The sequence below is a fragment of the Flagellimonas flava genome (genome assembly GCF_900129665.1).
GTDB lineage: Bacteria > Bacteroidota > Bacteroidia > Flavobacteriales > Flavobacteriaceae > Flagellimonas > Flagellimonas flava.
This window is the reverse complement of sequence record NZ_FQWL01000004.1, coordinates 1-230,686: the sequence shown is the minus strand read 5'-3', so window position 1 is coordinate 230,686 and position 230,686 is coordinate 1. Positions and strand designations below refer to the sequence as shown.

General features: G+C 41.8%; 212 protein-coding genes, 3 tRNA genes and 2 riboswitches (1 of these 217 cut by a window edge). Of the genes, 89 read left to right on the top strand and 126 right to left on the bottom strand.

Going from position 1 to position 230,686, the window contains the following annotated elements; translation table 11 throughout:
• Both fbaA and accD read left to right on the top strand, forming a co-directional pair.
• Positions 1 to 873, top strand: the 3' portion of a protein-coding gene (gene fbaA, locus BUC10_RS13555; protein WP_073180574.1) for a class II fructose-bisphosphate aldolase. Its footprint begins 195 nt before the window's first position; the window shows 873 of its 1,068 coding nt (coding positions 196-1,068); its start codon lies off the left edge, out of view; the stop codon is at positions 871 to 873.
• A gap of 37 nt (positions 874 to 910) precedes the next feature.
• Positions 911 to 1,771: an acetyl-CoA carboxylase, carboxyltransferase subunit beta gene (gene accD, locus BUC10_RS13550; protein ID WP_073180572.1), complete on the top strand. Its 861-nt coding sequence runs from the start codon at positions 911 to 913 to the stop codon at positions 1,769 to 1,771.
• Positions 1,772 to 1,820: 49 nt separating this feature from the next.
• Here the strand turns inward: accD and BUC10_RS13545 are convergent, their stop codons facing one another.
• Positions 1,821 to 2,708, bottom strand: a complete 888-nt coding sequence (locus tag BUC10_RS13545; protein ID WP_073180570.1) for a hypothetical protein — start codon at positions 2,706 to 2,708, stop codon at positions 1,821 to 1,823.
• Positions 2,709 to 2,861: 153 nt separating this feature from the next.
• Between BUC10_RS13545 and rpsO the strand changes: the two genes are divergently transcribed.
• The 14 genes from rpsO to BUC10_RS13475 all read left to right on the top strand — a co-directional run bounded on the left by rpsO (position 2,862) and on the right by BUC10_RS13475 (position 18,723).
• Positions 2,862 to 3,131 (top strand): 30S ribosomal protein S15, encoded by a 270-nt coding sequence (rpsO, locus tag BUC10_RS13540; RefSeq protein WP_073180567.1) that lies wholly within the window; start codon positions 2,862 to 2,864, stop codon positions 3,129 to 3,131.
• 226 nt (positions 3,132 to 3,357) lie between these two features.
• Positions 3,358 to 5,583: a polyribonucleotide nucleotidyltransferase gene (locus BUC10_RS13535; RefSeq protein ID WP_073180674.1), complete on the top strand. Its 2,226-nt coding sequence runs from the start codon at positions 3,358 to 3,360 to the stop codon at positions 5,581 to 5,583.
• 165 nt (positions 5,584 to 5,748) lie between these two features.
• A complete protein-coding gene (locus BUC10_RS13530) occupies positions 5,749 to 6,612 on the top strand; it encodes a sigma-70 family RNA polymerase sigma factor (RefSeq protein WP_073180565.1) in 864 nt (287 codons plus the stop codon).
• A gap of 294 nt (positions 6,613 to 6,906) precedes the next feature.
• Entirely contained in the window at positions 6,907 to 7,971 is a 1,065-nt protein-coding gene (locus BUC10_RS13525; protein WP_073180672.1) for a sensor histidine kinase, read from the top strand.
• A 9-nt stretch (positions 7,972 to 7,980) separates the two neighbouring features.
• Positions 7,981 to 8,724, top strand: a complete 744-nt coding sequence (locus BUC10_RS13520) for a LytR/AlgR family response regulator transcription factor (RefSeq protein ID WP_073180563.1) — start codon at positions 7,981 to 7,983, stop codon at positions 8,722 to 8,724.
• A gap of 198 nt (positions 8,725 to 8,922) precedes the next feature.
• Positions 8,923 to 11,136 carry a DUF5916 domain-containing protein gene (locus BUC10_RS13515; RefSeq protein ID WP_073180561.1) on the top strand — a complete coding sequence of 738 codons (2,214 nt, stop codon included), beginning with the start codon at positions 8,923 to 8,925 and terminating at the stop codon, positions 11,134 to 11,136.
• Between the two features lie 127 nt (positions 11,137 to 11,263).
• Positions 11,264 to 12,043, top strand: coding sequence for a leishmanolysin-related zinc metalloendopeptidase (locus BUC10_RS13510; RefSeq protein ID WP_073180559.1), 780 nt, complete (start codon positions 11,264 to 11,266; stop codon positions 12,041 to 12,043).
• Positions 12,044 to 12,123: 80 nt separating this feature from the next.
• On the top strand, positions 12,124 to 13,164 hold the full coding sequence (locus BUC10_RS13505; protein WP_073180557.1) for an AraC family transcriptional regulator: 1,041 nt from the start codon (positions 12,124 to 12,126) through the stop codon (positions 13,162 to 13,164).
• A gap of 86 nt (positions 13,165 to 13,250) precedes the next feature.
• The gene (locus BUC10_RS13500; RefSeq protein ID WP_073180555.1) at positions 13,251 to 14,057 is read left to right on the top strand and encodes a type 1 glutamine amidotransferase domain-containing protein; all 807 of its coding nucleotides are present in this window, start codon (positions 13,251 to 13,253) and stop codon (positions 14,055 to 14,057) included.
• Positions 14,058 to 14,060: 3 nt separating this feature from the next.
• Positions 14,061 to 15,761, top strand: a complete 1,701-nt coding sequence (locus BUC10_RS13495; protein ID WP_073180553.1) for a serine hydrolase domain-containing protein — start codon at positions 14,061 to 14,063, stop codon at positions 15,759 to 15,761.
• Positions 15,762 to 15,865: 104 nt separating this feature from the next.
• Positions 15,866 to 16,525 carry a ribulose-phosphate 3-epimerase gene (rpe, locus tag BUC10_RS13490; protein ID WP_073180551.1) on the top strand — a complete coding sequence of 220 codons (660 nt, stop codon included), beginning with the start codon at positions 15,866 to 15,868 and terminating at the stop codon, positions 16,523 to 16,525.
• Complete coding sequence (locus BUC10_RS13485) at positions 16,525 to 17,508, top strand: YpdA family putative bacillithiol disulfide reductase (RefSeq protein ID WP_073180548.1); 984 nt, start codon at positions 16,525 to 16,527, stop codon at positions 17,506 to 17,508. Before rpe ends, BUC10_RS13485 begins: the two co-directional genes overlap by 1 nt.
• An 87-nt stretch (positions 17,509 to 17,595) precedes the next feature.
• Positions 17,596 to 18,339, top strand: coding sequence for a hypothetical protein (locus BUC10_RS13480; RefSeq protein ID WP_131819082.1), 744 nt, complete (start codon positions 17,596 to 17,598; stop codon positions 18,337 to 18,339).
• 3 nt (positions 18,340 to 18,342) lie between these two features.
• Positions 18,343 to 18,723 (top strand): DUF2721 domain-containing protein, encoded by a 381-nt coding sequence (locus BUC10_RS13475; protein ID WP_073180544.1) that lies wholly within the window; start codon positions 18,343 to 18,345, stop codon positions 18,721 to 18,723.
• 3 nt (positions 18,724 to 18,726) lie between these two features.
• Here BUC10_RS13475 and BUC10_RS13470 read toward each other — a convergent pair whose 3' ends face one another.
• From BUC10_RS13470 to BUC10_RS13395, 15 genes are all read right to left on the bottom strand, one after another.
• Positions 18,727 to 19,302: a hypothetical protein gene (locus tag BUC10_RS13470; RefSeq protein ID WP_073180541.1), complete on the bottom strand. Its 576-nt coding sequence runs from the start codon at positions 19,300 to 19,302 to the stop codon at positions 18,727 to 18,729.
• A gap of 1 nt (position 19,303) precedes the next feature.
• A complete protein-coding gene (locus BUC10_RS13465) occupies positions 19,304 to 20,347 on the bottom strand; it encodes an ATP-grasp domain-containing protein (protein ID WP_073180539.1) in 1,044 nt (347 codons plus the stop codon).
• The gene (locus BUC10_RS13460) at positions 20,344 to 21,069 is read right to left on the bottom strand and encodes an NRDE family protein (RefSeq protein ID WP_073180537.1); all 726 of its coding nucleotides are present in this window, start codon (positions 21,067 to 21,069) and stop codon (positions 20,344 to 20,346) included. The genes BUC10_RS13465 and BUC10_RS13460 overlap by 4 nt, the downstream gene beginning before the upstream one ends.
• Positions 21,057 to 21,542, bottom strand: a complete 486-nt coding sequence (locus BUC10_RS13455) for a hypothetical protein (protein ID WP_073180535.1) — start codon at positions 21,540 to 21,542, stop codon at positions 21,057 to 21,059. Before BUC10_RS13455 ends, BUC10_RS13460 begins: the two co-directional genes overlap by 13 nt.
• A 6-nt stretch (positions 21,543 to 21,548) precedes the next feature.
• Positions 21,549 to 22,217 carry a LysE family transporter gene (locus BUC10_RS13450; protein WP_073180533.1) on the bottom strand — a complete coding sequence of 223 codons (669 nt, stop codon included), beginning with the start codon at positions 22,215 to 22,217 and terminating at the stop codon, positions 21,549 to 21,551.
• A gap of 99 nt (positions 22,218 to 22,316) precedes the next feature.
• The gene (locus BUC10_RS13445; protein WP_073180531.1) at positions 22,317 to 22,763 is read right to left on the bottom strand and encodes a YHS domain-containing (seleno)protein; all 447 of its coding nucleotides are present in this window, start codon (positions 22,761 to 22,763) and stop codon (positions 22,317 to 22,319) included.
• A 1-nt stretch (position 22,764) separates the two neighbouring features.
• Entirely contained in the window at positions 22,765 to 23,553 is a 789-nt protein-coding gene (locus BUC10_RS13440) for a hypothetical protein (protein ID WP_073180529.1), read from the bottom strand.
• A 2-nt stretch (positions 23,554 to 23,555) separates the two neighbouring features.
• The gene (locus BUC10_RS13435; protein ID WP_073180527.1) at positions 23,556 to 24,587 is read right to left on the bottom strand and encodes a Rieske 2Fe-2S domain-containing protein; all 1,032 of its coding nucleotides are present in this window, start codon (positions 24,585 to 24,587) and stop codon (positions 23,556 to 23,558) included.
• Positions 24,587 to 24,988, bottom strand: coding sequence for a hypothetical protein (locus tag BUC10_RS13430; protein WP_131819081.1), 402 nt, complete (start codon positions 24,986 to 24,988; stop codon positions 24,587 to 24,589). Before BUC10_RS13430 ends, BUC10_RS13435 begins: the two co-directional genes overlap by 1 nt.
• Before the next feature lie 169 nt (positions 24,989 to 25,157).
• A complete protein-coding gene (locus BUC10_RS13420; RefSeq protein WP_073180521.1) occupies positions 25,158 to 27,110 on the bottom strand; it encodes a thiamine pyrophosphate-dependent enzyme in 1,953 nt (650 codons plus the stop codon).
• A 15-nt stretch (positions 27,111 to 27,125) separates the two neighbouring features.
• Positions 27,126 to 28,379: a cation:proton antiporter gene (locus tag BUC10_RS13415; RefSeq protein ID WP_073180519.1), complete on the bottom strand. Its 1,254-nt coding sequence runs from the start codon at positions 28,377 to 28,379 to the stop codon at positions 27,126 to 27,128.
• 6 nt (positions 28,380 to 28,385) lie between these two features.
• Complete coding sequence (locus BUC10_RS13410; RefSeq protein WP_073180517.1) at positions 28,386 to 29,999, bottom strand: glutamate synthase-related protein; 1,614 nt, start codon at positions 29,997 to 29,999, stop codon at positions 28,386 to 28,388.
• Positions 30,000 to 30,322: 323 nt separating this feature from the next.
• The gene (locus BUC10_RS13405; RefSeq protein ID WP_073180515.1) at positions 30,323 to 30,781 is read right to left on the bottom strand and encodes a hypothetical protein; all 459 of its coding nucleotides are present in this window, start codon (positions 30,779 to 30,781) and stop codon (positions 30,323 to 30,325) included.
• Between the two features lie 5 nt (positions 30,782 to 30,786).
• On the bottom strand, positions 30,787 to 31,104 hold the full coding sequence (locus BUC10_RS13400; protein WP_073180512.1) for a hypothetical protein: 318 nt from the start codon (positions 31,102 to 31,104) through the stop codon (positions 30,787 to 30,789).
• A 50-nt stretch (positions 31,105 to 31,154) separates the two neighbouring features.
• The gene (locus BUC10_RS13395) at positions 31,155 to 31,733 is read right to left on the bottom strand and encodes an RNA polymerase sigma factor (protein WP_073180510.1); all 579 of its coding nucleotides are present in this window, start codon (positions 31,731 to 31,733) and stop codon (positions 31,155 to 31,157) included.
• 127 nt (positions 31,734 to 31,860) lie between these two features.
• On the opposite strand from BUC10_RS13395, the gene BUC10_RS13390 reads away from it, so the two are divergent.
• From BUC10_RS13390 to BUC10_RS13340, 10 genes are all read left to right on the top strand, one after another.
• A complete protein-coding gene (locus BUC10_RS13390; protein WP_084732652.1) occupies positions 31,861 to 32,148 on the top strand; it encodes an EF-hand domain-containing protein in 288 nt (95 codons plus the stop codon).
• 17 nt (positions 32,149 to 32,165) lie between these two features.
• A complete protein-coding gene (locus tag BUC10_RS13385; protein ID WP_084732651.1) occupies positions 32,166 to 32,945 on the top strand; it encodes a YHYH protein in 780 nt (259 codons plus the stop codon).
• A 3-nt stretch (positions 32,946 to 32,948) separates the two neighbouring features.
• A complete protein-coding gene (locus tag BUC10_RS13380) occupies positions 32,949 to 33,569 on the top strand; it encodes a toxin-antitoxin system YwqK family antitoxin (protein ID WP_073180506.1) in 621 nt (206 codons plus the stop codon).
• Complete coding sequence (locus BUC10_RS13375) at positions 33,541 to 34,230, top strand: SCO family protein (RefSeq protein ID WP_073180504.1); 690 nt, start codon at positions 33,541 to 33,543, stop codon at positions 34,228 to 34,230. The genes BUC10_RS13380 and BUC10_RS13375 overlap by 29 nt, the downstream gene beginning before the upstream one ends.
• 308 nt (positions 34,231 to 34,538) lie before the next feature.
• Complete coding sequence (locus tag BUC10_RS13370; RefSeq protein ID WP_073180502.1) at positions 34,539 to 35,810, top strand: tyrosine-type recombinase/integrase; 1,272 nt, start codon at positions 34,539 to 34,541, stop codon at positions 35,808 to 35,810.
• A 3-nt stretch (positions 35,811 to 35,813) separates the two neighbouring features.
• A complete protein-coding gene (locus BUC10_RS13365) occupies positions 35,814 to 36,368 on the top strand; it encodes a hypothetical protein (RefSeq protein WP_073180500.1) in 555 nt (184 codons plus the stop codon).
• Positions 36,369 to 36,659: 291 nt separating this feature from the next.
• On the top strand, positions 36,660 to 39,731 hold the full coding sequence (locus BUC10_RS13360) for a LysM peptidoglycan-binding domain-containing M23 family metallopeptidase (protein WP_073180498.1): 3,072 nt from the start codon (positions 36,660 to 36,662) through the stop codon (positions 39,729 to 39,731).
• The gene (locus BUC10_RS13355) at positions 39,731 to 39,928 is read left to right on the top strand and encodes a hypothetical protein (RefSeq protein WP_073180496.1); all 198 of its coding nucleotides are present in this window, start codon (positions 39,731 to 39,733) and stop codon (positions 39,926 to 39,928) included. Before BUC10_RS13360 ends, BUC10_RS13355 begins: the two co-directional genes overlap by 1 nt.
• Positions 39,929 to 40,163: 235 nt before the next feature.
• Positions 40,164 to 40,367, top strand: a complete 204-nt coding sequence (locus BUC10_RS13350; protein WP_073180494.1) for a helix-turn-helix domain-containing protein — start codon at positions 40,164 to 40,166, stop codon at positions 40,365 to 40,367.
• 949 nt (positions 40,368 to 41,316) lie between these two features.
• Entirely contained in the window at positions 41,317 to 42,192 is an 876-nt protein-coding gene (locus tag BUC10_RS13340) for a hypothetical protein (RefSeq protein ID WP_073180490.1), read from the top strand.
• 12 nt (positions 42,193 to 42,204) lie between these two features.
• On the opposite strand, the gene BUC10_RS13335 is transcribed toward BUC10_RS13340, so the two are convergent.
• The 17 genes from BUC10_RS13335 to mraZ all read right to left on the bottom strand — a co-directional run bounded on the left by BUC10_RS13335 (position 42,205) and on the right by mraZ (position 60,012).
• Positions 42,205 to 42,987, bottom strand: a complete 783-nt coding sequence (locus BUC10_RS13335; protein WP_073180488.1) for a DUF5677 domain-containing protein — start codon at positions 42,985 to 42,987, stop codon at positions 42,205 to 42,207.
• Positions 42,984 to 43,712, bottom strand: coding sequence for a hypothetical protein (locus tag BUC10_RS13330; RefSeq protein ID WP_131819080.1), 729 nt, complete (start codon positions 43,710 to 43,712; stop codon positions 42,984 to 42,986). The genes BUC10_RS13335 and BUC10_RS13330 overlap by 4 nt, the downstream gene beginning before the upstream one ends.
• Before the next feature lie 192 nt (positions 43,713 to 43,904).
• Positions 43,905 to 43,978: transfer RNA gene (locus BUC10_RS13325), tRNA-Arg, on the bottom strand.
• A gap of 8 nt (positions 43,979 to 43,986) precedes the next feature.
• Entirely contained in the window at positions 43,987 to 44,439 is a 453-nt protein-coding gene (locus BUC10_RS13320; RefSeq protein ID WP_073180483.1) for a GatB/YqeY domain-containing protein, read from the bottom strand.
• Between the two features lie 100 nt (positions 44,440 to 44,539).
• Positions 44,540 to 46,492, bottom strand: coding sequence for a cell division protein FtsZ (ftsZ, locus tag BUC10_RS13315; protein WP_073180481.1), 1,953 nt, complete (start codon positions 46,490 to 46,492; stop codon positions 44,540 to 44,542).
• A 28-nt stretch (positions 46,493 to 46,520) separates the two neighbouring features.
• Entirely contained in the window at positions 46,521 to 47,834 is a 1,314-nt protein-coding gene (gene ftsA / locus BUC10_RS13310; RefSeq protein WP_073180479.1) for a cell division protein FtsA, read from the bottom strand.
• Positions 47,835 to 47,837: 3 nt separating this feature from the next.
• Entirely contained in the window at positions 47,838 to 48,557 is a 720-nt protein-coding gene (locus tag BUC10_RS13305) for a cell division protein FtsQ/DivIB (protein ID WP_073180477.1), read from the bottom strand.
• Positions 48,547 to 49,899, bottom strand: a complete 1,353-nt coding sequence (gene murC, locus BUC10_RS13300) for a UDP-N-acetylmuramate--L-alanine ligase (protein ID WP_073180475.1) — start codon at positions 49,897 to 49,899, stop codon at positions 48,547 to 48,549. The genes BUC10_RS13305 and murC overlap by 11 nt, the downstream gene beginning before the upstream one ends.
• Positions 49,896 to 50,984, bottom strand: a complete 1,089-nt coding sequence (gene murG, locus BUC10_RS13295) for an undecaprenyldiphospho-muramoylpentapeptide beta-N-acetylglucosaminyltransferase (protein ID WP_073180473.1) — start codon at positions 50,982 to 50,984, stop codon at positions 49,896 to 49,898. Before murG ends, murC begins: the two co-directional genes overlap by 4 nt.
• A complete protein-coding gene (locus BUC10_RS13290) occupies positions 50,971 to 52,179 on the bottom strand; it encodes an FtsW/RodA/SpoVE family cell cycle protein (RefSeq protein ID WP_073180471.1) in 1,209 nt (402 codons plus the stop codon). Before BUC10_RS13290 ends, murG begins: the two co-directional genes overlap by 14 nt.
• Position 52,180: 1 nt before the next feature.
• Positions 52,181 to 53,515, bottom strand: coding sequence for a UDP-N-acetylmuramoyl-L-alanine--D-glutamate ligase (gene murD, locus BUC10_RS13285; protein WP_073180469.1), 1,335 nt, complete (start codon positions 53,513 to 53,515; stop codon positions 52,181 to 52,183).
• The gene (mraY, locus tag BUC10_RS13280; RefSeq protein ID WP_073180467.1) at positions 53,516 to 54,736 is read right to left on the bottom strand and encodes a phospho-N-acetylmuramoyl-pentapeptide-transferase; all 1,221 of its coding nucleotides are present in this window, start codon (positions 54,734 to 54,736) and stop codon (positions 53,516 to 53,518) included.
• A 102-nt stretch (positions 54,737 to 54,838) separates the two neighbouring features.
• Positions 54,839 to 56,302: a UDP-N-acetylmuramoyl-L-alanyl-D-glutamate--2,6-diaminopimelate ligase gene (locus BUC10_RS13275; RefSeq protein ID WP_073180465.1), complete on the bottom strand. Its 1,464-nt coding sequence runs from the start codon at positions 56,300 to 56,302 to the stop codon at positions 54,839 to 54,841.
• The gene (locus BUC10_RS13270; protein WP_073180463.1) at positions 56,299 to 58,308 is read right to left on the bottom strand and encodes a penicillin-binding protein; all 2,010 of its coding nucleotides are present in this window, start codon (positions 58,306 to 58,308) and stop codon (positions 56,299 to 56,301) included. Before BUC10_RS13270 ends, BUC10_RS13275 begins: the two co-directional genes overlap by 4 nt.
• Positions 58,308 to 58,625, bottom strand: a complete 318-nt coding sequence (locus BUC10_RS13265; protein ID WP_073180460.1) for an FtsL-like putative cell division protein — start codon at positions 58,623 to 58,625, stop codon at positions 58,308 to 58,310. The genes BUC10_RS13270 and BUC10_RS13265 overlap by 1 nt, the downstream gene beginning before the upstream one ends.
• A 36-nt stretch (positions 58,626 to 58,661) precedes the next feature.
• Positions 58,662 to 59,564 carry a 16S rRNA (cytosine(1402)-N(4))-methyltransferase RsmH gene (gene rsmH / locus BUC10_RS13260; protein ID WP_073180458.1) on the bottom strand — a complete coding sequence of 301 codons (903 nt, stop codon included), beginning with the start codon at positions 59,562 to 59,564 and terminating at the stop codon, positions 58,662 to 58,664.
• The gene (mraZ, locus tag BUC10_RS13255) at positions 59,557 to 60,012 is read right to left on the bottom strand and encodes a division/cell wall cluster transcriptional repressor MraZ (RefSeq protein ID WP_073180456.1); all 456 of its coding nucleotides are present in this window, start codon (positions 60,010 to 60,012) and stop codon (positions 59,557 to 59,559) included. Before mraZ ends, rsmH begins: the two co-directional genes overlap by 8 nt.
• A gap of 265 nt (positions 60,013 to 60,277) precedes the next feature.
• Here mraZ and BUC10_RS13250 point away from each other — a divergent pair, with 265 nt between their 5' ends.
• Entirely contained in the window at positions 60,278 to 61,042 is a 765-nt protein-coding gene (locus BUC10_RS13250) for an alpha/beta fold hydrolase (protein ID WP_073180454.1), read from the top strand.
• A gap of 40 nt (positions 61,043 to 61,082) precedes the next feature.
• Entirely contained in the window at positions 61,083 to 61,691 is a 609-nt protein-coding gene (gene yihA / locus BUC10_RS13245) for a ribosome biogenesis GTP-binding protein YihA/YsxC (RefSeq protein WP_073180452.1), read from the top strand.
• A 13-nt stretch (positions 61,692 to 61,704) separates the two neighbouring features.
• Here the strand turns inward: yihA and BUC10_RS13240 are convergent, their stop codons facing one another.
• Positions 61,705 to 62,073: a GTPase gene (locus BUC10_RS13240; protein ID WP_073180450.1), complete on the bottom strand. Its 369-nt coding sequence runs from the start codon at positions 62,071 to 62,073 to the stop codon at positions 61,705 to 61,707.
• A 131-nt stretch (positions 62,074 to 62,204) separates the two neighbouring features.
• Between BUC10_RS13240 and BUC10_RS13235 the strand changes: the two genes are divergently transcribed.
• Entirely contained in the window at positions 62,205 to 62,552 is a 348-nt protein-coding gene (locus tag BUC10_RS13235; protein WP_073180448.1) for a DUF3307 domain-containing protein, read from the top strand.
• Positions 62,553 to 62,554: 2 nt separating this feature from the next.
• Entirely contained in the window at positions 62,555 to 63,043 is a 489-nt protein-coding gene (locus BUC10_RS13230) for a hypothetical protein (RefSeq protein WP_073180446.1), read from the top strand.
• Between the two features lie 4 nt (positions 63,044 to 63,047).
• Here the strand turns inward: BUC10_RS13230 and gldC are convergent, their stop codons facing one another.
• Both gldC and gldB read right to left on the bottom strand, forming a co-directional pair.
• Positions 63,048 to 63,383, bottom strand: a complete 336-nt coding sequence (gene gldC, locus BUC10_RS13225) for a gliding motility protein GldC (RefSeq protein ID WP_073180444.1) — start codon at positions 63,381 to 63,383, stop codon at positions 63,048 to 63,050.
• The gene (gene gldB, locus BUC10_RS13220; RefSeq protein ID WP_073180668.1) at positions 63,384 to 64,346 is read right to left on the bottom strand and encodes a gliding motility lipoprotein GldB; all 963 of its coding nucleotides are present in this window, start codon (positions 64,344 to 64,346) and stop codon (positions 63,384 to 63,386) included. It lies immediately after the preceding gene.
• 93 nt (positions 64,347 to 64,439) lie between these two features.
• On the opposite strand from gldB, the gene nadE reads away from it, so the two are divergent.
• Both nadE and BUC10_RS13210 read left to right on the top strand, forming a co-directional pair.
• A complete protein-coding gene (nadE, locus tag BUC10_RS13215; protein WP_073180442.1) occupies positions 64,440 to 65,228 on the top strand; it encodes an NAD(+) synthase in 789 nt (262 codons plus the stop codon).
• A 154-nt stretch (positions 65,229 to 65,382) separates the two neighbouring features.
• Positions 65,383 to 66,012, top strand: a complete 630-nt coding sequence (locus tag BUC10_RS13210; protein WP_073180440.1) for a response regulator — start codon at positions 65,383 to 65,385, stop codon at positions 66,010 to 66,012.
• A gap of 55 nt (positions 66,013 to 66,067) precedes the next feature.
• On the opposite strand, the gene dnaG is transcribed toward BUC10_RS13210, so the two are convergent.
• Complete coding sequence (gene dnaG / locus BUC10_RS13205; protein ID WP_073180437.1) at positions 66,068 to 68,041, bottom strand: DNA primase; 1,974 nt, start codon at positions 68,039 to 68,041, stop codon at positions 66,068 to 66,070.
• 215 nt (positions 68,042 to 68,256) lie between these two features.
• Here dnaG and BUC10_RS13200 point away from each other — a divergent pair, with 215 nt between their 5' ends.
• Together BUC10_RS13200 and BUC10_RS13195 are read left to right on the top strand one after the other, a co-directional pair.
• The gene (locus BUC10_RS13200; protein ID WP_073180435.1) at positions 68,257 to 68,625 is read left to right on the top strand and encodes a DUF805 domain-containing protein; all 369 of its coding nucleotides are present in this window, start codon (positions 68,257 to 68,259) and stop codon (positions 68,623 to 68,625) included.
• Positions 68,626 to 68,705: 80 nt separating this feature from the next.
• Complete coding sequence (locus BUC10_RS13195; protein WP_073180433.1) at positions 68,706 to 68,948, top strand: zinc-ribbon domain-containing protein; 243 nt, start codon at positions 68,706 to 68,708, stop codon at positions 68,946 to 68,948.
• Positions 68,949 to 69,003: 55 nt separating this feature from the next.
• Here BUC10_RS13195 and BUC10_RS13190 read toward each other — a convergent pair whose 3' ends face one another.
• The 10 genes from BUC10_RS13190 to rsgA form a co-directional block, all read right to left on the bottom strand.
• Positions 69,004 to 70,074, bottom strand: a complete 1,071-nt coding sequence (locus BUC10_RS13190; protein WP_073180431.1) for a hypothetical protein — start codon at positions 70,072 to 70,074, stop codon at positions 69,004 to 69,006.
• 89 nt (positions 70,075 to 70,163) lie between these two features.
• Positions 70,164 to 70,889 (bottom strand): hypothetical protein, encoded by a 726-nt coding sequence (locus BUC10_RS13185; RefSeq protein ID WP_073180429.1) that lies wholly within the window; start codon positions 70,887 to 70,889, stop codon positions 70,164 to 70,166.
• 8 nt (positions 70,890 to 70,897) lie between these two features.
• Positions 70,898 to 71,470 carry an RNA polymerase sigma factor gene (locus BUC10_RS13180; protein ID WP_073180427.1) on the bottom strand — a complete coding sequence of 191 codons (573 nt, stop codon included), beginning with the start codon at positions 71,468 to 71,470 and terminating at the stop codon, positions 70,898 to 70,900.
• A gap of 138 nt (positions 71,471 to 71,608) precedes the next feature.
• Complete coding sequence (locus BUC10_RS13175) at positions 71,609 to 72,586, bottom strand: polyprenyl synthetase family protein (RefSeq protein ID WP_073180425.1); 978 nt, start codon at positions 72,584 to 72,586, stop codon at positions 71,609 to 71,611.
• Positions 72,587 to 72,769: 183 nt separating this feature from the next.
• Positions 72,770 to 73,810, bottom strand: a complete 1,041-nt coding sequence (rlmN, locus tag BUC10_RS13170) for a dual-specificity RNA methyltransferase RlmN (protein WP_073180423.1) — start codon at positions 73,808 to 73,810, stop codon at positions 72,770 to 72,772.
• Positions 73,811 to 73,896: 86 nt separating this feature from the next.
• Positions 73,897 to 74,946: a tRNA preQ1(34) S-adenosylmethionine ribosyltransferase-isomerase QueA gene (queA, locus tag BUC10_RS13165; RefSeq protein WP_073180420.1), complete on the bottom strand. Its 1,050-nt coding sequence runs from the start codon at positions 74,944 to 74,946 to the stop codon at positions 73,897 to 73,899.
• A gap of 87 nt (positions 74,947 to 75,033) precedes the next feature.
• Positions 75,034 to 76,263 carry a 3-phosphoshikimate 1-carboxyvinyltransferase gene (aroA, locus tag BUC10_RS13160; RefSeq protein WP_073180666.1) on the bottom strand — a complete coding sequence of 410 codons (1,230 nt, stop codon included), beginning with the start codon at positions 76,261 to 76,263 and terminating at the stop codon, positions 75,034 to 75,036.
• A gap of 69 nt (positions 76,264 to 76,332) precedes the next feature.
• Positions 76,333 to 76,659, bottom strand: coding sequence for a nucleotide pyrophosphohydrolase (locus BUC10_RS13155; protein WP_073180418.1), 327 nt, complete (start codon positions 76,657 to 76,659; stop codon positions 76,333 to 76,335).
• Positions 76,659 to 77,111, bottom strand: coding sequence for a D-aminoacyl-tRNA deacylase (gene dtd / locus BUC10_RS13150; protein WP_073180416.1), 453 nt, complete (start codon positions 77,109 to 77,111; stop codon positions 76,659 to 76,661). The genes BUC10_RS13155 and dtd overlap by 1 nt, the downstream gene beginning before the upstream one ends.
• Positions 77,112 to 78,062, bottom strand: coding sequence for a ribosome small subunit-dependent GTPase A (gene rsgA / locus BUC10_RS13145; protein ID WP_073180414.1), 951 nt, complete (start codon positions 78,060 to 78,062; stop codon positions 77,112 to 77,114).
• A gap of 98 nt (positions 78,063 to 78,160) precedes the next feature.
• On the opposite strand from rsgA, the gene BUC10_RS13140 reads away from it, so the two are divergent.
• Positions 78,161 to 78,601: a hypothetical protein gene (locus BUC10_RS13140; RefSeq protein ID WP_073180412.1), complete on the top strand. Its 441-nt coding sequence runs from the start codon at positions 78,161 to 78,163 to the stop codon at positions 78,599 to 78,601.
• Positions 78,602 to 78,714: 113 nt separating this feature from the next.
• The gene (locus BUC10_RS13135) at positions 78,715 to 79,155 is read left to right on the top strand and encodes a hypothetical protein (protein ID WP_073180410.1); all 441 of its coding nucleotides are present in this window, start codon (positions 78,715 to 78,717) and stop codon (positions 79,153 to 79,155) included.
• A 62-nt stretch (positions 79,156 to 79,217) separates the two neighbouring features.
• On the opposite strand, the gene BUC10_RS13130 is transcribed toward BUC10_RS13135, so the two are convergent.
• The 5 genes from BUC10_RS13130 to BUC10_RS13110 all read right to left on the bottom strand — a co-directional run bounded on the left by BUC10_RS13130 (position 79,218) and on the right by BUC10_RS13110 (position 83,939).
• Entirely contained in the window at positions 79,218 to 79,895 is a 678-nt protein-coding gene (locus BUC10_RS13130; protein WP_073180408.1) for a head GIN domain-containing protein, read from the bottom strand.
• Between the two features lie 121 nt (positions 79,896 to 80,016).
• The gene (locus BUC10_RS13125) at positions 80,017 to 81,099 is read right to left on the bottom strand and encodes a bifunctional 3-deoxy-7-phosphoheptulonate synthase/chorismate mutase type II (RefSeq protein WP_073180406.1); all 1,083 of its coding nucleotides are present in this window, start codon (positions 81,097 to 81,099) and stop codon (positions 80,017 to 80,019) included.
• A gap of 8 nt (positions 81,100 to 81,107) precedes the next feature.
• Entirely contained in the window at positions 81,108 to 81,968 is an 861-nt protein-coding gene (locus BUC10_RS13120; RefSeq protein ID WP_073180404.1) for a prephenate dehydrogenase, read from the bottom strand.
• A gap of 1 nt (position 81,969) precedes the next feature.
• Positions 81,970 to 83,112 carry a pyridoxal phosphate-dependent aminotransferase gene (locus BUC10_RS13115; RefSeq protein ID WP_073180401.1) on the bottom strand — a complete coding sequence of 381 codons (1,143 nt, stop codon included), beginning with the start codon at positions 83,110 to 83,112 and terminating at the stop codon, positions 81,970 to 81,972.
• A complete protein-coding gene (locus tag BUC10_RS13110; RefSeq protein WP_073180399.1) occupies positions 83,109 to 83,939 on the bottom strand; it encodes a prephenate dehydratase in 831 nt (276 codons plus the stop codon). Before BUC10_RS13110 ends, BUC10_RS13115 begins: the two co-directional genes overlap by 4 nt.
• A gap of 391 nt (positions 83,940 to 84,330) precedes the next feature.
• Between BUC10_RS13110 and gldA the strand changes: the two genes are divergently transcribed.
• On the top strand, positions 84,331 to 85,227 hold the full coding sequence (gene gldA, locus BUC10_RS13105) for a gliding motility-associated ABC transporter ATP-binding subunit GldA (protein WP_073180397.1): 897 nt from the start codon (positions 84,331 to 84,333) through the stop codon (positions 85,225 to 85,227).
• Between the two features lie 3 nt (positions 85,228 to 85,230).
• Here gldA and BUC10_RS13100 read toward each other — a convergent pair whose 3' ends face one another.
• Together BUC10_RS13100 and BUC10_RS13095 are read right to left on the bottom strand one after the other, a co-directional pair.
• Entirely contained in the window at positions 85,231 to 88,485 is a 3,255-nt protein-coding gene (locus BUC10_RS13100; RefSeq protein WP_313785906.1) for a glycosyltransferase family 117 protein, read from the bottom strand.
• Between the two features lie 64 nt (positions 88,486 to 88,549).
• The gene (locus BUC10_RS13095) at positions 88,550 to 89,533 is read right to left on the bottom strand and encodes a response regulator transcription factor (RefSeq protein WP_131819079.1); all 984 of its coding nucleotides are present in this window, start codon (positions 89,531 to 89,533) and stop codon (positions 88,550 to 88,552) included.
• Between the two features lie 154 nt (positions 89,534 to 89,687).
• Here BUC10_RS13095 and BUC10_RS13090 point away from each other — a divergent pair, with 154 nt between their 5' ends.
• The gene (locus BUC10_RS13090) at positions 89,688 to 91,127 is read left to right on the top strand and encodes a pyridoxal phosphate-dependent decarboxylase family protein (protein WP_073180391.1); all 1,440 of its coding nucleotides are present in this window, start codon (positions 89,688 to 89,690) and stop codon (positions 91,125 to 91,127) included.
• Here the strand turns inward: BUC10_RS13090 and BUC10_RS13085 are convergent.
• The 8 genes from BUC10_RS13085 to BUC10_RS13050 form a co-directional block, all read right to left on the bottom strand.
• Positions 91,124 to 91,534 carry a group III truncated hemoglobin gene (locus tag BUC10_RS13085; protein WP_073180389.1) on the bottom strand — a complete coding sequence of 137 codons (411 nt, stop codon included), beginning with the start codon at positions 91,532 to 91,534 and terminating at the stop codon, positions 91,124 to 91,126. The two genes, BUC10_RS13090 and BUC10_RS13085, sit on opposite strands and share 4 nt — an antisense overlap.
• A 1-nt stretch (position 91,535) precedes the next feature.
• Positions 91,536 to 91,889 carry a hypothetical protein gene (locus BUC10_RS13080; RefSeq protein WP_084732649.1) on the bottom strand — a complete coding sequence of 118 codons (354 nt, stop codon included), beginning with the start codon at positions 91,887 to 91,889 and terminating at the stop codon, positions 91,536 to 91,538.
• A 21-nt stretch (positions 91,890 to 91,910) separates the two neighbouring features.
• Positions 91,911 to 92,507 carry a Crp/Fnr family transcriptional regulator gene (locus BUC10_RS13075; RefSeq protein ID WP_073180387.1) on the bottom strand — a complete coding sequence of 199 codons (597 nt, stop codon included), beginning with the start codon at positions 92,505 to 92,507 and terminating at the stop codon, positions 91,911 to 91,913.
• On the bottom strand, positions 92,504 to 93,112 hold the full coding sequence (locus BUC10_RS13070; RefSeq protein ID WP_073180385.1) for a MarR family winged helix-turn-helix transcriptional regulator: 609 nt from the start codon (positions 93,110 to 93,112) through the stop codon (positions 92,504 to 92,506). Before BUC10_RS13070 ends, BUC10_RS13075 begins: the two co-directional genes overlap by 4 nt.
• A gap of 54 nt (positions 93,113 to 93,166) precedes the next feature.
• Positions 93,167 to 93,430 (bottom strand): DUF2024 family protein, encoded by a 264-nt coding sequence (locus BUC10_RS13065; protein WP_073180383.1) that lies wholly within the window; start codon positions 93,428 to 93,430, stop codon positions 93,167 to 93,169.
• Positions 93,431 to 93,434: 4 nt separating this feature from the next.
• A complete protein-coding gene (locus tag BUC10_RS13060; protein WP_073180381.1) occupies positions 93,435 to 94,157 on the bottom strand; it encodes a hypothetical protein in 723 nt (240 codons plus the stop codon).
• A 38-nt stretch (positions 94,158 to 94,195) separates the two neighbouring features.
• Complete coding sequence (locus BUC10_RS13055) at positions 94,196 to 94,429, bottom strand: thioredoxin domain-containing protein (RefSeq protein ID WP_073180379.1); 234 nt, start codon at positions 94,427 to 94,429, stop codon at positions 94,196 to 94,198.
• Positions 94,430 to 94,506: 77 nt separating this feature from the next.
• On the bottom strand, positions 94,507 to 95,508 hold the full coding sequence (locus BUC10_RS13050; protein ID WP_245812833.1) for a serine hydrolase domain-containing protein: 1,002 nt from the start codon (positions 95,506 to 95,508) through the stop codon (positions 94,507 to 94,509).
• A 204-nt stretch (positions 95,509 to 95,712) separates the two neighbouring features.
• Between BUC10_RS13050 and BUC10_RS13045 the strand changes: the two genes are divergently transcribed.
• Complete coding sequence (locus tag BUC10_RS13045; RefSeq protein WP_073180375.1) at positions 95,713 to 96,576, top strand: AraC family transcriptional regulator; 864 nt, start codon at positions 95,713 to 95,715, stop codon at positions 96,574 to 96,576.
• Position 96,577: 1 nt separating this feature from the next.
• On the opposite strand, the gene BUC10_RS13040 is transcribed toward BUC10_RS13045, so the two are convergent.
• From BUC10_RS13040 to BUC10_RS12955, 18 genes are all read right to left on the bottom strand, one after another.
• Positions 96,578 to 97,345, bottom strand: a complete 768-nt coding sequence (locus BUC10_RS13040; RefSeq protein WP_073180662.1) for a head GIN domain-containing protein — start codon at positions 97,343 to 97,345, stop codon at positions 96,578 to 96,580.
• Positions 97,346 to 97,388: 43 nt separating this feature from the next.
• Positions 97,389 to 98,495, bottom strand: a complete 1,107-nt coding sequence (locus BUC10_RS13035) for an acyloxyacyl hydrolase (RefSeq protein ID WP_073180372.1) — start codon at positions 98,493 to 98,495, stop codon at positions 97,389 to 97,391.
• Positions 98,496 to 98,567: 72 nt separating this feature from the next.
• On the bottom strand, positions 98,568 to 99,521 hold the full coding sequence (metF, locus tag BUC10_RS13030; protein WP_073180370.1) for a methylenetetrahydrofolate reductase [NAD(P)H]: 954 nt from the start codon (positions 99,519 to 99,521) through the stop codon (positions 98,568 to 98,570).
• A 6-nt stretch (positions 99,522 to 99,527) separates the two neighbouring features.
• Complete coding sequence (gene metH / locus BUC10_RS13025; RefSeq protein ID WP_417935129.1) at positions 99,528 to 102,200, bottom strand: methionine synthase; 2,673 nt, start codon at positions 102,198 to 102,200, stop codon at positions 99,528 to 99,530.
• Positions 102,197 to 102,667, bottom strand: a complete 471-nt coding sequence (locus BUC10_RS13020; RefSeq protein ID WP_073180366.1) for a hypothetical protein — start codon at positions 102,665 to 102,667, stop codon at positions 102,197 to 102,199. Before BUC10_RS13020 ends, metH begins: the two co-directional genes overlap by 4 nt.
• Positions 102,668 to 102,677: 10 nt before the next feature.
• The gene (locus BUC10_RS13015; RefSeq protein WP_073180364.1) at positions 102,678 to 103,691 is read right to left on the bottom strand and encodes a homocysteine S-methyltransferase family protein; all 1,014 of its coding nucleotides are present in this window, start codon (positions 103,689 to 103,691) and stop codon (positions 102,678 to 102,680) included.
• Between the two features lie 78 nt (positions 103,692 to 103,769).
• Positions 103,770 to 103,902, bottom strand: a riboswitch (SAM riboswitch).
• A gap of 139 nt (positions 103,903 to 104,041) precedes the next feature.
• Entirely contained in the window at positions 104,042 to 105,103 is a 1,062-nt protein-coding gene (locus BUC10_RS13010) for an NAD(P)/FAD-dependent oxidoreductase (protein WP_073180362.1), read from the bottom strand.
• 52 nt (positions 105,104 to 105,155) lie between these two features.
• Positions 105,156 to 105,932 (bottom strand): uroporphyrinogen-III C-methyltransferase, encoded by a 777-nt coding sequence (gene cobA, locus BUC10_RS13005; protein WP_073180360.1) that lies wholly within the window; start codon positions 105,930 to 105,932, stop codon positions 105,156 to 105,158.
• The gene (locus BUC10_RS13000; RefSeq protein ID WP_073180359.1) at positions 105,925 to 108,015 is read right to left on the bottom strand and encodes a HEPN domain-containing protein; all 2,091 of its coding nucleotides are present in this window, start codon (positions 108,013 to 108,015) and stop codon (positions 105,925 to 105,927) included. The genes cobA and BUC10_RS13000 overlap by 8 nt, the downstream gene beginning before the upstream one ends.
• Before the next feature lie 88 nt (positions 108,016 to 108,103).
• Positions 108,104 to 109,351, bottom strand: a complete 1,248-nt coding sequence (locus tag BUC10_RS12995) for a sulfate adenylyltransferase subunit 1 (protein WP_073180357.1) — start codon at positions 109,349 to 109,351, stop codon at positions 108,104 to 108,106.
• Between the two features lie 4 nt (positions 109,352 to 109,355).
• Entirely contained in the window at positions 109,356 to 110,243 is an 888-nt protein-coding gene (gene cysD / locus BUC10_RS12990) for a sulfate adenylyltransferase subunit CysD (protein ID WP_073180355.1), read from the bottom strand.
• A 111-nt stretch (positions 110,244 to 110,354) separates the two neighbouring features.
• Entirely contained in the window at positions 110,355 to 110,978 is a 624-nt protein-coding gene (locus tag BUC10_RS12985) for a phosphoadenosine phosphosulfate reductase domain-containing protein (RefSeq protein ID WP_073180353.1), read from the bottom strand.
• 11 nt (positions 110,979 to 110,989) lie between these two features.
• Entirely contained in the window at positions 110,990 to 111,253 is a 264-nt protein-coding gene (locus BUC10_RS12980; protein WP_073180351.1) for a DUF2061 domain-containing protein, read from the bottom strand.
• Positions 111,254 to 111,434: 181 nt separating this feature from the next.
• Positions 111,435 to 111,845: an RrF2 family transcriptional regulator gene (locus BUC10_RS12975; RefSeq protein ID WP_073180349.1), complete on the bottom strand. Its 411-nt coding sequence runs from the start codon at positions 111,843 to 111,845 to the stop codon at positions 111,435 to 111,437.
• A gap of 59 nt (positions 111,846 to 111,904) precedes the next feature.
• Entirely contained in the window at positions 111,905 to 113,074 is a 1,170-nt protein-coding gene (locus BUC10_RS12970; RefSeq protein ID WP_073180347.1) for a trans-sulfuration enzyme family protein, read from the bottom strand.
• Entirely contained in the window at positions 113,074 to 116,460 is a 3,387-nt protein-coding gene (thrA, locus tag BUC10_RS12965; protein ID WP_073180345.1) for a bifunctional aspartate kinase/homoserine dehydrogenase I, read from the bottom strand. The genes BUC10_RS12970 and thrA overlap by 1 nt, the downstream gene beginning before the upstream one ends.
• A 47-nt stretch (positions 116,461 to 116,507) precedes the next feature.
• Positions 116,508 to 117,782 carry an O-acetylhomoserine aminocarboxypropyltransferase/cysteine synthase family protein gene (locus tag BUC10_RS12960; RefSeq protein WP_073180343.1) on the bottom strand — a complete coding sequence of 425 codons (1,275 nt, stop codon included), beginning with the start codon at positions 117,780 to 117,782 and terminating at the stop codon, positions 116,508 to 116,510.
• 121 nt (positions 117,783 to 117,903) lie between these two features.
• Positions 117,904 to 118,009, bottom strand: a riboswitch (SAM riboswitch).
• Positions 118,010 to 118,110: 101 nt separating this feature from the next.
• Positions 118,111 to 120,039 (bottom strand): CocE/NonD family hydrolase, encoded by a 1,929-nt coding sequence (locus BUC10_RS12955; RefSeq protein WP_073180341.1) that lies wholly within the window; start codon positions 120,037 to 120,039, stop codon positions 118,111 to 118,113.
• Positions 120,040 to 120,158: 119 nt separating this feature from the next.
• Between BUC10_RS12955 and BUC10_RS12950 the strand changes: the two genes are divergently transcribed.
• Positions 120,159 to 121,091 carry an ion channel gene (locus tag BUC10_RS12950; protein WP_073180339.1) on the top strand — a complete coding sequence of 311 codons (933 nt, stop codon included), beginning with the start codon at positions 120,159 to 120,161 and terminating at the stop codon, positions 121,089 to 121,091.
• A 1-nt stretch (position 121,092) separates the two neighbouring features.
• Here the strand turns inward: BUC10_RS12950 and metK are convergent, their stop codons facing one another.
• A complete protein-coding gene (gene metK / locus BUC10_RS12945; protein ID WP_073180337.1) occupies positions 121,093 to 122,346 on the bottom strand; it encodes a methionine adenosyltransferase in 1,254 nt (417 codons plus the stop codon).
• Between the two features lie 323 nt (positions 122,347 to 122,669).
• Here metK and BUC10_RS12940 point away from each other — a divergent pair, with 323 nt between their 5' ends.
• The 4 genes from BUC10_RS12940 to BUC10_RS12925 all read left to right on the top strand — a co-directional run bounded on the left by BUC10_RS12940 (position 122,670) and on the right by BUC10_RS12925 (position 125,128).
• On the top strand, positions 122,670 to 123,284 hold the full coding sequence (locus BUC10_RS12940) for a deoxynucleoside kinase (RefSeq protein ID WP_073180660.1): 615 nt from the start codon (positions 122,670 to 122,672) through the stop codon (positions 123,282 to 123,284).
• A 9-nt stretch (positions 123,285 to 123,293) separates the two neighbouring features.
• On the top strand, positions 123,294 to 124,151 hold the full coding sequence (locus tag BUC10_RS12935) for a helix-turn-helix transcriptional regulator (RefSeq protein WP_073180335.1): 858 nt from the start codon (positions 123,294 to 123,296) through the stop codon (positions 124,149 to 124,151).
• A gap of 70 nt (positions 124,152 to 124,221) precedes the next feature.
• Positions 124,222 to 124,653 carry a hypothetical protein gene (locus BUC10_RS12930; RefSeq protein WP_073180333.1) on the top strand — a complete coding sequence of 144 codons (432 nt, stop codon included), beginning with the start codon at positions 124,222 to 124,224 and terminating at the stop codon, positions 124,651 to 124,653.
• 10 nt (positions 124,654 to 124,663) lie between these two features.
• Positions 124,664 to 125,128 (top strand): nuclear transport factor 2 family protein, encoded by a 465-nt coding sequence (locus BUC10_RS12925; RefSeq protein ID WP_073180331.1) that lies wholly within the window; start codon positions 124,664 to 124,666, stop codon positions 125,126 to 125,128.
• Between the two features lie 31 nt (positions 125,129 to 125,159).
• Here the strand turns inward: BUC10_RS12925 and BUC10_RS12920 are convergent, their stop codons facing one another.
• Entirely contained in the window at positions 125,160 to 126,119 is a 960-nt protein-coding gene (locus BUC10_RS12920) for an alpha/beta hydrolase (RefSeq protein ID WP_073180329.1), read from the bottom strand.
• Between the two features lie 286 nt (positions 126,120 to 126,405).
• On the opposite strand from BUC10_RS12920, the gene BUC10_RS12915 reads away from it, so the two are divergent.
• Positions 126,406 to 127,113 (top strand): energy transducer TonB, encoded by a 708-nt coding sequence (locus BUC10_RS12915; protein WP_073180327.1) that lies wholly within the window; start codon positions 126,406 to 126,408, stop codon positions 127,111 to 127,113.
• Positions 127,114 to 127,186: 73 nt separating this feature from the next.
• Here the strand turns inward: BUC10_RS12915 and BUC10_RS12910 are convergent, their stop codons facing one another.
• From BUC10_RS12910 to BUC10_RS12895, 4 genes are all read right to left on the bottom strand, one after another.
• Positions 127,187 to 129,583 (bottom strand): sodium-translocating pyrophosphatase, encoded by a 2,397-nt coding sequence (locus tag BUC10_RS12910; protein WP_073180325.1) that lies wholly within the window; start codon positions 129,581 to 129,583, stop codon positions 127,187 to 127,189.
• A gap of 114 nt (positions 129,584 to 129,697) precedes the next feature.
• Positions 129,698 to 130,225 (bottom strand): inorganic diphosphatase, encoded by a 528-nt coding sequence (locus BUC10_RS12905; RefSeq protein WP_073180323.1) that lies wholly within the window; start codon positions 130,223 to 130,225, stop codon positions 129,698 to 129,700.
• 77 nt (positions 130,226 to 130,302) lie between these two features.
• Positions 130,303 to 132,798, bottom strand: a complete 2,496-nt coding sequence (locus tag BUC10_RS12900; protein WP_073180321.1) for a DUF5686 family protein — start codon at positions 132,796 to 132,798, stop codon at positions 130,303 to 130,305.
• Positions 132,799 to 132,957: 159 nt separating this feature from the next.
• Positions 132,958 to 133,935, bottom strand: coding sequence for a pyruvate dehydrogenase complex E1 component subunit beta (locus BUC10_RS12895; RefSeq protein WP_073180319.1), 978 nt, complete (start codon positions 133,933 to 133,935; stop codon positions 132,958 to 132,960).
• A gap of 175 nt (positions 133,936 to 134,110) precedes the next feature.
• Here BUC10_RS12895 and BUC10_RS12890 point away from each other — a divergent pair, with 175 nt between their 5' ends.
• From BUC10_RS12890 to BUC10_RS12835, 12 genes are all read left to right on the top strand, one after another.
• Complete coding sequence (locus BUC10_RS12890; RefSeq protein WP_073180317.1) at positions 134,111 to 134,857, top strand: electron transfer flavoprotein subunit beta/FixA family protein; 747 nt, start codon at positions 134,111 to 134,113, stop codon at positions 134,855 to 134,857.
• A gap of 19 nt (positions 134,858 to 134,876) precedes the next feature.
• Positions 134,877 to 135,845, top strand: a complete 969-nt coding sequence (locus tag BUC10_RS12885) for an electron transfer flavoprotein subunit alpha/FixB family protein (RefSeq protein WP_073180315.1) — start codon at positions 134,877 to 134,879, stop codon at positions 135,843 to 135,845.
• A gap of 88 nt (positions 135,846 to 135,933) precedes the next feature.
• The gene (locus tag BUC10_RS12880) at positions 135,934 to 136,566 is read left to right on the top strand and encodes a bifunctional nuclease family protein (protein WP_073180312.1); all 633 of its coding nucleotides are present in this window, start codon (positions 135,934 to 135,936) and stop codon (positions 136,564 to 136,566) included.
• A gap of 9 nt (positions 136,567 to 136,575) precedes the next feature.
• A complete protein-coding gene (locus BUC10_RS12875) occupies positions 136,576 to 138,039 on the top strand; it encodes a NupC/NupG family nucleoside CNT transporter (protein WP_073180310.1) in 1,464 nt (487 codons plus the stop codon).
• A gap of 435 nt (positions 138,040 to 138,474) precedes the next feature.
• A complete protein-coding gene (locus BUC10_RS12870; protein WP_073180308.1) occupies positions 138,475 to 139,299 on the top strand; it encodes a thymidylate synthase in 825 nt (274 codons plus the stop codon).
• A 24-nt stretch (positions 139,300 to 139,323) separates the two neighbouring features.
• On the top strand, positions 139,324 to 141,090 hold the full coding sequence (locus BUC10_RS12865; RefSeq protein WP_073180306.1) for an arylsulfatase: 1,767 nt from the start codon (positions 139,324 to 139,326) through the stop codon (positions 141,088 to 141,090).
• 30 nt (positions 141,091 to 141,120) lie between these two features.
• Positions 141,121 to 141,555, top strand: coding sequence for a hypothetical protein (locus tag BUC10_RS12860; protein ID WP_084732647.1), 435 nt, complete (start codon positions 141,121 to 141,123; stop codon positions 141,553 to 141,555).
• Positions 141,552 to 142,121 carry a cysteine hydrolase family protein gene (locus BUC10_RS12855; RefSeq protein WP_073180304.1) on the top strand — a complete coding sequence of 190 codons (570 nt, stop codon included), beginning with the start codon at positions 141,552 to 141,554 and terminating at the stop codon, positions 142,119 to 142,121. Before BUC10_RS12860 ends, BUC10_RS12855 begins: the two co-directional genes overlap by 4 nt.
• Before the next feature lie 18 nt (positions 142,122 to 142,139).
• Complete coding sequence (locus BUC10_RS12850) at positions 142,140 to 142,538, top strand: hypothetical protein (RefSeq protein ID WP_073180302.1); 399 nt, start codon at positions 142,140 to 142,142, stop codon at positions 142,536 to 142,538.
• A gap of 42 nt (positions 142,539 to 142,580) precedes the next feature.
• On the top strand, positions 142,581 to 143,000 hold the full coding sequence (locus tag BUC10_RS17705; protein ID WP_084732646.1) for a hypothetical protein: 420 nt from the start codon (positions 142,581 to 142,583) through the stop codon (positions 142,998 to 143,000).
• A 106-nt stretch (positions 143,001 to 143,106) separates the two neighbouring features.
• The gene (locus BUC10_RS12840) at positions 143,107 to 143,475 is read left to right on the top strand and encodes a hypothetical protein (RefSeq protein WP_073180299.1); all 369 of its coding nucleotides are present in this window, start codon (positions 143,107 to 143,109) and stop codon (positions 143,473 to 143,475) included.
• Positions 143,476 to 143,601: 126 nt separating this feature from the next.
• Positions 143,602 to 144,003, top strand: coding sequence for a hypothetical protein (locus tag BUC10_RS12835; RefSeq protein ID WP_073180297.1), 402 nt, complete (start codon positions 143,602 to 143,604; stop codon positions 144,001 to 144,003).
• A 10-nt stretch (positions 144,004 to 144,013) separates the two neighbouring features.
• Here the strand turns inward: BUC10_RS12835 and BUC10_RS12830 are convergent, their stop codons facing one another.
• On the bottom strand, positions 144,014 to 144,211 hold the full coding sequence (locus BUC10_RS12830) for a hypothetical protein (RefSeq protein ID WP_073180295.1): 198 nt from the start codon (positions 144,209 to 144,211) through the stop codon (positions 144,014 to 144,016).
• A 202-nt stretch (positions 144,212 to 144,413) separates the two neighbouring features.
• Here BUC10_RS12830 and BUC10_RS12825 point away from each other — a divergent pair, with 202 nt between their 5' ends.
• The 8 genes from BUC10_RS12825 to BUC10_RS12790 all read left to right on the top strand — a co-directional run bounded on the left by BUC10_RS12825 (position 144,414) and on the right by BUC10_RS12790 (position 150,672).
• Entirely contained in the window at positions 144,414 to 144,977 is a 564-nt protein-coding gene (locus BUC10_RS12825) for a Crp/Fnr family transcriptional regulator (protein ID WP_073180293.1), read from the top strand.
• Positions 144,978 to 145,042: 65 nt separating this feature from the next.
• Complete coding sequence (locus BUC10_RS12820; RefSeq protein ID WP_073180291.1) at positions 145,043 to 145,576, top strand: hypothetical protein; 534 nt, start codon at positions 145,043 to 145,045, stop codon at positions 145,574 to 145,576.
• A gap of 2 nt (positions 145,577 to 145,578) precedes the next feature.
• Positions 145,579 to 146,460: a sterol desaturase family protein gene (locus tag BUC10_RS12815; protein ID WP_084732645.1), complete on the top strand. Its 882-nt coding sequence runs from the start codon at positions 145,579 to 145,581 to the stop codon at positions 146,458 to 146,460.
• 14 nt (positions 146,461 to 146,474) lie between these two features.
• A complete protein-coding gene (locus tag BUC10_RS12810) occupies positions 146,475 to 147,191 on the top strand; it encodes a VOC family protein (RefSeq protein ID WP_073180289.1) in 717 nt (238 codons plus the stop codon).
• 69 nt (positions 147,192 to 147,260) lie between these two features.
• Positions 147,261 to 147,737, top strand: coding sequence for a DinB family protein (locus BUC10_RS12805; RefSeq protein ID WP_073180287.1), 477 nt, complete (start codon positions 147,261 to 147,263; stop codon positions 147,735 to 147,737).
• Between the two features lie 77 nt (positions 147,738 to 147,814).
• Positions 147,815 to 148,885: a hypothetical protein gene (locus BUC10_RS12800; protein WP_073180285.1), complete on the top strand. Its 1,071-nt coding sequence runs from the start codon at positions 147,815 to 147,817 to the stop codon at positions 148,883 to 148,885.
• 80 nt (positions 148,886 to 148,965) lie between these two features.
• Positions 148,966 to 149,778: a phytanoyl-CoA dioxygenase family protein gene (locus BUC10_RS12795; protein ID WP_073180283.1), complete on the top strand. Its 813-nt coding sequence runs from the start codon at positions 148,966 to 148,968 to the stop codon at positions 149,776 to 149,778.
• A 51-nt stretch (positions 149,779 to 149,829) separates the two neighbouring features.
• Positions 149,830 to 150,672 carry a methyltransferase family protein gene (locus BUC10_RS12790; RefSeq protein WP_084732644.1) on the top strand — a complete coding sequence of 281 codons (843 nt, stop codon included), beginning with the start codon at positions 149,830 to 149,832 and terminating at the stop codon, positions 150,670 to 150,672.
• Positions 150,673 to 150,748: 76 nt separating this feature from the next.
• Here BUC10_RS12790 and BUC10_RS12785 read toward each other — a convergent pair whose 3' ends face one another.
• On the bottom strand, positions 150,749 to 152,827 hold the full coding sequence (locus BUC10_RS12785) for a hypothetical protein (protein ID WP_245812832.1): 2,079 nt from the start codon (positions 152,825 to 152,827) through the stop codon (positions 150,749 to 150,751).
• A 226-nt stretch (positions 152,828 to 153,053) separates the two neighbouring features.
• Here BUC10_RS12785 and BUC10_RS12780 point away from each other — a divergent pair, with 226 nt between their 5' ends.
• From BUC10_RS12780 to BUC10_RS12760, 5 genes are read left to right on the top strand one after another with little or no spacing between them, the layout of a single operon-like run.
• Positions 153,054 to 153,779, top strand: coding sequence for a response regulator transcription factor (locus BUC10_RS12780; RefSeq protein ID WP_073180279.1), 726 nt, complete (start codon positions 153,054 to 153,056; stop codon positions 153,777 to 153,779).
• A gap of 2 nt (positions 153,780 to 153,781) precedes the next feature.
• Entirely contained in the window at positions 153,782 to 155,275 is a 1,494-nt protein-coding gene (locus BUC10_RS12775) for a sensor histidine kinase (protein ID WP_073180277.1), read from the top strand.
• Positions 155,276 to 155,312: 37 nt separating this feature from the next.
• The gene (gene egtB / locus BUC10_RS12770; protein ID WP_073180275.1) at positions 155,313 to 156,473 is read left to right on the top strand and encodes an ergothioneine biosynthesis protein EgtB; all 1,161 of its coding nucleotides are present in this window, start codon (positions 155,313 to 155,315) and stop codon (positions 156,471 to 156,473) included.
• 16 nt (positions 156,474 to 156,489) lie between these two features.
• Complete coding sequence (egtD, locus tag BUC10_RS12765) at positions 156,490 to 157,458, top strand: L-histidine N(alpha)-methyltransferase (protein ID WP_073180273.1); 969 nt, start codon at positions 156,490 to 156,492, stop codon at positions 157,456 to 157,458.
• A gap of 3 nt (positions 157,459 to 157,461) precedes the next feature.
• Entirely contained in the window at positions 157,462 to 157,743 is a 282-nt protein-coding gene (locus BUC10_RS12760; protein WP_222843728.1) for a DUF427 domain-containing protein, read from the top strand.
• A gap of 73 nt (positions 157,744 to 157,816) precedes the next feature.
• On the opposite strand, the gene BUC10_RS12755 is transcribed toward BUC10_RS12760, so the two are convergent.
• Complete coding sequence (locus BUC10_RS12755; protein ID WP_073180269.1) at positions 157,817 to 158,113, bottom strand: isoamylase early set domain-containing protein; 297 nt, start codon at positions 158,111 to 158,113, stop codon at positions 157,817 to 157,819.
• 163 nt (positions 158,114 to 158,276) lie between these two features.
• Complete coding sequence (locus BUC10_RS12750) at positions 158,277 to 159,356, bottom strand: aminotransferase class V-fold PLP-dependent enzyme (RefSeq protein WP_073180650.1); 1,080 nt, start codon at positions 159,354 to 159,356, stop codon at positions 158,277 to 158,279.
• Positions 159,357 to 159,410: 54 nt separating this feature from the next.
• On the opposite strand from BUC10_RS12750, the gene BUC10_RS12745 reads away from it, so the two are divergent.
• Positions 159,411 to 159,800 carry a 2TM domain-containing protein gene (locus tag BUC10_RS12745; RefSeq protein ID WP_073180267.1) on the top strand — a complete coding sequence of 130 codons (390 nt, stop codon included), beginning with the start codon at positions 159,411 to 159,413 and terminating at the stop codon, positions 159,798 to 159,800.
• On the top strand, positions 159,797 to 160,288 hold the full coding sequence (locus BUC10_RS12740; protein ID WP_073180265.1) for a dihydrofolate reductase: 492 nt from the start codon (positions 159,797 to 159,799) through the stop codon (positions 160,286 to 160,288). Before BUC10_RS12745 ends, BUC10_RS12740 begins: the two co-directional genes overlap by 4 nt.
• 3 nt (positions 160,289 to 160,291) lie before the next feature.
• Here the strand turns inward: BUC10_RS12740 and murI are convergent, their stop codons facing one another.
• The 8 genes from murI to BUC10_RS12700 form a co-directional block, all read right to left on the bottom strand.
• On the bottom strand, positions 160,292 to 161,071 hold the full coding sequence (murI, locus tag BUC10_RS12735; RefSeq protein WP_073180263.1) for a glutamate racemase: 780 nt from the start codon (positions 161,069 to 161,071) through the stop codon (positions 160,292 to 160,294).
• A 94-nt stretch (positions 161,072 to 161,165) separates the two neighbouring features.
• Complete coding sequence (locus BUC10_RS12730) at positions 161,166 to 161,675, bottom strand: OmpH/Skp family outer membrane protein (protein ID WP_073180260.1); 510 nt, start codon at positions 161,673 to 161,675, stop codon at positions 161,166 to 161,168.
• 46 nt (positions 161,676 to 161,721) lie between these two features.
• On the bottom strand, positions 161,722 to 162,558 hold the full coding sequence (locus BUC10_RS12725) for an OmpH/Skp family outer membrane protein (RefSeq protein ID WP_073180258.1): 837 nt from the start codon (positions 162,556 to 162,558) through the stop codon (positions 161,722 to 161,724).
• A gap of 97 nt (positions 162,559 to 162,655) precedes the next feature.
• Positions 162,656 to 165,325: a BamA/OMP85 family outer membrane protein gene (locus tag BUC10_RS12720; RefSeq protein ID WP_073180256.1), complete on the bottom strand. Its 2,670-nt coding sequence runs from the start codon at positions 165,323 to 165,325 to the stop codon at positions 162,656 to 162,658.
• Entirely contained in the window at positions 165,297 to 166,037 is a 741-nt protein-coding gene (locus BUC10_RS12715; protein WP_073180254.1) for an isoprenyl transferase, read from the bottom strand. The genes BUC10_RS12720 and BUC10_RS12715 overlap by 29 nt, the downstream gene beginning before the upstream one ends.
• 2 nt (positions 166,038 to 166,039) lie before the next feature.
• Positions 166,040 to 166,723 carry a type IX secretion system protein PorG gene (gene porG, locus BUC10_RS12710; RefSeq protein WP_073180252.1) on the bottom strand — a complete coding sequence of 228 codons (684 nt, stop codon included), beginning with the start codon at positions 166,721 to 166,723 and terminating at the stop codon, positions 166,040 to 166,042.
• Positions 166,724 to 166,835: 112 nt separating this feature from the next.
• Positions 166,836 to 167,717, bottom strand: coding sequence for an NAD kinase (locus BUC10_RS12705; RefSeq protein ID WP_073180250.1), 882 nt, complete (start codon positions 167,715 to 167,717; stop codon positions 166,836 to 166,838).
• Between the two features lies 1 nt (position 167,718).
• On the bottom strand, positions 167,719 to 168,375 hold the full coding sequence (locus tag BUC10_RS12700; RefSeq protein WP_073180248.1) for a CBS domain-containing protein: 657 nt from the start codon (positions 168,373 to 168,375) through the stop codon (positions 167,719 to 167,721).
• A gap of 87 nt (positions 168,376 to 168,462) precedes the next feature.
• Here BUC10_RS12700 and BUC10_RS12695 point away from each other — a divergent pair, with 87 nt between their 5' ends.
• From BUC10_RS12695 to clpX, 7 genes are all read left to right on the top strand, one after another.
• Positions 168,463 to 169,179, top strand: coding sequence for a pyridoxine 5'-phosphate synthase (locus BUC10_RS12695; RefSeq protein WP_073180245.1), 717 nt, complete (start codon positions 168,463 to 168,465; stop codon positions 169,177 to 169,179).
• Positions 169,179 to 169,949 carry an alpha/beta fold hydrolase gene (locus BUC10_RS12690; protein WP_073180243.1) on the top strand — a complete coding sequence of 257 codons (771 nt, stop codon included), beginning with the start codon at positions 169,179 to 169,181 and terminating at the stop codon, positions 169,947 to 169,949. Before BUC10_RS12695 ends, BUC10_RS12690 begins: the two co-directional genes overlap by 1 nt.
• A gap of 132 nt (positions 169,950 to 170,081) precedes the next feature.
• Positions 170,082 to 171,695, top strand: a complete 1,614-nt coding sequence (locus BUC10_RS12685; RefSeq protein ID WP_073180241.1) for an SGNH/GDSL hydrolase family protein — start codon at positions 170,082 to 170,084, stop codon at positions 171,693 to 171,695.
• Positions 171,696 to 171,766: 71 nt separating this feature from the next.
• The gene (locus BUC10_RS12680) at positions 171,767 to 172,117 is read left to right on the top strand and encodes a phage holin family protein (RefSeq protein ID WP_073180239.1); all 351 of its coding nucleotides are present in this window, start codon (positions 171,767 to 171,769) and stop codon (positions 172,115 to 172,117) included.
• A gap of 94 nt (positions 172,118 to 172,211) precedes the next feature.
• Entirely contained in the window at positions 172,212 to 173,534 is a 1,323-nt protein-coding gene (gene tig / locus BUC10_RS12675) for a trigger factor (protein ID WP_073180236.1), read from the top strand.
• Between the two features lie 89 nt (positions 173,535 to 173,623).
• Complete coding sequence (clpP, locus tag BUC10_RS12670; protein WP_073180234.1) at positions 173,624 to 174,304, top strand: ATP-dependent Clp endopeptidase proteolytic subunit ClpP; 681 nt, start codon at positions 173,624 to 173,626, stop codon at positions 174,302 to 174,304.
• Between the two features lie 94 nt (positions 174,305 to 174,398).
• Positions 174,399 to 175,634, top strand: coding sequence for an ATP-dependent Clp protease ATP-binding subunit ClpX (gene clpX, locus BUC10_RS12665; RefSeq protein ID WP_073180232.1), 1,236 nt, complete (start codon positions 174,399 to 174,401; stop codon positions 175,632 to 175,634).
• Here the strand turns inward: clpX and BUC10_RS12660 are convergent.
• Positions 175,631 to 176,170 (bottom strand): dienelactone hydrolase family protein, encoded by a 540-nt coding sequence (locus BUC10_RS12660; protein ID WP_073180230.1) that lies wholly within the window; start codon positions 176,168 to 176,170, stop codon positions 175,631 to 175,633. The two genes, clpX and BUC10_RS12660, sit on opposite strands and share 4 nt — an antisense overlap.
• A 165-nt stretch (positions 176,171 to 176,335) precedes the next feature.
• On the bottom strand, positions 176,336 to 177,856 hold the full coding sequence (locus BUC10_RS12655; RefSeq protein WP_073180228.1) for a GH3 auxin-responsive promoter family protein: 1,521 nt from the start codon (positions 177,854 to 177,856) through the stop codon (positions 176,336 to 176,338).
• A gap of 97 nt (positions 177,857 to 177,953) precedes the next feature.
• Here BUC10_RS12655 and BUC10_RS12650 point away from each other — a divergent pair, with 97 nt between their 5' ends.
• Entirely contained in the window at positions 177,954 to 178,748 is a 795-nt protein-coding gene (locus tag BUC10_RS12650; protein ID WP_073180226.1) for a DUF2797 domain-containing protein, read from the top strand.
• Positions 178,749 to 178,767: 19 nt separating this feature from the next.
• Positions 178,768 to 179,673 carry a TolB family protein gene (locus BUC10_RS12645; protein ID WP_073180224.1) on the top strand — a complete coding sequence of 302 codons (906 nt, stop codon included), beginning with the start codon at positions 178,768 to 178,770 and terminating at the stop codon, positions 179,671 to 179,673.
• A gap of 15 nt (positions 179,674 to 179,688) precedes the next feature.
• Here BUC10_RS12645 and BUC10_RS12640 read toward each other — a convergent pair whose 3' ends face one another.
• From BUC10_RS12640 to sppA, 3 genes are read right to left on the bottom strand one after another with little or no spacing between them, the layout of a single operon-like run.
• Complete coding sequence (locus tag BUC10_RS12640) at positions 179,689 to 182,367, bottom strand: AsmA-like C-terminal region-containing protein (RefSeq protein ID WP_073180222.1); 2,679 nt, start codon at positions 182,365 to 182,367, stop codon at positions 179,689 to 179,691.
• Positions 182,368 to 182,405: 38 nt separating this feature from the next.
• Positions 182,406 to 183,113: a queuosine precursor transporter gene (locus BUC10_RS12635; protein ID WP_073180220.1), complete on the bottom strand. Its 708-nt coding sequence runs from the start codon at positions 183,111 to 183,113 to the stop codon at positions 182,406 to 182,408.
• Positions 183,114 to 183,117: 4 nt separating this feature from the next.
• Positions 183,118 to 184,878 carry a signal peptide peptidase SppA gene (gene sppA, locus BUC10_RS12630; RefSeq protein ID WP_073180218.1) on the bottom strand — a complete coding sequence of 587 codons (1,761 nt, stop codon included), beginning with the start codon at positions 184,876 to 184,878 and terminating at the stop codon, positions 183,118 to 183,120.
• A 68-nt stretch (positions 184,879 to 184,946) separates the two neighbouring features.
• On the opposite strand from sppA, the gene folK reads away from it, so the two are divergent.
• Entirely contained in the window at positions 184,947 to 186,092 is a 1,146-nt protein-coding gene (folK, locus tag BUC10_RS12625) for a 2-amino-4-hydroxy-6-hydroxymethyldihydropteridine diphosphokinase (RefSeq protein WP_073180216.1), read from the top strand.
• 122 nt (positions 186,093 to 186,214) lie between these two features.
• Here folK and BUC10_RS12620 read toward each other — a convergent pair whose 3' ends face one another.
• Positions 186,215 to 186,748: an RNA methyltransferase gene (locus tag BUC10_RS12620; RefSeq protein ID WP_073180214.1), complete on the bottom strand. Its 534-nt coding sequence runs from the start codon at positions 186,746 to 186,748 to the stop codon at positions 186,215 to 186,217.
• Between the two features lie 137 nt (positions 186,749 to 186,885).
• On the opposite strand from BUC10_RS12620, the gene mutS reads away from it, so the two are divergent.
• The 6 genes from mutS to BUC10_RS12585 all read left to right on the top strand — a co-directional run bounded on the left by mutS (position 186,886) and on the right by BUC10_RS12585 (position 191,500).
• A complete protein-coding gene (mutS, locus tag BUC10_RS12610) occupies positions 186,886 to 189,468 on the top strand; it encodes a DNA mismatch repair protein MutS (protein WP_073180210.1) in 2,583 nt (860 codons plus the stop codon).
• A 74-nt stretch (positions 189,469 to 189,542) separates the two neighbouring features.
• Positions 189,543 to 189,618, top strand: a tRNA-Gly gene (locus BUC10_RS12605).
• A 37-nt stretch (positions 189,619 to 189,655) separates the two neighbouring features.
• Positions 189,656 to 189,740: transfer RNA gene (locus BUC10_RS12600), tRNA-Leu, on the top strand.
• Positions 189,741 to 189,891: 151 nt separating this feature from the next.
• Positions 189,892 to 190,302 carry an EthD family reductase gene (locus BUC10_RS12595; protein WP_073180208.1) on the top strand — a complete coding sequence of 137 codons (411 nt, stop codon included), beginning with the start codon at positions 189,892 to 189,894 and terminating at the stop codon, positions 190,300 to 190,302.
• A gap of 142 nt (positions 190,303 to 190,444) precedes the next feature.
• Positions 190,445 to 190,996: a Crp/Fnr family transcriptional regulator gene (locus BUC10_RS12590; RefSeq protein ID WP_073180206.1), complete on the top strand. Its 552-nt coding sequence runs from the start codon at positions 190,445 to 190,447 to the stop codon at positions 190,994 to 190,996.
• Between the two features lie 66 nt (positions 190,997 to 191,062).
• The gene (locus tag BUC10_RS12585; RefSeq protein WP_073180204.1) at positions 191,063 to 191,500 is read left to right on the top strand and encodes a DoxX family membrane protein; all 438 of its coding nucleotides are present in this window, start codon (positions 191,063 to 191,065) and stop codon (positions 191,498 to 191,500) included.
• Positions 191,501 to 191,585: 85 nt separating this feature from the next.
• Here BUC10_RS12585 and BUC10_RS12580 read toward each other — a convergent pair whose 3' ends face one another.
• The 19 genes from BUC10_RS12580 to BUC10_RS12490 form a co-directional block, all read right to left on the bottom strand.
• A complete protein-coding gene (locus tag BUC10_RS12580; RefSeq protein WP_245812831.1) occupies positions 191,586 to 192,836 on the bottom strand; it encodes a M14 family metallopeptidase in 1,251 nt (416 codons plus the stop codon).
• A gap of 22 nt (positions 192,837 to 192,858) precedes the next feature.
• The gene (locus BUC10_RS12575; protein ID WP_073180202.1) at positions 192,859 to 194,166 is read right to left on the bottom strand and encodes a dicarboxylate/amino acid:cation symporter; all 1,308 of its coding nucleotides are present in this window, start codon (positions 194,164 to 194,166) and stop codon (positions 192,859 to 192,861) included.
• 20 nt (positions 194,167 to 194,186) lie between these two features.
• Positions 194,187 to 195,728 carry a glutamate racemase gene (locus BUC10_RS12570; RefSeq protein ID WP_073180200.1) on the bottom strand — a complete coding sequence of 514 codons (1,542 nt, stop codon included), beginning with the start codon at positions 195,726 to 195,728 and terminating at the stop codon, positions 194,187 to 194,189.
• Between the two features lie 18 nt (positions 195,729 to 195,746).
• Positions 195,747 to 197,315 carry an N-acyl-D-amino-acid deacylase family protein gene (locus BUC10_RS12565; protein ID WP_073180198.1) on the bottom strand — a complete coding sequence of 523 codons (1,569 nt, stop codon included), beginning with the start codon at positions 197,313 to 197,315 and terminating at the stop codon, positions 195,747 to 195,749.
• Positions 197,308 to 198,471 carry a M14 family metallopeptidase gene (locus tag BUC10_RS12560; protein ID WP_084732643.1) on the bottom strand — a complete coding sequence of 388 codons (1,164 nt, stop codon included), beginning with the start codon at positions 198,469 to 198,471 and terminating at the stop codon, positions 197,308 to 197,310. Before BUC10_RS12560 ends, BUC10_RS12565 begins: the two co-directional genes overlap by 8 nt.
• 182 nt (positions 198,472 to 198,653) lie before the next feature.
• Positions 198,654 to 200,045 carry a SusD/RagB family nutrient-binding outer membrane lipoprotein gene (locus BUC10_RS12555; protein ID WP_073180194.1) on the bottom strand — a complete coding sequence of 464 codons (1,392 nt, stop codon included), beginning with the start codon at positions 200,043 to 200,045 and terminating at the stop codon, positions 198,654 to 198,656.
• A 14-nt stretch (positions 200,046 to 200,059) separates the two neighbouring features.
• A complete protein-coding gene (locus BUC10_RS12550; RefSeq protein ID WP_165614901.1) occupies positions 200,060 to 203,599 on the bottom strand; it encodes a SusC/RagA family TonB-linked outer membrane protein in 3,540 nt (1,179 codons plus the stop codon).
• A gap of 146 nt (positions 203,600 to 203,745) precedes the next feature.
• Complete coding sequence (locus tag BUC10_RS12545) at positions 203,746 to 204,960, bottom strand: FecR family protein (RefSeq protein ID WP_073180192.1); 1,215 nt, start codon at positions 204,958 to 204,960, stop codon at positions 203,746 to 203,748.
• Positions 204,961 to 205,086: 126 nt separating this feature from the next.
• Positions 205,087 to 205,677, bottom strand: a complete 591-nt coding sequence (locus BUC10_RS12540) for an RNA polymerase sigma factor (protein ID WP_165614900.1) — start codon at positions 205,675 to 205,677, stop codon at positions 205,087 to 205,089.
• Between the two features lie 175 nt (positions 205,678 to 205,852).
• On the bottom strand, positions 205,853 to 207,073 hold the full coding sequence (locus tag BUC10_RS12535) for a hypothetical protein (protein ID WP_073180188.1): 1,221 nt from the start codon (positions 207,071 to 207,073) through the stop codon (positions 205,853 to 205,855).
• Positions 207,074 to 207,204: 131 nt separating this feature from the next.
• Complete coding sequence (locus BUC10_RS12530) at positions 207,205 to 207,987, bottom strand: outer membrane lipoprotein-sorting protein (protein ID WP_073180186.1); 783 nt, start codon at positions 207,985 to 207,987, stop codon at positions 207,205 to 207,207.
• 29 nt (positions 207,988 to 208,016) lie between these two features.
• Positions 208,017 to 210,395 (bottom strand): efflux RND transporter permease subunit, encoded by a 2,379-nt coding sequence (locus BUC10_RS12525; RefSeq protein ID WP_073180184.1) that lies wholly within the window; start codon positions 210,393 to 210,395, stop codon positions 208,017 to 208,019.
• 187 nt (positions 210,396 to 210,582) lie between these two features.
• Positions 210,583 to 211,176, bottom strand: coding sequence for a TetR/AcrR family transcriptional regulator (locus BUC10_RS18025; protein ID WP_262493201.1), 594 nt, complete (start codon positions 211,174 to 211,176; stop codon positions 210,583 to 210,585).
• A gap of 69 nt (positions 211,177 to 211,245) precedes the next feature.
• Positions 211,246 to 212,295 (bottom strand): alpha/beta hydrolase, encoded by a 1,050-nt coding sequence (locus BUC10_RS12515; protein WP_073180180.1) that lies wholly within the window; start codon positions 212,293 to 212,295, stop codon positions 211,246 to 211,248.
• Between the two features lie 50 nt (positions 212,296 to 212,345).
• Positions 212,346 to 215,663 (bottom strand): CRTAC1 family protein, encoded by a 3,318-nt coding sequence (locus BUC10_RS12510; RefSeq protein WP_084732641.1) that lies wholly within the window; start codon positions 215,661 to 215,663, stop codon positions 212,346 to 212,348.
• 115 nt (positions 215,664 to 215,778) lie between these two features.
• Positions 215,779 to 217,476: a RagB/SusD family nutrient uptake outer membrane protein gene (locus BUC10_RS12505; RefSeq protein WP_073180177.1), complete on the bottom strand. Its 1,698-nt coding sequence runs from the start codon at positions 217,474 to 217,476 to the stop codon at positions 215,779 to 215,781.
• Between the two features lie 4 nt (positions 217,477 to 217,480).
• Positions 217,481 to 220,879, bottom strand: a complete 3,399-nt coding sequence (locus BUC10_RS12500) for a TonB-dependent receptor (protein WP_073180175.1) — start codon at positions 220,877 to 220,879, stop codon at positions 217,481 to 217,483.
• A gap of 197 nt (positions 220,880 to 221,076) precedes the next feature.
• Positions 221,077 to 222,135 (bottom strand): FecR family protein, encoded by a 1,059-nt coding sequence (locus BUC10_RS12495; protein WP_073180173.1) that lies wholly within the window; start codon positions 222,133 to 222,135, stop codon positions 221,077 to 221,079.
• Between the two features lie 190 nt (positions 222,136 to 222,325).
• Positions 222,326 to 222,925: an RNA polymerase sigma factor gene (locus BUC10_RS12490; RefSeq protein WP_073180171.1), complete on the bottom strand. Its 600-nt coding sequence runs from the start codon at positions 222,923 to 222,925 to the stop codon at positions 222,326 to 222,328.
• Positions 222,926 to 223,599: 674 nt separating this feature from the next.
• Between BUC10_RS12490 and BUC10_RS12485 the strand changes: the two genes are divergently transcribed.
• Positions 223,600 to 224,853 carry an NRAMP family divalent metal transporter gene (locus BUC10_RS12485; RefSeq protein WP_073180169.1) on the top strand — a complete coding sequence of 418 codons (1,254 nt, stop codon included), beginning with the start codon at positions 223,600 to 223,602 and terminating at the stop codon, positions 224,851 to 224,853.
• 8 nt (positions 224,854 to 224,861) lie between these two features.
• Here the strand turns inward: BUC10_RS12485 and BUC10_RS12480 are convergent, their stop codons facing one another.
• The 3 genes from BUC10_RS12480 to BUC10_RS12470 all read right to left on the bottom strand — a co-directional run.
• Positions 224,862 to 226,805 carry an OmpA family protein gene (locus BUC10_RS12480; protein ID WP_073180167.1) on the bottom strand — a complete coding sequence of 648 codons (1,944 nt, stop codon included), beginning with the start codon at positions 226,803 to 226,805 and terminating at the stop codon, positions 224,862 to 224,864.
• Positions 226,806 to 226,807: 2 nt separating this feature from the next.
• On the bottom strand, positions 226,808 to 227,785 hold the full coding sequence (locus tag BUC10_RS12475; RefSeq protein WP_245812830.1) for a PorP/SprF family type IX secretion system membrane protein: 978 nt from the start codon (positions 227,783 to 227,785) through the stop codon (positions 226,808 to 226,810).
• 17 nt (positions 227,786 to 227,802) lie between these two features.
• On the bottom strand, positions 227,803 to 230,686 hold a 2,884-nt coding region (locus BUC10_RS12470; RefSeq protein ID WP_116465774.1), incomplete at its 5' end, for a T9SS type B sorting domain-containing protein.

The window sequence follows — 230,686 nt, the reverse complement described above, 5'->3', positions numbered from 1 at the left end:
AACGCCGGTAAAGGACTATCAAATGAAAACCAAAGAGCAGCAGTACTAGGTGCTGTTGCAGGAGCAAAACATGTGCACCAATTGGCTGAGGCCTATGGGGCAACAGTTATATTGCATACAGACCATTGCGCCAAAAAGTTGTTGCCATGGATCGATGGGATGCTGGAAGCTAGTGAAGAACATTATGCAGCTACGGGAAAGTCCCTTTTTAGTTCGCACATGATCGATCTATCCGAAGAACCCATTGAGGAAAACATTGAAATCTGCAAAAGCTATTTGGAACGCATGAGCAAGATGGACATGACCTTGGAAATTGAACTAGGGGTTACCGGGGGAGAAGAAGACGGTGTGGACAATACCGATGTGGACAGTTCTAAATTGTATACCCAACCGGAAGAAGTGGCTTATGCTTATGAGGAACTTTCCAAAGTAAGTCCAAAATTTACCATAGCTGCAGCTTTTGGCAACGTACATGGAGTCTACAAACCTGGAAACGTTACTTTAACACCTAAAATTCTTAAAAATTCCCAAGAATTCGTATCCGAAAAATACGGTGTGGAGCATAATCATATTGATTTTGTTTTTCACGGAGGTTCTGGTTCATCTGTTGAGGAGATAAGGGAATCCATTGGTTACGGGGTAATCAAAATGAACATCGATACCGACCTGCAATACGCTTTCCTATCCGGAGTGCGTGATTACGTTCAGGATAAATCCGGTTACCTTCAATCCCAAATAGGGAATCCAGATGGGGCTGACCAACCCAACAAGAAATTTTACGATCCCCGAGTTTGGCTTCGTGAAGGAGAAAAAGCTTTTGTTGAAAGATTGAAGAAAGCTTTTGAGGACTTGAATAACATCAATACCTTATAGTAGTAGCTTTAATAGCCGTTTAACTTAATTTTATTGTATGTCGTCTTGGTTTAAGAGAAAGGAAAAGGGAATACAAACAGCTACGGAGGAGAAAAAAGACACCCCTAGGGGCCTATGGTATAAGTCGCCCACAGGTAAAATTGTGGAATCCGAAGATTTGGCCAAAAACTTTTACGTTAGCCCCGAGGATGATTACCATGTCCGTATTGGAAGCAAGGAATATTTTGAGATCTTATTTGACGATAACAAGTTCAAGGAATTGGATGAGAAGTTATCCGCCAAGGATCCACTAAAATTTGTGGACACTAAAAAATACTCCGAAAGGCTGAAAGCAGCGCAACAAAAAACAGGATTGAAAGATGCCGTTCGTACCGCTGTGGGAAAATCCATGGGCAAGGAATTGGTCATTGCCTGTATGGACTTTAGCTTTATTGGTGGATCAATGGGAAGTGTTGTGGGTGAAAAGATTTCCCGGGCCATTGATGTGGCCAAAAAGAAGAAAATTCCCTTCTTGATGATTTCAAAGTCCGGGGGAGCTCGAATGATGGAAGCCGCACTATCCTTAATGCAGCTTGCCAAAACATCAGCGAAGCTGGCTCAATTGGCAGAAGCCAAAGTGCCCTATATTTCCCTATGTACTGATCCAACCACAGGAGGTACAACAGCTTCCTACGCAATGCTAGGTGACATTAATATTGCGGAACCAGGAGCATTAATTGGTTTTGCCGGCCCACGGGTAGTCAAGGATACCGTGGGGAAGGATTTACCCGAAGGGTTTCAAACTTCAGAATTCGTTAAGGAACATGGGTTTTTGGATTTTATTGCCCATCGAAAGGAACTGAAGAAGAAAATTAATTTGTACATCGACCTGATTACCAATCAGCCGGTACGAGAATAAAAAAAGCCCCGAAATACGGGGCTTTTCTTTTTTTTAACTGAATCCATTCCTATTGTTTCCAAAATCTTCTTAGGAAAATTTCCACCTCAGTGCCATCAGGCTGGGTTAAAATACCTTTTGCATCACAACTACCATCTCCAAAGTCCAAACTAGCTGTATTATCATTTCTGGAGATTTCTAGAACACCGCTCACAATAAATCTGCAGGACATTTCCCTTCGCAAAGGCGTGATCACCTCTTTTACAAATACATTGCCTTCCCTACCCACGTAAGTACGCTTGCCGGTAATTAAAAAGACATTGTCTCCCCAAAATCCAGAACCATATCCTTCTATCCATTCCCGGGTCCGGGTGCCTTCAAAGGAAGCGGTGTCCCCTTCTGGCCACGTGGCATTGAACGATGCATTAGCGGTTCCCTGCGGATTCCCATTTTCATTGGAACGCACACGTAAAATATCAGCCGATCCCTCTACAGCAACGCCATTGAAGGTAAAGTTCTTCAAGGTAAGCGCTATGGATTTGGAGGCCGCTGTCATGTCTTTCGCATAGCTTAACTGGATTGTTCCAGACAGCACATTACCATTGGGCAATTCGCATCCTTCACCAAAATCAATGGTCTTTTCCCTTGTAGTATCGGTAACAACGGTGGTAATGGTAACGCAATCGGGCAAATGGTCCGACTCATAATCAGCTTTAGCGGTCAAGGAAATTTCATCCGTGGCATAAATATCCTCGGCAATAGTAGTGACCTCTTCGGAAATCATTTCGGCTTCGTCACTATACTGCAGCTCTGTAGCCGTGATAACCTCTTCATTGGAGGTTGCAAGTTCCCCATCAACATTCTCTTCCTTGGAACAAGAAGTCACCAGCACTGTCATGGCAACAAGAAATAGTGGGGCAATTCTTGAACAGTTCATTTGTTTGAGATTCTTTTTCATAATGATTGTATTAAATGGTTTGCTCCTATGACCAATGGAAAAACAAAAGGTTTAATTTGACCGTAAAATTTTACGTTCCCAAAAAAGGGCTTATCTTTGCACGCTGATTGAGAGACGATCAGGTACATAAAAATCATTTAAATAAATATTGGAATGTATTTAACTAAAGAAGCAAAAGCCGAGATTTTCAAAAAACACGGCGGAGCAGAAAACAACACAGGTTCTACGGAAGGGCAAATCGCATTGTTCACACACCGTATCAACCACTTAACACAACACCTAAAAAAGAACCATAAAGATTATAACACTGAGCGTTCTTTGGTGAAAATGGTAGGTAAAAGACGTAGTCTTTTGGATTACCTAAAGAAAAAAGATATTGTAAAATACCGTGAGCTGATTAAAGAGCTCGGTATTAGAAAATAAAAATGATTGGGAGTCCTTTGGGCTCCCATTGTTTTTACCCTGGGCTAGACTTGGGGTTATATAAAGTCCCGACTTACAGGAAGGGCAACACAAAAAGCTACCTATAGTTTTTCATTGGTCAGTGCCCCAGGCACACACAACAACAACACAACCCGACCGTCCGGATGGCGGTAGACCAAATGTTTAACGACCCGCATTTCCAAAAATGCAGGGTAAGACAAATTTTATGATTCCAAAAACTTTTAAAGAGGTCATAGACCTCGGTGACGGTAGGGAAATTTCTATCGAAACTGGAAAATTGGCCAAACAGGCCCATGGTTCTGTTGTGGTACAATCCGGCAAGTGTATGCTATTGTGTACAGTTGTCTCCAACTACAAACAGAGCGATGTAGACTTTTTACCACTTACTGTGGACTACCGCGAAAAATTTGCTGCAGCAGGGCGTTATCCCGGTGGCTTTTTCAAACGTGAGGCAAGACCTAGCGATGGTGAGGTATTGACCATGCGTTTGGTGGACCGTGTGCTACGTCCTTTGTTCCCAAAAGATTATCATGCCGAAACACAGGTTATGATTCAATTGATGTCTCACGATGAAGATGTAATGCCTGATGCCATGGCTGGGCTTGCCGCTTCCGCTGCAATTCAACTTTCGGATTTTCCATTTGAATGCGCCATTTCGGAAGTCCGAGTGGGAAGAATCAATGGCGAATTGATCATTAATCCAACAAGAGCACAGCTCAAAGATTCTGACATTGATATGGTCATTGGAGCTTCTGCCGATTCCGTAATGATGGTGGAAGGGGAAATGGATGAGATTTCCGAAGAGGAAATGGTAGAGGCCATTAAGTTTGCACACGAAGCTATTAAAGTTCAATGTGCTGCTCAAATAAAACTAGCCGAAGCTTTCGGAAAGAAAGAAGTGCGGGAGTACGAGCCGGAGCAAGAAGATGAGGATTTAGCCAAAAAGGTGTACGACCTTACCTATGATAAGGTATATGCAATTGCCCAGGCAGGTTCTGCAAAGCATGAGCGAAGTGCTGCTTTTGACGCCATCAAAGAAGAGGTAAAAGCCACTTTTTCAGAAGAAGAATTGGAAGAAATCGGGGGCATGGTCTCCAAATACTTCTACAAGGCAGAGAAAGAAGCCGTGCGTAATCTTACTTTAGAAGAAGGTTTGCGTTTGGATGGACGTAAAACGGATGAGATCAGACCAATCTGGTGTGAAATCGATTATTTGCCATCTGTTCATGGTTCTTCCATCTTTACCAGAGGGGAAACGCAGGCCTTGGCCACTGTAACCCTAGGGACATCTAGAGAAGCCAATCAGATAGATATGCCATCTTATGAGGGTGAAGAAACTTTCTATTTGCATTATAACTTTCCTCCTTTCTCTACCGGAGAAGCTAGACCAATTCGCGGTACTTCCCGTAGAGAAGTAGGTCACGGGAACTTGGCCCAACGTGCGTTAAAAGGGATGATTCCTGAAGATTGTCCATATACGGTAAGAGTTGTTTCCGAAGTATTGGAGTCAAACGGTTCCTCTTCCATGGCTACGGTTTGTTCCGGTACAATGGCCTTGATGGATGCAGGGGTACAATTAAAAAAGCCCGTTTCAGGTATTGCAATGGGATTGATTTCCGATGCAGAAACAGGAAAGTATGCTGTTCTTTCCGATATTTTAGGTGATGAAGATCACTTGGGGGATATGGACTTCAAGGTGACAGGTACTGCCGACGGTATTACCGCGTGCCAGATGGATATTAAAGTTAAGGGATTATCCTATGAAATTTTGGTAAAGGCATTGATGCAGGCCAAAGATGGAAGACTTCATATCCTTGAAAAACTGACAGATACCATCGCGGCTCCAAATGCAGATGTGAAGTCGTACGCTCCAAAAATTGTAACCAAAATTATTCCTGGTGAATATATCGGTGCAGTTATTGGTTCTGGTGGAAAAGTGATTCAAGAATTACAAAAAGAGACCAATACCACTATTGTAATCAACGAGGATCCTGATACAGAAGAAGGTATTGTTGAAATTTTGGGTACTGGCCAAGGTGGTATTGATGCCGTAATCGCCAAAATTGATGCCCTAATGTTTAAGCCAGAAGTTGGTAGCGTTTACGAAGTAAAAGTTATCAAAATGCTGGATTTCGGTGCTGTAGTGGAATACATGGAGGCTCCAGGCAATGAAGTATTGCTTCATGTATCTGAATTGGCATGGGAACGAACTGAAAAGGTTTCCGATGTGGTTAATATGGGCGACGTTTTCGATGTAAAGTACTTCGGGCTTGACCCAAGAACCCGCAAAGAAAAGGTTTCTAGAAAGGCATTATTGCCAAAACCTGAAGGTTATGTGGAAAGACCACCAAGAAATGATAGAGGTGACCGAAGAGGCGGTGATCGAAGAGGTGGAAATCGCGACAGAGACAGAAAGCCAAGAAGGGACTAAATTAAAGGACCTTTTAGATTGACATAAGCCCTGTGGAATATCCACGGGGCTTTCTATTTAAGAAAAAAAATCCAAATAAATTTTACCAAATTGTAACTTTTTGCATTTTCCTACGTATAACTTAATGAGCTTCGGTTCTAAAATTAAAAAAGAAGGGAAAATTAGATGAGACAGTTAAAGATCACAAAACAGGTTACCAACAGGGAAACCGCATCGTTAGACAAGTATTTACAGGAAATTGGTAAGGTAGACCTGATTACCGCCGATGAAGAAGTAGAATTGGCACAACGAATTAAGGCGGGAGACCAGATAGCCTTGGAAAAACTGACTAAAGCCAACCTAAGGTTCGTGGTTTCCGTAGCAAAACAGTACCAAAACCAAGGATTAACCCTTCCTGATTTGATCAATGAAGGAAACTTGGGGCTTATTAAAGCTGCACAGCGTTTTGATGAAACCCGTGGATTTAAATTTATCTCCTATGCGGTTTGGTGGATTCGTCAGTCCATTTTACAAGCTTTGGCAGAACAATCGCGAATTGTACGTTTGCCATTGAACAAAATTGGTTCCATTAACAAGATAAACAAGACTTTTGCCTTCTTGGAGCAGGCACATGAACGTGTCCCTTCCGCTGAAGAAATTGCCAAAGAATTGGACATGACCGTGGAAGATGTGAAGCAATCGCTTAAAAATTCCGGTCGGCACGTATCCATGGATGCTCCATTAATTGATGGCGAGGATTCTAACCTATACGATGTACTGCGAAGTGGAGAGTCTCCAAATCCGGATAAGGAATTGTTGCATGAGTCTTTGCGTACTGAGATAGAACGTGCCCTTGAAACCTTAACTCCTCGAGAGGCTGATGTTATAAGGCTTTACTTCGGTTTAGCTGGCCAGCATTCCATGACCTTGGAGGAAATTGGAGAGACCTTTGATTTGACCCGTGAGCGTGTAAGACAAATCAAAGAAAAGGCCATTAGAAGGTTGAAACACACCTCCAGAAGTAAAATTTTAAAGACTTATTTGGGATAAATTATCAGATTATCCTCACAAATTACAGTTAAACAAACCTTAAATTTGTTTTTTGGCAAGAAAGTTGTAATTTGTAATCCTACAACAGTTTATCATGACTGTTCGTTTTTTGATTGATGAATAAACTCCGGCTGATTACCGGAGTTTTTTCATTTATGGTCATTGCATTTCTGTCCGAACCATACATTTAACACCCAAAACCGGTTGTCTGCGGTTCTTTTAAGCCAAACCTCCACCTATTTTGTACTTTCATAGGCAGTTTGCTATCCAAAATCCGGGATAAAGATAATGGCCATGATTGAAAAGATACTGAGCTCAAAAAACAGGATTTATTATCATCTCCTCTTTTGGTTCGTATATATTCTTTTTTACACTGTTTTTTGGGGCAGTTATAAAGGAAATTACGCCGAGGAATTCCTTCAATTGCTATTTCTATTGCCATGGAAGCTGATACCCACCTACATCACCCTCTACTATTTGATGCCCAAATTTTTATATCCCAAAAAAATGGTCACTTACGTGGTATTGTCCCTTTTGTTGGCCATCAGTATGGCGTTGATTGACCGCTATATGAGCTGGCGGTTTCTATACCGTTGGTTTTCGTTTGAAGAAGGGTACTGGAAAGACCCAGTTTGGTACTTTCCAAAAGTCCTCAATTCATTACTTCGTATATATACTCCCGTTTTTGTGGCCATGGCCATCAAATTACAACGGTTTTACTACCAGAAAGAGCAGATTAACAAGGCTTTGGAAAAAGAAAAGGTAGAAACCGAGTTAAAATTCTTAAAGGCACAAATACACCCCCATTTCCTCTTTAACACGCTAAATAGTATTTATGCCCTGTCTTTGACAAAATCCGCACAAACCCCAGATGCCGTTTTAGGGCTGTCCAAATTCCTGGACTACATGCTCTACGAATGCAATGATCGCCTAATAACCGTGGAGAAGGAGTGGGAACAATTGATGAATCTTGTGGAACTGGAACGACTTCGATATGGGGAACAGCTGACCATATCAACTGCACTGAAAGACGACAACAAGGAGAGTCTAATACCTCCCCTATTGCTTTTACCATTCGTAGAAAATGCCTTTAAACATGGTGCAGACAACCTTATTTCTGATTCGTGGATCAAAATAGACCTAAAATTGGAGAACCAACAGCTTCAGTTTATGGTGGAGAACAGCAAGGCCACAAATGAAACGGGTGAAAATTTGGATAGTGATAAAAATATCGGCCTGAAAAATGTAAAACGCCGATTGGTGCTGTTTTTCCCCAACAAACATGAACTGAAGATTTTGGAGGAACCCGACAGTTTTTTAATCAAATTGGAAATTGACTTGAGTCATTTAAGCTCCTAATTTTGCGCTATGTTCCAAAAAATTAAATGCCTTATTGTTGACGATGAACCTTTAGCAAGGGATGTGCTTCAGGGATACGCGGATCAAATTGAACAGTTGGAGGTTTTAGCCGTGTGCGCTAACGCCGTGGAAGCCTTTAGCCACATGCAAAAGACGGATGTTGATTTGGTTTTTTTGGACATTAAAATGCCTAAAATCAACGGCCTGGAATTATTAGAATCACTAAACCCAAAACCGTTGGTCGTGTTCACCACTGCCTATAGGGAATTTGCCATTAAGGCCTTTGAACTTGATGCTATTGACTACCTCCTAAAACCCATCTCCCTCGGGCGATTCATGAAAACAGTCGCCAAGGCCAACAAATATCTTTCCGGCGGAAGCGGTTCAGGTGAGATGATACAGGAAGTAAATCCAACAGGTTTACCAAGCGAGGAACCCGAGTTATTATACATCAAAACCCAAAGAAAAATTGTAAAACTCGACCTATCCGAGATCAGCTATTTGGAGAGTCTCAACGACAAGGTCATCATCCATACCAAAGAACAGGAAATTTCCACAACACAGCGGATCGGTTATTTGGCCGAAAAACTACCGAGCAAACATTTTATCCGTATTCATAGGTCCTTTATTGTTTCTTTGGAAAAGGTGACGGCCTTCAATAGTATTATGGTCGAAATAAAGGGCAAAGAACTTCCCATAGGGCGAAATTATCGTTCCAAGGCCCTTGATTCCCTACGCAGGTTTCCCAAATAATTCAAAAGAACAGTTAAGCATTCCTTAAAAGCGGTGCGAGCATTATAAAAACATCGCTTTTCAACATAATTAAAGACAGTTTCGGCATCAAACTGAACATAAACGTCATTTACCCCTATTGCCTTGACATTCCCATAAGAGACTTGATATTGGACATGGCATGAAGGTTCTTTGGGTATCATCAAAAACGAACCGTTCATGAAACTGCCTTTCACTCTTTCCCTTATCGTGGTATCTTTTGTAGGATTAGGTCAAAATGGAGGTGGCGATACCCGGGCCCTGTTCAAATATCAAATTAAGAAGGCGACTCAACCTATAGTTTTGGATGGGGCAATAGGGATTGAGGAATGGGGACAACATCTTCCCATTACAAATTTCTTTAACCATTGGCCAAGTGATGTGGGGCAGGCCCAAAATCAAACCGAGGTAAAGCTCACTTACGATGATCAAAACCTTTACCTCTTGGCCAAGTGCTATGATAAGGAAAGTAGGATCATTCAATCCTTGGTCCGTGATAGTGATGATGACTATTGGGGCAGTGATAATTTTTCATTCGTTCTAGACCCTGTAAACACCAAGCAAAGCGGCTTCTTTTTTGGGGTGACCGCCGGAGGAGCGGAAACGGAAGGAAATCTTACTATTGAAGGTTCCCAAACTTGGCTTTCGGAAAACTGGGATAACAAATGGGCCTCAAAAACCGCTCAATATGAAGAATACTGGTTGGTGGAAATGGCCATTCCCTTTAAAACACTACGATATAATGCCAACCAGACCACCTGGGGCATCAATTTTATCAGGGGCGATAAACAAAATAATGAGTATACCACCTGGACCCAATTCCCCGTCAATTTTAACGGTGTGAGTTTAAACTATATGGGATCTATGGAATGGGATAAAAGTCCAGAAAAAGCCAAAGGCGCCTTTATTCTAAATCCTTATGTCACCTCCTCTTCCGTAAGGGATTTTGAAGACGAAAACCAATCTGAAGCTGAATTGAACAGCGACTTGGGCGGAGAAGTTAAAATAGCACTGACCAGCAGTCTTAATTTGGACCTAACCCTGTTTCCAGACTTCTCCAATGCCGATGTGGACCAGCAGGTGACCAATATCACCCGTTTCAATATTTTTCTCCCGGAACAACGTAATTTTTTTCTAGAAAACAACGATATATTTTCCAGCTTTGGAACCTATGATATCAAACCCTTCTTTTCAAGGCGTATTGGTATCAATGATGGTGACGCGGTACCTATTGATTTTGGAGGTAGGCTGACTGGTAACATCTCCCCTACCCTGCGTGTTGGGGTGATGAACGTGCAAACACGCCAAACCGATGAATTTGCCGCTCAAAACTATAGTGTTGGAGCTTTCCAACAAAGAGTGTTGAAACGATCTGTCGTCAAAGGGCTTTTTATCAATCGGCAAGCCACAAGCAACACAGAGGAGCTGGAGTATTCAAGGAATGCAGGTCTGGAGTTCAGTTATATATCAGATAGCGGTAGGCTCAATACCACTTTTATGTATCATACCTCATTGACCCCAGAAAACTATAAGGATACCCATTTCTATGGACTCGAAGGTTCCTATACTTCCAAAAGAATAAGAACCGGCTGGACTTTCAACGTAGTGGGTGATAACTATATCACGGAATTGGGAATAAATCCGCGTTTGGAAAACACCAATGCCGAAACCGAGGAAACGGTTCGACTGGGATATACCTATATCAATCAGTGGTTCCGATATATCACCTTTGTTGAAGATGAAAACAAGAAGTTAAATTCACATGGTCTTCGTACTTGGTACAATTTGTATTTAAACCCTGATGGCACTTTAAATGAGACCCAAAACAATCTGGGTTACGATTTTCAATTTAGAAATACCGCGCGAATGATTTGGTTGACGCGCTATCGTAAGGTAAACTTGTTGTTTCCCACCTCCTTGATAGGTGATGATTTTACCCCCATTCCAATTGCCGATTACTCATTTTTATGGTCCGAGCTCTACTATGATTCCGACGAGCGTAAAACCTTTGTATGGAACACAAGCTTGGCTTATGGCCAATTCTTTAATGGTACACGTTTGGGAGCAATGGTTCAGGGCTCTTTCCGTTTAAGACCTTGGGGAAGTTTTGGTCTCACCTATGATTTTAACGATATCCAACTGGCAGAAGGTTTTGGAAAAGATAAAATCCATTTGGTCCGCTTCAATGGGGACATCAGTTTTTCCAATAAACTTTTTATGCGAAACGTATTGCAATACAATACCCAAGGCGATAATTTTAGTGCTTTTTCGCGCCTGCAATGGCGTTACAGTCCAATGTCCGACATTTTCTTGATTTTCAATGAAAACCATGATACTCAAGGCCTGGGCATAAAAAACAGGTCCCTTGTTTTGAAGGTAACGTATTGGTTATAGCCTAGCCAGTTAGAATTTTCCCTTCCTTTAACATCGCATTTTCTCATTTTACACGTAACTATTCTATACGATTCTAATCAGCACGCATTGAACATTTTAATCAATTGAGGTATAAAACTTGAAAATTATGGGATTTGCTATAGAAGTTAGATTTTTGGGTGGGTTGACACCCTCCCAACAAATTGTTTTTGATGAGGCGGCCAGCAGATGGGCAGAACTAATTACTGGAGATTTACCTAGAGTGCAACTTGCCAATGGCGAGGTAGTGGACAATGTGCGCATTGATGCACAAGGCACAAGCATTGACGGCGCTTCAGGAATTCTAGGCCAGGCCGGACCAACCCAGTTGCGTCCGGGAAGCTTTCTTCCTGCTACCGGAATTATGCGCTTTGACAGCGCAGATTTAGCACGCCTTGAGGCAGAAAATGGACTAAAAGATGTTATTATCCACGAAATGGGACATGTTCTGGGTTTCGGCACACTTTGGTCAACTGATTTTCTTGGATTGATTCAAGGTGAGGGCACCGACAATCCCGTATTCACAGGAAAAAATGCCATTATGGAATATCAAACGCTAAGTGGAGAAGAAGAAAAAATCTCTGTTCCAGTCGCAAATACCGGTGGAAGCGGTACCAGGGATGGGCATTGGAGAGAACAAGTTTTTGATAACGAACTGATGACGGGCTTTATCGATTCAGGGGGTAACCCTATCAGTAGAATGTCCGTTGCTGCGTTTGAAGACATGGGTTACGAGGTAAATTATGAGGCTGCCGATGCCTATGCTCTGCCTGACCCCACCTTGGTATCCCTAAAACAACTGAACGAAAACAATCAATGTAAGATGTGCAACAGGCAAATCCTTCGATGCAATCCTATAGTTCTGCCCCCAACTGCATTTGTGGACTAATCATAATTGGTGAACTTTAAAAGAATTCTTGGCAAAATGGAAATTTTCATAATTTAGGCATAGACCATCTATCATCAAAAATGGAATTCAACCAGAACCTCCTCTTTTTCTTTAGCGCTTTGGGTGCATTCAATGGAGTATGTTTGGGACTTTATTTTTTGTTTTTGGCAAAACCTAGACATGTCTCCAATCGGTTTTTAGGGGTTATGTTACTTATGATGAGTTTCAGGATAGGCAAATCCGTAATTTTTTATTTCAATCCGGATTTGGCCTTTATTTATCTACAATTAGGACTTACAGCATGTTTTTTCGTAGGCCCCTTTCTTTTCTTCTATGTGTCGTCAATAGTAATTCCAAAAAGTAAGATTACAACTCGTTGGATATATCACATACTGCTGTTGGCTCCCGTGATAGTCATTTTCGGCATTCTTTACCCATTTGAAAAATTCGTCCATCTCTGGAGGCACTATGTCATATATGGAATCTATTTGCAATGGTTTTTTTACATTCTCGCCTCTGGTTGGGTCTTAAGGTCCAAGTTTTCCAAGCTTTTCAGAACCAATCACAAAATGAATGCCCAAGAAATTTGGCTCATAAGTGTTTTTGTTGGGAACCTTGTAATTTGGGCAGCCTATTACTTCACCAATATCACTTACTATTTGGTAGGTGCATTGACATTCTCCTTTTTGTTTTACCTGTTGGCCCTTTTGGTATTTTTCAATCGAAAGAAGAACGGTTCCATTTTTGTTCCCGAACAACGCTATGCGGACAAACGAATTTCTGATGAGGAGGCTAATTCCATGATCAGAAAATTAAATGGTCTAATGCAAAATGAAGAACCTCATGTGAATGCAAATCTTAAATCCTCGGATATTGCCAAGAAAATGAATGTATCTGTTCATCAGCTCTCACAACTGCTTAACGATAATCTTGGAAAAAGCTTTCCGATTTACGTGAACGAATTCCGGATTTCGAAGGCCAAAGAACTGCTAACCTCACAAACCCACCTAACTTTGGAAGCAATTGGCTATGAATCTGGTTTTAATTCAAAATCTACATTCTTTAGCACCTTTAAAAAGCTAACAGGGATGACGCCCTCCCAGTTTAGGTCGGAAAAGTAGGGTTCATTTTTATAAATCCGAACTCCTAGTTTATAAGTTCTCATCGTGCTGACCATGGAAATCTGAAAATTGCCAAAAATAAGGCAATGAGACAGCTTGTATCCATAGTTTTAGTTCTTTTCACATGTTCTTGTCATCAAAAACAAACCTACAACCAAAAGGAGGGGAACGTAACGCAAACTACCATCGCGTCCAACCATATTGGCAAAATTCTATTTATAACCTCTAACCAGCATACCTATGGCGATACAGATATTAATGCCGCCAATCATTTTGCTGAATTGGTATTGGCCTATGACGAATTTGAAAGAGCTGGTTACGACGTTGACTTTGTAAGTCCTGAAGGTGGACCAATACCCATAGGATACCTGAATACCTCAGATAGCATCGAAAAAAAATACCTCTACGACTTCAACTTTATGGAATTGCTCAAAACCACCATGAAACCAAGTGACGTTGTCCCTGAGGATTATCAAGCGGTCTATTATGGGGGTGGCGGCGCGGCCATGTTCGGGGTCCCCGAAAATAAATTGATACAACGCATCAGTATGGAAATTTATGAAAAGAACAAGGGCGTCATCTCCGCTATTTGTCATGGTTCGGCAGGTCTGGTCAACCTAAAAACCTCAGAAGGCGAATATATCTACAAGAACAAAAAGGTAAACGGTTTCCCGGATCTGTTCGAAAACATGGAAGCGACGTACTATAAACAGTTCCCTTTTTCCATACAACAACTGCTTACCGAACGTGGCGGAGATTTTCAGTATTCGAAGGAAGGCTGGGATAATTTCTCCATTGCAGATGATAGACTTATAACGGGCCAAGACCCAACTGCGGCAGCCTCAGTCGCCCAACTGGTTATCAACAAATTAAAAAGTATTCAAAACCCATAGATTATGAACAGAATTTTTATAGGTGCCGCACTCTTACTTTCCCATTTGGGAATGGCGCAGCTTAGTCCAATGGATGAACTGGAATTGGACAGTCTTTATACCGAATGGAGTCAAAATACTGGTCCTGGGGTAGCAGCCGGTCTTATGTATGGAAAAGAAATCTCGTACATCAAGGGATTTGGACTTGCCGATGTTGAACATAATACCGCGATTACTCCAAAAACCAAGTTTCAGGTGGATCATCTCTCACGTCAGTTTACCGTATTGGCACTTTTAATATTAGAGCAACAGGGTAAACTAAAATTGGACGATCCTGTTCGAAATTATGTAACCGACCTTCCAAACTATGGGCACGATCTATTGCTACGGCATTTGGTCAACCATACAAGTGGATTGAATGACTGTAACACCGTAAAATACATTTTGGGCAAAGAGGAGGACGATGTCTTCACCCATCAGGATGCGCTGCGCTTAATACGAAGTCAAAAAACGCTAAATTTTAAGCCTGGAACCTCTTTTTCCTATATTGTTTCCAAAACTGAGTTGACGCTTATTGCCGAAGTGGTTGCCAAGGTTTCTGAGCAATCTTTTGCTGCTTTTACCAAGGAGCATATTTTCGAGCCACTTGAGATGAAAGATTCCCAGTTTCTGGAGGACTATAATGCCATTATTCCAGGTGGAGCGAAGTCTTATCAATTACAAAATGAAGAGCTTATCAATAAGGCGTTGAACCAAAGCGATGCCGGCCCCACAAACCTATTCACCTCGGTAGAGGACATGTTCATCTGGTATTCTTGGTTCAATTATCCCGGGGATGCAGGGCTTTCGGTTTCGCTAAAGCGCTTGGATGAACCTGCCCAATTGGACGCTGGAGGCACATTTGATTCTGCCTGGGGGAAAATGACCTTGGGCCGGGAATTTTATCATAAAGAACGTGGGCTGCCCTGTTACTGGCAGTATGGTCTGTCTGGCGGCTACGCTGCCAACGTATTCCGTTTTCCAGAGCAACAACTCATCTCATTTGTCTTGGGAAACAACAACAGGTACAACGGTATGCCAGCCATGTCCATGGCCTATCATTTCCTGGATGATAAATTCCCAGAACCCCAATCCATCGATGCAAGCAAAATCAGCACAAAAAAGGTAAACAGTTCACGCTTAAAATCCTACGAGGGCGAATACTGGAACAAAAAAAGGGCTCTCGCCAGAAAGTTGTTCGTATCCAATGATACCCTTCGCTATGCCCGACTAAATGAAGACGAAGGCTTACCAATGATTCCCCTAGAGAAGGGCGAGAGATTCCAGCTATTGGTGGACAGTGATGATAAAATTATTTTGGGATTCAAGGAAACAAATGGGTCCGAGACCTACGGCATTACACTTGGTGATAGTGACCCAAGTTATTACGAAAAATACGCACCTATTTCGCCTACAACCGAGCAACTTCATACATATTCAGGCTCCTATTATTCGGAATCCTTGGGAGTAGTGTATACGTTTTCAGTCAAAACTGATGGACTTCAAGCCGAAGGACCTGATGGCACGTTAGTTGAATTCTTCCCAGTGGTAAAAGACGTTTTCCGAAGTCAAATCGCGGCATTTGGGAGTATCAACTTTGAGCGGGATACAGAAGGCGACATTGATGCGTTTACTATCCAAACCGATGGAATTGAGGGGCTAAAATTCGTGAAATTTGATATTTAGAAGGTTTTGTAACCTCATGGGAAGTGATAAAGTGAATAGGGTCTTTTCCTAACCGAACCATTTCATTTCGCTACTTTTGTACCGTAAACGCTCAAAAAATCAACATGGGTAAACGGTTAGTGGCACCATCTCTTCTGGCGGCAGATTTTGCCAACCTTCAGAGGGATATTGAAATAGTCAACAATAGCAAGGCCGATTGGTTTCATTTGGATGTAATGGATGGGGTTTTTGTACCCAATATTTCCTTCGGGATGCCGGTGGTTAAATCCATTGCCAAACATGCGAAAAAGACATTGGACGTACATCTAATGATTGTAGACCCCGACCGATATGTAAAGACATTTGCTGACTTGGGTGCGGACAATCTCACGGTTCACTATGAGGCTTGCAACCATTTACACCGTACGTTACAATCCATCAAATCTGAAGGAATGAAAGCTGGAGTTGCCTTAAACCCACATACGTCCATTGGGCTTTTGGAAGACACCATTCAAGATATAGATTTGGTTTGCCTTATGAGCGTCAATCCTGGGTTTGGAGGTCAATCGTTCATAGAAAACACCTACCAGAAAGTTGCTGCCCTCAAGAATCTCATAGAAAAGAAAAATTCCAATGCCCTAATTGAAATTGATGGTGGGGTCAATGCGACCAATGCCAAAAGGTTAGTGGACTCAGGGGCAGATGTGCTCGTTGCAGGGAGTTTTGTCTTTAAAAGTGAAAATCCCGAGGCCACGATTCTGGATTTAAAAGAACGTATTGGATAATGCAAGAATTGGATGTAATCATAATTGGTGGGGGACCTATTGGGATTGCCTGTGGTCTTGAGGCCAAAAAGCAGGGATTAAGTTATTTAATCATTGAAAAGGGACCCATTGTCAATTCATTGTTCAATTACCCCATCAACATGCAGTTTTTTTCCTCATCCGAAAAATTGGAGATTGATGAAATTCCATTTATTAGTAAAGAAGCCAAACCCAAAAGAAATGAAGCTTTAGAGTATTACAGAAGAATTGTAACCTCCAACCAATTGCAAATCCACTTGTTTGAAAAAGTCTTGGAGGTGGAAAAAGAAAATAACAGCTTCAAAATTCAAACTGATAAGGCCAACTATACTGGAAAACATGTAATCGTGGCAACGGGGTTTTATGATCTTCCAAACAAAATCAATGTTCCTGGAGAGGACTTACCCAAAGTTTCCCATTACTACAAAGACCCCCATTTCTATGCCAGTCAAAAGTTAGCCGTGGTCGGCGCGAGTAATTCTGCCATTGATGCGGCTCTGGAATGCTACAGAAAAGGTGCAGAGGTAACTTTGATTATTCGGGGGCCGGAGGTTGGCCAACGTGTGAAGTATTGGGTTCGGCCCGATATTATCAACAGGATAGAGGAGGGTAGCATCAAAGCATATTATAATTCGGAAGTCAAGGAAATAAAACCTACCTATCTCACTATTGCCACCCCAGATGGGGACATGGAATTGGAAAATGATTTTGTTCTCGCCTTGACCGGATACATGCCCAATTTTGAATTCTTGGAAAAGCTTGGTATTGCCCTTTCCCAAGACGAAAAACGACTTCCATCGTATAATCCTGAAACCATGGAAACTAATGTGGAGGGACTGTATTTGGCCGGTGTTATCTGTGGTGGCATGGAAACCCATAAATGGTTTATTGAGAACTCCAGGATTCATGCTCCTATCATCGTGAATTCCATTAAGGAGAAATTACAATTAGCAGTACAAAACTAGCCTAGGGGTTATGGGGTTTCGGAACTGCCATAATCATTCCAAAAATGCTTATTTTTAGAGGACTACCTTTAAAACATTGCTATGGAAATGCTACAACAGCTACATTTGGCAGCCCAATATTTGGCCGCTGCAGGGATTAGTTTTTTAGACAAAAAAGAGGACGACAGTCATACCAATCTGGGGTTTTCCATTACCCAAAATCGTTTGGAGACCTGGCCTTTGGATACCTACGACACAAAACTCTGTCTTAACTATGAAGCGTTTGCTTTGGAATGGAGTGGAAAAGAGGTGCCAAGTTTCCCTTTACACGACAAAAGTCATGCACAAGTTTTGGATTGGATAGCCAGCACCGCCAAGGAGGTGGGACTTACCAAGTCTTATCACTTCCATTTACATTACGATCTTCCATATTCACACGATGCCGATACCTGTTATTCACTTTCAGGTGCCGATGCCATTGGGAAACTAATTCAACTTAGGGTCTTGGCCCAAAACTCCATTGATGCGTTCTTAAGACAAGAAGAACTTTCATCAGAGATTCGGATTTGGCCCCATCATTTTGACACTGGGGCATTTTCTAGTTTAAATGATGGTTCCGGTAAATCGGTTGGGTTGGGGATGGCCATTCCAGATACTGTGGTCAATGACCTCTATTTCTATATTAGCGGTTATCGGGGCCACAATGCCCTTAACACTTGGGCCTTTAAAAGTCTGACCCATGGCAAATGGATAAACGATGGTTTCAAAGGTGCTGTTTTACCAGCTTCGGGCATGAATGAGAAAATAGTAGTTCAATTCTTTTCCGAGGCTCTTAATGCCTATAAAAGTTAAGATATGGAAAGCTGGTACGTTCCCATCACCATTGTTCCAGGAGTGGGTCTCCTGCTCATGTCCACCTCCAATTTGCTTGGAGCTTTGAGCAATGAAATCAAGGGACTTATTACTGAGCACTTCGATTACGAAAACCTATTGCAACGAAAATTAAAACAGCTGAAGCTTATCAATTATGCGATGGTATTCCTCTATGTTTCCGTAGCTTGCTTTGTGCTCTCCGGTTTGATTGCCGGACTCTATGAAAGCACTCATATTATGGGAGATGACCTTCCTGTTTATTTTTCCGTGATGGGCATTATTAGCTGTCTAACCGCCTTAATTCTTCTGATACTTTTTTCGTTTAAGGCAGTGAAAATCAAACAAGACCAGTTTAGAAGGTAATATTTAGAGTATTATTTGGTAGTGCAACAAAAGGCTTCCAATAAAGCCTTGTTCTACCTCCTCTCCGCTGGTAATCGCATTGATTTCGCGTCCGAAACCGAGTGTGAGGCCCAATTGGGATTTGGTGTTTTTTATGGGTAAAAAATAACCGCCTTCCAGCCAAGGTTGGATTACAAGGGTATAAGTGCTTCCAGAAATCGGTGCATCCGTTGGGTCTACATCGGTCCAATCAATATTTAGACTCCAAATATCAAGATTAAGACCTGCAATAAATTTTCCTTTCCCAGAGGGATAGTGTTTTCGAAATCCAACAGATCCACCAAATCCTTCACCTTCTTCCGTTAGGTTGACATCGCTAAAATCCTTTCGATCCACGATATTGGCTCCCACGCGGACCAATAAAGATGAGTTTTCGTTTAAAGCGTGCTCTAAATTAAGGGTAGGGATGAATCCCGCCGGATATACCTGAGCAGAAACTCCCAATGCTGTCTGTGCAGCAGTGTCTTTGTTATCCTGGGAATAGGTCAAGCCAATTCCAGAAATACATAGCAGCAACACCCATATAACTTGTTTCCCCATCTTAAATTAGTTTTAACTGTGCTTCCAGTTCCCCATTTTCCCTAAGCATGGCTCGACCATCACGAAAACTTAGGTATGAATGTCCTAGTCCATGGTTTATAATACTTATCTTATTTAGGTAGTTCCAATGCTTGGTAATTTCCTTCCATGCAAAGAACAAGGAATGTTTTGGGTCATAGATATGGGTGGCCTCCCCTCCTGCTCCATTGATTTCGATAATACTAAAATTCTTTCCTTCGGAAAGTTCCTCAAAAGAGTTGTGCAGCACATCCAATCGGCCATAATGGAACCCATCCATTTTGGAACAAATATCATCTATAGTTTTCAAAAGGCCCTTGTTAAGCTTATGGGTATCGTCGACAAATTTGGCGCCTCGGGTATGACTGCCATAAGGGACCAAAATAAATTCCTCTCCAGAATCCAAAACTTCCATCAATCGAGAACCAAACCTTTTCCTCAACACCTTTAACTGCAAATGGCTTCTTGGATTTGATTTGATCAACTCCAATATGGTACTTATCCCATCACCAACAACGGACAAAAAGTGCTTTGAAACAATTCCAGTAATTTTTCCCTTTGCTTCTCCCGGCATGCGAACGTAAAAGATGCCCACCTCATTGGGAAAGGGAATCAGTTCTTGTACCAAAAAGTTCTCCGGAGTTTTTTGGAAGTAATTCTTGAATTCATCCTTATTGTGAATTTTTTCCACTCCGAAAGCCTTCATACCTATATCCGGCTTTGCAATAAAAGGAAAAGAAATACCCGCTTTAAGAACTTTTTCCAAAGCTAATTCTGGTTGTTCCTCCCTCGGGATAAAAACCGTCTGGGGTATATGTTCTGCTGGAATCATATTGTAAATATCCATTTTGGATTCCATGGCCATACCTCCATTTTTCATGGACGGGTTCGCTGCATTAAAGAAGAAGAACGAACGGGCTTTCAACGAAAAATAGAGCCAAACCGGAAACAAGGGATAATAGATAGCCCATAAAGGCCAATATTCCCAATGTGTAAGCTTATGCCATTTTAATCGCCAGGAACTCATTTGATAGGTGTTAGTTGCTTAGGTGAAAAAGCCACATGATAGGCCTGGTCATTCAAGAGGTCGAAATGCCGCATCTTGTTGTTATCCGAATTCAGCACTACTTGTGTTACACTGAACGTTTTCAAACCTGTCGTACGATCTATAATAAAACCATTTTCATAGTCGCTATGATTATTGGAATGAAAATCAACGATTTTTTGGGCTGAAATCTCGCGGGTGCCTTCAATAAATCTATTGAACAAGGTATTTCTTTGATGAATGGCATCAGCATCATACAGGGTTACCGAAGACCAAATGTAATCCTGTTCGGAATTGAGCGGCTTAACATGCTTAACTTCCCCATCCCAGCGAAACTCCAAGAGTTTTTCATCTTCAAAAAGAACCAAGGTAAATGGCTCTATCTGTTCGAGGTTCATTTCCTGAAGCATTTTTCCCGGTTGCCTACTTGAAATCACCTCCAGCAAAATCAAACCCCGGCTTTTAGCATAGGGCAACTGGCGTTTATGGTTCACAAAAGCACCATTTAACAGCACTGCCACAGCACCGAGCTCGTTTAGGGCGAACCATGTCCCACCTGCCCGCGGATCCTTGGGGAAAAGTACTTTTATACCTCCTAAAGTTTCCTCCTCGGGTCTATGGGCCAAAGGCCTGGAAATATGTTCATCCCGATTGGATGTGATAAAACATCCTTCGTCTCGTCTAATAAAACTTACTGTGCACATGCTTGACGGTGTTGAAGGGTTGACGGAGCTATTCCAAATGATTCAGGCAACGGAATGTCGGTAAAAAATAGGATACCCACCTTAATAAGTGCATGGTGATGTATGGTGTGCTCCAAATTGTACATGACCTCCCGGTAATAATTGGATTCCAAGCAGGTTTCGGCATCGCCTAATTCGTAACTCACCCTCACCGTTTTATTGGGCTTTTGGAGTGTTGATTGTATGCTTGTTAGTTGTTCCACTGCAAATGGTAATTCTTGTTCAATTCTTCGGTTTCTTTCCCTTCGGTCATAGGAGACATCGGCATTCTCATAGCCATTGATAAGGCACAGATACAATTCTATGATATGTCTTGTATGTTGCCCAATTGTGGCATCAGAAAGGACTTTACAAGATTTGGAATAGCATTCTTCTGGCAATTGCAGTAGAATTTCCTTGAACTGTTCCAAGGTAGCTATAGAGGATCTAAACATAATTGTTTATTGTATTTTCAAGTTGAGACGTTTCTTAAAGAATAGATATGAAAGATATATGGAAAAACCCAAATACAGCAACCCCATAAGAATGTTGGTAACCGTACTGTAGTTGTCATAGTTGGAAAAAATGTATTTCCCCGCCAAAATAAAGAGGGCCAACGCAGAAACAGTTCCAATCCCAATGCCCAAAAGATAGCCATTATAGCTTGTCTTGGATTTTTTTAAGACCCCTTTACCCGATAGTACCTTGTTCCAGGTCATCCAAAAAGGAACCTGCAGGGGGTTGAGGGCACTTAACAGCAGTCCCAATACAAAGGCGGAGCTGATTTTGGGCAATAATCCAATTTTTGAACTTGCTTCAGAAACCGCAACGGAAGCCTGGAAACTAGAAAGTGCCAGATACAGCAACAATATAATTCCAAAAGGAATGATATAAAATGAGAACTTTTCTCCCAAATGCAGGCGTTCGTTTCCAATCAAGGTCAACCGCACCACCCCAAGTTCCACCAATACCACCGCAGCGGCAAACCACCATGCGGCTTCCAAACTTTGGGAAGCGGCTATGTCAAAGGCCGTTAAATTCAATGTTCCAAATGGAAGTGCTCCTAGGAAGCTTATCAAAAGTCCAGATAAAACTACCTTGGCATAGCTATTCATTTGAAAAGAAGGCATCCGCATTAACATTGTTAATAATAGTCTCTAAAATAGGCATACCTAACAGCATGGCACAAATTCGGTGCTATTTTTAAGGATTTTTAACTGGACACCGAGTTACTTTCCTGCTATTTTCTTCCAGTTCTTGTCGGCTGTAAGCTGAAGTGTTTCGGGGGACTCCTTTAGCCATAGATCCAAGGTATTGGTCTTGCCGGCGTTGTAAAACAAGTAAAGCTTCCCATCCCTTATCTCATAGGTCTCCGGATTAACATTTACCTTTTTTCCAGATACGGCTATCGCATACGCGCAATAACCTCCATATTGGGGCACATAGGCAGCTGGATCGGTATTAAAGCGCTCCAAATTCTCTTTGGTCGAGAATTTATAATCTATTCCTTGGAAGGTTGTTCCTATGTCTTTGTTTCCCAGTGTTGCGCTACCATCAAAGTAAGCCACCACATCGTACCCATGGGCTGCATATCCTTTTTTGGTGTTGAAATGCTTGGATTGACTGTAGGCAATCGTACCTAGTAGCAGAAAAGCTAATAGTATTATTTTTTTCATCTTAATAAATTGAAGATTTTTTGTCCATTTTTATTATGGAGTCAACATCAATTCGCAAAAGATGCCAATCCCCTATCTTTTCGACTTTGCCCCCAACTTGAAGTGGCTGTCCTATATAGGGTAATATGTCTTTATGCAAGGGGTTTCCTTTCATATCGGCCAATAAAAAATAGTCCGAAACTTCATTTTTCTCTGAAGAAACCAAGACCGGCGGGATGCCTCCCGCAATACAGAGCGCCGCACAGCTACGATGGATTTTACCGAAACCCGGCTTCATTACCCCAAAATAGCATTTTGGATCAACAATTTCTCCAGTAATCTCCAGATGTCCCAAAGAAGAAGGTTTTAGAGGAGGAACGATAATCTCTTCATCCAAACTTATTTTCTGGCTATCATCGATTTGGAGCAGGGTCTTACCATTATAGTAGACAAGGTTTCCTTCTATGGTTAGGTGCTTGCCATTCAAATCCCCTACGTCCTCTCTGATGTCCTTTACATAGTTGTTGGCGCCAAATTTACCAAAGCCCAAGAGCAGGATATTCTTATAGGCATTCTCCCCAAGTTTAACACGAAGCATGGGGTATGGTACCTCAAAATAGGTTCCCGAAATTTTGGTCGGGGTATCAAAATCGAACGCGCTGGCCCTCGCCGGTTTTTGAAAAAAGGCAAAGAGAAAGCTTGCCAAAAGCAAAACTCCAATGGCTCCGAAGGTGAATTTTTTTAAACTTTTTTTTGTCTGGGCCCCTACCTCATCGACATACCCAATGTAAAATTCATCCTGTTTCTCCATAGTCAATAATTCAAAGGTTTAACTTCCGTTCCCTCCGAAAACCCATTAGGATTGATATAAATTATCCCGTTTGACAATCGCAGCTCGTAGGTAATCACTTTTTCGGTAAATGGCGGGGGTGATTGTCCATTGTGTGGAAGGTACTGATACCCGTGCCAAGGACAGGTAATACACCCATCAACAACCTTTCCTTCTCCCAAAGGTCCGCCTTGATGCTTGCATACATTGTGTATTGCGGATAACTTACCGTCGTATTTAAATATCGCTACCCGCTCGCCGGCCACAGTGAATATTTTGGCCCTGTTATTAGCAATTTCGTTCACATTGCACACCTCAAGCCAACCCGAGTCATCGACGCTGCTTTTCAACCCATCCACTTTGGACTCCTTAAAGGCTGCTACAAGGTGCAAACCAGAAATGGTTACAAATCCAAGTATCAAAAAAGTCATCGTAAATGGCGAGGTCTCTTGCTGAAAAGCACCTAGAAAAACATGCATCACCACCAGGGCATACGCCAGATATACCAGCATATGAAGACCTTTCCAAATTCTAGGCGAAAGATTCTTTAGAAAAAAATCATGACTGGTTGATGCCATCAGAAATAAAATCAACAAAGCCAAAAAACCCAAAACCTGAAAAGGAAAATTGGTCAGCGAACCATACTCCATGTTCGAGGTGAAAATAGCATAAATTGGATTGGTACTCCCTAGGGCGTGAAATTGAAAAATTGATATCCCACCATGTATAAAGGCCGCAAGAAACATACTCACCCCCAAATGCCTTCTATTATACAAAATGGGTAAAAATTGGGGATTCAATCGACTTAACGGGCCTATTGCCAAGATGATATGTAGCATTAAAATGGCTAAAGAACCGAAAGCCCTTATGATTACGGTTTCGGCTGTTAACTCAGGATTGATCAAAAAACTCAGAACAAAGAACAACACCAAATAGGCCAGCATACCCAAAACGATGATCTTATCATATGTCTTCTTGTGCTTGTTCCAAAGCACCAATTTATAGTCTAGCCCCATCAGAAAGTAGTGGTATAAATTTTTTCATTCTTTAGTTCATCAACCACGGAAATGCCCGATGCATCAACTGGAAGTATAAACTGATACTCCCCCTCCCCGTACAGTTGTCCAAGTATTTTTCCGGGATTTCCTTTGGAGTCAATGGCATACACCACAGCCGATGGATTTTTTAAAGGTGCATTTAATTTGAGATGTAGGGTCCTATTCTGCAACATTTTGGAAACGAATTGATCGGGATGACCAACGTCCTCAGTCTCACCGGAAAAATCAAGATCTCTTGTGGCAAAAAACAAGAGTATGGGCAGGGCAAGTCCTATGGCCAACCATATTTGTCGATGTGCTTTTCGCTGACCTGCAATCATGATTTGTTCCTTATCAAGTTCCGCAATAAAAAAGGCCATGTGGCCACGACTCCTGGAAATAACAACACCCTGACCATCTTTTTGCTATCCTTCATCAACGGGTCAAGCTTTGTGGCACCGCCAAACACAAAGAAAAGTGCAAACGCAAGACCTATAATGAAATACGTTGCAAGCAGCGTTAAAAAAATTTGAATGACCAAAAGCATGGTTATATAAGGTTTACATCTGTAATTACCTCCAAGACCGCTGGGCCTTTCTGGGCAAAAAGTTCCTTCATTGCGGCAGTAAGATCTTCTTGTTTGTCCACCCGGTTTCCCCACGCGCCACAGGACTGTGCGAATTCAGCAAAATTTGGGTTGGAAAGTGAGGTTTTCCATACATCAAATTCGCCAGCGCGTTGCTCTTTGGAAATTTTTCCCAGTTCATGATTGTTCAGAACTATTAATTTCACCGGCATTTTGTATTTAACCAAGGTTGTAATTTCCGCTAAATATTGACATAGCCCACCATCCCCGGCAACAGCCACCACGGGTCTGGTATCCCCTACCGCCGCCCAAGCGCCCATAGATCCAGGCAAGGCAAATCCGATGGACCCCAAATAACCAGACATTAGGAAATCCTGCTCCTTGCTTTCAAAATAGCGCCCGAAGGAATAGGCATTGTTACCTACATCCACGCACATAACGGCATCCTCCGGGGTCAACTGATTCATGGTATCGAAGACCGCAATGGAGCTTACTCCCTCATCCGAAGTTTCAAGAAGTCGTTTCTTCTTTTCCGCTTTCCATATTGCCCATCGTTCTGCAACCTCTCGAGTTTGATCAATGGTATCCAAATTGTTTTTCAATCCAGATTGAAAGAGTTCCAGGGTTCTTGAGATTTCACCCCAAACAGCTACTTCCACCTTGTGAAACTTACTAAGGGCCAAGGGGTCAAAATCCACTTGTATAATGGGTTTCTTTGATGTAATCCCTGTATGGTTGGAAAAAGAGGCCCCAAAAACCAACAATACATCACATTCGTTCATAAACCAAGAGGCTATGGGTGTCCCACTTCTACCTAAAACCCCACCACCCAAAGGGTGATTATCTGGAATTAAGCCCTTACCCTTAAAAGTAGTCACCACGGGTGCTTTTAATTGTTCCGCAAATTTTATAATGGCCTTCTTATGTGCTCTCGCCCCATGTCCCATGACGATCACAGGTCGTTTGGATTTCTTGAGCAGTGCCAGCGAATCGTCTACCGCTTCCTTGGGTGGGGCAATTTCCATGGAGGTAATCCGTTTTTCCGGGGTTTGGGTGGCTTCATTTGGTTTTGCTTTCCGTTCCTGCACCTCATCGGGGAAGGTAAGGTGGGCAACATCCCGCTTTAGAATCGCATGTTTGACAGCTAGGGACATTAACTCCGCATGTTTGCTATCGCTTTGCACCCTATGATTGAATTCGGCTACACTTCCGAAGGCTTGCACTAGGTCAACTTCTTGAAAGTTACCCGTACCCACAACCTGGGTGGCCACCTGCCCCGTTAAGGCCAGTAAAGGAGCCCTATCCACCTTGGCATCCCACATGCCGGTAAACATATTGGTCGCTCCCGGTCCTGCTATGGAAAAACAGCCGGCCGGTTTACCAGTTAATTTACCATATGCAGAAGCTGCAAATGCCGCTGCTCCTTCATGCCGAATCCCGTAAAAGTTGAGTTTCCCTTTTTCTTCTTGGCGTTTCATGGCATCAGCAAAACCAAGATTGGAATGTCCCACCATCCCAAAAACCTTGGTCACTCCCCAATTCACCATAGTCTCGGCCATAATATCCGAAATTGTGGTTTCATGATCATCCTCCTCGGCAACACCTACATAAACTGCATCCCCCTCTTCTTTGATTTCAAACGTGGCAATACCGTCATCATAACCTCCTGGGGGAATTCCTGTTTGTGGATGAAAATCCCAACCGTGCCATGGACATCGAAGCATTCCATTTTCAATAGAACCTTCACCAAGAGGACCTCCCTGATGGGGGCATTTGTTGTCCAGGGCAGAAAATTTGCCCTCAAAATGTGTCAAACAAATTCCCTTATGGGCGGCTGTAACGGTTTTTACCCTACCCTCAGGAAGTTCCTTTTTGTTATCCAATACCTTATACCAAACTGTTTTCTTTGTAGCCATAGTTGGAAATCGATTTTAGTTTGTTTTTGTGTTGTTAAGCATTTTCACTACCACCTTATCTATGGTAAGGCCCTGCACAATGATGGAGAAGACCACCACGCAATAGGTGATAAAAATTAATCCTTCCCTAAACTGTCCTTCGGGCAAGGTAAGCGTAAGTGCAATGGAAATACCACCGCGTAAACCTGCCCAGGTTAGAATTACCAGCTTGTTGGAATTGCTTCTGTGCTCCTTTTTTAGCAATATGTTGGAAATCCAAACGGAAACATACCTGGACATCAAAACAATGGGAACTGCCAATACTCCAGCAATCAAATAGTTGGGTTGAAAATTTAGACTTACTATCTCCAAACCAATCAGGACAAATAGAATGGCATTTAGAATTTCGTCCAAGACCTTCCAAAAAACATTCATATTTTCCTTTAAAGGTTGGCTATTGCATTTTTTGTGCAAATAGTCGCCCACCATAAGTCCCAATACCACCATGGCCAAAGCACCTGAAACGTGCACCATGGTAGCCAACCAATAGCCTCCCATTACCATAGCAATAGAGATATGTACCGCAACCATTGGAGCTTCATAAATATTTTTTAGAAAAAACCGTGCTAATAATCCCAACCCAAGACCTAGCGCTATTCCGCCCAAGGCCTCCTGTCCAAACTCTGTTAAAATATGTGATGGTTCCACACCATGTTCCCCTGTCATCGTTGCAATGGACAGAAGGGAAATGAAAACGACGATCCCGACACCATCATTAAAAAGTGATTCCCCAACAATCTTGATTTCCATATCCTTTGGGGCCCCTGCCTTTTTGAGCAATGCCAGCACGGCAATTGGATCGGTTGGTGATATGAGCGCACCAAAAACCAAGCAATAGATATAGTCAATCTGCATTCCAATGCTTCCTGCAGCTAAATAGAACAAGGTTCCAATCATAAAGGTAGAGATCAACACCCCCACTGTGGCATAGATCAAAACAGCTCCTTTTTCTTCCAATAATTGGTGCAGATTCACGTGGATGGAACCTGCAAACAAGAGAAAACTAAGAAGAAAGTCGAATAGAATGGTTCTAAAATCAATCTCATCGATTACCGAACATACGCTTACAAAAGTCTCATGGTCCATAAAATTCAGTGCCCCTATAAAAAGGGAAGCAATTATGGCCAAAAACATTACTCCAATGGTATCTGGAAGCTTGAACAACTTTTTATTGATAAAGCTCAAGAGTGATGATAATGCCACTATGCCGATAAAAATCTGAAACATCATATTGTCTTAGCGAACCCCTGCATAATTGATTCCGGTTAACTCGTGCATTTCCTTGTTAAAGGTTGATAAATCACCTGCATTGAACTTGGAAATATCATCGTAGCCACAAGATCTGGCAACGACCTTGATCAAGTCGTTGGTAGCTATAAAAAAGTTATACAGTTGTTTCGCAGAGGCGTCTATAATCAACCGACTCCTTAAATGTTCTTTTTGCGTGGCAATTCCGACTGGGCAGTTATTGCTCCCGCAGGCACGCATTCCCAAACAGCCTATGGCCTGGATGGCCGCGTTGGACACGGCAATCGCATCAGCCCCCATCATCATTGCTTTAGAAAAATCCTCCGCAATCCGAAGTCCACCAGTAATTATTAGGGTAACATCCGTTGCGCCCACCTTATCCAAATATTTTCTTGCCCTTGCCAGCGCTGGAATGGTGGGCACATTTATATTATCCCTTAAAATGGTGGGCGCGGAACCGGTTCCTCCCCCCCTACCATCGAGAATAATATAATCCACCCCTACATCCAATGCGAACTGAATATCCTTTTCTATATGACTGGCCGCAATTTTAAATCCTATGGGTATACCTCCTGTGCGTTCCCTTACCTTATCCGCAAAAGCTTTAAAATCAGCAACTCCATGAAAATCTGGAAAGGTTGCTGGACTTATTGCGGTCTGCCCTTCCTTCAATCCTCTTACCTCGGCAATTTCCTTACTCACCTTGGAGCCAGGCAAATGCCCTCCGGTTCCAGTTTTTGCGCCCTGTCCTCCTTTAAAATGAAATGCCTGTACGTTATCCAATTTGTCCCAAGAGAACCCAAATTGTGCCGAAGCCAGCTCGTAAAAATATCTGGAATTGTTTTGCTGCTCATCCGGAAGCATTCCACCCTCGCCAGAGCAAATTCCGGTTCCGGCCAACTCCGCTCCTTTGGAAAGAGCAATTTTTGCTTCTCGACTGAGCGCCCCGAAACTCATATCACTTACAAAAAGTGGAATTTCCAACTCCAGAGGCTTTTTGGCTTTAGGGCCAATGGTAACCTTGGTGGCAACTTCCTCATGGTCCAGAAGCGGTCTTGTGGCCAGTTGAGCGGGTAAAAACTGGATGTCGCTCCATTTCGGAAGGGTATTACGATCCACACCCATGGAAGCTGAAAACCCATGGTGCCCTAAGTTTTTCAGTCCATTTCGTGCCAATTCCTTGATGTATCCCGTATAGGGCTCGGTATCTTCCGGGTGGGTATCTGCATAGGTTCCCAAATAGGCTTCCCGGTCAAAGGGTTGGGGGTGTTCTTTTTCAAAAGAGGCTATTTCGTTTTCATCAACCTGAAGCGAGTCCCCGTCTACATATTCTTGGAACTTATGGAGTTGTTCATCATTATTGTATTCGCTGATTCCTGTGTCATAGCGATAATCCCACCCGTGGACACCACAAATCAGATTTTGGCCATCAATATGACCATCCGCCAGCAAGGCCCCTCTATGATGGCAGCGGCCGTACAAAATGGAAATTCCCGTTTCATGCTTTACAATGACAAGATCGGTGTTAAGTACTAAGGCGTATGTGGGTTGTTTTTCTTGAAGTGCAGAAATCTTTGCTATCTCTATCAGCTTTTGCGACATAGGAGGTTGGTTACGGGTTAGTAGTTCTATTACGAATGTTGGGTCGATTATTTTCAACACTCATTACAACAGTAAGTTAAGCAAAAATGCAAGTCGGTGTCCAAAACCCTCCAAAACGTAAGTCTTTAACCGGAGCATTGAAGTAAAAAGGAAAGCCCAGGAACAATTGCTCCTGGGCTTTCAACAACCAAAAACCTAATCACCAACCAATATGAAAGTTGTGTTAGGGTATTAGATACCTTTTTAATCTAAAACTTGCGTTTGGTTCAGAATGTTTTTTAAATATCTATGAGAGTCCTAATCCTTAATGCTCGATTTTCTCTTTAACGATGTGGTGGAGGTGGCCCTTCTGGTCTAGGACCATGTTTAAGTGCTCCGAAAAGCATTCGTTCCAACTTTAATTTTTGCTTCTCGTTACATATTTTGGAAACCTTACGGAAATAGGAAAATACTTCTCTTTCCCTATCCTCACTCAGTTGGCCTATTAAGCCTGTAATAGAATCCAATTCATTTTGATGGAAACTTGTATCATCCAATTTAGAAAAGAGGAGTTCTTTCAAATCCCTTGAGTGACGATCCAATCGCCTCATAGCGCGATGATGTTCGCGATCTATTTCGGCAAATTCGATTTGCTGTGCCTCTGAGAATCCCAATTCGGCAGTAATAAATTTTCGTGGAGGCCTTCTTTTTTCATCTGGTTTGTCAAGAATAAGAAACAATAGAACTGCGTTCATAACCATCAGAAAAACCAATAAAACGGTCAAGAGAATATTTTTCTTCATTGGACCTAATTTAAGAAGGATTCGCTTTCGGATGCCGACAGCCCATACGTTTGGGCAAAGGTCTGAAGTTCCTGTTGCTCATTTTGGTTGTTATAAGACCAAAGTGCAAGGGCATTCAACACCACAAAAAGTACGATTGCGGCAACTTGATACTTGGGAGTAAACCAATCTAACCAAAAATGTACTGTTTTAGGAGCAATGGGTTTGGCCATTTCCCTTAAAACCCTATCCTTAAAAAACGGTGGTTCGTTTACGGCCTTTATTTGGTCAGCCGTATCCAATACTTGTTCAACTTTCTGTTGTGTAGTTTTTTTACCATCCATGACTTTTACAATTATGTGATTAGATGCTATTTGTTTTATAACCTTGCGCTCTAAGGCTCATTTTTGTAATATTTTGTTAAAATCTTTTTCAAATTCCGTTTTGCCCTGAACAAAAGCGATTCAATTGAGGAAATGCTTTTCTCCGTTACTTCGCTGATTTCTTTATAACTGAGACCATCTATTCGATGTAAAGTGAACACTACCCTTTGCGCCTCTGGAAGTTTATTGATAGCGGCAAAAAGTATTTCACTTTTTTCCTTATTCTCAAGTTGAATCCCAGGATGGTTGAATTCTGTGAAATATGATGTTTTATCCAACGGCAGCTCGCTCCCGGTTATGGATTGCATAAACCCAAAGCGCTTCTTTGTCTTTTGCTTCCGAATGAATTCCAGGCTTTTGTTCACCGAAATCCTGTAAATCCAAGTAGAGAGTTTGGCATCCTCCCTGAATTTGTCAATGGAGGCGTACACCTCCATAAAAACTTCCTGGGCAATATCCTCCGCATCCTCCCTGTTGGGCACAAAAGACAGACAGGTGTTAAACACCTTCCTTTGATAGTCATCCAAGAGCCTACTGAACGCAGTTTGCTTTTGTGCTTTAAGGTCGGCTAAAAATGCTTTGTCTTCCAAGAATTTACGGAATTAGAATCTAAACAAGGTATTTCCTTTTAGGACAAGATGGCAAAAAAAATACAACATGAGCACAAGTTTTTAAAAAGGATAACATCTAAACCCTCGTAACAAAAATTGAAAAACGATGAACAACAATGTAAAACTTGCATCATTAATGGCCTTATTTTCCATTATAGGGATTTCCCAAGTAAGTGCACAACAAAACCGGAATAGAGAACAACAAGGCCCTCCTTCCTTTGATGTGCTTCTTGAGAAAATGGATACCAATGAGGACGGAAAGTTATCGGAAGCAGAGGTAAAAGGTCCACTAAAAAAGGATTTCACCAAAGTTGACCTCAATGAGGATGGCTATATCACGGAAGAAGAGTTTAAAAAGGCACCAAAGCCCAAAAGGCCTCCAAAAAGACAATAACTCTAAATTAAAATCAGATGAACAACAATATAGCAAATAGAATATTGGCACTAACAACGATACCAGTTATGGTTCTTGTTGGTTTCGTAGCATGCAGCACAGACAGCGTGGACGATGTTCCAGATGGTTCAACCGATGGGGATGACACGGTGGTTACCGAACTGCATGCTGCATTTGAGGCCTTTGATACCGAAGCTACCGAAATTTACCTGTCCGATGGTGGGACAACCATAACTATTGAGACCACAGGACTCCCCAACCATGAAACAGTGTATTGGGGTGTTGGAAATGAGGGATACATGGAGGAGCCAGATGTTGCTTTGACACCCTCCATAATAAGCAGCAACAACAACGCTGTGACCATAACGGTGGACGCAACTCCGGATTTGACCGGGAGTACTTCCCAAACCCAGCTGGGCACTATTGGCATTGCCGTGAGTGGTTCTTCACTGTTTAACGATCAAGAAGGAAACGGCCCCTTGAACGAGGCCGCTGCCAGTTTGGACTGGACGGGAGGACATATAGGACCCGGTGTATATCATTATCATCTAGAACCTAAGGCATTTTCCAACGATGATGATAACTTAGTAGGCATATTGTTGGACGGGGTTTTCATCTACGGAAGAAAATGTAATTCCACAGGAACTTATCCCACGGATCTTGATGCTTCTGGAGGCCATACACATGCAACCCAGCATAGCGAGGGTAGGGAAGAATATCACTATCACATTATCAACGAGGTCTACTCCACAACAGGGTCCTACATTATTTTTGAAGGACCTTATCAAGGATATTAAGTAATGAGAACTATCCAATTGCTCTTATTACTCCTTGTCTTAAGTATTTTCAGTTGCGAAAATGCCAAGGAATCAAAACGAGAAACTCCTGCAGTTGTGGAAGAAATTGTTGAGATTCCGAATATTGAGGTTCCCAAGAGTGAGACTATCCTGAATGGTAATGAGGGTAATTGGTACTATAAAGGCCAACTTTTTAATGGGTTCGCCATTCAATGCTACCCAAACGGAGCGCTGAAGCAAAAAATTGGTTTTTATAATGGAAAAAAAATGGGTGTCACAAAATTGTGGTTTCCAAATGGGGTTCTAAAGGTTGAGTCGCATTATCATGAAAATAAGCTAGTGGGAAGTTACAGGTCCTGGTGGGAAAATGGGATTTTGGCCGCAGAAGTATGTTATGAAAATGGAAAGCCCAGCGGCCTTGAAAAAAATTGGTACAATACCGGACAATTATCCAAAAAGAGAAACTTGGTAGATGGTAAGGAGGAGGGATTACAACAGGCATGGCTTCAAAACGGTACTCTGTACGTCAACTATGAAGCTAAAAATGGACGAATCTTTGGCATGCGCCGTGCCAATTTATGTTATCAACTAGCGGATGAAAAAGTCATTATCACCAAAGATTAGGTTTTTAGGCCTTCTGTTCATCGTTCTTACTGGATGCCAAAACAGCATTAACAAGGCGAACGTAAAAATTGAAGGGACGAGCAGTGTTGAACATTTACCCTATTACGGTGATAAATCCTTTACCCCAAAATGGATCAAACCTGGTAGTTTGGAGGAAAGGAAATTTCATACCATTCCCGATTACAAACTAATAAATCAACTTGGTGATACACTTACCAAAGACACCTTTAAAAACAAGATATACATTGCCGATTTCTTTTTTACCAGTTGTCCAGGTATTTGTCCTAGAATGACAAGCAACATGAGTCAAGTACAGGAAACCTTTAAAAATGATGATGAAGTTTTATTGCTGTCGCACTCGGTTACGCCATCCATTGATTCTATCTCCGTATTACTGGAATACGCAGAGGGCTATGGGGTAATTGACAACAAATGGCACTTGGTAACCGGGGACAAGATGGAAATCTACAATCTTGGTCGGAACCATTATTTCGTTGAAAATGACTTGGGCGAATCCAAGGGACCTGATGACTTCCTGCATTCGGAAAACTTCCTGTTAATAGATAAAAACAGTCATATCAGGGGCATCTATAATGGTTTGAACCGGGCATCTATAAATCAGCTGGTTGCGGACATTAAAGCTTTAAAAGAGGAGCGATAGGTTCGGTACTTTCGGGAATTGCAGTGGGGAGGATTATATATCCTCACAAGCTCCGCTTGAAAAATGGTTCAACAAAAAAAACGCTCAAGCAAGCTTGGCGTTTTTTCTTATCGAACTACTATTTGGTGACCCAGGGAGGATTAAAACACCAATTTTAAGAAAACCACAATATTTAGGGGCAATGTTATTATATATACTACTATCATTGAATTTACCTCTCTTTAAACTTTACGTATTCTTATTATTACTATCATTTTTCTGGGCACAAAATGGGCACATTTTTGTAACTTTAAGTACAACAGTTGAAGATGAAAATCACTTATTATTTGCGGGGTTTATCCAACCCTTCTACCATTTACCTCCGTGCCAGAACTGACATCCATGATATAAGGATTAAAACACCGTTTAAAGTAAATCCTGAAAATTGGAATCAAGGAAAAGTAAAAAAACATCGCATCGGTAGATCTTTTGATCATCGCACAAAATCTCAACTTCAACAGAACACCTTTCTTGATAAACTTCAAAATAATTTGAATGAGTTAACTGAAAGTATTAGTTCAAATTACTTAAGCAATAGACCGGCTATAAGTTCTCAATGGCTTCGCAATCAGATTAACCCGATAGAAGATAAGCCAATCAACTTTTCGGACTATATTCCTACCTATATTGAATTATCAAATCTACGTTCTTCCACGGAAAAGAAAATACAATCAACACTAAATCGGATTCTTAAGTTCAAGGATATTCCTTTAACCTCTATAAACAAGATTTACCGACGTGAATTGCTCGAACATTTGAGTAAAGAGGGCTATGCGCATAATACGGCACATCATACAATAAAAGTAATTCAGACTATTTGTAATCATGCTCATGACAATGGATATGATGTACATCCAGACGGATTGAAGTTTTCCCGAAGATTAAAACCCAAAAGACCTCCACATATTTATTTAACGCCTAAAGAACTTTTTAAATTGGAAAGTACAGTATTCAAAAAGACAGTCTATGAGATTACCAGAGATTGGTTACTGATTTCCTGTTATACAGGCCAACGAATGGGAGACCTTTTTGGATTTAAGAGGGAAAACCTAAAAACAATTGATGGTTACAAGTTTATTGCCTTGACACAAAGTAAAACGAAGAAATCCTTAATGGTGCCTGTCAACAATACTGTAGAGTGTATTTTAAATAAGTATAATGGACATTTTCCACCACTTCTAACAAAAGCCAAGGCTAGTAATGAAGTTCTCTATAATCGATTCTTAAAACAAGTTTGCCAGGAAGCCGCAATAACCGATATAGTTAAGGTTAATTTAAGAAATCCGAAGACCAATAGGTACGAATTAAGAAAAGTGCCGAAATGGAAAGCCGTAAGTAGTCATATTGGTAGGCGTTCATTTGCAACTAACCATTTTGGGAAGATGCGAACTTCATCTATCAAAACAATAACTGGACACAGCACTGAGAGACAGTTGTTAGAGTATATAGGACAACCATTGCAAGAGACTTTTGTTGATATAGCCAGGGAAATGCGACAAGTTGAGTTTTCACCACTTTCAATAATCGGTAAAACAAGTTAATAAATGAGACGAGATACAACACCTAAGGAATATGCCGAACAATTTGAAGTTAGACTAATGGAATTTATAGAAATTCAATTTGGTACTCGTGCTGAGTTCATAGATGAAGAACTTGAAAGGCTTTATTTGGAAATTGACCAACTTCAGGGTGGAGACGATCCAGAATACATGTTTAAAGGACTTTACCATATTGCTCAAAAATTTGGACTAACTAGGTATATAAATGCCAATAAACGGAAAATTGAATTTTTGAAAGGACTAAGTAGCCAGCCAATTGAGAATTCAAAAGATTCGTTTGAAAATCAAGCATTTCCGGATTACAAGGGATGTCTAAAAATGACTCCAACCGAGGCGGTAGAACTGATACGGGCCTTGCATACGGCAGGGTGCCTTAAAGTCAGCCTGTCGGAGACGTATGATATTTTTAGTACCTTGATTGGCATTGAAATTAATGGAAAAAAGATTAGTGGTAACATAAAAGAACGAGTAACACCTTATTTCCTGGAAAAACTAATTGAAGGTTGGGATGATTTTATCAGTTCAAAAAAAGCATTTTAGGTTCGGTGGTTTTGATTAATTTTCGAATCGAGTGTGCTACTTCCGTATTCTAACACCAGTCTTTAAAGGATATCTTTCACATTTAGATTTCAATTTATTTTATACGTTCTTAATTAGAAAACTCTAATTGTGTTACACACTTTGTGGAATTAACAATTGAATAATATATTTAAAAGTTATTCCGTCCTATGATTTATTGGAATTTTGATAAACCATTAAAAATTACAGTTTTAATATGTTTAGATTCCTTGAATATTGATAATTTACTTTTTAATTAGCCATCTTTAATAAATGTTTTATCAAACCTCATTAGATAATAAAAAGATAACTATTTGGATTGCTGTTGTTATTTTGTTGCTAGTCTTACAAAATGTTAGTGCAAACAACCAAATAATAAAACTTGAAAATGGAAGGGTAAGACTAATTCTTAATTATCCAAATATTCAAGTTGATAGTTTAGAAGAGGATGAGATGTTTATTTCGGATAATTCAGATTCTTTAATTTATGATTTTAGACCGCATAAAGAGCCTTTCTTTGAGGAAATAAAACATTTTGGGGCGAAAATCAATTCACTTTTTATTAGGATACACTCTGGTCATTTTAACTCTGGATATTCTATTATGTGTCTTGCTAAAGTTTCCGGTTCAACAATAAAAATCGAAGAGGCTTTTGGTTATTTCGAAATAAAAAATACTTCTGGAGTGGTTACCAAGACTATCGGAAGACCCCCACACAATGTACTTAGGGATTTTATAAAAACGACTAATTACAAATTTATTAAAGCAATAGATGATACTGACTTCATGTATCTTAATCAATTAATAAAGAGCAAATTATTAAATAATGAAATTGTAAGTAATCGGGAAGAAAGTCATAAGAGTAATAATAACTTGTTAATGCTCATTTTACTTAAAAGAACATTAACTAAAGGACATGTTTTTAGATTCGAAGAAGATTACTTATTCCCCTTGGCAATACCAAGCAAGTCTTTTGCTCATTCAAGAACCAAATTTCCATTTAGCAAGTATCTTCAAGAATTGAATTTTATTGACTCTTCTAGTCCTAAAATAACCGTGATATCTAAAAATTATAAAGATTCAATTTTAAGAAAGGTATCCGTTAAACCCGAGAATTTTAAAATTAAGTATAGATTAATAGGTTATGAACGATTACTAAGAATTAAAAGAATTGATGGTTGGATAAAGAATGGATTGTTAACTGGAGTCGCAGAAATTTTTTTTGAAAATGTAGTTGATGGGTACTACAATATTAAGAACCCTTCAATTAGATGCAGTTTTATTAATGGCGACCTGGATGGTGGAATCTCCTTTTATTTAAATGGTGTTCTCAGTTCTTCACTTTTAATCGAAGAAATAAATTTAAACAATAGCGATGTTGGGAATGTAACATCAAATACAACATTAAATAATTCAACTTCGAAAGAAATTGATGAAACAATAAGTATTGAGAAAAAAAAGTTAGACTCCCTTATTCCATCAAATGACAATAATGATTATCAGGTTGTCGTAGTTAGTGGTGATAACTATTATGATATTTCAGAGAGAATGGGATTTAACCTGAATCAATTAATAAAATCCAATACATATCCAGTTCTGAGATTACCCATAAACAAAGATTTAAAGTATCAAAAACTCTTTAATTATAAGTTGCATATTGTCCAAAAAAACGAAACCTATTCGTCAATTGCTACAAGGTATGGTTTAACCGTAGCACAGTTGATGGAGCATAATTATTGGCAAGAAAAATATTTGCCAATAAATGAAAAGGTTTTTATTCCACGAAACAAACAATCCACTGTATATTTTACAACCTTCTATCCGAATGGTAGGGAAAAGGCCTTTATTAAATCAAACAATGGGAACAAAATTGAGTTTAAATATTATGTGAATGATATATTCTTTCCATCTGATCGTTATGCCTACAAGGCGGTAGTAACAGGTAATAACAATGGAGAAGGATTTGAATTTACCGAGGAAAAATTAACGCCATATTTTAGAGATACCACAAGACAAATTTATTCTACACGAATTGGGAATCTAAATATTAGAATTGAGAAAATAGATACCACAATAGCAGAAGTAAGTTTTAACAAATTCAAAGGATATAACGTCTTTAATGGTAAATCGATTCGAATGTCGAACAAAGGTCGTTTCGAAACTATCTATGAAAATGGCACTCCAAAATCGATAAATTGGTTTTTTACAAACCCTACTTTCAATCTAAAAGGAGATTATGCCAATGATTCAAAAGATATTTTTTTAAGGAATGTTTCATGGGAACAACCTGATGGCTTTATTGCTCAAGGCACCATGAATTACGCCTATGAGTTAGTAGGACCTGGAAAGGTGTACTACCCTAGATGCAAGGAATGGACTGAATTCGAGGAAATGTCGTTGCGTACGAATAACGTTTCTTGTTATAGGGATTGGGGTCAACGCGTAAGAGAAGAGTTAAGAAGATGGAGAAAAGATTTTTTCAAGGCATTCAATAAACCATTTGATGATTTGAACGAATCGGTTTGTGGAAATAAACCTAATTGCAGTATTTCTGGAGGAGTTGGCTATACAAATGGTGAAGGGCCTCATTTATTGGATGGTAATGGTGCGCCAGTAGAAAGACCAAAATATGATCTTTCAAGTGAAGAGTTTGACCCTGAATTTACGTATGTCTTGGTAGATGATACTGAAATGAATGACTTGTCCGAAATTGTTGAATTAAGAGTGGAAGGAGAGTCTACAGATTATTTATATGCTGATATTGGTAACGTAAATTACCGACCAACTCCATTAAGTATTGTTCCTCCGGTTAAATCGGAATCAGGAGAATTTATTTGTGAGGTAAGAGAGCCTGATATCTACGCTAAATTTAGTGGTGGAAGTTTCATAGGTATGAGGGGTGGTGGAAGACCACATATGGGAACTGATTGTATCACTAAAGTAGGTCAGGAGTTATGGGCTCCTATTGATGGAAAGGTTGAACATGTTGGTTACTCATATAATAGTAATAAAACTTTTAGTTTAGGAGCAGTAGAATGGCAAAGTGAATTTGTTAAAGAGGACAATTTGAAGCCACGATCTCAGGCAGAACTTGCGACAGTGACAATAAGAAATAGTAAGGGAGTAGAAGTAAAATTACTATATGTAGCAAGAAGTCCACTAATTAGGGGGCAACTGGTGCGACAAGGTGATTTAATTGGTTATTCGGGAGATTTGTCTAAAGTATACCCGCCATTGATACCATTAGCCGACCCAGGACGGATGACTCAACATACTCATTTTGAAGTGAAAATTGGTAAATACCACTACAATTGGGACCTTACTAAAAAAGCAAAAAGAAAATAATGAATGCTAAATTGAAATATCTTATGGCTATTGTTTTGTTTGTTGTGGTTCTTTACATAATTCGATCCCAAACAAAAATTGTGGAAGAATTTGAGACAAACTTAAAACTGGATAATGATTTTGAGGGGATTTTTGTAAGGGATGCAGATACCTTGACTGTTAAACCAGGTAATGACAATTCAATTTCAATTAAGTAAATGTCTTATGATATTTTCAGTATCGCGAATTGAAACACTTAGGAAAATCCAATTTTAGAACTTAATCGGCTTAATAAACAATCATTAGAAAAAGTGCAAGATCGCATCTAATGTCACCTATTTGGATTAAAATGTCCCCTAATTAATGCGTTTTGGTCCCCTATTTGGTCATTGAAAGACCCCTAATTCTTTTACTATCCATATCGAATTTTGTTGATGAATAAAATTGTCAACAATGCCATATATATCACCAAAAGAAGTAGTACACCTCGAAATTCAAAATCAATATCTGACCAAACGCGAGTGTTCTCAACTATTAAAGGTTAGTCAATCCACAATAGACAAATATCGCCGTGAAGGCTTCTTAAAAGCCTACAAAATAGGTGCAACCGTATTATTTAAACGTGCTGAAGTTGAAGCAGCAATAATTCAATTATAAGATGAAATTGCGGTTAATATATCGGGAAAAAGTTGATAGAAGGTCAAAAACTTCATCTCATTATCAACTTATTGATGGAAACTCTCTTGGTTTACTTTCAACATACATAAGAATTTCGGCTAATCGTGGTTTTGCTAAGAACTCTCAACCCGATTTTTGGCTTCATGAACACAATGGTAAACGATTTAATAAAATGGCCACTACTGGGCTTTTTAAAACACCTTTAAAAGACGAAGTTTACTCAGGTGACCTTAATTACAAAACACATCAAATCCTTGTTCAAAGGAAACAGGAATGCGTCATCATTACTATTATGGTAAACAATTACCCGTACAGCAAGTCTTTGCATCCGAGGAACGTCGCAAAATTGGTCCGTATTGAATAAAAAAACCGGTTTAGTGGTGCATACCCACTAGACCGGTTCAACATTTGAAGATAATCAAAGGTACAAAATAGTGCCCTAAATATGTGGAGTTTTTTCACGGTTCGACCACACATAAATCTCAAACGACAAGAGGAGGAAGTACAGTATGATTAGATACGTCCTGAAATTCCTCGAATGGTAAAAATTTCAGCAATAATATACGAAAACGTCCCGACCACCGACGAACGTAAACCAATCTGCACAAACGACTCTATAGGTTGTTATTTAGGTTGTATTGCTACCCCGATGCAGGATTTCTATGTTAAAAACAGGAAAAGGGGCGAGAAACATATGCCAAAACAGTCGGTTAACACGACTATGAATTATTTTGTGTTTATATCAATCTTTCAATGGATTTAGATATAAGTGCAGGATAAAAAAGGGTGGTATTGTCTAAACTAAAAATGATTTTATTTTATTAAAATGGGCGAACAACAAAGAAGTGAATTTTACATTTACAGGCTAATAACAGGCTAATAGTTTATCAAAAGAAGAATTTATAATACTAATTTGAAAAACTGTAGAATGAAAAAAGAAAAACCATATATAAACCTCGATAATCCAAAAGAAGATTTAAGGCATTTACAGACAAATTTAAATTCTATAGATGGTAATATGATTGCAATAGCATTAGACTATAAGTATTACTTAGATTCGAATTTTGTTGATTCAGAAATATACAATCTTCGTGATAGGATTGTTTATCGATTGAGGGCTACCGACATTCATTTTCGGATGGTCATCAACCTACTAACCAGGTTGGATAGTGAACTAACCGATATCCATAGAACTAATAATAGTAATGATATGATGGTCCTGCATAGTCACTTTTTCAAAAGAGAAATTGACATTTCTGCTATATCTGATAGCATACTATTTCATTTAATTTCGGGATTTGATTATGTGAGTAGTCTTGTAAGTTTTGTAACAGGAAACAAAAAAAAACTAAAATGGGTGGGCCTTGCAAAGTCTGCCAGAGACAGTTCAAAAAAAATAAGTGCTGACCCTTTGGGTAAAATAATTGATACTTTGGATCGTGATTTCATAGGTAAATTATATGACCATAGATCTACCGTTATCCACCTGAAAAACGAAATCAGGCCAACCTCTTTATCAATTGATTTTATGAATGCAATAGTAACCACCAAGATTATCGCCTCGTCTGAGTTCACGAAAAGATTTCATGTCTTAAAAAAACAAGGTAAAGAAAATGATCTTAGCCTAGTTTACGTCATGATGTGGTTGCTAGGTGAAGCAACAAAAGCAATCATCAAAATACAATTTGGGCTTAAAGATTATATGGAACGGAATAAAGTCAATGAACAACCTTTTATGTTTTTAAAAGGTCCTAACAATGAGATTCTACCTCCATCCACTTCATACTGGACCAGGCCTTTTTAGTAAAATCGTTAATTACTCCCGAATTGTCTCTTGAAACAATTCTAAAATAGATTTCTCATTTATATCAGGAAAGTACTTTGATTCGAAAGTATCAAAAACCATCGATAGGTATTTCATAGAAAGTTCTGCATAAAACGGATCGATATGTCCTGAATCTACATAGGGGGTTCTTAAAAATCTGTGTAACGGGTTCTCGGATATTTGAACATTGAATTTACCTATATGATTCCAACTACTATGGGAATTATTGGAAAAGGGATCATAGACCAAATCGTAAAAGTCTTTACACTCTGCTTCAATTGACATTTGCCTAACGGATTTACCTGACCAACTTCCTAAATTTACTTCTGTTAAAAATGTATACCTATGAAAGTCAATCCATGCGATATTTGATTCTGTTGCTAAATCTTCATCTGGATTGCCTCCTGATTCCTCAATTTCTCGAACTCGTTTTTCAACTTGGAGTTTTTCATTACCAATTCCCCATTCAACAAACTTCCGTGAACGAACTAAAGGATCTTTTAAAATCCATTTGAGATTGATGATATTTTCTACCATAGCACGCATAATAAGAGGAGCCAAGTCATTGTTCCAAGCCTGAGGATTATTAGAAAACGATTTTGCCAGAGATATTTGTCTCGCGACCATTGCTCCGGTTACTTCGTAAATCGTAATCTTGGTAGCATCAATTTCCCAGGAATTCCATCGTGATTCCAACCTTTCTAATGAAAGTGAAATAATGGATTTAAGTGATTTAATCCACTTATTTAGATCAGCAGATTCTCTTTCATTCATTTTTGAAGATTAATATGAGGTCGTTCCAATTCAAATGACCTCACCCAAAAATTATTAGCCCAGTCACATCTTATAGTCAAATCCTTATTCCCTAGTATCCCGTTAAAACTTGCCCTTATCGAAGATGCAATTTGGCGACTTTTTTCGGTATCTGGATATTCTTTTATCTCGTTTATTCCTAAGAGGGAACTTTCTTTAGTGACTATCAACTTACCAGTCGCCATTGCCACGTATAGTACAAGTGCTTGTGCATACATGGCTTCTTTTGACCTTCGAAAACTAATATCTCCTAAAACGGATTTGATAAATTCTAAGTCAACATCTTCTTTTGAGAGTTCCAAATTGCTGTATAAAAATTCCAACGGATGACCTGGATAGAAATACTGTAAGTCCTTAATTCCCATTAATAATTTATCATAGGACTTACTAGACTTAAATCTATCAAGAAGTTTGCTTTTTTGGTGCCCCTTTAGACTAGAATATGAACTAAAAATATTGTGGGGGTATTTGGAATCAGATATTTCGAGATACAATTCATGAAGTTCTAATAGTACCTCATTTGCTGTTTTATAGCCTAATTTTTTCTGAACACAAGCAATCCAAAACAGTTCAGGAACAAAATCATCAAGCCAATTAATTTCAGAAAGAAAATTGCCCTGCATCATAATAGGAATTAATTTCTTCCCTTTTTGTTTATGATCTGATAGTATCTTTTTCTTTGCCACGTTACTCAAACTTTACCTCAATTTATGACTTAAATTCGATGGCATGCTTAGAAAGATTTTGAATTTGTTTTTTTATATCAACATTTAAAATAAAATTGATGGCGAATCAGGATTTAGAAGTAAAACTTGGGCACAGATTTGGGCACAAAAACAGAAAACCCCTTTCTATGAAAGAGGTTTTTCGCATATTAGTGACCCAGGGAGGATTCGAACCCCCAACCCTCAGAGCCGAAATCTGATATTCTATCCAGTTGAACTACTGGGCCAAAAGTATTTACGAACTTAGTTTTGTCTTTACAATAGTAGAAATGGTCTTTCCATCCGCCTGACCGGCCAATTCTTTGGAAACCATTCCCATGACCTTACCCATATCCTGCATTCCAGTTGCACCAACCGCATCGATTGTCTGCACCACTACTTTTTCAATTTCTTCTTCTGTCAGCTGTTCTGGAAGGAACTTTTCAATGATTGCGGCCTGTGCCAATTCAGGCTCGGCCAAATCATCCCTTCCTTGCTCTTTGAATATAGTAGCACTATCTTTTCGCTGTTTTACCAGCTTTTGTACCAACTTGATCTCATCGGCCTCGCTTAGGCCGTCAGAAGCACCTTTTTCCGTGCTTGCCAACAACAAGGCCGACTTAATTGCACGTAAAGCTTCCAAGGAAACAGTATCCTTGGCCTTCATTGCAGCCTTCATCTCCGACATGACCTGATCTTGCAAACCCATTTCTACTTATTTAGGGCTGCGAAGATAAAAAATAAACCCGAAAGTCTCTTAACAATCGGGTTTATGCTTTCCATTAAAAATGGAGTCAATTTAAACACTACTAATCAACATTATCGTGCAAAAAGGAGTTGTTGGAGCGCAACTGGATTTCTTCATTACTATCCTCACTCAATGTGGTGCGGGAAACTTTTTGTTCCTGCGGGGTATCATTCAAGTCAACCCCTTGTCTCTTGTATGCGGGCTGCTTTTCTATTTCATCAATACTGTTTCTATTATTCTGAAACTTATAGTTGAAGTTTTTCAGCTTTTTTCTTCGCTCATCGGCCCTATCCTTAAGCATATCGCTGATAGAACTATTGAACGGATCCGTATTTCCGGAGGCATCATCTCCTGTAGACGCTTCGGGAGCGATGGTCTTTTTTTCAAAAACCAGTTCATCCTCGACCATTTTTGGTTCATGGGTTTCGGCAACTGATCTAGCCCCAGTCAACTGGGTCTCCAATTCCATGTACTCTTCCAGGTTGTATCGGGTCTCACCTTCTTTCTTATACTCCAAAACCGGTTTTACCTCCACGTACTCCTTCACATCGATATCCTTAACCGTATCATCTGTTAAATCGAAGGTGATGGTCCGCTCCTCTTCATTTTCTTCGATGGTATTTAAAGGCATGTCGAAGCTCAGTGCAAACTGATCTTCTTTTTCCTTTGGGGATACCACTTCAGGGTCAACCACTTCAATATCGTTTAGAATGCGCTTGGCTTCAATAATAATAAAGTCCTCTTCCACATTTTCAGGAACTACCTCTTCATAAAAGACATTGAAGTTTTTGATGTAATTGGTGGTTGGAATTAGGTCCGACTCCGGCGCAGCAGGCTGCTCCTCGACAACTTCTTCTTCCATTTCCAAAGTATGCCGAACCACTTGTGGTTCAATTTCTATTGGGGCTTTCTCCACTTTTATTTCCTGTACAGCAGTGCTCTCCGGCTCGAGCTTCTGTTCGGCGGTTTGCTCGTCCTCCAGTGTGTAAAACACTTTTTTGCTTTCTGTATTTACAATATGATCTTGCTGATCAACATTGAACCCGGTAGCAATTACTGTCACCGCGATGGCATCACCAAGGTTTTCGTCCTCACCAACACCCATAATGATATTCGCACTATGTCCGGCCTCTATTTGAATGTAATCGTTAATCTCTCCAATTTCATCAATGGTAATCTCCTGAGTTCCAGAAACGATAAGCAGTAGTACATTTTTGGCGCCGTTGATCTTGTTATCATTCAACAGTGGAGAGTCCAATGCCTTCATAATGGCTTCTCCAGCTCTTGCAGAACCAGCCGCCGTTGCCGAGCCCATTATGGCGGTGCCACTGTTTGAAAGTACCGTTTTGGCATCTCTAAGGTCAATATTCTGCGTGTAGTGATGTGTAATTACTTCCGCTATTCCACGAGCTGCGGTGGCCAAGACTTCATCTGCCTTTGAGAAACCGGCCTTAAACCCGAGGTTGCCATAAACCTCTCTGAGTTTGTTATTATTTATAACGATCAAAGAGTCCACATTGGCCCTTAATTTTTCAATTCCTGCCTGCGCCTGTTTATTACGCATAGCCCCCTCGAACTGAAAAGGAATGGTAACAATCCCAACAGTAAGAATATCCATTTCCCTAGCTGCCTTGGCAATCACAGGAGCCGCACCCGTTCCTGTTCCCCCACCCATACCGGCGGTAATAAATGCCATTTTGGTAGTATGCTCCAACATTACCTTCACCTCCTCCATACTTTCTAGGGCGGCCTGTTCCCCAATTTCGGGATTTGCACCTGCTCCTAAACCTTCGGTAAGGGAAACTCCCAACTGTATCTTATTGGGAACCGGACTATTCTGAAGGGCCTGGGCATCTGTATTGCAGATAACAAAGTCAACGCCGTTTATACCGGCCTGGAACATGTGGTTAATGGCGTTTCCACCTCCACCTCCAACGCCAATTACTTTGATGACGTTGCTCTTGTTTTTTGGGAGATCAAAAGAAATATTGTCAAATTCGGTGCTCTTACTCATGACAGTTTTGTTTCGTTTAATGGGGTTACTATTCTGCGTTGTCCAAAAAGTCTTTTAACTTCTCGGACCATTTATCAAAAATCGATTTGCGTTCTTTTGAGGAAGGGGCGGACATATGCTCTTGGCCCACAAGTACCTTTTCTTCTTCCTGTACTTCCTCTTCCGTCATACTCCCTGAGGTATTGCTCTCTAGGGCGTTCATCAATAGTCCAACCGCAGTAGCGTACAATGGACTGGCTATTTCTTCCTCGGAATCTCCTGCCAAATGTTCATTGGGGTACCCTATCCGGGTATCCATTCCGGTAATGTATTCCACTAGCTGCTTCAGGTGTTTTAATTGGCTACCGCCACCAGTAAGCACTATTCCGGCAATGAGTTTCTTTTTCTGCTCCTCATGGCCGTAGTTCTTGATTTCCACGTAAACCTGCTCCACGATTTCCACCACTCTGGCGTGAATGATCTTGGAAAGGTTTTTTAGGGTGATTTCTTTTGGTTCCCGACCTCTTAGACCTGGAATGGAAACTATTTCATTGTCCTTGTTCTCGCCTGGCCAGGCCGATCCAAATTTTATTTTCAGTAGCTCCGCTTGCTTCTCTATGATGGAGCAACCTTCTTTGATATCTTCGGTGATCACATTCCCACCAAACGGAATTACGGAAGTGTGGCGGATAATGCCGTCTTTGAAGATGGCCAAATCCGTTGTGCCACCACCTATATCGATCAAAGCCACTCCAGCTTCCTTTTCCTCACGGCTTAAAACAGCCTCCGCTGAAGCCAAGGGTTCCAGGGTAATGTTCCCAAGATCAAGTCCTGCACTTTTGATGCAACGACCAATATTTTTAATGGATGAAACTTGTCCCACCACGACATGAAAATTGGCCTCAAGTCTGCCACCATACATTCCTTTGGGTTCTTTTATTTCAGATTGTCCATCCACTTTGTATTCCTGTGGCAATACATGGATAATTTCTTCCCCGGGCAACATGACCAACTTGTATACTTGATTACAAAGTTTTTCGAGATCATCATCATTGATCACCTCTTCCGAATTTGGTCTGGTTATGTAATCACTGTGCTGAAGGCTTCGTATGTGCTGCCCTGCAATACCAACTACTACCGAACCAATTTTTAAGCCTGCATTAAGCTCTGCTTGTTCCACGGCTTGTTGGATAGACGATATGGTCTGTGTGATATTGTTGACCACTCCCCGGTGGACGCCTAAACTTTTAGATCTTCCCGTTCCTAGGATTTCAATTTTCCCATATTCATTTTCCTTACCTATGATCGCTACGATCTTGGTAGTTCCAATGTCCAATCCAACTGAATAATTACCCTGTTCCATATGTTATATTTTGGTGCACACCACCTGATTGTTGAACTCTAAACTCACAACCGCATACTTTTCCAAAGACTTATCCTTGGCTGCTTTTGCGTAAAAGGCCATAAAATTTTTGAACTTCTCATTGAGATTATCCACCCCTCCCAGATTCACTACAAAATTTTCCAAGCGAAACTTAAGTTGGTATTTCCCTTCTGCTTCAATATGTATTCCGATGACATTTTTCCTTAGAAAATCGTCTTCGTTGATGTAATTCAAAATAACATAGGCATCCTCAAGGGTCTTACCTGTAATCTCACCTGTGATTATGGGCACCCGAGCGGAATGATGTTGTGACAAGGGCATACGCTCGCCCAAATCATCCAAATAAAATTTGGAGACTCCCTCTACCCTTCCAATTGGTTTTCGCTGAACAATCTTGGATATAAGTTCTCCGTTTACAGTAAGATAGACCTGGGCATTTTTCACCATATCGTTGGACCGAATTACCTCCTCTATGGTATTCAAAACTAGCTCTTCTTTAGGCCTATTTTTTACTGCTCCATAATTTTGTATTAACAATTTATTAACTGAGGCTTCGGTCAGATATAAGTTGTTGTCTCCCAAAAATTTAATAGAAATATCATCTACTGCTTTCCGTTTGCTCCGTTGATCGGCGAAACCGTACAAAGCGATTACCGCAGTGCACAGAAACCCTAATTTTATATAATTCCAATTAACTTGCATACGCCAATTCGTTTTTAATTTTTGGTACTTCCATTCCTATATCTCCGGCTCCCATGGTCACCAAGACCCCAGTTTTATTGGCCTTAACGGTGCTTACCAAATCAGACTTGCCAATCAATCCCTTTTTAGGGTTGTCAATCTTTCCCAGTAGCCAAGTGGAGTTCACTCCTTTAATGGGTTCTTCCCGAGCCGGATAAATTTCCAACAGAAAAATTGCATCAAATTTGGACAGACTCCGTGCAAATTCATCCACAAAATCCTTGGTTCGCGAAAAAAGATGTGGCTGAAACACCGCGGTAATTTCTTCGTTGGGATGCATCTCCCTAATCGCTTGATGAACCGCATCTATTTCTGTAGGGTGATGGGCATAATCATCAATAAAAACAAAGTCCTTTTCCTTAATTTGATATGAAAATCTGCGCTGAACTCCTTTAAAGGTTCCAAGAGCTTCAGCTAGACGGCTCGGCTGGGAACCGGCCTGCACCGCCATCGCAAAAGCAGCTAATCCGTTGAGCAGGTTATGTCTGCCCGGTTTGGTGAAGCGCACCTGTTTCAGCACTTCCATAGGAGTAATCAAATCAAATATGTAGGTACCACGTTCAATTGTTATATTTTCTGCCCTGAAATCGGCATCATCTTCAATACCAAAGGTGATTCCCTTCAGTGGCAATCCGTTTTTCACAAACAATTTGCCATTAGGCTTTAAACAACCCACAAAATCTTCAAAAGATTCATGTAGTTCTTCTTCTGTCCCATAAATGTCCAAGTGATCGGCATCCATTGAAGTAATACAAGCCATGTTTGGGCTTAGTCGTAAAAAAGAACGATCAAATTCATCCGCTTCCACTACAGAAAATTCGGTTCCGTTCAGTACAAAATTGCTGTTGAAATCCTCCGATATCCCACCTAAAAAGGCCGTAAAAGGGATTCCAGTTTCCTTTAATAAATGCGCTAAAATGCAGGATGTTGTTGTTTTACCATGCGTTCCTGCAACAGCAAAGCAAAATGTATCCCTGGTAATAATTCCAAGTACCTCGGAACGCTTTTTTACCTGAAAGCCATTTACCGTAAAATAATGTAGTTGTTGATGGGAATCGGGTACAGCAGGGGTATAGACCACCAAGGTATTTTCCTTGTTTTTAAATGCTGTCGGAACCAATTGCACATCTTGTTCAAAATGGACGGGAATCCCATGTTCTTCAAGTTCATTGGTAATCGGTGTGCGGGTCTTGTCGTACCCCACAACCTGCTTTCCAACATAATTGAAATAGCGTGCCAACGCAGACATGCCTATGCCTCCAATGCCTATAAAAAAGACGTTATGGATGTCTGTAAGCTTCATTTCAATAGTTTTTCTATTTCATCCACTATATGTTGGGTCGCTTTTGGCAGGGCCAATCCCCTTATATTTTGTCCCAATCTTTCTTGCTTCTCTTTTGAATCTATCAAGTTTTTGAAGGTTCCCTCAAATACTTCATCCAACTCGCTCTCCTTTAATAATACCGCAGCGTTCTTGGACACCAAAGCTTGTGCGTTCTTGGTCTGATGATCCTCCGCAACGTTCGGGGAGGGTATGAACAGCACCGGTTTTCCCATAAGGCATAATTCCGAAACAGAGCCTGCACCGGCCCGGGATATTATCATATCAGCTGCCGTATAGGCTCGCTCCATCTTATCAATAAAGGCCATTACCTTTACAGATGGGGATTCATGTTGCTTGTATTCCTCGAAATACAGCTTGCCGCATTGCCACAAAACTTGAATATCCAAACCATCAAAAAAGTCAAGTTCCTTTTCGATAAGTTGGTTGATTCGTCTCGCTCCAAGGCTTCCGCCAATAATCAAGACCGTCTTCTTGGCTGGATTTAGATCATAGGACTCCAAAGCTTCCTTTTTGCTGACTTTTATATCAACTAAATCTTGTCGCACAGGGTTTCCTGTTTTCACTATTTTCTCCTTGGGAAAAAATCGTTCCATACCATCGTAAGCCACACAAATGGTTTTTGCCTTACCTGCCAACAATTTGTTCGTAATTCCGGCGTACGAATTTTGTTCTTGAAGCACACAAGGCACCTTGGAAGCCGCTGCCATACGCAGTAATGGGCCACTGGCAAATCCCCCGGTGCCGATAGCGATATCAGGTCGAAACTGTTTTACTATGTTGCGTGCTCTCAACAAACTACTTATCACTTTGATTGGAAACATCAGATTTTTCAGTGTCAGCTTCCTTTGTAATCCACTTATCCACAGACCTTCAATTTTATAGCCGGCCTGAGGCACTTTTTCCATCTCCATCTTATCCCTTGCTCCAACAAACAAGAACTCTGCATTGGGATACCGTTGCTTTAGCTCATTGGCTATGGCAATGGCGGGATAAATATGTCCTCCCGTCCCCCCTCCAGAAAGAATAAACCTATAATTGTCCACTCAATACTTCTAAAGGGTTGGTTTCATCTATGCCATGGGATTCCTCCTCCAAATTTTCCTTTTTATTGCTTGCGCTCAATACTATTCCAATGGCCATACAGGTCATCCAAATGGACGTACCTCCCATACTGATCAATGGCAAGGGCTGTCCCGTAACGGGAAACAACTGCACCACAACTGCCATATTGATAAAGGCCTGAAAAACGATTGGCAATCCCACGCCTATGACCAAAAGCTTGGAAAAGATGGTTTTGGCCGAGTTGGCCACGACCACAATCCGAAATAGCAGTAATAGATAAAAAAACAGCAGGGCACCACCGCCCAATAATCCGTATTCCTCTATAATAATGGCAAAAATGAAATCGGAAGTACTTTGCGAAAGCATGTTTTTGATCACACTCTTTCCAGCTCCTTTTCCTAACACACCGCCCTCTGCTATGGCAATCTTTGCCAAAGTCAATTGATGCAAATCGTCCTTATCCGCTTTTTCCGGACTCCAAAACGTTTCTATTCTTGATTTCCATGTAGTTGCCCTTTGCCCAGGGATGACTTCTGGTGTTTTAAAGACAACAAACAAGAACATTGAAGCCAACACCAGTCCGGCACCGACAATACTGAACAAATATTTTAGTGGATAACCTCCTAAAAAGCACAAGACCAAAACCAAAAAACTAATAATTGCCGCGGTGGAAAAATTCTCGGGGAGAATTAACAAAACCACAAGGACAGTGGGCAGCCAAAGAGGTAAAATGCTTTCTTTAAAGGTTATGACCGTATCCTTTATCTTGGTCAGATATCGCGCCACCCAAATCATTAGCACAACAGATGCCAAGGTGGAGGTCTGAAAATTGACCCCAACAAATGGAATTTTAATCCAACGGTTTGCGGTAACGCCACCTATCTTAGTTTCCACAGTGAGCGTATAGGCCAAAAGTATCAGCACAATGGGCAGGGCAATTATGGACAGTCCTTTAAAGTAATGTGTTGGAATCCTGTGCACTGCATAGATAATCCCAAAACCCAAGAACAGCAAAACGGCATGTTTCACCAAATGCCCTACAGTAGTGCCATCATCGTTGACATAGACCAAATTGGTACTGGCGCTATAAACCGGCAAAAACGAGAAAAGGGCCAATAGTGCCACAAGGCCCCAAATGGCTTTATCCCCCTTCAGATTTTTAAATACCGATAACATCTTACAAGTTCTTTACAGCAGTTTTAAATTGATTTCCCCTATCCTCATAGTTTTCAAACAAATCGAAACTGGCGCAAGCAGGTGATAATAGGACTGAATCCCCGCGCTCAGAAATTTTATAGGCCACTTTTACCGCTTCTTCCATGGAATAGGTCTCCACCATTAGATCAATCACATTCCCAAAGGATTCTTTCAACTTGGTATTATCCATGCCTAGACAAATCACGGCTTTCACTTTTTCCCTCACCAAAGGCATTAGCTCGGAATAATCATTTCCCTTGTCCACTCCACCAACAATCCAAACAATAGGTTTTTTAATTCCGTCCAAGGCGTAGTAGGTGGCATTTACATTGGTAGCCTTTGAATCATTTATGTATTCAACATGATTGATTTTCAAGACTTTTTCCAAGCGATGTGGAACTCCTTGGAAAGACTGGATACTCTCTCGGATGGCTTCCTTTCTCACATTGACCAACATTGCCGCCAAACTGGCGGCCATGGTGTTCTTTACATTGTGCTGACCCTCTAAGGCCAAAATATCTGTACTCATTTCCAAGGTTTTATGTTCTATATTCAGTTTTATATTATTATTCTGGAGCCATGCTCCTTGTTTTTGCTCTTCTTTTAATGAAAAGGGCAACAATTTGGATTGAACGGGGTGTGTTTTCAGCCAGTTTTGGATTATTGGGTCATCCGCATCATAAATCAGATAATCGTTCTGATCCTGGTTCATGGCTATTCTGAATTTTGAAGCGATATAATTTTCAAATTTGTATTCATATCGGTCCAAATGATCCGGAGTAATATTGGTAATAACAGCAATGTGCGGTTTGAAATCCACAATGCCATCAAGTTGAAAACTGCTTATTTCCAAGACATAATGCCCAAAATCATGTTCGGCCACCATTTTAGCATAGCTATCACCAATATTTCCTGCCATGCCCACGTGAAGTCTTCCTTCCTTCAACACATGGTGGGTAAGCATAGTGGTGGTGGTTTTTCCGTTGCTACCAGTAATCCCAATCAAGGTGGCATCCGTATACTTTGTGGCAAACTCTATCTCAGATATCACCGGAATTCCCAACTCTACCAGCTTGGCGACCAATGCCACCTTATCCGGTATCCCTGGGCTCTTCATTACCACATTGGCATTTAGAATCTTAGATTCCGTATGACCTCCCGACTCCCATTCAATTTCAAAATGTTCAAGAACGTTTTTATAATTTTCCTTTATTTCCCCCTTGTCAGAGACAAAAACTTCAAATCCTTGTTTTTTGCCCAATATTGCCGTTCCGACTCCACTTTCACCCCCGCCAAGAATCACTAACCGGGCCATCTACCTGATTTTTAAGGTCACTATGGTCACAATTGCCAACAGTATTCCTATAATCCAAAATCGGGTAACTATTTTACTTTCGTGGTATAGTTTCTTTTGATAATGGTGGTGCAATGGAGCCATCAAGAAAATTCGTTTTCCCTCACCATATTTCCTTTTGGTGTGCTTGAAATAGCCCACTTGCAACATCACTGAAAGTGATTCGGCAAAGAAAATTCCACATAGCACTGGAATCAAAAGTTCTTTTCGCACGATAATTGCTATCACAGCAATTACACCCCCAATGGTTAAACTACCCGTATCACCCATAAAAACCTGTGCGGGATAGGCATTGTACCATAGAAAACCAACCAAGGCCCCAACAAAAGCTGCGATAAAAACCACCAACTCACCTACTCTTGGCAAGTAGAAAATGTCCAAGTAGTTCGAAAATTCAATGTTACCGGAAACCCAAGCAAAAATCCCAAGGGTAATTACAATAATCGCAGAGGAGCCGGCCGCAAGTCCATCTATACCATCCGTTAAATTGGCGCCATTGGAAACAGCTGTAACTATCAAAATCACAACGGGAATAAAAATCAGCCACGCATATTCCTTCATTCCTTCACCTGCCCAAGAAATCCAGTCTGCATAATCCAGTTCATTGTTCTTGAAAAAGGGCACGTTTGTGCGTACCGCCTTCATTTCCTGCCCAAAGACCTCCTCTACCCTTAAGTTCTCCGTAATTCGGGTGGAATCCTTCTCCTTGATGGTCACCTCAGGATGGAAATACATAATGGACCCTACAATAAGTCCTAGGCCCACTTGGCCCATGATCTTGAACCGTCCTTTTAGTCCCTTTTTATCTTTTTTAAAGATTTTAATATAGTCATCAATAAATCCGATGACACCCATCCAGACCGTGGTAACAATCAATAGGATTACATAAATATTTTTGATATCGGCAAAAAGCAGTACGGGCAAGAGGGTGGACATAATAATGATTAGCCCTCCCATGGTGGGTGTTCCTGCCTTTTGTTGCTGTCCCTCCAATCCCAAATCGCGTATGCTTTCTCCGATTTGTTTTTTCTGTAGGAATAAAATAATACGCTTACCATACACCATGGCAATCAACAAGGAAAGTAGCACAGCCATAGCTGCCCGGAAGGTCAGAAACCCAAAAAGCCCCGCTCCCGGCAGTTGGTATTGCTTTTCCAAATATTCAAACAGATAGTACAGCATTCACTAGATATTAGACGATAGACCGAAGAGGTGAAAGCAACGACATAATCTTAAGTCTTGAATCTTGCTTCTTATTTCCCGAATCATCGTTTCCATTCAATATTATTTGCCGAGGCCTTCAAGTGCCTCTTTTACTTCTTTAAAATCATCAAAATCCACTCGTTTACCATTGGTTTCCTGATAGGTTTCATGACCCTTTCCAGCAACTAGGATGATATCGTTCGCCAAAGCCAACTTGCAAGCGGCCTTAATGGCTTGCTTTCTATTTTCAATGGACAGCACTTTTCTGGTGTTTTGTGGCTCCACACCAGCCTCCATCTCCTCAATAATGGATTGGGGTGATTCTGTCCTTGGATTGTCAGATGTAAAAATTGCTTGATTGCTCATTTCTGAGGCGATATGACCCATAACCGGACGCTTCGACTTGTCACGATCACCACCACACCCCACTACGGTGATGACGTTTTCATTTCCAGTCCTCAATGCGTTGATGGTAACCAACACATTTTTTAATGCATCCGGTGTATGGGCATAATCAACAATAGCTGTAATCTTCTCCTTCGATATAAAATATTGAAACCTACCATCCACGTTTTCCAACTCGCTGATAAGTTTCAATGTTTCCATTTTTTCAAGACCTAAAAGGTCAGCTGCGGCATAGATTGCCAATAGATTGTAGGCATTAAAATCTCCAATAAGCTTAGACCACAGTTCGTTGTCGTCAATTTTTAACAGTTGCCCATTGAATTGTTTTTCCAAAATCTGAGCTCTATAGTCGGCATAGGTTTTTAATGCGTAGGTATGCTTTCTTGCCTTGGTATTTTGTAGCATCACCAAACCATTCTTGTCATCCATATTGCTCAGCGCGAAGGCCGTTTTCGGCAAGCCATCAAATAGTTTTTTCTTGGTATCCCGATATTCGGCAAACGTTTTATGGTAATCTAAATGATCATGGGAAAGGTTGGTGAAAATCGCTCCCGCAAAATGTAGGCCTTCAGACCTTTTTTGGTGTATTCCGTGCGAGCTTACCTCCATAAAGCAAAATTCCACACCCTCTTCGCTCATTTCCCACAGGTGCTTGTTAATGGTGAGCACATCCGGGGTGGTATGGCTTGTGGTGTATTCTTGATCGTCCACCATCACCTTGATGGTCGAGATCAATCCCACTTTGTACCCAGCTTTTTTAAACAGACTATACAATAATGTGCTTACAGTAGTTTTACCATTGGTACCCGTTATACCTACAAGTTTGAGGTTTTTGGAGGGATTGTCATAAAAATTGGCTCCAATCACCGCCAAAGCACTATTGCAATCCGGCACCTTCAAATAGGTTACGCCATTGACCAATATTTCCGGCAGCTCCTCACAGACTATAGCTTTAGCTCCTGATTCCACAGCTTTTTGTATGAACTTATGCCCATCTGTCAAGGTGCCACGTACGGCTACAAACACATCATCCATTCCAACATTTCTCGAATCGAAATGAATATGGTTGACCATCACGTTGGTATCCCCGCTAACTGCAGATAGGCTTACTCCAAACAATATATCCTTCAATAACTTCATGAAAGCTCCAACACTATTTTTTTCACTTGATTGATATCGGTTCCTTGGTTTACGGATTGTTTTTGAACCTTTCCATTCCCTCGAACCTCAACACTCAACCCCATGTTTTCGAGAAGGGAAACAGCATCCATACCACACATTCCCTTTACGTTGGGAACCTTGGCATGCTCTTGCTGTACCTTTGTATAATATTCTTGATATTCCTGATCCAAAATTCCATTATTGGCCACCTCACTCTTTACTTCGTCCACAATGGGCGAGGTGGCATAAATTTTTTGCGCCATTGATTTAAAGACCGGCCCTGATACATCGGCACCGTAGTATCCTACACTCTTGTCCGGTTCATGAATGACCACAATACAGGAGTACTTTGGGTTATCCGCAGGAAAATAACCTGCAAAAGAGGAGATATAGGCCATTTTATCTGGGTCTTTGGCCACATAATTTTTTTGCGTGGTTCCTGTTTTTCCAGCCATGGAGAAACTCTTTGAATACAATCCATGTCCGGTTCCGTAGTCCTTCTCCACTACTTCTTTCATTAGCTTTTGAACCTTTTGAACCGTTTCCCGAGAGCAAATGGAGGCATTGGCCACTTCCTTGTCGAATCTTTTGTGAATTCTATTGCCCTCTTTAACAGCTTTGATCAATCTTGGCTTTACAAATTCACCGTCATTTGCAATGGCATTGTAAAAGGCCAAGGTCTGCATAGGGGTAAGGGATACCTCATACCCATAGGACATCCATCCCAATGAGATTCCGGACCAACCCTCGTCCCCGGGATATCTTAGAACAGGATTACCCTCTCCAATAATGGGCAGGCCGAGTTTTTTGTGCAATCCCATATTCATCAAGCGATTCACAAATTTTCCAGGTGTCTCCTTATAATTTTCATGGATTATCTTGGCAAAGGCGGTGTTGGATGACACAGCAAAGGCTTCAGAAACCGAAATTTCTCCATAGCCACCCCATTTGGAATCTTTGACAACACGATCATAAATTCGGTATCTCCCTTTTTCGGTATCGATTACCGTACTGGTATCAACAACCTTATCTTCCAGAGCGGCCACCAAGGACATCAACTTAAAGGTGGAGCCCGGTTCATGTGATTCCCCAACCGCGTAGTTCAGTTTTTCGTAATATTTTCCTTCCGAAGTACGACCCAAATTCGAAATTGCTTTGATTTCCCCAGTCGCCGTCTCCATTACCACTACACAACCGTGATCGGCATTGTATTTTTCCAATTGGGCCAGGAGTTCATGGTGGGCTATATCCTGAATATTGATGTCGATGGTCGAAACTACGTCCAACCCATCCTGGGGTTCTACAATATTGTCCAGTCCAACTGGTTTCCATTGTCCTTTGGCAATTTTTTGCTTTAGACGTTTGCCTTCCTTACCCCGGAGGTAGCGTTCTCCAAAAGCACCATCAAGACCTACCCGGGTGTAGTACCCATTCTCATCAACACGTTCATAACCGATGCTTCGGGCGGCCATTTTACCCAATGGGTATTCACGAACCACGCGATGGGTTTCGATAAAACCACCTTTGTAGGGCCCTAATTCAAATAGCGGAAATTGTTTAATTTTTACATAATCCAAATACCCTACGTTCCTGGCCACCAGTTTATATCGATTCCCATTGGCCCTGGCCTTTCTAAACAGTTGTCTGTAATAGGTGGAGGGTTTCCCAAACATTTTTCCCAAGGAATCCGAGAGCGCCGCGACGTTATCCTGAAAATTTTGCTCCGAAACGGTCTTGGCGTCAAAGCGAATTTCATATTTGGGCACACTGGCCGCCAATAAACTGCCATCATCAGAATACAGATTCCCCCGATTGGGCTCTATGGTGAACATTTTTTCTGTCTTGCTCAGGGCCAACTCCTTGTAATCCTCTCCCTTGATCATCTGTATATCCACCAAACGCATTACAACGGCAATTGCAAACACCAAAAGACACCCGGCAACCAGGTATAGTCTATTCATGATATTTTTTTCCGTTATCGCCATTACCTATCGGACTTTACTTTGATTTTTTGGGGTGGATTCTTGGACGTTACCAAACCTTCGACAGCTACTGATTCCCTCAAGGAGGATTCAAGTTTCATCTGCTGGACAGTTGATCTATTGTGAAAAAATTCGCTTTTTAGCTTTCTTACTTCCTCACTAAGGGCCGCAATTTCATGTACTTTTTTATCAGCATTGTGACTACTGGAAATCATCATTGCCGCGAGAAAAGAAGCAAATAGCAGAAACATCCAATTTTTAGGGGCGTCACCGCTCACTAAAAACTTTCCTTTTAAAATATCCAGTAATCCTTTTTTCATCTCGTGTTCTGGTTAGGCCCTAGAAAGAGGCTCTATTTAAATTCGTTCCGCTATTCGGAGCTTTGCACTTCGCGCTCTATTGTTTCTGGCTATCTCATCTGCTGATGGAACAATCAACCCTCCTACTTTTTTTAGAGGGACATTAATGTTCCCATAAAAATCTTTCTCAGCCTCACCTTCAAACTTGCCATCCCTTATAAATCGTTTTACCAAGCGATCCTCAAGTGAATGGTAGCTTATCAAACTCAATCTTCCAGTGGCTTTCAAAATTTCCGGCACTTGCAATAAAAAAGCTTTTAGCACCTCTATCTCTTGGTTCACCTCGATACGAATGGCCTGATAGATTTGCGCCAAAATCTTGTTCTCTTTCATTTTTGGCAAGTAGGGCTTCAACACCGCTTTCAATTGTTCCGTAGTTTTGATTTGCGATGCAACGCGTGCACCAATTATCGTTTTGGCAATGGCATTTGCATTGCGCAGCTCACCATATTGGAACAAAACCTTCGCTAAATCTTCCTGGGAATATGAATTGACCACTTCAAAAGCGGACAATTCGCTGTTTCTGTTCATCCGCATGTCCAAATCCGCATCAAAACGAATGGAAAAACCACGTCCCGCTTCATCAAACTGATGGGAAGAAACCCCGAAGTCCGCCAAGATTCCATCAACTTTCCGAATGCCATAGAACTTTAAAAATTGTCGGAGAAACTGAAAATTTTGATTGATTAATTGAAATCTTTGATCATCTATAGCATTGGTCAATGCATCCTCATCTTGATCAAAGGCAAACAACTTGCCCGAGTCACCCAACCTTTTCAATATCTCTTTGGAATGCCCTCCACCACCAAAAGTGACATCCACATACACTCCATCTTTTTTTATATCCAATCCGTCCACCGACTCCTGCAGCAGCACCGGATCATGGTATTGACTACTCATCATCGGCAAAAATCTCTTCCGCCAAATCTGCGTAATCCTTCTCACCTTCCGCCAAGACCTTCTCGTACATTTCCTTGTTCCAGATCTCTATCTTGTCAAAAACAGCGTTGAGCACCACTTCTTTCCCTATTCCTGCATGTTCCACCAAATTTTTTGGAATCTGCAACCGCCCAGTATCCCCATCTATGGTGACCTCCTTCATCCCGGCAACGAAGTTCCTAACGAATGCATCGTACTTGCGATTGATCTTACTTTTCTTGAGTACTTTCTGCATCAAGGCATCAAACTCATGCTTAGGATAAAGTTCCAAACATTGCTGAAAAACAGACCTCTTGATGACAAACCCATCTTTGAGTACAGGCAACAACTGATTCTTCAGAGAGATGGGCAAAATCACCCTCCCCTTGGTATCAGCTTTACAATCGTGTTGTCCTATGATATGGGTCACTAGAAATCAATTGGTTATTAACTATAACTCAAATATATAGATTTTATTTCCACATTTCTCCACTTAAAAACACATTTGTTAATAAATTCCCCACTTTTTAGATAAAATGCGATGTTTTCCCCCTAAAATCATTTCATAATCCCAAATAGGGCCATTTACAGTTTTAGAGAAGGACAGGAAGGCAACATTTTGGAGGCGGTTGTAAAGTGAAATCGGTGTGGTCTTAATTGTCTATATTTGCCTACCAAGTACCAACTTATTGTAGATGGAAGACCAAATCATTAAGGAAGGCAAATTCAGATATATTGAAATAGGCGAGGGAACCCCAATGATCATTTTACATGGCTTAATGGGCGGACTGAGCAACTTCCAAGGGGTATCCGAATACTTTCCTCCCAAAGGGTATCAGGTATTGATTCCCGAACTGCCCATCTATGATATGCCCATGCTCAAAACCACTGTTAAGAACTTTGCCAAATTCCTGGAGGAGTTTATTGAGTTCAAAGGGTTGGAGGATGTGATACTTTTAGGAAATTCCCTAGGCGGTCATATCGGCCTACTGCACACCAAAATGTTTCCTGAAATGGTTAAGGCCCTTGTCATTACCGGAAGCTCGGGACTTTATGAAAGTGCCATGGGTGATGGCTACCCAAAACGGGGAGACTACGAGTTCATTAAAAAGAAGGCCCAAGATGTATTTTATGACCCTGCGGTGGCCACCAAAGAAATTGTGGACGAGGTTTTCGCCACGGTGAACGATCGCATGAAATTGGTAAAGACCCTTGCCATTGCAAAAAGTGCCATCAGACACAATATGTCCAAGGACCTGCCGCACATGAACACCCCTACCTGTATTATTTGGGGTGAAAACGACTCCGTTACCCCACCCAATGTGGCCAAGGAATTCCACGAACTTTTACCGGATTCCGATTTGTTCTGGATTGAAAAGTGTGGTCACGCTCCCATGATGGAACACCCAGATGAGTTCAACGTTATCCTTGAGGCCTGGCTAACCAAGAGGGGATTCTAAGCAGTCTTGTATCTTTGCCCTTAGTACTTCATAGCACCAAATGAAAATTACTTCTGCTGAATTTGTAATGAGCAACTCCAATGTGGCTAAATGTCCAAACGAGCCGCTGCCAGAATATGCGTTTATTGGTCGTTCCAATGTAGGTAAGTCCTCCTTGATCAATATGCTCATGGATCAAAAAAACCTTGCCAAAACCTCAGGAAGGCCTGGAAAGACGCAACTTATTAATCATTTTAAGATCAATAAAAATTGGTTTTTGGTGGATTTACCGGGCTATGGGTATGCCAGGGTGTCCAAAAAAGACAAAAAGACATTTCAGAAATACATCACTGAATACTTTCTGAAAAGAAAGCAACTGGTGAGTGCCTTTGTCCTGGTGGACATCAGACATGAGCCCCAGCCTGTAGATTTGGAGTTTATGGAATGGTTGGGAAGCCATGGGATTCCCTTCGCCATCATTTTCACCAAAGCCGATAAACTCAAACCCGGAGCGATCCAAAATCATGTGGATGCTTATCTAAAAAAATTACTGGAAGGGGTCTGGGAAGAAACACCACCCTATTTTATCACCTCATCCTCCAAACATATGGGGCGTAAAGAATTACTAGGATACATTGAGGAAATTAACCATCAGGTATCCCGATCCTAGGCGGCATCCAAGATTATATTGTTCGTTCCCGAACCAATTGTATTAGTTCTTCTGGCCCTTGAAGCTGGTTCAATTCATCTGATGAAATAAGAACTTCCAAACCCCTTTCTCCCTCCATCAAAACAATGGGAAAGGTAAATTTATGTCCAAACTTACTGGCGTATTCCTTTTGAAATTCGTCTTTGTGCAAAAAATCCATTTGGACTTCACTTTCTTGGCGGAACTTTTTCCAGGTCTTGTTTTCGGAAACCACTCCAAAAGTGATATCGCACAAACTACACTCATAAGTAGATGGACTGAACACCTTATGCATGCTGTCCAATATGGCATTTCTTGCGCCAGAATTGGCATTATACACAAATATCAGCTTTGACGGGTTCATTATCTCTACGTTTTCAAACAACAAGTTACTGCTACTTTTTCTATGTTATATAGTCAGAATTGAAAAAGTACCTTACAGATTCCCATTACTCACCATTAGGTATTGCAAGCACTAAATGCTATCTTAAACCCATGATTTTTGCAGTCCTATTGGTTGCGCATTGGGTGGGCGATTTTCTTTTGCAGTCCTCCAAAATGGCTACGGAAAAGAGTTTTAGCCTAAAGTGGCTCTCCATACATGTATTGGTATACAGCCTAACCATTGGGGCCTTTTCCTTGTTTGTTTTTCCTTTGATGTTGGTTACGCAATATATATTGATCAATGGTGCCCTGCATTGGGTCACCGATTTTTTCACAAGCAAGATGGCCGCCAGGCATCAGGGAAACCCAAGGATTTTTTATCCTGTTTTGGGGTTTGACCAAATGGTTCATGCGCTTTGTTTGTACGTCACTTATATTTACTATCAAAATCTGCTATAAGTATGCCGTCACCAACCACCCCAAATAAATTCATTAAAACCCTAACCATAATCCACCTGGCCCTGATGACCGGCCCAATCTTGTTTGGGTTTGTGGCATACTCCCAAGCCAAAGACGCTATCCTGGACTATTCCGATTCGGAGCAAATTTTTTTGATTGTAGTCCCCATTTTGGCCCTATCAGGAATTTTCATGGGCAATTTACTATTCAACCAAATCTTAAGATCGAGCTCCAAGGAAAGTGGGCTGCAGGGCAAACTGGCCCGCTTTCAAATCGCTTCCATCCTTAGATATGCGCTTATAGAGGGACCTGCCTTTTTAGGCGTCGTGGTTTTTTTTATCACCGAAAACCTTACCTATCTGTATATAGCGGCGGTATTGATTTTATACCTGTATTTGCTAAGACCCACAAAGGACAAGATAGAAAGGGGTCTAAAACTCAGGGGTGCGGATAGAGACCAATTCAATAGATTGGATCAACCTGTATCGTAGCCAACTATTTCTTCAATTCTAATTTTTCCGCGAAATAATCACAAAAGTCCCGCATGGTTGCAGTCATTTTTTCATCCTGTGTGGCTTTCATGAATGTATCGGACATAGTGACTAAGGTCTGATGAAAAAACACCTTCATTTCGTCCACGGGCATATCCTTGGTCCACAAATCAATTTTCAAGGATTCTTGATTCTTACTGTCCCAAACAGAAAGCATCATGGCCTTGGCCTCTTCATTGTTTATCCCTCCGTCCTCGGCAGACCAGGAGAGTTCTTCCGGTACTCTATTTTCATCCAGTCCTACAGTCAATTTTATTTCCGAAGTATGTGCTACAGCCATCTATTTTCTTGGTTTGTAATTTGATTTTTTAAAAATTTCGTCAGCGGACAATGTCAACAGTTGTTGTAAGTCTTCCTCGTTCCTTTTCCCATAGGCCCGCACAATCTGCCAGCCCATGTACCTGCCCAATCTTCCCGGGGATTCGCTATCCAATTCCAATTGAAATTTAGAGAATGGCGCGGGATCCAAAAACCGTCTATCCAATTTTGCATCTGTGCTATACAAGAGTTCCTGCTCCACGAAATAACGCCAGATTTGTTCCTCATTGGCTATTGCCCAATCCATCTCTTCTTGGGAATATCCCATCTTTTGTGCATCAGAAGCGTCTGGAAGCAATTTATCTTTAAGATAAAGTTCCTTGCCATAGTGCACCATCCTAGATAGAAAAGTTCTGTTTCGTGGAAACAGAATCACTTTTTTCGTAAAAGCACTGGCCACATCCGAAGCAAGAAACTTTTTGTCGAGTCCTTGGGCAATGTAGCGCTGAATACCCTGATAAAAATGGTGGTCTTTACCCAAATAGTTATCCAAGCCCAAAATTAAAAGCGAGTCGGCAAAAATGACCCTATCGTTATACCGCACATCCGAAGTAACCGTCACAACCTTAGGTGTGTTTTCCTTGGGAAAATAGAACTTAATATGTTTGAAAAGGTCTGTCAATTCATCAATCTCAACCTTAAAATCCCCAAAAGTCTTATCAACTTCTTTCGATAGCTCAAGTTGAATCGTATCGGTAAGTTTGGCCACCCAGATGCTGTCTGCAAATTGTTCGGGAAACAAATATGGGTATTTCGACTTAAGACCACCCAGGTCGTCGGGAGTAGCATTGGCAAATTCACGGTCAAATCTTTCCACTGTAAGATCCAAGGCTAGCTGGGAAATTTTTTCCTCCGTTGCATTTTCCTCCTTACAACTGCACAAAAAGAGTAAGATGATCAAAATTGAACGACAAATGGTGCGCAATCCAAAGTATTTAGTCAAGGCCTTTAATTTTAGCACAACAGCATTTAAATTTACAGGGGACAAAGGTAATTTATTGAATCTAAAAAGTTAGGTATGCAGACTGAAAAGGTAATAACACATATTGTGGACTGGTTAAGGGACTATGCTGTAAAGGCGAAGTGTAAGGGTTTTGTAATTGGAGTCTCGGGAGGAATAGATTCGGCCGTCACCTCCACCCTATGTGCAAAAACAGGTCTGGATCTATTATGTCTTGAAATGCCCATACATCAAGGTAAAAATCAGGTGACCAGGGCGGACAGACATATTGACTGGCTTATGGATAATTTTCCCAATGTTGGTAGGCAACCAGTGGACCTCACACCTGTATTCGATAGTTTGGTGGAGGCGTTGCCCAAGGTCGAAAATGAGGAGGATAGGTTTATGTCATTAGCCAACACCAGGGCACGACTTCGTATGGCCACCTTATACTACTTTGCAGCCCTTAAAGGCTATCTCGTAGCCGGTACCGGAAATAAGGTAGAGGATTTTGGTATTGGGTTTTACACCAAATATGGTGATGGTGGGGTTGATCTCAGCCCCATCGCCGATTTGCTCAAAACTGAAGTTTATGCACTTGGAGATACATTGGGAGTGAACCAAGATATTATGGAGGCAGCCCCTACAGATGGCCTATGGGGAGACCATCGTACGGATGAGGATCAGATCGGAGCATCTTACCCAGAATTGGAATGGGCCATGGAAATGGATGCGCAGGGCAAGACACCAGATGATTTTTCTGACAGAAAAAAAGAAGTATTTACCATCTATAAACGATTTAATACTTCCAACAAACATAAGATGATTCCTATACCTATTTGTGAAATCCCTGAGCAGCTAAAATGACCATTTGACCCAAAAAACCCAGCTTAAGACGAAAAAAACCCCAGAAATTCTATGGTTTTAAGAAAAAAATTACAGTTTTACGTTCTCAAATTGTTAACTTGCCCGCCACGCCGCGTAAGTAATTAAGTACTAAACAAAGTAAAACTCAAACCAAATGATTAAAGTATTAATAGCTGACAACCATCCCATAGTTCGACTCGGCATTAAACAGGTTCTTGACTCCAGTCAGGAAATCGAGGTCATCGCCGATGTTTCAACAACGTCAGAACTATTTGAAACTTTAGAGGAAGTTTCCCCCGACGTAGTAATGCTTGAAATGGATATTCCTGAAATTAACGGAATTGCCACCTTAAGAAAACTTAAGCAAGATTTTCCCGCTGTAAAAACCCTTATGTACAGTGGACAATCTGAAGATGTGTATGCGCTTAGCACCATTCGGGCTGGAGCATTCGGTTATCTTTCCAAAACAGCTGATTTGGACTATATTATGACCGCTGTTAAAAAGGTCAGCCAGGGTAATATGTTCATCACTAATGAGCTTGCCCAGCGTCTTGCCTTTGATGAAGGCACCCAGAAACCTAGAAGATTCTTCAGAAAACTATCTTCTCGCGAGGTTGAAGTACTAAAACTTTTGGCCAGTGGAAAAAGAAACAAAGAAGTTGCCGAAGGTCTAAATTTGAACGAAAAGACTGTAAGTACCTACAAAGCCCGTTTAATGAAAAAATTGAATGTGGACAACTTGGTAGATTTGCTGCAACAAGCTAAGGCACTGGAACTCTACTAGAGGACAGTTGATATAACACTTAATATCCCGGACCATGGTCTGGGATTTTGTTTTTTTACGAAAGTACCCTGTTCAATTTGGCATTCAACAGTTTATTCAACTGCAAGTAGTTCACAATTTCTTCCAATATTTCGGAATTATCCCCATTCTTCCCCTCGGTATCCAACTGCAGTTTCTTGATTCTTGTTTTTATCAGGTTACAGCGAAGCGTGAGTATTGTCTCACCTACCAATTGCGCTACCCCCTGCCCCTTAGCCTTCGGGTAAATATCTTTCCGTTCCCAATCGTGCAACGTATAGCGTTCTTCCTCCATTAAAATGGAAGACACTTCGCCAACAATTTCCTGGTCAAGTTCCGACAGGAAACTGTTTACCGTGAATTCTTCTTTGGCATTGAGCTCTTCAATGAGTTTGTAATAAATGGCCCTGAAGTTAACGTTTGCGAGTTCAATCTCATCTTCCTGAAGATCTAAGAACACCTTTTCATAAACCTTGGCCTCCACGGTTTCCGGTTCCAAAACCAAGTCGCCTTCGTCGTTTTCCTTCAGCACCAAGTCTTCAAATTCCTGTTTCTGATCACCATAGAGCAGCAACATTTCTATAACCTTCCGTTCCAACTCAAACTGCACATCCACCTTTTCGGTTACGGGGTCGCTTTTTACAACTTCAAAAGCCTTTTGCTCCTGATTTTGCTTTTTGAATGTATCCGCTGCGCCTTTCTTATCAATTTGGGCCAGAGTATTGTAAAGTACTTCTTCGGAAATCTGCATGATTTTGGCACATTCTTGAATGTAGACTTCCTTTTTAATTCGGTCAGGAATCTTGCTGATGCTATGTACAATATCGCGGATAGTATCCGCACGTTTAATGGGATCATTCGCAGCTTCCTCAGCTAAAAGGGAAGTTTTAAATTGAATGAAATCCTTGGCGTTTTCCTCAAGATAAAGCACCAAATCCTCATAGGTGTTGTTTTTGGCAAAACTATCGGGATCTTCACCTTCTGGGAAGGTACAGACCTTAACATCCATTCCCTGCTCCAGAATAAGATCTATCCCTCTAAGTGAGGCTCTAAGTCCGGCGGCATCCCCATCAAAAAGTACCGTGATGTTCTTGGTCAGTCTGTTGATAAGCCTAATCTGTTCCGGTGTCAACGCGGTTCCGCTGGAGGACACTACATTTTCCACCCCTCTTTGATACATCTGGATAACATCGGTGTATCCTTCCACCAAAAAACAATTGTCTTCTTTGGCTATTGCCTGTTTGGCAAAATATATCCCATAGAGCACCTTGCTCTTATGGTAAATCTCACTTTCTGGAGAATTCAGGTACTTTGCGGCCTTTTTATCATTGGTCAAAATACGTCCCCCGAAACCCAAAACCCTGCCACTCATCGAATGAATGGGGAACATGACCCGTCCTTTGAAGCGATCAAACTTTCTAGACTCGCCACCAGTTTGTTCCTTAACGATGGTTAGACCGGTCTTTTCCAAAAACTCCAACTGGTAGCCTTGATCCAAGGCAGATTTGGTGAAAGCCTCCCATTCATCCAAGCTATATCCCAAACCAAACTTTTTAATCGTATCATCCGTGAAACCACGTTCTTTAAAATACGAAAGACCTATTGCCTTTCCAGGCTGTGACTCCCATAAAGTATCGGAGAAGTATTTTTGTGCATATTCAGATACCAAATACATACTCTCCCTTTCATTGGCCTGTTCCTTTTGTTCATTGGTCTGCTCGGTCTCTTCGACCTCTATATTGTACTTTTTGGCCAGGTACTTTATGGCTTCGGGATAGGTAAAATGCTCATGTTCCATTAAAAATGCCACAACATTACCCCCTTTTCCACTACTAAAGTCCTTCCAAATCTGCTTCACGGGAGATACCATAAAACTTGGGGTGCGCTCATCGGTAAAAGGACTTAATCCCTTAAAATTGGAGCCAGATTTCTTGAGCTGCACAAAATCCCCGATTACCTCCTCCAAGCGGGCGGTTTCATAAACTTGATCTATGGTGTTCTTCGAAATCAAACTGTGGGATTAAATAGCCTCTAAAGGTAGCTAAAAAACAAAATTTTTATTGAAAAGTACCATTCATCAATTGAAAAGGGGCATCCATCAAACGCCGTAAGGGAAAATATTCTGTGAATCCTACTTTAAACGAGCAAATGGAGTCCAGAAACCATTTTCCAAACGGGGCGGAACCGAAAAGCCATATGAGTAGGAAAACCAACTAAAAACAAAGTATGAAGTGGTATTTAAAAGTTTTAAAACAGTATGCGGATTTCAAAGGACGCGCAAGAAGAAAAGAGTTTTGGATGTTTATTCTTTTCAATATGATTTTTGGTACAGCCGCTATGGTATTGGACAACATCATTGGGCTCTCTGGAGAAATGCCAATAGGCCCCGTCTATGGGCTATATATATTGGGGATGATACTGCCCAATCTTGCCGTTACCATCCGTAGACTTCATGACATTGGAAAAAAATGGACTTGGATTTTTGTCGGGTTGATTCCGGCAATTGGAGGTATTTGGTTGCTTCTGTTGCTGGTTAAAGACAGTGAAGCAGGAGTAAATCAATTTGGACCAAATCCGAAACTGGCAACCGAATAGATCTCGGGAAAAATCAACCTCTCCCTTTCCCCAGACATGATAAATGCTTTTCAAAAAGTGTAACTTGCCAAAAAAAGTAAATGATTCTTTTTTTTGGAACACGATCCGGCAAAAAAGAAAGTAAAAAACTAATCGGGGTAAGCTGTCCACATTGCGGGCAGCACGAAACCTTGACCTCAGTTTCCCAAGCCAATTATTTTCATTTGTTCTGGCTTCCCCTATTTAAAATAGGAACCAACAGTTTTGCAGAATGTTCCCATTGCAAACGTGGTTTCTATAAGGAGGAATTCACCCCTGAAATGGAAAGGGCTATAAACAGATAGAAAAGAGCGCAATCCGAAAGATGGAATTCTCGGCTGCGCTCGAATTGACAGTTGGTTATAAATCGAACCGTAGGCCCAAAGAAATGTTACGTTGCTCAACCTCCGCATCTTTGAAAATGGGGTTTAAGTCATATTTTACATACAATAGAATCTCATCAAAACCTGCATAAGCGCTTAGTCCATAAATGAGGTCGCTGGTGTTGTAGTCACGCTTAAATTTGTCCTTTACATTTTCTCCATCCCTGGAGTATTTTAGTTTCTGCCGAGTTCCCAGGTTAAGTCCCCCGTATCCACCGACACCGAATCTAAACTGGTTTTGAATAGAGTAACGAATGCTTTTTTCAGTCTCCCTAAACCGTGAAGGACCAAACTCAAAATGTATTGGGAACACCAGATTATCCATACGAAGTTTAGATTTGTCCAAATTGAACTCAAATTCCTCCAAGGTGGTTTGGTCCCCATTCTGGACAAAGATTTGGTTGTCATCAGGTTTTAACCCATTGAATTGAAAAGAAAACCCATAATTGAACCGTAGCCAATTGGAATTTTTGAATACCCTGGTCCGCCATTGCCATCCCATTTCAAAAAAACGGCTACCTCCAATTTTGTATGGAGAATCGTCCAAAGACTGCCCTTCGATAATGGCATTGTTAAGTCCTATGGCAAAAACAGGGTCCGAATAGGTCCGTCGGTCATATTTTATGTCTTGCCTCCATTTTCTAGAATTCGAAAAAAATATGGGCTCCCCATCAATTCGGATGGAAAAACCTTCATCGTCCTCATAATCTTGATCTTCATCGGCCACTACTAAGATTTCGCCATTGTTACGTTGCAGCAGTGAAATCTGATTGTCAATAATGGCCACTCTGTTCTCAATATTCAAAGCTCTCTTTTTTGCAACTTCGGCCTTTAGAAGTTTGGCCTCATCTGCACTAAGCTCGCCACGCTCCATTCGCCGGTTGATATCCTTCACCTCTTGTTTTAGAGCCTCCTTTTCTTGCTCGGTGATTTTCTCCTTCTTGGTCTTAAGGTCGTCTATTTTTCTCTCGTAGCGTTCTTGCCCCGCCATCTGGTGCGAAAGAAATAGAATTAGAAATGCAGTAATGTAAAGTGCGATTTTTGTCATGATTGATTTTTGATTCCCCTCTTAACCTCCCCTCCCAAACCAAGCTGGGAGAGGAAAACTAAAAAGGTATTTTGATTGATGAATAAAGTTTAATTGTTACGATCGGCCACTGCGGTACGAAGTTTAAAGTAACCGTCCTTGAGTGCATCAAAAATTTGATCTCGGAACGATTCGTCCAGCTCATCTTCAACTTCCGTGAGCAAGGCCATGGCGTCCACTCCACCTTCCGGAGTGAACAATTGTTCCGAAAGAATATCCCGTTGGGCAGCTCTAAGCAGGGAATCCACTTCGGCATCGCTCACCTCAGTATTAACGGATTCCAAAAGTCTCACCTGAGCAACCACCTCATTGATTTTTTCTGTTATAAGCGAATTGTTCTCTTCTAAAAAACTATCCTGTATCGGTGTTTGGGGGGCCTCGTCATTCTCTACCAGTATAATGGACTCCATTTGTGGTATTTCAGGGTTGTTGCCAACGCTGCCAACATGCTCTTCCCCACTATCAGAAACTACCTCTACCTGCTGTTCTTCCGTTCCCAGGACAACCACATCATTTTTCGGTGCACTACCACTATCAATTTGGGTATCCTGCTCCGCTATTTGAGTTTCTTGAACAGGTGCATCCTTTCTAAAAAAGAAGATAGAGGTCAGCAGAAGACCAATAAATCCGGCTGCGATGAAATATACCAACTTTCGGTTGCCTCTTTTGGTTGGTGCTTGAACCGTTTGGGCAGCTATTTTTTCCCAAGCTCTGGGGGAGGGTGAAATCTGCCTAGATTCCAGCTTGTCCTTAATATGTTTCTCCAATTTCTCCATAATTCCTGCTATTTGCCTTTTGATCTTTTGTTCGGCGACAATCCGCTTAGTTTTAGGTTTTCCTGCAGCATTTTTCTAGCCTTGAACAGTTGAGACTTGGAGGTGCCTTCTGAAATCTTCAACATTTTGGCAATTTCATGGTGTTTATAACCTTCTATGGCATAAAGCAAAAACACCATTTTATAGCCCTCTGGCAGTTCGTCAATTAATTGCTGTACATACTCCACATCAAATGCGGATGTCATCCCCTCATCTTGAGCAGGTTTGCTCAAATAGGTTTCCTCATCATAGACCACAAATTGTTTCTTCCTAAGGAACGATATGCACTCCCTAACCATAATTCGTCTAACCCATCCTTCAAAACTGCCCCGGTGCTCAAAAGAGTTCAAGTTTTTAAAGACCTTCACAAATCCATCCACCATGACATCCTCAGCAAAGTGCACATCTTTGATATACTGCCGACAAATACCAAGCATTTTAGGGGCAAACTTGTTATAAAGTTGCTTTTGGCTTTGCTGTTCGCCAGCTATGGCCTTTTTAATAAGCTGCTTCTCATTGGTATATAATGCGACAATCTTCAACAGTGGCTCCCAATTTGTTTGTTATAAAGATAGACGAGGAAAGTTTGAAAAGGGTTGCCCGCCAAATGATATTTTTTATCAAAACACCATAGGTTCCAAGCAGAACAGGGAAAGACTGTGCTAAAAAGAAGCGTTGGATTATTTTTTTCGGTCCACAACGTAGTTCACCATAAGGGTAAGAGCACTCTTATACTCAGAATCCGGGTAGTTGTCCAAGAGACCCAAAGCTTCGTCCTTAAAGGCGAGCATTTTGGTGACCGCATATTCCAATCCTCCCATTTCCTTTACGTATGCAATTACCTGCTTTACCCTCTTTTTATCCTTGTTGTGGTTTTTAATGGAATTTATAAGCCACTTCCTTTTTTCTTTATCACTCTGATTAAGTACATAAATCAAAGGGAGTGTCATTTTTTGTTCTTTGATATCAATCCCAGTGGGTTTACCTATCTTCTCTGCTCCGTAATCAAATAGGTCATCCTTAATCTGAAATGCCATTCCGCAGAGCTCTCCAAACTTCCGAAAAGTTTCCACGGCATCGGAGTGGGGTTGCACCGAGCATGCGCCCATACTGCAGCAAGCTGCTATCAAAGTGGCCGTTTTTTGTCGGATGATGTCATAGTACACCTCTTCCGTAATATCCAAAAGTCTGGCTTTTTCAATTTGCATTAACTCACCTTCGCTCATATCCCTTACGGCATTGGAGATGATATGTAGCAAATCATAATCCTTGTTCTCAAGAGCCACAAGAACTCCTTTCGAAAACAGAAAATCGCCTACCAAAACGGCTATCTTATTTTTCCAAAGTGCATTTATGGAGAAAAAACCACGACGTTTATGACTATCATCCACAACGTCATCATGGACCAGACTTGCGGTATGGATCAACTCTATGATAGAAGCACCGCAATAAGTGCGGTCATTAACCTTGCCGCCGTTGATCAACTTTGCCGTAAGAAAAACGAACATGGGTCGCATTTGCTTCCCTTTGCGGTTGACAATGTAAAAAGTGATTCTGTTGAACAGGGCAACCTTGGAAGACATGGATTTGAGGAACTTCTCCTCAAAAAGTTGCATTTCATCCTCTATAGGTTCCCTTATCTGCGAAACAACCTTCAATTCGACGCCTTTAGTTAATCTGATTTTGGAAGCCTAAAAGTAGGGAAAATGCCAGAGTTCATCACTGGATATTCCGAGTTTTAGGATGGGTGGTTTAAAGCTTCGGCAAACTACCAAGAAAATAGTACAATAAACAGATAACAATTTACAATGGATTAATGGCCATTGACAATTTAATATTGATCATTGTTTGTTGGCCAACTGCCCACAGGCAGCATCAATGTCCTTGCCACGAGAACGTCTAACGGTAACTGTAATCCCGTTTTGCTCAAGAATATTTTGGTACATTTCCACTGCTTTGGCCGATGCCTGTTGGAATTCTCCGTCATCTATGGGGTTGTACTCAATGATATTAACTTTTGACGGAGCGAATTTGCAAAATTTAACCAATGCATCCACTGCCTCTTTAGTATCATTAATCCCGCTCCATACCACATATTCATAGGTAATCCTACTTTTAGTTTGGGCATACCAATATTCCAGTGCTTCCCTTAGGTCCTTAAGCGGAAAAGTGGCATTAAAGGGCATAATGGACGTACGGACCTCATCTATAGCGGAATGCAGTGAAACTGCGAGTCCAAACTTCACTTTTTCATCCGCCATTCTTTTGATCATCTTGGGCACGCCAGAAGTGGACACCACGATACGTTTTGGTGACATTCCTAAACCTTCCGGGGAGGTGATTTTCTCTATGGCATTGAGCACATTGTTATAGTTCATCAAAGGTTCCCCCATGCCCATAAACACAATATTGCTCAATGGCCTGTTAAAGTATAAGCGACTTTCGTTATCAATGGCCACCACCTGATCATATATCTCATCGGGGTTTAGGTTCCGCATTCGTTTTAGTCTGGCCGTAGCACAAAATCTACAGTCCAAACTACAACCCACCTGACTGGAAACACAGGCGGTGGTGCGTGTTTCAGTGGGAATCAGAACTGATTCGACCACCAGTCCATCATGCAGGCGAACAGCGTTCTTAATGGTCCCATCCGAACTACGCTGCATCTGATCCACCTTGATATGGTTGATCACAAAATGTTCTTCCAACATACTGCGGGTCTCTTTGGAGATGTTCGTCATGGCATCAAAGGAATGTGCGGATTTCTGCCACAACCATTCGTATACTTGGTTACCTCTAAAGGCCTTATCCCCCTGATCGACAAAAAAATCCCTCAGTTGATCCTTTGTCAATGCCCGTATATCCTTTTTTTTTCTTTCCACTGCCTAAATATAGTCAAGAAAAAATCCCGAAGAGCCAATGAAAGCCTAACGGGATTCTATTTTGTTTCCTGCAAAGCAGGTATGTTTTATATGATCAACATGGCATCACCATAAGAGTAAAAGCGATATTGCTCCAAAATAGCTTGTTTATATGCTTTTTTCATAAGATCATGTCCAATAAATGCCGAAACCATCATCAATAATGTGGACTTGGGTAAATGGAAGTTTGTAATCATACAATTGGCAATACTGAAATCGTAGGGAGGGAAAATGAACTTGTTGGTCCAACCCTCAAACGTATTTAAGGTATGTTCTGATGAAACAGCACTTTCCAAACCTCGCATTACCGTGGTACCCACTGCGCAAATACGCCTCTTACTTTGCTTGGCATTGTTCACCACCTCGGTCGCTTTTTCATCAATGACCAATTCTTCGCTATCCATTTTATGTTTGGAAAGGTCTTCTACCTCAACAGGATTGAAGGTTCCCAATCCGACGTGAAGGGTTACTTCCGCAAAATCAACACCTTTGATCTCCAATCTTTTGAGTAGATGCTTCGAAAAATGCAATCCAGCTGTTGGCGCTGCCACAGCACCTTCATATTTTGCGTAAATGGTCTGATAGCGTTCCTCGTCCTCGGGCTCCACATCGCGCTTGATGTATTTAGGCAATGGTGTTTCGCCCAATTGCCTAAGTTTTCTTCTGAAATCCGTATAAGAACCATCATAAAGAAAACGAAGCGTCCGTCCTCTTGAGGTTGTATTATCGATTACCTCAGCCACCAGGCTTTCATCTTCACCAAAATAAAGTTTGTTGCCAATCCTGATCTTTCTGGCCGGATCCACTAGAACATCCCAAAGACGTTGTTCTTGGTTCAATTCTCGCAACAAGAACACTTCGATTCTGGCCCCTGTCTTTTCTTTGTTACCATAAAGTCTCGCAGGAAACACTTTGGTATTGTTCAGCACCATTACATCTCCTTCATCAAAATAATTGATAAGGTCTTTGAACATTTTATGTTCAATTTTTCCTGTATCCCTGTGAATCACCATAAGTTTGGATTCATCCCTGTTTTCTGCGGGATATTCTGCCAATAGTTCCTTAGGTAATTCAAAGTTGAAGTTTGATAATTTCATGTAGACTTTTTTTGGATATTTTTAAAAGAGGGCAAATATACAATCTCGGTATAGGGGATGTCAAGTAATTTGACGATTAAATGCCAATTACAATTCCTCGGTACTAAAACCAAGGGTTTTTAAGTCCTTCCAAAAATCAGGGTAGGATTTGGAAACGACTCCAGCATCATTTACTATTAAAGTGGTTTTAAGCCCAAGAGGACCAAAAGCCATGGCCATTCTATGGTCATGATAAGTATCAATAGTAGCCCCGGATACAATCGGCTTGGAGGGTTGAAGTGTCAAGCTCTCATGATCAATGACTACGGTAGCACCAACTTTTTGTAATTCAGTTTGCATGGCCGCCAACCGATCTGTTTCCTTTATAGGAAGTGTGTGTAAGCCCGTGAGACGGCACCCCATCCCCAATCCAAAACAGGTTACCGATATGGTTTGCGCGATATCAGGTGCATTGGACAAGTCATAACTTATGGTGTCAACTTCGCTTTCCCGTACTTTGGACAGGGTTATTTGATGTTCTGAAAAGGAAGTTTCAACTCCAAAATCAGTGTAAACTTTGGCCAAAATACTATCTCCCTGCAATGAATTTTCCTTATAAGAGGATAATTTGATTTCCGTGCCCACATCCGCCAAGGCCACAATACTGTAAAAATAGCTGGCAGAACTCCAGTCTGATTCCACCACCAGGGTGGTTTTTTCAATTGATTTTTTGGGCGTAACCCGGATTTGATTCCCCTCAAATTCTGTTTCCACCCCAATGTGATCCAACAATCCAAGGGTCATCTTGATGTATGGCACAGAGGTAATCTTTCCCACCAACTCCAATTCCAGTCCGTTTTCCAAACTTGGTGCTATCAATAGCAAAGCAGAAATATACTGGCTGCTGATATTAGCAGGAAGCGAAACCTGATTATTAGTAAGCTTTTTACCCCTAATCTTTATAGGAGGATACCCCTCATTCTTTTCATAAGTGATTTCAGCGCCGAGTTCTCGAAGTGCCTCTACCAAAACTTTGATAGGTCGTTCTTGCATACGATGGGAACCGGTCAGCACTACTTCTTTCCCTTCTTGGGAGGCAAAATACGCCGTAAGAAAGCGCATCGCTGTTCCCGCATGATGGATATCGACAACCCCTTTGGATGTAGCCAATCCTTTTTGCATCACTTCTCCATCATCTGAGTTGGATAGATTTTCTATGCTAATATCAGAGAAAAGGGCTTGGAGCAATAAAGATCTATTGGTCTCGCTTTTAGAGCCCGTAACTTTGATAGATTTCCGGATTAATTTATCCTTGGAATAGGAAATTTGGAGTTTCAATGCCTTGGTATTTGGTTGAAAGACCAAAGCTAGAAAAAACACCCTTAACCTACCTGCTCAGGTGTAACTTTATTTGAGCTTTTTGTTATTCTGATGACGGTCGTGGTCTCGTTTTGTCTTTAGGTCCAATTTTCTGTCAAAAGCTTCCTGTAGGTCCACTCCGGTCTGATTGGCAAGACAGAGCACAACGAACAAAACATCGGCCAACTCTTCCCCTAGGTCTTTATCCTTATCGGATTCCTTTTCACTTTGTTCCCCATAGCGCCTTGCAATGATTCTGGCTACCTCCCCGACCTCCTCTGTCAACTGGGCCATATTGGTAAGTTCATTAAAATAACGGACACCATGGTTCTTGATCCATTCGTCCACTGCTGTTTGGGCGTTTGAGATATTCATTATTCCTTGTTTTTAGTATCAATCCAAATGGTAACTGGACCATCGTTGAGTAAGTCCACTTTCATATCAGCACCAAATACTCCCGTTCCCACTTTTTTTCCCAAGTCCAGCTCAACTTTGGTAACAAAGCGTTCGTACATGGGAATGGCAAACTCAGGTTTAGCGGCCTTGATATAAGAGGGTCTGTTTCCCTTTTTGGTCTGTGCATGCAGTGTAAACTGGCTCACAATAATCATTTCGCCATTTTCATCTAAAATAGAGCGGTTCATTACCTCTTGTTCATCATTAAAAACGCGAAGATTGACCACCTTTTTGGAAAGCCAAGAAATATCATCCTCCGTATCTGACGCTTCAATTCCCAGCAGTACCAACAGTCCGTTTTGGATGCTGGAAACCAACTCGTCATTAACCGTAACACTGGCCCTACTAACCCTTTGGATAACCGCTCTCATCTAGTTTTCTTTATATATGTCGGTTCTGTAATTCTCTTCTTCACCGGTAATCATCTGTATATAACTGCGGTACCTACTCCACGCAATTTCATTGTTTTCCAAAGCATTTTTTACTGCGCATTTGGGCTCATCCATGTGCAGACAATTGTTGAATTTGCATTCCGATTTTAATCGGAAAAACTCTGGAAAATAGTCCCCAATCTCATCTTCCTCCATATCCACAATTCCGAATCCCTTAATCCCTGGGGTATCAATTATCCTGGCTCCAAAGGAAAGATCGTACATCTCTGCAAAAGTGGTAGTATGTTGCCCTTGCAGGTGTTGCTCAGAGATTTCAGCAGTTTTTAGCTTAAGTCCTGGTTCAAGTGCGTTCACCAAAGTGGATTTACCCACCCCGGAATGTCCCGCAAACATGCTCACCCTATCCTTCATCAAATCCCTTACGGCTTCCACATTTTCCCATTCTTTGGCTGCTATTTCCAAGCAATGATATCCTATTTCCCTATATAGGTTTACCAAATATTCCACCTCGACCATTTCATCCTTATCGTATACATCCATTTTGTTGAACAGCAATACCACGGGAATGTCGTAGGCTTCCGCAGTAACTAAAAACCTATCGATGAAACTTGTAAAGGTGGGTGGATTGTTCAAGGTAATGAGCAGAAAGACCTGATCTAAATTTGCCGCTATAATATGCGTTTGCTTGGAAAGCTTTACCGATTTTCGAATGATGTAGTTCTTACGGGGCTTTATCTCGGAAATGATCGCAACCGATTCATCTCCCACTTTGGTCAAATCAAAAACCACTTCATCCCCAACCGCAATGGGATTTGTGCTTTTAATACCCTTAATTCTGAACTTCCCTTTAATACGGCATTCATAAAAACTACCGTCCTCCGTTCTTACGGTGTACCAACTTCCGGTAGATTTATAAACTATGCCTTGCACTATTTGTTAAAATTTTCTCTACAAAGAAACAATAATCCACGCTTTAGTGCGTATATCTTTGTGAACAGTTTGTTTTTAACTATAATCCAATCATAATTATGAAAAAAATCTTTTTTATCGCAGTCATCGCACTTGCAGCAGTATTTGAAACGAATGCACAACAGTACAAAGTCATCACCAGTGTGGAATCCATTGTTCCCAACGGATTGGGACGATCTAGAATCGTAAATGCCTTGGAGGACAAGGACTACAGAGAGTACACCAGCGTACAGACTGAGGAGGACAACACAAGGAACAAATCCAAAAGAGGAGAGATTCGGGTAAAGAACTTTGAGGAAACCAAATTGTTGAACTTTTACAATATTGGCGGTATACGTTTCCAAAATATCGCTGCGAATGATGCCTTACTTACTTCCATGATCAATGATATGATCGCAAACGGATGGGAATTGGCATTTGTAACAAGTGCTGTGGAAAGTGAAGGTGGAAAAGGAGATGGAAAAGGTATATTCATAACCCGATACATTTTTAGAAAATAGATTTCACCCTAATAACTTTAAGCCCTTTGAGTTCTCAAAGGGCTTTTTTTTGCGTCCTATGCAACCCCTTGACATTTTCTCTTGTCCTTCTAGTGTATTAAACAGAAAACATTATGAAGAAAGTTTTATTAGTTGCAGGATTTTTATTCACCGCAAGTTTAAGCCTACAGGCACAAGAGTATAAAGTAATCACCAGTGTGGAATCGATTATCTCCAGTGGACTGGGCAGATCTAGAATCATCAACGCCTTGGAGGAACGTGATTACAAGGAGTATACCAGCGTTCAGACCAACGATGACAATACCAGAAATAAGTCTAAAAGAGGGGACATTCGGGTAAAGAATTTTGAGGAAACCAAACTACTCAACTTCTTTAACCTTGGAGGTATTCGTTTCCAAAATATAGCTGCGAATGACGCGGTTATTTCCTCAATGATCAATGACATGATCGCAAACGGATGGGAGTTGGCCTTTGTGAACAGTGCTGTGGAAAGTGATGGCGGAGAGGATGACAGCCAAGGTATTTTTATCACCCGTTACATTTTCAAAAAATGATGAATTAGCCGATAAAAAAAGCTCGTGATGTGAACACGGGCTTTTTTTATTTCTGTCTGTTGTTAATCAACAACATAGATTCGTCCACCCGCAAAGGTATTCTTGAAGACCCTTTTAGGTTTGCCATAAACATGGACATCACCTCCAGCCTTGACATTGATATCGACTTGGTCCGAAGCAAAAACATCTGCCTCCCCCCCCGCTGAAATCTTTACATCGGTTTTTTCAGTTCTTAAAGCGCGTCCTTCAAAAATCCCTCCAGTATTTAATACGATGGATTGATTTTTGGCCAATCCAGACGCTTCCACAATTCCTCCTGTAACTGCTCGAATTTCCGCATAATCCACGTCCATTCCGATATGGATTTTAGCTCCTTCCTGGGCACGCAGCTCAATTTTGCTTTTGTTCACCAATTCGTTGCAGGTGATTCGAGCTCCTTCATTTCCGTCGATAACATCAAGGTCGGTATAGTACACCTCGATCATGGTATCCTCCCCAAGGAATTTTTTGTCCAATTTCATGCGCAGCTTTAACACCCCATCACGGTTCATCCAAATGATATCATCCACATTTCGCCCCTTTATGACGATTCTGTTTTCGTCCTCAGACTGAATCAAATTTACCTCGATCAAATCGAAAACCTTAATCTTATTAAAGTCCCCGACCTCAGTATCAATCATACGCTGTGAAAAAGCCATGGATGCAAAAAGTGAAAAACAAAGTATAGCTAGATTTTTCATAGTAGTGTATTTAGTTTTTTTAAAGAGGTATCAATTACTATAATGTTACACTTTATTTCATAAAAAATGCCATTTGAAACCAAATTTGTTCCAAATGGCATTCTATTTAAATGTCTAGCTTCTAAGCGTTAATAACCTTTTCCTGATGATTTATGGATTCTTGGTGAATGGCTTTGAACATTCTAAGCACAAATTCCTCGCTCAATCCTTTGGATTCACCTTCCAAGATCATTTTGCCCAAAATAGCGTTCCATCGATTGGTCTGAAGTACCGCAACATTTTTCTGTTTTTTGAGCTCTCCTATTCCATCCGAAACCTTCATACGTTTTCCCAGAATATCGATCAATTGGTTATCGATCACATCAATTTGGGCTCTGAGATTGCTCAATTTGCTGTTGTACTCCGCCTCGGCATCAGTTTCTTTCCTAATTCGCAAATCTTGCATGATTTGTACCAAACGACTTGGGGTTACTTGTTGCGCAGCATCACTCCAGGCACTATCCGGATCATGATGGGTCTCGATCATCAATCCATCAAAATTCAGGTCCAAAGCAGTCTGGGATACATCAAAAATCATATCGCGCTTACCCGTAATGTGGCTAGGATCATTGATGATCGGCAAATCAGGAAATTTGGACTGTAATTCAATCGCCAGCTGCCACTCCGGAATATTTCTGTATTTGGTTTTTTCGTAAGTAGAAAACCCTCTATGGATTACCCCCAGTTTTTTTATGTTCGAAGATGCCAATCGCTCAACAGCACCAAGCCACAACGATAAATCAGGATTCACCGGGTTTTTAATGAGTACAATTTTATCGGTTCCCTCCAAGGCATCTGCAATCTCCTGAACAATGAATGGGCTAACGGTGGACCGAGCTCCGATCCATAATAAGTCCACATCGTGTTCCAAGGCCAAATCTACATGGTTCCTATTAGCGACTTCCGTAGCAGTTTTAAGACCTGTCTCTTCCTTCACCTTTTGCAACCACTTCAATCCTATAGCACCCACGCCTTCAAAATTTCCTGGTCTGGTTCTCGGCTTCCAAATCCCAGCTCGGTAATAGTTGACATCTGTATCTTTTAGGTCATGTGCTATTTTCAGCACCTGATCTTCAGTTTCCGCACTGCACGGACCGGCTATTACTAGAGGGTGGGGCAGATTCATGTCATCCAACCATTTTCTCATTTGCTTATTGTTCTCCATAATACATGCTATTTTTTTGTAAGTGGTATTCCTTTTAATATTTGTTTTATTCTGTTGGTATTGTTCATTTCCTGATATACATCCTCGTAGGCGTTCCCCAATAGTAGTTCCTTAAATTGTTCCAGATTTTGAATGTACTCCTCTAAGGATTCGACCACATTGGCCTTATTTTGTTCAAAAATGGGAGTCCACATATCTGGGGAACTTTTGGCCAAACGCACAGTGCTTTCAAAACCACTGCCCGCGAGATCAAAAATATCACGCTCATTTTTTTCTTTTTCAATAACTGTCTTTCCCAACATAAAGGAGCTGATATGTGATAAATGAGATACGTAGGCGATATGCTTGTCGTGGGCTTGTGGGTTCATATACCGAATTCGCATTTTCAGTTGCTGAAAAATCTCCAAAGCTCTTTCCTGTAATTTAAATGCTGTCTTCTCTACCTCACAAATGATATTGGTTTTTCCCTCGTACAGTCCATTAATGGCTGCGGAAGGTCCTGAAAATTCGGTTCCCGCGATGGGATGACAGGCCAAGAAGTTCCTTCTTTTGGGGTGATTTTCCACCACTTCACAAATCAAGTTTTTAGTGGAACCTGCATCCACCACAACGGTGTCATCTCCGACGGCATCCAGTATTTTGGGCAATTCCAGAACCAAAGCGTTTACCGGGATGCTTACAAAGACAAGGTCCGCATTGGATAAAGTACCATAGTCGCCCTTTTGGTCTATGATTCCCAAATTTAGAGCCTCTTCCAAATGCGTCTCACTCTTGTCAATTCCAGCAATGGCAGCATTAGGATATAATTTCTTAACATCCTTGGCAAAGGATCCTCCAATCAAACCTACTCCAACGACAACTAGATTCATATCAAAATCTTTCAATGGCTTCTTTTATTTTTTCTTCTTTTACGCAAAGCGAAAAGCGTATGTAGCCTTCCCCATTACTTCCAAAAATGGTCCCAGGAGCAATGAAAATATGCTTGTCATATAATACTTTATCAATAAACTCTTCCGAAGGCAAAGAACCCTCGGGGAGTTTACTCCATACAAACATCCCCACGGCATTTCTGTCATAGGCACATCCCAGTTTTTCGACCAGTTGAAACATGAGTTCCCTTCGTCTGTTGTACACCTCATCCAAACCTTCAAACCAGTCTGGCCCGCTGTTCAAAGCCGCGATGGCCCCTTTTTGAATGCCATAGAACATCCCTGAGTCCATATTACTTTTTACCTTAAGGACCGCGTTGATATGCTCTTGGTTACCCAGAACCATCCCTACTCGCCATCCCGCCATGTTGAAGGTTTTGCTCAAACTGTTCAATTCCAAGGCGCAATCCTTGGCCCCGTCAACAGAAAGAATACTTGTGGGATTTTTGGACAGTACAAAGCTATAAGGGTTATCATTAACCAGAAGTATCTGATGTTTTTTAGCAAAATCAACCAAATGGGATAATTGCTCCCGATCTGCGGTTGCACCGGTTGGCATGTGCGGGTAGCTTACCCACATCAACTTCACCTTGGACAAATCAGTTTGCGAAAGTGCTTCCAAATCCGGAAACCAGTTGTTCTCGGCCTTAAGGTCGTAGGTTCTAGGCACAGCCCCAATTAATTTGGTCACCGAACTATAGGTTGGATAACCCGGATTGGGCAGCAATACCTCATCACCTTCATTTAAAAAAGCCAGGCCAATATGCATGATTCCCTCTTTGGACCCCATTAGGGGCAAGATTTCATTAGCCGGATTTACGGTCACTCCGAACTTTACCTTATAAAACTCGGCAATCGCATTTCTGAGTTCTGGAAGTCCTTGATAACTCTGATATTGATGGGCCCCGGTATCTGCAATAGCCGCCTTTAAAGTTTCCAACACCTTAGGGGATGGTGCCAAATCAGGGCTTCCGATTCCCATGTTTATGATAGGCTTCCCTTCCTGAATCAGGCCTCGGACTTCCCGCAGCTTTCTCGAGAAATAGTACTCCTGAACGGTATGTAATCGCTCCGCTGTAATCATGGTAAAAGTGCATTTTTGTATTCTCCCAAAACCCTGAAATCCTCCGACATGATCTCCAGCAAGGATTTGGCTTTCTCAAATTGCGCATAGGCTTCAAAGGTGACATCTACAAAGAAGGCATACTTCCAAGGTGTCTCAATTACGGGCAAGGATTGAATTTTGGTCAGGTTTAGATTGCAATCACTCATTACGTTCAACACGGTGGCCAAACTTCCCCGTTTATGGTCCGTGATAAATCGTAAAGAAGCTTTGTTGATTTCCTCCTTCGGCAAAACCTTATTTTTCTTTTTAAGAACGATAAAGCGAGTGGCGTTGTTCTTTATGGTCTGGATTTCCGGTGCAATAATATCCAAGTCATATAAATCGGCGGCAACCTTTGGAGCAATCGCTCCAATTCGGCTCAGACCTTCTTCTTTAATGCGTTTGGCCGTTTCTGCGGTATCCGCAGCTTCCACCAATTTTATATGTGGATATTGTTTAAAGAACTTTTTGCATTGGAGCAAGGCCATGGGATGCGAGTGTACTTCTTCGACATCATCAATGCTGGTGCCCCGTAATACCATTAGATTGTGATGAATGCTCAAATAATGTTCCCCGATAATGTGGAGGCTGTTGTGGTACACCAAATTGTAATTGGGGATTATGGAGCCGGCAATGGAATTCTCGATGGCCATGACGCCTTTATCTGCTGACCCTTCACAAAGATGGTCCACCATGGAGTCAAAAGAAAGACACTCCACCAATTCCGTATCTGTACCAAAAAAATCCTTGGCCACCTGATGATGGTTAGATCCCTTGATTCCCTGAATTGCAATTTTTAAACCCATGGTAAAAAAAAAGCCCCGATTTTATCGGGACTTTATGTGTTTGTTTATACTAGCGCATATTCAGAACAGTCCCGTAACTCTCTTAAAAAAGAAGTAAAAGTAAAAACCGTTCCAGAAATACGTTTTTGTCATTTTGTACTAAATATTGGGCTAAGATAGTTATTCAGATGAAATCCGAATGCATCCGCCAAATTTTTTTAGATTTTTTGAACATCCTTTGAAATCGTTGCATATTATTTGGTCAAAAGCAATTTTAGTTTGGGATTCTTCAATTTCAATCCTTTCCCTGCTTTTAAATGTGTTAAGGAACCAACGGGTTTTTTACGCATCTAAGTAAAAAAACAAACAATAAAATATCTAAACCTGTATTTTTGGATACAAACTTCTCGGCATGTCCATTACCGTAACTAAAATCACCAAAACTTTTGGAAGTCAAATTGCCTTGGACCATATCTCCTTCTCAATAGCAAAAGGGGAAATTGTGGGTTTCTTGGGGCCAAATGGCGCAGGAAAATCCACCATGATGCGCATTTTGACAACCTATTCCAAAGCAGATTCCGGGAACGCTATGGTTGACGGCCATGATGTCGTAGAGTCCAAACCAGCAGTTCAAAGAAGCATTGGCTACTTGCCAGAACACAATCCGCTCTACCTGGATATGTATGTTAGGGAGTATCTCGGTTTTAATGCAAATGCTTATAAAACGGATACAGCCAGAATTGAAGAGGTTATAGAACAAACTGGTCTCACCCCTGAAGCACACAAAAAAATTGGGCAACTTTCTAAAGGATATCGCCAGCGTGTAGGTTTGGCCGCAGCACTTTTACACAATCCGGAAGTTCTAATTTTAGATGAGCCCACTACAGGGCTGGATCCTAATCAGCTTATAGAGATTAGAAAATTGATTCGAAATATTGGCAAAACAAAGACCGTTTTGCTTTCCACCCATATTATGAAGGAAGTGGAGGCCGTGTGTGATCGGGTCATTATCATCAATAAGGGGGTATTGGTAGCAGATAAAAAACTAGATGAACTACGTGATGTTGAGGAGCAAATTATTGAGGTAGAGTTTGATTACCGGGTTGAAGAAGTGCTTCTAAATAATCTGCCCCATGTATCCCGGGTAAAAAATACCGGAGGTTTTGTATACGAACTCACTTTTTCCACAGAAACGGACATGAGGCCGGCAGTTTTTGATTTTGCCCATGACAATCAATTGAAAACTTTACAGTTGAGCAGAAAAAATAAAAATCTGGAAAGTTTGTTCTCCGAGTTGACCAACACCTAGTTGCTACTCGTCCACCAGATGTTCGAGCATGGAGATATCCGTTTCAAAGGTCTCTGTTGCCTGTTTATAAAAATCCTTGTCATTGTTTTCTCCGCAGATTTCAAGGCAACGTCTATATGCATAACTATCAGATAGGACATCATCAATTTTTGCATATTGGTCGGTAACCTTCATTCCAGCATAGTAGGCTAATCGTTCATGGTAGACCTGCTGCAATTTCTTAAAAAGTTCTCGAGCCTTCTGAACCTCCCCTACTTTATAATATCCTTCCAAAAAAGGTTCTACAAACATATAATACCCATAAAATTCAAAAGGTATATTTTCCATCGCCATCTCGATTACCATCTTTGCACGGTCAATCTTTCCCTCCGCGATCAGTTGTTCCATGAGGCGAGCCAGGCTAATCCTAAAACTAACCCCAAATTGTCTCCTGGTTTGCGGGTCATGGTAGATGTCAAGATCACCCGCGTTGCCCCAATCCCATTGGCTCACAATTTGGAATGCCGTTTGGGTATCTATACGTCCCATATCTACCCCACCTTCGAATTTGTTCCTTATTGGCACCAATTTATAGGCCAAACCATCCAACTGCAGGTAATCCTTCATCCATATATATTCGGCGTCATCAAAACTTCCGCCAGAAAAATAAATAGGGCGTTCCCAGTCATTGTTGGCCAAAACATCCAACATTAAAATTCTATTCTTGTACAAAACATCGGGCAAATCTATGTCTATAAAGTCCACGATCAGGTGCTCGTCCTTTTTTGAAACCAGTCCGCTTTCCAATACATTTTTCTTGTTTACGGGAACTCGAATCTTATTCGTGGGATAAAACACGGTTGACAATTCACTCTCGGTATAATCAGACGGGTCCAATCCGTACTGCTCCAAAATATTCTTGCGTTTTGATTTTGGATGGTCGCTCCCAATCCAGTTCATAAAGTCCTTTATGTCCCAGCGATTTTCTGTCAACGGTTGATGATACACATAATCCCTATTGCCATAACGATAAAGTTCGTGGGTAAGTTGGGAAGGTATAGGCTCACTTTGATAGGATTTCCGTTTCATTTGGTCGATATACCAATCCGTGGCAAAATACCCCGTCACTATAACTCGTACATCAGTTCTGTATTCTTCGATTTCCTGAAGGTACCATAACGGAAAATTGTCGTTATCCCCAATGGTAAAAAGTATGGCTCCGGCATCTTTTTTTGTGGAATCCAGATAGGCCTTGGCCGAAGCTCTTGCCGTATACCTATTAGACCGGTCATGATCATCCCAATTCTGGAAAGCCATCAACAATGGAATTGCCAAGAGTGCTGCGAAAAGAAAAGGCACCTTCCTAGGATTGAGCATAAGCCTTTTATTCAAAAAAGAGCCAATGGCAAAGGCACCAAAGCCGGTCCAAATGGCAAAGGCATAAAAAGAGCCCACCAAAGAATAGTCCCTTTCCCTGGGCTGAAATATGGGAGGATTGGTATAAAACTGAATGGCCAGACCCGTAAACATAAAGAAGACAAAAAATACCCAAAATTGTTTTGGGTTACGTAGCCATTGAAACACCAAACCGGTTAAACCCAATAAAAATGGCAAAAAGAAATAGGTGTTCCTTCCTTTGTTATTTTTCACATCTGAGGGAAGGTTCTTTTGATTTCCCAAGCGGAGCTCATCCAAAAAGGAAATTCCACTTAGCCATTCCCCATTTCCATCGTATTTTCCCTGGATATCGTTGCTTCGCCCAACAAAATTCCACATGAAATAACGGAAGTACATATAATTGAACTGGTATTGGAGCAAATACCTCACATTATCCCATATGCTTGGGGGTTTCACCTCCAAATATTCCGCAAAATCCCTTAAAAATTTAATGTACTGTGCCGTATCAATTTCCCCTTTTGCATACCCTTGTTTAATTTGCTGCACAACTTCCCGTAACTCTGCATTGGAAAGATGTTTTGGTTTGACGGTAAAATCCAGTGCTCCGAAATATCGCATATAACTTTCGGCATTTTCACTGCTCCACATTCTGGGCAAAAACCCAATATGTTGAGGGTTTGATTCTGGAATTGCATTCTTATAGGGGTTTACAACTTCGTAGGTACCCGTTTTGAGGTTCTTTTCATATTTCGGATTATCATCCTTCCGACCTATACTTTCCGCGAAGCTGTCTGAATAATAGGCTCCATAAAAAGGACTTTCGGTACTGGGATATTGTTCACGGTTGTAATAGGCCAAAAGCAATCGGGCATCGGATGGATCGTTCTCATTGATTCCCACATGGGCATTGGCCCGGATGGGCAACATCAACCATGAGGTGAATCCCAACCCCATAAAAAGCAAACACATCACCACGAGATGGGTCCTTTTCCACCCCTTGGCATGACAATAACGTATGCAAACATATAACAAGACAAGTAGCAGAGCGCCCATAAGGAAGGAACCCGAATTAAAAGGCATCCCCACTTGGTTCACGAAAAAGACCTCGGCCCACCCGAATAGTTTCAAAACATAGGTCAACGAGAACTTAAAAACCACGAGTAAAAGTCCTACACCTAGCACGTTGAAGAGCATAAATTGTTTAAGGTTAGGTTGTGGGCAACGCTCAAAACAATACAATAGTACCAGTGAGGGAATCACCAAGAATCCCATAAACTGGATACCGAAGGTGAGACCAACAACAAAGGCAATCAATAATAGCCATTTAGCACTTCGAGGATGTTCCAAATTGTCAATCCATTTTAGACCCATCCAAAGTTGCACTGCCATCACAAAGCTCGCCATAGCGTACACTTCCGTTTCCACGGCATTAAACCAAAAGCTATCAGAATACGTAAACACCAAGGCCCCCACCACTCCACTGCCCAATCTAAGTATCGAGTTTTGAGCAGAGCCGTTTTCCTTTTGGGATTCCAACTTGCCCAAGAGATGGGTGATCGTCCAAAATAAAAATAGGATGGTAAACGCACTGGCCAAACAAGAGACATAGTTGACCATCAACGCGATTTGGCCATTGTCCTTTGCAAAAAGGGCAAAACAAGCCCCTACCATTTGAAAAAAAGGAGCTCCAGGTGGGTGCGGTACTTCCAGCTTCGCCGATGTGGCTATGTACTCACCAGAATCCCAAAAACTTACCGTTGGTTCGACCGTAAGCAAATAGGTAACAAATGCGTTGAAAAACAGCATCCACCCGAACAGTAGATTCCAATTTTGGTACCGTTTTTCAAGTGGTAAAAACAATCTTTGGATATATCCTTGCACCGCTCACGTGTTTGGATGCAAGAAAGCTGGGAATACTCTGTTTCACTAAAATTTGGGGTGCCAATTAGGTACTAGCACCAGTATCCTTTTGCACCAATTCCTGACGGTTGGACACATTGAGCTTGCTGTAAATACTAGTAATATGGCTTTTTACCGTACTGAGGCTAATATAGAGTTCGTTCGCAATTTCCTTATTGCTCATGCCCTGTAAAATCAAAGTTCGAATTGTATTTTCCTGTTTGCTCAACAAAGAAACGGCTCTGTTTTTTTTGAATTTTCTGGACCTGAGCAGGGCAAATCCCAAACCGATGGTCAAAATGATGAGAAAACTGATTACCCATTTGCTCCACAGCAATTGACTCTCCAGGCTTTTACCGGTCAAATACGCCAATTTTTTTTCTAAAAACAGATATTGGGATGGTTCTAAATCGCTCTGCTTCAAATCTGTAAGCAATGCCAAATAATACGATTCGTTTTGGGCGATATCTTGGTCCAAAAGTGCTTTGGATTCCAGTTGTTTAACCCCTATAAGTTTGACCATCAGTATTTGAAGGGAGTCTTTTACATAGGCCTTACTGGGAGCTATCCTCTCCTCTGTATGGATAAACTCCGTCAGCAAATTAGACTCAAAATTCTTAAGCTTTTGCCACTCTAGCTGGGCTGTATTGGAGGTTTCATACGATGCCAGGGGCGTTGGGCCTTTTCCAAACCGTATAAAATCTTTGTTGGAGAGTATAAAATCGGCTTCATGAACTAAGGTATCCCCTAAAGCCTTGTGAACCCGGTTTACCGATATCCGATAGAGTTTGTTTGACTCCGAAATGTATTTTTTATGAAATGAAAACGAACCATCCTTCTTAAGGCGGGTTACTGCAATAGGCTTGCCTATTGACTTCCCCACAGTAGCTTCAAGCGCTAATTCCTTTAAATGTACCTTGGTATCCCAGTGTTTTAACTCGTGATCATCAAGATGGCCCGAAATGGCATTCTGTCCAAAAAGCTGGAAAGAGAAACCCATCGCACATAAAACCCAAATAAACTTCTTCAAACTCCTGATTTACTCCTTAAAATTAATCCATTTAAGTGGCTGGAACAATATGTCATCAACTTTTCTTCTCTACCTTTTTTACAAATTAAAGAACATCGGTCATGCATAATGCCGGGAGAAAAGGATAATTTTGCACCAATTTTTGCAGCCTTTTATGAAAACAAATCCCGCCACCTTAGAGCTTTCCCAAGATGAAATGAAAACCTATGGTTATCAGGTTGTTGATGCCATAGTATCCCATTTCGCTACACAAAATGACAAAATGCCCGTTGCCATGGGTTCCAGGGAAGAAATGGATTCTTTGTTTCTCGAGGAAGCTCCGGAAAAAGGAACGGACCCAAAAGAGGTACTCGATTTTGTGTTGAGCAAGGTCATGACCAACAGCACCAATATGGCGCACCCCAAGTCCTATTCCTTTGTCCCAGGCCCAAGTAATTACATTAGTGTCATGGCTGACACTCTGGCTACGGGATATAACATTTTCTCAGGTGGATGGGTCGCCTCGCCGGCAGCGGCAGAATTGGAAATCATCACCATTCAATGGCTCTTGAAAATATTTGGGCTTCCGCAGAAAAAGGGCGGTGGAATTTTTACCAGTGGAGGGTCTATGGCCAACTTAACGGCTTTGACCACGGCCAGACGTATAAAATGCGGGCAAGATTTTTCAAAAGCTGTGATTTATCTTTCGGACCAAGCACACTCCTCAAATGTAAAAGCCATTCGGGTATTGGGGTTCAAAAAGGAACAAATAAGAATCATCCCAACGGATATAGAGTTTAAGTTCGGTTTAAACAAATTAAAAAACTGTATTGCCAAGGACCGATTGGAAGGTCTTCAACCTTTCTGTCTTATTGCAACCTCTGGCACCACCAACACAGGTACGGTAGACCCACTTACCGATTTGGCCGCTATTTGTAAAAAAGAAGATATTTGGTTCCATATTGATGGGGCTTACGGAGCTGCAGCCATTCTTTCCAAAAAAGGAAAACAATTGATGAAAGGCATTGAAAAGGCTGATTCGTTGACCGTGGATCCCCACAAATGGTTTTACCAACCCTACGAAATGGGATGCCTTTTGGTTCGTAACCACAAACATCTGAGCAGCACATTTACGGAACGACCAGAATATCTGAGGGATATAGAAGGAAATACTTCGGAAATTAATTTCTACGATCATGGCATACAGCTTACCCGTAGATTCCGAGCTCTTAAGTTCTATATGTCCATCAAAAGTTTTGGACTAAAGGCTTTTAGAAAAGCAATAACCTATAATATAGAGCTGGCTGAGGAAACTGAAGCAATTCTTAGGGCAAGCAAAAAATGGGAAGTGGTATTTCCGGCAACTATGGCAGTTATCAACTTTAGATACAACCCCATAGACCACAATTTCAACCAGACCAAATTGGACAAAATCAATCAGTTTATCTCCGAGAAGGTCGTGGCCTCTAGAAAAGCATTATTGGTTACCACCTTATTACATGGGCAAGTGGTTTTAAGAATGTGTTTAATCAACCCAAGAACCACACTTGATGATGTAAAGGATACCTTGGAACTTTGCGAGCATTTTGCTGCCGAGAGTCCAGAGTTGTCCTAACCACCGTTTAGTTGCTGACTCCTTTTCTGTTGTTCAAAAATGGTGATGAACATCCGCACGCTAATATTTCTAGCGCGCTGCTTTGCTTTTTCCGCATTGGTTCCAACAAAATAAGTGTCAATAGTCTCTATCCAATGTCGAAGCCAGATTCCGAAATGGTAGTTGGTAATGGTATTTCCCATTTTTTCATCCACCTCGGCATGCACCTTTAATGGGTTTCCCTTGTATTTCTGAACAAAAAAGAGATTGGTCTCCCAAAAGTTGATCAATTTTTCGATGTGCTCAGGCCAATCCTCTATGGTTTCGTTAAAAAAGTGCCCAATCTCAGGATCCTTCCGCACTTTGGTGTAAAAACTTGTCACCAATAGGCGCACATCATCCCTATCCACCAATTCCTTCTTGCTCATATCACAACAAATTTAGGATTAATACCACACTGCTCAACACCATACTTATTAGAAATAAATTGAAAATCGTCTTTGGCTTGCGCTGTGATAATACAGCTGCGTTGAACCCCATGCAAACAATGGTCACCAAAAATAATTGAAACATTTGCAGTGGTGACACCCCGTTTACCAAAATGTACATGGCTGCAACAGAACCCAAGCAACTTTGGGCAATAATGAAAATTGTGGAATAACCCCTGATGTCCCTTTCAAATTGATGCAAGCTTTTAAGATAAAGTTCCATAATCATGTCATTTGTCATTGTATGGAACAAAATTATCTCAGGGCCAAGACCCAAATTTATGACCGAAATCATATAATGCCTGTTTAAGGCTGGTCAACGTACAATTTTATGCGCTTGTATTTGAAGTACTCCTTTTTTTTCAAGTGCCTTGACGGCCCTAATAACCGTTTCAACCCTGAGTCCTGTCAAGTCTGCCAGTTGCTGACGCGAAAGTTCAACTACGTAGGGCTTGTTTACCGGAATATTGTGGATGTGTTCTTTAAAATAATCGATAAGTCTCAACAAACGATGTTCAGGGCTTTCCGAGGATATCTCAGCTACCATGGTTGCCTTATAATGCAAGCGTGCAGCCAAAGTCCGTGTTACCTGAAGATGAATTTCCGGGTTTTCTTTGAGCAATTTAAAAAAAGTGCCCTTTTCAAGTTTCCAAATACTACTCTCCTCTACGGCCTCTGCCTGTGCGGGATAGGCGAGTTCTTGAAAAAGTGGCGGCTCGCCAAAACTAGAGCCTGAAGTGAATATCCCTTGAATGAACTCTTTACCATCAGCGTTGAAATTGTTCATTTTGATTTTCCCAGAAATCACCTGAAAATAATACCTGGGAATCGATTGTTCTGTAAACAGCACCTCTTTCTTCCCTAGGGTAATTTTAAGTGCTCCATACTGTTTTAGGATACTCTCGGGAATCATTGCTTTTCTTCAAATTCAACACAATCCAGACGAATGTCCTCATGTTTTAACTGCTTTTCCAGGAGGTGGCAGTAATGGTTTGCGGTGGTTTTCTGATAGTATTTACAAGCATAGCAAGTGCGCTGGACTGTAAGGACACCATGCTGGTTCAATTTGTAAATCAATTTTCCCAGTGTTTTGAAAAGGTCCTGTTGCTCTTCCGTTGATAAGCCAGATACATGATTGCTCATGGGGTTTGCAAAATCTTCGGTTTGGGCAACCATCTCTTGACCCAAGGTAGACAACACTATGGTATAGCTTCGGTTATCCGATGAGGAATAATCTTTAATGATAAGGGATTTTTTATCCAGAACCCTTACAGCATCGCTAATGGTAGGTTTTGTCACATTGAATTCTTGCGCCAGAAAACTAACATTGTTGAACTCACTTTTGTGATGGGCAACAAAAATCAGAATTTGGATTTGAATAGGACTCAAACCAAATTCCTTGGCCTTTTCCCAAAGCATCACCTTAAACGCCTGTGAAACACGCTCCAAGCCGGCAACTATCTTGCTCGATAAATTGTCCTGCTGTATTTTGGGGTCGAAAACACTGTTATTTTCCATAGTAAACCATGCCTGCCGGGCGTCCGACAGGCAAAGTTAGTTATCCTAATCAAATTAGGAACAATTTTCCATTTCTATAATATAATAGCCCTGCTCACGTATGCCCTCCTCAACCGACTCAGGAGCGGATTGCATGTGGCAAAATCTACATTCGTTTGCGGATAGTTCTCCCGTTTTAAACGATTTAGTCTCTAAATAGGCCTTCCCGTATCCGAAAATAGTTGTGCTTTCGGTAAGCGTACTTGGCACCAAAATATCAAAGTGCATTATTTTCCCATCTTCCCTTGGAACATAGGTGTCCCATACTGAAACTTCCATGCGTCTATTTTACGGTATAAGGAAGGGACAAATCGCCGCTGGCTACACTAAATACTTCATATACGCCAAGCATAGGCTTATCGTCTATACTGGTGTTAACTTTCATATAGGCCGAGACTCCATCATAGTTAAAATCCGTTTTTCCTTTTATTCTGTAATCAGGAACCACAACCTTTATCACTTTTGCCCTCGTGATTACCGGGTATCCCGGAGAATCCATGTACATAGGCATACCAGGATTGGTGGGTGGAAGCACAACAGTTTCGTCGGCCTTCTTAAACTGCTTTACCGCTAGTCCCCCAGCCACTCTTTTATCCTCAGTGAGCACAACCCAATGTGGATGCCATACTATTCCATCATTATCCAAAATGCTATCTCCATTTTCGTCCCAAAGCGGAGTGTCATCAAAATCAGGGTGCGAAGTCAAGGCAAGGGCAAGTATCCCTTCTGTAGCACTAAATCCAACATCTGTTGGTTGTAGGCTTGTGGGGAATACGTATCCCAAAACAGGGGCACCATCAAGTTTTCCTGCAGGGTTGGGAACCGTATTTCCGGCATTTCCTTCAACAGCAATTTCCCAAACCGTTACACCAAGGTCGGACTCATGCGTGACCTGAACGGCTTCGATTTTAAAATCTTTCGTGTTGTAGGGGCTCTTTTGGGCACAGGCTGCAAAAAGGTTCACCACCAACAACATTGTTAAAACATAGTTCATTTTTGTTTTCATGATAATTTATTTAGGATTCCTAACTTTTATTGACGCGATTACCCTTTTACTTCCTCTATGGAAGCCCCAAAATTTATGTGCAATACATTCCCATTAGGTGTTACCAAAGCGGGAACAGATTTTACGCCCAACCCTTCTGCTTCGTTTATTCTAGAACGATCTTCTCCAATATTTACAATGTATACAGCTTCAGAACCCATTAACTGGACTATTTCCTGTTCCGCACTTACACATACCGGGCAGCCAGCATGATAAAAAATTGATTTACTCATTTGATTTATATTTTAAGTTTATTGCACTATTGCTTTGCAAATATAGTAAGGATTCCTAATTATACAAATTAAAAAAATTATATTGCCTCTATAGCCTCATCTATATGAGTTTGTACTTTTGGGTCTGTGCAGTTGATAAGAAGCGAGATTACAAGTCCTGTTTTGGGGTAGACAAAAAAATTGGAGTACACCCCAACACTATTTCCAACATGACCAACAAAGTCTCTTCCCAAACTATCCTGGCTTACCTGAAAACCCAATCCATAGTAAGTAGGATTCCCATTTACCAGTTGTGACGAAAGTAATTGATCCCATTCTTTATCAGGAAGAAGTTCTTTGTTCAGGATACAACGACCAAGTTTATCGATGTCATTACTTGTAGATAAGTACCCTCCTCCAGCAATCTTATATTGATTATCCACTGTGACAGCATTCTTGATTCCTACTTTATATTTGGTGTAGAAGGTCGCCTTAGGAAGTTCTTTCTCCTTATCCAATGACCGTCGCTTCAGTGCATCCGGGGTGAAAGTATGTTCCATCCCAAGAGGTACCAGAATCTTTTTCGATACGTACTCGTTAAAGGCCATGCCGCTAGCTTCCTCCATAGCCAGGGAAAGCAACACAAAATCATAACTGTTGTATAAGTAGCCCTTGCCAGGTTCAAATTTCAAAGAATCGTTTTTGAATAGTTCCAGACTATCCTTTATGGACATCGCTCTGTTTAATGCGTATTCTTTGCCTCGATATCCTCGTATTCCCGCTGTATGCCCCGCCAACTGCCGCAATGTAATATCGAATTCCTTTTTGGGATAATAGGGTACATGGTTGTAGATTGAATCATCCCAATCCAAAATTCCTTCTTCTACCATTTTGGCTAAAGCCAATCCTGTAATACACTTGGAAACACTTGCTATTCTGAATATCGTGCGTTGGGGATCTACTGGTGTTTTATCTTCCAAACGGGCATATCCATAACCTTTCTGAAGTAAAACTTCATTATTTGCCGAAATGGTCACCGCCAAGCCCGGTACTTTTTCTTCAAGGGCTAGATTCTGAAAAATAGCATCGGCTTTTTCCACGCCTGTGAGGTTTTCAAGTCTATTAATCCCTGACTTGTTAAATAATCCCTTTATATATGTCAATAATCCTCCCAATCTCCAGTTTGTTGCTCGAACATAAAAAGAATTCAAAAGAACAAAAAATACATATTGCAGGAAATCCGCAAGAATGGAAAAGCCACTGCCTGCTTTTACCTATAAATTTGTTTCAAGAATAGTGAACTGATGCCAGAAAACAAGAGTAACAAAACCCTGTACCATCAAAAGCTCAATAGAGTGGTTGACTATATCCATAATCATCTGGACGAAAAAATTGAGATTAGAAAATTGGCTGAATTATCCCATTTCTCCCCTTTTCATTTTCATAGAATCACTCGGGCTCTTTTAGGAGAACCCATCGGTGCCTACATTACCAGAGTTCGATTGGAAACCGCTGCCAAAATGATACGCTACAGCCCTCTTTCCATAGAGGAGATTGCATACAATATCGGTTATGATGCTCCTTCATCACTCACAAAAGCTTTTAAACAATACTTTGGGATTACCCCAATATCCTATCGTAATAACAACACTTGGAACATTCAAAACATACATATCATGGAAACAACGTCACTGAATATAAAAAAGCCTAAAATTGTCGACCTTGAAGACAAAAACTGCATTTATCTTACCCTAAAGGGAGCATACCAAAAATTGGACTATCCCGCGGCCTGGACAACCTTATGGGGAGAAGTTAAAAAACAGAAGCTATTTACCGCTGGCATAGAACATCTTGGTCTCCCCTACGATGATCCCAAGGTGACCAAAGAAAACAACATTAGGTATGACGCCTGCCTCATCATACACAAAAAGGCCCAGCCTGCAGGAAAAGTAGGCACGAAGATTTTAAAAGGAGGAAAATATGCAGTTTTTCATTATCAAGGTAGTTATGGCCATCTGAGCGAGGTCTATAACCATATTTTTAACACTTGGCTATTAGAAAGCGAATTTGAACTTAAGGATGAACCTGTGCGGGAAAAATACCTGAACAATGCAGAAAAGACAGAGGAGCACAAGCTAAAAACCGAGATTTATATTCCGATCAAGTAGGTCAGTCCCTGAAAATCAACCGTCCGTTAAAGAGTTCGTCCACTTCAATTTCCGGCGGACGGTCACTACTGATCACGTCTCCAGTTCCACGAATCACCCCAGCAATTCGCTGTTGAGGGTCTACAAAAACATCATTGGAACCCCTATGATTGATATTTACACTTTGGGCCACTAGGTTCTGGGCCTCAATTCTGGAATCCCCAGCAGCTATGGTGATATTGAAGTTGTCGGTTGTACCGAACACTTTGAAGTAGCCAATTGAATTGGTAATGATTGCCACAGTCTCGGCATTGACCTCCAAATCAAATGAACCATCCGTTGTTTCAGTTTCGGGATTGGAAAAGCTCTCTGAGGCTAGTTGTAGGGAAGGGTAATTGAGCACGCCATCACTTGAGATCCGGAGACCCGTGCTGCTCCGTATCTCAGTGATATTTGGTGCGGTAACATAAATCGTGGTCAAACCGTAATCCCGAATGAAATTACAACCATTCTCGTTACGAACAATGAGTCTGTCCCCTTCCACCGAAGCGGTTACCTCATTTTGTAGAAATTCTCCGGTTTCGATATCAACTTGCTGCTCTTCCCCATCCTTGATGATCAGATTGATATTTTCAAAAACAGTGATCTTTGAAAAACTCGGTACTTCAACGGTCCTTCTTGTCAAATCTCCCGCTCTTTGGAAACAGTCCGGTACATTTTCCCCATTGCAACCCATATTTAAAAGGCACAGCACCAACAGGATATAGCTCCAAAAATTTTTGAAGCTCATCTGTAAGTAATAGGTTGACCATCTAGCCATGAACATCATACATCTATAGTCTAATTCCAATTCCAAATTCTACAGTTTCCGCTTTGGCGCCATGGGATTTTAAGGTAATTGCCCCAAACCATCTATCCCCGAAATAACGCTTCAGACCAATTCGATTATAGACCCTTCCCTCAAAATCAAATGGGTAGTATACGTAATATCCCAATTGAGTTTCAAAACTCAATTTATTGATAAACAATTCATGTCCAATAAATACCCCAACTCTTTTGAAATCCGTATCCGGTGCCACCTGCAATTCCGGAAAGGATATGGATTGAAAGCGAATCAATTCTTTTAAGAAATTGGAAAAAAATACATCTGTTCCCAATTGCAAAGCACTTTTCCTACCCAATCTTTTGTCCGCATAGGCCGATAAAATCCAGAATCCGTAACGCCCTGAGTCAATAACATCACTTTCATTCACCCCGGTTCTGAATGCCAAGTTGTACCGAATGGGCTCTTCTACCTTTTCTTTGGTTTCGGGCTGTAAGTAGTTATAATTCAAATCCTGGTCCAAGTCATACGTCAACCCTAGATTAAGCGCAAAAGTGTTTGTGGAGGTGTTTGGTGCCTTAAAATTGGCATTGGAGTAATGTATCAGGGAAATTCCTGCCTTCACTCCAAGCCCTTTGAATAGATTTTCCCTTTGATAATTGAACATGACCATGGTTGAACTCAACAAATGGGTTCCATAAGCATTGTTTCTAAAATTGTCGTTTTTATCGTACGGATTGGTATTATACGCTACTCCCTGCCCTATTCTGAATTGTAAATTTCTTTGGAGAAAATAGAAATTATAGTGGGCGTATAATCCAAAATGCTCCCCTAGGGTAGCATTGTTCATATTCTGATAAATGAAGGAAAGCCCAGTATCCGGATAACCATATAAAGCTTCCCATTCTTCATGCCCAAAGCGTTTTCGATTGAATCCTAGTATCACACCACCGGGATGGGCCGAAATCAAATGGGAAATATCTGGGTTATGAAGCAAAATGGAACCATAAAACTGACTGGCATCCAGCACATATTTTTTGGCTATCTGGGAATCTTGGGAAATTCCCTGACTTGCTACCAAACCAATAACGAGGTTTAAAAGAAGTAGGCGCTTCATGAGGTGCTAAAATAGCCCTTTTTTGATGGAAGGTTGGTATTTAAATTTTATTTCAAAACTGGCAGGAGCATTTTAAAAAATCTCTTTTGCTATGGCCTTGATATTGTCCGATTTACCCATAGAATAATAATGCAAAACCGGGACTCCGGCTTCTTTGAGCTCCTTGGATTGCTGAATGCACCATTCCACCCCTACTTGCCGCACTTCTTTATTGTTTTTGCATTTTTCCACCGCGTCGATCAAATCCTCAGGAATATCCACCCTAAAAACTTGGGGCAAAAGCTGTAAATGTCGTTTAACGGCAATGGGTTTAATCCCAGGAATAATAGGAACATCTATCCCCATCTTTCTGGCCTCTTCCACAAATTCAAAGAATTTTTGATTGTCGAAGAACATTTGGGTCACCACGTAGTCCGCTCCCAATTCCACTTTTTGTTTGAGGCGCTTTAAATCTGACTTTAGCGATGGGGCTTCCATATGTTTCTCAGGATATCCGGCTACCCCAACACAAAAATTGGCACAATTGTCGGTTTCAATGACCTCATGCAAATAATTTCCTTTGTTCAATTCCCTAATTTGCCTTACCAAGTCCGAAGCGTATTTATGTCCCCCAGAAGTGGGTTCAAAATACTTTTCTTCTTTCATGGCATCTCCTCGCAAGGCCATGACATTGTCTATCCCTAGATAATGACAATCTACCAAAAGATACTCCGTTTCCTCACAGGTAAAACCACCACAAAGTACGTGGGGAACGGTATCGACATCATATTTATGCTTAATTGATGCGCAGATCCCCAATGTTCCCGGGCGCATACGCGTCAATTTTTTGTCCAAAAGGCCGTCCCGGTCAATATAAACGAACTCTTCCCTGGACGTGGTAACATCAATAAACGGAGGTTTAAATTCCATAAGTGGGTCGATATTGCCATACAACTCCTGTATGCTCCGACCTTTTACGGGCGGGATGATCTCAAAGCTAAATAGAGTCTGCCCCTTTGCTGCTTTTATGTGGTCAGTTACTTTCATTTGTGCTTAATTGTCAACTAGATTTGGTGCGAGCCATTTCTCGGCTTCTTCATTTGTTATTCCCTTTCGTTGCGCAAAGTCCTCGACTTGGTCCGGTTTTATTTTTCCCAAGCCGAAATATTTCGCCTTTGGGTTGCCAAAATAATAGCCGCTAACGCTAGCCGCCGGCCACATGGCCAAGCTTTCCGTAAGTTCAACGCCTATTTTCTCCTTGACCTCCAACAATTCCCATATGGTTAGTTTCTCCAAGTGATCGGGGCAAGCTGGGTATCCAGGAGCAGGGCGGATTCCCCGATATTTCTCCTCTATCAATTCATTATTGGACAAGGTTTCATCCAAGGCATAGCCCCAGTATTCTATCCTCACCTCCCTATGAAGATATTCAGCAAAAGCCTCTGCCAAACGATCCGCCAAGGCTTTGACCATTATGGAGCCGTAATCATCCAGATTCTTTTCATATTCTTGTGCCAACTCCTGTGTTCCAAATCCGGTGGTAACACAAAAACACCCCATATAGTCTTGAATTCCAGAGTTTTTGGGGGCAATGAAATCTGCTAGCGCAATGTTGGGAACTCCTTCCCTTTTCTTCAGCTGCTGCCGCAAGGTTCGAAACATGAATTTGGTATTGTTTACCTCCACCTCAATGTCATCCTCATCTACCTGGTTGGCCGGGAACAATCCAAAAATAGCTTTGGCCTTTAATAACTGTCCATCCAAGATTTGCTGTAACATGGTTTGGGCATCCTCAAAAAGTTCGGTTGCTTGGACACCAACTACATCATCCTTTAAAATATCCGGAAATTTTCCATGAAGGTCCCAGCTTCTAAAAAAGGGACTCCAATCGATGAAATCGGTTAGTTTTTTTAAATCAAAGTTCTCTAAGACCTGAATCCCCAATTTTTTGGGTTCTGTGATATCCAAAGCATCCCAATCGATTTGCAATTTGTTGTTTCGCGCTTCAGACAAGGTTAAATATTCTTTTTGCTTGGTACGGTTTAGAAAACGATCTCGAAAGCTTTCATAATCAAGCTTAATGGATTTTTTATACCCATCAGAGGTATCCTTTTGAAGCAGGTCGCCCACTACAGTAACCGCTCGTGAGGCATCATTCACATGAACCACAGCCTGACTGTATTGAGGATCGATTTTGACCGCGGTATGCGCTTTGCTTGTGGTTGCGCCACCAATTAATAAGGGCACGGTAAACTGCTGCCTTTCCATTTCCTTGGCCAAGAAAACCATTTCATCCAAAGAAGGTGTGATCAAACCACTAAGCCCTATAACATCAACCTGTTCTTCCTTGGCCTTACCAATGATTTTTTCAGGAGGAACCATTACTCCCAAATCCACAATTTCGTAATTGTTGCATGCCAATACTACACTTACGATGTTTTTTCCAATGTCGTGAACATCACCTTTGACCGTGGCCATTAAAATCTTACCTGCTGAAGATGTATTGGAATCTTTGGAGGCTTCAATAAACGGGGTCAGATGGGCCACTGCCTTTTTCATTACCCTAGCCGACTTCACTACTTGGGGAAGGAACATTTTTCCACTTCCAAAGAGGTCGCCAACCACGTTCATACCGGTCATCAGATTACCTTCAATGACTTCCAAGGGTCTGGAAGCCTTCTGTCTCGCTTCCTCCACATCCTCCACAATATACTGATCAATCCCTTTAACCAAGGCCCTGGTAATTCGGTCTTGAAGAGGTTCTTCCCTCCACGACAAATCCACCTTACTTTCCTTGGCCTTGCCCACGACGGTTTCCGCAAATTCCAGTAAGCGTTCCGTGGCATCATCCCGTCTATCCAGAATCACATCTTCCACATGTTCCAGTAGGTCTTTTGGAATATCGTCATAAATCTCCAACAGAGCAGGATTAACAATACCCATGTTCATCCCGGCTTCTATAGCGTGGAACAAAAACACAGAATGCATGGCCTCACGTACCGGATTGTTCCCTCGAAATGAAAAGGAAACATTACTAACACCCCCACTTACACTGCAATGCGGAAGGTTTTGGCGCACCCAACGGGTCCCCTCAATGAAATCTATGGCATTTTTTCGATGCTCCTCCATTCCTGTGGCCACTGGAAAAATATTGAGGTCGAAAATGATGTCTTCAGGGGGGAAATGAACTTCGTTCACCAAAATATCATAGGAGCGTTTGGCAATCTCTATTCTTCGGTCATAGTTATCCGCCTGACCCACTTCATCAAACGCCATGACAATCACCGCCGCCCCATATCTTTTGATTAAGGTAGCTTGCCGCTTAAACTCAGTTTCGCCTTCCTTGAGACTGATAGAATTGACTACACATTTGCCCTGAACCACTTGAAGTCCCGCTTCAATGATTTCCCATTTAGAACTATCAATCATAATGGGAACCCGGGCAATATCCGGTTCGGAAACAATAAGGTTTAAGAATCGAACCATGGCCTCCCTACCATCGATCAAGCCATCATCCATATTGATATCGATGATTTGGGCCCCGCCCTCCACCTGATGTCTGGCCACCTCCAAGGCTTCATCAAACTTTTCCTCTTTTACGAGCCTAAGGAACTTCTTGGAACCTGCCACATTAGTCCTTTCCCCAACGTTTATAAAATTGCTTTCAGGAGTAATTATAAGGGGTTCGAGACCTGAAAGTCGTAAGTGTTTTTGTGCGGTTATCACTTTTCTAATGACTTTTGATCGATTCGTACATATTTCTCAATGATATGTCTTTTTATTCTGGCCTCAGGGACATCTTCAATACCCGATTGAATCAATGTATCTCCTTTGATCTCGATTTGGAACTGAAACTCATGTCCCCGAACCTCATCAACGGCTATGTATTCCAACTTCTCTACGTAGTTGTTCCCATCCAAACTATAGCTTCCCCCACCTGCATAAAATCCATCCCCTCCAGTCGTTGGTTGGTTGAAAAAAGCAAAATGATCTTTATTGATCAGTTTTATAAAATCCGATTTGGAAAGGTCCTTGATTTGAATAGAATCCCCCTCTTTGATTTCGCCGTAGACTAATTTCCAAGAGCCCACGATCCCTTTGGAATTTGTAAACCCTTCCTTAGGAATATCCTTATTGGTCTGCTCACAGGAGAAGACAGCTAAAATCATTAAGACCAGAAGAATTCTTTTCATCTTATGAAGTTTAGATTTTAACAGCTATCTCCGAAGATATCTTCCTAGGTTTGTATTTGGATGCCAAGTCAGCTATCGCTTTGATATGTTCAGGGGTGGTTCCGCAGCAACCTCCCACAATATTCACCAAGTTTTTCTCGAGATACTCTTTGATCTGTTCAGCCATCTGCTCCGGAGTTTCATCATATTCTCCAAAAGCGTTGGGCAAACCCGCATTGGGGTGAGCTGAGACACCAAACGGAGTCTTTGCCGAAAGCACTTCTAAATGGGGAACCAATTGGTTAGCCCCCAAGGCACAATTAAATCCGACAGTTAGAATTGGAATATGCGAAACAGATATCAAAAAGGCCTCTGCTGTTTGTCCTGAAAGTGTCCGACCTGATGCATCTGTTATAGTACCGCTGACCATAATTGGCACCGCAATATTACGTTCTTCCTTTACCTCTTCAATGGCAAAGAGGGCTGCTTTCGCATTTAAAGTGTCAAAAATGGTTTCTACCAACAAAATGTCCGCTCCCCCATCCAATAAAGCCTCCACCTGTTCTTTGTAGGCATACCTAAGTTCATCAAATGATACGGCCCGAAATCCAGGGTCGTTTACATCCGGGGACATACTGGCGGTTTTATTGGTTGGACCAATACTACCCGCCACAAATCTAGGTTTGTGCGGTTCTTTGGCCGTAAACTCTGCGGCTACCCTTTTTGCAATTCTTGCCGATTCATAGTTGAGTTCATATACCAATTCCTCCATGTGGTAATCTGCCATAGCTATTGTGGTACCGGAAAAGGTATTGGTTTCCACGATATCCGCTCCAGCGGCAAAATATTTTCTGTGTACTTCGGCCAACGCCTCTGGCTGGGTAAGGGACAAGAGATCGTTATTACCTTTTAGGGGATGTTCCCAATCCTTAAATCGTTCTCCTCTAAAATCTTCTTCTTCGAACTGATAACGCTGCAACATGGTTCCCATGGCGCCATCCAATACCAAAATTCGTTCCTGTAAAATAGCTTCAATCTGCTCCATAACTAAATTGTCCCTTTTTTTTTGGGATCTAATTAGGTATCAAGAAAACATTAGGAAAATTTGCTGTAAAAGCTTTTCTCGTTATCCATCCCATCATCATGTACCGATGTTAGGTAGAATGTAGCACCTTCTCAGAATCCCAGATGATGGGATGTGCTAAGGGTTGCTAAGGCTTCACAGGGTCTAGTCCCTCCGCCTTTCTCGATAACCACTTCAAATTTTAAATGAACTGAGGACAAAATAACAGCACTTTGTCCTCAAAAACAACTTAAATCCGATTTATTTAGTCAAAACCCTCCAAAGCAATGCTATAGAGGGTGTTGACTGACTCAAATAATCTAAAATAAGCTCTAGATTATGCTTTGCACCACTTCTTTTTTGGCCTCTTTTTTGGTTCCATCAAAACCTTGGACGCCACCAACGGTAGTGTATTTCATTACAAATCGCTTATCTGGGTTGATAATCTGATAGGCATATTGGCACATTACGGCCGCCTCATGGAATCCAGATAAAATCAATTTTAGTTTTCCAGGATAGGTGTTAACATCACCGATGGCAAAAACACCTGGAATATTGGTCTGATAATCCTTTGCATTATTGACCATAATCGCATTTTTCTCAATTTCCAAGCCCCAATTTCCTATAGGTCCCAACTTTGGGGACAAACCAAAGAGCGGGATAAAGTAATCCGTCTCCACATAGGTCTGTCCTTTGGCCTCGTCATTATGTTTGATGACAACCGCCTTAAGTTCGTTTTCACCATGAATTTCCTTCACCTCAGCCTCAGTATACAATAGAATTTTACCCAATTTCGCCAGTTCTGAAGCTTTTTCTACAGAATCCAAAGCGCCCCTAAATTCGTTTCTTCGATGCACCAAGGCCACTTCGGAAGCTACATCCGCCAAATAAATGGCCCAGTCCAGGGCGGAATCCCCACCTCCCGCAATCACTACTTTCTTGTTTCGGTACACTTCAGGGTCCTTGATCATATATACCACTCCTTTATCCTCATAATCACCAATATTGGCAATCAATGGTTTTCTGGGTTCAAAAGATCCCAGTCCGCCGGCAATGACCACTACAGGTGCATGATGTTTGGTTCCTTTATTGGTAGTTACAATAAACGATCCATCCTCTTGTTTTTCTAAAGTCTCAGCTCGTTCACCAAGGGTAAATCCGGGCTCAAAAGGCTTGATTTGTTCCATTAAACGGTCTACCAAATCCCCGGCCAAAATTTCTGGATAGGCCGGAATATCATAAATGGGTTTTTTAGGATAGATCTCGGAACATTGACCTCCTGGCTGCGGTAAGGCATCTATGAGATGGGTCTTTAGTTTTAAAAGACCGGCTTCAAACACGGTAAACAATCCTGTTGGTCCAGCTCCAATTATCAGTACATCTGTCTTTATCATAACTCTATTTTAATGGTCTATTTCCCATTTTTGGGTTGTTGACCGACCTATATTAATTATTGTTTTCTACTAATTCTAACTTGTTCGCGTAATGCTCTTGGAGTTCCATAAGTCGCCGTCGATGATGAACCACCTCCCCAATAATGATAATCGCGGGATTGGATAACTGCTGCTCCTTTGCCTTGTACTCAATGGAAGCAACAGTACCAATTCCCACTTTTTCTTTATCTGTTGTGCCGTTTTGGATAATTGCCACAGGGAGTTCCGATTTTCCTTGCTGTTTAAACAGTTCCATAATTTCCCCCAGTTTGGACATCCCCATCAAGATGAGAATCGTGGCATTTGACTTGGCCGCCAACTCCACATCCTTTGATAGTTTATGCTCTTTTGTAGTGCCCGTAATTACCCAAAAACTTTCGGTAGCCCCTCTTTTGGTCACCGGAATATGCTGTGCTGCCGGTACGGAAACTGCAGATGAGATGCCCGGAACCACGGCCACTTCCAAACCATGTTGGGCCGCATACTCCATTTCTTCCGCTCCCCTACCAAAAACAAAAGGGTCTCCACCTTTTAAGCGTACCACATGTCCTTTCGTTCTTGCCCGCTGAACAATCAGTTCATTAATCTGTTCTTGTTGGTAGGCATAGCATCCTTTTCTTTTCCCTACAAAAATTTGCTCCGCATCACTGGCATATTCCAACAACTGTGTATCTACCAAAGCGTCATATAAAACCACATCCGCATCGGACAAAGCTTTGATTCCTTTTAGGGTAATCAATTCAATATCTCCCGGTCCCGCACCTACTACAGTTAGTTTTCCTCTATACATGGGTCAATTCTAATTTTCTGTAGGCCTCCAATTGCTCTAAAACGGTTTTAGCATCGTTCAAAAATTGCTGGGCGAATTCTTCAGTAGGCCTGTTTTTGTTCAGCTGAAGCGCCAAATCTTCAAAACTTCCTTCCAAATTAATTTTCCCAGATTCCACATAAAGGCGGTCAAAATCCCTGATGATACCATTATGTGTATTGGTTTTTACTTTTTCCGAAGTCAATAGCGCTTTAGCCGAATTCACAATGGATTGGTATGAATAATAGATACTAGCAGCCCATTTTCCTTCGGATAAGGCTTCCTCGGCTTTCTCAATTTTTTCCTGGCTCTCAAAAAATAGTGTTGCCACGAGATCCACAATAACGCCAGCGCATTCCCCTATTCCTATCTCTTTCTTATACTTTTCCTCTGTTCCCCAGTCGATAAAATCTGAAGGGTTAAGGTTTTCAATATTGGCTAGAGGTTTAAGGAAATCATAGAAGTAATGTTCTCCCTTTTCCCAATAGTAGTCCGCAAATGAAGACCCGTTTCCATTGGTGTTGAAATCATCTAAGATCAAACGCAAGGCTTGCGGCCCTCTTTTACTTGGAATTTTGATCACCTTATCCGCGAATCTTCCCTTTCCGTTTCCGAAGTTGCCCCCGCCCAACAGCACTTGAAGTGCTGGAGCTACCAATTTGTCCTTGGTCCGTATGGACATCCCTTGAAAACCGATATGGGCCATATTGTGCTGGCCACAAGCATTCATACAACCACTAATCTTGATGACCACATCAGGATTGCTGATATACTGAGGATACTCAGCCTTGATTACCCGTTCCAATTCCTCAGCAATTCCAGTACTACTGGCAATCCCAAGGTTACATGTGTCGGTGCCAGGGCAGGCGGTGATATCCAAAGCTTTGTTGTATCCGGCCTCCACAAAACCCAGTTTTTCCAATTCTGAATAGAAAAAAGGAATCAAGGCCTCCTTTACGTAAGGAATTAAAATATTTTGGCGAAGGGACAATCGAATTTCTCCAGCGGCATATTTTTGAACCAATCGAGCCAAATCTCGAGCTTTATCGGTGTAGAAATCCCCTAAAAGTACCTTTATTCCGATGGCCACATAACCTTTTTGTTTTTGTGGAACAAGGTTGGTGGACTTCCAAGTATTAAAGGCCTCTTGATTCTGAATGGTCACCTCTGGCACCTCCACTTCGGCAACCACTGGTTGTGGATAAGTTTCAAAATCAATGGGATAGCTTTGATGTGGAATGGCCAATTGCTCTTCTTCAAGAAGTACTCTAAACCCATCCAAACCAATATCCTTGAGCAGAAATTTCATTCTAGCCTTTGCCCTACTCTTACGCTCTCCATGTCTGTCAAACACACGAATAACACCTTCCATCAAAGGAATAATCTTGTTGGTTGGCAAGAAACTATAAAGTTCATCGGCGTGACGGGGTTGGGAACCTAATCCGCCAGCCAACATCACCTTAAATCCTCTTTCTCCATTTTTAATTTTGGCGATAAAACCCAGATCATGCATATAGGACAATCCGGTATCGGCATCACTGGCAGAAAAGGAAACCTTGAATTTCCTTCCCATTTCCTGTCCTATTGGGTTTCTCAGAAAATATTGAAAAACCGCATGGGCGTAGGGGGAAACATCAAAAGGTTCGTTTACGTCAATACCTGCGGTTTCGCTCGCAGTGACATTTCTTACTGTATTTCCACAAGCCTCACGAAGGGTAACATCATCTCTCTCCAACTCGGCCCACAACTCTGGGGTACGTTCCAAATCCACATAATGAATCTGGATGTCCTGGCGGGTGGTGATATGCAATCTTCCTCTGGAATATTCGTCCGAAACATCGCAAATGCGGAGCAGTTGATTGGATGTTACCTTCCCGTAGGGAAGCTTAATCCGAACCATCTGGACCCCTTGCTGGCGTTGTCCGTATACTCCTCTAGCCAAGCGAAGGCTTCGAAATTTTTCCTCATCAACTTCACCTCCTTTGAACTCGCGAATCTTACGTTCCAATTCAATGATATCCTTCTCAACAACCGGATTCTCTATTTCTGTTCTAAAACTCTGCATAATTCTATTTTTCCTATATATTTAATAGGATTTAAAAATCATAATCCCATTACCTTCAGGAGCACTTCCTTGGAAGGTCAATTAAAAACTATTCAATAAAACCTACACCCGCGGTATTATTGGTTCTACTATCTATAATGATGAAGGATCCATTGGTTCTATGGTCCTTGAAGCTATCGTAAAAAATAGGTCGGTTCAATTTCAAACGAACCTTGGCGATGTCGTTCATTTGCAAGGTCGTTGCGTTTGCTTCAATTCCGCTATAATCGGGATTGATTTTATGTTCAATGGTATCCACCTTCGCCAGAACTTTGTTGATTCCATGCTGTACCACGTATTTTCCTCCAGTGGTCAAACTACTGGAATCCATCCAAGAGACAGTTGCCGTCAATTGCTTATCAATGGTAGGTAGGTCTCCCACCTTTACCAACATATCCCCCCTACTCACATTTACCTCATCTTCCAAGGTAATGGTGACGGATGAGCGTCTGGGCGCAGTCTTATACTCCTCATTGTAGAAGTATATATTCTTGATTTTAGACCTTGTCATGGAGGGCAAGACCACAATCTCATCGCCTACATTGAGCTCTCCTCCATATACCTTACCAGTAAATCCGCGAAAGTCATGGAATTCCTCCGTTTTTGGGCGCACTACGTACTGCACGGGAAATCTTGGTGTTCCCGTATTGTAGATATCTTGAAGGTCTAATTCCTCCAAATGCTCCAATAAGGTCTGCCCTTGGTACCAGGTCATGTTCTCCGTCCTGTTCACAACATTGTCCCCTTTAAGGGCACTTACCGGAATAAAGGTGATTTTTTGCTCTTGGTAATCACGCTTGTCCATCAACTTTTCGAAATCGGCTTTGATATTATTAAAGACCTCTTGCGAGTAGTCCACCAAGTCCATTTTATTGATGGCGACAATCACATCTTTTACCCGAAGCAAGTTGTTGATGAAAAAATGTCTGTTGGTTTGTTCTATCACTCCTTTTCGTGCGTCAATAAGAATGATTGCCGCTTGGGATGTAGACGCTCCTGTGACCATATTCCGCGTATACTCAACATGCCCAGGGGTATCGGCGATGATGTAACTCTTAGAGGCTGTTGAAAAGTAGATATGGGCAACATCTATAGTGATTCCCTGCTCTCTTTCGGCAACCAATCCATCCGTGGCCAACGAAAAATCCAAGTAATCATACCCTTTTTGTTTGCTGGTCTTTTCAATCGCTTCAAGTTTATCATCCGTCAGCGATTTGGTATCGTAAAGTAATCTTCCGATCAAGGTACTTTTACCGTCGTCCACACTACCTGCGGTAGCAATTTTCAATACTTCCATAGTCCTAAAAATATCCTTGTTGTTTTCTTTTTTCCATTGCCGCTTCAGACCGTTTATCGTCAATTCGAGCGCCCCTTTCCGAAATCTTGGAATCTCGAATCTCAGCCACCACTTTATCAATAGTATCCGCATAGGATTCCACGGCCGCCGTACAGCTCATGTCCCCTACTGTACGGAACCGGACCATTTTCTCCTCCACAGTCTCATCCTCCGCTCTAAAGACTACCTCGTCTTCGGCAGACCAGATCAGACCATCTCGTAAAAAGACATTTCGTTTATGGGCAAAATAGATGGATGGTATCTCGATATTCTCTTTTTGGATATAGCTCCAAACATCCAATTCGGTCCAGTTACTGATTGGAAAAACCCTGACGTTCTGTCCTATTTCAATCTCGCCGTTCAGCATATCGAACAATTCAGGGCGTTGGTTTTTTTCATCCCACTGACCAAAATCATCCCGTACGGAAAAAATACGCTCTTTGGCTCTTGCCTTTTCTTCGTCACGTCTTGCACCACCAATACATGCATCAAACTTGAATTCCTCAATGGCATCCAATAAGGTGGTGGTCTGCAACATATTCCTGCTGGCATACTTCCCAGTTTCCTCGATCACCTTTCCTTGGTCAATGGAATCCTGTACATTCCGCACAATAAGTTCAACTCCCAATTCCTCCACCAATCTATCCCTGAATTCAATAGTTTCCGGGAAATTGTGTCCGGTATCTATGTGCATTAAGGGAAAGGGGATTTTGGCTGGCCAAAAGGCCTTTTGCGCCAGGCGTACCAGCGTAATGGAATCCTTACCTCCCGAAAATAGGAGAACAGGTCTCTCAAATTGAGCCGCCACTTCCCTAAAAATGTAGATGGCTTCATGTTCCAATGCGTTCGCCATGGGCCTTTCCCCTAGGGACAAAACAGCTGGACTTTGTATTTCTTCTGTTAGTGTATTCAAATCTTTATTGCTTTGATTTAGGATTTTCGCTTCGCGAAAATTATTTTTTGATTAGGTATGCAATCCACATTCACGGTTCTCCAAAACCTTTGTGGGATCAAAATATTTATGTTCGTTGGGCATGTTATATTCACGCAGGTAGGCATCCAATTGGGTATCGCTCCAGTAGTAGAACGGACTCACCTTTAGTACCCCATCTGCACTTAAACTCAATACATCCAAGGAATCCCTGTGGGCAGTTTGACCTTTTCTCAGGTTGGTAAACCAAACATCCGGCTTATGCTCCTCCATAGCTCTTCTAAAAGGTTCCAATTTTACCTGTTCTGTAAAAACCGAATGCAGTGGGTCATCAATCTGAGGTATCCCCATTACGGCATCTCGATGTGCAGAAGTTTGTTTGGGCACATACAACTTCACGTTCAAACCCAATCGAGAAATGAGCTCTTCAGCATGGTTATATGTATTTGGGGTATTGTACCCTGTATCGCACCAAATAACCGGAATATCCTTATCCACATCCGTAACGGCATGCAGTATAGCTACCTCATAAGGTCTAAAGTTCGTGGTTACCACGGGCTTCTTTCCGTTGCTTATGGCCCAAGAAATAATTTCCTGAGGCGGAATTCCTCTAAATTGACGATTTAAACTTGCTATTTCTTCTGCTGTGAATCCCATACTCTTGTGAATTATTTACCCCATGAAATCTTATTCCAAATACGCTCATGAAAAAAATACAACACCATCTTTGTGACCAACTCAACAAGACCGATTGAAAACGCCAGTGTAAGTGTTCCAGTTATTATCCAAGAAATAATGATGGTATCCAAAGTACCCACGATGCGCCAGCTAAGGGATTTAACAATACTGCGTTTTGGGCTTTCAGAGCTTTTATCTTTAGCGTAGGAATCTCTCTTTCCTCCGTTGTTTACAAGTATTTGGTCTGCTATCATTTGAATTATTTAATTCCTATCGATTTAATAGGATATTCAAAAGTAGAATTATTTTTGAAGTATATCGTTAATTTGTGCTTAAAATTACAATTACCCTATCGTTTTTATAGATTTTAACGAATTGGCCAAAAAATATTACGGAATTCTAAGGAAGAAACCTTTAAACTTAGCAGTTTTATGCTTAGGAAATTAGATCAGCCAAGGTGTTGTTCCGATACACTTCCAAGGCACTGTCACGTACTTGAAGCATCAGTTTGTGCACAGAGCATTCATTTTCATCAGGACAATCGTCACACTTTTCGTAAAAGTTAAGGCTTACACAAGGAACCATTGCAATTGGACCTTCTAGTACCCGTATCACCGACGTCATTATAATATCCTTGGGTTCTTTGATCAGATAATATCCCCCGCCCTTGCCTTTTTTTGAGCCAAGAAATCCATTTCTTCTAAGGGTAAGTAAAATACTTTCCAAAAACTTTTGGGAAATATTTTCGTGTTTGGCAATTTCAGCAATTTGCACTGGTTCCTTACTAGAGATAGAAGCAAGATAGGTCAATGCCTTTAAGCCATATTTCGTCTTCTTGGAGAGCATCCCACGAATATAGCGAAAAATCGTCTTTACATTCACCCTATAAATTCAGCTTTCTGCTACTAACCCAAAGCCTGGGCAATGTCTGCAATAATATCATCCACATGTTCCAATCCCACTGAAACACGAACCATTCCATCCGAGATACCCACCGCCTGTCTTTCCTCGCCGGTCAGTTTACTATGTGTAGTGGAGGCCGGATGGGTGATGATACTGCGCGAATCGCCTAAATTGGCAGATAGCGACAACAATTGAACCTTATCAAAAAACTTTCTCCCCGCCTCAAGGCCTCCTTTTACTTCAAAGGCTACCACACATCCTCCAGCCTTCATTTGTTTCTTGGCCACTTCGTACTTGGGATGCGATTTCAAAAAAGGATATTTTACCCATTCCACTTTTGGATGATCTTCCAAATACGTAGCTAATTTCAAGGCATTGGAGCAATGCCTATCTACCCGTAACGCCAAGGTCTCCAAACTTTTGGACAGAACCCAGGCGTTAAATGGCGATAACGCAGGACCGGTAATCCTTGCAAACCGATAAATCTGGTCCATCAAATCATGATTTCCCACCGTAATCCCTGCTAACACCCTACCTTGTCCGTCCATCAGTTTTGTACCGGAATGAATTACCAAATCTGCGCCAAATTTAATGGGTTGTTGCAGATAAGGTGAGGCAAAACAATTATCAATAATGAAAATAAGTCCATGCTTTTTGGCTATATCTCCCAAAACTTCCAAATCCAGCACATCCACACCTGGATTAGTAGGCGATTCTACATAAAGAATTTTTGTTTTTGGCGTAATCAACTGTTCCACGGTTTCCACTTCATTAACATCGAAATAGCTTGTTTCAATCTTCCATTTCGGAAAAAACTGGGTAAACAGAGTATGTGTGGAACCGAAAATACTCTTTGAAGAAACTATATGGTCACCACTCTCTAATAAGGCAGCAAATGTGGAATAAACAGCAGCCATGCCAGATGCAAAGGCAAAGCCTGCTTCGGCTCCTTCCATTTTACAGACCTTATCAATAAATTCCGTGGAATTTGGGTTGGAATACCTAGAATAGATGTTACGTTCCTTTTCCTCCGCAAAAGAAGCTCGCATGTCCTCCGCATCTTCAAATACAAAACTAGAGGTTAGGTACATTGGACTCGAATGTTCCAAGAACTGCGTCCTTTCAATCTGCGTTCGTATCGCCTCGGTTTCAAATCTTTTTTTCTCTGCCATTATATCTTTTCTGCTATTCTAAGTATGTCTCCAAAAACCCCTCTTGCCGTTACTGCAGCTCCTGCTCCAGCACCTTGGATTACCAATGGGTTCTCCCCGTAGGATTCGGTATAGATTTCGATAATGGAATCTGAGCCACTCACTTGCCCCAGTGCACTTTCCTTAGGAACAGAGACTAGTTTTACCTCTAAAATGCCTTTGTCTTTTTGAAGGTCGCCATGTAAATCCCCTATATAGCGAAGCACATGTCCTTTTTTCTGACCTTGCTTTATTTTGGAGAATTTAGCGTCCATGATTCCAATGCTAGTCATGAAACTTTCAAAATCCACGGTTTGCAATGTTTGCGGGATGAGGTTCTCCACGGAAATATCTGAAAACTCATTTTGCAGATCCAATTCCCTCGCAAGAATCAATAACTTTCTCCCAACATCATTTCCGGAAAGATCCTCTCGCGGATCTGGTTCCGTGAAACCTTTCTCCATTGCTTCCCGAACGATACGGGAAAATGTAACATCATTTTCTGAAAATGTATTAAAAATGTAGCTCAAAGAACCAGAGAAAACTCCCTTTATACGAGTAATATTCTCCCCTGAAAGGTGCAATAACTTAATGGTGTCTATTAGGGGTAGTCCTGCGCCAACATTAGTTTCATATAAGTATTGTTTTTGGTTCCTCGCAAGATCTCCTCGAATAGATCTGTAATAATCAAAATCCAAGGTGTTTGCTATTTTGTTGGAGGACACTAAATCAAAACCGTTTTCTATAAGTTGTTGGTAATGGGATACAAACTCCTGGCTCGCAGTGTTGTCCACAGCAATCAAATTCTCCAAATGGTGTTCCTTGGTAAAATTTATGATTTCCTCTATTCCACAAGATTCACCTGTAGTTTTAATCTTTGATTGCCATTCTTTCGAAACACCTTCGGCATTCAAAAGAGCTTTTTTAGAGTTGGAAACAGCAAAAATCCGTAAATCGATCCCCTTTCGTTCTTGAATGTTACTCCTCGAATCAAGTATTTGATCAATCAAAGTGCCTCCAACATTACCATGACCAAATATGGCGAGATTTACCCTCTTGGCTATTCCAAAAATTTGACCGTGTACCACATTAATGGCCTTATGCAAATCCGGTTTTTTGACAACCAAACTCACATTTTTTCCAGTAACTGTATTATTAAACAGTAACGGTACTACCTGATTTTTGACCAAGGCATTGAACGGTTTGTGAAAAGAACTCAAATCCATCCCAACAATGGATATTACAGAAACATCCTCCATTACGGTAATTTGGTTCACATCGTGGGCGGAGTAGTCAGTTTCAAACTCCACATCCAAAACTTTTTTGGCTTTTTTGGCCTTGGCAGCGTCCACCACCAATCCAATTCCTCTTTCGGAAGAGCCTTGCGAGATTATACCGACATTGATATTGTTCTGACCCAGGGCCTTAAAAATCCTTGCATCTATACCCACTTTTCCCAGAAGTCCGCGCCCTGATAGGTTCACCAGAGCCACATCCTCCAAAACAGACAGGGACTTAATACCTCCATTACCAGTTTTTGGGCCTATCAGTGTTCCTTCATTTTCTGGATTGAAAGTGTTTTTAATGCGAAGTGGAATGTTTTTCTCTATAAGCGGAATTATGGTTTTAGCATGCAAAATATTCGCTCCGAAATTTGCCAGTTCGTTTGCCTCCTCATAGGAGATACTATCGATACGTTTGGCTTCGGTAACCAAATCAGGATTTGCTGTGAAAATTCCATCCACATGGGTATAGTTCACCAACTCTTGGGCATCCAAAAAATTAGCCAATAGTGCCGCCGAATAATTGCTGCCGTTTCGGCCAAGTGTTGTGGTTTCCCCATCTACGGTGGAAGCAATAAATCCAGTAGCGATTGCTATGGTACCAGCTTCCAGTTCCCTAAAATACCGTATCACATTCTCCTTGGAAATGGCTTCATCCACCTCCGCATTATTAAAGGTGTCGTCGGTTTTTATCAACTCCCTTGAGTCCACCAATTTTGCCGGCACCCCCCTTTCGGACAACATTGCCGTAATCACCTTGGCAGATATGAGTTCGCCAAAAGCAAGCAATTCGTCCTTGGTCTTTAAGCTGTAATCTCCTGTTAACGATACTCCGTGCAGAAGTTTTCCGATGGTCTCAAACTCTTGTGTCAAATCTATCTTGGGACTTGCCGAATTTTGATACTCCTTGAACTCGGTAAACTTCTGATCGATATCCTCACCTCTGGCCGCATCACCCAACATTAATTCCAAATTGTCCGTGGCCTTACCCCTTGCCGAAAGCACCACTGCAAAGTGTTCTTTACTTTTTGCCCTGTTTTCGATAATGTCCAAGACATTTTTTAGTCCATCTCCATTGGCCAGGGACTTCCCCCCAAACTTTAATATTTTAATCCGTTCCTGGATGGCCTGCTTTTGGAAAATAGGTTTCAACAGATTTTCCAACTGTTGGAACTCGATAAGAAAAGCATCATGACCATGGAGTGACTGAACTTCTCCGTAAGTAACGTTCGTATTTGCTTGGGCCAAATGCCTAAAGGTCTCCTTGTTCTCTTCCGCGGTAAAAAACAAATCCGAATTGACCCCTACGATATGAATCTTGGTATCGCTTTCCTTTAGAGCCTGAAAAGCCTTATCACCATCTCGTGTGATATCAATGGTCTTTAACAACTGGTTCATCAATTTATAGGCCGAAAGTTGAAAGCGCTCCTGTAACTTCTTACCATGGTGCATCAACCAACTTTCGACGTTGAACACCTGAAGCTCCTCATTTGTACTCCTGTGAAAGCGTTCTTTGAAGGATTCGGGGGTCCTATAACACAACATCGCATGCATACGCGCATCGTGCACCGGTTGTTTGGAGTTGACCAAAAACTGTTCTTGAATCTGACAGTTAGCAATCAACCAATCTGTTGATTTCCAATCAGATGCCACTGGAATCAAGTGTTCTGTGACATGCGGCTTGAGTGCTGCCATTTCCCAGGCCACGCCTCCGCCCAATGAACCTCCAATAATGGCGAATAGGCGTTCTACCTTAAGGACATCCAATCCCTCTAGGAAAATTCTCGCCACATCACCAGCCACAAAGTCTTTATAATTGTCAATTACAAAACCATCGTGTCCATTTCCGGGAACATTAAAAGCCAAAATGGTGTAGACATCGGTATCAATACATTTATCCTTTCCAATGAGGTCGGACCACCAGCCACCTTCCCCGGTAACATTGGAGTTACCGGTCAGTGCGTGATTTACCAGCACAATTGGTGCGGTATGTAATTTCTGACCAAAAACTTGATAAGACAGCTGTAATTTTTGCGCTGCCCCACTGATGGTAACAAAATCCTTTATTTCTATGGTCTGGAGCATAGATAAATGCTGGTTTTAATTGAGAATAATAGTTGTACTCTATCCACTTATATGCCGGCAAAGGCTTGCTCCAAATCCGACTTTAAGTCTTCCAAATTCTCCAAACCAACGGATAGGCGAATGAGATCTTTGGTCACCCCAGTAGATTCTTGCTCGGCTTCGTCCAATTGTTGATGGGTTGTACTGGCCGGGTGGATGATGAGTGACTTGGTATCGCCAATATTGGCCAGAAGGGAAAATACTTTGGTTTCATCGGCTATCTTTTTCGAGGATTCAAATCCGCCTTTTACGCCAAATGTGACGATGCTGCTCTGTCCATTCGGTAAATACTCATCGGACAACTTTTTGTACTTGCTGGATTCCAACCCGGGGTAATTTACCCAGGTCACTTCATCTCTTCCTTCCAGCCAATGCGCCAATGCCAATGCGTTTTCGCTATGTTTTTTCATACGCACCTCAAGTGTTTCCAATCCCTGTATAATTTGGAAAGCATTGAATGGGCTTAAACAGGCACCATGATCTCTCAAACCTTCAATCCGTACTTTGGCAATAAACGCAGCAGGACCCAAGGCATCATGATACACCAATCCATGATAGCCCGGCGAAGGTTCGGTGAACTCAGGGAATTTCCCATTGGCCCAGTCAAACGTACCAGCATCAATTATGGCCCCACCCAAAGCGGTCCCATTGCCGTTGATATACTTTGTGAGCGAATGGATCACGATGTTTGCGCCATGCTCAATAGGGTTCAACAAGGCTGGTGAAGCCACAGTATTGTCCACAATAAAAGGAACCTGCGCAGCCTTAGCTTCTTTAGAAATAGCTTTTAGATCAAGAACATCCAATTTTGGATTCCCAAGGGACTCCACGAAAAAAGCCCTGGTATTATCCTGTACTGCTTTACCAAAGTTTGAGGGGTCCGAAGGATCCACAAAAGTGGTAGTGATTCCCAAACGGGGCAAGGTTACGCTAAAAAGGTTATAAGTTCCTCCGTACAAGCTGTTGGATGCAACAATATGGTCACCCGCTTTCAGCAGAACCAGTAAAGCGGTATTTATCGCCCCTGTCCCGGATGAACATACTACGGACGCAATACCTCCTTCCAAGGCGGCAAGGCGTTGTTCCAATATATCGTTGGTAGGGTTGTTTATCCGGGTATAGATATTGCCAAACTCAGCCAATGAAAAAAGATTGGCAGCATGGTCGGAATTATTGAACACATAGGCTGTACTCTGATAAATGGGCACGGCCCTTGTTCCACCGTTCACGGTTACGTCGTGTCCAGCGTGTAATGCATTGGTGGCGAATTTTTGATCACTCATGATTTCCAGTTTTTTAAATTTTAGTTCAACAAAAACAATTTAAAAAGCCAAACCCCTGCAAGGGAAACCTGCGGGCAAAATCAAAAAGTTATAAGAAAGAGAAACCGAAAATATTCGATTGTTGTTATCTATTCCACAATGGGATAGAATTTAGCACCTTCTCGAATCAGAGCCGAGGGTTGCTAAGGCTTCATAGGGTCTATTCCCTCCACCTTTCTTGATAACTATTCAATACGTGTTTGAACTTAGAGCCACAAATATAACGGCAGAAAAATATAAAATCCTAATCTTTTGGAAAAAATTAGCGCGCCATCATAACAGGCTAAGTTTACCTCAGCACGGAAAACTCGATTTTCGAGTCTGTAAAAACCGTATGGGTCTGGGTTTTGAAATCGCCCTCCTCAGCTTTGAAGATATTCTCCACATAGGTTTGCGGATTTAAGTCGATAAGGGGAAACCATGTGCTCTGTACCTGTACTTGTAACCTATGTCCTTTTTTGATGGTATGGAATACGTCCTGTAGTTTAATGTTGACCGATGTCTTTTGATTGGGGATGAAAGGCTCAGGGGTTGAAAAACTGTTCCTGAAACGTCCTCGAAGCACTTCACTGCGCACCATCAAATGGTAATTCCCCATTTTGAGATGATCTTGCATTTCCTCATTGGTTTCTGTATCAGGGGGATGCACATCTATAATTTTCACAATCCAATCTGCTGCTGTTCCGGTTGTAGCCACATTCAGTTTTGCCAGAATATCTCCTACAAGGGTAAAATCCTCCTCCATGACCTCCGTCTCAAAAACCAAAACGTCGGACCTTCTGGCCGCGAAACGCTGATCATCTGTCATGTATTTTCTCGGTGTAAAAACAGATTTAATATCCTCTGAATAGGGTACCGGCTTTTTGACATCACTAACAAATTTAAGCGCAACTGTCTCTTTTTGTTCGGTGCCAAGCACCTCATCATCCGAGAGGAACATTGTCTCTTTTGTTAAACTTTTTGGTGGCCAAGAATCCATCGTTTTCCATTCCTTTCTGCCGGAGTCAAACACGTAAGCTTCTGGCAATCCACTATTATGGTCGCCACTTCCCTTTAAAAAGTGGTCAAAAAACTTGGTCTCAATATTTTTTTGATAAAAAAGCGAAATGGAATCTCCAAAATAGTAGTTGCCCACTACATTTCTTACCTTATCCCTAGCCCATCCCCCGTGGTCCCAAGGTCCAAAGACCACCGTATTATAATTGCCCTCGTTATGCTTTTCAATGTTTTTGTAGGTTTCCAAAGGTCCATAAAGATCTTCGGCATCAAACCAACCACCAACAATCATGGTGGCCACATGCGATTTTACATCCTTCAAATGCTGGATAATACCTTTTTTCTGCCATAATTCGTCGTAGTTGGGATGGTCCTTGATCTCATTCCAGAAAAAATCATCCGTTACGCCCTCTGGACGCATCGTTGGGGTATCCACAGTTTCATATTCAAAAAATGAATTCAGGTTTTTTAGGGGGCCGGCATCCAAAAAGAATTGGTATTGGTCATCGGTCTGAATATCTGGAAACACATACCATGCAGTATCAATGGGCTGGTCGTTATTGGGCCTCGGTGTTCCAAAAAGGGATGTCGCCTTAAAATAACTTAGCAAATAAGCGCCGTTGTGATGGAAATCATCAAAAAAGAAATCGCCTATACAGGCCTGGGGCGAAGCAGCCTTCAATGCAGGATGTGCATCCACAGTGGCATATGTGGCGTAAAAGCCAGGGTAAGAAATTCCCCAGACACCAACCTTTCCATTGTTATTTTCCACATTATTCACCAGCCATTCGATAGTGTCATAGGTATCTGAGCTCTCATCCACCTGATCTTTGGAGGTTTTATTGGGAATATACGCTCGCATATTCTCATAATGTCCCTCACTTAACCATCTACCTCTAACATCTTGATATACAATAATGTACCCATCTTTCATTAAATGTTCGTTGGGACCTATTTTGCTCTTAAAATTCTCTTCTCCATAAGGTCTTGAACTATAAGGTGTTCGCTGCATCAGAATGGGATATTCCCTGGAGGTATCTTTTGGTGAATAAATGGTGGTGTGCAAGGTGGCGCCATCACGCATTTCAATATCCACTTCCTGTTTACTATAGTTCTCGGCAACATAGTTTTCTTCTACTACTTCCTTTTGAACAGTTTTCTTGCAGGAATACGTAGTAATTAAAAAAAATAGAACGAGTGAAAAACGAAACAGCTTTACCATAAACTAGAATTTTGATTGAAGCCTAAATCTACAAAATATCGGCTTTGTGCCTTCCTTTTTTTATGTCTTGAATTCGGTTAACTTCGTTTGCAATGGAATCATTTTATAATTCTTAAAAAATGGCAAGACAAAAAAGAAAATTCAATGACCTGGGCCTGGGCACAAAAAATGATGTTGGAGGATATAGGGCATTGAACAAGGATGGTTCGTTCAATGTTCGAAAAATCAATGTTCCGTTTTTTGAGCGGTTGAATTTTTTTCACACACTGATCACCATGTCATGGACGCGTTTTTTCGGGTTTGTTCTTTTGTGTTACTTTATAATCAACACTTTTTTTGCGATCATATATACCTTCATCGGCGTTGAAAACCTAACCGGAATTGACGCTGATTCGAGTTTTGACCAATTTATGGAGGGTTTTTTCTTTAGTGCCCAGACCATTACCACCTTGGGGTACGGTCGTGTCGCACCAATAGGTTACCCGGCCAATATTGTAGCGGCCATCGAATCGATGATGGGCTTATTAGGGTTTGCCCTGGCAACGGGCTTGTTATATGGAAGGTTTTCAAGGCCATCGTCCAAAATCCGTTACAGCACACATGCTGTTATTGCTCCCTATCAGGACATTAATGGTTTTATGTTTAGAATAACAAACCCGCAAGGCAATCAACTTTTGGAAATGGAGGTGCAAATCAATCTGGCCATGCAACGAAAAGATTCAGAATTAAGAGACTTTTTTTCGTTGGAATTGGAACGGAGTTCGGTCGCGTTTATGCCCTATATGTGGACCATTGTGCATCCTATTACTGACAAAAGTCCATTGCACAATATGGACAAGGGTGAAATCCTTAAGAAGGATGCAGAGTTCATTATTGCGACCAAGGCATTTGATGAATCTTCCGCGCAAACGGTCTACTCGCGCTCGTCCTACAAAGCCGATGAAATAAAATGGGGCGAAAAATTTATCTACGCAGTGAAACGTGAACACAATGGATTAACCATTGATGTTGGCAAAATTGACAGTACAGAAAAAGCCAAATTGAATTCGTGAATTATAAATTGAAGGCTTTTTTCACTTCTTCCACCTTGTCCAGCTTTTCCCAGGTAAAAAGTTCCACCTCTTTTTCTATTTTTCCATTGTAGGGTGATTCAAAGACCTTGGATACCGTTTGAGGTTGTTTCCCCATATGGCCATAAGCCGCCGTCTCTAAGTAAATGGGGTTCCTAAGCTTTAATCTCTCTTCTATGGCAAATGGGCGCATGTCAAATAATGAAGCTGCTTTTTGGGCAATCTCACCGTCCGATAAATCTACATTGGCTGTGCCATAGGTATCCACAAAAATGGATGTGGGCTCTACCACTCCAATGGCATAACTCACTTGAACCAAAATCTCATCGGCCACTCCCGCAGCCACTAAATTTTTGGCAACATGTCGGGCAGCATAGGCAGCACTCCGATCCACCTTGCTGGGGTCCTTTCCGCTAAATGCGCCACCTCCATGGGCTCCTTTTCCTCCATAGGTATCCACAATAATCTTACGTCCGGTCAAACCTGTATCCCCATGGGGTCCCCCGATAACAAATTTACCCGTAGGGTTAATGTGATACTTGATATCATCATTAAAAAGACTCTGGATACTCGCAGGCAATAATTTCTTTACTCTAGGAATCAAGATGTTTACAATATCCTCCTTGATTTTGGACAACATTGCGGCATCGACATCGAATTCATCGTGTTGGGTAGAAACAACAATGGTGTCAATTCTTTGGGGTACGTTGGCATCCGAATACTCAATAGTAACCTGGGCCTTGGCATCTGGTCTAAGGTAGTCCATTTGTGTGCCTTCCCTTCTTAGATCGGCCAACACCTGAAGAATCTTATGTGAAATGTCCAGTGCCAGTGGCATAAAGTTCTCGGTTTCCTTAGTGGCATAACCGAACATCATACCTTGGTCTCCTGCACCTTGCTCTTCCTTACTTTCGCGGTCCACTCCTTGGTTAATGTCTTGGGATTGCTCATGAATAAGGGATATAACCCCACAAGAATCACCGCTGAACTGGTATTCACCCTTAGTGTACCCGATTGTATTAATAACCTCCCTGGCTATATTTTGCACATCCAAATAGGTATGACTTTTAACTTCTCCAGCCAAGACAACCTGACCTGTTGTGACCAAGGTTTCGCAAGCTACCTTGCTATCTGGGTCGAAAGCCAAAAAATTATCTAAAAGTGCATCACTGATTTGATCCGCGATTTTATCCGGGTGTCCTTCACTAACGGACTCTGAGGTAAACAGATAAGCCATTCTAATGTTTTAACGGGATAAGATTTGACAAAGTTGCTTCGGAGTTTACAAATCTCTGGGGAGATGCCCTGTTTTAAAGGGGTAAACTGCTTTAGCATTTTTAGAAACTGAAAACCATTCAGCAAAATGAGGTTGCAATCAGTCAAATCTATCCTCAAATTGAAGGGCAAAAGTAAGTTATTGATTTAAATTTCAAAACTTAATCGCAAAAGATCTTTCACTCCAATTGGAAGTGTTTTTTTTCATCAACTGGATATACTTTGTATATTGCGCAGAAGGTTTCCCTTATCAAAATAAACACCAATCTAAAACACCATTACCCCATGCACATTGCTGTAGCAGGAAACATTGGCGCCGGAAAGACTACCCTAACCAACTTATTGGCAAAACACTACAAATGGGAAGCACATTTTGAGGATGTGGTGGACAACCCCTATTTGGATGATTTCTATACCCAAATGGAACGGTGGAGCTTTAACCTGCAAATTTACTTTCTCAATAGCAGGTATCGTCAAATTCTAAAAATCAGGGAAACCGGAAAAAAGGTCATTCAGGATAGGACCATTTATGAAGATGCACACATTTTTGCACCCAATCTGCATGCTATGGGATTAATGACCAATCGTGATTTCGAGAATTATTCCAGCTTGTTCGAACTCATGGAGACTTTGGTGCAACCCCCAGACCTTCTTATTTACTTAAGAAGTTCCATTCCCAATTTGGTGAATCAAATTCATAAACGTGGTCGGGATTATGAAAACAGTATTTCAATAGATTACCTCAGCCGACTAAACGAAAGGTACGAGGCTTGGGTAAATACTTATGAAAAAGGGAAATTACTTGTTTTTGATGTGGATGATATCAACTTTGTGGATAATCCAGAAGATTTGGGCAGGGTTATTAATCGCATTGACGCTGAACTTCACGGGCTTTTTTAAAGCTTTCAGGTGCTATCTACTTACAACATAACGCCCATCCCAGAACTGCAACCGTATGTCAATACTATTTGGATTGTAGATGGGAATGAATTAAGGCAGCCCCATATTGAAAAAATGATACCTTTTGGTTGTTCAGATTTCGTTTATGTGGAGAAACCAACAATATATCACCACTCCGATAAAACTAGAAGGGAAGCGTTGAATTCATTCTTCGTCTCGGGTCAGATTACGAAACCTTATTATTTAGAATATCAGCCAGGGTGCAAATCCATAGGTTTTGGATTCTTTCCACATACAAGTCATTTATTCACACAGTTTTCAGCAAGCCAGTTTACCGATGGTCTGGTTGCTCTTCAGGACATGGGGTTTGAAAAGAAATGCGACATATTGGCCATGCAATTGGATGAAGCATCAAATTTTCATGAAAGATTAATGCGCTTACAGAAATTTGTGCTGCAACAAATCCGAAAGAATGAAAAGGTTTCCATCAAACAGGAGTATGTGCAGATAGTTGTCCAGCAGGTACTAAGATCAAAAGGAAATTTTAACCTTAAGCAGGTATGTGGCCAGCTCAATGTTTCTGAGCGCCTTTTACAGCTCTCATTTAAGGATTATGTAGGTCTAACCCCAACATTGTTTTCCAAGGTTGTCCGATTCTTAAACGCGGTAAGCCTTCTCCAAAGGGAGCCGCATTCCCTCACTGAAAAAGGGCTTCTTTTAGGGTATTATGATCAATCCCATTTTATTAGGGACTTTAAGCGTTTCTCTGGATTGTCGCCCAAACAGTATTTTAAGGAATCCCATTATTTGTTAGACGAGTTTACCTCAGAGGATTCCCATTCGTTTTTGTACAATTCCATCCACTAGACCTTTGTTAGCTTGCAAGGGTTTTTGAGCAAAACTGTTGTCACAAAATTTCAATAAAACGAAAATCAGTATGAAAGTTCAATTGTTGGTTCTATCCATTTTGATGTTTCTGGGATGCCATTCCAAAGAGAATCCAAAACCCAATAGTCCAGAAAAACAAGACCTCAATGGCACCTCTTGGAAGATGGACTATTCTATGGAAATCCATGGGGATACTACTTACCGACATGTTCCTGAACACTGGGTTCGCATCAAAACCTTTACAAAAAACCGATTCACTTTTACAGGCTATGATTTTGGAAAAAAAGAAATTGCAGGTATTGGCGGCGGCACCTATACTCTAAAAGATTCCATTTACACAGAGTATATCGAATTTCATCATCGTTCGGATTTTAACGGAACCCAATTTCAAGGGGAACTTTACATTGATAGTCTCTACCTGTACCAAACCGGGAAGGTAGGGGAACTTACCTTAACAGAACGATGGCATAGAATTGATTAAACTTAAAATTATGAGATACTCCATATATGTATTAGCATCGCTTTTTCTATTGGCTTGCCAACAAAAAGAACAGCACATCGCCAAAATCAGAGAGACCATTAAGGAGGAAGAAGCATTGCATGCCCTTAACACTTGGAAAGATGCCTATTTGACCAACAACATAGTATCGGTCGATACCGTTGTCCATTCCTCTTGGGTTTATTCCGGGGCTGCCAATGGCAAAACCAGTGACAAAGCTGCAATGCTTGAGGAACTTAGAACTGCGGGATATTTTTTTGCCGAAATTGTTTACGAAGATGTAAAAACCAGAACTTATGGCAATACAGCCATCGTAACGGGAAGAGAAAAAATGCTTATCGTAGACAAAACAACCTTAGATACTGCTGTGGTTCGACTTAGATTTACTGATGTTTATCAAAAACTAAAGGGAAAAGTACAGGCTCTAAGCACCCATAGCTCTCCCATTTCAGAATGAATCTGGTGCCGTCATTCGAATCGAGAAGAATTCAGTCTTCATAATAATCCTTATAAACATCCCTGAGCGCATTTCCAATGCTTGCATTTGTAGCACCAAAATGATCTCCATTATATATGCTTTCAATAAGTGTTAAACAAGGGATATTTCTAGCCGCCAAACCTTCCGCATAAGGGTTTACCGAAGGAGTAAATCCTCCTACCATACTTGTAATAATCAAAGATTTGTTCAATGGGGCGTTTACATTTAATCTTTCGATGAGCAAATTTTCCAAATTTAGGGCGCTCTGAATATAAGGATCAAAGGACAAGTGATTTTTAAAAATTGGAGGGTCAGCCTCATCACTCAACATCATGACCAGTGAAGCAAGACCAGAAGCGGAAACTCCTTGCAAGGTTCGCTCTTCGCCCAAAATTCTGTAATCGGACTCCACTTCCGGAATAAACTCCTCCGTAAAAAACCGATTATAGGCGGCAATCCCCGGGAAAGTATAATCTATCGCCCTACGACCCGAAGGTCCCTCTTCAATCCCTACCAAGATAACTGGCAGCTGATCTAAATCTATGACTTTAACAGGTTGAAGGGAATTGGGAAAAAACCAGAACTGGGCATCCAACCAATACAGTACGGGAAAACTTCGATCGGGTTCTAACTGATACTCAGGTGGCAAATACACATGATACCTGTAGGTTACCCCGGTGATGGAAGAGACTATGGTTTGGTCACCTTCCAAGGTTCCTTCCAGGTCACTGTTTTCTGAACTGAAAACATTTGGATCCAACGGAAACGAAATCGCATCTCTTCTTTGGACAGGTATCACTTCCTCACAGTCAAAGTCAAATGTTGGCAGATCATTCGTTTCCTCGGGGTTCTGGGACAAATCATCTCCCGAGGTGTTTGATTCTATCGAACAGGATAATACTAGGGCAATTAGGGATAAAAAAACTAAACAACCCTTTTTCTTCTGCCATAAAATGCCAATTTCCTTCATGAGATGGAAGATATTGATCAAAAGATACCATAATCTTCGATTATTACGGCAGAATTGGATTGGTAAAAGCATCCGCACGGCATACTTTTTAGGCGTTCGGAGGAAAAAAGTATAGGCTAATTGAGAAGCTCAATTACTGAAAAAGGTAGTTTTTTGATTTTCACTCATTAGAAAGGCCTGTTCCCTCATTTACACTTTTTCTTGCCTGGTTTTCAAGGTAGTTTGCTTTTGGTATGAATCAGTTTATTAACCTCCTTTTATATCAAAAGGTCAAAATTTGGAAATTATGAAGCCGAAAAAGAATCAAGAATTGGACTTGAAACGCAACAGCGTGCTATACTTTATTATCGGGTTGGCGGCAGTGCTATTGCTTACCTATGTAGCTTTGGAATGGAAATCCTATCACAAATCGACTTATGTGGATTTAGCTGAGGCTGATCTACATCCAGATTTGGATGAGTTACCCCCTATCACCATTCAAAACCTACCCCCTCCACCTCCTCCCAAAATCCAAACTCCTCCGATCATTGAAGTAGTTGAAGACGATAAGGACATCGTTGAGACTATCATTGCTTCCAATGAACCTGATCAAGACACGGAAATTGTCAAGATTGATGACATTCCCGTAATCGATGATACCGTTCCCGAGGAAATATCTTTTATGGTCATTGAGGATGCACCCATATTCCCAGGTTGTGAAGGGTCAAAAGATAAAAAGGTGTGCTTTCAAGAAATGATGCAAAAACATATCAGAAAAAACTTCAGGTATCCTGAAATTGCCCAAGAAATGGGATTGCAAGGCCGCGTCAATATTGTTTTTACCATCCAAAAAGACGGAAGCATAGACGAGGTGAGGATGCGAGGGCCACATGAAACCTTGGAAAGGGAGGCTGCCCGTATTATTTCCAAACTTCCAAAAATGACTCCAGGAAAACAGCGGGGAACTCCAGTAAAGGTTCCATTTTCCATTCCCATAACGTTTAAGCTGAATTAGCCTGGTTTACTCTAGAATGGAAACAAAAAAACCACGCCTTTGGCGTGGTTTTTATTATATGTAAAAAGGAAACTTATTCCTTGCTTTTCTTGTATTCGTCCACCAATTTTTGGACTTCTTCCTTAGTAGCACCAACAAACTCGGAAATTTCCTCTTTTGCCTCACCGGCAACTTCATAAGAAGAAGTAACAACCGCTTTGTAAGTACCTTCAGCCGTATTGCTCATCTCAACTCGAATCTGCTTTTCAACAGGCACGGATTCCTTCATCCCATCTGTTGTAATGGAGATTGTTGTTCCGTCCTCTTTCAACATGCTCACCTCATCTGCAGATGATAGGCTCACCAAACTTGGCGCAATTACCAAAGCAACAACAGACATAAGCTTCAACAAGATATTCAAAGAAGGACCTGAAGTATCCTTGAAGGGATCTCCAACAGTATCACCAACTACAGCAGCCTTGTGGGCATCTGAACCCTTACGGCCATCACTTTCAATAGTTTTCTTGGCGTTATCCCAAGCACCACCGGCATTGGACTGGAAGATTGCCATCAATACTCCAGCTGTGGTAACCCCTGCCAATAAACCTCCTAGCATTTCCGCTCCGCCGATAAATCCAACCGCAACAGGAACAGCGATTGCCAAAAGTCCCGGAAATACCATTTCCTTAATGGAAGCAGTGGTTGAAATTGCCACACACTTATCATATTCCGCCACACCATCAGCTGCATCAAAAATCTTTCTGTCCTCAGCGGATGCCTTAGAAATATCAGAATCATATTTTACCATTACTTCCAGAGCAGCTTTCAATTGAGGAATATCCCTAAACTGACGACGAACTTCCTCGATCATTGCCATAGCAGCTCTACCAACAGCGTTCATGGAAAGTGCAGAGAAAACAAACGGCAGCATTCCACCGATAAGCAATCCTGCCATGATATCAGGTTGGGAAACATCAATGGACTCTACCCCAGCAGTCTTCATAAATGCTGCAAACAAAGCCAATGCAGTCAAAGCCGCAGAAGCAATAGCGAAACCTTTACCAATAGCAGCTGTAGTGTTACCTACGGCATCCAATTTATCTGTACGCTCACGAACTTCGCTTGGCAATTCCGCCATTTCGGCGATACCTCCAGCGTTATCCGAGATAGGTCCATAAGCATCAACCGCCAACTGGATTCCTGTATTGGCCAACATACCAACTGCAGCAATGGCGATACCATAAAGACCTGCAAAGTGGTGAGAGACCAAAATAGCGGCTGCTATCAAAATAATTGGAATGGCAGTGGACATCATCCCAACTCCCAAACCGGCAATAATATTTGTTGCAGCTCCTGTTTCGGACTGGCGAACAATTGAATTTACAGGCTTGGTTCCCGTACCGGTATAGTATTCGGTAACCTTTCCTACGGCCAATCCGGCCACAAGACCTGCAATAGTAGCCCAGAAAACGCCCATGGACGAATATTCCTTACCACCTTCAACCCAAGATTCCGGCAACATACCATTGATCAAGAAATAAGAAGCTATCAACATTAGGGCTGCGGAACCAAACTCACCAATATTCAAGGCGGTTTGTGGGTTTCCACCATCCTTTACACGAACAAAGAAGGTTCCGATAATGGACATTACGATACCCACTGCAGCCAAGACCAACGGCAGGTATACTGCTCCAAGGCCATCAAAAGCAGTTTGAAATTCAGGAAGTCCGGCAAAAATAGCTCCCAACACCATGGTACCAATGATAGAACCAACGTAAGATTCAAAAAGGTCAGCACCCATACCGGCAACATCTCCAACATTATCTCCAACGTTATCTGCAATGGTTGCAGGGTTTAGTGGATGATCTTCAGGAATACCAGCTTCTACCTTACCTACAAGGTCGGCCCCAACATCCGCAGCTTTGGTATAAATACCTCCACCCACACGCGCAAAAAGAGCTATGGAAGAAGCTCCCAATGAAAAACCGGAAAGTACATTCAATACTTCAGCCAATTCCCAACCTTGTCCGCTATACAGCATAAAAAGTCCGCTAAGACCCAAAACACCAAGTCCAACAACACCAAGACCCATTACCGCACCACCAGCAAAGGCTACCTCCAAGGCTTTACCCAATGAGGTTCTAGCTGCATTTGTGGTTCTTACGTTAGCTTTGGTGGCCACTTTCATACCAATAAATCCTGCAAGAGCAGAACAGATGGCCCCCACGATAAAGGAAACAGCTACCATTCCATTGGAGCCTGCCTCGCTACTTCCTTTAAAGTAAAGAAGTATCGCCACGGCTATAACAAAAATGCTGAGTATTTTATATTCTGCCTTTAAAAATGACATTGCCCCATCGGCAATATTTTTGGCAATTCGTGCCATTTTATCATCTCCCACTTCCTGTTTTGAGACCCAGACGTTTTTAACAAAAACATACAGTAAGGCCAAAACACCAAAGGCTGGCAGAAATTTTACGATTAGTTCCATAGTTGTTTAATTATTATGAGTTTTTTTAGTGGCAGCAAAAGTAGTAAAATACCGACTAATAAAAAAAATGCGCTTTTGGAGTCCAAAAGCGCATAAATGTCTAATTATTACGGCCTAAATAGTGAAGGTTCGCTTCTTTTTGTGCTCGCTTTCCTCGTAGCGTTTCACGCATTGGTGATAGATCTCGACCGCCTCGTTTACATCGCCCCACCCACCTGTATCAACTTTCTTTTCCTCCAAGTCCTTATACACTTTAAAGAAGTGCTCAATTTCCTTTTGGCGGTGTGGATTGATATCGGTAATGTCTTCCTTTTTATTCCAAACAGGATCACTTACCGGAACGCAAATGATTTTTTCATCAGGTCCCTTTTCATCCGTCATATGGAATACCCCTATTGGTTTCACTTCCATGACCACCATAGGATATGTAGGTTCTGTCCCAAGTACTAAAACATCCAGCGGATCCTTATCCAAGGCCAAGGTTTCAGGGACAAAACCGTAGTCACCTGGATACATCATGGATGAAAAAAGGGTTCTATCAAATCGTATTTTATGAAGAGCGAAGTCGTATTCGTATTTATTTCGGCTACCTTTTGGGATTTCAATCAAAACATCAAAGGTTACCTCTGCTTTGTTAGCCATTGTGAAGGGTTTATTTTTTTTGCAAAAGTAGCCACTCTTTCCGTAATGGTGTCAACAAATTGCAGTCTTAATATGAATTAAAAATTAAATCCAAAAGTGCCCGTTACACCAAATCGGCGTGCATCTGGGTTATCGAGATAGTTGCCCCGGAAATTGAAATCGATGCGTAAAATTTTAAAAATATTCCCGATTCCGAAGGAATATTCCCAATAAATCTGGTCCTCCGGCGCCATCAAGGGGATATTGGCTGGTGCGCTCAGGGCAATGTTTTCATCCGACAACTGTCCCCAAGCTCCTCTTAGGCCAACAATCTCCCTAAGGTTCCAATTCCTGAGTATCGGAATTCGGGAAAACAATCTTCCGTTGAAATTGTGCTCCAAGTGCAGGGTGGCATAGGTGTCCGTTACAAACTCATAAAAATCAAGATTGGGAAAGGTATTGTAGAGAGAAAACAGGGTTTGGTTTCCAGGTACAACACTAAGCAAGCTTAAAGGAACTTCCCCGAAAGTTTTTCCCAGTTCCACACTACTTGTCAATCTGCCAAAGCCACCAATCTGCCAAGGCTGCCTATATGAAAACTGGATTTTTTCGTAATCGAAATCACTTTCAAGGAAACCTCTTACCCCTTTGGTATAATTTAAAAGTACCGTGCTATAATCGTCATTCACATTCACCGGCTCTACCCCATAGCCAATGGTTCTTCTACCAGGTGTGTATATCAAGGTAGTGCTTAGATCAAACTGTTTAACCTCCGAGGATATACCTCCAGGAGCTTCTGGGTCGATATAATCCAAGCTAAAGTCGTCTGGAAGGGCCGAAGCCAAAGTCCGGACGGAACCCCCTATCCTGACCCGGAAATTTTTTGCAGGCTCCATTTCCAGACTCGCGGTGGATAGATTAATATTGGTAAGCCTGTTGTTGGCACCGACCGTTACCAATGATGAGGAGGCGATGCTTCGTCCTAAAACATCATTGGTAGCAGTCAGGCTTACGCCCAACTGTTCAATATCCCTTCGATGTCCGCCGGAGAGTATCAATCGGGATTTACGATCTAGCAGGAACTTTCCGGAAAGCCCATGTTTGAATTTTTTATCGGAAAAACCATAGGCCATGTAACCTTCCAGACGCCAGGTATCGTTTTGCCCAAAATAGGTCCTGGCCCCAGCTCGTATCCGGGTACCTTCAGCATCATTAAAGCCAAAAGTGCTGTAGATGTCTCCTATATCGATGTTCCATTTGTCAATTTCAACATATCCGGAGCCCAAGATGCTTACAATGTCGTAATAGGTTCGGAATTTAGGCACGGTTTTCAAGGTATCCAACAATTTGAAAATTCCGGATTCATCCTCGTTTAAGTTTTCCAAACGGGCATTTTTCCAAAAGGTAGTATCCCTACTAAAGACTCTAGGATCGTACGGGTCCGATTCTGCCTTATAGAACTCTGGCGGTCGTGTGGTATTGAACTGATAGTTGTCGTAGACCGTGGTACGTTTTCCGTAAATACCACGTGATTTTTCTTTTTTTGAAAAGCTGAAATCACTGAGCATGTAGTCCCGTTTTAAAAGGAATACAGAGTCGTTCACAACATCAAATTCTTGTTCAATATAGACTTCCTTTACCCAGTTGATGTTGGCACTTTTGGTAACCTGAAGGTTGATTTTTTTTATGGCATACGTGGTGTCTGCCACCCAAAAATCACCCTTAAAAGTGAGCTCATTTTTACGCCGGGGATAGTAAATAATGTTGTAGCACCATTTGTTGTCTATATAGGTGCTATCAGACAGCACATAATTATAGGTGTCCACTCCAGTTTTTGATAACGGGCTGGTAAAACTCTTGTCAAAGAATTTTAGGTAATTATCATAGACATCATAGTCCGAATACAAATCCTCCACAAAGGCGGTTATTGATTGATGTCCATCAAAACCAGAACTTTTATTCCCCAACACGTCTTCTTTTTCGGTCTCGATTTCATTATCGCCATATACGCGGGAAAATCCTTCGTTTAGGAACATGGGCAAGTAGGTTTTTCCGGTTACCCTTGAGGTATCGAGATTTTCAAACATGAATTCAAGTCCCCGAAATAATTTGCTTTTGATCAATGCACTGTCTATGGTATTGAGGTCAAATTCAATTTTTTCGTATTTATCGTACTGGTATTGTTTAAACTTGCGAACACCGTTCTCCCGTTTTTTCGCCCAAATCTTTTTTAGAATATCTATGGCCGGATTGTTCTTTTTGGATTGCTTTCCGGTATACACCACAACTTCCTTTAATTGCTGTGTGGACTCCTCCAACACAATCTCCATATTGTAATTGACTTTCTGGGTGAGTTCAATTTCTTTGGACTCATAACCAATAAAGGAAATTACAACCTTGCTATAGGTATTGTCCGATTCCAAATAGAACCTACCATTGTCATTGGTAATGGTACCTTCCGTGGAATTTGGAAAAATGATGTTCGCAAATGCAACAGGGGAACCCGATGGGTCAACTACAATACCTCCAACCTTGGTCTGAGAGAAAAGGGAGCAAAAGGATAGGAAGAAAACAACAACAAGGAGTCTTTTCATGTTCTGATATGCACACCGTGGAAAAATCTAGCCGGATTTTTCACACATTCATGGTCATTTTTGGTTTTAAAAGTAATTTCCTATCAAAAACTGTTCCTTAAAAAAAGCCCCATCAACTTTTAGTTGACGAGGCTAATATACCGTACAAATATATGTAAGTTATTTATATAACACTTTCTTAACAGCTTTAATCACATCCTGATGATTTGGCAACCACTCGGCCAACAACACAGGTGAGTATGGTGCGGGAGTATCTGCTGTATTTATTTTCACGATTGGAGCATCCAAATAGTCAAAAGCTTTGTCCTGAACATGATAGATAATTTCAGTAGCTACGTTCCCAAATGGCCATGCCTCCTCTAGGATGACCATGCGATTGGTTTTCTTTACTGAATCCAAAATGGTTTTGTGATCCATTGGACGTACCGTACGTAAATCGATAACCTCACAACTTATACCTTCTTTTTCAAGTTCATCTGCCGCTTTGTAAGCTTCCTTGATTATTTTTCCGAAGGAAACGATGGTCACGTCCGTACCTGCCCTTTTGATTTCAGCCACACCTAAAGGAATGGTATATTCCCCTTCCGGCACTTCACCTTTATCCCCATACATCTGCTCGGATTCCATAAAAATTACTGGGTCGTCATCTCGGATGGCCGATTTCAACAAACCTTTGGCATCTGCCGGATTAGACGGTACAACAACTTTCAATCCAGGGCAGTTGGCATACCAACTTTCAAAAGCTTGGGAGTGTGTGGCCGCTAGCTGTCCGGCGGAAGCTGTAGGCCCACGGAACACAATTGGGCAGGGAAACTGTCCTGCAGACATTTGTCTGATCTTGGCCGCGTTATTGATGATTTGGTCAATTCCCACGAGGGAGAAGTTGAAGGTCATGAATTCAATAATGGGTCGATTGCCTATCATGGCAGACCCCACACCAATTCCAGCGAAACCTAGTTCAGATATGGGGGTATCGATCACCCTTTCTGGTCCAAACTCGTCCAACATACCTTTGGAGGCCTTGTAAGCTCCATTGTACTCGGCAACTTCCTCACCCATCAAATAAATGGTATCATCCCTGCGCATCTCTTCCGACATGGCCTCGGCTATTGCTTGCCTAAACTGTAGTGTTTTCATTAAATCGTACCTAATTTAAGATTAGTAAGTGCGGTTAAAAACGCACGCAAAAATAGCAAAATACTATTGAACAAAATAGGAGGTGAAACTAAAAAAAAGAACAAAATTTATTATGCATGCATAATAAATTTAGGATTTTTATAGCTATCTTTGAGGCGATAAATAGCTACGACATATGAAGATATTAGTTTGCATTAGCAACGTACCGGATACCACTTCCAAAATCAATTTCACGGAAGGGGACACCAAGTTTGATACAAACGGGGTTCAATTTGTGATTAATCCGAATGACGAATTTGGATTGACCCGCGCCATGTGGTTCAAGGAAAAACAAGGAGCCGCGGTTCATGTGGCCACCGTTGGCGGGGCACAAACCGAGCCTACCATTAGAAAGGCACTTGCCATTGGGGCCGATGAGGCCATCCGAATCAACGCGGAACCCACGGACGGATTTTTTGTTGCCCGACAACTTGCAGAAGTAGTTAAAAATGGCGGCTATGACCTTGTCATTGCAGGAAGGGAGTCCATCGATTATAATGGTGGAATGGTTCCAGGTATTTTGGCCACCTTGTTGGATATGAATTTTGTAAACACCTGTATTGGACTTGAAGTGGACGGAAACAGTGCTACCGCAACCCGGGAGATTGACGGGGGTAAGGAAAAAATCAGCACCAGCCTACCTCTGGTCATTGGAGGACAAAAAGGTTTGGTAGAAGAAAGTGATCTTCGCATCCCTAATATGCGAGGCATTATGATGGCAAGAAAGAAAGCTTTGAATGTTGTGGAACCTGTGGATGCCCCAAAACCCACCCAGGATCAGAAATTTGAAAAACCAGCGGCCAAAGGCCCCGTTAAACTTGTGGATGCAGGAAATGTAGGTGAGTTGGTCAATTTATTGCATAGCGAAGCCAAAGTAATTTAAGAAACCCAAGAAAAAAATTATGTCAGTATTAGTATATACAGAATCCGATAAAGGAAAGTTTAAAAAGAGTGCTTTTGAAGTGGCTTCATACGCCCATAAAGTGGCGCAAGACTTGGGTGGAACAGTAACAGCCGTTAGCGTAAATGCAGAGGACGATGCAACCCTTGGAAACTATGGAGTTTCAAAAGTTTTAAAAGTAAGCAATGGCGATTTGGATACGTTCAACGCCAAGGCCTATGCCAATGTGTTGGCCCAGGCTGCCGAAGCTGAAGGTGCCAAAGTCATTGTATTGAGTTCAAGTGCCGATACCAAATTTTTGGCGCCCATTCTCGCTGCCAAAGTTAACGGAGGTTATGTGCCGAACGTGGTAGCAGCTCCAGAAAGCACCTCTCCTTTTATGGTAAAACGAACCGCCTTTAGTAACAAGGGTTTCGCCCATACTGAAATCAGCTCAGATATTAAAATCATAGGAGTCTCCAATAACGCCTATGGTATCCATGAAAACAGTGGCTCTGCCTCCGTGGAGGATTTTTCCCCATCACTAGGCGACTCCGATTTTACCACCAAGTCTGTCGAGGTGGATAAAGTGGTAGGAAAGGCCACCATCGCCGATGCCGATATTGTGGTATCCGGAGGAAGAGGGCTAAAAGGCCCAGAAAATTGGGGTATGATAGAGGAATTGGCCGATGTTTTGGGCGCAGCAACAGCTTGCTCTAAGCCTGTTTCCGACTTAGGATGGCGTCCGCATGGTGAACACGTTGGCCAAACCGGTAAACCTGTTGCCAGTAACCTGTACATTGCAGTCGGAATTTCAGGTGCCATTCAGCATTTAGCTGGGGTAAGTGCCTCCAAAACCAAAGTGGTCATTAATAATGACCCGGAAGCTCCCTTCTTTAAGGCAGCGGATTATGGAATCGTTGGTGACGCCTTTGAAGTGGTGCCCGAACTCATCGAAAAATTAAAGGAATTTAAAGCCCAGAACACTTAAATTTTGTTAATTTGCCTTTTGCAAGGGGCTGTTCAGATAATGGTGATGCCACTTATTTGAAGGGCCTTTTTGCTTTTAGGAGGATGATATGAGCTTAGTACGTTTAAAAATAAAGGGAATATCCTATAGCCAGACCCAAAATGGCGCATATGCCCTTATTTTGAATGAGGTTGAAGGGGACAGAAAGCTCCCCATCGTTATAGGGGCCTTTGAGGCCCAATCCATTGCCATTGCACTTGAGAAGGAAATAAAACCGCCAAGGCCGCTGACACATGATCTGTTCAAGAATTTTGCGGATCGGTTTGAAATCGTGGTCAAGCAGGTCATCATACACAAATTAGTGGATGGTGTTTTCTATTCCAGTATTATTTGCGAGCGGGATAAAGTGGAGGAAATTGTAGATGCCAGAACCAGCGATGCGATAGCACTCGCACTTCGTTTTGATGCCCCAATTTTTACCTACAAGACCATCTTGGACAAGGCAGGAATCTATTTAAAATTCTCTTCCAAGGAAAATGAGGAAAACGAGGAGGATGATAGCATTGTGGTAGATGAGATCCTACAGGAAGGCGAGACCGTTGAGATAGAATCAGGTGCGTCGTCCCAAGGATATCGGGAAATGACCCTAGAGGAATTGCATAAAGAATTGGATAAGGCAGTGGCCAATGAAGACTACGAAAAGGCTGCCAAATTACGGGACGAAATCTCCAAACGTAAATAAGAACATTGCATGCCAAAGCTCACCAAGCGTTTCCTTGTACTCTTACTGTTGTTTTGTTCCGTCAGTTTTGCGCAGGACCTGATTCCTGTCGATTCCCTGGCCTCGGCAGTTGACACCACTACCATAGACGATATCACTCCAAAGGAAACCCCACAATTGGTGCCCAATCAAGGATTTACCGTTAATACCCTTTGGCGCGGCATTTTGGGGATGGGTGTTTTAATCCTGATTTCCTTTCTTTTTAGTGCGAATAGAAAAGCCATCAACTGGAAAACCGTAGGTATTGGATTGGGATTACAGCTATTGATTGCCATTGGGGTTCTCAAAGTGCCATTTATCCAACTCCTCTTTGAAAAAATTGGACAGGTTTTCGTTAGTATTCTTGATTTCACTCGAGTTGGAAGCAAGTTTTTATTCGAAGGCCTTGTTGTGGATATGGATACCTTCGGCTTCATTTTTGCCTTTCAGGTACTGCCCACCATCATTTTCTTTTCGGCATTGACCTCGGTACTCTTTTATTTAGGGATCATTCAAAAAGTGGTGCGAGCATTGGCCTGGTTGTTATCTAAATCCTTGGGAATATCTGGGGCGGAAAGTCTTTCCATTGCGGGAAATATTTTTTTAGGTCAGACCGAGGCACCTTTGCTTATCAAGGCCTATTTAGAGAAAATGAACAAGTCCGAGATTCTGCTGGTCATGATTGGTGGAATGGCCACCGTGGCCGGAGCGGTTCTGGCGGCTTACATCGGATTTTTAGGTGGCGATGACCCAGCACTCCGTTTGATTTTTGCCAAACACCTTTTGGCTGCATCCGTAATGGCAGCGCCGGGCGCCATTGTGGTTTCAAAAATTCTATATCCCCAAACAGAAGAAGTAAACACGGATGTTCATGTTTCCTCAGAAAAAATTGGCGCCAATATTCTGGATGCAATTTCCAATGGTACCACCGAAGGTCTTAAATTGGCCATGAATGTAGGTGCTATGTTGCTGGTCTTTATCGCCTTTATAGCCATGGCAAATGGTATTTTGGGGTGGATCGGGGACTTAACTACATTAAACGGATGGATTGCAGCTAACTCAGCCTATGACAGTTTTTCCTTGGAAGCCATTTTAGGAACCGTCTTTGCTCCCCTTATGTGGCTTATTGGCGTAGCCAACGAGGACATCATGCTGATGGGACAATTATTGGGAATCAAGCTTGCTGCCAGTGAGTTTGTGGGTTATATCCAACTTGCGGAACTCAAAACCATGACCAACAATCTACATTTCACCTATAACAAATCCGTAATCATGGCTACCTATATGCTCTGCGGATTTGCCAATTTTGCCTCCATCGGTATCCAAATTGGGGGTATTGGCTCCTTGGCCCCCGGTCAGCGTAAAACCCTTTCTGAATTTGGGATGCGGGCTGTACTAGGCGGTTCGTTAGCCTCATTGCTTTCTGCTACTATTGCTGGGATGATATTGGGGTAATAAGGTGAAGGGTTAAAGGTTTACCATCTTTCCAGTCCTTTGTAAAATGAAGATTCACAAGAAATAGCTGTAAATCGAGCGAAAGTGCGTTTTGCGAAGCAAAAAAGAGCATGTAGCGTTTGGATTTACCAGCGGTTTTGTGATATCATCGCAAAAATTTCCTAGGAATCTTCTTGAATTTTTGGTTCGTTTTGTTTCAAGACAAAATGAACTAATAGCACCCTTTCGTTAATAAAATCTTCATAAGTCCAACTTCATTAACTTTATAAGACCTAAGACTTAAAGTATTTTAGACGGGTTAAAAGAAAGCCGTCAGTTTGAGTGAAATCCTGAAAGGGTTTAGTATCGAAAACAGGGCTTTCCCAGCAAAGATTTCTCGATACGTCCCAAGCAAAGCTTTGGGACACTCGAAATGACGAATTAGTAGCATGTAGCATGAAACAATACCACGACTTACTCAAACACGTACTTACTGAAGGAAATGCCAAAGGAGACCGCACAGGAACAGGAACCGTCAGTGTTTTTGGCTATCAAATGCGGTTTGATCTCTCCGAAGGCTTCCCCATGGTCACTACTAAGAAATTGCACTTAAAATCTATTGTGCACGAATTGCTCTGGTTTTTAAAGGGTGATACCAATGTGGGTTACCTCCAAGAAAACGGGGTGCGCATCTGGAACGAGTGGGCGGACGACAACGGCGATTTGGGCCCGGTATACGGACATCAATGGCGCAACTGGAACAGTGAGGAAATCGACCAGATAAAAGAGGTGATCGAAACCCTGAAAACCAATCCAAACAGTCGTAGGATGTTGGTTTCTGCCTGGAATCCCAGCGTTTTACCAGATACCTCCATTTCGTTTAGTGAGAATGTGGCCAATGGAAAGGCTGCCCTTCCCCCCTGCCATGCGTTCTTCCAATTTTACGTAGCCGATGGGAAATTATCCTGCCAATTGTACCAGCGTAGTGCGGATGTCTTTTTGGGCGTGCCCTTTAACATCGCATCCTATGCCCTGTTTACCATGATGATGGCCCAAGTTTGCGGATACGAACCGGGTGACTTTATCCACACTTTCGGGGATGCACATATCTACAACAACCACCGAGAGCAAGTGGAATTGCAACTGAGTCGGGAGCCAAGACCTTTGCCAACCATGCGATTGAACCCTTCAGTTAAAAACATCTTCGATTTTACATTTGACGATTTTGAACTGTTGAACTACGACCCGCATCCACATATTAAAGGTGTTGTGGCGGTGTAAACAACCTCAAAAATCATAAGAAATATGAAGTCAAGAATTGAAAATGTAGTCCTACTTGCATTCTCAATCCTGACTTTATGCACCACTGCGACTTACGCCCAAGAACAAGAACGCCCCAACGTAATTATCATCATTACGGATGACCAGGGTTACGGCGATTTGGGCATTACCGGAAACCCGCATGTGCAGACCCCAGTCATTGACCAATTGGCTACCGAAAGTGTCCGCTTCAACAACTTTTATGTGTCCCCGGTATGCGCCCCTACCCGCTCCAGCCTTATGACCGGCCGATACTCCTTGCGCACGGGCGTGCGCGACACTTACAACGGCGGAGCCATCATGGCCTCCAACGAGGTGACCATTGCCGAAATGCTCAAACAGGGTGGTTATACCACTGGCGTATTTGGCAAATGGCATTTGGGCGACAACTACCCCAGCCGACCAAGCGACCAGGGTTTTGACGAATCCGTGATCCATCTTTCTGGCGGTATGGGGCAGGTAGGCGATATCACCACCTATTTTAAGGGAGATACCAGCTATTTTGATCCCGTGCTTTGGCACAACAACCAACAAGAGGCCTATGAGGGCTATTGCTCCGATATTTTTACGGATCAGGCCATTCAATTTATTGAGAACAACAAGGCATCGCCCTTCTTTTGCTATCTCTCCTTTAATGCACCTCATACCCCCCTGCAGGTACCCAATGAATATTACCAAAAGTACAAGGATATAGACCCGGCCTCGGGATTTGACGGAGACGACCGCCCTTTCCCGGAAATGAGCGAAAAAGACAAGGAAGATGCCAGAAAGATCTATGCCATGGTCACCAATATTGATGATAATCTGGGCAAGCTCTTTAAAAAATTGGACGAGCTAAAGATCTCCAAAAACACCCTTGTGGTTTTTATGACGGACAATGGCCCGCAGCAGCGTCGCTATGTGGCGGGGATGCGCGGCCGAAAGGGCAATGTGTACCAAGGCGGGGTGCGGGTGCCCTTTTATGTAAAATATCCAGCGGTATTTGCCCAAAACAAGGACATTGAGACCATGAGCGCCCATATTGATGTGCTACCGACCTTAGCTGAGTTGTGTAAAGTGGATTTGCCCCAAGACCGAAAAATTGATGGTAAAAGCCTGTTGCCCCTGATTCAGGGCAAAACCGTGGATTGGGCAGACCGTTCCCTATTTTTTTACTGGACGCGTCGCTATCCCGAACCCTATTACAATATGGCCCTGCAAAAAGATGGCTACAAATTGGTGGGAAAGACCAATTACAACGCCGCCCTTGAGGATTTTGAACTGTTTAATCTCAAAACCGACCCTTATGAGCAACATAATTTAGTGCTGGAGGACAAATCCAAGGCCACTACGCTAAAATTGGAGTTGGATAATCTCTATCAAGAACTCATCACTTCCGAAAACCTGGTAAACCAACCTCGGATTATTGTGGGCAGCAAAGCTGAAAATCCCATTTTCCTCAACCGGAACGATGCCGGAGGGGAACGCGGTATCTGGGATCAAGAAGAAATCTATGGCACATGGAAGGTTAGTATTGAAGAAGGCCATTATGATATTCGCATGAAGTTTGTAAAGCCCTTAAAAGCAGGTGGCCGACTCTATTTGGAAGCCAACACCTTGGTAAAACATCAGGCAAACTCCCAAGACCAAGTGGATGTGCTGGAACTAAAAAACGTATACCTCCCAAAAATGGACTGCGACCTGCTGACGCACTATGCAGTGGGCGGTAAACATATTATGCCGTTTTGGGTGGAGATGGAAAAGATGAATTAGCTTAATTTATATGAAAAGGTCGCGCTCGATTTGAATAAAGAAATCAATATTCTGACGATTGTTGAATTGGAAAAATGGTTAAAGGACAACTGTTATCCAATGAACAGTTATTGCATTAATGGAAATATTATTCACGAAGGTTTTGGTTTGGAAAAAAATGGAGGACTTTTCCAATGGTTCTACACAGAACGTGGCGACAAGCGAATATTGGAATATTTTTCAACCGAAAAAGAAGCTGTTCAGTATGCTCTTAATAAGATTATATTGGATGAACACGCTAACCGCAACTTTATTGGAATGTACAAATCCAAAGAAGAAGCTGAAAGAGTTTTGAAGGAATTAAGAAACCGCAAAATTGAATATTGGTCTGATATAATTCCCTATGGCGGAATCGATGACATGCGAACTCGAATTTTTGTGATTGGTTGTGGAATTAAAAAAGCACAAGATTTAATAAATAAATGAAACCCAACAAAGCCCTACTCGTTATCGATATACAAAAAGGCTCTTTTACGCCCAAAACCCCTCGTTTTGATACCGAGGGCGTATTAGCCCGTATCAACACATTGGCAGAGCTGTTTCGGCAAAAGGGTTGGCCCGTGGTGATCATACAGCACGATGGCACTGGAACGAGCGAGTTTGAAAAAAACGACTGGGATTGGGAGCTGTTGGACGAACTCCAAACCGAACCCACAGACACCTTGCTGGACAAATATGCCAACGATGTCTTCTATAGATCCAAACTCCAAGAGTTGTTGACGACTTGGGGAACCCAAGAACTGCTGATCACAGGCTGCGCTACAGACTTTTGTGTGGAGGCCACCATACAATCTGCCTTGGCCAAGGATTATAACATTACCGTGGTGGCTGATGGGCATACCACAGGAGACCGACCCCATTTGCCCGCCCAAAAAGTGATTGAACACTACAACTGGGTATGGCAAAACATGATTCCCACCAAAGGGAACATACGGGTGGAGGATTTTGAAACAATCAGCGAAGCTATCTATGGGGATGGTCAAAACCCTTAACAAGGCGACTGTTTAGATATGGATAAAAGAACTGATGAAATAATTATACGTTTCGAAAATTCGTGGAACAACACCGAGGCTTTCTACCGCAATTTATTGGAGAAACATACAGGGTTTAATTTTGTTGCACCTATTCTGGAATTCATTCAAGAATTGAAAAATTCAGGTGAATCCAAAAACTTTAGACTTGGAACGTCTATGCATACTTTGATAATTTCAAGATCTGTTGAACATGGATTAAGGGAAGATCAGAAGGAAATCAGAATTGAAAAGGTCAACAATCTTCCTGATGGCTTTGAGTATGAGGTTATCATGAGACAGGGAAAAAATGTATTTCGGGTATACAGAGTTCATAATTTAAATGATGAAAAGGTTTTGAACCTCTTGGCAACCTTAAAAGAAACATTGATTGACTAGGTCCAATAATACCACATACCCCTCAAAAAGACAATGCCATACATGCAAAACAAAAAAATCTACAGATATACCAACGTTGAATTGCTTGACCAAATAAAAAATGGTTCTTCCAAAACCTTGGTAAACCAAGCCCAAGAAGAACTTGATAAACGTGATTTGTCCCATTTAGAATTGAACAAGTTGGAAGAAGAATATGTGAAATTCAAGGCCTATCAAGAAAAACGTAAGAATGAACCTTTGACCAGAGAAGAGTGGTTCAACTTTTTCTTCTGGTCTTTTTTACAGCCAAATTCACGGTGGATCAAGGATAACTTCTCGGAATCGGAATATAAACGGTTCCGAACGCATGGGTTTGATAAAAAACTTCGGCAAGTACGCGAAGCCAAAATCTATGGATTTATCTTTTGGTTTATCATTGCTACGGCACTTATTTTCTTTGTTTTACCCAAATTGGGTTTGTAAAGATGTATTTTACAACCATATAACCAAATGACAGATAAAACTAAACCCAATGTTCGGTTTATTTAAAAAGAGGATACCAAAAACCAAAAAATCAGACCTTTTTCCTATGGAAAAAATGGTACTTGATTTTGTCATAGAACAATTGGAAGCACCCAAAGCGCCTGCTCTGGTTGAGCAAATCAAGCTCCTACCCCTAAAAAAAAGAATTACCTACCCCAAAAGTCATGTTACCGAATTTTATCCGCAAAATTTTGATGATGTGCCAGAGAAATTCCGATTTGGAAGAACCGAAGAGTTTAAACTGGCCTCTATAAAAATCACTCAGGGTAACAAGGAATATTACTGCCAGTGCAATTTTGTGCTTGGTCAGCTATTTGACCTTTCCATAAGACCAGTTCCAGAAAAACTTGATTTTAAAAGTGAAAATTGGGAGTTAAAGGACTTTACAATTGAATCCAACGTCGTCAAAAATTGAAAGGGCAAATTATTGGGCAAATCCATAGGGGTGTCCGTTAAAACTCCAACACCTCCTTGTTAGGCTAAAATCTGTAGCAGAACAGCTACAAAAACCATTGCTTTTTTTACTTTTAAATAATAAAATATGGAAATTTTTATTGGAATATTAGGATTAGTCATAGCCATTCTCACATTCTGGTATAGTTTTTACAGGAAGCCAAAAGAGGAGTTAAATCATTTGAAAGTTCAATTTAAGGCTACTCAAAAATTATCCAAAGATTTACAGGTTGAATTAGAAAGATACATTACTGAGACCAATTCTTGGGATCATCAAATGTTTACTAATATTTCTTTCGGAAGCTATCTAACTGAAATGAAAGAGTCCTACAAACAGAACCTTTCCGATGAATTATATGACAAGCTTGATAATCTGGATTTAACCAAGAGCACTATTCTATCAATGACCAAAAGTATTGAGACACAATTTAACGCGCTTCAACAGATACAAATTGAAATCAGAATGAGATCTAGAGAAATCAACGGCTAAACTGACAAATCTACCTCCTCAAAACCCCAATAATTCCTCTTAGGGCGGAAACCACTTGCTGAACTTCCCGTTGGGTAAAGGCTTCTTGCTCTATGTAAAATAGCATTTCAATCCCCAGATCTAGGACTTTGGCAAACTCGGCGGGGCCGCCATAGCCATCTTTTACCAATTCATTTAGTTGTGCCAATTGTTCTTCCGTCAACTTCATTGCATCATTTTTCTTCGTCTAAGTTCTAAAATCTTTTTTGGTTCTTTAGCCCTAAATATCGATCCAAGTTATCCATACTTTTGGGTTTTAGGGTCATAACAAATTATGACTTTGCCTTTTTTTGGACAGAACTTGAACTTAAAGAGCTTTTCAACTTTTAGACTTTCCTACCTTTAACCCCATCACCCAGCAATCCATCCACATGCAAAACCTCTTACAGACCATTTCCACCCGTGCCTATGTAAGCGTACCGCTAAAAGAGGCCATCCAATCCTGTTTTGAGGTGGTGGAAACCCAAAAGGGAGATAAAATTCTGCTGGAAAACAGCCGTGCCAGTCATCTCTGGTTTATAGAAAAAGGCGCCCTCCACACCTATTACCACCACAACGGCAAACCCATTACCTCATGGTTCTATACCGAAAACCAATTTGTTACCGCCTGGTACAGTTTCTATGCCCAAAAGCCCAGTTTTGAGGAGGTGGAATGTCTGGAGGCCTGCGTGCTGTACCGCATCAGTTACTCCAACTACCAAAAACTTATTGCCAACTTTCCGGCCTTTGGCAACTTTGCCCGTTTGCTGGCCGAGGAAATGCTGGCCTTTTTGGACGAGTTCTCCAAAGGGTGGTCTTTCCTATCCGCCAAAGAAAAGTACCAATTGCTAAAGCAGAGCTTCCCACAGTTGGAGCTTCGGGTAAAATTAGGGCTGATCGCCTCCTTTTTGGGCGTTACCCAAGAGACCTTGAGCCGTATTCGCGCCCAAAAGTGATTTTTTTGATCTAGGTCAAAAGAACCCAAAAAAAGCCCCCCTACTTTTGACCAAAACAGTTACACATGAAAAATTCAACCTTAGTTTTTAGGAGTTTGGGAATCATTATTTTCCTGGCCGGACTGGCCCATTTGTTCTCCTTTGGAATAGATACGAGCGACGATGCCCCTACCCCCACCATCGAAACCAATGCCGTTCCCGTAGAACAGCCCGAAGCTGAAAATCCAACCGAAAAACCAGTAGCCAACACGGCCTATAATCCAGAGACCGACCACCTTATCGGCCAATGGAAAGTGGCCTACAATACCGAGGATTTTAAGGGGGCCATCGTCTACAAAATCAAAAAAGAGAGCAAGGTGTTCAACGCCTATACCCATCAATACCAGGATGAGAACGGCTATGCCGAAAAGGCCAAGGGCAGCAAGGCGCTGACCATCACTTCGTTTAACGGCAGCAAGGGCAAGGGCATCTACAACATTGAATATGAAGGGAAGCAATACGAAGTGGACTGCAAGATCGCCCAAGTGGACGAAAACACCTTTACCCTAAGCTATGACTACTACGGTTATGGCGATGTTGAAACCTGGAAAAGACAATAAGCATGATTGATTTTTTAGCCAAAAAACTGGATTGGTTGGATGTGCACCATTGGTTCTACATCTTCAACGACCTGAGTCTGTTTTACATTATTATACCCTTTTTTGTGTTGGAACTGATTCGCTATGCCTACCTAAAAAGGCTGGACAAGGATTTGGTGCTGGACAGTATTGCCAACGTGATTACCTTTGGTGGTTTCTTTTTGGTGGAGGTTATTTTGGGCATCCTGGCCATTACCAAGGTGTATTATTGGGTCTATAACAACATTAGCCTGCCGCATTTGGAGCTCAATTGGGCCACGGTCATTTGCTGTGTGCTGCTTGCGGATTTTGCCTACTACTGGGAGCACCGTACCATGCACCGGATTGGTATTGGGTGGGCCACCCATACCGTGCACCACAGCTCGCCCCATTTTAATATGTCCGTTGCCTACCGTTTTGGGCCTTTGGATGCCATTATGCCGGTTGTGTTTTCGCTTCCGATCGTGATGTTGGGTTTTGATCCCATTCTGGTGTTGCTGTCCGAAGTCTTTGTGCAGGTCTTTCAGACCTTGTTGCACACGGAGATCATTGGCAAGCTTACCAAACCCATTGAGTTTATCTTTAATACGCCATCGCACCACCGCGTGCACCACGGCTCCAACCGTCAGTATTGGGATAAGAACTACGCCGGGATATTGATCATTTGGGATCGTATGCTGGGCACTTTTGAGCCGGAAAAGGAGAAGGTGGTCTATGGGATTTCGCAACCCATAAACAGCGTGAACCCCATTGTGGTGTTTTTCCATGGCATCACCCGCTTTGTGAAAAAATTGGGGCAAATCAAGGGCTTTTCCAACAAATTACTGGCCTTTGTAAAACCCCCGGATTGGATGCCCAAACAATAGCTAACTTTAAACGCATGAAACCGAACAATTTTATATTCGCAGACCTTTCTACCTACACGCCCAAAGAGACCATGGCCTTTTACCAAACTGTTTTTGGGTGGACGTACTACGAGTCCGATGGGTATTATTCGGCCTACAAGGGCGATAAAGAGGTCTGCGGCCTGTATGAAACCCCAGAAAAGTTCAAACAGATGCGGATGCCCCATTTTTGGATGTCCTACATTCAGGTAAACAGTGTGTCGCAGACCGTGGAAAAAGCCAGGGAACTGGGCGGCATCATTGAAATGGTAGACGAAAGCGCCTTGGGCAAGGTGGCCTTGATACGCGACCCCCAAGGTTCTGGCTTTATCGTATACGAAGGCGACCAACTCACCCACACCCGAACCCTGAACGAGCCCGGCACCCTTATTTGGAACGAACTCCATGTGTCCAACGCGGCCAAGGTGATCCCTTTTTATGAGGGTATTTTTGATTGGCGGTTTGAGGAGCAAGATTATGGCACCTATCACATCTGGAACAGCCAGGACGAGCATATCGCCGACCTTATGGAAATGTCCAACAAGGATAAGGGCAAGTACGAATATTGGGTCTGCAGCTTTGGGGTGGAAAATCTAGCTAAAACAAGGGATAAAATCCAAAGTCTGGGTGGTACCCTGGTCTCGGAGGAGGACTTCCGGATTTTGATGACGGACAATTCACAACAAGCCTTTTTTTACATCCAGGGAATCTAATCCAGTTTCTTTTTGGTTTCGAAAAATGTACTTTGGTAGGCGGAAACCAAATTCAATAAGAAACCGAGGATGGAAAGAGCCAAAGAACTCGCCAATAGATTGCAAGAAGTACTGTTGGATGGGCGTTGGGTAGCCAACACCAATTGCAAAGCACAACTAGAAAATCTCAACTGGGAAGAGGCCACGCAAAAGGTGGGTAACCTCAACACTATAGCGGCACTCACCTTCCACATCAACTACTACCTAGGAGGATTGATATCGGTGCTCCAGGGCGGGCCTCTCGAGATTCGGGATAAATACAGTTTTGATCTTCCGCCCATTACCTCTCAAGCGGACTGGGAAAAGTTGGTCAATGAATTTCTGGAAAATTCCGAGACCTTTGTCCAAGAAGTGGCCCAACTACCGGACAGCATGTTGGACCAGCCCTTTGTGGATGAAAAATATGGCCCCTACCACCGAAATATTAATGGCACCATAGAGCACTGCTACTACCATCTGGGGCAAATATCCATGCTCAAAAAGATGATTGCCAAAACAGACGTATAACCCAAAAAGGTTAATCTGGTACAATTTATTGATTTGTAAATGCGGGAATTTTGTTACGTAACACAAATGCAATACCCATGTTTCGCAATTCTATCCTTTTTGGCACCCTCCTTTTGACAAGCTTCGGGCTTTTTGGTCAAGAGTCGGCCAACACACTTCCCTACCAAGAGATCTATGCCTACGCCATGGATGCCAACGTCACCCCTATTTTTGATTTAATCGATAAGGAAGCGCTCAGTGAAAAGGACCTTCGGTTCAAAACCAAATTTGAGGCCCGATTTAAGGGAGAGTCAGACACCCAAGCCGCTCCCCCAACCTCCGAAATTGAAACCTTGATTTCCCATTTTAAAACCTATTGGCGAAAAGCGCTCTTGGACCCCAACCAAAAACTTGAACGGGAACTGGGCGGCAAGGTGGTGCCCTTCCTTATGAAGAACTATCCTCCCATACGCGGTAAAAAAGTGACCCGCGACAGTTTGGGCTATTTTCTGAGGGATTACATTCGTGCAAAGGGGTTATATACCACCGATGAAGTCACTTACCAAGGTCGGCTCATTGATCTTATGGTCTGGAAAAAGCAGAGCTCCAAAGTATACCATGTGGATTTGGGAAGAGGTGAAATACAGAAGGTCACCGTATATTTTATGGAAGATTTTTCCACTTTAGGTTGGATGGAGTATGCAACACTTGGAGCCCACCACCCAGGGGGTTGGACAGAGGAAGAGGGTATCTACTGCGTAAAAAAGGCTTATGATGTAAACAGCGAAAACTTCAAGATCAGTTATTTGGCCCACGAGGCGCGGCATTTTGCAGACAAGCCCTTATGGCCTGATCTAGAGTCGACAGATTTGGAATACCGAGCAAAACTCACAGAATTGAGCCTGGCCCAAGACACCCTCTATCATTTGATCACCTTTTTTACCCAAAATGCCAATAAGGAAAGTGATAATGGGCACCAAGTAGCCAATTATTGTGTGATAAGGGATTTGTCCCAAAAACTGTTCAAATCCAATTTTAAAACCTCCCCAGAAAAATGGAAGACGCTTGGCACCAAGAAAATCAACAAGGTCGCAAGGCAATTGCTGAAGAAAAACACCAAGGCCATAAAATCCGTTGGAAAGGAAGCGCAATCCGTGATTCAGGTATAAGGTTTTGGGGAGGCCTTATATGGAAGACATAGGTTAAGGGACTTTTGGTTAACTTACAGTATTAAAAATCCATAGCCAAAATGTACCATAGCATCCTTGACCAACCTTATTCCTTAAGTCCAGAACAGCTTGGTTTCTATAAGAAAAATGCGTTTATCAAGATCAAGGAAGTGCTTACGCCTGATGTCGTGTCACATTTCAACACGGTGATATCGGCCAAAGTCGACGAGCTCAATACCCAGACCAAGGAACTCAAAGAACGGGACACCTACGGGAAAGCCTTTTTACAGATTTTTAATTTGTGGACGCAGGACAATCAAATCAAGGAATTGATGTTCAGCAAACGACTGGCCCAGCTTGCCGCTGATTTGATGCAAGTGGATGGGGTGCGAATGTACCATGACCAAGCGCTATTCAAGGAAGGTGGTGGTGGGTTTACCCCTTGGCATGCCGACCAATACTACTGGCCCTTATCTTCTGATAGGGTCATTACGGCCTGGATTCCCTTGCAAGCTGTGCCTGCAGAAATGGGTCCATTGGAGTTTGCCGCAGGTAGTCAGGGCATTTTAACTGGCAGAGATTTGTCCATTAGTGATGAAAGTGAAACCTTAATCGGTGAAAAACTTCGCGTATCCGACTGTCCCAAAATTTCCGAACCTTTTGATATTGGGGAAATCAGTTTCCACTCTGGATGGATTTTCCACCGAGCGGGGCCCAATACCACTAACCAGACCCGAAAAGTGATGACCTGTATTTATATGGACAAGGACATGCTCCTCAAGAAACCAGAAAACGATGGCCAAATCAATGATTGGGAAACCTGGTGTCCCGGGGTGGAAATCGGTTCTGTCATCGACTCCCATTTGAATCCTGTTTTGTTTGAGGCTCGATAAGATGTTTTTGTTGCATTTCCCATATATTGGGCACAGCCAACCAATCTATTTATGAAGGGAACCGCCTATTTAGTGCAATCGACTTTAATCCTACTATGGTGGTTAGGATTATCCATGAGTCCTGATTTCTTTGAGGCCTTTCAGTTTCCAGGAATTAGTGCCATGGCCTTCAACTCCTTTTTTGCACCTGACATCATCATTATAGCCCTTTTTTCTCTAATGAGGGCTTACAAAACCTCAAGACAATTGGAACTTATTATACTTGGGGGTTTCGCCTATGGAAGTTTTTATTGCCTTAATGCATCTATCCTCTCCGGTGGAGGATATTTATCTACTGTAATCATGATGTTGGGCTTGTGCTATAATCTTTTTTTGGTCTTTCAGAACACTGTTTTTAGGGAGTCCCAATCCGACAGCATTACCCAAAACACATTGAAGACCTTGTTACAAATTATTTGTGTTTGGACCATAACGCTAGTTTTGTTTCCATGGTTAATTATCAAAGCCTTTGACATTGAAATGGCTACCAATCCCCTGAACCACATAGCAGGTTTTGCACTTTTTATACTCTCCAGCCTTCTTGGCCTTTATAGTGCTTACAGTTTAATTACCAAAGGTAATGGCACTCCACTTCCTGCGAATCAGACCAAAAAACTGGTTCTTCATGGTCCGTATGCATATATTCGAAATCCCATGGCAGTGGCGGGCATGGGCCAGGGTTTGGCGGTGAGTCTTTATGTGGGGTCATTTCATATTTTTTGCTATACTATTCTCGGTGGTTTGATCTGGCATCTGGTGGTTCGGCCCATTGAGGAGAAGAACATGTTGCTAAGGTTTGGGACTGATTATGCCGATTATAAAAAAAGAGTCCGGTGTTGGCTCCCCAAATTTTGAAAAAAAACACCCGGACTTTCGCCCGGGTGCCTTGCAAACAAGTATAAAATTCGTCAATTTTCTTTTTCATGTTTGCTTAATGCGGAAGCTCTCTTTTCACCTTTATGGAATTGGAGAGATCATAATACCCTTCTAGATCGGACACATAATTGCCCGCTTCCAGACCGGTCAACCCTTCTTCATAGGTAATGTGCCAAATAAAGCACACCCCTACCCCGGCGGCATCAAAATCAACACCTTCCACGGCATCCAAGGTTGGCGGCAAGCCCAGAATTTTGTTCTGATCATCCGTTATTACCCAACCTTGCTTGCTTCCATTCAATTCGCTGTCATCCAAGTAGATTCCGCTTACCATATCCGGATATCCATCCACCTTGAAAGTAAACGGTCCTCCCCCAATGTAGCCTGCATTCAAGGCATTTCTGGTCACTTTTATGTTGTTTGACAAATCATAGGCTCCGCTTAAATCAGATACATTATTTCCAGCTTCCAAGCCCATCAACCCATCTTGGTAGGTGATATGCCAAATCAAACAAACTCCAGCTCCTGCCTCATCAAAGTCCACGCCTTCAACCGCGGCCAGTGTTGGTGGTAGACCCAAGATGTTGTTTTTATCGTCCGTGATGACCCATCTTTGGTTCATCCCGTTCAAATTGGTATCATCCAACGCAATTCCGCTTACCATATCCGGATTTCCGTCCACTGTAAACTCAAACGGACCACCACTTATATATCCGGCATCCAAGGCATTTCGGTTAACCGTTACAGCATTGGAAAGTGCATAGTAGCCACCCAAATCGGAAACATTGTTACCAGCCTGCAATCCGGTCAAGCCTTCTTCATAGGTAATATGCCAAATAAGACAAACACCAGCTCCTGCTTCATCAAAGTTTACACCTTCAACCGCGTCCAAGGTAGGCGGTAGACCCAAAATATTGTTTTGATCATCAGTAATGACCCAGCCTTGTTTAGATCCGTTGAGTTCGGTATCATCCAAAGTAATTCCGCTTACCATATCCGGTGTACCGTCTACTATAAAATAGTAAGGTCCACCTTCTAAGGAACCTGCGTTCAGGCCATTTCTGGTCACGGCAATGGAATTGGACAATGCGTATGCGCCTTCCAAATCTGACACATTATTGCCTGCTTCCAAGCCTGTTAGGCCTTCCTCGTAGGTCAAATGCCAAATAAGGCACACCCCGGCACCGGCCTCATCAAAATTCACGCCTTCAACGGCTTCCAAGGTTGGGGGAAGACCTAAAATATTGTTTTTATCGTCTGTAATCACCCAACGTTGCTTGGCACCCGTTAACTCCGAGTCATCCAAGGTAATGCCACTAACCATATCTGGTGTTCCGTCAACGGTAAATGTAAACGGCCCTCCGGCTATAGTACCTGCATTCAATCCGTTTCTGGTCACCATAATGGAATTGGAAAGTGCATAGCTGCCATTGAAATCGGAAACATTATTACCAGCTTCCAGCCCAGTTAATCCATCTTCGTAAACCAAGTGCCAGATAAAGCATACCCCGGCCCCGGCACCATCAAAATTGACACCTTCAACTGCCTCAAGAGTAGGTGGAAGACCAAGGATATTATTTTGATCATCGGTAATTACATACCTTCTGTTGGTACCATTGAGATTGGTATCATCCAGAGTAATATCACTTACCATATCTGGGGTTCCGTCCACCGTAAAAGTAAAAGGTCCACCTGAAAGGGTTCCAGCGTTCAAAGCCGTTCTTGTTACCGAAATAGCATTGGAAAGATCATAATCCCCATCCAAGTTGTCCAGATTCATGCCAGCTTCCAAGCCCCCAAGCCCATCTTCGTACACTAAATGGTATACAAAACAGACTCCTACGCCGGCAGCATCAAAATCAACACCCTCCAAGGCCTCCAAGGTGGGCGGAGTTCCCAGGATGTTCCGGGAATCATCTGTAATCACATAAGTAGTGTTGCTTCCGCTTAAACCGGTTGCATCCAAACTAACTCCAGAAATCATATCTGGTGTTCCATCAACGGTAATATTGAAAGGTCCTCCGGAAAGCGTTCCAGCTTCCAGTACAATAGGCGCATCATCGGAATCGTTGCTACAGCCAGCGGCCAGCATGACCAAACCGATCAGTATCCATACTTTTTTTAAGTTGCTCATTTTCTGTGTTTTTTTATTTGCAACACAAAAGAAGCAGCCAATCATTGCAGAAGTATCACATAAAACTCATAATTGTTTACATGTTGATTTTCAGATGTTTAAAATAAAATACTGGTGATTTTGTAAAGATTGACCTCAAAATTGGACTTTTTAAGGGGTATCACGTCCAAAGTTTTTAGAAAACGGTGAACTTTCCGTGATACTTTAAGTTTTAATTCGCCATATCATGAAAAAAGTTTTGCTCGTTGAGGACGATTTAGAGATTGTCCGCTTGCTGGAAATCCATTTAAAAGATTTGGGGTGTCATGTGATTACAGCCCATCGTGGGGACATTGGATTTCAAAAAGCGATAGACGAAAATCCGGACCTGATTATTCTGGATGTCATGCTACCGGTAATGGACGGTATTGAAATTTGTCAAAAAATTAGAGCAAAGAACATCACCACTCCCATCATGATGCTTACCGCCCGTTCTGAAGAAATCGATAAGGTATTGGGACTTGAGGTAGGAGCCGACGATTATCTTACCAAACCCTTCAGCGTACGCGAGTTCATTGCCCGAGTGAAGGCTATTTTCAGAAGGCAAAAGATGGATGTTGTGGAAAGTACTGGGGGCAAAAACCCCAAATTGATGCAGTTTGATGTCCTATCCATTGACATAGATATGCGAAAGGTACTTTTGGATGGAAAGAAAATCGAACTTTCTCCCAAAGAGTTTGAACTCTTGGTATTGCTGTCCTCCAACCCTGGGAAAAGCTATGACCGCACCAAATTGCTGAATATGATATGGGGCTACGATTTTAAGGGCTATGAGCATACGGTGAATTCACATATCAACCGACTTCGCTCCAAAATTGAGCCTGACATGAGCAATCCTAAATTTATCCTAACCACCTGGGGTGTAGGCTATAAATTCAATGAAGAGCTACTTGAGGCACAACCGAACCACTGACCATGAAAAACAATATTTTATCTGTTAGATTTATTGTAAAACTTACCCTTTCCTTTTTAGCAATTCTGCTGCTTGCCGGGATTGGCTATACCATCACCTCAATCTATCTTTCCAACAAATACTTTTACGAGACAACCCAGCGATTGCACGCCAATTTGGCTCAAGACCTTATTGAGGAAAAGTTTAGGGACACCCAACCTTTTGACTCTATAGGTAATGTGAACAAAGCTCTTTTTGGAGATATTATGCACGATATGATGGCGGTGAACCGAGCCATCGAGGTCTACCTCCTGGATTTGGACGGAAATGTCAAATACTCTGTGGTCTTGGACCATGATGCTCCCGAAACCAAGGAAAAACAGGTGGATTTGGCCCCAATTCAACAATTTATTGCCGAAAGTGGAAGCAATTACGTTTTGGGAAACGACCCAAAAGATCTTTCCAAGCAAACTATTTTTTCGGCTGCCCGATTCAACAAGGATGGACATGAAGGATACATTTACATCGTGTTGGCCGGGGAGGACTTCTTGGCAACCCGAAGCGATCTGTTTAAGAGCTATTTTATGCGCCTCGGTCTAGGCGGTTCGTTATTGACCTTGATTTTTGCCACCATTTTAGGTGTCTTGGCGATATGGTATCTCACCAGAAGTCTTCGTAAGATTATCTATGCCGCCAAGCGTTTTCAGCAAGGGGATTTGGAGTATCGGATTGAAAATGCTGAAAAAACAGATCTGGCCAACGTGGCCACCACCTATAACCATATGGCCGATACCATTTTGTCCGATATCGAAAAAATAAAATCAGTGGAACAATTACGGCAAGAACTCATCGCCAATATTTCCCATGATCTTAGAACACCACTATCCATTATACAAGGCTATATTGAAACACTCCACATGAAAGATGGGGAACTTTCCCCTGAAGAACGAGGTGAATACTTGACTACGGTTACCAAAAGTAGTGAACGCCTTTCCAAATTGGTTTCGCAGTTGTTCGAGTATTCTAAATTGGAAGCCAATCAAATCCAACCGGAAAAGGAACCCTTTTTGATCAGTGAACTTGCCAATGACATCCACAGAAACTATTCGCTACTGGCACAAAAAAAGAACATTGATCTAAAATTGTCCATGGAGGACAATGTGCCATTGGTATTTGCTGATATTTCCTTGGTGGAACGGGCCATCCAAAACCTCATGGACAACGCTTTGAAGTTTACCCCAGAAGGCGGCGAAGTAACCGTAAAATTGGAATACGAGAACGATCATGTTCAGGTAACCATAAAGGATTCCGGACCTGGAATCAAAAAGGACAACCAAGCTTTGATTTTTGAACGGTATAGACAAACCAAAGCAGGCCAACAAAAGGAGGGAGCTGGTCTGGGTCTTGCCATTGTGAAAAAAATCATGGAGATCCATGATAGCAGTATCAAGGTTTTCAGTAAGCCCAACGAAGGCACATCTTTCAGTTTTAGTCTACCCGTATACGCTGTGAGCTAAACCAATATTGGTTATCTTTAAAGTGTAAAATAACGCTATGATTCTTACCGATTCGCTTTTGGATTTCTTTTTGGAAACCCGAAAGGACTCCGAAAATATATGTCAACCCTTAGAAATTGAAGATTATGTGGTACAACCGGTGGTTGATGTTAGTCCGCCCAAATGGCACTTGGGACATACCACCTGGTTCTTTGAGGAATTCATTTTAAAACCACATGCCGAAGGCTATAAGGAATTCGACCCTGATTTTTCGTTTGTGTTCAATAGTTACTATGAAACGGTGGGAAAGCGTGTGGTTCGTTCAGATAGGGGCAATCTATCCCGACCTTCCGTAAAACAGGTTTATGCGTATCGTGAGTATGTTACCGAAGGTATCAAACAGTTTTTTGGACAAGGTCAAACCCAAGCACTGAACGATTTACTTGAAATTGGTATCCATCATGAAAAACAGCATCAGGAATTACTGTTTACAGATATCAAATACATTCTCGGAAACAATCCATTATTGCCTGTTTATTCCGAAAAATTTGAAGATCATCCCATTGAAAACCATCAATCGGATTGGATTGACATGGATGAAGGAATTTATGACATAGGACATAATTCAGAAGATTTTTGCTACGACAATGAACTGGGAAGACACAAAGTCTTTCTGCATTCCTACACGATTTCAAATCGGTTGGTGACCAATTCGGAATACATCGAATTTATTGAAGCCGGGGGATACCAGCGTTTCGATATCTGGCATGCCGAAGGTTGGGATTGGGTCAATCAAAACAAAGTAAATTCACCTTTGTACTGGCACAATATTGATGGAAAGTGGTGGCATTACACGGCCAAAGGACTCCAAAAAGTTGATGGTTCCGCACCCCTGGCCCACATTTCCTATTTTGAGGCCTTTGCCTACGCCCAATGGAAAGGTCTGCGCCTGCCCACAGAATTTGAATGGGAAGCGGCACAAAAATTTTTCCCTTGGGGCACACGCTGGGAGTGGACCGAAAGTTCTTATCTCCCCTATCCGAACTATCAAAAAGCTGATGGTGCTCTGGGAGAATACAATGGAAAGTTTATGGTTAGCCAGAAGGTACTCCGGGGCGGGTCTGTTGCCACACCCAACAAGCATACACGTCATACGTATAGAAATTTTTTCCATCCCCAATTGAGATGGCAGTTTACCGGATTAAGGTTGGCCAAATAACTACGACAAAGGTTTCATGCAAAATAACCAGACTACAACATTTACTTCCGCCTTTGCGCAAGAGGTATACGAAGGACTTACTTCTTTTCCCAAACACCTTTCATCTAAATATTTTTATGACGAGGTTGGGGACAAATTGTTCCAAGATATCATGGCTATGCCCGAGTACTACCTTACGGACATTGAGTTTGACATTCTTGATAAAAACAAAACTTCAATAGCAAACCTGCTTTCAGGAACCGGTGAACCTTTCAGTCTTTTTGAATTGGGCGCGGGTGATGGAAAGAAGACGAAGATATTGCTTCGACATTTTACGACACAAGGCATAGCGTTTGATTACCGACCCATAGATATTAGTCAAAATGCACTAGATCAGCTGGAGCATTCAATAAAAGACGAAATCCCAGGGGTCGAGATCAACACCTTGCAGGGTACTTATTTTGATACTCTTCGGGATATCAACCAGGCCAACGGCAGAAAGAAGGTTATTTTGTTTTTAGGCTCCAATATTGGGAATCTATTACACGAGCAGGCGGTGGAATTCCTTAAAAACATGAGGGATTCCATTAATGAGGGTGATTTAATTCTTATGGGCTTTGACCAAAAGAAGAATCCCCAGACCATTTTGGACGCCTACAACGATAAAACCGGTATTACCGCGGCTTTCAATAAGAACGTATTGGCCAGAATCAATAAGGAGCTCGGAGGGAATTTCGATCTAGATCAGTTTTTACATTGGGAAGTGTATGACCCGGAATCCGGTACGGCCAAAAGTTACTTGGTCTCCAAGGTCGAACAGCAGGTTCAGATTGAAAGTTTAGGGCTTAACATACGTCTTAAGCAATGGGAAACCATTCACACGGAGATTTCCCAAAAGTATGATGATGCTGTTGTGGAATGGTTGGCAGATCAAGCTGGACTGACCATTGTAACGGATTATTCGGATGCCGAGCAGCAATACAAAAACTATGTTTTTAAAAAATAAATTATGAAAGCAATTTGGAACAATACTGTAATTGCAGAAAGTAATGAAACAGTCGTTATAGAAAACAACCATTATTTCCCTGCTGAAAGTATTAAAAAGGAATATTTTAAATCGAGTGATACGCATACCACCTGCCCTTGGAAGGGTGTGGCTTCCTACTACACAATTGATGTTGAAGGCAAAGAAAATGTAGACGCCGCTTGGTTTTACCCGGAAACCAGCGAGCTGGCCAAATCCATCAAAGGATATGTCGCTTTTTGGAAAGGGGTTACGGTAGAAGAGTAATCCTTTCAAAAAAGGACATAAGACAAGGAGAACCAAGAGACAAGACGCGGTCTTGTCTCTTGGTTTTTTTTAATTAAAGCTCAAGAACTGCGTTCTCAGTTCCGGCATAATCGTTCCACTGGTAACGATCTGCCTCCGCATCGTTGATGTAAGCGCCGTCTACCAAATATCTGAACTCAAAAGTATTCTCTTGAGGAAGGTCAAACGTTCCTTTGAAGGTTCCGTTTTTTAGTTTTTTCAACGTGCTCCCCTTAGGGTTCCAGCCGTTAAAATCACCAACTACTGCTACTTTCTTTGCTTCTTCCGCAGGCACGGTAAATGTAACTTTACAAACCGGCTTGCTTTTTAGGTATTGCTTTTTTATTGCCATGGTACTCTATTTTTTCGTATTAAAATCAACGCAAAACAAAAGATAAAACGGTTTACTCACAATAAGTTAAAACCGATTTATCATATTGATAAAATGCTCCTAACAATAGGGATACTTTGGCAAAATTAGGCTTTGATTTTTCAAAAAATATGATATTGATCACCTAGGACTTTAGGATATCCACAATCGCATCAATCTCATTTTCTGTGTTATAGAAGTGAAAACTCAGTCGAATACCATCACCGCGGAGTGCAGCGACCACATTTTCTTGTGTTAATTTATCAAATAGGGTTTGATTGCCCTTAACGTTGAAAATGGCACTGTGTTGATTTCTTTGCACCACTTTTCCCTCCAAAAGACCCAAGGCCGAAAATTCTGCTTTTGCTTTTTGGGACAAGAGTTCCAATTGATTTTTTATGTGGTCCATCCCTATTCCCTCCAAAAACTGGATTGAAAATTGAAGACTTCCGAAATTTAAGGTATCCACATGCCCGGGTTCCAAATGTTTGCAGAAGGGAATATTATCCGGGCTATCTCCTGATATATCCACAGACCAATTGCCAATACTCTTTAATTTAAATCGCTCCTTTACCTCATCCTTTACCAAATAAAATCCATTTCCATACCCGGACAACATCCATTTGTAGGCACTTGCGCCCAAAATATCAATGCCGGAGGTTTCAAAATCGAATTTCTCCGTACCGCAAAACTGTGTACCGTCGGCAATAATGATCAGATTGGGAAATTCAGATTTAAGTTTTCGTACAAAATCCAAATCCATCTTTATGCCATTTATCCATTGTATCATGCTAAACGCCAGCACGTCGAACTTTCCTGTTGTAATTCGCTCGTGGATTTTGGCTTCCATATCCCAGGTCATTTCCAAAAACTCTGTATTAAAGTTTCGACTCATAAAAGGCCAATTCAATGAGGGATAATCCGAATCCAAAAGCAATACGTTAGCGTTTTGGGGCAATCCCTCCAAAAGTAGATTTAACCCTATGGTGAAGTTGGGCACCAAAGCCACATTATGCGGCTTACAGTTAAAAAAATCCCCAACAGTTTCCCTAACCTGGGACAGGTTGGCAAAACTCTTCATTTTCATCTCGCTACCACCAATCAGATAATCCAAATCATGTTCTTGCCGCCATTCCATGAGGTCTTCATACATTAATCCGGTTGCAGCGGTATTGGCATAAATACATTGCTGTAGTACGGGGAACTTTTTTCTTAGATTTTGCATTTGAATTGTGTTGGGCTTAATTCGGTTATATTTGTTGTTAAAGATAGCCATTCAATGTTTTCCAAAAAGAAACCTCAAAACCCAGTTGACTTGGAACAACACGAGCTGTTGGAGCATGCGCAAAAGCGGATTCGGCAGAAAAAAAGGCTATTTTCCCATTTTGTGGTGTTTTTGATCGGAAGTGTTTTTCTTATCCTCATCAACAAAATTCTAAAATATGGCGAAGCTTATGATTGGTTCATCTGGGCCATTCTTTTATGGGCCTTCCTTTTTTTGATACATGCGTTCAATGTTTTTGTCACCCACAAGTTTATGGGTCAGAAATGGGAAAGAAAACAGCGGGAAAGGCTTGTTGCCAAACAAAAACAACGTATTGCAGAAATCCAAAAGGAAATCGAAACTGACTTTCCATTATCTAAAATCAATAAAAAAAAAGATCAGTGAAGCAATTGATCATTATCGCCGCCGCAGGTGAAAACAACGCCTTGGGAAAAGACAACGACCTTCCATGGCATCTACCAGATGATTTTAAACGATTTAAAGCCCTTACCTCAGGACATAAGATAATTATGGGACGTAAGACGTTGGAGAGCTTTCCAAAGGCCCTGCCCAATAGGGAACATATTGCCATAACAAGAGATACAAGCTATCAACCAAAATTTCCCTGCCAAATTGTGCATTCTTTGGAAAATGCTTTGGCTCTTATTGGCCCTGAGGAAACCGCTTTTATTATTGGTGGAGGAGAAATTTACCGACAAGCCCTGGATTTTGCCACGGATATTGAACTTACCCGGGTACATGCCTCTTTTGAAGCGGATACCTTTTTTCCTGAAATTGACGAACAGGCCTGGGAATTGGTGCGAGAAGATTTCCACCCAGCAGATGAAAGGCATAAACACAGCTTTACCTATCTGACCTACAAAAGAAAATAGTTATTAAAAGTCAAGGTATTCGACGTAAACGCTTGGCCCGGAAACCAAGACAGAAAGTATGTTGTTCCTTGTATTGGAGTAAAACCAATGACCCGTCCAATTTTTTGGTGCTTCTTTCAAATTGTTTTCTTCAAGTACGGCCCCTGTTTGTTTTGCAACGGCTTCCCCAGAATCTATAACGGTAACACCTTGTGGTACCAATTCTTTGATCAACGGTATTAAATAGGGATAATGGGTACAGCCCAGAACAAGGCAGTCAATGCGTTGCTCCAGCATGGGGTCGAGGTACTTTTTTAATAATCTCCTAGTCTCCTCCGCGAGCATTTTACCTTCCTCTATGAGTTCTACCAAACCAATTCCCTCTTGTTCCAAAACAGTAATCCCCTGTGCAAACATTTTGGAAGTACTATTAAACAATGTACTGGACAAGGTTCCCTTGGTCGCCAGCACCCCAACTTTTTTGGTTTGAGTATGCAAAGCTGCAGGTTTAATGGCCGGTTCTATACCGATAAAAGGTACATCATAATTGGCCCGAAGATAATCTATGGCATTGGTGGTTGCCGTGTTACAGGCCACCACAATGAGCTTGCAGTTTTTTTGAAGCAACAACTCCGTATTCTTGATGCTGAGTTGAAGAATTTCCTCCTTTGTTTTGGCTCCATACGGCGCATTTGCGCTATCAGCCAGATATATGGTATCCTCATGAGGAAGCAGTTTTTTAATCTCTCTCCAAATAGAAGTACCTCCAATTCCGGAATCAAAAATACCAATGGGATTAGCCATGTTTAAAAGTAAGTACTATAGTTAAATTTAGTGTATAAAAAAACCGCTTTTTCCAAAGAATAAAGCGGTTCATTTATTTTCGTGCCAGCTTGACTTAGAAGCCCAATTCTTGCTTTACGTCAGGTAAAAGATCCTTTCCTTTGGCAACGATCAGACTTAATCCTGGTGTTGCGTCCATCACATAATCAAACCCTTGTGCCGCAGCCACTTTTTCAATCGCTGCTTTTGCCTTTTCAGAAATTGGAGCGAAAAGTTCTTGCTGCTTTTGTTGCAATTGTTGCATTGCAGTTTGCTCTGCATTCTGGATGTTCTTTTGAATCTCCTGGAGCTCTAAAGCTCTTTTCTCGTTCTCTTCCCTGGTTTTGGAAGTGGATTCGTTTCTATATTGTGTGGCTTTGTTCTCGAACTCGGTCATTGAACCTTTGATATCGGCCGTGTATGTTTCTTCCAACTTTTTAAGTTCGGATTGGGCTTGTTTCATATCCGGCATTTCAGACAACAATTGCTGTACATTGATATGGGCCACTTTGCTCTGTGCATTTACAAAACCTGTAGCTGCAACAAATAAGACTAGGGCCACAGCAATCTTCTTTACATTTCTCATGATTCTCTAAGTTACTATTTTGAATGTTAATTTTAGTGTTTCAATATTATTCCTGTATTGAATCTTTTTCTTGTTCTTGCGCTTTTTTACGTTCTTCCAATTTGGCTCTCCGTTTGGCATCGCGCTCTTCCAATAATTTTTTTCTTCTGGCTTCGTAGGCTTTCTTTCGTTCCTCTCTCAACCTCAGTTGCTCTGCTCTCCTATCCTCTGCTGCCTTTGTCTTTGCGTCTCTTGCCTGATCGGCTTTTTCCTGGCGCTCTTTTAAGGCTTCACTAATTTCTTTCTCCTCTTCGGCTTGGTCTTCTTTAAACTTGTCCAGCCTATTCTTCTCCTTGGCCTTTTTGTTGGATTTACTCACCTTTCTGGTTCGTCCTATCTCCCTTAAAACCAAGTCACTGATGTCGTGCCTTTTTTCGGAGTACAACATTACGACATCTGCGGATTTATCAAAAATAAAATCGTATCTTTTATTTCCTCCTATTTTTTGGACCTCATTGAACACCTGGTCCTGAATGGGCTGAATTAACAACTGTTTTTGTAAGACCAAATCTCCCTGTGGCCCAAAACGATCTTGTTGATAATCTAGCATTTCGGTTTCCAAAATCTGGATTTCCTCTTCTCGTTCCTCAATGAGTTCATCCGTTAAAAGCACCTTTTCCGCCATCAAATCCTTCTTCATCTGCTCAATGGTACTCTGTTTGAGCTCAATCTCCTGTTTCCATTTAACGGCCTTGTTGTTCAACTGCTCGGTTGCATCCCGATATTCCTCGACATTTTCAAGGATATACTCCATATCCACATATCCAATGCGCACTCCTCTTTGGGAGAAACCATAAAGGGATGTCATTAAAACAGCTAATGACAAAAGAACTTTGGTATTCATTTTTGATTCCGCTTTTTACAAAGAAAATATCGTGCCAAAATAACTAATTAATTAAAAATGAGCTATTTACAATTAAAAAGACACGATTTTCTTTCAGTTAAAACTGCTGACCGATGATGAAGTGCGTTTGCCAGCCACTTGGTCCGCTGGAATTTGGATTCGCATCTGTATCGAATCCATATCCAAAATCGATTCCCAAGAGACCAAATGCCGGCATAAAAATACGTAGCCCCACTCCGGCAGATCTTTTTAATTCAAACGGATTATACTCATTAAAATTGTTAAATGCGTTTCCTGCCTCCAAAAAAGAAAGTGCATAAATGGACGCCGAAGGTTTTAAGGTTAGCGGATAACGCAATTCCAAGGAGAATTTATTATAAATAGTTCCCCCGTCCCTTTCCTGATTTCCGGTAACAGGATTGGTGCTAAACGGCGTCAAAGAGCTATTTTCATAACCTCTCAACTGGATAACGTCCCTACCATCCAGGGTAAAGTTCCCCAATCCATCGCCCCCAACAAAGAAACGCTCAAAAGGAACGGCCCCTATGTCGTTGTTATAGCTGCCCAAAAAACCAAATTCTGCATTGGTCCTTAGTACCAATTTATCAACCAAATTGGTATACCAGTCCCCTCGGAATTTTATTTTATAGAACTCCAGCAACTTAAAACGTTCTTCTTCCAAACGTTCAAGCTGATCGCTCAACTCGGCAAACTCCAGCTGCTCTTCAATATTCGCTGGGGTCGCACCAATTTCAAAAAGGCGTTCGGTTATCTCATCTATCTCGTCTCTAATCCCCCTAAAATCCTTGTTTCCGAATAATGAATAAGGTGGTGTAAACTTTGCCGTCAACTCAAAATTGGACCCAGATAATGGGAAAATCCTACTTGGTCCCTGTGAACTTCTAGAGATTCCAAGGGTATAGCTCAAAGAATTGGAGCTACCATTACCAAAATTGAAGAGTCCGTTGTTAAAATCGTTGAAATCATAGAGCTGATAGCTCAAAGAGTGCGAAATGGTAAAGAAATCGTCAGGCCACTGTACTCTTTTTGCCAAACCCGCAGAAATACCGGTAATGGCAAAACCACGGTCGCGATCTACATCAATTCGTCCCCTGTTATCAAAATTAGTTGCAAACTGTTGGGTTCTGGACAGGGATAGATTGAAACGTACTGGTTTTTTTCCACCCAACCATGGCTCTGCAAAGTTTAAGCTATACACCCTAAAGGTTCTACTGGCCTGCAATCTTAAGGCAAATGTTTGCCCATCACCCATAGGTACAGGCTTGTAGGCCTCACCGTTGAAAATATTTTTTAAGGAGAAGTTACTAAAGGACAATCCCAAGGTGCCAATGAATCCACCTCCACCAAAACCTCCTTGAAGTTCTATTTGGCTAGAGCCGGACTCCACCAAACTGTATTGAACGTCAACAGTTCCTGCATTGGGGTCCGGGTTCTGGATATCCGGAGTAATCTGTTCCGCATCAAAGAATCCCAATTGACCCAATTCCCGGATACTCCTTACAATATTGTCCTTGCTGTATTTTTGACCAGGTCTTGTGCGCAATTCACGGAAAATTACATGGTCATTGGTCTTATCATTACCAACCACGGTAACGTGGTCTAAGAAAGTTTCTTTTCCCTCAATGATTCTGATTTCAAAATCTATGGTGTCGTTAACTGCGGAAACCTCGACCGGATTGATACTGGAGAAGAGGTATCCGTTGTTTTGGTAAAGGTTGGTCAAATCAACTGCATCCGGTTTTGAATCATCCTGCACGCGCTCTTTTAACAGCACCCCATTATAGGTCTGTCCTTTACGAATTCCCAGAATTCGTCCAAGTTCCCTATCGGTATAGACCGAGTTCCCAACAAAGTTTATGTTCCCGAAATAGTATTTATTCCCTTCCTCGACCTTAATTTTTAGGTCGATGTTGTTTTCATCCACCTTTATAAAGGTATCGGATAATACACGGGCGTCCCGGTATCCCCTTTCCGCATAGGCATCCACTAAACTGGAAAGATCTTCCTTGTAGTCTCCTTCTATATATTTGGATTTTTTCCAGAATCTGTAAAACTTCTTCTTTTTGGTCTTCTTTAATGATTTGGCAAGGCGCTTATTGGATAACTTTTCATTGCCCTCGAAAGTGATACTCCTTATTTTAACCTTATCCCCCTTTTTTACATTGATGACCATGTTCTCGCTATTCGTAGCAGACGTATCGGCAGCGGTAACAATGTTGACCTTGGCGTTGAGATAACCCTGTTTCTTGTATTTGTTTTGAAGGTAGTTCTTGGTATTCGCAATAAGGCTCTCGGTAATTTTTTTCCCTTTCTTAAGGTCTGTGTCATTAATAATGTCCTCAACCTTACGTTTTTTGACACCGTATACCGTAACGTTTGCAAGGGTCGGTCTTTCAGTAATGTTCAGCTCTAAAAAGATGTTATCACCTTCAATATTGGTATAATACATCTCTACATTACTGAACAACTCCAAACTCCACAGTTTTTTGATCACTGCACTGATTTCATCGCCTGGAACCGTGATAGGCTGACCCACACGAAGGCCCGTATAGGTTTTAACGGTCTGCTCGTTATAACTTTGAAGCCCTGTAACACTAAGTCCGCCTAAAATATAATCTTTACCGTTCTCAAAGGAGGTTACCTGAGCAAAGCTTTGGCCGGTGAAGAGAAGTAGAAGGAGTAGTTTTAAGTATAGTCGGGTGGTATGTTTTGTATTCTTAATGAAGTTGTTCGCTAGTTTTTCCAAATCGTCGTTCTCTATTTTGGTAACTTAATATTGCTTCTACCAAATGATGCTCACTAAAATCGGGCCAAAATACATCAATAAAATATAATTCAGCGTATGCAATCTGCCAAAGTAAAAAATTGCTTATCCTTTGTTCCCCACTGGTACGGATAAGCAAGTCCACGTCTGGCAAAAAATGCGTGTAAAGATGAGTATTTATAACGGCTTCGTCAATATTTTCAGGTGAAATTATATTATTTTTAACTTTGGATGCAATGTCCCTTACAGCTGACTTAATCTCTTCTCTGGACCCATAGCTCAAGGCTAGGGTCAACATCATCCCATTGTTTTTTGAGGTTTTTGAAATCACCTCTTCCAGCTCCTTTCGTGCCTTGTCTGGAAGGGAATCTATGTTTCCAATTGTATTTAGCCGAATGTTGTTTTTGTTGAGCGTTTTCAACTCTTTTCGAAGGGAAGCCACCAAGAGGCGCATAAGGGTTTCCACCTCCAGTTTGGGTCTGTTCCAATTTTCTGTGGAAAAGGCATACAACGTTAAGAACTGAATCTGAAGTTTGGCACAGTTCTCCACTGTCCTTCGAACAGCTTCCACCCCATTTTCATGGCCAAAGATTCTAAGTTTTCCACGTTGTTTGGCCCATCGACCATTGCCGTCCATAATTACGGCAACATGTTTGGGAAGTTTGTCTTTGTTTAGGTCCTCTAAAGTGTGCATTTCTATTCAAAACAATCCTGGCAAGGTTTGCGTCCAAAGGTATACGTTAATGTAAACCCTGAAAACATGTACCAGTCATCGCTTAAAATATTTCCAAACCTAAACTGCTCAAAGTTGGAACCTTCCGGATTACTTGCATCCAAGTTGTCCGTAAATGTATATCTGGCCCCAATTTCGGCGCCCAGGATCAAAAATTGATTCAACCGGTACTTTGCCCCCACCGTCATAGGAATTGCAAAACTACCTTCTTTTTGGTTAATATCCTGCACCTCAAGGGCATCAAAATACTTAAAATCGTACCTGAAATAGGTGAAACCCGTGTAAAGATAAGGGGTGAAGGCCGGTCCCAGTTTATGTAAATTGTAATCAACAAAGTTAAATTCGATTCCCACAGAGGCTTCCAAGACTGAATTGTCCATCTCATAGCCACGCTGTCTTCTTGAGGCTAAATTGGATTTGGAATCATCAAAACTGAAGTTACCATAAAGAACACTTCCCCTCCATGCATACCTTTTACTCTTGTTCCATTTGAAGATTCCGCCAAAAGCAGGCCCAGATGGTAAGATATAATTGGTTTTTCCAACATCGCCTATACCGTTTGCCCCTCCGGCAAAAACCCCTATTTCATAGGTTTGAGCACTGACCTTGAGCATACCAAATAATAAAATAGCCAGAACTATTCGCATACTATCCAAAAAATTAAACTAATAAAGAGTAGAGGAAGGTCAATAAGATATCGGGTTAAAAATGTTCTCCTTTGTTAAACAGTTTTTAGCTTCTTTTATTGTTTCAAAAGGCTCAATTGCGTTTATCTTGGCCCCAAAGAAGTTTATTGCGAAGGGTCTTAAGAAAACTTTCGGATTTGTATTCTATCATTTTTATGCTGAAGTCCGCTTTTTGTATTCGAATTTCCTTGCCATTGGGAATGCTTGCAATTCTGGAATCCAAGGACACCAAATGGTTTTCCTCCCTTCCAGAAACTTTCAACCGTATTTCAGTATCATCAGAGATGACCAAGGGCCTTGCATTAAGGTTATGAGGGGCAATCGGGGTCAGCACCAACGATTTTGCCGTAGGTGAAATCACGGGGCCTCCGCAGCTAAGTGAATATCCCGTTGAACCTGTTGGCGTTGACACAATAAGACCGTCTGCCCAATAGGAAGTCAGATACTCATCGTTTAAATAGGTCTCTACCGTAATCATAGAGGTGGTATCCTTTCGGCTAACCGTAATCTCGTTCAAAGCGAAGTTCAGTTCTCCAAATTCCTCTAAATCGGAGTTTAAAGCTACTTCCACAAGACTTCTCTCCACAATCGTGTGTTGTCCGGCAACAAATTCGGTTACCACTTTTCGCACATCCTCCTTCTTAAAAGTGGACAAAAAGCCCAGTCTTCCCGTGTTCACGCCTACAATGGGAATACCCAAATCCTTGACATAGGTCACGGCTCGTAGCATGGTTCCATCCCCGCCAAAACTGACAAACATATCAAACGACCCATCTAAACCGGAGGTCTGCGTAAAAGTACCATAACTGAAACCGGAAAGGCATCCATCGATCCGTTCGCAAAAGCCTTCTTCAATACAAACCGAAGCGTTTATCCCTTGGAGTTCTTCCAAGAGTTCCAGAACAAAGGTTTTATCCTGTTCCTGAAAAGTCTGACCGTAAATTGCGACTTTCATGCTAAACGTTAAGGTATTTTTCCAGGTAGTCAGAGCGCTGCTTCAAGTCCTCCAAGAACTGATCATCGCTATTGCCAAAAATAATGGTGTAGTTATATCTTCTAAATGTTTGGGCCACCTCGTTAAGGTTCAAAGTCCCTATTTTGAGGGTGATTTGCACCACGTCATTCTGCGAATCTGTAATGAAAGCCCCCAATAAGCGGGCATTGTTACTTTCTACTATCTGAGCAATTTCACTAAACGAATAATCTTTCATCCCGGTTCCCACAACAAGAATTCCCCCTGGCTCCTTAAAGAATGGGGTGTCTATAAAAAAGGCCACCACATCTTGAAGGTCATAATAACCCTGGACCACATGATTTTCGTCCAAAACGGGAAGTACATTGGCCTCATTTCTGGAGAAGGTCTCCAGAACGTCCAACCAAGAAGTTTCCTTTGTCACAAAAAAGGATTCCAGTTCCACCCTAAATTCCTCGATTTTCTTATCCGGTTCAAAACAGGCCAGATCATTTTCAGACAGAGCACCAATATATATCCCATCCTCGGTGACCGCCACATGGGAAAAAATGGTCGCCTCAAAAAAACTAATGACTTCCGCCAAGGTTTCCGAAACCTCAAAAACAGGAACCGTTGTGATAATATTGTTCTGGATTTGCATAACAATTCTATTGAGCGCAAAATACTAATTTTAAATCGCAAAAGGCGTGCCTAATTCTTATTTTTGCCCTTCCAAAACAGCACTCTTATGACCAAACTGAGCGTGAACATCAATAAGTTGGCCACCCTAAGAAATTCAAGGGGCGGGAATGTTCCCAATTTAGTCAATTCCGCCAAGGACATTGAATCCTTTGGGGCCCAAGGGATAACCATACACCCCAGGCCAGATGAAAGACATATTCGATACCAAGATGCACATGAACTTAAATCTGTTGTGCAAACGGAATTCAATATAGAAGGTAATCCTATTCCAAAATTTATAGATCTTGTACTCGACGTAAAACCCACGCAGGTTACTTTGGTTCCCGATGCGGAGGATGCGATTACCTCCAATGCGGGATGGGACACCATAAAGAACAAGGATTTTTTAAAGGAGGTCATCTCCACCTTTAAGAGCCATGGTATCCGTACCTCTATTTTTGTGGACCCCAATGAGGAGATGGTAAAAGGTGCAGTTGAAACAGGCACAGACAGAATAGAACTGTATACCGAAAGCTATGCAAAAGCATTTTCTGTAGGGAAGCAGGATGAAGGCATTTACCCCTTCGCCCAGGCAGCAAAAGTGGCCAATGAAGTTGGGCTTGGCATCAATGCCGGCCATGACCTTAGTCTGGAAAACGTTAAGTTCTTCAAGAAACATATCCCAAATCTGCTGGAAGTATCCATTGGACATGCGTTGATCTGCGAATCAATTTATCTTGGGCTGGAAAATGTTGTTAATATGTATTTGCACCGTCTGAAGTAATGGAATTATTACATTCAAAAATTATAGGTGAGGGAAAGCCGTTGTTAATACTTCATGGCTTTTTGGGTATGTCGGACAATTGGAAGACCCTGGGAAATCAATATGCCAAGCAAGGTTTTCAGGTACACCTGGTAGATCAACGAAATCATGGAAAAAGCTTTCATGCCAACCAATTTGACTATGATACTTTGGCCTCTGATGTTCTCTACTATATGGAACGTTGGCAACTTGCCCAAGCGGCTATAATTGGACATTCCATGGGAGGCAAGACTGCCATGCAAATCGCTTCGTCGCAGCCTCAATACGTAGAGAAACTTCTTGTAGCGGATATAGCTCCCAAGTACTACCCCCCGCATCATCAATATATCATTGATGCATTAGGTCACTTGGATTTTGACCAAATCTCCTCCAGAAAGGAAGCGGATGAAGTTCTTGCCCAGCATCTATCCGAATTTGGGATTCGACAATTTCTTCTAAAAAACCTGCATTGGGTGGAACCGGGAAAACTGGGGCTACGTTTCAATTTTGAGGTATTACGGGACAGAATGGAAGAAATTGGGGATTCAATTGATGCCACTGCCACCTATTCGGGACCTAGTTTGTTCTTAAGGGGAGATCGGTCAGAATATATTTTGCCCAGTGACTATTCCGGCATCAAAAGACACTTTCCAAACGCTATCATTGAAACAGTAAACAATGCCGGTCATTGGCTACACGCAGAAAACCCCAAACAGTTTTTTGAAAAGTCCACTGAATTTCTAAATTCATAAAATTCTCCTCTTTTTATTATGCATGCATAATTTTTTTGCCCATTTAATTGTCTGGATAACAATTTTGACCTAGTTTTGGTAATATTGGTTTAACCACTAATTAACATAGACTAACTCTAACAGACATTTAATATGAAAAAGTTTTATGCCCTACTTCTCCCCCTATTAGGGTTGTTTTTGATTGCATGCGAGAATGATGATGAGACCTCGGCAACTCCAGATCCGGACCCAGACCCCATAGTCTACACCTCCGGAACGGCCAATTTTGCCAATTATGTAGCTGTTGGCAACTCGTTGACCGCAGGTTTTTCAGATAATGCCCTATTTATTGCTGGACAAGAAGCATCTTTTCCCAATATGCTGGCCTCCAACTTTGCTTTGGCCGGTGGAGGGGCCTTCAACATACCCTTTATGGCGGATAACCTAGGTGGAGCCACTATAGGTGGGGAAACAGACGCAAATATGGACGGTTCGCCCGACATAGGAAACAGATTGATTCTTCAATTTACCGCAGATGGCCCAACGCCAACCCCAAAGGAGGGGCAAGGTACCACAGAGATAACTTCAAAACTCTCTGGAACCTTTAACAATATGGGGATTCCAGGTGCAAAAAGCTACGAACTATTGGCGCCTGGTTATGGAAGTCTAGCAGGTTTGGCAGTTGGAGCAGCCAATCCTTACTACGTTAGAATCTCTTCGGCTGAAGATGCTACTGTGATTGGTGATGCCGCTGCACAGGGAGCCACTTTCTTTTCTGCATGGGTAGGCTCAAATGATATTTTGCTATACGCAACAAATGGAGGTTCTGGAACCGATCAGACAGGCAACATAGATCCAACCACATACGAAAGAAACGATATTACAGATCCCAATGTATTTGCCAATGCCCTAAATGGCATTTTGGCCACGATGACGGCAGGCGAAGCTGATGGAATTATTGCTAATATCCCGGATGTAAAGGATATCCCATTTTTCACAACAGTACCTTATGCGCCGCTGGACCCCACCAATCCAGATTTTGGGCCACAAATACCCGTTTTGAATGCTCAGTTTGCAGGATTGAACTTGGTCTTCCAAGCCCTGATGGTTCCAGAAAGACAGATTGTTTTTTCCGAAACTGGTGCCAGTCCTGTTATTATAAGGGACGAAGATCTTCCAGATTTGTCAGCCGCCATAACTGGGGCTCTAATGATGAACGGTGTGGATGCCTCTACGGCCGCCCTAACCGGTCTCCTATATGGGCAGGCTAGACAGGCAAATGAGGATGACTTGTTGGTTTTAACATCAAGAACGGCCATTGCCACATTGAACGAGGAAGCTTTCACCATGCTTACGGAGGGATTGGGAGTTCCTCCAGAAACCGCTGGCCAACTGGCCGTAAATGGTATAACGTATCCATTAGAGGACAAATGGGTTTTGACACCTCAGGAACAAACCGCCATAGATGATGCCTTGACAGCTTATAATGCCACAATTTCGGCATTGGCAACCCAATATGATCTGGCCTTGGTTGATGCCAACGCTTTGCTAGGCGAGCTTAGAGCGAATGGCTTTACACAAACAGATGGAAGTGTGGTGACCAGCACATTTGGAACCGGTGGCGGATTCTCTTTGGACGGTGTGCATCCAGCGCCTAGGGGCTACGCTATATTGGCCAATGCATTTGTTGCCGCCATCAATGAAAAATATGGCTCCAATTTACCAGGTGTAAATCCTTTGGATTATACCGGTCTTTATATCGATTGATCTACAGTTAATTTCATTATATTAAAGCACCGTTTTCACGGTGCTTTTTTTATTTAAAAAATCATAACCCTATGAAACTTATTCTTAGACTTCTTCTTAACGCTTTGGCCGTAGTGATTCTTAGTTATGTTCTTCCAGGTGTGGGTGTGGACTCCATGACCACGGCCATCTTAGTTGCCATTGTGCTGAGCATCCTAAACTTTTTGGTAAAACCAATTCTCATCATTTTGACTTTACCAATAACCATTCTGACCTTAGGTCTTTTTCTTCTTATTATCAATGCGTTAATCATTCTTATTGCAGCTCATTTCATTCCCGGTTTTGAGGTGTCAACCATTTGGTGGGCTTTGATTTTTAGCCTCTTGTTATCTTTTTTGCAATCCATACTTCACTCCATATTAAAGGAAGACAAAAAGAAATGATTTTGTTTGGCAATCAACACTTTAAAAAGTTGCCCCGATTCCAAAAATGCATTACTTTTGCCACCCATTTTTGAATAGCAAATTAAGGTAGGAGATGAATATCACAAAAGAGCAGATTGACGAGCTAAATGCAGTGGTGAAGGTTGCCATCAGCAAGGATGATTATCAGGACAAGGTTGATAAAATCCTAAAGGATTATAGAAAGCAGGCCAACATTCCTGGTTTTCGCAAAGGACAGGTCCCTATGGGACTTATCAAAAAGCAATATGGAAAAGCTGTTTTGGTGGACGAAGTCAACAAACTGTTGCAAGACAACCTTAACAAATATCTGACTGAGGAAAAATTGGACGTACTTGGGAACCCATTGCCCAAACAACAAGAGAATTTTGACTGGGACAATGAAAACTTGGACTTTGAATTCGAATTGGGACTAGCACCTAATTTTGATGTCAATGTAAAGACCAAGAAGGCCGTGACCCAATACAAAATTGTAGCGGACAAGAAAATGATTGAAGAGCAGGTGGAACGTATTCAAAAACAATACGGTAAACTCGTTTCCAAGACTGAAGTTGGCAAGCAGGATGAACTAACCGGTACTTTTGTCAATGAGGCCGAAGAAATTGAGCACAAGACCACCATTGAGCTGGACAAAATAAAAAGCAAAAAAGCCCTGGAAGCGTTTGTAGGCAAAAAAGCCGGCGAATCTGTTACCATCAAGACCAAAGGATTGTTCAAGGAAGATTATTTGCTATCCAGTGCGTTGGGCATTGATCGAGAAAAGGCTGAAAAACTGAACGTTGAAGTAACGTTCACCATAGATGAAATCAATGAACGCCAAGCGGCTGCTTTGGATCAAGAATTGTTCGATAAGCTTTTTGGAAAGGACAATGTAAAGTCGGAAAAAGAGCTTAAGGATAAAATCAAAGAGGATTCCGAAAAGCAATTTGAGCAGCAGTCTGACCAAAAACTACTGAATGACATCACCGAAAAGCTCATTGAAGATACCAAGTTTGATCTTCCCGCAGAGTTTTTACAAAAATGGATTCAGGTAAGTGGGGAAAATCCGCTAAGCGAGGATGAGGCCAAGGAAGAATTTGAAAAATCCGAAAAAGGGCTTCGCTATCAACTGATAGAAGGTAAAATCATCAAGGAAAATGACCTGCAAGTTCAATTTGACGAGTTGAAGGAATTTGCCAAAGGTTTCATTAAATCCCAAATGGCACAATATGGACATTTAGACCCAAAAGAAGAGGAACTGGAAAATGTGGCCAACCGGGTAATGGGTAACCAGGATGAGGTAAAAAGATTGTCCGAACAGTTGATGAGCCAAAAATTATTGGATTTTTATAAGGAAAAAGCCAACCTTAAGGTAAAGGAGGTTACTTACGATAACTTTGTTAAGGAAGCCTATAGCTAGGTTAGGCTAAAAGAAAAATAAGTATCTTTACGGTGCCGGAAAGTTGAATTTTCGGCACCTTTTTTTTAAGCAAAATCGAAAGAAATCCTATGGATTACGGAAAAGAATTCAAAAAATACGCCACCCAACATCACGGAATAAATAGCATGTATTACGATAAAATCGTGAGTAGCATGCACCCTGTTGGCATGACACCCAACATTATTGAGGAAAGGCAGTTGAATGCAATTGCCATGGATGTATTTTCAAGGTTAATGATGGATCGTATCATCTTTTTGGGTACGGGAATCAATGATCAAGTGGCCAATATTGTGCAGGCCCAGTTGCTTTTTCTTGAAAGTGCTGATGCCTCCAAGGACATTCAAATTTATATTAATTCTCCAGGCGGCAGTGTTTATGCTGGTTTGGGAATCTATGATACCATGCAATTCATAAAGCCCGATGTTGCGACAATTTGTACTGGAATTGCCGCCTCAATGGCTGCAGTTTTGCTCTGCGCCGGGCATGCTGGCAAACGTAGTGGATTAACCCATTCACGCGTAATGATCCATCAACCTATGGGCGGTGCCCAAGGCCAGGCCAGTGATATTGAAATTACAGCTCGTGAGATTCTAAAACTCAAAGAAGAGCTTTATCACGTTATCGCCAAGCATTCTGGCCAGAAGTTCGACAAGGTTAGTGAGGATAGCGACCGTGACTACTGGATGAAGGCGGATGAAGCCAAAAAATATGGTATGATCGACGAGATTTTGGTAAGGGAAACGTCGTAAATCCGAACAAAACAGTTAAAAAACAGAGGGTTGGCGTAAACCAAACCGAGTTTTTTTCCGTTATTAGTGGTTGAACTTTATGTGTTAGATTGATATGGCAAAGGAAAACTTGGAATGTTCATTTTGTGGTAGAAAGAAACCAGAGACCAATTTATTGATCGCCGGTCTGGATGCCCACATCTGTGATCGATGTATCGAACAGGCCCATAGTATTGTTGCAGAGGAGTCCAAACAATCCAAAAATCAGGACCTTACATCCGAATTGGTGCTAAAAAAACCAATGGAAATAAGAGACTTTCTGGACACCTTTGTTATTGGACAGGAGCGTACCAAAAAGGTAATGTCCGTTGCTGTATACAATCATTACAAAAGATTGCTTCAGCCAAAAGGCAAGGAAGAAGATGTAGAGATTCAAAAGAGTAATATTGTCATGGTAGGGCAAACAGGAACGGGTAAAACCTTGATTGCCAAAACCATAGCTAGAATGCTCAATGTTCCCTTGGCCATTGTTGACGCCACTGTGCTTACCGAGGCCGGTTATGTTGGTGAAGATGTGGAAAGCATTTTGACCCGATTACTCCAAGCCGCGGATTATAACTTGGAAAAGGCGGAACGAGGCATTGTCTTTATCGATGAGATTGATAAGATCGCGCGTAAAAGTGATAATCCGTCCATAACTAGGGATGTTTCCGGAGAAGGTGTACAACAAGGTTTGTTGAAATTACTTGAAGGTACCGTTGTTAATGTGCCGCCAAAAGGAGGGCGAAAACATCCAGATCAAAAATTTATTGAAGTAAACACCGAAAACATTCTTTTTGTTGCCGGTGGTGCTTTTGACGGTATCGAACGTATCATTACCAAACGGCTGAACATGCAGGCGGTAGGGTATAGCGCCTCCAAAGCTGAAGACCGTCTGGACAATGAGAATATTTTACAATACATCATTCCAAAAGATTTAAAGGAATTTGGTTTAATCCCAGAGATTATTGGTAGACTTCCTGTTCTGACCCATATGAATCCTTTGGATTCCAAAACCTTGCGGGCCATTCTCACCGAGCCTAAAAATGCCATCATCAAACAATACGAAAAACTGTTCGGCATGGACGGAATCAGCTTTAGTATTACCGAACAGGCACTTACCTACATAGTGGATAAGGCGGTAGAATACAAACTAGGTGCCAGAGGCCTGCGTTCGCTGTGCGAAGCTGTGTTTACGGATGCCATGTTTGAGATGCCAAGCACGGATGAAAAGGAATTTAAAGTAACCAAAGCATACGCAGAAGAAAAGCTCTCCTACGAAACAATTAAGAAGTTAAAAGCTGTTTCCTAGATTGCTTTTTTGGTAACCTTTTCCAAAAGTTCAAGACAAACTTCGGAGATTATTTTTTCATCGGAATACAATTGATGACCAAAGCTTGGGACAACATTGAGTTCCACACCAACTTTTTTGGCCCACTTCATTTCCGGTTTAAACGTATCGCATTCACCAAAAATTAAATTCATTGGAATGTTGGGAGCTTCCTCTTCGTAACGAATCCGGGTAGGTGATATTGCTGTCAAAGATTTGATGGGCAAACCTCTCAAGGCTGCTTTCCAAGCTATGGTACCTCCGGTACTAAAAGCTAAATAATGACTGGGTTCAGATTCTTTTTTCAACAAATGTGCAACGGCAGTCTCAATGCCTCCGTCAACAAAGGCCTTATGAATATTTTCTTCCGTGGAAACGGCAACGTTAATATCTGCCAGTTGTTGGCAATCGTAGAATTCAATATTATAATATTGTTGAAGATATCCAAAATAAGAGGTAATCCAGAGTCCTTTCTTTACCCCCCACATATCCGAGATTACAACGAGTTTTTCAGCCATACCAGTTTTTTAAAGTTTAGTTTATAAAGATGAGGGAACTATTATCTGTCTCAAACTTCACCTATAAACGACAAAATTCCATATTTATTTGTCCAAAAGAAGGGATTGTTCGATAAATGGAATGATTTTACGAAAACGTTTTCGTAAAGGAAAGATAGGGGTAAACTAAGAGGTATGAAGATTCATTTCAAGGAGTTCTTCCACATAGCCCCGCTCATTGGACAAGCGTGGAATCTTATGCTGACCACCGAGTTTATTCTTGGATTTAAGCCAATCGTGAAAAAGATTGGGACGTGCCACATGGACCTGGGGCATTTTTAAGGTAATGTTATTGTATCGCTTTGCTTCATAGTCAGAATTAAGGGATTTGAGGGCATTATCCAAAAACTCGGTAAAATAAGCCACATCTTTAGGAGGCTTTCTAAATTCGATAATCCACTCATGGGCTCCCTTTTCATTTCCATTCATAAAAATTGGGGCTGCCGTATAATCCATAATCTCAGCCTCGGTCTTTTGACAAATTTGTTGGAGGGCCTCCTCTGCATTTTCTATAATGAGTTCCTCCCCAAAGGCGTTGATATGGTGTTTTGTTCGCCCAGTAATTCGAATTCGGAATGGATTTTTGGAAGTAAAGCGTACCGTGTCCCCAATTTTGTAGCGCCAGAGTCCGGCATTGGTGGTAATGACCATGGCATAGTTGACACCTGTTTCCACTTCCCATAAAGGAATCGCCTTTTCCTCCTTTTCTTGGCCATCCATAGGGATGAACTCATAAAAAATACCATAATCCAGCATCAGCAAAAGATCATCGGCATTGTTACGGTCCTGAATCCCAAAAAATCCCTCAGAGGCATTATAGGTTTCATAATAATTGAAGTTCTTTCTCGGCAAGAGCTTTTTATACTGGTCACGATAGGGCGCGAAACTCACCCCGCCATGAAAGTAAACCTCCAAGTTCTCCCAAATCTCGAAAAGATGGTTTTTTCCAGTACGCTGAAGCACATCGTTCAGCAACACCAACATCCAAGAAGGCACTCCAGCCAAGCTGGTAACATTTTCCTGGATACTTTCTTCGATGATCGCCTCCAATTTGGACTCCCATTCACTCATCAAAGATACCTTACTACTTGGGGTACTGCTATACTCGGCCCATAAGGGCATATTATCAATAAGAATGGCGGAAAGGTCTCCAAAAAAGGTTCCGTTATCCTCATAGAGTTCCTTGCTCCCTCCCAATCTAAGGCTCTTACCCGTAAACAGTTGGGAGTTCTCATTATTGTTTAGATAGAGGCACAATAAATCCTTACTGGACTTGTAATGACAATCTTCCAAGGCTTCAGCGCTTACGGGAATAAATTTGCTCTTCGCGTTGGTGGTTCCACTGCTTTTGGCAAACCATTTAATTGTCGTTGGCCAAAAAAGATTCTGTTCCCCCTGTCTGGAACGCTCTATAAGTCCCGCAACTTCTTCATAAGTGACAATGGGAACCCGCTCTGCAAATTCTTTATACCCTCCCATATCGCCAAAACCATGGAGCTTTCCCACTTGGGTATCCTTGGAAAAATCAATCAACTGATGAAGAACTTCCTCTTGAACATCATGGGGATACTTTAAAAAAAGCTCTATTTGATGATAGCGCTTTTTCAGCAACCAAGATGCTATGGAATTAAATAAAGGTATTGCCATTTTTGGGTATCTTTAACCAAGTTTGGGGTTAGGCGTATTAGCTAAAATAACCTATCTCAGCATCATTTTCAAATCAGCTTAAAACAGCCCGTTCACTATGCTTTATCAAGGTGTCCTCCGAAAAATGCAGACAGAGTATGGAAGTCCGATTCAATATTTTTTGGTCTTTGAGAACGATTTCATCCATATGAATCAATTGCTGGACAAAGAAATACAACTAGATTTTATCAAATACCAGTGTCTTAATTGTGGCAGGGAAAGACCTATTTATAGACAAGGGTTCTGCAAGTCCTGTTTTTATGATAGCCCAGCGGCTGGAGATTGGATCATGAAACCCGAGCTCAGCACGGCCCACCTAGGTAAAGCCGATCGGGATTTGGACTACGAAAAGAAAGCACAACTGCAACCCCATATCGTATATTTGGCGAACTCCAGCAATGTAAAAGTTGGGGTTACCCGAAAGTCCCAAGTACCTACAAGATGGATAGACCAAGGTGCGCATGAGGCCATAGAAATTGTAGAGGTTCCTAACCGATATTTGGCAGGGATTACCGAGGTGGCCCTTAAATCCTATGTGAGTGACAAAACCAGTTGGCAGAAAATGCTGAAAAACGATATTGAGGATGTTGACTTGGTTGAATGGCGTGGTAAACTCAAACCCCACGTTCCGGACGAGGTCATGGATTATTTTATTGATACCAACGCTGAAACCCATTTGGAATTCCCCGTATTACAGTACCCAGAAAAGGTAAAAAGCCTTAATTTGGCCAAAACACCAAGCTATAAAGGTGTACTTAAGGGTATTAAGGGCCAATATCTCATTTTCGAAGATCAGACCGTGTTTAACATACGTGGAAACGAGGGTAATTATGTTGGCATTGGTTTGAGTTAATTCCTAAACTATCGTAAACATGGGAAATATTGGCATTAAATATTTACTACTTGCTACATTTCTCGTAAACACCTATTTGCAGGCCCAAGAAAGCTCCGCACTAGTTAAGTTGCCTTTGGCCCCAGGCATTGTTTCCACCGAAATGGTAGAGTACGCAGCTTCCCTTTCCAGTGACGTAAAAGAGGTGTACTTTGCCCGAAGCCAACAGCAATGGGGGAAAGGGGAAATGAAAAGCACCATCTACCACTCCCGTCTTTTGGAAAACAGCTGGTCCGAGCCTGAAGTGGTTTCCTTTTCCGGAGTATATGATGATAGTGACCCGCACCTTACCAACGATGGCAAAAGATTATTTTTCATTTCAAAGCGGCCTTCCTCGGCAAAAACGATATCCGCCGATATCTGGATGGTAGCGAAGACCGAATCTGGCTCTTGGGGGCAGCCATTTCGCTTATCCAACCCTATTAATTCCGATCAAAGTGAATACAGTCCAACAACCGATGCGAGAGGCAATCTTTACTTTGCGTCAACAAGACCTGGCGGTCTCGGTCAGGGAGACCTATATATGGCCAAAATGGAAAATGGTGCACTAACGCCACCGACCAATCTTGGGAACACCATAAACAGTGTCACTGGAGAATGGAATTTAGAAATCAGTAATGACGGTAATATTTTGATTTTTGAAGCCTCCCAACGCAAACAAAACGTCTCGTCTTACGGTGATCTTTATATAAGTTTTAAAAAAGAAAACTCATGGACGGTTCCACAAAATATCATCGAACTCAATACTTCAGGCAGTGATCTCTACGCCCATATCGAAGAGGAATCAAACATGATATATTTTACTAGTAGTGATAGTTTAAAAAGTGGTGTCACCAATATCTATATCGCCGATTTTGCCGAAATCTTGGAGAAATACAGAAAGTAGCAGAAATTTCTAAAACTATTTCACAGAATCCTTTTTCTTTTTGCCCAAAAGTCCTCCCAAGATGGATTTGGTAGCGCTTTTTACCGCATCCTCCTCCGTTTTTGTACTATCCTTGGTATCCTCTTTACCTCCTAACAGACCACCCAAGGTTTCCTGGATTCCTCCAGATTGGGTTTCAATAGAATCCTTTTCATTCGATTTTAAAACCTCGCCAATCAAATCTTTGGCCTTATCCTTGCCTTGATTTACCAACTTCTGCTTCTGAATTTCCACCAATTGATTGGTCAGTTTGGACACCCCGGAACTCAAGTCGGTTTTAACGGTTGGGTTGGTATAGTTCCCTCCAATATTTGCTGTTACTGGAATGGTAAGATTTTCCAAATCGCTGTCATCCAATTTTGCAATAAGACTGTTTACTTCGCTACCTAGATATTTTGCAGGAACATCCAAGGTGGCGTTGTACTGTAGTTGTTGGTCAAACGTATGACTCCCATCTACGTTAATTGCGATATCCTTGAAATTTAAGGAGAAGGGCTTCACCTTTACCGCACCATTATCAAAACTTAATGCGGTCTTTAGGCCGCTTAGATCCAAATCGTTAGTTTTCAAAAAGCCAAGTTCTCCAGTCAATTTGGACATCAATGGTGCTTTTTGGGCATCCACTTTAGTGGAGAGCAACTCCGCCAATAAATCCCCAGAAATTGTGGATAGATTTGGGGTAAAATCCTCTTTCAAATTTCCAGAAATCTTAACGTCGGAATTTAATTTACCCTGTAAGGCACTTGCCAAAGGTGCCAAGGCCTTGAACAATTCCAAAGATGCAAATGAATCCCCGATATTAAAATTTTGCATGCCCAAATCCATGTCAAAAGTGGCCACATCTTCCTTGGTGGACACCGAACCATTCACCCCGAGGACACCTCCAAACAAGTCGGACTGCAAGCCGACAACCTTTGCAGTTTCATCTTTGATAATCAACCTGCCTTTTACATTTCTAAGGTTGATATTATCATATACAACAGTGTTTGCGGTGGCGTCTATGGTACAATCCAAAAAGGAAGGTATTCTTATTTGTTCTTCCATAGTTGTGGAAGTTTCCTCACCAGAGACGTCCTCTGCAGTTTCTTCCACCATAAAATCATTTAACCCAAAAGTATTGGAGTTTAGGACAAAGCTTCCTTCCACATTTTCATTGTTGAATAAAAACCCCAATAGATTTGTAAGCGTTCCATAGGCCTTAAAATCTGTTTCCCCGGTCTGGGCCTCAAAAGTCTTCAGCACCACCTTATCTGGTGTGAAATCAACGGACGCTGAGTTGATAGCCACTGGATGCTTCAATTCTTCTGACTTATATTCGAACCCTTGTAGTGCAAGATTCCCCTCCGTCTTTGTATTGCCATACTGTTTATTGTCCAGCGACGCCATATCGAAAGCAGTAGTGGCATCCGCAGTTAAAATACCTTTTAGTCCGTAATCTTCAGGCATGGGATAGGCCTGGGATAAATGGGCAAGATTAATCTTCCCATCAATATGCGCGTTTACTTTGGTGTTTTCAGTAACATCCCTGAGTTTGGCATTTAGGTTGAACCGATCTTGATCTATGCTAAAAGAAAGTCTGTCAATGTTCACATAAGTGTCTTCCGCCAAGCCGGTCGTGTTGGCAATTTCAGTGTCTATATGCACATTTTTAACCGATCTTGGTAGCTCTGGGTATTTAAAGGACGCGTTTTCGGAATTGATACGAATCTCAAAAGCGGGAATATGCTCCTCGTCCACAATCCCCTTAAACTGTCCCGCTACTTCAAAATTCCCGGTGGTCTGCACCTCTTCAATATTTTTTGCATAGGCTTCAGGAATAACGGCCAAAAAGTTCTTGAAATCGGAAGAGGGTGTTTTAAAAGTGACATCCACCAACTGGTCCGCTTCGTTTACCTGAATAAAACCATCAAACACCAAAGCCAGCTGATTTACCATGGCCTTGTTTTCCATAAAGGTGTATTTATTTTCTTTTAGATCGATGCCAATCAGCGCATCTAAGAAAACTTTGTGATTGTTCAGATACTTCGTGCTGTCCATTTCAAAAGATACGCGGGCATCTGTCAAGGTTTTAAGCTCAGAATTATCCAATGAAAGGTCGCCAGTGCCAGAATGATTCATCTCCGACAAGGACAGGCGCATACCGGTCGTCAAATCGTGATAGACAATGTCAGTGTCCTTAATTTCATAGGAATTCAAGGCAAGGGTGAAATTTTCAGTTTCCTGGGTTGAAGTTTCACTGTTGGAATCCTCATTTTTTCCGATATCGTAGTTAGCCCGTTCCTCCTCATCAACCAAAATATTAAGTTTGGCCCTATCAATAATCAGACTCTTGATGGCTATGGGCTCTTCTGCCGATTTGAACAGCTCCGAAATTCCCATCTGAAGCTCTATTTGGTCTGATGCAAACAAAGTGTCCCCTTCAAAAGGAGCTTTGTTTACCAAAGAAATACCTTTTAACTCCACATGGGCATTGGGAAAATTTTTGAGTAAACTCAGACTGGCTCCATCAAAATCCAATGTGGCGTTGATGTTGTTATTGACCTTATTTTTAATGATTTCCGCAATCTTTCCCTCAAGAAAAAGGGGCAGTGCAACAAGGAGTCCGACAAGTATAAGCAGGACGATTCCAGCAATCTTTAGCAGCTTTCGTTTCATAATTTGGGATTTTGTCCAACAAAGTAAGCAAGAAGCGATTAATCCAGGTTAATCTCTTCCCCTATTTTTAAGTTAAATCTTTTCCGCAATAGATATACGAAGAAATAGAGCAAAGGGGTGTCCAACAGCGCAATAAATACTTTGAAAAGAAAGCCGCTGATCACCAAACCATAGAATAATTCCCATGGAATTTCACCAAAAGTGCAGAGTAGCAGCACCACGGTAAAGGTGTCTATAAATTGCGAGGAAAAGGTAGAAAAGTTGTTTCGCAGCCAGAGATACCTGCCCTTAGTGATTCGTTTCCAAAAATGGTAAAGCTGTATATCGATAAACTGGGCCAAAAGGTAGGCCATCATTGAGGCGAACACAGCAACAATGGTATTGCCAAAGACAGACCTGAACATTCCATCACTCACTGGGGACCATTCCGTGGCTGGAGCAATATTTGCCGTGGTAACGATCAGAAGGGAGAAAAAAGAAGCAAAAATACCCGCAATAACCACTTGGTTGGCCTTTTTCTTCCCAAAGATTTCCGAAATCAAATCGGTGATCAAAAAGGTAATTGGATAGGGAAGAATTCCCACGGAAATTTCAAAAAGTGGGGCTCCAAACACCTTGATGTCCCCAAACGGATTCCAATAGAAAAACTTTTGAAATATAAGATTGGACACCACCAGGGAGGTGATGAACAAAGCCCCTAAATAGAGATAGATGGAGAATGCGGCCTTTTTATCCCTCTGGGTCATTCCCTTATTTGATGTTTAAGCTAAACGGCATTTTGGCCTGGATTCCTTTTTGGTCGGTCATATTTTTGAATTCCTTCAGGATTTGATAGGTTTCTGAACCAAGTTCCTCCTTAATCAAAGCGGTCCCAATTTTAGTTTTGGCACTTCCCAAGTCTTCCATTAGCTTCTGAAAGTTGGATTTATATTTGGGGTACTTGCGAATTCCATAATCTCCCAGCTCTGCCATTTCTGCCGCTGCCGCAATAGCATCGTCCAAACTCCCCAATTCATCCACCAATCCATTGGCCTTGGCATCAACTCCACTCCAAACCCTACCTTGGGCCAAGGAATCCACCTCTGCCATACTCATATTTCTACTTTCAGAAACTCTGGACAAAAAGGTCTCGTAGGTATCTTCAATACCTTGTTGCACCACATCGCGGAACGAATCGCTCATCGGTTCAAACAGGGAATAGTCCACCGAGTTCTTGTTGGTCCCCACCTGTTCTGCGTTGATACCTATCTTGCCGGCCAGTTCATGGGCATTGGGAATGGTCCCGAAGACGCCTATGGAACCTGTTATCGTTGTAGGCTCGGCAAAAATTTTGTCCCCTGCCACACCGATATAATAACCCCCAGAAGCTGCAACGTTTCCGAAGGAAACCACTACCGGTTTCTCTTTTTTAGCCAGCTCCATTTCCCTCCAAATAATGTCAGAAACCAAAGCACTACCGCCTGGAGAATCCACTCGTAACACGATTGCTTTGACATTCTCACTTTTTGTAGCTTTTTGTAAAGCCCTGGACATCATACCCTGCCCAATAAACTCCTTACCTCCTTCACCATAAAAAATCTCCCCTTGCGCGTAGATAACGGCTACCTTATCCTTACCGATCTGAAGGCGTCTACCGCTTGCTTCCAACAGGTATTCTTCAAATTCCACATAGTTAAGCTCCTCTTCTTCATCCCATTCCATTCGTTCTTTGAGAAGGGTTTCATATTGGTCAAAATGCATTGTGCCGTCAATCAATCCAGAGGCTACGGCGTATTCTGGGGTCCTGGCCCCTAGGGTATCAGCGATGATATTTAATGTTTCCTCGTTAATCTCCCTAGAACTACCAATTTCACCCAGCATTTCATCCCAAAGTGAGGTAATCAAGGTCGTTATCTGCTCCCTGTTCTCAGGGCTCATCGTATCGGATAGATAGGGCTCAACCGCACTTTTGTATTTTCCATGCCGTATGACCTCCATTTTAATCCCGGCCTTTTCCTGCAAATCCTTATAATAGAGAACTTCCGTTGCCAAACCCTTGAACTCCATTCCACCAACTGGGTTTAAATACACCTCATCTGCGACACTGGTCAGGTAGTAATCTTTTTGGGTGAAAAAGTCGGAATGGGCATAAACGAACTTGCCGCTGGCTTTAAAGTCTTGCAACGCCCTTCTTATCTCCTGGGCCTGCGCCAAACCAGCTTGCAGAAAACTAGTGGTCAAACTAATCCCCTTTATTCTATCGTCTGTTGACGCTACTTTAATGCCGTGTAAAATGTCATCCAATCCCAATTCATTTTCCCAAAGTCCCCCGAATGGATCCGAGGCATCTTTACCTACATAATCTCTAATGGGTTGAGTAAAACTAAGTTCCAGAACGGAATTCTCTTTTACCACTACTCCCTCATCTGCACTTGCCATTAGGGTCAAAAAAATGAAAAACATGGCCATCAGGATTCCGAATGCCACTAGACATCCCAAAATTGCTGCCAATAAATTTCTCAAAAAGTTCATGCAACTAAATTTTATTCAGGATCAAAGATAACCATTGTGGATTGTTTTGTTATTTTGTCTTCTTGATTATGGGCGAAAAACAACGGGCATACCTTTCACTGGGCAGTAATATGGGGAATAGGGCTTTGGTGCTTCAAAAAGCTGTATTATCCATTCATCGGAAAGCTGGCCGGGTCGTGAAGGTATCTTCAATTTATAAGAGTCCGGCCATGGGTTTTGAAGGGGAGGATTTTCTCAATGCCTGTATTGCCATAGATACCCAGAACCCACCTGAGCAGCTTTTGGGAATTTTGCTTCAAATCGAAAAAGATTTTGGGCGGGAAAGGTCATCCACAAAAGGTTATAGTTCCAGGACCTTGGATTTGGACATTATCTTTTATACTAATGAAATCATTAGAAACGAAACCCTCAGCATTCCGCATCCCAGTATGCATGAGCGAAACTTTGTTTTAAAACCATTGGCGGATATTGCTCCGCAATTCTACCATCCCATTCTCCAAAAAGACATTCGCAATTTATTGCAGCAGTGTAAAGATCGGAACAACCTTGAGAAAACAAATCACAAATTGTTCAGAAATCGGGAAGAACTATTTGGGCAACTGCAGTTTATTGCCATTGAAGGTAATATAGGAGCCGGGAAAACCACTATGACCAAGATGATTGCCAAGGACTTTAATGCGAAACTTGTTTTGGAGCGTTTTGCGGACAATCCTTTTCTTCCTAAATTTTATAATGACCAAGCACGATATGCATTTCCTTTGGAAATGTCTTTTCTAGCGGACCGCTATCAACAATTTACGGATGACACTTCGCAGTTTGACCTCTTCAAAAGTTTTATGGTCAGCGATTACGATATTTTTAAGTCTTTGATTTTCGCTAAAATCACGCTTCAAGAGGAAGAATTCAATTTGTACCGAAAGGTTTTCAACTTTATGTACAAGGAAGTAAAAAAGCCCGAAATCTATTTATATCTGTATCAAAACACAGAGCGACTTTTGGAGAATATCAAAAAAAGAGGTAGGGATTACGAGCAGAATATAAGTCCTTCCTATTTGGAAAAAATTAACCAAGGCTATATGGATTTTATCAAGGGGCACCCTAATCAGAATAGTCTTATTTTGGACATGAGCAATCAAGATTTTGTGCACAATCCGGCCGATTATGAAAGCGTTTTAGAGGCCTTGGAGCACAACATCCTATCCTTTAACATTTAAGAGAATTTTTGGAAAATGTTTGGATATAACGAATGGTTTTATTTTATTAGACCTCTCTAATCGAGAAACTAACTAACTCAAACTATATGTTTAGCCCTGAAATATCAGGGCTTTTTTCTTTTTTAAACATTGAGTTTAGACCAAATATCCCACACCACTACCCCTGCACTTACGGAGATATTCAAGGAGTGTTTTGTGCCAAATTGTGGGATTTCCAGAACTTCATCGCTCGCTGTCACCACTTCCTGCGAAACCCCTTTTACCTCATTACCAAAAATAAGGGCCAGGGAGGTATCTGACCCTGGTAAAAACGTATTCAGCATGGTCGCATTTTCAGCCTGTTCAATAGCGATGGTCCTCACACCCTGTTGTCTAAGTTCCCGTACCAAATCCAAGGTGCTTTCCCGGTATTCCCAATCCACGCTTTCCGTAGCACCCAAAGCAGTTTTTCGGATATCCTTGTGCGGGGGCGTGGCAGTAATTCCACATAAATAAATCTTCTGGATCAGGAAGGCATCCGCTGTTCTAAAAACAGAACCGATATTGTTCAAACTTCTGATGTTATCGAGAATAAGAATGATCGGTGTTTTTTTAGCTGTCTTGTAAGATTCAACATCCAATCGATTCAACTCACTGTTCTCTAGTTTCCGGCTCATATTTTTCAACTATAACTGCAAAAATATCAACAAAAATTTTTGGGATAGGTGGAAAACGGTACATTCGTTCAAATCGTTCACGAAATAAAACATCTACTGTGGCCGCTTCATCAAAACCCAAGAAGGTTACTCCTTTAATGCAGCAATACAATACCATCAAGATCAAACATCCTGATGCATTATTGCTGTTTCGGGTTGGGGATTTCTATGAAACCTTTGGTGAAGACGCGGTCAAGGCCTCCAAAATTCTCGGAATCATCCTCACCCATAGAAACAATGGGGGAGATAAGACCGAATTGGCAGGTTTTCCTCACCATTCGCTCAACACGTATTTGCCAAAATTGGTCAAAGCGGGCCAACGTGTGGCCATTTGTGATCAACTGGAAGATCCTAAACTCACCAAAAGCATAGTAAAAAGAGGGGTTACCGAGTTGGTAACACCTGGAGTTGCACTCAATGACGATATCCTATCCGCCAAAAACAACAATTTTCTATGTGCGGTCCATTTTGGACGAAACAAATTTGGAGTGTCCTTTTTGGACATTTCCACTGGGGAATTTCTTACCTCTGAAGGTTCGGCCGAACAGGTAGACAAACTGTTGCAAAATTTTGGTCCCAATGAGGTATTGGTATCCAAAAATCATAAGAAGGAATTTATTGAGGTCTTCGGAACGCAGTTCCATAGTTTTTTTCTGGAAGATTGGATTTTTCAGGATGATTATGCACATGAGAGCCTTACCAACCATTTTAAAACCAAAACTCTTCAAGGTTTTGGAATAGACCAGCTCTCCCATGGAATTGTGGCTTCGGGAGCTGTATTGCACTACTTGTCGGAGACCCAGCACAAGCAGCTGCAGCATATTACCAAAATACATCGGATCGCCGAAGAGCAATATGTTTGGATGGATCGGTTCACCATTCGGAATTTGGAACTCTACCATTCCACCAACCTCAATGCCATAACGCTTTTGGATATCATCGATAAGACAATATCCCCAATGGGAGGACGTCTGCTGAAACGCTGGTTGGCATTACCCTTAAAAAATCTTGGACAAATCCAGCAGCGGCATCAGGTTGTGGCCCATCTTTCCGAAGAAGAGACACTCCTGGAAAAAACACAGCACTGGATCAAACAAATCGGGGATTTGGAACGGTTGATTTCCAAACTGGCTACAGGCAAAATCAACCCTAAGGAGGTCATCCAACTTAAAAACTCCTTAGAAGCGGTGGTTCCCATTAAACAGCTTGCTTTGGAAAGTCCAAACGGGTCCTTGAATCTTATAGGACAGCAGTTGGATGCTTGCGAGTCGCTGCGACACAAGATAAAAGAGGTGCTCCATGAAGAAGCACCAGTGAATCTATTGAAAGGACAAACCATAGCCACCGGCTACTCTGAGGAACTGGACGAACTTCGGAACCTAGCATTTTCGAGCAAGGATTACCTGGATAAAATGCTGGAACGAGAGACCGAACAAACTGGTATCACCTCGCTTAAAATTGCTTCCAACAATGTCTTCGGGTATTATATCGAAGTACGGAATACCCACAAGGACAAGGTTCCCGAAAGTTGGATTCGGAAACAGACCTTAGTGAATGCAGAGCGCTATATCACAGAGGAATTAAAAGAATACGAGGCTAAAATTCTTGGTGCAGAGGAACGCATTTATCAACTGGAACAACAGCTTTTTGAGCAATTGTTGGTATGGATGCAGGAATATATTGTCCCGGTGCAGCAAAATGCACAATTAATTGCCCAACTGGATTGCCTCTGCGGTTTTTCCCAGCTTGCCAAGGAACATCATTATGTACAACCCCAAATGAACGATTCAACAGCACTGCACATCAAAGATGGAAGGCATCCGGTCATTGAAAGGCAATTACCCTTGGGAGAAACCTATGTTACCAATGATGTGATCCTCAACCGCGAGGAACAACAGATCATTATGATTACCGGGCCAAATATGAGTGGTAAATCTGCCATTCTTCGCCAAACCGCGCTTATTGTGCTCCTAGCACAAATGGGAAGTTTTGTTCCCGCCTCGGAGGCTAACATTGGCATGGTGGACAAAATCTTCACGCGGGTCGGTGCCAGTGATAACATTTCCATGGGTGAATCCACCTTTATGGTAGAAATGAACGAGACGGCATCCATCCTAAACAACCTTTCGGAACGGAGTTTGGTGCTTCTGGATGAAATTGGTAGGGGAACCAGCACCTATGATGGTATTTCCATTGCCTGGGCCATTTCGGAATATTTGCATGAGCATCCTTCGCGGGCCAAAACCCTCTTTGCGACTCATTACCATGAACTCAATGAGATGACGTCTACCTTTGGCCGCATCAAAAATTACAATGTCTCGGTAAAGGAACTCAAGGACAATGTACTTTTCCTCAGAAAACTAATCCCAGGAGGTAGTGAACACAGCTTTGGAATTCACGTTGCCAAAATGGCCGGAATGCCACAACAGGTTATCCAAAAGGCCAACAAAATTCTGAAAAAGTTGGAAAAATCACACTCCAGCGAAGAGATGACGGACAAACTGCAAGGGGTTCAAAATGAGATGCAGCTAAGTTTTTTCAACCTTGATGACCCGCTTTTGGAAGAGATCAAGGATGAAATTTTGCATTTGGACATAGATACCCTTACCCCAGTGGAAGCTTTGATGAAGTTAAATGAGATCAAACGGCTATTAAGTAAAAAGAAAACTGCTTCGTCCTAAAAAATTCTTTCTATTTTGGAGAAATATATTAAATTTGCATCCGCACTTGAAAAAAGTGCTTTGTTCTTTAAAATGCGAAAATAGCTCAGTTGGTAGAGCATCACCTTGCCAAGGTGGAGGTCGCGGGTTCGAATCCCGTTTTTCGCTCCAAAAAACGCTGCTTGCAGCGTTTTTTTGTTTAGGTCCGGCTCGAGTGGTGGAATTGGTAGACACGTTGGACTTAAAATCCAATGGCCATTGTGGCCGTGCGGGTTCAAGTCCCGCCTCGAGTACACAAAACCCAGAAAATCAATTGATTTTCTGGGTTTTTGTTTTATATCACGATATCCAATGTTTTTGTGCAAGACTTAAGTTTCACCCAAAGCATTCGTTCAATCCCGCAAGAAATGTATTAACTTATACACATCATCAAACCATAATACAATGAAAACCAAATTTATATTAGCCCTTATCGGTGGCCTATTATATCTAGCCAGTTGTCAAGTGTCCGTATCCAACGAGAACCCAAAAAGTAAAAAAGGCATGGTGAAGGTAACCATCATGTATCCCAATGGGGATGGAAAGAACTTCGATATGGATTATTATTCCAACAAACACATGCCCATGGTAGCTGACTTGCTGGGTGATTCCTTAAAACTGCTGGAAATTGATAAAGGTATGGGTGGTCGAACCCCAGATGATCCAATGCCTTATTTAGCCATCGGCTATTTATATTTCGATCAGCTTTCGGCTTATCAGAATTCTTTCGGACCCCATGCCCAACAAATTGTAGGTGATATTCCAAACTATACCAACACCCAACCGATAATCCAAATCAGTGAGGTACTTGAATAACATTTAAGTTATTCCAAACCCAATCAGCTGTCAGCTGGGTTATGTTCAGTTAAAGAGTTTAAAGCCAAGTTAAAACCTTGGCTTTTTCTATGCGCTTTCGCCTAAATTTGCAGTACATCATCAAAAAACTTACACAACCACCATGAATTTCAATCATTTGGATGGTATTGTTCCCTTTGATCTTGTTACCAAGATTTTTGAACTGATGGAGCAACGTAACTTTCCCAAGAACCAGCTATTACATGAACAAGGTGCGGTTTGTAAGGAGATCTTCCTCATTCAGGAGGGGCTGGCCAGAACATTCTTTTATAAGGACGGTAAGGATATCACGGTCCATTTGGCATCAGAAGGCGAGGTTATTACCGCTGTGGACAGTATCATAAGTCTGAAGAAAAGCCGTTACCACGTAGAATTGCTGGAAGATAGCACGGTATTCTCCATTTCCTATAAAACATTGCAAGAGCTGTTATCGCAACATCCAGAATACGAGAAATACGTTCGTTTGGTACTTGAACGTATGTACACCGAAGGTGCGGACAGAATTGAAGAATTTCTTTTCTTTTCGGCAAAAGAACGCTATGAAAACCTAGTGCGCACGCGTCCCCAGATTATCCAGCGTGTCAATTTGGGCCATATCGCCTCCTATTTGGGCATGACCCAAGAGACATTAAGCCGCATTAGGAAATCCATTTGATTTTTTGACAATTGTCAAAAGCCAACGGACTTTAGCTCCCTAATTTTGCTTCAAAATCCTAAACCTATGAATTCAAAATTTGTAAAGTTATTTTTGCGCGTTTCCCTGGGAACTGCCTTTTTATCAGCTGTGGCCGACCGACTTGGTTTTTGGCCCGAGGGCCTATATTCTTGGGGAAATTGGGAGGTGTTTGTCCAAAGTACCCAAGCCATGAACCCTTGGTTTCCAGAGTCTATAATTCCGGCAGTTGCTTTTGTTGCCACAGTATTGGAGGTACTATTTGCCCTATTTCTGCTCATTGGGTTTAAAACGGAGTTTTTCGCCAAACTTTCAGGTTATCTATTGTTGATGTTTGCGTTGGCGATTACCTTCTCATCCAACATTAAAGGTTCCTTTGACTATTCCGTATTTACTGCCTCAGCTGCGGCTTTTGCCCTAAACTTGCTCAAGGATAAGTATCTGGAAATAGATAATCTTTTTGTATCAAAAGGCGAATCTGCCTAGTATTTGCTACAGGTCCTGAAACCATTCAAGGAGTTTCACTTGGCATTGAAATAATTTTATGCCTTGTCCTAATTGGGACAGGGCATTACTTTCCCTTTAACAGGATTTCCATCATGGCTATGGCCGATTGGGTCCCAATTTCGGCTATTCTTTCTTTTGGGGTATGATCACCAATTTCATAAGTAATGCCTGTGGCATTTTGCCCATATAAAAACCATCCCTTTGACACCGGACGTGTACTATTAGATGGTTTTTCATTCACCACATAGCTTGGAATATCCCTTTCCAAAACCTCGAACCAATCTGAAATAAAATTGGGCAAACTGGTACCCTCCCGAGTAACATTGGTGTAGAAGACATCCTCATAGGTTGAATGAAAATCCAATCCCAAGACAATACTGCCACCCATTTTTGAAGCCGCCGTAACGTAAGACACCACATTTTTGATTTCTTGTTGGTGGTATTTGGACCAATCGCGATTTAAATCGACCCCATTGGCATTATGCCTCCAATGTCCCAGGTCAACCCCATCTGGGTTCATAATTGGAAACGCCAAGACCCTATACTTTTTCAAAAACTCTTGCGTCAAAGTACCTTGACCCACCAAGGCTTCCAAAAAATGTTGAAATGCGAAAAATCCGGTTACTTCTGGAGGATGTTGCCTGGTCAGCAGAACAACGATTGGCTTGTCTTCCACTTCTCCAAACGATAGTTCCAATACCGGCAGGTTTCTTCCCATGGTAGATTGCCCCGCACTTTTTAATTTCACAAAGTCATGAGGTTCTACGATGCGGTTCATATACCACTGCTCCACATCCGTGGAAGTGTTGATTTCTTGAGCTGCCACTATCTGGGGTTCAGAACCTAGCTTCAATTTGAGAAAAATGCCCTCATCTGCACTTAGCACATTGACAGAATCAATTATACTCCATTTGCCACCCTGTTTCCTCTTTGGTTCATAGCGATGTTCGAAACCATCCGGATACTCAAATTTGAAATAAATGGTTTTTGAGGTGTCTGACCCAGTCTCAAAAGCATAATAAGGACTTTTATTAATGGGGGTATTTTCCGGATCAAATCGCAGTGCAATGGTCGAATCATTTAGTGGAAAAGCACCATTTAGACGCGCTCCGTCAAACTCATTTCCAACCCAAACCCCCATCTCCTTAAACTCGTACTTCCGTTTCGTTTGAAGCGAAATTGGCTTGTCCCTAGTGTCAACAGGTATTTCAAAACGAACCTTTTTTGGTCCAGAACATTGCACCAGGAATAGAATTCCCAGCAAGCCAAAAAGCCCTCTGCGACATATTACGTTTAAAGTTTTCATTCTTTTCATGGAAGGGAGTATTTAGTTTATGTTATACGGATGGATAATTGTCATCCCAATTTTTCACTTTCGGAGCACCTAGTTTCCCAACGGATTTGGCCACAAGCATCGATACTGCACCATCCCCAGTAACATTGACAGATGTCCTGAGCATATCCAATGGTCTATCTACTGCAAAAATCAGGGCAAGCCCCGCTTCAGGAATCCCCGCATATCCCATCACCCCAACCAACATTACCATCCCGGCCCCCGGAACTGCTGCTGACCCTATTGAGGCCAATGTGGCAGTGGCAATAATGCCCAATTGGGTGGAAAAATCAAGATCCATCCCAAAGGCTTGTGCTATAAAAACCGCTGCTACCGCTTGGTACAAACTCGTACCATCCATGTTTATAGTAGCTCCTATGGGCAATACAAAACTGGCGGCCTCTTCTTCTACCCCCAAATGTTCCGTGACCCGCTCCATGGTAACCGGTAAAGTTGCCGCGCTGGAACTTGTAGAAAAAGCCAACAATTGAGCTGGTGAAATGCCATTGATGAAAAACTTCGGACTTCGTTTTGTGAAGACAAAAACCAATACGGTATATATCCCTATCATAATCCCAAGGCCAATAATAACCGTTGTGGAATACCATGCCAAAGCTTTAAACAAGTCAACGCTAGGTGCTTCCACAACGATTGCAGCGAGTAAAGCAAATACCCCATAGGGCGCAGTTAGCATTATAAGATCTACCATTTTTAGGATGACCTCATTAAAACCATCGAAAAAATGCTTTACCGTACTACCCATTTCCTGCGGAATCAAAATCAACCCAATCCCAAAAAATATGGCAAAGAAAATTACTTGTAACATATTCCTATTGCTTGTTGCGGAGGCGAAGATGTTATCGGTCACCAAATCTTCCAAAGGTTTCAAAGGCCCCTCTTGTTGTCTGGATTTTGCTGTTTCCTTGTAGGCTTGGGTACTTTCGGTATAATTCGAAACCATTTCGGTTCGTGTGGACTCGGTTATGGAGGTTCCGGGTTGTATCAAATTAACTAAAAACAAACCTATACTCACCGCAATAACCGTAGTGGTCAGATAAATGCCGATTGTTCTACCACCCATTTTTGAGAGTTTGCTGATATCCTTCAAATCTGAAACTCCTTTTATCAAGGCTGCCAATATCAAGGGAATGGCAATCAATTTAAGGGCATTGATAAAGATTTTCCCAAAAGGTTTTATCCAATCCTGAACTATTTCTTTCCCACCTTCGAACGTGGACATTAGAAGACCCAAGGCCACACCCAACCCCATCCCAATCAAAATTTTCCAGTGCAGTGCAAGTTTTAATTTCATGGCTCAGATTTTTTGAAATATTAGATCTTATCGCTCTCGTGAAGTTCCGTGCACTTTTCATTGGACGCATTGAACGCCTCCATCAGTTTATACACCCGAGGTATCTGCTTTTGAAACCGGTCTAAAATAGCATCGGAAACATTATCTCGACTAAAGGGAACCATCTTTACATATTGCTGGATCTCCCCAGCATTTCTTCCATATTTAAAGTCGTAAGGAAAACGGCCCAAGCTATCTATAATATTTGCCTTGTTGTCCCTATTGGTCACGCTGATAAAAAACTCGCTCTCCTCCATCTTGCCATTGGTATTAAAAAGGGACTGCTCCTTTAGGTGGGCAAAAAGCTCCTTGGCTGTATCCACGGCCGGATCTACCAAGGCAATTTTCTCAACCATATAAGGTCGATATAAATAGTTCCCATCTTTTGATTTATAGTTATAGAGCTCGCCAAGTACCTTCTCAATTTCCTTGGTCATATAAGGGTAGTGTGTGCAGCCCAAAATCAAGGATTTCAATTGGTTTGTGGTATTGGATTGCCGAATCTGTTCCATAAGGGTAACCAGATGGTAGCGCACATAATTTTCCGCATCGTTTATTTGAAGGATGGAACAATCATCACTCTTTTCACTGTCACAAAGCATTTTGCTGTCATCGAAATCGAAGTTATAGATATCAAACAGGGTACGTTCAATTTTGAGTTCCCCCTTCAAGCTTGGTCCTTTGTAGGCATCTCGTGGTTTTCTTAGATTTTTGTCAAAGTAATCAGGGTCTTCGTCGACGGCCTCTGCGATTCCAACTCCGCCTTGGGAAAACACCTCAATTTTTCCAGTGTAGCCCATTTTATCCTTAAGTTCCAACAAGGTATTACGATATCCCTTTGAAGCCACCGTCCCTGCTGTGGCCAGTACACCCACTATGGCATCCTCGTTCTTACCTATTCCATCCAAAGTTCCCCTTACACCCGCGTCTATAACTCCAATGACCTTGATATCAAGATTCGCTTTTTGCAAAAATTCTTCAATATAGTTCTTACCATAGGCCGTTGCCGTATTGCACGCGATGACCAAAGCTTTGACTGGTTTTTTATCCATGTTTGGTGACCGGTCCAAACGGTTTGAATAGTATTTGTTTCCCAAGAGAAATTGTGCATCCTTAATAATATGCTCCTTAAGCAGGTCTACCTTTCCCACGCTGGAATAATTTCCGTAGGGCATATTGGCCTGGTCTCCTAGGTAGATAAAGGCTTCTTTCTTAAAATCGAGTTCACCATCCCCTCCTTTTTCATGTGACCCATTGTGATTCTCGTCATAGTTAATAATGGCCTTTAGCACGGTCAATCCTCCTGTTCCAGAATCGAAAACTCCAATTGGTAAGGATTTGTTCGAACTCGGGTAGTTTTCAAAGTCTATATGGTAAAAATTATCCTCTTCCTGAATAATCGTGGTGACAATGTCCGTTTTGGTTTCACCGTGAATCACTATTTCCCTTTTGGGTTCCTCCTTGCAGCCTGCTACAAGTATAGTGCCCAGGACAAATAGAAAGTATCTTTTCAGCTTTTCCATTCTGTTTTATCTTTTGATCTAGTTTGCATTGTTTTTTCTTAAAACCCTCCCGAATAGGCCATCGGTATACTCTCCTTTTTCAACTGCGAGTTTTCCATTAATAATGGAATACTCCAGTCCCTCTGCATAGTGAAAAGCATTTTTATAATCAGCTCGATCTCTAAAAGTTTGCGGATTGAACAAAATAATGTCTGCAAAATATCCTTCCTTAAGTTTTCCCCTATTTGGGATCTTGAAGATTTCGGCGGTTTTGGACGAACTATTTTTGATAAAATTGGGCAAATCCAAAATCCGGTCCTCTTTTACATACTTGTTATATTTTCTAGGAAACGAGCCGTACTTTCTGGGGTGTCCAGTATTTCCATCGGAGCCCGTTGTTACCCAATCCATTTTCATGAACTGCTGAATATCATAGTTGGACATATTAAATGAAGCCACCCTTGCAATTCCTTTTGTTCGCAACACTTTATATACAGCTTCTTCCGGGGACAAGTTTAACTCTTGTGCAATTTGAAGTAGTGTTTTGTTACGATAGTTTGGGTTTGCGGTAACAACAACCAACAAAGATTCCGGCCCGCCTCTGCGTCTAATATTGTTTTTGGTCTCTTTTAAAATTCGTTGTTTAAGTTTTGGATCGTCAAATCGAATCAATAGTGAATCCGTTCCACCGCTTTGAGCCCATTTTGGTGTTGTGGCAGCTCTAAGTCCTGTAGCAGAGGCTTCATATGGGTACTGGTTTGCGGTAATTTCCACGCCATTTTTCCGTGCCTTTTCCACCATTGAAATGATTGTATCGCTTTGGCCCCAAACATCGACTCCCAAACATTTAATGTGTGAAATATGAATGGGCAATTTAGCCTGCCTGCCAATTTCTAGGGCTTCTTCCACTGCGGCAATTAAACCAACGGTATAGGAGCTTTCGTCCCTTAAGTGGGTATCATATATCCCACCATTTTCGGCACAGGTCTTTGCCAGTTCAATTACTTCTTTGGTTTCGGAATAACTTCCGGGAGCATAGAACAAGCCTGTTGACATTCCAAAATTACCGGCATCGTTCATTTCTTTTTTGAGGAGTTTTTTCATTTCGGTGATTTCGTTGTCTGTTGCCACTCGATCGCTCAAACCAATAACTTCTTTCCTCATGGTTTCATGGCCTATCAATAAAATAGCGTTGGTGCCAATACCCTGTTTTTCGTATTTGTCCACATAAGTCCTAGCCGGAAAAAAACTATCTCCATCATTACCCGCTACCACAGTGGTAACACCTTGCATTATAAAGGGCAGGTTGTGGGAGGTCTTGGGTTTGTTTAAATCCCGATCGGCATGGGTATGTGGGTCAATAAAGCCAGGAGAAACAATAAGACCTGTGGCATCAATGATCTTTTTGGCTTTAATACTGACATCCTTCTCTCCACCTATAAAAAGGATCTTATCTCCTTTGACGACAATCACATCATTCGTTTCCCCATCCTCAAATCCATTGTATACCCTTCCGTTACGTATGAGGATATCAGCCTCAATAATAGGCTTTGAACAGGAGACCATAGTCAAAAAAAATGTACCAAGAAACAAAAGCCTTTTATTCATAGAATTCATTTTTTGCCGATTTTTCCAAAAGGACTTCCATGAGTTGAGTGGCATAGATGCGACCTCTTTCTTTTATGGTATCACGATTATCTTCATCTCCATCTTCATAGGTAACCGCTTCTGCCTGATAGGTATTGTAAAAAAAGTTATAGCAATAGGGAAGTTCTTGGCTTCTTCGTCTAACCTCAACCTTCAAAGAGGTGGTTGATTCAATATTTTTAATCCAGTTGGGGATTATTTTTTTTGTTTTCACCTCATTTATAGAGTCGAGGACCAAAACATAGGGCCCGCTATGAGAGGTGTGAAAATCCAGAGCAAAGCGGATTTTTTGTCCTTCTGCAATTTTATGATCCACAAAGTCCCTGACCGTTTGCGTTTCTGGTTGTGAAAATGCCACCCAATCCCTGTTTAAATCTATCCCATTAGCATTATGTCGCCAGTTTCCACTATCCGCCCCATCCGGGTTTAACAGTGGAAAAGCATAAATGTTGAAATGCTTTCGAAATTCCTTTGCCGTGGTGGTTTCGGACAAAAGGGTTTCGTAGAAACTTTTAAAACCAATGGTTCCACCTGGTATTTCAGGTGGGTGTTGACGCGCCACTAGGACAATAAAATCCTTAGGTTTCTCTTGTTCATGAATTAAAACGTAATTGGGATTTCCTTTCACAGTGTTTCCTGCAATTTCCAATTGGGAGTTCGGATTTTCTTTCGCTTTTTGCTTGGCCCAAAAGAAGGTATCCTCAGCACTTTCAATTTCTTGGGCAGCCACAAAATGTTTTTCTGGTCCCACTTTAAGCGTCAAGGTAGCCGAATGACCTATGGTGTCTACCCTTACCAAAGAGGTATCTAAGGGTTGCCAATGGTTACCATCTGAACTTATCTTTGGAATATACCGATGTTGGTATTTTCCATATTTCAACTTCAATTGAATTGTATGTAGTTTTTCCGATTGAACCGTGAAAGCATACCATGGACTCGGGTTAACCGGTTCAAACGCAGGTCGCACTTGGGCCTCATATCTATCTACGCCCATCTTTTTAACCGCACCTAAACGCGCACCATCAAAAGAGGCATCGAAATAAACCTGATCCCTTTCCTGACATGATAGGCAAATAAAGACGCATACCATTGATATAATTAGATGTTGGACTGACATTTACGGTGGTTATTGTGCTTAGAATTATTGAATACCAAAAAGATTGGACTGTTTCCCACTACCAAACCATTGGCACCGAATGAATCTTAGCCCCCATGCCGACCGTTCCAAGTTAACTTGGAACGGTCTGCTGTAAAAAGCGAGACATAAGAACTACAAACTCAAACTAATTCAAATTCCTATTATTGATTTATGGGGGTCTTTACAAAAATGTCCGCGATTTGAGGAACATTGGCTCCATTGGTGTTTTCCTCTGAAAACGGATATAAAAACCGTTCTGGATGTTGGGCCCCAGAGTTAAATGGTACTGGTACTTGTAGGGCAGCTGGGTCTTTTTTGGTTCTTCTTAAATCGTTGAAGCCCAAAATCTGATTGAAGAAAGTGACATAACGTTCTTCAATTACCTCCCGTAGCAAAGCATCTTCACGCGATAAAGATCCATCCAAGTTTTCGATTCCCCCATTTTCAAAATCGGCAGAAACATAATCCTCATAGATTCCTGTTGTAATTGTGAAAAATTCCCCTGCCCTAAGATTGGCTCGGTGCTCGTTTAGTTTGGCCAAAGCAGCATCAAAGCTTCCTGCCCCGCCTCGGGCCAAAGCTTCGGCCCATATTAGGGTATTTTCTTCCAAAGAAATTTGCTTCATGGGTTCATCCGGGGCCGCTATTCCAGCTAAATTGATTGCCGTTCCATCATAGTAATACGCAAAACGATCTACCTCATCTGTTTTTGCATTGTTTCGACTTTCAGCTCCTGTACCTATCAATTCGATCAGGAAAGTTCCTTCAGCACTGATATCTCCACCAAATGTGGAACTGTTCAACAATTCATTTAAAAAATTGTTGCCCCCTCCTACTCCAGGAGTTGCTGGGATATACTGCATAGTTTCAGATGCATTCGCTATACCACTTTGCGCGGCGGAAATTGCACTTGCATAATCCCCAACATCCAAATAGAACCTTGCCTTTAAGGTATAGGCCGCTTTTATCCAATCTGCTGAACTACCGCCATACAACAAATCCTCTGCAATTCCTCCGGAAACACCAGAAGCTTGTAAATCTGAAATGGCACTATCCAACAGCGCCTGAAGTTCCCCATAAACCGCAACCTGACCATCGTAGGTCGGATTTGGAATATCCTCATTGCCAGCCTCCGTAAAGGGAATATCTCCAAAAACATTGGTCGCAGTGCCCAAAGCATGGGCTTCCATAACCTTTGACGCTCCAAAGAAGAAATCCCTATTGGTCACATCAATTCCGCTTCTGATCTTGCGCGCCTGATTCACAACTCCAATATAGATATTGGACCAAGGCGTATCGGAATCGGTATTATTATATCCATAGTCTTGGATGGTACTAAGTCGGCCATCACCCACAAAGTATCCGGCCACAACACCCCCGGCCCAATTAAGGAATCCCATTTGCGCCGACACATCAGCCAGTTGAATACCGGTAAATATGGCACTGCCATCAACATCCCCAATTTGGTTTGGGTTCTCATTTATATCGTCCACGGCGCTCTGGCAAGAAACCAACAACAAGACCGCGATTAAAACCATTTTATATACTTTCATGACTCTCAAGTGGTTTAAAATGTTAAGTTAAGATTGAACAGGTACGACTTTGTGGACGGGTTGGTGTAATAATCCAGTCCTCTGGAATTTCCAACACCTGCAAAGTTCTTATCCGGGTCATTTCCGATAACATCTGTCCATAAGAATAAATTTCTTCCCGTTACTCCGATGCTTGCAGAGGAGAGTTTGATCTTTTCCAAAAACTTCTCACCAAACGAATAGGTCAAGGACAGTTCCCTGAGTCGTGTCCAGGTGGCATCTTGAAGCCATAGTTCGCTAAATCCTCTATTATCAGCTCCGTTGCCATCATACCATGGTTCATTCAGTAAGACATTGCCGCCTCCAAAATCATAGAGATTACCACGCACACGGTCTCCGGCACTATAGGAATTTCCATCAAAATCGACTATTCCATCCGTAGGAATGGTAACGATGTTCCCGGTTACCTCAGCTCTTCCGTACCTGGCATTAATTTGTCGGGTAATGTCATAGAAGTCACCTCCTTGCGAATGTTCAAACAAGACATTCATAGCAAGGTTCTTGTAACCTACATTAAATCCAAGTCCTGCGGTCCATTCCGGATTGGGGTCACCGATAACATCATATTCGGGCTCACCCTCTGGGAAACCATTATCGTCCAAAATGATGTTTCCGTTATCATCCCTAGGTAGTTTTCCTCCAAAAATGGCCCCCATTTGGAAGCCTTCGGCTGCAACGGAATCACCTGTACCAAATCCAGTTAATTGTTGCACTTCGGCTCCCAAAAGACTGGTTACTTCATTTCTATTTCTGGCAAAGTTCCCATAGGTGGAGAAAGTCCAATCCTCACTGGATTGCAGCCAATTGGCATTGAATTCAAATTCGAATCCACGGTTTTCTATGGTAGCCCCATTGGTATAAAATCGCTGAAATCCGAAACTTGGCGCCGTATCTATTTCCAAGAGGATATCCTTCACCTCGTTGGTATAATAGGTAAAACTGGTGGAAAGTAAATTGTCGAAAAATCGCAGCTCCAAACCACCTTCGATTTCCGTTTTTATTTCAGGTTTTAGGGTTGGATTACCCAATAGGTTATTGAGTCGCAATCCACCCCCATTGGAGACCGAGTTCAAGCCTCCCGCAACACCGGAGTTATAGGTGAAATCACCTTCAAAATTGGTAGAGTTCCCATAAGCTCTTGGTTGGATACCCACTTTACCCCAGCTCAACCTCACTTTTCCGAAGCTCATGAAACTATCTTCAGAGATCAATCCGGAATTTGTGAACTGCCAGGCTGCCGAAGCAGATGGGTAAAAGAAAGGGTCCGAAATGGTGGAAGCAGCTTCCACAGTACCGGACAAATCGATGTACAACTGATCGAATAACCCAAAATTAGCTGTGGAGTAACCTCTGTTTGAGCGAATATGGGAACGGAAATTTTCCGAGCCGATTACTCTAGAATTGGATAGGTTGAACAGTTCCCTGTCCGCAATAAACTCATTGCCATAGGAAGTTTCCCTATTGAACTTCCTATCATTGATGTTCCATCCCAAGATAAAAGACGAAGTAATATCTTCTGTTATATCAGTGTCGTACTTAATAATGGCGTCAAAATTCAACTCCGTTTCCGCGATATTATCGAACACCAAACTACCATCTATCCTGCTCACCGGAGGAGTTGACGTTCGTGCCGAGCCAATTGGATACAGATATGATCTACGGTCATTGTAAGTATCCACACCACCTCTGAGCTTAATGTTCATACCTTCGACCGGAAAAATATCCAAGTCGGCGGAATAAATATGTCGATTGACAATATTTGGTGCTTTCTGACGATCCGTAGTCCATTGTGGGTTGTTATACCGTGGACGGTTGCTTTGCCCAATTCCATTTCTATAGGCCCTATGGCGACCTGGTGTCTCAGCTCCGGTGTCGTCCACAAAAGTTCCCGTAAAGTCTTGGTTGTCAAAGTCAGCAGGGGTTCTATACAAGCCCAGTAGTATCCCCGCGACATTAGAATTTTGCTGGATTCTATTTGCACTTATTCTGGAATATTTACCCTTCAACTTCAGGCTTAAGTAATCATTGAATTTTCTGGAGGCACTAATATTGACCGTATGCCTTTTATAATCGTTATTGCGGATTACCCCATCTTGGTCGGTATTGCCTAAACTAAAAAAGAGAGAGCTTTGGTCATCTCCCGCACTTAGGCTTAATGACTGTTCTAAGAGAATTCCCTCTTGAAATACCTGATCAAAGTTTTTGTCATTGAATGTCTCTCTGGAGTTCTTTCCTCCGCTGGGATTATCAGCTGTACCGTTAGCCACGGGATAATAGGTTCTCCCTGTTTGGTCCCCGATGAAAAATGCCCCGCTTGTATCGAATGCATCCTCACCACCTGCTCTGGCGGCAATTTCGTCACCCCAAGACCGGATCTCAGTTCCACTGCGATATAGACCTCCCCTTCCTTGACCAAAGGTGGACTGCAATTTCTGTGTGGCGTTGACTTTGTCGATCGCCACTGTACTTTTCAGCGAAATGCGGAATCCTTTCCTTCCTGATTTAGTGGTTATGACCACCACACCGTTAGAGGCCCTAGAGCCCCAAAGGGCAGCGGCAGATGCTCCTTTTAGCACCTGTAGCGTCTCAATATCATTCGGGTTGATGTCATTTAAACGGGATTGTTGGGAGGTACCATTTCCTGTGGCGCTACTTCCTCCTCCGCTGGTATTGTTATTATTGATCGGAATACCATCGACAATGATAAGAGGTTGGGTGCTTCCGAAAATAGTGTTGGCTCCTCTAATTCTAATATTGGAACCCGATCCTGGATCTCCCGTACTACGGGTAATATTTACCCCGGCCATTTTTCCTTGTATGGCGTTGGCAACGGAAGTCTCCCCGGAACGTACCAGCGCGTCTGGTCTTACACTCGAAACCGCACTTCCCAGTTTATCGGTTCTCACCTCAAAACCTAGGGCGGTAACCACGACTTCTTCCAAAGCCTGGGCGTCTTCCTTAAGCACAACATTAACCGCGGTCTGCCCATTTACAGGCACTTCCGAAGTGGTGTACCCAATGTAACTTACAACCAGAACGGCATCCGAACTCGGCACCTCAATGGAATAATTCCCATCAAAATCTGTTGTAGTTCCCGTAGTTGTGCCCTTTATTACAATACTTGCACCGGGCAGTGGTCCTGCCTCATCACTTACGATTCCCGAAACCGTATACTGCACATCCGGTAATTCTGAGAATTTTTGGACTGTCTCATTTTTTCTTAGTACCACCTGTCTGCCACTTAGGAAATAAGCAATTTCCCTACCTTTAAAATATCGGTCCAAGGTGTTCTCTATGGTCAAATTTCTAACCTTGAAATCCAATCTTTCATTGCTCAGCACCGGTAAAAGATCATCCCCGTACATAAAGACAAACTCGCTTTGACTTTCAATGTTCCTAATCATGTCCAACAAGGTGGCGTCTTTTAAATTCAGCCTAAGTTTGGTATTCTGCGAATAGGAATCGGTGTAAGAGTAAAGCGTGAAGAGGAGCAAAAATAGCGTTAGGTACTTCATCACCTGTTTAGTTTTATCCATAAAATCACGAAGGTGATCATATGGAAATAGGTTTTTTTCCATAATTTTAGTTAGTTGTTTGTTAAACAATCCCTGTATTTATACAGGCTTTCTGCCAAGGCATGGTGCGAACATGCCTTGGTTTTTTATTTGAAAATCAATATTCCATTGCTTTCAGTTTTTTCATATGTTATTGAAGCCGTTATGGCCAAGTTTTTCAAAGTAGTCTCCAAGGATTCGTTCAAATCAAGTTTTCCTGTTAGCTTAAACGCTCCATCAACTTCCTCGGATAGCCGTATATCTACATTGTAAAATGCCGATATTCTACTAGTTATCTCGTTAAGGGTTTCGCTATTGAATATAAGAATGCCATCTATCCAGGAGGTATAATAGTCTGTATTGACCCTTTTCTGGGCAACCACGGTTTGGGATGTTACATTCCACTCGGCCAATTCGCCCGGTTTCATTATTGTTTTTTTGCTTGAACTAAAAAAGGAATTTTTCGAATTGTCCTTTAGATGTACTTCACCTTCGGTCAACACGGTGGTCACCGAGTTATGCCTGTCATAGGAGTTCACATTAAACTTGGTTCCCACAGCCTCTACCGAAAAGGTCTCGTCTTTGACCAATTTTACAACAAAGGGGCGTTCTTTGTCCGACTCCACCTCAAAAAAGGCTTCCCCTCCAAGGTAGACCTCACGAATGGCCTCTGTAAATTTTGCTGGAAAAATGAGCCTGGAGCCCGAGTTCAAATGGACTATAGATCCATCACTCAAGGTCAGTTTACTGTGCTTACCGAAGGGAACTATAAGCTGATTCATTTCCGGCTTCTTGTCCTTGGTGGTATTTGTGATGGCAATAGTATCTTTTTGATTGATCACCAAATTGGCGGAAGTGCTGTAGTTCACATCTGACTTTTTATCCTCGATATGAATTTCCTTAGCGTCAGCAAGCACTAATTTGGTTGTGGAAATGGAATCCACTCCAACTTGAAGCAGCTCATCTATTTCCATTGCTTTTTTGGAAGTAGACTCTGTATTCATGTACAGACCAAGACCCACAAGAATCACAGCAATCGCAGCATACTTTAGTATACTTAAATAGATTAGCCTTGGTTTAGGCTGTTCAACCGTTACCTTCTGATATATTAAATCCAGAATTTCCTCTTTCTCATCCCTTGAAAGAACCTCATCCTTGGTTCGGAGCATGGATAAGCATTCTTTTAGGACATGTATTTTTTCCCTTTCCTTAGGATTTTCAGAGATATAGCGTTCCCAATAAGTGTTCTTTTCAGGGGTTGGATGCGCAATCCAATCCACAAACTTAGGGTCATCGAGATATTTTGAAAAGCCTTTTAGCATGGTATCCTTTATATAATAGGGAACCCAAACGCCCTTTTGTGGACACTTTTTTTAGACTTTTTTAAGAAATAGTTTTCAATTATCTGATTTTCAATTATTTAAATTCAAAAAAACCAGTTAACTGAATCAATTAAAGAATGGAAGTGTGGAATAGAACAGTATAATACTCTTGTAATCATCAAAAACCTCGCTGCTTCTCAACTTTTTTATGGAGCGATACACCTGTTTTCTAACGGAGCTGTGATCAATGCCCGCCATATCGGAAATCTCATTATAGTCCAAGCCTAAGGTAAATCTCAGGTACATGATTTCCCGTTGTTTTGAGGATAGGGAGCCCAAAGCTTTCTTTACCAATAACTGCTTTTGCTCATCTATTTCCGAGATGATTCTTTTATCCTCAAAATTATAGGCAGTTCTGAACTCCAATTCCGAGAGTTCTTCGAGGTGGGATTTTTTATTTTCCCGCTTTTGACGCTTATAAATGGCATGTTTTAACGCCTTTAGAATATAGAATTTTATGTTTTTCGGGTCAGAGATTCCATTTCTGTGCTCATACACATCCACAAAAACCTGTTGAATGCAATCTTTGACCAGTTCTTTATTTGGATTTAGCTTGAGGCCATAGGCATACATGTCATCAATACAGAGTTTGTACACCGACTCAAAAGCCTTTTTATCCCCAGTCTTAAATTTTGACCAAATTTTATTCTGATCCATCCGTTCCATCCTGCAAACCTATTGCCGTGCATCAAGAATGCACTGGTCCTAACAAACATATAAAATTATTTTTACCTTGGTTGGACACAGAATCGGTCTAAAAGATTGCAATGGAAAAGGCCCCGACAGAATTGTCGGGGCCTTTTTAGCATCTCCTAGAGTATTGCGATTGCAATCAAAAAAATCTTGAAATTGTAAATCTTAAAAAGCTATCCTGTCTAAAATTGGATAGTATCAACTCTGTATCTTCAATACTGCTAAAAATCCTCGCCTCCACTTCGGCCCTCCAGTTGGAACCAAATCTTCTGGAAGCTTCGAGGCTGAAAATCTTGCTGCTGGATTCAAGATCTGCAATACCTCCAATTAAAATTGAAGTGTCCTGAACATCATTGAAAGCCAACCTGCTCCCAAAAAACACATCGTTTTGAAGTGCATTTAAAGAAAGGTCGTCCCGTTCATCGTATAGGTACTCCCCAAGCAGTCCTATATCCAGGCCATTCCCATCAATATTACTGAAGGTATATTCCAATCCGGCTACCACGGCAACGAAATCTTGGGCGTCGGCATTTCTATAAATGGACTCCAACTTCCACAAAAAGGCATCATGCGTAATCTGTAGATCCAGTCCGGTCTGATGAATTACGGGATAAAAAGCATTGATGTTCCCGAAAGTATCAAAGACAAAAAGTGGTTCTCTTCCAGTACCGTAAAAATGGGAAAGTCCTATATCAAAAATCCCGAAATAGTGTTTCCAACGCAATGCCACATCCTGCCGCCACTCTTCAGCGCCACTTTCATAGCCCAAATCATCCTGATTTATCACGGTTCCAAATCGCAAACGGCCTTCATCTCCTGGAAACGTGCGCTTTCTGTGGTAGGGTAGATAGAAAAAATCAAAAGTTCCCCATTTATCCGTGATATAGCTGAACTGCGCCATAGGTTGCCCGAGTTTTTCCTCGCCATCAAAGGTTTCCACAGCATCGGTTTGGTTAATAACATCCACCAGATGATTACTTTCCGTTACGCCCCAATAGATTTTTTTCAGTCCTAAACTCAATTCCCATTTTCCCTTGGCCTTTTGGTAATAGAGCTCCCGAATGTCCCAATGGGTACGTTCATCATCCCTATCCCATCTAAAAAAACCCGTAAAATTGATACTTTCATAACCATCGTTCCATTCCATTGAATAATCAGGACGAATGGCCAAGGAGGGATAATGGTCTTCTTGTCCTGGGAATTGGGCATCATCCCAGAAATAGCGATACTCGGCCTCCAGTTCCATTTCAAATTCATGATTTACCTTTCGTTTTTCCCTTTTAGCATCCTGCGTCCAGCCCAAGGAAAGGCCGGTAAAAAAAACAACTACCCATACCGATAGCCGATTGTTATTGGTCATATCCTAAATTTCTTATTTTAAAAAAGTCAAAGCCAAGGTATGTACAGACTTACCCATCACAATCACACTAAAGCCCGTAGACGAACTATACCTTGACTTCGACATTCAATCAGACAAAAATGGAACAGAGACTAGCTCCCTGCTCTTTTCAAGGCAACTTCGGTAAAGTCTTCCTCTGCCAATTCCGCCCCAAAATTGTAATCGCTAAATTTCAACAAGGTTTCCTTATTGCTCTGGTGATTGACCATATTAAAGGTCAAGGCCCTCCAAAACTTATTTTTATACAGTTTATAATCGTTGTAGGTCAGGGTTTTTAAAAGTGCATTCTTGCGGTCGTAAAATTCGATTTTCTCCAACCTATACCCTTTACCCTTGTTGTAGGTAACAACTCTTCGGGTATATCCTGATTTTGGATCTACGGGATCCTGCTCAACGACCAACAAATCTCCTTCTTCCTTTAAAAACTTATAGGCATATTTCTCCACCTCCTGGGAAGAAAGATCTTCATAGGCAAACTCACTTCCCACAAATGGTCCTGACTTGTTATTTGAGGAAATCCGCTTTACCCTTTTGATAGAGGGAAGGTAAAGCCACTGATCATCTGCACCCACTTTATGGGTATAGGTAAGCGTAGCTGTCCCTTTTACATCCTTTGGGCTTTCGAAAACAATCAGTGATTTATCACCATCCTCGGTTAATTCCAGCGTACGTGTTGTTAAAAACCGCTCACTGGTCTGTCCGTTCTTGTTTTTCAAGGTCATTTTTAACTCTACTATAGAGCTTCCAAATCCCTCATCTGCCTTTTCGGCCGCTTTAGCAATTTGCAATCCTTTTTCTTCCGCTGATTGTGCATAGACCGCTGTACCAACAAAAGCCGCCGCCAGCATTGTCATTAATGATTTATTTCTTTTCATCTTGTGCTTATTTATGTTAATGATTTGATTTACTTATCCAATTGCATTTGCATTTCGGGTGCATTCACTGTTTCCTCTTCTTTCTTACTCACCAAAATCAATAGTGATGGCAAGAGAATAAAGTCGATGATCAAGGCCGCCAAAATGATGATTACCGTAATTCGGGCCATATAACTGTTTAGCGCGAAGGAAGAGGTGGACAATACAATGAATCCGGCCAAAAGCACGGCCGTGGTTGTCACTAAGGCCTTTCCAACCGTCTCAAAGGCATAGATAATGGCATCTTTGGCATCGTAGCCCAATTCTCTTCTTGCCCTTAAAAATTTACTCATGAAGTGGACGGTATCATCCACAATGATTCCCAATGTCATCCCGAAAACGATGACCATACCTGTATTAATGGTTCCCTTAAGCAAGAACCAAAGTCCAAAACCAACCAATACCGGAGTTACATTTGGAATGATGCTTAAAAATCCAAGCTTTACATTACGCAATGCGATCATAAGTACCAATGAAATAAGGATTAAGGCAATGATATTTCCTTTGAACATACTTTCTGCCTGGCGGAAGCCCAGTTTAGAGAACATTAAGGTTGGACTTACCCCCAAGGAATGCATGGAAGCCGGTGCATTATCCTTGAGCCATTGTTCCGAACGCTCCGAAAAGGCTATCATTTCAGCGCTTGAGTTGTTCTTCAAGGTGACTGTAACCCTTGATTCTGATTTATCCACATTGATTTGGTTGTTCAAATCGAGGCCGAACGGCAGGGAAAGCTCATAAAGCAATAAATACTGGGCCGCTTCCTCCCTATTTTGCGGGACTTTGTAAAAACTTTGATCGTCACCATGCATGGATCGATTCACCCTTCTGGCCACCTCACTAAAGGCGTTTACATGCACTACTTCGGGCTGTTCTTCCAGCCAATCCTCAAAGGCATTTAACTTTTGCAGGTATTCCGGATTATTAATCCCCCCACTTTCACCACTGCCTATAGAGAATTCAACGTTGTAGAAGCCAGTGAGGTTTTCATTGATAAAGTCAGAATCTTGTCTGAACTGTACGGTAGTATCAAAATACTCTACAAACTCGTCGTTAAAGACATTCTTGCTGGCCAAGTAGGTAAGCATACCGATAATAGCCAATGAGATTACAGTAAGCTTTACAGGTTGACGAATTACAAACTCGCCCAGTTTGGTATACATTCCAGGTTTTGGAGCTGACTCTTTTTGAGCCTTTTTGGATTTCCAAATGGGGAAAATGGCCATAAGGGCAGGCAGTGTTGTCGTGGAGAACAAAAAAGCCATTGACATCCCAAATGCCACAATATTACCGAGGTCCCAGAATGGGGGAACGTCTCCATAATTTAGGGTTAAAAACCCTATTACGGTGGTCAAACTTGTAATGAAAACCGGCATAAAATTCAGTCGCATGGACTCAACCAAAGCTGCTTTTTTATCCAATCCATCTTTTCTCACTTTCTGTAAATAAGTGATCAGGATATGAATACTATCGGCCACAGCCAAAGTCAAAATCATGGTGGGAAAAACTGCTGAAGGCGGTGTTAATTTAATTCCGTTAAGGCCCACGAAACCTACTGCACTGATAATCGAAAAAATCACTACGACCAAGGTGGCCAATGTGGCAAAAAAGTTTCGGGTAAGTACCAGGGTTACAATGAGCACTATCAGCAGCATGGCCATTGTGAGCATAAGGTCCTTTTGCGAGGATTCAAAAAATGCCGTATTCAACGGGACCAAACCTGTAGTATACACATCAAATTCAGGGTGTTTTTCCTGAAACTTGGCAATCATTTCCCTAGTGGCAATTGTTACCTCAGGGATTTCAGCAGCACTGTTCTCACCGGGCAACCGAACCGTAATATTGATAGCGGTAACACTTCCTTCGGTGTTAATGATTCGGTGCACCAATAGGGGTTCTTTCAAGGCCTTTTCTCTAATCTCCTTGATTTCATCGTCCGTTTTATTGGCCGAATCATACGAGAGGTCATCTACATAGAGATCATCACCTTGTGCACTTGTATGTTGAAAATTAGTTACTGCATCAACACGCGACGAATAGGGCGTGTTCCAGGCTTCGGCAGTCAACTCTTCAATGGCCGTTAGGTTTTTCCTGGTGAATACGTCCCCATTTTTAGGTGCCAATACTACAATGATATTGTCATCCTTGGTGTATTTTTCCTGAAGGGCATCAAAAGCCTCCAGTTCTGGGTTAGATTCACTGAAAAAAACATGGTAATCTCCATCAAATTCCATTTTTCCCTGAGAGCCGAGTCCCAAAGCTAAAAGTATGGTCAATAGTAAAACAGGCCATTTGTACTTGATTACAAAATTTGCCCAATTTTTCGCAAACGCATTTGCTGCATTTTTGGTTTTCTGGATTGCGTTCATTTATTAAGGTTTATTATGATGTTTAGTTCTAGACGGATTGTTTCGGTTTAATTGGACAGTTTTAATGTAAAAACTTTGTTAATAATTGTCCGGTCAACTTTTAATTTGATACAAGTACTTGAGATTTATTGATTAATCATTATTACATTAATTGACCAGTCATCTATTAAATGGTCAAAAAAAAAAATTAACTGAACATGAATCTTCTCAACATGTCCATAAAATTATCTATAGGAGAAGCACTTTTTAATTCTTTCATGGAGGTCATAGCTCCTTTGCCAGCATCCTCAAAAAATGCAACAACATTTATTGCATCCATATTCCCATCTATCTCTCCGCACTTTTGAGCTTCCTTCACCACTTCGGCTATTTCATTCTGAATGACATTCTCCTTGGTTACAATTGCGGTACGAATTTTTTCGCTATGCTCGGCCATTTCTGAACCAAGGTTACAAGCCAAGCAGCCCATTTTACAATCTAACTCCTCCTTCAAAATAGCACATCGGAACTCGTAAAATTCCAACAGGCGTTGTTTGGGGGACTTGGACTTGTCCTGAAGAATTTGTTTTGCCGGAGTATAGTTCTGTTGAAAATAAACATCCAGAGCCTTTACCGCAAAATCCTCCTTACTATCAAAATAAAAGTAGAACGAACCCTTTGGCACGCCCGCAGCCTGAACGATATCGTTCACGCTTGTGGCATTATACCCTTTGGACCACATGATTTCCATGCCCTTTTCCAAAAGCTCGCTGCACTTTTGCTCTCCTTTGATAGTTTTCATTTCCATTGCAATGCCAAATATATGACCAGTCGTCTAGGTTTCAAATTTAATTAGAAAAATTTAACATGTCTAAGGTGCCATAGGCTGCAGTTCCATTTGCGAAGAATCCTTTTCCCTTACAGGTGTAAGCCCAAGAATTTCTTCAAAAAAATGCTCAGTTTCCTTCTGAACGGCTTCCAAATCCTTGGAAGTAACATAGCTTGTCATTACATGGTCCCCTACATTTTCAAAGGCCACTTTTCTTTTTAAATCGGCTTTTGTGCCCAAGTCATCAAACATTTTTAGCATTGCAGGCACGGAGACCACCTTGTCCTGTATGGAATCGTTTTTATAAAAATAGCCCAAAAAAACAGCTTGATTTACTTCAGAAAAGGTTTCGGTCAACATGGTGTTATCCACCAAGGCCTGCAGGTGTGTAAGGGCTTCCAGCCTATACTTTGTGGTCCAGTATTTTTTCTTTTCCGGTTCCGCCTCATACTCTTGATAGTCGCTTTTCTTTACCAATTTTGCCATTTCTAGGCCCCATGGCCCAGACAGTAATTTGGCATTTGGGTCATAAATCTCAATATTTGGCGAATACAATACCAATCCTTCAATATCCTTGTCTCCCTTTGCTAGATGTAATGCCAAGGTACCCCCCGTGGATGTGGCCATTACTATTACTTTATTTCCCAACTGTTTGGCAACGGCCAAAGCTTCCTTTGCGGACTCCAAGACCTGGTCCGCCGTAAGGTTCAACATGGCTTCTTGCTCCTGCAGTCCATGACCTGCCAATCTGGGTAGAAACAAGTTGCACCCGTATCGTCTGGCTATTGTTTCATGAATTGGACTCCCCTCCATCCTACTAGCCGACCACCCATGTAGGTAGACTATACTGTAATCCGTTTTGGACGGGATGCTATCATACCAGATAATCTTAGCCTCATTGTTTGGTTTAATATTATCCAACACCGCTTCTTTTTGATTCACCCGTTTTTCCAATGCGGTAAGGTCCGAGCTAACTTCAGGCAAGGTGATATCCAAATTTGGCTTTTCCACTTTTGGGCCAAAAAAATAGACCAGGCCCAAAACAATAAACAACAGGAGAAGCCCCTTAAGAATCTTGAAAAGTACTTTCATTTGGGAGTATTTCAGTTTCAGTATGGTCTCAAGTTACAATAAAAATAAAGTTATGGGCTTACTTTTATAAACTGCAAATAATCTGAATTTTTAGCCACCACAATGAATTCCTGACCAGCTATTTTCATAGTTTCCATATCCTTTACATCTCCTGTGGCATAAAAGCCACTTTCCTTACCTGCAATAGTTTGAAAACCTCCCTTACCGTCTCCTTGGAGCAGCAAACCGTTTCCTGCATCATTCCTTGGCGTCTCTACTTCCGAACTATGCAGATTGCCCGCTATTAAAATATCCAAATTCCCATCTTTGGTATAATCGGAAACCAAAATCTGATTAATGGAAGACAATTGGGCCAAGTTGGGCAGTTTGTGCAAAATGAATTGCCCATTACGGTTTTCAAGATATATGCTGGCAAAAGACTTAACCTGATAATGTAGGGATTTGTTTAATTGGCCCTCGGTATACACATCGGTCAACGTAGCTTGGGAAAAGGACTCATAATCCTTGAATTTATCCTTAATACCCGGTATTTGTTGCGAGGAGCATTCCCTTCCCCGAACCGGAAACTTCTCCCCTTCGTTGAAATAACTCAATACAATGTCGTTGGTGTTGTTTTGATCAAAATCATTTAAATAGATATCGAAAGTTTCATCCTCGGTAGCTTTGTACTTGTAGTTCAGGCCTAAATTTCCTACCACATAATCCATATCGCCATCCTTATCAAAATCACCTTGTTGTACGCTAAACCACCACCCTCTGGTATCTTCCAAACCATGGGACTGGGTAACATCCTTGAAATACCCTTGGTCATTTTTAAGCAAGGTTATGGGCATCCATTCCCCTGTAATCATGAGGTCTGTCCATCCGTCATTGTCAAAATCTGTCCATACAGCATCAGTGACCATGCCAATTTTTTCGAGGGATGGAGCTATTTTTTGTGTTGCATCCACAAATCTTACGGTTCCATTTTTACCAATATTTTCCAATAGGTAGCTATTTACCGGTAAAGGATAATTCCCAGGAATCAGTCTTCCTCCAACAAAAAGGTCCAAATCACCATCTTTATCGAAGTCAAAACTGTGGGCCCTTGACCCACTAGTAAACATTTCGGGGAGCGCATCTTCCGATTTTACAAATTTTCCAGAACCCATATTGACATAAAGTCGATCCTGCAACAAAGGAGAATTCTGTGAAAATTCATTCCCTCCGCTAACTACATATACATCATTGTCTCCATCCGAGTCGGCATCAAAAATATGGATGCCCATATCCTCGTGCTGTCTGTCTTCCAAAAAGACATCCAATTTTGCCTTTTCAAAACCTTTTTTGGTCTGAAAGAACACTGAAGTCTCACTATTGGCAGATCCACCAACCACCAGGTCATCCAATCCATTGCCATTTAAATCACCAACAGCCACATTGGGTCCAAACATGGAGGTTTGATGTGGGAGCAAAATCTCCTTATCAAAATCATTATAGAAATTCTCCACATGCCTGTGGGTCACCACAAGATTTGAATCGACAACCTGCCGAAACAGGTTCCCTGTTTTTGAAAGATTCGCCGAGGTTAAACCAGATTCGGCAGCGTCAGCGTAATCCACTATAAGTAACCCATTGATTTCTGGTTGTTTTATCACTTGGACGCGGTCATTAGGCCATGTAATTTTAATAGAGTCCACTACTTGTGCATTCCCAAGACCAAAATGCAATTGCGGTGCTATTGAAGATTGGAAACCTCTGGTCAAGGTCATTTCTTGATATTGTTGCAGTTGATTGGCGTAGACCACAGTCTTGGCACCAATTCCATAGGTATTATGTTCGGGGCCTTTGAATTTTAATGTTAGGTGATTGTTCTTATGCGAACTCTTGTTTTCAAAAATGGTGGCATGATCATCAATATTGTTGGTAACAATTTCCAAATCACCGTCATTATCCAAATCAACATATACAGCACCATTGGAAAAACCCTCATGCTCTATACCCCATATTTCATTTGTCTTTTCAAAGGTGAGATCACCCTTATTCCTAAAGACAAAATTGTCTATTTTCTCGGATGGAATGGCAAGGCTTTTTTGCAATGAACTATCCAAAGACACTCCTGTTTTCTCAATTTTTTTAAAGAAATCCCGGTTGTTGATTTCCCTTCGGGTACCATTGGAAATAAAAATATCTTTCCATCCGTCGTTGTCCAGATCGGCAAACAAAGGTCCCCAACTCCAATCGGTTGAAGATACCCCAGCCAAACGGGAAACATTACTGAAATCAGGGATGGAGTCCAACAGGTTTCCATTGTTCATCTGAAGGCTGTTCTGCATGTATTGGTAGTGGAACCCTGTATTGACCGTACTCCAAAACAAATCTGGGTTCATGCTTGCCATATTGGCTTTGGCCCTGCGGTTAATTTGGGCGGTCATATCCACCTGAAGGATATCCAACAGCAAATCGTTGTTAAAATCGGCAATATCAACACCCATGCCATAAAAGGAGGTGTTTTTGGTTACTTTTTTTACTTGTTCCGAAAATGTACCGTTTTTATTGTTGATGAAAAGATAATCCGGTGTACTGAAATCATTGGATACGTAAATATCGGGCCATCCATCCTGGTTGAGGTCGCCAACTGTGGCACTTAAAGACAGACCGAAGGTTTTCAATCCCGCTTCCTCAGTTACATCCATGTACTTCCCGTCTTCAAACTTAAACAGTCTATCCGTTTCACGCTCTTTTGGGAATTTTTGCTTGAAGGCATAAAAATAGTTTGGAGCATTAAAGGGTGTTGGTGGATAATTGGCCACGTACAAATCCAGATCGCCGTCCCGGTCATAATCAAAGAAGGTGGCCTGTACACTGTTACTGGAATCGTCAATACCATATGCTGCGGCCTTCTCTGAAAAGGTATTATCGCCATTGTTTATAAACAACTGATTTTCCTTGGGTTTGAACTTACCTCCCACAGAACAATAAATATCCAAATACCCATCATTATTCACATCGGCCATGGTAGTGCCGGTATACCAGCGATCATCGCCGGCAATTCCAGCCTGCTCCGTGATATCCTCAAACTGCATATTGCCTTTGTTGAGATAGAGTTTATTGGAAACCATATTCCCGGTAAAGAAAAGGTCTATCAATCCATCATTATTGATATCTCCTGCGGACACGCCACCGCCCATATAGATATAGGCGTAGGTAAAATAGTTCAGGGAATCGTTTTCAGTAAGATTATTGGAAAAAGTAATTCCGGTTTTGGCACGATCTAACTTTGTGAAAATCTTTTCAGCTACCTCACTATTCGGGTCCGGTCCTTTTTTACAGGTAATAAAAAATAGGGGGGCCAATAAAAAAAAGCTATTTCTTAGGATAATGCGCATTGTAATGAATTTGTACAAACAATATACTGAGACCTAAAAATGTCTACAAAAAAACAGGGCATTTTAAGAAAAATGCCCTGAGCAGCTAAACTTAAACTAATAAACTCAACCTAACTTAAAATCCGTCGTTCTGTTCGAGCACTCCTCCACTTAAATCTATAGCATTGATAGGGATTGGCATCAAATCCATATTTGGGGCATAACTGCCTGCCTTGGTGCCAAAATTCTCAATGGTTCGGGCTTCGTTCGTAACATAGGTATTGATTACGTCCGGTGCCACACCCCATCTTCTTAGATCAAATAAACGGTGTCCTTCCATAGCTAATTCCAAACGTCTTTCAAACCGAACTGCCGCTCTGGCAAAAGCTTGGTCTGGAAAAGATACATATGGTTCTATTTCATAATTGGCGGCATCTTGGAATACGCCATCAGAAACTTCTTCTTTCACATAGGTCATACCTTTTGCACGATTCCGTATTTGGTTCACATAATCCAAAGCTTTTGGTAAATCGTTGTTTTCAACGGCCACCTCAGCAGCCATTAGCAATAAATCGGCATAACGCATGATATGGTAATTAATACCTGAATGCTGTTGTCCCCAAGCACCAGTTCCTACGTTGCCGTTCTCTCCTGCTTGGTATACGTTTTTCTTGGGTAGATAAGGTCCTGAAATATCGGCAAAACTTGCTCTGATCCAGTCTTTACCAATATGAGGTCCATAACCATTATAGTCTATTCCTCTACGTCCAACCGTATAGTCCAATCTTGGGTCTAGCGGGCCAGTATGAGGTGTAAACGCATCCTCACTTTCTACACCGTAGTCATTTTCCACATCGGTCTGGTTAAAAGTATCCAAAAGCGGAAGTCCAGTACCATCAGTTTGGTAAGCATTCACCAAATCTTGGGTTGGCTGATAAAATCCACAACACGACCCAAATGGTCCCGGGTTAGGGAAGTTCAAAGTACCACCTCTGTTCCCGTTCAGGGATTGACCCGAATCTGTAGTAAACTGAATCGCAAAAATGGATTCAGAACCGTTATCCCCTGCCAAACTGAAGTTATCCAAGAACTCTGAATTCAATGAATAGGGTCCGTTAGCGATTACATCCTCGAACAAAGGTCCTGCTGCAGCAAAATCGGACTGAAACAAATGTGCCTTGCCCATAAACGCTTTGGCCGCCCAAGAGGTAGGTCTACCAACATCGCCCTGCGTAGCAGGAAGATTATCTATAGCGAACTGAAAATCTCCCTCAATCTGCTCCCAAATAGGGCCCGGATTGGGTTGATTAAACTCCTTGGCATCAAAATTCTCATCGGATATGTACGGCACATTTCCATAAATTTTCTGGAGTTCAAAATTAAAATGAGCTCTTAGAAAACGTGCTTCCGCCAACTGTGAATTAAAATCTCCTCCTTCAATGGAATTGATAAGGGATATTACCGCATTGGATCTATTGACCCCTGCGAACAAACCGTTCCATTTCCCAAAAATATAAGGGTTGGCACTGGTCCAATCAAAGGTTTCCAGCAAGAACAAGTCCGCTTGGTCACCATCTGTACTTCCTTTATGGGCATCGTCCGCGATAACATCAAACCACCAGTTATCTCCACTAACGGTCCAATCAGATGCACCTTGGTTGTTACGAATACCATCCAAAGTTGAATAGGCGCTGGCCAGCAATAAGCTAACACCCTGTGAGTTTTTGAGGTCATCATCGCTTAATGCCCCTACCGCTGGCACGTCGGTAAAACTATCACTACAGCCCAATGCCAATGCTATAAGGGCCATAAAATAAAACAATCTCTTTTTCATTTTTTTAGAATTTTGTATTAACACCTATAGTAAAAATCTGCGATACAGGGAATGTTTGGAAATCGATTCCCAAGGATAGGTTATCATTTGAAATCACTTCAGGATCAAATCCTTCGTAACCAGTTATGGTAAACAAGTTCGTGCCTTGAACATAAAGTCTAAGCATGTCCATTCCCAATGATTCCGAGATGTTCTCAGGGAAGGTGTAGCCTACCTGCAAGTTCTTCAAACGCAAGAATGAAGCATCCTCAACAAAATAGGAATTAGGTTGTGTCTCCGCATTGGTAATGGTCTGGCTTAATGCAGGTAGTGTAGCGTTGGTGTTGGACGGCGTCCAAGAATCCAATACACGGGTACTTCTATTACCATTAAAGAAAGTTGGGAAATCTGTAAATATCTTTTCGTAGTTATATACTTCATTTCCTTGGGAACCGGAGAAGAACAACGAAACATCGAAGCCTTTATAGTCCGCATTAAGGTTAATACCATAAGTGAAATCTGGATGCGGAGAACCAATAAAGGTCCTGTCGTTTTCATCGTCAATCGCACCATCACCGTTTACATCTCTATATGTAAAACGTCCGTTGGAATCAAATCCGGTAACTTCCCTACCATAGAAAGAAGAAATTGCCCTACCAACTTCGGTTCTGGTAACGGCACCACCCCTTAGGTTGGTCCTACCTACCTGGAAGTCACTGATCAGACTTTGTACTTCATTCTTATATCTAGAAATATTGGCTTGAATACCATAATTAAGTCCGTAGTCCGTAGATCGGTTATACCCGATTGCAAGGTCGAAACCTGTATTTTGAACATCTCCAAGGTTCACCAAGGGGGCAGCAGCGTCGATAGCAGTAGTACTGATCAAACTATTATCCCTTGTAATCAAATCTTTAGTATCGATGTCATAGACTTCAAAAGAGACGGACAAATCATTATCAAATAAGCCCAATTCAACACCAAAGTTGGTCGCCTGGCTGGTTTCCCATTTCAAATCTGGGTTTCCTACTTGACTAAACAAAACTCCTGTGGAAATCGTACTACCATTAAAGGCATAGTTGGCCAAACCTTCATTTAGGAACGAACTGTTAATTGTTGGATTGGCAATAGGTAAAGATTGGTTACCCAATTGACCCCATGAACCAATAACCTTCAAACGGCTAACAATACCATCTTTTGGGAAAAAGTCCTCATTGCTAATTAACCAACCTGCACTAAATGATGGAAAAGTCTGACTTTGGTTATCTCCAAGGAAACGTGATGTTTTATCACGACGAACTGTTGCCGTTCCAAAGTACTTCCCAGCATAAGAATAGGTCGCGGTACCGAATAACGAGAACAAAGTGGTTCCTGCATCAAAAGCGCTATCTACATTTGGTGTTCCAGTACCATTGCTTATCAAATAGAAATCTGGTGACTCGAAAATGTACCCATTACGGCTAATTTGTTGTCCCTTACTTCCATCCTCCACGGCCTCCACACCAAGCAAAACGTTAAGATTATGCTCTCCAAAAGCTTTTGAATAATTCAAGGTATTGTTCCATGTCCAGTTAAAGTTCTCTACTTTTTGCACCGCCAAAGTATTGGTACTTAAAGGCTCTACGTGCTCTGGATCCAACGCCTGGAAACGTCTGCTGTCAAAAGTTTCAATGTTACCACTAATTGTAGTCTTAAAGGTAAGTCCTTCATAGATTTCCGCAGATAGATACACATCTCCGAACACCCTGAAAATTTTGTTGAAATCATCTTTGGCTCGCTCCAAAGTGGCCAATGGGCTTCTTGAGTTACCCAAACCACCAGCACCAGTACCGGCAATGTTCCCATTGTCATCCCGAGCAGGAATCAATGGACTACTACGCAAGGCTTGGTTTACAGGTGTAAAAGCTCCAGGAAATTCATCAATATTACCTGCAGTATTGGTTCTAGCCCCAAACACACCTCTTTTGGTGTTGGAGAACGAAGCACTCAAGTGCTCACCGATAACCACCTTGTTTCCGATTTTAAATTCCGAATTTAATCTTGTGGTTCCCTGCTTAAATCCTGTATTGATAAATACCCCTTCTCTATTCAAATAATTGGCAGACAAGAAGTATTTTCCTGTTTCGTTACCATTTTGGATGGAAATCGACGCGTTCTGTGTTTGCCCATTTTGGGTAATCACATCAAACCAATCCGTACCTCCAGGAGCTACGGTAGCACTAACCGGTTCGCGGACGATAGGATCGTATGAGGCCACTCTTGTATAGCCTTGCAAAGTACCAGGGACAACGGCGGAAGTACCACTACCATATTGAGGGTGGGTAACTTCTGCTCCATCGTTTGCCAAACTCTGGAATATCATATCGCCATGTTGCTGTGCATTTAAAAGCTCCGGTACATTTGCGGCTCTCGAAATACCAGTATAGAAATCAAAGGATACCACCGGCTTGTCTTGATTGTAACCACCACCCTTGGTTGTTACGATAACTACACCATTGGAAGCCCTTGCCCCATAAATCGCTGCCGCACCATCTTTTAAAACGTTGATCTGATCAATGTCAGCAGGATTGATACTGTTCAGTACCGTTGGGTTTTCTGTTTGTACCCCATCTATAATGTACAATGGGTTTGTATTATTACTTGTACCAAAACCACGAATAGTAATCTTGGGAGCAGCTCCAGGGCTACCCGCGTTGGTCACGGAAACACCTGTAACCCTACCTTCCAGGGCTTCAGCAGCGTTCACGATCGGTGCTTTGGTAGCTTCAGAAATGTCAACAGAAGCAACGGAACCGGTTAAATCCCCCCTAGTTTGGGAAGCATATCCAAGAACAACCACCTCAGAAAGTTGGCTGGAATCTTCCGCCATACTCACATTGATTGTTGTTTGTCCGTTTACTGCAACTTCTTGCGTTGCAAATCCAATATAACTAAAGACCAATGTTGCGTTCGGATCAGCAGAAATCGTATAATTTCCATCAAAATCCGATTGGGTACCATTTGAAGTTCCTTTCACAACAATATTGGTTCCGGGAAGCGCAAGTCCATTTGAATCTGTAATAGTCCCGGTAATGGTAGTCTGCATCACCAATTTTGGGTTCTCATCATCGGATTTAGGCTCTGGAATCTTTTTTACAATAACAACTTGCCTATCGTCTATTTTAAAACTTAAGTCGGTATTTCTAAAAGCCCGGTTTAAGATATCGGTCAACTTTACGTTCCGTAATTTCAACGATATCTTTTTGTTTTGATCAATTACATCATCCTTATAAAAGAAAATGTACTCTGTTTTTTCTTGAATTTCCTTAAACAGATCTTCAAGAACCACCTCGTCTACGTCTATGTCAATTTTGGTCTGCGCGTAAGATGTATTCGCGTATACGGAACCAAGACCAATTCCGATCAATAAAAGAAGAACTCTCATAACTGTCCACAAATAAGACCTCAAGGGCTTTATTGTACCTAAAGGACTGAGGTTAGCAATTTTATTCATATTTTAGTTTTTTTATGTTAGTTAATGTTGCTGCACGGAAATACTGCAGCGATGTTTGCTTATTGCCAGAGGATGTTGGCGCATCTTCTGGTTTTTTTTTGGTTTTTCACGTCATATAGTTTTGTGCTTTAGTTAATACTAATTTGATTGTCATTTTGCTTGGTATATTCAAAGTTTGCGGTTTCCTTAATTATTTTGACAACGTTCTCTACATCATCCTTTAGATCCAGATAGCCAGAAAATGTCTGTGCTTCCAAAACCTCATCATTGATAACGATATCAACGTTGTAATACCTGGATAATCTCTTCATGATATATTTGAGGTCATCCCTCTTGAAAATAAACACACCTTCCCGCCAAGAAAAATACTTGGTCACATCCACCTTTCTGGATTTGATGGCATTGCCATTCTTAAAATAAACAGATTGGGTACCCGGTGTAATTTTCAACTTCTTAGTACTGCCGAAAAAGGAATCTTCCTTGAAACTAACTGAGACGCTTCCACTTTTCAGCGTAGTACTTATACTTTCATCATCGGGATAGCTACTGACATTAAAGACGGTCCCCAACACCTCAATCTCATGGTTATCGGATTTGACAACAAATGGTTGTTTTTTGTTATGGGTCACATCAAAAATACCCTCTCCTTCAAGATAGACCTCACGGTGTTTTCCTTTAAAAACTACGGGGTAAACTAATTTCGAACCCGAATTTAGCCATACTTTACTCCCATCAGATAATTCAATCTGGGAACGTCTACCATAGGGTACTATTAAGGTATTGTATACAACTACGTTATTTTTTTCCGCTGCTTGGTCCAGTTGCTTTGAAGACCCGATGGTAACCTGACTTCCTGAATCAGAGTATTTGATATCCGAATTCTCCTCACCAATATTGATGTTTGTATCGCCATCAAGAATTAGGGTGACGTCTTCCGAGTTTTGGGAGTCTACAAAATGCTCGGTAGCTTTCACATAGTCTTCAATGGAGGATGAGTCATTGGTATAACCGTAGAAACCGAGGGACCCTAAAAAAGTAATGGAGGCAGCAGCCCCAACCACATATTTTACCCGCTTTTTATTACGGTTGTATCTAAATATGGAATTGGTAATCCGTTGCCGCAACCTTTCCTTTTCTTCCCTATTAATAGTGGAAGTGTGTTCTTTGGACGTTTTTTCTTTGTTCATTTTGTTGGTTGTCCCCAGTTGGTTTTGGATAAATTATCCAATAGGTATAGAAGCCCTACATATATATAAGCAACCTAAAACTGATTTATAGACAATTTTTTTAGACTTTTTTTAAGAAACTGGCAAAAAACATGGGGTGATTAGTTGAATTTTGTCAAAAAACCTTGAAAAACAACAAGTTATAATTTTACTAAAATAAGCCCCCAAACAGCTTCATAACAATAAGCAATGGCACGACTATGTTTTTCCGAAGGGATTTTATAGCACGATAAATTATTGTTCTTGAGGTCTCAACGGAAGTATTCATTATTTCGGCAATTTCCTCATAAGATCTCTTTTCATTAAACCGTAGGGTAAGACCTCGTTGCTGTCTTTTGGTGAGGAATTGGGATGCTTTTTGCAAGCTGTTAAGTTTTAACGCGGTTCGTTCCTGAGCAATGATGACCTCCTCAGGTGAAGGAACATAATTGAATTGTACGCCCTTCCCATAGGTTTCGTTTGCGATTTGGGGTAATGCTCCCTTGCGTTTTGAGACAATCTTGCGCTTCAAGGAACGCATCAAATAGTATTTGACGTTGTCCGTTTCCGAAAGTCTTGATTTGTACTTGTATAAGTCCAAGAAAAGATCGTGTATGCAATCCATCACCCAATTTCGGTCTTCCGTAAATTGCACGCCATATGAAAAAAGGTCGTCAACAAAAATGTCATATACCCTACCCAAGGCAATGATATTTCCATTCCTTAATTCATTCCATAAGTATATTTCTTCCTTTTTTTGATTATCCTCCATAATCCGAACTAGATTTCACTAAAGGGGTTGACCTCCTACAAGAACATAAACTCCCAAAAAAGGGTTTGTCTTGAACGCTAATTCCGTCTTAGTGGCTTGTTTTCCACTAAGAATCGTAATTGTGCAAAGCTTTAAGATGGTTCTGTTACATCAGTCTTATGGGCAGGTATAGTATACACAACCCAATACTGAATTCTTCCAAAGTGAAATCAGGACGGTAAAGGTCTAAGAGTCATAGTCATCATTGTTTTGAGTTAGATAGTTTTAGCGTCGTGCATTTAACAACCTTTCCAAGTTCGATAAATGCATATTTTTAAGTTAATTATTCATAAATATATAAAAAATGATGTGAAATTTTGTTAAGATCAATTTGACCACCCCAGACCAACCTCTGGATAAACGAAATCGTTTTAAATTACTACACAGCGTAAATCAAATATGAAACGTAAAACCTTGGTTGTTTACTTTTTACGCTGATTCTTGGAATTTCACATTTATTCCCTCCCAACTTAAGAGTATATCGGGGCTTGTCCCTCTTTAACAGCACGGACACTTTTATCAGTTCCGAGTTCGTAGGGTTTTTGAACTCTACTTTTCTACACAGCTGCAATTCAACCCTATTTTAGAAGTCTAACGAAATAACCTATTTTCGTTAACAACAGTCAACAAGGTCTATGTCTCAACTTAAAACGCTTTTAAAGAATCTTGGACCAGGTCTGCTCTTTGCAAGCATGGCAATCGGAACATCACATTTGGTCCTGTCCACTAAGGCAGGTGCACAGTATGGATGGGTGATGGCAATCCCAATAATCTTGGCCAACATATTGAAGTATCCTTTTTTCGAGTTTGGAATCCGATATACCAATGTTACCGATAAAAGTCTCATCCAAGGCTATCTTAATCTTGGGCGAAAATATTTATGGATCTATGCGGGTGTCACTGTGGTCTCCACTTTTACCATATTGGCAGCTCTTTACATCGTTACGGCAGGTCTTCTCATGAACCTATTTGGAATTTCCGGGGTTGGTGAAGGTATTGTAGCTCTTTGTCTTTTTGTTTTCATCGGGACCATTCTGATTATTGGCAAATACCAATTTCTTGAAAACTCCCTGAAAGCGGTCATATCCATTTTATTTGTAGCACTATTAATCACAACAGTAATGGTCATTAATAAAGGAGTTGTTCCAGGATCAGAGAGCTACCAACGCCCAGAAATCTTCAACGAAATTGGCATCTTATTCCTTATTAGTCTTGTGGGATGGATGCCGACGGCTGTGGAAGCTTCGGGATGGGTAAGCCTCTGGAGCATGGAAAACCAAAAGACCATGAAGGAAAAACCCAGTTTAAAAGAAGCACTTTATGAATTTAATGTAGGGTATATTATGACCGCCCTATTGGCCGTATTCTTTTTGGTAATTGGATGGATGACACTTTATGGAACAGGAACGGAACTAAGTGGCAATGCTGTAATTTTTGCAGATCAGGTGGTCAGTCTGTTCACTACACATATTGGCAACTGGGCCTATTTTTTAATCGCAGTGGCTGCCTTTGCCACTATGTTCAGCACATGTATGACCGCCCATGATGCCGTTTCAAGGGTGAGTCTGGACGTGCTCCAAAAATTATTTCCCGAAAAAATGGTTTTTAGCAGTCAACATTCGTTCGCAATTACCGTGGTGCTCATGGCTCTTATAAACTGGATCGTAATTGTGGGCTTTGGCGCACACATGGGCAGTTTGGTAGCTTTGGCAACCTTTGTGTCCTTTGTAATGGCCCCTTTGATTGGCTGGATGAACCTTAAAACAGTAATGGGAGAAGATGTTCCCTCTGCGCTACGACCAAAAAAAGGATTGCAGTTCCTTACCTATTTGGGGATGCTCTTTCTGGCCTTGTTTGCCCTGTATTATTTCTGGATGGTCATTTCCTAGCCAATAGCTTAGTCGAAAAGCACATTGTCGTTGAGCACTACAATCAGTGACCGTTGATTCTGCTGGTGCAGCATCTCCAAACAGAACACTCCATTGGTACAATTGTTCAGGATCTTATCCTCTCCATAGCCAACGGAATACAAGATATTTGTGTTTGGAACTCCCTTGTTAATAAGGTATTTTTTGATTGCATCCGAGCGTCTTTGGGTCAGTGTAAAGTTAGTACTGCCACCTCCTCGACTATCCGTATATGTTTCTATCCGTAATTGAACCGAAGGAAATTTTTCCACAAACGATACCACTTTATCAAGTTCCGCCTCTATGTCGGGGGTCAGTTGGGTTTTACTTCGTCCAAAAAAGAACTTCTTTAACTTCACCACAGTCTGTTTCTCCCTTTCCTCCACCAAGTCATCATAAGAAGAAATTGGAATATTATATTCCGAGGTCCCCAGATCCTCCAATTCCTGCTCTGTAAGTTCCAAGTGCAGTTTGGAGTACCGCTCCTTAGATGATTCCAAAACAAGGCTTTTCACCCATGGAATCTCTATTCTGTAGGAACCATCAGCTCCTGAATAGGACTCGGCGAGCAGTTTACCCTCATCGTCAAACAATCTTATCTCGGCCTTATCCACAAAATCCTTTGGAGAATTTCCCTTGACTACCTTGCCCTTAAGGGTCAGTGTTCTTAAACCGGGCTTTTTGTCAACTTTGAAGCCGTAGATATCGTCACTTCCTTTACCGCCATTTCTGTTCGAGGAAAAATAACCCAAAAGCCCTTCTCCTTCATTTCGCATAATAAAACCAAAATCATCCTTATCGGAATTGATGCCGTTACCCAGGTTTACCGGAATACTAAAAGAGTCCCCTTCCACATTGGACTTATAGATATCCATCCCACCCAAACCATAAAACACATCTGAGGAGAAGTAAAAACTATTTTCAAATACATATGGAGCTATCTCATTACCAGGGGAGTTGATACGTGGTCCCAAATTAATTGGAGCTGACATAATTTGTCCGCGGTTAGTGTGCACATAGTAAATGTCTGTTCCTCCGTACCCATCCTCAAAATTTGCAGAGAAATACAATTTATCATTTTTCTCATCATAGAAAGGATAATAGAATGAAGTGCTCAAGTCCTTAAGAAGCAACCGAAATGGGCCATCTTTGACCTGCATTCCAATGGCAAGAGCATTTTTACCATTTTCGTTAAACGCCAAATCCCCTCCATTCGTGTTGGACAACACGTAAAAGATGCTTTGTAGCTTTTGAGAATAAAAAGGAGTGGCTTTATGATAGTCAGAATTAGGGATTTCCTCAAATGCATTTACAGCATCCACTTGTCCCGATGGTTTCAGAGTCCCTTTAAAAATATTTAGATATCCTTCTCCTGTTGGAACATATCTTCGCTTTTTATCTTGGGTTCTACCACTGGAGAAAAGCAAGTTGCCCTCGTAAAAAGAGGGTGAAAAGTCCGATTGGCCGCTATTGGCTTCCAAATTAAAGATTTGGAAGTCCAAAGTTTCATTATTGCTATTGGCTAGTAATTCTGAATTAAACTGCAAATTCTCAAGAAACTCCTGATCGAAACTAGAAGATTTAGTGGCTAAGAAAGCTTCCATACGATCTCTATTTGAGGTCTTGGAAAAGCTCTGCAACATTTTATTAAAATGATGGTTTCCCAGCAGTGTGTCCTTCTTATAAAGCTCGAAATATACTTCTGAAGCTTTATCAAAATCATTGGTCTTGTAATAGGAATCGGCCAAGTTTAAATATTGCTTTAAACTAATGGTTCCCTCGGTCAAATCTTTCTCGTAGGCAGCTATAGCTCTTTGGTATTCGTATTGAAAAAAGTAATTGTCACCTTTGGAAGCCTTACTTTGGCCATATCCTACCGAAAAGACAAATACAAGGCCAAACAATAAGATAAATATGTTCTGTTTTTTCACCATAACTAGAAGAATCTAGGAGAATCTATTTGCTTTGGTTTACCCTTAAGTTTCTTGTCCTTACTTCTGCCTCTAGAGCCTCTATTGGACCCTTCTCGTCCAATATAAAACTTCAAAATAGCCTCATGCGAACCTCCACTGAACTCGCCCAATCCATTTGTATTGTAATCATAGGAATAACCTACAAAAAGTGAATTGGAAACTTGAATACCGGCCAAACCACTCACCGCATTGTCAAAGCGATATGACCCTCCTATCGTTAAGGCATCGATAAACTGAAAATTCGCAGACAAATTCACGTTTACGGGAGAGCCTTGCAAATAGTTGATCAAAAGCGCGGGCTTGAACTTGGTTCTATCCGCTAATTGAAATACGTATCCGCCAATGAAATTGAATTGCAAGTTGTCCTCAACTACCGTGGCGACCTCGTCATTATAGAGTCCGTTGGTTAGGAAATTGGGAACCGAAAGTCCCAAGTACCAATCTTCCTCATACATAAAAAGCCCTGCCCCCACAGTTGGATAAAAGTTACTAAAATTATCACCAACTATTGAAGGGTCCGAGGGGTCCACAAAACTCCCCTCAGAATAGTCCAAATTCAAAAAGGACCCTCCTGCAACCATTCCAAAAGACAGTTTGGTAGCATCGGTGAGGTTCACCTGATACGAATAGGATACATTGGCAAAAGTTTGCTTTGACGGACCAAGTTCATCGAGGACCACATTGAATCCTATTCCTGTACGTTCATTGGACAAGGGAACATTTACCCCCAATCTCATAGTGGTAGGTGCACCAGGAATATCTACCCATTGGGCCCTGTACAATCCCGAAATATCAGGATCTTCCACTGTACCCACATAAGCTGGATTGAAACTTCCTATGTTATACATGTATTGGGTATACTGAGGTTCCTTCTGCGCCCATGAGATGCCAACCATCCCGATGAACATGAAAACCAATAACTTATATGGATGTAATTCCATTTTTCGAGGCATATGACCTATCTGATTATTTGAATCCAACCTTTAATAATTTCCGAACCGTCCCCACGTAAGTCCAAGACGTAAAAATATGTGCCCTTTGGCAAATCTCCTCCACTTCTTGTTCCATCCCAAGAACTATCATATCCCTGCATCTCAAACACGCTATTGCCATATCGATCAAAAACCTGAAGGTTGTTATTCGGAAAATCTTGGTGATTGACAAGCACCAAAGTATCATTGATTCCATCCCCATTGTTCGGAGAGAAAATGTTGCACAAGGTTCCAGGAGTCTCACAAGGGCTTACATTCACCTGAACGGAAACTGAAGCCGAGTTGTTGGAAGTCACCCCATCTATGGGGAAAGAGCTTGTTATGGTCGCAGTGTTCTGCAGCGCCCCTGGCACAATTACGCGAACTGTCAATTCCAAGGTAATCACCTGTTCCGATGTCATTTCAGCGATATCCCAAATACCCGTTGCCGGATCATAGTCACCAGCGGAAGCAATATGGGATACGTACTCGAAACCAGTATCCCCTCCAACCAATTCGTTCACCACAACATCCAGTACCCTATCCATTGTTGTATTTTCCAGGGTAACGGTGAACGTAATTTCGCTATCAACCAAAGGGGTTAGCCTATTGACTTCTTTGGTGATGGCTAAATCTATTGGATCAGGGTTACAGGCCGGAGTTAGGAACGGATCACAATCATCCAATGGATCCGAAGCATTTTCCGGAATAGCAGCAGTTGATGGATCGTCTACAACTAGTACTTCCTCTCCATCTGTAAGCCCGTCGTCATCCGTGTCTGCATCATTTGGAGATGTCCCTAAACTAAGCTCCTCTCCATCCGTAAGTCCGTCACCATCCGAATCAACAAAACAATCACTTACGGGTATCGTAATCTGAATCGAACTATCCACGCAAGGGGCAACTGCTCCTGTTGTGGTGAACTCAAAAACATAATCTCCATCCGGGAGTCCCTCAAAATCCACAGTATTACCAGAACCTATGGACAATGCGCCAGCAGATGGGTCAGTAATTATGGCCCAAGAACCTGTATCTTCACCGGTCAAAGTATCATCCAAATCAATAGTGGTAGGGCCTCCATTTCCTGCAACGTTGCAAGCTATTGTGTTAACAGGAGTTCCTGTTGATGGACTTGGGTTTATTGTTGCTACCACCTCTGTTCTTACGGAATTACAGCCATTCGCAGAAGCCTCAACAAAAAAGGAAGTAGTGCCTGTTATACTAGGTGTTTCAAAACTATTGCCAGTACCTAGAAGGGTACCACCCGTTGCACTGTCGAACCAGTTAATATTTGCTGTGTCATCGCTGGAAGTGGCCATTAGGGTCAGTGTTCCTTCTCCGCAACGTGAATCTGGGGTCGTGCTAGCTATATCAGGGGTCGTGTTTAGGACCAGGGTAACGGTTAATGTAGGGCTGGCGCATAAGTTTGCAGCATCATAGAAAAAACCAAAGTAAGAACCTGGTGCAATTACATTACTACTTCTATGTGCAATTACCTCAAGCGGGTCGGGGTTCGTACTCCATGTCAGTACACTTCCTGGAGGTGCAGAATTGGTCACATAAAGATCCAAATCCGCGGAAACCAAATCACAAAACTCCAATGGTTGGTTGGTATCCAAACTAGGTGCTGTAGTTCCTGCGTCACAAGGTGTTGAGCAATCAATTACGCTTATTGTAAGCACTGAATTTTGGTTTACACAAGGTGCTACCGCTCCAGTGGTCGTATAGGTGAATTCATAATCACCTTCCGGCTCCCCGTTGAAATTTACAATGTTACTCGGATTAATGGTAATAGAGGCTCCTCCCGGTGCACTGGTCAAAGACCAAGTTCCAGCGTCGGCCCCGGTTAGTTGATCATCCAAATCTACAAGGCTGTTACCTTCACTTGAACTACTACAAGCTGATTCATTAGTGGTGGTTCCGGCTGAAGGTGTGTTACTTGCCGTAATCGTGACCATCAATGTAGGACTTGCACAATTATTTAGAGCGTCATAAAAGAACCCAAAAAAAGTTCCCCCTGCAGTTATGGTGCTCGTTGGGAGAAAATCCGCAGTGACTGCTGTATTAGAATTTGTACTCCATCTCAGTGTAGATTCAGCCGGAGCCGCATTGGTAACATAATTATCCAAGTCTTGCACAAAGGCGTCACAAAATTCGGTAATCGCCAAGGCATTTAAAATTGGAGCCGTAACGCCTGCACTGCAATTATCATCATTGTTAATCGTAATGGTTGCAGTATCGGTAATAGTAACTGGCAATGCAGTACTTCCCAAATTTTGCATTCCAATAGTCAAAGTCTCATTTCCCTCAATTATGGCATCGGCAATCGGTGCCAAGTTAAAATTCTCCTGCTCGCCCGCAGTACCAGCAAAAGTTAAGGTTTGAAGTAAACCTGTATAATCGTTATCCACAAGTGTTGCCGAACCATCTGTAGAAAAAACCTGCACTGTAAATCCACCTGTCACGGAAACATCCAGTGTGGCGGTTACTTGAATATTGCCAGCATCTTCGTTTCCACTGGCATTCGCGATAGTCACTGTTGCAACGTCGTCGTCCGCATTGTCCACAGATACCGCCTGGTCCGCCAGCGCATCGAAGGCATCATCGCTTAGCGCATCGTTGACGCCGACCGTTATATCATAGTTCTGGGTGCCGTCCACAAGTGCATCGTCCACACCGGTGACCGTCACCGCCTGGGGCGTGCCGAAGTTCGCCGGGGTAAAGGTCAGTGTCGCAACGTCAACGGTACCCTCCCCCGTATCGCCGGAGGTCACCGTAAGCACAACGTTCGTCAAAGGCTGGCTGTCAAGCACAACCGTGAAGTCGTCCGTGGTGCCACTCTCCGAGGTCGCCGTCGAACCGCCGCTCTCG

Coding starts and splice junctions, on each gene's coding strand:
- BUC10_RS12490 (WP_073180171.1), bottom strand. CDS start 222,925: ATGGAGGATAATCAAAAAAAGGAAGAAATATACTTATGGAATGAATTA.
- BUC10_RS12555 (WP_073180194.1), bottom strand. CDS start 200,045: ATGAAAGTATATAAAATGGTTTTAATCGCGGTCTTGTTGTTGGTTTCT.
- BUC10_RS12910 (WP_073180325.1), bottom strand. CDS start 129,583: ATGGAACTAATCGTAAAATTTCTGCCAGCCTTTGGTGTTTTGGCCTTA.
- BUC10_RS13015 (WP_073180364.1), bottom strand. CDS start 103,691: ATGGAGCAGATTGAAGCTATTTTACAGGAACGAATTTTGGTATTGGAT.
- BUC10_RS13155 (WP_073180418.1), bottom strand. CDS start 76,659: ATGAATATCTCAAACGCCCAAACAGCAGTGGACGAATGGATCAAGAAC.
- BUC10_RS12655 (WP_073180228.1), bottom strand. CDS start 177,856: ATGGCAATACCTTTATTTAATTCCATAGCATCTTGGTTGCTGAAAAAG.
- BUC10_RS13385 (WP_084732651.1), top strand. CDS start 32,166: ATGAACAACAATATAGCAAATAGAATATTGGCACTAACAACGATACCA.
- BUC10_RS13530 (WP_073180565.1), top strand. CDS start 5,749: ATGAGACAGTTAAAGATCACAAAACAGGTTACCAACAGGGAAACCGCA.
- BUC10_RS12830 (WP_073180295.1), bottom strand. CDS start 144,211: ATGAAGTTGACGGAAGAACAATTGGCACAACTAAATGAATTGGTAAAA.
- BUC10_RS12825 (WP_073180293.1), top strand. CDS start 144,414: ATGCAAAACCTCTTACAGACCATTTCCACCCGTGCCTATGTAAGCGTA.
- BUC10_RS12715 (WP_073180254.1), bottom strand. CDS start 166,037: ATGCACACTTTAGAGGACCTAAACAAAGACAAACTTCCCAAACATGTT.
- BUC10_RS13240 (WP_073180450.1), bottom strand. CDS start 62,073: ATGAACCCGTCAAAGCTGATATTTGTGTATAATGCCAATTCTGGCGCA.
- BUC10_RS12640 (WP_073180222.1), bottom strand. CDS start 182,367: ATGAAACGAAAGCTGCTAAAGATTGCTGGAATCGTCCTGCTTATACTT.
- BUC10_RS13040 (WP_073180662.1), bottom strand. CDS start 97,345: ATGAGCTTCAAAAATTTTTGGAGCTATATCCTGTTGGTGCTGTGCCTT.
- BUC10_RS13115 (WP_073180401.1), bottom strand. CDS start 83,112: ATGATTACAGCGGAGCGATTACATACCGTTCAGGAGTACTATTTCTCG.
- BUC10_RS13045 (WP_073180375.1), top strand. CDS start 95,713: ATGCCAGAAAACAAGAGTAACAAAACCCTGTACCATCAAAAGCTCAAT.
- BUC10_RS13355 (WP_073180496.1), top strand. CDS start 39,731: ATGAATGCTAAATTGAAATATCTTATGGCTATTGTTTTGTTTGTTGTG.
- BUC10_RS13235 (WP_073180448.1), top strand. CDS start 62,205: ATGATTTTTGCAGTCCTATTGGTTGCGCATTGGGTGGGCGATTTTCTT.
- murD (WP_073180469.1), bottom strand. CDS start 53,515: ATGGCCCGGTTAGTGATTCTTGGCGGGGGTGAAAGTGGAGTCGGAACG.
- BUC10_RS12485 (WP_073180169.1), top strand. CDS start 223,600: ATGTCTCAACTTAAAACGCTTTTAAAGAATCTTGGACCAGGTCTGCTC.
- BUC10_RS12575 (WP_073180202.1), bottom strand. CDS start 194,166: ATGAAATTAAAACTTGCACTGCACTGGAAAATTTTGATTGGGATGGGG.
- BUC10_RS12875 (WP_073180310.1), top strand. CDS start 136,576: ATGCCAAAGCTCACCAAGCGTTTCCTTGTACTCTTACTGTTGTTTTGT.
- BUC10_RS13335 (WP_073180488.1), bottom strand. CDS start 42,987: ATGAATGAAAGAGAATCTGCTGATCTAAATAAGTGGATTAAATCACTT.
- BUC10_RS12930 (WP_073180333.1), top strand. CDS start 124,222: ATGAAAGTTCAATTGTTGGTTCTATCCATTTTGATGTTTCTGGGATGC.
- rpe (WP_073180551.1), top strand. CDS start 15,866: ATGGGTAAACGGTTAGTGGCACCATCTCTTCTGGCGGCAGATTTTGCC.
- BUC10_RS12975 (WP_073180349.1), bottom strand. CDS start 111,845: ATGCTCTCCAAGAAGACGAAATATGGCTTAAAGGCATTGACCTATCTT.
- clpP (WP_073180234.1), top strand. CDS start 173,624: ATGGATTACGGAAAAGAATTCAAAAAATACGCCACCCAACATCACGGA.
- BUC10_RS13085 (WP_073180389.1), bottom strand. CDS start 91,534: ATGAGCAAGAAGGAATTGGTGGATAGGGATGATGTGCGCCTATTGGTG.
- BUC10_RS13210 (WP_073180440.1), top strand. CDS start 65,383: ATGATTAAAGTATTAATAGCTGACAACCATCCCATAGTTCGACTCGGC.
- ftsA (WP_073180479.1), bottom strand. CDS start 47,834: ATGGAACAGGGTAATTATTCAGTTGGATTGGACATTGGAACTACCAAG.
- BUC10_RS12505 (WP_073180177.1), bottom strand. CDS start 217,476: ATGAAAAAGAGATTGTTTTATTTTATGGCCCTTATAGCATTGGCATTG.
- BUC10_RS13320 (WP_073180483.1), bottom strand. CDS start 44,439: ATGGGTTTGCAAGATCAGGTCATGTCGGAGATGAAGGCTGCAATGAAG.
- BUC10_RS12525 (WP_073180184.1), bottom strand. CDS start 210,395: ATGAACGCAATCCAGAAAACCAAAAATGCAGCAAATGCGTTTGCGAAA.
- BUC10_RS12785 (WP_245812832.1), bottom strand. CDS start 152,827: ATGAGCAACTTAAAAAAAGTATGGATACTGATCGGTTTGGTCATGCTG.
- BUC10_RS13140 (WP_073180412.1), top strand. CDS start 78,161: ATGAAAAAAATCTTTTTTATCGCAGTCATCGCACTTGCAGCAGTATTT.
- BUC10_RS13120 (WP_073180404.1), bottom strand. CDS start 81,968: ATGAATCTAGTTGTCGTTGGAGTAGGTTTGATTGGAGGATCCTTTGCC.
- BUC10_RS12755 (WP_073180269.1), bottom strand. CDS start 158,113: ATGGCAATAAAAAAGCAATACCTAAAAAGCAAGCCGGTTTGTAAAGTT.
- BUC10_RS13060 (WP_073180381.1), bottom strand. CDS start 94,157: ATGAAAACAAAAATGAACTATGTTTTAACAATGTTGTTGGTGGTGAAC.
- gldA (WP_073180397.1), top strand. CDS start 84,331: ATGTCCATTACCGTAACTAAAATCACCAAAACTTTTGGAAGTCAAATT.
- BUC10_RS13080 (WP_084732649.1), bottom strand. CDS start 91,889: ATGATTTCGGTCATAAATTTGGGTCTTGGCCCTGAGATAATTTTGTTC.
- BUC10_RS13185 (WP_073180429.1), bottom strand. CDS start 70,889: ATGGAGAAATTGGAGAAACATATTAAGGACAAGCTGGAATCTAGGCAG.
- BUC10_RS12645 (WP_073180224.1), top strand. CDS start 178,768: ATGGGAAATATTGGCATTAAATATTTACTACTTGCTACATTTCTCGTA.
- BUC10_RS12475 (WP_245812830.1), bottom strand. CDS start 227,785: ATGGAATTACATCCATATAAGTTATTGGTTTTCATGTTCATCGGGATG.
- BUC10_RS13505 (WP_073180557.1), top strand. CDS start 12,124: ATGGAATTCAACCAGAACCTCCTCTTTTTCTTTAGCGCTTTGGGTGCA.
- BUC10_RS12705 (WP_073180250.1), bottom strand. CDS start 167,717: ATGAAAGTCGCAATTTACGGTCAGACTTTTCAGGAACAGGATAAAACC.
- BUC10_RS13000 (WP_073180359.1), bottom strand. CDS start 108,015: ATGCAGAGTTTTAGAACAGAAATAGAGAATCCGGTTGTTGAGAAGGAT.
- BUC10_RS13390 (WP_084732652.1), top strand. CDS start 31,861: ATGAACAACAATGTAAAACTTGCATCATTAATGGCCTTATTTTCCATT.
- BUC10_RS12510 (WP_084732641.1), bottom strand. CDS start 215,663: ATGCGCATTATCCTAAGAAATAGCTTTTTTTTATTGGCCCCCCTATTT.
- rsmH (WP_073180458.1), bottom strand. CDS start 59,564: ATGAGTAGTCAATACCATGATCCGGTGCTGCTGCAGGAGTCGGTGGAC.
- BUC10_RS12690 (WP_073180243.1), top strand. CDS start 169,179: ATGGAATTATTACATTCAAAAATTATAGGTGAGGGAAAGCCGTTGTTA.
- BUC10_RS12500 (WP_073180175.1), bottom strand. CDS start 220,879: ATGAGAGTTCTTCTTTTATTGATCGGAATTGGTCTTGGTTCCGTATAC.
- BUC10_RS13190 (WP_073180431.1), bottom strand. CDS start 70,074: ATGACAAAAATCGCACTTTACATTACTGCATTTCTAATTCTATTTCTT.
- BUC10_RS13350 (WP_073180494.1), top strand. CDS start 40,164: ATGCCATATATATCACCAAAAGAAGTAGTACACCTCGAAATTCAAAAT.
- BUC10_RS13055 (WP_073180379.1), bottom strand. CDS start 94,429: ATGAGTAAATCAATTTTTTATCATGCTGGCTGCCCGGTATGTGTAAGT.
- thrA (WP_073180345.1), bottom strand. CDS start 116,460: ATGCTCCAGACCATAGAAATAAAGGATTTTGTTACCATCAGTGGGGCA.
- BUC10_RS13090 (WP_073180391.1), top strand. CDS start 89,688: ATGAAAACAAATCCCGCCACCTTAGAGCTTTCCCAAGATGAAATGAAA.
- BUC10_RS13125 (WP_073180406.1), bottom strand. CDS start 81,099: ATGGAGAACAATAAGCAAATGAGAAAATGGTTGGATGACATGAATCTG.
- BUC10_RS12650 (WP_073180226.1), top strand. CDS start 177,954: ATGCTTTATCAAGGTGTCCTCCGAAAAATGCAGACAGAGTATGGAAGT.
- BUC10_RS12730 (WP_073180260.1), bottom strand. CDS start 161,675: ATGAGAAATGTAAAGAAGATTGCTGTGGCCCTAGTCTTATTTGTTGCA.
- cysD (WP_073180355.1), bottom strand. CDS start 110,243: ATGGCGAACGCATTGGAACATGAAGCCATCTACATTTTTAGGGAAGTG.
- BUC10_RS13455 (WP_073180535.1), bottom strand. CDS start 21,542: ATGTTTAGATCCTCTATAGCTACCTTGGAACAGTTCAAGGAAATTCTA.
- BUC10_RS13035 (WP_073180372.1), bottom strand. CDS start 98,495: ATGAAGCGCCTACTTCTTTTAAACCTCGTTATTGGTTTGGTAGCAAGT.
- BUC10_RS12790 (WP_084732644.1), top strand. CDS start 149,830: ATGAAGGGAACCGCCTATTTAGTGCAATCGACTTTAATCCTACTATGG.
- BUC10_RS13500 (WP_073180555.1), top strand. CDS start 13,251: ATGAGACAGCTTGTATCCATAGTTTTAGTTCTTTTCACATGTTCTTGT.
- BUC10_RS12815 (WP_084732645.1), top strand. CDS start 145,579: ATGATTGATTTTTTAGCCAAAAAACTGGATTGGTTGGATGTGCACCAT.
- BUC10_RS13460 (WP_073180537.1), bottom strand. CDS start 21,069: ATGTGCACAGTAAGTTTTATTAGACGAGACGAAGGATGTTTTATCACA.
- BUC10_RS12695 (WP_073180245.1), top strand. CDS start 168,463: ATGACCAAACTGAGCGTGAACATCAATAAGTTGGCCACCCTAAGAAAT.
- BUC10_RS13520 (WP_073180563.1), top strand. CDS start 7,981: ATGTTCCAAAAAATTAAATGCCTTATTGTTGACGATGAACCTTTAGCA.
- BUC10_RS13545 (WP_073180570.1), bottom strand. CDS start 2,708: ATGAAAAAGAATCTCAAACAAATGAACTGTTCAAGAATTGCCCCACTA.
- BUC10_RS12780 (WP_073180279.1), top strand. CDS start 153,054: ATGAAAAAAGTTTTGCTCGTTGAGGACGATTTAGAGATTGTCCGCTTG.
- accD (WP_073180572.1), top strand. CDS start 911: ATGTCGTCTTGGTTTAAGAGAAAGGAAAAGGGAATACAAACAGCTACG.
- porG (WP_073180252.1), bottom strand. CDS start 166,723: ATGCGAATAGTTCTGGCTATTTTATTATTTGGTATGCTCAAGGTCAGT.
- murC (WP_073180475.1), bottom strand. CDS start 49,899: ATGAAGCTTACAGACATCCATAACGTCTTTTTTATAGGCATTGGAGGC.
- BUC10_RS12840 (WP_073180299.1), top strand. CDS start 143,107: ATGGAAAAAATGGTACTTGATTTTGTCATAGAACAATTGGAAGCACCC.
- BUC10_RS12535 (WP_073180188.1), bottom strand. CDS start 207,073: ATGACCAATAACAATCGGCTATCGGTATGGGTAGTTGTTTTTTTTACC.
- BUC10_RS13410 (WP_073180517.1), bottom strand. CDS start 29,999: ATGTCGCAAAAGCTGATAGAGATAGCAAAGATTTCTGCACTTCAAGAA.
- BUC10_RS13375 (WP_073180504.1), top strand. CDS start 33,541: ATGAAAAAGTCATTATCACCAAAGATTAGGTTTTTAGGCCTTCTGTTC.
- BUC10_RS12955 (WP_073180341.1), bottom strand. CDS start 120,039: ATGGTAAAGCTGTTTCGTTTTTCACTCGTTCTATTTTTTTTAATTACT.
- BUC10_RS12950 (WP_073180339.1), top strand. CDS start 120,159: ATGGCAAGACAAAAAAGAAAATTCAATGACCTGGGCCTGGGCACAAAA.
- BUC10_RS13405 (WP_073180515.1), bottom strand. CDS start 30,781: ATGAAGAAAAATATTCTCTTGACCGTTTTATTGGTTTTTCTGATGGTT.
- BUC10_RS13265 (WP_073180460.1), bottom strand. CDS start 58,625: ATGAAAAAAGGATTACTGGATATTTTAAAAGGAAAGTTTTTAGTGAGC.
- BUC10_RS13195 (WP_073180433.1), top strand. CDS start 68,706: ATGATTCTTTTTTTTGGAACACGATCCGGCAAAAAAGAAAGTAAAAAA.
- BUC10_RS12595 (WP_073180208.1), top strand. CDS start 189,892: ATGAAAACCAAATTTATATTAGCCCTTATCGGTGGCCTATTATATCTA.
- metF (WP_073180370.1), bottom strand. CDS start 99,521: ATGAAAGTAACTGACCACATAAAAGCAGCAAAGGGGCAGACTCTATTT.
- BUC10_RS13365 (WP_073180500.1), top strand. CDS start 35,814: ATGAGACGAGATACAACACCTAAGGAATATGCCGAACAATTTGAAGTT.
- BUC10_RS18025 (WP_262493201.1), bottom strand. CDS start 211,176: ATGAAAACTATCAAAGGAGAGCAAAAGTGCAGCGAGCTTTTGGAAAAG.
- BUC10_RS12775 (WP_073180277.1), top strand. CDS start 153,782: ATGAAAAACAATATTTTATCTGTTAGATTTATTGTAAAACTTACCCTT.
- BUC10_RS12495 (WP_073180173.1), bottom strand. CDS start 222,135: ATGAACAAAGAAAAAACGTCCAAAGAACACACTTCCACTATTAATAGG.
- cobA (WP_073180360.1), bottom strand. CDS start 105,932: ATGTATAGAGGAAAACTAACTGTAGTAGGTGCGGGACCGGGAGATATT.
- BUC10_RS13440 (WP_073180529.1), bottom strand. CDS start 23,553: ATGGAGAAACAGGATGAATTTTACATTGGGTATGTCGATGAGGTAGGG.
- mutS (WP_073180210.1), top strand. CDS start 186,886: ATGCAGCAATACAATACCATCAAGATCAAACATCCTGATGCATTATTG.
- BUC10_RS12660 (WP_073180230.1), bottom strand. CDS start 176,170: ATGGCTGAAAAACTCGTTGTAATCTCGGATATGTGGGGGGTAAAGAAA.
- BUC10_RS13510 (WP_073180559.1), top strand. CDS start 11,264: ATGGGATTTGCTATAGAAGTTAGATTTTTGGGTGGGTTGACACCCTCC.
- yihA (WP_073180452.1), top strand. CDS start 61,083: ATGAAAATTACTTCTGCTGAATTTGTAATGAGCAACTCCAATGTGGCT.
- BUC10_RS12820 (WP_073180291.1), top strand. CDS start 145,043: ATGAAAAATTCAACCTTAGTTTTTAGGAGTTTGGGAATCATTATTTTC.
- dtd (WP_073180416.1), bottom strand. CDS start 77,111: ATGAGAGCGGTTATCCAAAGGGTTAGTAGGGCCAGTGTTACGGTTAAT.
- BUC10_RS12560 (WP_084732643.1), bottom strand. CDS start 198,471: ATGTCAGTCCAACATCTAATTATATCAATGGTATGCGTCTTTATTTGC.
- tig (WP_073180236.1), top strand. CDS start 172,212: ATGAATATCACAAAAGAGCAGATTGACGAGCTAAATGCAGTGGTGAAG.
- BUC10_RS13360 (WP_073180498.1), top strand. CDS start 36,660: ATGTTTTATCAAACCTCATTAGATAATAAAAAGATAACTATTTGGATT.
- BUC10_RS13515 (WP_073180561.1), top strand. CDS start 8,923: ATGAAACTGCCTTTCACTCTTTCCCTTATCGTGGTATCTTTTGTAGGA.
- BUC10_RS12760 (WP_222843728.1), top strand. CDS start 157,462: ATGAAAGCAATTTGGAACAATACTGTAATTGCAGAAAGTAATGAAACA.
- BUC10_RS13420 (WP_073180521.1), bottom strand. CDS start 27,110: ATGGCTACAAAGAAAACAGTTTGGTATAAGGTATTGGATAACAAAAAG.
- BUC10_RS12900 (WP_073180321.1), bottom strand. CDS start 132,798: ATGAAAAGACTCCTTGTTGTTGTTTTCTTCCTATCCTTTTGCTCCCTT.
- BUC10_RS12570 (WP_073180200.1), bottom strand. CDS start 195,728: ATGGAAAAGCTGAAAAGATACTTTCTATTTGTCCTGGGCACTATACTT.
- BUC10_RS13275 (WP_073180465.1), bottom strand. CDS start 56,302: ATGAAGTTATTGAAGGATATATTGTTTGGAGTAAGCCTATCTGCAGTT.
- BUC10_RS12540 (WP_165614900.1), bottom strand. CDS start 205,677: ATGGATCAGAATAAAATTTGGTCAAAATTTAAGACTGGGGATAAAAAG.
- sppA (WP_073180218.1), bottom strand. CDS start 184,878: ATGAACTTTTTGAGAAATTTATTGGCAGCAATTTTGGGATGTCTAGTG.
- BUC10_RS13075 (WP_073180387.1), bottom strand. CDS start 92,507: ATGATTCCCGAGAGTATCCTAAAACAGTATGGAGCACTTAAAATTACC.
- BUC10_RS13020 (WP_073180366.1), bottom strand. CDS start 102,667: ATGAAAAGAATTCTTCTGGTCTTAATGATTTTAGCTGTCTTCTCCTGT.
- BUC10_RS12920 (WP_073180329.1), bottom strand. CDS start 126,119: ATGAAGGAAATTGGCATTTTATGGCAGAAGAAAAAGGGTTGTTTAGTT.
- BUC10_RS13400 (WP_073180512.1), bottom strand. CDS start 31,104: ATGGATGGTAAAAAAACTACACAACAGAAAGTTGAACAAGTATTGGAT.
- BUC10_RS13135 (WP_073180410.1), top strand. CDS start 78,715: ATGAAGAAAGTTTTATTAGTTGCAGGATTTTTATTCACCGCAAGTTTA.
- BUC10_RS12835 (WP_073180297.1), top strand. CDS start 143,602: ATGGAAATTTTTATTGGAATATTAGGATTAGTCATAGCCATTCTCACA.
- clpX (WP_073180232.1), top strand. CDS start 174,399: ATGGCAAAGGAAAACTTGGAATGTTCATTTTGTGGTAGAAAGAAACCA.
- BUC10_RS13435 (WP_073180527.1), bottom strand. CDS start 24,587: ATGGGGCTAGACTATAAATTGGTGCTTTGGAACAAGCACAAGAAGACA.
- BUC10_RS13480 (WP_131819082.1), top strand. CDS start 17,596: ATGCTACAACAGCTACATTTGGCAGCCCAATATTTGGCCGCTGCAGGG.
- BUC10_RS13010 (WP_073180362.1), bottom strand. CDS start 105,103: ATGATAAAGACAGATGTACTGATAATTGGAGCTGGACCAACAGGATTG.
- BUC10_RS12865 (WP_073180306.1), top strand. CDS start 139,324: ATGAAGTCAAGAATTGAAAATGTAGTCCTACTTGCATTCTCAATCCTG.
- BUC10_RS13415 (WP_073180519.1), bottom strand. CDS start 28,379: ATGATGTTTCAGATTTTTATCGGCATAGTGGCATTATCATCACTCTTG.
- BUC10_RS12515 (WP_073180180.1), bottom strand. CDS start 212,295: ATGAAAGTACTTTTCAAGATTCTTAAGGGGCTTCTCCTGTTGTTTATT.
- BUC10_RS12855 (WP_073180304.1), top strand. CDS start 141,552: ATGAAACCCAACAAAGCCCTACTCGTTATCGATATACAAAAAGGCTCT.
- BUC10_RS12850 (WP_073180302.1), top strand. CDS start 142,140: ATGGATAAAAGAACTGATGAAATAATTATACGTTTCGAAAATTCGTGG.
- BUC10_RS12750 (WP_073180650.1), bottom strand. CDS start 159,356: ATGCAAAATCTAAGAAAAAAGTTCCCCGTACTACAGCAATGTATTTAT.
- BUC10_RS12915 (WP_073180327.1), top strand. CDS start 126,406: ATGAAGCCGAAAAAGAATCAAGAATTGGACTTGAAACGCAACAGCGTG.
- BUC10_RS12700 (WP_073180248.1), bottom strand. CDS start 168,375: ATGCAAATCCAGAACAATATTATCACAACGGTTCCTGTTTTTGAGGTT.
- BUC10_RS13270 (WP_073180463.1), bottom strand. CDS start 58,308: ATGGCGATAACGGAAAAAAATATCATGAATAGACTATACCTGGTTGCC.
- BUC10_RS13485 (WP_073180548.1), top strand. CDS start 16,525: ATGCAAGAATTGGATGTAATCATAATTGGTGGGGGACCTATTGGGATT.
- BUC10_RS13380 (WP_073180506.1), top strand. CDS start 32,949: ATGAGAACTATCCAATTGCTCTTATTACTCCTTGTCTTAAGTATTTTC.
- BUC10_RS12550 (WP_165614901.1), bottom strand. CDS start 203,599: ATGAAGTACCTAACGCTATTTTTGCTCCTCTTCACGCTTTACTCTTAC.
- BUC10_RS13070 (WP_073180385.1), bottom strand. CDS start 93,112: ATGGAAAATAACAGTGTTTTCGACCCCAAAATACAGCAGGACAATTTA.
- BUC10_RS12810 (WP_073180289.1), top strand. CDS start 146,475: ATGAAACCGAACAATTTTATATTCGCAGACCTTTCTACCTACACGCCC.
- BUC10_RS13465 (WP_073180539.1), bottom strand. CDS start 20,347: ATGAGTTCCTGGCGATTAAAATGGCATAAGCTTACACATTGGGAATAT.
- nadE (WP_073180442.1), top strand. CDS start 64,440: ATGCAGACTGAAAAGGTAATAACACATATTGTGGACTGGTTAAGGGAC.
- BUC10_RS12925 (WP_073180331.1), top strand. CDS start 124,664: ATGAGATACTCCATATATGTATTAGCATCGCTTTTTCTATTGGCTTGC.
- BUC10_RS12895 (WP_073180319.1), bottom strand. CDS start 133,935: ATGAAAACACTACAGTTTAGGCAAGCAATAGCCGAGGCCATGTCGGAA.
- BUC10_RS12685 (WP_073180241.1), top strand. CDS start 170,082: ATGAAAAAGTTTTATGCCCTACTTCTCCCCCTATTAGGGTTGTTTTTG.
- BUC10_RS12530 (WP_073180186.1), bottom strand. CDS start 207,987: ATGAAAAGAAATAAATCATTAATGACAATGCTGGCGGCGGCTTTTGTT.
- BUC10_RS13370 (WP_073180502.1), top strand. CDS start 34,539: ATGAAAATCACTTATTATTTGCGGGGTTTATCCAACCCTTCTACCATT.
- BUC10_RS12480 (WP_073180167.1), bottom strand. CDS start 226,805: ATGGTGAAAAAACAGAACATATTTATCTTATTGTTTGGCCTTGTATTT.
- BUC10_RS12985 (WP_073180353.1), bottom strand. CDS start 110,978: ATGGGATTCACAGCAGAAGAAATAGCAAGTTTAAATCGTCAATTTAGA.
- BUC10_RS12795 (WP_073180283.1), top strand. CDS start 148,966: ATGTACCATAGCATCCTTGACCAACCTTATTCCTTAAGTCCAGAACAG.
- BUC10_RS13340 (WP_073180490.1), top strand. CDS start 41,317: ATGAAAAAAGAAAAACCATATATAAACCTCGATAATCCAAAAGAAGAT.
- gldC (WP_073180444.1), bottom strand. CDS start 63,383: ATGGCTGTAGCACATACTTCGGAAATAAAATTGACTGTAGGACTGGAT.
- BUC10_RS12970 (WP_073180347.1), bottom strand. CDS start 113,074: ATGGCAGAGAAAAAAAGATTTGAAACCGAGGCGATACGAACGCAGATT.
- BUC10_RS13130 (WP_073180408.1), bottom strand. CDS start 79,895: ATGAAAAATCTAGCTATACTTTGTTTTTCACTTTTTGCATCCATGGCT.
- BUC10_RS12565 (WP_073180198.1), bottom strand. CDS start 197,315: ATGAATAAAAGGCTTTTGTTTCTTGGTACATTTTTTTTGACTATGGTC.
- BUC10_RS13445 (WP_073180531.1), bottom strand. CDS start 22,763: ATGAAAAAAATAATACTATTAGCTTTTCTGCTACTAGGTACGATTGCC.
- BUC10_RS12905 (WP_073180323.1), bottom strand. CDS start 130,225: ATGGCTAACAAAGCAGAGGTAACCTTTGATGTTTTGATTGAAATCCCA.
- BUC10_RS13200 (WP_073180435.1), top strand. CDS start 68,257: ATGAAGTGGTATTTAAAAGTTTTAAAACAGTATGCGGATTTCAAAGGA.
- BUC10_RS12680 (WP_073180239.1), top strand. CDS start 171,767: ATGAAACTTATTCTTAGACTTCTTCTTAACGCTTTGGCCGTAGTGATT.
- murI (WP_073180263.1), bottom strand. CDS start 161,071: ATGGCTAATCCCATTGGTATTTTTGATTCCGGAATTGGAGGTACTTCT.
- BUC10_RS13450 (WP_073180533.1), bottom strand. CDS start 22,217: ATGCCTTCTTTTCAAATGAATAGCTATGCCAAGGTAGTTTTATCTGGA.
- BUC10_RS13230 (WP_073180446.1), top strand. CDS start 62,555: ATGCCGTCACCAACCACCCCAAATAAATTCATTAAAACCCTAACCATA.
- BUC10_RS12745 (WP_073180267.1), top strand. CDS start 159,411: ATGTTTTCCAAAAAGAAACCTCAAAACCCAGTTGACTTGGAACAACAC.
- BUC10_RS12585 (WP_073180204.1), top strand. CDS start 191,063: ATGAATTCAAAATTTGTAAAGTTATTTTTGCGCGTTTCCCTGGGAACT.
- egtD (WP_073180273.1), top strand. CDS start 156,490: ATGCAAAATAACCAGACTACAACATTTACTTCCGCCTTTGCGCAAGAG.
- BUC10_RS12885 (WP_073180315.1), top strand. CDS start 134,877: ATGTCAGTATTAGTATATACAGAATCCGATAAAGGAAAGTTTAAAAAG.
- BUC10_RS12870 (WP_073180308.1), top strand. CDS start 138,475: ATGAAACAATACCACGACTTACTCAAACACGTACTTACTGAAGGAAAT.
- BUC10_RS12800 (WP_073180285.1), top strand. CDS start 147,815: ATGTTTCGCAATTCTATCCTTTTTGGCACCCTCCTTTTGACAAGCTTC.
- queA (WP_073180420.1), bottom strand. CDS start 74,946: ATGAAATTATCAAACTTCAACTTTGAATTACCTAAGGAACTATTGGCA.
- ftsZ (WP_073180481.1), bottom strand. CDS start 46,492: ATGAGTAAGAGCACCGAATTTGACAATATTTCTTTTGATCTCCCAAAA.
- BUC10_RS12880 (WP_073180312.1), top strand. CDS start 135,934: ATGAGCTTAGTACGTTTAAAAATAAAGGGAATATCCTATAGCCAGACC.
- BUC10_RS12980 (WP_073180351.1), bottom strand. CDS start 111,253: ATGATAGCAGACCAAATACTTGTAAACAACGGAGGAAAGAGAGATTCC.
- BUC10_RS13430 (WP_131819081.1), bottom strand. CDS start 24,988: ATGGCCTTTTTTATTGCGGAACTTGATAAGGAACAAATCATGATTGCA.
- BUC10_RS12545 (WP_073180192.1), bottom strand. CDS start 204,960: ATGCTAAAAGGCTTTTCAAAATATCTCGATGACCCTAAGTTTGTGGAT.
- BUC10_RS12725 (WP_073180258.1), bottom strand. CDS start 162,558: ATGAATACCAAAGTTCTTTTGTCATTAGCTGTTTTAATGACATCCCTT.
- BUC10_RS13535 (WP_073180674.1), top strand. CDS start 3,358: ATGATTCCAAAAACTTTTAAAGAGGTCATAGACCTCGGTGACGGTAGG.
- BUC10_RS13065 (WP_073180383.1), bottom strand. CDS start 93,430: ATGGAAGTTTCAGTATGGGACACCTATGTTCCAAGGGAAGATGGGAAA.
- BUC10_RS13525 (WP_073180672.1), top strand. CDS start 6,907: ATGATTGAAAAGATACTGAGCTCAAAAAACAGGATTTATTATCATCTC.
- BUC10_RS13470 (WP_073180541.1), bottom strand. CDS start 19,302: ATGGGGAAACAAGTTATATGGGTGTTGCTGCTATGTATTTCTGGAATT.
- metK (WP_073180337.1), bottom strand. CDS start 122,346: ATGGCTTATCTGTTTACCTCAGAGTCCGTTAGTGAAGGACACCCGGAT.
- BUC10_RS17705 (WP_084732646.1), top strand. CDS start 142,581: ATGCAAAACAAAAAAATCTACAGATATACCAACGTTGAATTGCTTGAC.
- mraY (WP_073180467.1), bottom strand. CDS start 54,736: ATGCTGTACTATCTGTTTGAATATTTGGAAAAGCAATACCAACTGCCG.
- BUC10_RS12805 (WP_073180287.1), top strand. CDS start 147,261: ATGGAAAGAGCCAAAGAACTCGCCAATAGATTGCAAGAAGTACTGTTG.
- rpsO (WP_073180567.1), top strand. CDS start 2,862: ATGTATTTAACTAAAGAAGCAAAAGCCGAGATTTTCAAAAAACACGGC.
- BUC10_RS12995 (WP_073180357.1), bottom strand. CDS start 109,351: ATGGAAGTATTGAAAATTGCTACCGCAGGTAGTGTGGACGACGGTAAA.
- BUC10_RS12635 (WP_073180220.1), bottom strand. CDS start 183,113: ATGACCCAGAGGGATAAAAAGGCCGCATTCTCCATCTATCTCTATTTA.
- BUC10_RS12620 (WP_073180214.1), bottom strand. CDS start 186,748: ATGAGCCGGAAACTAGAGAACAGTGAGTTGAATCGATTGGATGTTGAA.
- egtB (WP_073180275.1), top strand. CDS start 155,313: ATGATTCTTACCGATTCGCTTTTGGATTTCTTTTTGGAAACCCGAAAG.
- BUC10_RS13290 (WP_073180471.1), bottom strand. CDS start 52,179: ATGTTATCGGTATTTAAAAATCTGAAGGGGGATAAAGCCATTTGGGGC.
- BUC10_RS13495 (WP_073180553.1), top strand. CDS start 14,061: ATGAACAGAATTTTTATAGGTGCCGCACTCTTACTTTCCCATTTGGGA.
- BUC10_RS12940 (WP_073180660.1), top strand. CDS start 122,670: ATGCACATTGCTGTAGCAGGAAACATTGGCGCCGGAAAGACTACCCTA.
- BUC10_RS12960 (WP_073180343.1), bottom strand. CDS start 117,782: ATGAGTGATCAAAAATTCGCCACCAATGCATTACACGCTGGACACGAC.
- BUC10_RS13475 (WP_073180544.1), top strand. CDS start 18,343: ATGGAAAGCTGGTACGTTCCCATCACCATTGTTCCAGGAGTGGGTCTC.
- BUC10_RS13110 (WP_073180399.1), bottom strand. CDS start 83,939: ATGGGTTTAAAAATTGCAATTCAGGGAATCAAGGGATCTAACCATCAT.
- BUC10_RS13305 (WP_073180477.1), bottom strand. CDS start 48,557: ATGCAAGTTAATTGGAATTATATAAAATTAGGGTTTCTGTGCACTGCG.
- BUC10_RS13250 (WP_073180454.1), top strand. CDS start 60,278: ATGGAAGACCAAATCATTAAGGAAGGCAAATTCAGATATATTGAAATA.
- BUC10_RS12580 (WP_245812831.1), bottom strand. CDS start 192,836: ATGAAAAGAATGAAAACTTTAAACGTAATATGTCGCAGAGGGCTTTTT.
- BUC10_RS12890 (WP_073180317.1), top strand. CDS start 134,111: ATGAAGATATTAGTTTGCATTAGCAACGTACCGGATACCACTTCCAAA.
- BUC10_RS12590 (WP_073180206.1), top strand. CDS start 190,445: ATGAATTTCAATCATTTGGATGGTATTGTTCCCTTTGATCTTGTTACC.
- folK (WP_073180216.1), top strand. CDS start 184,947: ATGGGCGAAAAACAACGGGCATACCTTTCACTGGGCAGTAATATGGGG.